This is a genomic window from Micromonospora sp. WMMA2032 (genome assembly GCF_002688545.1).
Lineage (GTDB): Bacteria > Actinomycetota > Actinomycetes > Mycobacteriales > Micromonosporaceae > Micromonospora > Micromonospora sediminicola.
In genome coordinates, this window is record NZ_CP024052.1 from 3,551,171 (window position 1) to 3,771,872 (window position 220,702).

Here is a 220,702-nt window from a genome sequence, read left to right on the forward strand (position 1 = left end):
CCAGCTGCACGATCAGGTCGTCGGGCACGATCCGGCCGCGCCGGCTGGCCCTCGGGTGGGCGAAGACGGGCACGCCGCCGGCCGACCGCACCAGCGCCACGGCGCGGAACACGTCGATGTCGTCCTTCGGCAGCCGGTACCGCTCCCCCAGCCAGTCCGGGCCGAACGCCTCGGTGGTGGTGGCGACCAGGCCGGCGCGGATCAGCGCCTGGGCGATGTGCGGGCGGCCGACCGTGCCGCCCGCCGCGCCGGCCAGGATCTCCGACCAGCTCACCGGGATGCCGTCGGCCTGGAGCAGCCGGACGATCCGCTCGCCCCGCTCCTCCCGGGCCCGCCGGACCCGGGCCAGTTCCGCGGCCAGCTCGGGCTCGTCGGGGTCGAAGAGGTACGCGAGCAGGTGCAGCGGGATCGCCGGCTCGACACCGAACCAGCGACAGGACAGCTCCGCGCCACGGATCAGGGTGAGGCCGCGCGGCAGGGCGGCGACCGCGTCCGCCCAGCCCGCCGTCGTGTCGTGGTCGGTGAGCGCCACCACGTCGAGGCCCGCGTCGGCGGCGGCGCGGACCAGGTCGGCCGGGCGGAGCGTGCCGTCGCTCGCGGTGGAGTGGGTGTGCAGGTCGATGCGGGCGGAGGCGCTCACCCGCCCGACGCTACGCCCCGTCGGGCGCGGTGGGGACGTCGGCCACCACGACGGGTCGCGTGCCCGTGGTCACCCCGGAGACCGCCGACGGGGTCGGTTGCTCGCCGGCCAGCACCCGCTTGGGTTCGACCCGGACCAGCTCGCCCGCGGCGTCCACGTGCAACGCGACGCCGGCCCGGGACCAGGCGACCGCGCCGGAGAGCGCGGGGCCCGCCGGGTGGGCCGCCGGGGTGCCCCCCAGGTCGGTCAGGTCGACCAGTTGGGCGGCGTGTCCGGCGCCGTTCACCAGGAGCCACCGCCCGTCGGGCGAGACCCCGCCGAGGCCGTCGACGGCCGGCTTCGCGCCGCAGCCCGTCCGCACCGGGGCGAGCCCGCGTGCCGGGTCGAGCAGCGCCAGGCAGGGTTGCCGCGCCGCGCCGGCGGTGACCAGGCCGACCAGCCGACCGTCCGGCCGGGACCCGTAGACGGCGTGGACGTCCGGGTTCGCCGAGCCCGGCAGGCCGCCCGCGGCTCGCCGCCAGACGCTCATCCCGCCCCGGTCGGGCTGCCGGAGGAGCACGTCGTCGCCGGTGAAGCCGACCGGCACCACGCCGGCCGGCGCGGTCACCCGGACGGGCGCGATGAGCTGCCCGGCGACCACCCCGGCGGCGATCAGCTCCGGGCCGTCCCGCCAGGCCACCTGCCGACCGTCGGCGGAGATCGCGACCGCGTCCGCGGCGGCGAGCATGACCTGCGGCGTGTTGCGGTCGGTCGGCGGCACCCACCAGAGGGTACGGCCGGCCGCGGTGGCCGCCGAGGTCACCAGCCAGCCGCCCTGGTCGTGGACGCGCTGTGCCCGCTCGACCCCGTCCACCCCGGTCAGCGCCCGCCGTTCGCCGCCGCTGGCCTCCAGCCAGCCGTCGACGAGCAGGTCGAGTTCGGCACGGACGGAGCCGGACCGGGTCGCCGGCGTGGATTCCGCGGGGAACGGGGACGGGGAGAACCCGGGCGGGTCGCCGAGCACCACGGTGGGCGTGCCGCCGGTCCCCGCCGGCCCGGTGATCTGTGCCATCCCGGCGGTGACCAGGACCGTCGCCACGCCGGCGAGGGCCAGGCCGGTGAGCGCGCGACGGCGGCCGGCGCGGCGCGCCCGGCGCATCGCCGCGCCGGCCGGGTCGGCGCCGAGAGGTCGGGGCGTGGCGACCTGACGGGACAGCGTGTCCCGCAGCGCCCGCTCCAGCTCGTCCTCGCTCACGGGGAATGGACGCTCCGGGCCGCCCGTCCGGTTGTCGGCGTGCTGCCGGATGCCGCTCATCAGGTCTCCGCCGCGACCGGGACGGCGGGACGGACCGGCGCGGCGGCCGGCGGCGACGCCGGGCGGGCGGCTCCGGCGGGCCGCCGGGCGGGCTCGGCCGGGGCGCCGACCGGCCCGGCCGGGGTGTGGGACGCCGGGGCGCCGACCGGTCGGGCCGGGGTGCGGGGGGCAGCTGACACGGCGGGGCGGCCGGCGGAACCGGCCGGGACGCGGGGGGCCGGCGCGGCGGGTTGGCGGGTCGCTGCGGGTCGGGTGCGCGGCCCGCTCGGGGCGGGCGCGCCGCGGACGACCGGTTCGGCGGACCGCTCGACCGGATCGGTCGGCAGGCCCAGGGCCGCCTCCGAGCCGAGCCGGCGGCGCAGCGTGTTCAACGCCCGGGAGGTCTGGCTCTTGACGGTGCCCGGCGAGATCTCCAGCAGGGCCGCCGTCTGCGCCTCCGACATGTCCTCGTAGAAGCGCAGCACCAGCACGGCCCGTTGCCGCGCCGGCAACGCCTGCAGGTGCCGCCAGAGCGCGTCCCGGTCGAGCTGCTGCTCGATCTCGTCGACACCGGCCCGCTCCGGCAGCACCTCGGTCGGTCGTTCACCGTGCCACCGGCGACGCCACCAGCTGGTGGACGTGTTGACCAGGACCCGGCGGGCGTACGGCTCGATGGCGTCGATCCCGCCGAGCCGCTTCCAGGCCAGGTAGGTCTTGGTCAGGGCGGTCTGGAGCAGGTCCTCGGCGGTCGCCCAGTCGCCGGCCAGCAGGTAGGCCGTGCGCAGCAGGGCGCCGGAGCGGGCCGCGACGAACTCGCGGAACTCCTCCTCCAGCGGATCCCTGCTCGCCACGCTCACCTCCGCGCCCCCGTCCTGCCTGGCAGGCTCCCATGGCTGGACGGGTGGTCACGTCGGCAAAAGGTGTGCACTTCATCCGATGTTCGGACGAAAAGTTTCAGGCGCCGTCGTCGGCCTTCGCCTCGTCCTGCTCCTTGCCGATCCGCGCCTCCACGGCCTGCGGCTCGTACATCTCCTCGACCACGCGCAGGTAGAGCTCGTTCGGGTTGGGCAGGTTCTTGATCTCGCGGAGCGCCTGCTCCTGACCCGCCGACTCCAGCACGAACGTGCCGTAGTTGAGGGCGCGGCCGGTCGGCGTCTGCTCGTACTTCATGTCGGTGACCCGGACCAGCGGCATCATCGCGACCCGCCGGGTGATGATCCCGTTGACCACCATCACCCGCTTGTTGGTCAGGATGAAGCGGTCGTACCACCAGTCGGCGACCCGCCAGGCGACCCAGCCCATCACCCCGAACCAGAGCAGCACCGCGACCGTGGTGAGCGCGCCGACGTCCCGCCCGGCGAGGAAGCCGGAGAGGTAGCCGAGCACGAAGGTGGCCGCGACGCCGACGATGATCGGCGTGGTCAGGTGCACCCAGTGGCGCTTCCACTCACCGCGGAAGCGCTCGGTCGGGAAGAGGTAGCGGGCCGCCAGCGCGCTCGGCTCGTCCTCCATCGGCAGCACCCGGCGGGGCGCCATGCCGGAGGCGTCGGCCCGGAGACCGGCCAGCTCCTCCTCGGAGATCGGCTGCTCCGGGTAGCCCTCCGGGTCGCGCGCCCAGCCACGACCGGAGCGACCCTCGCCCGCGTAGCCGGGGCCGTCGCCGAAGGCGGCGTCGTCCGACAGGGAGGGTCCGCCGCCGTAGGCGGGGCCGGCGCCGTAACCGGGACCGTCGTCCGGGTCGATCCGGGGGATCGGCTCGGTGTCGCGCTCCCGGCGTGCCCGGTCGGGATCGTCCGGGTCGTAGGGTGGACCGGAGGGGCTTCCCATGTGCGGTTAGGCGACCAGGTTGGTGAAGAAGTCGCCGAAGCCCTGTGCGATGTCCATGATGCCGCCGCCCAGGGACTTGAAGACGTCGGCGGCGGAGTTGGGCCGGTACGCAACGAAGAAGATCAAGAATGCGATGCCGGCCCAGGTGAGGACCTTCTTGACCATAGCGGGCCATCCTCTCGCGCGGAGCCGGGTCCGTTTACCGCAGCGGCACCCAGAGTATCAGCATGGTGTCTGTCCGTGAATATCTGCGTCCGCTCCCCGACTCGCCGGTGCCGGCCGGTCAGGCCTGCCCGTGCAGGTACGGGGACGGTGCGCCGTACACGAGTTCGGGCGGTGTCCACTCGGTGAGGTCGTGCAGCACGACTTCTTCCGCGAGGAGGTGACCCGCACTCGCCGGCCAGGCTATCGCATGGAGCCACATTCCCCGAGCCTCGCCGGCGTACGCACTTCGATCCGTTTCGGAACGAACGAGCCACAGTGGAGTGGGATGGCCGCCCACCCGGATCTTCGCGTGCGGCAGACGCTCGGGATGACCAGGGCCGGGATCGGTCAGCGCCTCCTCGACCTGCGGGCCGGGGTCGGGGCCGGGCAGTCCCGCGAAGCGGGAACCGAGACCGACGCCGGGTTCCTCGGCGACGAAGATCAGGTCTGCCGGTCCACCGTCGAGCGGGGCCGGGCCGGCGCAGGCGACCACGGTGGCGCGGACCCCGGCCCGGTCGTCGCCGGCCCAGGCCACCCCGGTCAGCGTCCAGCCCGGCGGCAGTGGCCACGGGCACCACAGCGGCATGCCGGGCCGGTCGGCCGGGTCCCCGTCGGCGGCCACCCGCTCCACCACGCTGGCCATGATCTCGGCGCCGATGTGCTCCGGCACGTGCAGGGGCGCGACCGGCCCGCAACGCAGGCACCGGTACTCGCCGTGCATCAGGTCGGGCTCGCGTACCGGGCCCGCACACTTCGGACAACTCACCGCGACAGTCACGCCTTCACCGTCACCCCAGGCCGGCAAGGCGTCAAGCGGGGCGGGCCGACCGGCGTGGGATTTCCGCCCGACGGCGGAACCGCGGCGCGTCAGTCCGGCGGCGGACCCGCGTGCGACCGGATCCACGCGTGCATGGCGATGCCGCTGGCCACGCCCGCGTTGACGGAACGGGTGGAGCCGTACTGGGCGATCGAGAACAGCGTGTCGCAGGCCGTCCGGGCCACCGGGGACAGCCCCGGGCCCTCCTGGCCGAAGAGCAGCACGCAGCGGCGCGGCAGGACGCTGGTCTCCAGCGGCCGGGAGCCGGGCAGGTTGTCGATCCCGACCACCGGCAGCCGCTCCCCGGCCGCCCAGGCGACGAACTCCTCGATCGTCGGGTGGTGCCGGACGTGCTGGTAGCGGTCGGTCACCATGGCGCCCCGGCGGTTCCACCGGCGCCGCCCGACGATGTGCACCTCGGCGGCGAGGAAGGCGTTGGCGTTGCGGACCACGGTGCCGATGTTGAAGTCGTGCTGCCAGTTCTCGATCGCCACGTGGAAGTCGTGCCGCCGCCGGTCCAGGTCGGCCACCACGGCCTCCCGCCGCCAGTAGCGGTAGCGGTCGACCACGTTGCGTCGGTCGCCGGCCGCGAGCAGCTCCGGGTCGTAGCGCGGGTCGTCCGGCGGGTCACCGGGCCAGGGCCCCACACCCACGTCGAGCTGGTCGTCGGTCACGGTCTGCAGAGGGTACGGCCCGCCGGCGCCGGCGGTCAGCGCAGGTCGAGCGCGCCGCCCAGCCGGTCCAGGAACCGGCGGTCGGCGGGACTCGGCGGGAGGTCGCCGGACCGGCACACCCGGGCCGCCACCGACTCCACCCACTGCCGGTAGGCGGCCGAGTCCGCCGGATCGGCGCGGCGGCGCAGCACCCGCACCGCGGCCCGGGCGGCGGCGAGCAGGTCGACCAGGTCGGTGAGGCGCTCGTCCCGGACGGCGGCCCCGTCGTGGCGGGCGTAGATGGCGGTGACCACGGCCCGGACCAGATCGCTGTCGAAGGCCCGGCCGGCGGCCACCGCGTCCAGGCCGGTCAGTCCGGCGGCGACGCCGCGGGGCGGACGCCCGGGACCGGGCGAGGCGGCGGCGACGAGGACTCGACCCGGCAGGTCGGTGAGCAGGTCCCACTCCGCGGCGGAGTAGGCGGCGGTGGTGAGCGGTGCGGCACGGCGACCGGCAGAGGGCGGCTCTCCGGCGACGGAGTGGCTCATGGGGACCTCCAGCCAGAGCATATGCCCCGGAAGAGGGTCAGGGCCCCGTCCCCGCGGAACGGGTACGGGGCCCTGCCGGCCGGGGTGCGCGGGTCAGCGCGGCTCGGGGAAGCTCGGACGCTCCGGGTCGACGCCGTCCGGGACGGCGGCGGCCGCGTACTCCTTCTTCGGGACCATGACCTTGCGGCGGAACACGCAGACCATCGCGCCGTCCTGGTTGTAGCCGCGGGTCTCCACCGCGACCACGCCGCGGTCGGGCTTCGAGGCCGACTCCCGCTTGTCCAGCACGGTGGTCTCGCCGTAGATCGTGTCGCCGTGGAAGGTCGGTGCGACGTGCCGCAACGACTCGATCTCCAGGTTGGCGATCGCCTTGCCGCTGACGTCGGGCACCGACATGCCGAGCAGCAGCGAGTAGATGTAGTTGCCGACCACCACGTTGCGCTTGAACTGGGAGGCGGACTCCGCGTAGTGGGCGTCCATGTGGAGCGGGTGGTGGTTCATGGTGAGCAGGCAGAAGAGGTGGTCGTCGTACTCGGTGACCGTCTTGCCCGGCCAGTGCCGGTAGACCGCGCCGACCTCGAACTCCTCGTAGTAGCGGCCGAACTGCATCCTTGTCCCCTTCGACGGGCGGCGATGGAGTTCGGCACAGCATGCCTTACCGCTTGTTAAGGCGAGGACGGGGGCGCTCCCCCGGCGGAAAAGTCACACCGGGCACCACCTGGGTGGAGACGCAATGAGCGGCGGGGCCCTCCCCGGCACCCGCCGCCCACGCTCTGATGTGAGAGATTCTGCCGTACGGCGGTACGGTGACGACAGAGACGGACGTCACATTTATCTTTTCGTAACACTACTCACCGTCACCATCGACCCCCCGGGAAGCGATCTCCGCAGGCCCGATCCCCGCTCGTCAGCGCGCAAGTTACCGATTCGTAGCCGAAACTGAGCGCGATCTCCTTGGAAACGCTCCCATCACGTCCCGTCACGCAAATGCGGCCTGCACTTGCGTTCCGCACGGCCGCAGGTACAGATGAACCTCGATGTGCCCTGGGTCACCGTCGGGCTGCGCAGCGTTTCGTCGCGCAGGTCACGGGAATTCCCATGGATCGACCCTGGTTCCACCGGACGTACAGCAATCCGCGGTGATCGGAGAGAGCAATGGCAACGGTTGAGCTGACCACGGCCAACTTCGACGAGGTGACCGGGCGCGACGGCATCGTCCTGCTCGACTTCTGGGCGGACTGGTGCGGCCCGTGCAAGCGCTTCGCCCCCGTCTACGAGCGCTCCTCGGAGAAGCACCCGGAGATCGTCTTCGGCAAGGTCGACACCGAGGCGCAGCAGGAGTTGGGCGCCAAGTTCAACATCAGCTCCATCCCGACCGTGATGGCGATCCGGGACGGCGTGATCGTCTTCGCCCAGCCGGGCGCCCTGCCCGAGTCGGCGTTGGAGAACCTGATCGAGCAGGTGCAGCAGCTGGACATGGACGACGTCCGCAAGAAGCTGGCCGAGCACAAGCACTGAGCACGTCCCGCCGCCGGCCGGGTCCCGTGACGGGGCCCGGCCGGCGGCGTTCCCCGTGCCCGGTGCCGGGCGGGACGGGCAGTGAGAATTGGCCGATTGAGGGACGGATTCGGGCGCTTCCCTCCCGTATCGTCACGACCCGATGGAGACCTTGACCACCCGCGGGCGCGCCGTCCGGTTGGGCGCCACCCTGCTCGGGGCGGTGCTGCTCCTTCTCGGCACGGTGCACGGCACCGACGACGACTTCCCGTTCGGACCGTTCCGGATGTACTCCACCTCGGACCCGCCGAACGCGCCCGCGCCGGACACCCGGGTGGAGGGTGTCGACCGCACCGGGGCGGTCGTGTCCCTCGGCCAGGAGGCCACCGGCATCCGCCGGGCCGAGATCGAGGGCCAGCAGGACCGGTACGCGACCGACCCGAGTCTGCTGCGCACCGTCGCCGAGGCGTACGCCGAACGCCACCCCGACGCCCCGGCGCTGGTCGAGGTGCGGATCGTGATCCGCTGGTACGACATTCAGGGCGGGCGCCCGACCGGCGAGTGGACCGACCGCACCGCCGTGCGGTGGGAGACCGGATGACCGGCTGGCTCACCGAGGCGGTGCCGCGCGGCCGGGTGGCCGCCTTCCGCACCCTCGTCTACCTCTTCGTCGCCGCCGACCTGGTCGTGTTCACCCCCTGGGTACGCACCCGCGTCGACGTCCCGGGCGACCTCTACCAGCCGCTGCTCGTGGGCCGGCTGCTCCCGCTGCCCACGCCCACCCCCGCCCTGGTCGGTGTGGTCTTCTGGGTGCTGCTGGTCGCCGCGCTGCTGGCCGCCACCGGCCACGCGCCACGGCTGCTCGGCTGGACGGTCTTCGCGCTCTACTTCGAGTGGATGATCGTGGCGATGAGCTACGGCAAGGTCGACCACGACCGGTTCGGGCTCCTCGTGGCGCTGGCCGTGCTGCCCACCGCCGGCCGGGCCCGCCACGGGGACCCGACCCGCACCGAGGCGGGCGGATGGGCGCTGCGCGTCACCCAGATCGCGGTCATCTGCACCTACTTCCTCGCCGCCTGGGCCAAGTTCCGCTTCGGCGGCCTGGACTGGGCCACCGGTTCCGTGCTGGCCCGGGCGATCATCCGCCGCGGCACCGATCTCGCCGACCTGATCGCGCAGGTCCCGCACCTGCTGATCGTGGCGCAGTTCGGCATCCTGGCGTTCGAGCTGCTCAGCCCGCTGGTGTTCGTGGTGCCCGCCCGGTGGCGGACGGCCGTCGTCGGCTTCTTCTACTCGTTCCACCTGGTGACGATCGCGACGATCACCATCTCGTTCGCGCCGCACCTGGTGGCGATGACCAGCTTCCTGCCGCTGGAGAAGGTCCGCCCGGTGCTCCTGGCCCGGCGCCTGCTCCGCCGCCGCGACGGCCCGGCCGCTCCCGCCGTCGCCGACAGCCCTCGCGCCGCGCCGTCGGCCGATCCGGCTCCGGCCGCGTCCGCCTCGGCGGCCCGGACGGCCGCACCGGACCCGACCGCCGGTTCCACTTCCCCCGGCTGACGGGCGGCCGACAGGTCAGGAGGTCGGGTCGGGGCGGCCGGACGGGCCGTACAACCGCTCCCGGGCCTCCTGGGGCAGCGCGCACGCGGCCGTCCCGCCGGGCATCCGGTGGCGGTTGCGGGCCACCCAGCGGTACGCCGGCCAGGCGGCGGCGCGTACCGGCGCGAAGCGCAGCCCGGCCCCGGCGACCCGCCAGATCGGCCCGCTGTCGCCGAGCAGCCGGGCGATGGCGTCCGGCCCGGCGGCGCGGGAGCCGTCGGCGCCCACCCACTGGACCGCCTCCTCGCACTCGGCCTCCGTCAGACCCAGCGCCGACAGGTCGGCGAACTGCCACGGCACCACGCGGGCCCCGGTGGGAATCCGGCGCTCGATGAACTGCGCGCAGCTGGTGCAGAACGCGCAGTCGCCGTCGTAGACGAAGGTCGACGTCTCCATGCCTCCATCCTGCACCCGCCCCGGGCGCGGCGGCGGCCGGTGTCCGGCGCGTCACTTGCGCATTGTTCGTACACGTGTTCGAATGAGGTCCATGCGCTGGGACAACCTCTCCGCTCCCCCGGACGAGGGGGCTCCTGACCGGGCAGCGCCGGCGGCTCCACCCCTGCCGCTGGCGCTGCCCCACGCGGTCGCCCGCACGTTCGACACCCCCGACTTCGCCGGCATGACCTTCTACGAGGTGCAGGCAAAGTCGATCATCAACCGGGTGCCCGGCCAGTCCCGCGTGCCGTTCGAGTGGACGATCAACCCCTACCGGGGCTGCTCCCACGCGTGCACCTACTGCCTGTCCGGTGACACGCCGATCCTGATGGCGGACGGTCGCACCCGGGCGATCAGCGAGCTGGAGCCCGGCGACCGGATCTACGGCACCGAGCGGCGGGGCGCCTACCGCCACTACGTCGTCACCACGGTGCTCGACAAGTGGTCGACGGTGAAGCGGGCCCACCGGGTCACGCTGGCCGACGGCACGACGCTGGTGGCCAGCGGCGACCACCGGTTCCTGACCGAACGCGGCTGGAAGCACGTCACCGGCAGCATGCGCGGCGGGGCGCGACGCCCCTACCTGACCACCCGCAACCGCCTGCTCGGCACCGGGCGGTTCGCCGTCGCGCCGAAGCGCTCGACCGACTACCGCCGGGGCTACCTGCACGCGCTGGTGCGCGGCGCCGACCGGCCCGGCACCCGGTTCCGGTTGGCCACCTCCGCGACCGAGGCGCTGGAGCGGGCGGAGCGGTTCCTCGCCGACGCCGGGGTCGACGTCGAGCAGACGAGCGGCCGGGCCGGTCGCCGGTCGGCGACGGCGATGCGGACGACCGGCTCGGCCCTGGTCGGGGCCGTCGCCGACCTGGTCCGGCCGCCGGACGAGCCGACCGACGACTGGCGGCTGGGTTTCCTGGCCGGCCTGTTCGACGCGGCGGGAAGCTGCCGCCGGGGCGTGTTCCGGATCGGCGTGGCCGACGACCGGAGCTGCCGCCACGCGGCCGAGGCCCTTGACCGGTTCGCCTTCCGGTGGGTGCGGGACGAGCCGGGCAACCGCACCGGGTCGTGCCAGCTCCGGCTGACCGGCGGCCTGCCCGAGCGGCTGCGCTTCTTCCACCTGACCGACCCGGCCGTCACCCGGAAACGCTCGATCGAGGGCACGGCGCTCAAGTGCGCGGCCCGGCTCCAGGTGACAGCGGTCGAGGATCTCGGCCTGGAGCTGCCGCTGTGGGACATCACCACCGGCACCGGCGACTTCATCGCCAACGGGGTGGTCAGCCACAACTGCTTCGCCCGCAACACGCACACCTACCTCGACCTCGACGCCGGGGCGGACTTCGACCGCAAGGTGGTCGTCAAGGTCAACGCGGGCGAGCTGGTCCGCCGGGAGCTGTCCGCCCCACGCTGGCGCGGCGCGCACGTCGCCATGGGCACCAACGTGGACTGCTACCAACGGGCCGAGGGGCGCTACCACCTGATGCCGCCGATCCTGGAGGCGCTGCGCGACTTCGCCAACCCGTTCTCCATCCTCACCAAGGGCACACTGCTGCTGCGCGATCTGCCGCTGTTGCGCCAGGCCGCCGAGGTGACCCGGATCGGGTTGTCCTACTCGGTGGGCTTCGTCGACGAGGCACTCTGGCGGGTAGCCGAGCCGGGCACGCCCAGCCCGCGCCGGCGGCTGGACGCCGTCCGCCGGCTGACCGACGCCGGCTTCGCGGTCGGGGTGCTGATGGCGCCGATCCTGCCCGGTCTCAGCGACGACGAGGAGTCGATCGACGCGACCGTGGCCGCGATCGCCGCCTCCGGCGCGTCCGGCGTGACTCCGCTGGCGCTGCACCTACGCCCGGGCGCGCGAGAGTGGTACGCGCGCTGGCTGGCCCGGGAGTTCCCGCACCTGGTGCCCCGCTACCGCCAGCTCTACCAGGCCGGGGCCTACGCGCCGCAGGCCTACCAGCGGGAGGTGACCGCGCGGGTGCGGATGGCGGCCCGCCGGCACGGGCTGCACCGGGGCGAGACCGGCGACAACCGCCGGCTGCCGGAGACGCCGCCGCCGGCCCCGGCCGCCGAGCAGCTCTCGCTGCTGTGACCGGTCCGGCGGGTTAGTCTCGGCGGATGCGTTCCGCCCAGCAGCTCCTCGCCGACTCCGCCGTGATCGCCGTCGTCGGGGCCTCCCGCGACCCGGGCAAGGCCGCGCACCGCGTACCGCTGGAGATGCGGCGGCACGGCTGGCGGATCATCCCGGTCAACCCGACGGTGGACGAGCTGTTCGGCGAGAAGGCCTACCCGACGCTGGCCGACATCCCGCATCCGGTCGACCTGGTGGACGTGTTCCGGCCGGCGCGGGACGCGGTCGAGGTGGTGCGGCAGGCGGTGGCGATCGGCGCGCCGGCGGTCTGGTTGCAGCTCGGGATCGTCTCCGCCGAGGCGCGGCGGATCGCCGAGGAGGCCGGCATCGACTACGTCGAGGACAGGTGCCTCATCATCGAGCGGGCCGCCGCGGGCCTCTCCCGCCGCTGATCGGCAGGGTCGCGCGCTGGCGGCTGCCGCGTACCCTCCGGGTGTGTCCCTTTCCCAACCGGCCACGGGGCCGGCGACGGCCGGCCGCGACGGACTCTGGACGCGCCGGTTGCTCGCGCTCCTGGCGGGAACGGCGGTGGCCGCGGCGGCCACCCGTGGCCTGCTGGCGCTTGGCCCCGCCGGCCTGGACCGGATCCGCGACGTGGCGTGGGTGGCGGGCGGGGTGCACCTGGCGCAGCGGCACTGGCGACCCCGGCGGACCGGGCGGTTGGTCTGGCGTACCCGGGTGGTGGGGCGACGTGCGACAGAGGCCGGGCTGGTGGCCCGCCGGTCCGTGGCAGGCCTGCTGGGGCTGGCGGCGGGTCTCGTCTTCTGGACGCTGTTCGGGGTCGGGACGGTCTCGCTCCTGCCCGACCGGTGGTACCGGTTCGGGGTGGCGGCGGTGGCTCTCGGCCTGGGCCTGGCCGTCCACCGCGAAGCCCGGTTCACCGGCCCGCTCGCGCTGACGGCGAGCGGGATCAGGGACGGCGGGGCGTGGTATCCCTGGGTGACGGTCCGGGCGGCCGAGCTCGCTGGGGACGAGCCGGACGGCGGCGTGGCGCTGCATCTGCTCCCCGAGCGGCTTCCCCGGCCGGTCGTCGGTGGACGCGAGGTCACCGTGTCGGACGAACGACTCCTGACCGCGATCGAGCAGTTCCGGGCGGCCCCGGGGACGCTGTCGGTAGGGCTGCCGGTCATACCGCCCGAGCCGGCCGCCCGACCCGGGGTCGGGTGAGGGTCGGGTCACCGGGCCGGGTCGGGGCCGAAGAGCAGGTCGAGCTGGGCGTCGAGCGCGGCCAGCGCGGTCTCCGGGGGATAGTGGCCGCCGAGCACGTAGATGCCGAGCCCTTCCATCACGGCGAGCAGCCCGACCGCGGCCCGTTCCGGGTCCAGCCGGCCGTCCGCCACGAGCGGTGACCCGGCGGCGATCTGCCCGGACACGAACGCCAGCAGCGCGGCCGTCTCGTCGTGCAGCGCGGCGGCCACGGCCGGCCGGACGGCGGTGTACGCGAGGAAGGCCAGGGCCACCCGGCCGTCCGCGCGCCGTTCCTCGTCGAGGGGCAGCAGCTCGGCCAGCATGGTCCGCAGCAGCGTGCGGGGTGCCGGCGTCGCGCCGAGCGGCTCGACCGCCCGGCGGATCCGGGCCTCGTTGCGCTCGCGCACCACGGCGAGCGCGAAGACCATCATCTCGTCCCGGGTACGGAAGTAGTGCTGCACCATCCCGGGGCTGACCTCGGCCGCGGCGGCGACGTGGCGCAGGCTGACCGCCTCCAGCCCCTGCTCGGCCGCGACCCGCATCAACGCGTCGGCGATCAGCGCGCGACGCTCCCGGTGGTCGACCCGCTTCGGCATGCCCCCATGGTTTCACAATACGAGTGCATTGACACGCCGCCGAGGACGTTTTACATTACGACTGCATTGAAAACGAGGGGGTGCGGTGATGGGGCGGGCGTTCCGGCTGGCGCGGCGCGTGGTGGCGTACGAGTGGGGCATGTGGCGCAGCCTCACCCGGTGGATCCTGCGTCGGCCGTACCCGGTGGCGCCGGGCGCGGAGACCTACGCCTACGTCGGCGGGGTGCAGGCGATCCTGCTGGCCTTCATCGTCCTGTCCACGATCGAGATCCCGGTCCTCGACGTGATCCTGCGGCACACCGTCGACCAGCCGACGGTGCGGCACGCGGCGATCGGGCTCGGCGTCTGGGGCGTGCTGTGGATGGTCGGGCTGCTGGCCAGCCTCCGGATCCACCCGCACGTCGTCGACGACGCCGGCCTGCGGGTGCGCAACGGCGTCTCGATCGACGTCACGATCCCGTGGACCGCCGTCGCCGAGGTGTCGTTCCGTCGCCGCTCGCTGCCGTCCAGCCGGGCCGTCCAGTACGACGCGGACGACCCGGCGGTGCTCAACCTCGGCGTCGGCAGCCAGACCGCGATCGACGTGGTGCTGCGCGAGCCGCTGTCGGTGCCGCTGCCGAAGGGACCGAGCGCGCCGGTGCGGGAGATCCGGCTGTACGCCGACGACCCGGGCGCGCTGGTCGAACACGCCCGCCGGCACCTGCCTGCCACCGACCACGTCACGCGCCGGCCGACGCGTTAAGAGGGGGCCCCTGCTCTACCGGAGACGTTAAGAAGGGGCCCTTCCTTACAGCTTGTACTCCTTGAGCAGGCCGCGGGAGATGATCGTCTTCTGGATCTCCGAGGTGCCCTCGCCGATCAGCAGGAACGGCGCCTCGCGCATCAGGCGCTCGATCTCGTACTCCTTGGAGTAGCCGTAGCCGCCGTGGATGCGGAACGCCTCCTGGACCACCTCGGCGCAGTATTCCGAGGCGAGCAGCTTGGCCATGCCCGCCTCGACGTCGTTGCGCTGACCGGCGTCCTTGAGTCGGGCCGCGTTGACCATGAGGGAGTGCGCGGCCTCGATCTTGGTGCCCATCTCGGCGAGCTTGAACGCGATCGCCTGGTGCCGGGCGAGCGGCTGGCCGAACGTCTTGCGCTGCTGGGCGTAGGCCACGGCCAGCTCGAACGCGCGGATCGAGATGCCGCAGGCGCGGGCGGCGACGTTGACCCGGCCCACCTCGATGCCGTCCATCATCTGGTAGAAGCCGCGGCCGACCTTCTCCTCACCGCCGAGCACGGCGGAGGCCGGGACGGTGACGCCGTCGAGCACCATCTCGGTGGTCTCGACGCCCTTGTAGCCCATCTTGTCGATCTTGCCGGGAATGGTCAGGCCGGGCGCGGTCTCGCCGAAGCCGGGCTCCTTCTCCAGCAGGAAGGTGCTCATGTTGCCGTAGACCGAGTCGGCCCCGGTGTCGGTCTTGACCAGGGTGGCCACCACCGAGGAGTACGCCCCGTTGGTCAGCCACATCTTCTGGCCGTTCAGGACGTAGGAGTCGCCGTCGCGGACCGCCTTCGACTTGATCGCCGACACGTCCGAGCCGCACTCGGGCTCCGACATGGAGAACGCGCCGCGCACCTCGCCGGTCGCCATCCGGGGCAGCAGCCGGGCCTTCTGGTCGGCCGAGCCGTGCTGCGAGATCAGGTACGCCACGATGAAGTGGGTGTTGACGATGCCGGAGATCGACATCCAGCCCCGGGACAGCTCCTCGACCACCAGGGCGTAGGTCAGCAGGGACTCGCCCAGGCCGCCGTACTCCTCGTCGATGGTGAGGCCGAACAGCCCCATCTCGCGCATCCCGTCGAGGATGTCGGCGGGGTACTCGTCGGCGTGCTCCAGCCGCTGGGCGTGCGGAATGATCTCCTTGTCGGCGAACTCCCGGACGGTTTCCAGGATCGACCGCTGCACGTCGGTCAGGCCGGGCGTCTGGGCGAGTCGGGCCATCTCAGCCTCCGGGGTCGGCGCATTACTCATGGGTAACTGAACGCTCGGTCAGTATCGGCCCCGGGACCGGCCGCGCCAAGGTGACCAGTCCACACAACCGCTGTGAAAAGGTTCACCGCTGCGGGTAGCGTCCGCAAGAGAGAGGGCCGTTGACCTGCGATCCGGGGGGCGTACGTGACCGACGAGCAACCACCGTCGCCGTACGAGCCGCCGGGCCACGGCCAGCCCTACGGGCAGCCGCAGTACGGGCAGCAGCACCCGCAGTGGGGACAGCAGCCGCCGTACGCCCCGCAGCCGCCCTACGGTCAGTACGGCCCGTCCGGCCCGGGACCACGCCCCCGCGGCGGCCCGAACGTGCTCGCCATCCTGTCCCTGGTCTTCGCGTTCGTCTTCGCGCCGGCCGGCATCGTCTGCGGCCACCTGGCCAAGCGACAGATCCGGCAGACCGGCGAGGAGGGCGAGCAGCTCGCCACCTGGGGCCTGATCCTCAGCTACGTCTTCACCGTGCTCGGTGTGATCGCCTGCTGCGGCTGGATCGGGCTGGCCATCTGGGCCAACTCCGACAACGGCACCGGCTACTGACCGCTCAGCGGAACTGCGCCTCCCGCACGCTGTTGCCGCCGTCGACCACCAGCATCTGCCCGGTGATGTACGACGCGGCCGGTGAGCAGAGGAAGGCGATGGCGGCGGCCACCTCGTCCGGTGTGCCGGGGCGCCCCACCGGCGTGCCGTGCCCCTGCTTGATCTCGGCCAGGGTGGACGCCGCGGTGTGGATGATGCCGGGCGCCACCGCGTTGACGGTCACCCCGTCGGCGATCATCTCCATCGCCAGCGCCCGGGTCAGCCCGACCACGCCGGCCTTCGCCGCCGCGTAGCCCGCCTCGGTGGGCAGCGCGTTGACCGGACCGGCCGTGGCGGCCAGGTTGACGATCCGCCCCCAGCCCCGCTCGGCCATGCCCACGATGAACGCGCGACTGCACAGGAACGCGGTGGTCAGGTTGCGGTCGATCTCGCCGCGCCACTCGTCGTAGGTCAGCTGGGCCACCGGCCGCAGCACCTCCGGGCTGGCCCGGCTCGCCAGGCCGGCGTTGTTGACCAGCACCTCGACGTCGCCGAGCTGCTCGGCCACGGCGTCGGCGAGCGCGCCGACCTCGGACTCGTCGGTGAGGTCGGCGACGAAGCCGGTGACGCCCAGCTCGCCGGCGCGGTCGTGGATCCGGCGGGTGGTCGACACGATCGCCACCCGGGCGCCCAGGTCGGCCAGCCGGCGCGCGGTCGCGTACCCGATGCCGTCGGCGCTGCCCGCGCCGGTGACCAGGGCGACCCGGCCGTCCAGGCGCATGGTGGCCGGCTCCGGGAGCGGCTCGGACCGTTCCTGGTCGGCGGCGCCCGTGGGCTCGCCGCCGCGCGGGCGGCGCACCGACCCCGGCCGGCTCATGTCCCGTCGCGACCGACCACCACGCGCGTCAAGTGCCATGCCGAGGATCCTGCCCGCTGTGGACCTTCCGGGCAACGCGGCACCCGGAAAGGGGGTCCTCCGTGTTGCGCCCGGGTGGCTACCCTGACCCGGACCACGTACCTGGAGATGATCAGATGAGCTATCCCCCACCCCCCGGTGGTTGGCAGGACCCGCAGTCGAGCCCGCCGGTCGATCCGTACGCGCCGGTCGACCCGTACGCGGTCGCGAAGTCGCCCTACCCGCAGCCCGCCGGAGACCCGTACGCGGTGCCCGGCGGCTACCCGCCGCCCGGGGCATACCCGCCGCCGGGCGCCTACCCGGGTTACGCGCCGCCGACCAGCAAGACGAACTCACTGGCCATCGTGGCGCTGGTGCTCTCGCTGGTCGGCTTCACCTCCTGCATCACCGCGCCGATCGGCGCGATCATGGGCCATGTCGCCCGCAAGCAGATCCGGGAGACCGGCGAGCAGGGCGAGGGCATGGCCAAGGCGGCCATCATCGTGGGCTGGATCCTCACCGCCCTGCTGGTCGCCCTGATCGTCTTCTACATCGTGATGATCGTGATCGCGGTCAACTCGGACAGCTCCAGCAGCTACTGACGCGCGCGGGCCGCCCCCGGCGAGGGGGCGGCCCGGCGACGTCAGCGGCGTGCGGTCACTCGGTGGGCGGGGTGAACGACGAGGTACGGGTCATGCCCGCGGCCCGGCCCTTGGCGGCGACCACCAGCGCCATCTTGCGGGACGCCTCGTCGATCATCTCGTCGCCGAGCATCACCGCGCCGAGCTTCCCGCCCGCCTCCGAGGTGTAGAAGTCGTAGGCGTCGAGGATCAGCTCGGCGTGGTCGTAGTCGGCCTGCGCCGGCGAGTAGACCTCGTTGGCCGCGTCGATCTGGCCGGGGTGCAGCACCCACTTGCCGTCGAAGCCCAGCGCGGCCGAGCGCTTCGCCACCTCGCGGAACGCGTCCACGTCCCGGATCTGCAGGAACGGGCCGTCGATGGCCTGCTTGTCGTGCATCCGCGCGGCCATCAGGATGCGCATCAGGATGTAGTGGTAGGGATCGCCCGGGTAGTCCGGGATCAGCGCGCCGACCACCAGCGACTTCATGTTGATCGAGGCCATGAAGTCGGCCGGACCGAAGATGATGGTCTCCACCCGGGGTGAGGCGGCCGCGATGGCGTCCACGTTGACCAGACCGGCGGCGTTCTCGATCTGCGCCTCGATGCCGATCCGGCCCACCTCCAGACCGAGCGTCTTCTCGATCTGGGTGAGCAGCAGGTCCAGCCAGTGCACCTGCTCCGCGTTCTGCACCTTCGGCAGCATGATGCAGTCCAGGTTCGCCCCGGCGCCCTCGACCACCTCGATGACGTCCCGGTAGGTCCACGGCGTGGTCAGGTCGTTCACGCGGACCACCCGGGTCTTGCCGGTCCAGTCGCCGTCGTTCAGCGCGGCCACGATGTTCTTGCGCGCGTCCGGCTTGGCCAGCGGGGCGACCGCGTCCTCCAGGTCGAGGAAGACCTGGTCGGCGGGGAGACCCTGGGCCTTGCCCAGCATCTTGACGCTGGAGCCGGGTACCGCGAGGCAGGACCGGCGGGGGCGACCGACAACGGCCATGGATGCGCTCCTTCCAGCGTCCGGCCGTACGGGGCCGACGCGGGCGGTGGATGTCGAGAACTTAACGATCCCAAAGGGCGTGGTGACGCCACGGTAACCTCGTGCCGTGACCGGGGTGAATGGACCTGTGGAAGATCTCACTGAGCGTCGGATCGTGGTGCTGACCGGGGCCAGTTCGGGCATCGGGTTGGCCGCCGCCGTCGAGCTGGCCCGCCGTGGCGACCAGGTGGTGCTGGTCGGCCGCGACCCGGCCCGGCTGCGCGCCGCCGGGGAGCGCGTCCGCGAGTCCTGCGGCGAGCAGCCGGAGCTGTTCCGGGCCGACTTCGCCGTGCTCGACGACGTACGCGGGCTCGCCGAGCGGCTGCGCGAGCACTACGACCGGATCGACGTGCTGGCCAACAACGCCGGCGCGATCGCCCTCGAACCGATCACCACGGTCGACGGCTTCGAGCTGAGCATGCAGGCCAACCACCTGGCCCCGTTCCTGCTCAGCAACCTGCTCGCCGACCGGGTCCGCCGGATGGTGGTGACCGCCTCCGACGCGCACCGCAGCGGCGTGCTCGACCCCGACGACCTGAACGCGTCGCTGCGCCACTACCGGCCGTTCCGCGCCTACGGCACCAGCAAGCAGGCGAACATCCTGTTCACCGCCGAGGCCGCGCGGCGCTGGCCGGAGCTGCCGGCGTACGCGTTCCACCCCGGCGTGGTGCGCACCCGCTTCGGCAACGAGAGCCGCCTGGTGGCGCTCGGCATGCGCCTGCTGCCGTTCCGCAGCCCGGAGAAGGGCGCGGAGACGCTGGTCTGGCTCGCCCGCCAGGACCCGTCCCGGCTGATGGACGGCGGCTACTACGCCGACCGCAAGCCGCACCGGCCCCGGCCGAAGGCGGCCGACCCGGCGCTGGCGGCGCGACTCTGGACGGCCAGCGCGAAGGCGGTCGGCATCGACGCCTGAGGGGATCCGCCCACCGGATCGCCGCCCGAGGCGTCGCCGCCCGGCACGTCGCCGGCGGGGGTCGCCGCGGGTCGCCCGCGCTGCCAGACTCGGCCCATGACGACGGGGAACGAGGTTCTGCTGGTCGCGCTGGTCGACCTGAGCGCCGACGCGCCGGCCGGGCGACGCTACGAGGACGCCGTGCTGGCGCTGCTCGACCGGCACGACGGCCGGCTGGAACGGCGGTTGCGCACCGGGGACGGGCAGACCGAGGTGCACGTCATCCGCTTCACCGCCCGCGCCGGGCTGGACGCGTTCCTCGCCGACCCGGAGCGCGCCGCGCTGCGGGCCGAACTGGGCGACGCCGCCCCCACCACCCGGGTGCTGGAGGTCCACGACGTCTGACCTGCCCCTCCCCCTCACTTCATCACGCTCCGACGCCGAGAACAAGACTTGATCTTGACAGTGGCGGGGCGCAGGGTCGGGGCATGGACTTCGATCCCCTGGCCACCGCCCGCCGTGCCCTCTGGATCGGCGGCGGGCAGTGGGCCGGCAAGACCACGCTCGCCGTCACGTTGGCGCTGCGGCACGGGCTGACCGCCTACCTCTACGACCGGCACGACGCGCGGGGACACGACGACCGGCGGATCGCCGACCGGGTCCGCCGAGGAGAACCGCCGGACGGGCCCGACCCGGAGGCGACGTGGGTGGCGACCGACCCACGGCGGATGGCGGACGAGACCCTCGCCGGGTTCCCGCGCCGCTTCGCGTGGGTGCTGGACGACCTGAGCGCCCTGGTCAGCGGAGGCCGGGTGATCGCCGAGGGCTGGGGGCTGCGTCCGGAACTGGTCGCGCCGGTGGTCGGGTCGACCCGGCAGATGGTGGTGCTGGTGCCGACTCCGGAGTTCCGCGCGTACCAGGTGGAACGGCTGCCCCGGGCGACCGCCCGGCACCCCGGGGTGAGCGACCCGGAACGGGCCCGGCGCAACCGGATCGCCCGCGACGAGCTGGTCGCCGCCGACGCGGTCGCCGCCGCGCACGCGCTCGGGATCCGCGTGGTCGAGGTGGACGGCAGCCGGGACGCCGCGGCGATCGCCGCGTTGGTCACCGACCACTTCGCCGGGTACCTGTGAAACGTCAGTGCGACACGTGTACCGGGACGCTGGTGACCACGACGCCGGGCAGGGCCCGCAGCGCCGCCCGCAACCGCTGCTCGGCCCGACTGTGCAGGAGCCGGTGCCGGCGTCGCCGCAGCACCACCTCCGGCACGATGACGGTCAGCGTCAGCTCCGGCCGGCTGCTGTGCAACGCCTCCAGATAGTGCGCGAGCGGCCCGATCACCGACCGGTACGGCGACACGATGGTCTCCAGCCGCAGGTGGTCGCCCCAGGCCCGCCACTGCTCGCGGAACCGGTCCGCCTCGGCCTCCTCCGGCGCGATGTGCACGGCCAGCGTCGGCCGACCGAGTGAGGTCGCGTAGGCCAGGGCCCGCAGCGAGGCCCGGTTCAGTCGGGCCACCGGCACGATCACCAGGTGGCGTACCTGCTGGGGCAGTTCCTCACCCTCGGCGGACCCGGCGGGGCCGGACGGACCCGGCGGGGGCGGGTGCAGCGCGAGGGCCCGGTGCAGCGTGGCGTAGTGCCGGTGGATCCGCCGGAAGAGCAGCACCAGCAGCGGCACCGCGACCACCACCACCCAGGCGCCCTCGGTGAACTTGGCGACCGCGGCGGTCACCAGCACCAGCCCGGACAGCGTCGCGCCGACCGCGTTGACCGCGAGCCGGCGACGCCGCCCCGGGCCCGGCCGGCGGCGCCAGTGCACCACCATCCCGGTCTGCGACAGCGTGAAGGCGAGGAAGACGCCGACCGCGTAGAGCGGGATCAGCCGCTCGGTGTGCCCGCCGAAGGCGACGAAGACGCCCGCGGCGGCGAGGGCGAGCGCCACCAGGCCGTTGCTGAACGCCAGCCGGTCACCCATGTGCAGGAACCGGCGCGGCGCGTGGCCGTCCCGGGCCATGAAGAAGAGCAGCCGGGGGAAGTCGTTGAACGCGGTGTTCGCCGCCAGCAGCAGGATCAGCGCGGTGGTGACCTGGAGGATCGCGTACCCGGGCCCGCTGGGGAAGGTGACCCGGCCGAGCTGGGACAGCAGCGTCTCGTCCGCGCGCGGCACCAGGCCGTCGAGGTGGATCAGCCCGACCAGACCGGCGAAGAGCGTGACCAGCATGGCGACCATCCAGCCCAGCGTCGTGCGGGCGTTGCGCCACTCGGTCGGGCGGAACGCGGGCACCGCGTTGGAGACCGCCTCGATGCCGGTCATCGACACCGCCCCGGAGGAGAACGCGCGCAGTACCAGCAGCAGGCCCAGCCCTTCCGTGGCGGGCACCGCCGGCGGCGGCACCGGCGCGAAGCCGCGCGCCGCGGCCTTCGCGTAGCCGACCGCCAGCACCGCGAGGACCACCACCACGAAGGCGTACGTGGGCAGCACGAAGATGTTGCCGGCGGTGCGCACGCCACGCAGGTTGCCGGCGAGCAGGACGCCGATCACCAGGACCCCGAGCGGCACGGTCCACGGGGTGAGGCCGGGCAGCGCCGAGGTGACCGCGTGCACCCCGGCGGCCACCGACACGGACACGGTCAGCACGTAGTCGAGCATCAGCCCGGCCGCGGCGGCCAGCCCCGGGGTACGCCCGAGGTTGTCCCCGGCCACGATGTACGACCCGGCGCCGTGCGGGTAGGCCGGGATGGTCTGCCGGTAGGAGAGCCCGACCGCGACCATCAGCACGACGAGCAGCGCGGCCAGCGGCAGGGCGAGGCCGAGCGCGGCGCTGCCGGCCAGGACCAGCACGACGAGCATGGCCTCCGGCCCGTACGCGACGGAGCTGAGCAGGTCCGAGGAGAGCACCGGCAGCGCGACCAGCTTGCGCATCCGCTCGTAGAGCACCGAGGAGCTGGCCAGCGGCGGGCCGACCAGGGTGCGGCGGATCCGGGTGACCGCCCGACCGAACCGGTTGCCGGGCAGGTGCGCCGCGCCGGTGGCGACCAGTTCGTCCGGCTGCGCCACGGTGAACATGTCGATCGGGGTGAGCCGGCCGAACCGGGTGGGCGCCGGGCGGCCCGCGCGCCGGCCCGGCGTCGGGTCCACGGGCAGGTCGTCGGCCCGGCGCGGGCCGTGCCAGCGGGCGCCGATCCGGCCCAGCGCGGCCCGTTCCGCGTCGTCCAACGGCGGGAACTCGGCCGAAGGCGTGACGACGGTGCCCTGCTCCGCCGCGTCGTGCCGGTCCGCCCCCACCCCCGCACTGTCGTGCACGGCGGCCCGGCCGGTGGCCGGAACGGCCACAGTTCGGCCGACCGGAATCAGCCGACGGCGACCGGTTCGAGCAGGTCGAGCACGTCGGTGAGGCAGGCCAGCTCCGGCCCGTCCCAGCCGTCGTCGGCGTTGAAGACCATGTGTCCGGCGAGGTCCGGCGCGGCCAGCCGGAACGCGCGCAGCCCCACCCGCTCCGCGCCGGTGAGTTCCTGGCTGCCGCCGTCGCCCACGTAGAGGCAGTCGGCCGGGGCGCGGCCGAGCCGGTGACAGGCGGCGAGGTAGAGCGCCGCGTCCGGCTTGCAGCGGCCCACCTGGACCGAGAACACCTGGGCGTCGAGCAGCGGGGCGACCGCGAGCTGGGGCAGGAACGCCGGCAGCTCGTGGGTGCAGTCGCTGACCAGCCCGGTGCGTACGCCCCGGCGGCGCAGCGTGGCCAGCACCGGCACCGCCTCCGGGCGCAGCCGGGTGTCGGCCCGTACGGCCCGGTGGCGGGAGGCGACGGCGGCGCGCACCGCCGCGTCGGAGGGACGTACGCCGACCTGCGCGCAGACCCACCGCATGGTCGACTCGGCGTCGCCGAAGAACCCGCTGGCCCGCTCGTAGAAGCTGCCGTCGAGCACCTCGACCAGCGCCTCGGTGGAGCAGCCGAGCAGCTCCGCGATGGTGCCGTGGGCGGCTCCGCGCTGGACGCTGTGGGTCAGGGTGCCGAAGAAGTCGAACAGCACCGCGCGGAACCTGAGCATGATGCGTGATCGTAACGGAGTGCTGACGTTCCGTGGTGTCGGGTGTCCGTGTGAGGATTGCTCTCCGTGCCCACCGCTCCGCACCGCCCGCCGTTGGGCGCGCCGACCCTCGGCGCGCTCGCCCTGGCCGTCGCCGCCGTCTCCTCCTCCGCGCCGCTGGTGGCGTTCGCCGCCGCCCCGGCCCTGGCCATCGCGTTCTGGCGCAACACGTTGTCGGTCGCGGTGCTCGGCCCGGTGGCGCTGGCCCGACGGCGGGCCGAACTCCGCTCCCTCACCGTCGGGCCGGGCCGGCGGGAGGGGTTCTACTGCGTCCTCTCCGGGGTGGCGCTGGCCGCGCACTTCGCCACCTGGATGCCGAGCGCGCAGCTCACCACGGTGGCGGCCGCGACCGCGCTCGGCGCGACCCAGCCGGTGTGGCAGGGGTTGATCGCCCGCTGGCAGGGGCGGCGGCTCCCGGTCGCGGTCTGGGCCGGCATCGGGGTGGCGGTGCTCGGCGCGGCGCTCGCCACCGGCGCCGACTTCGCCGTCTCCGGCCGGGCCTTCGGCGGTGACCTGCTGGCCGTGGTCGGGGGCATGTTCGCGGCCGTCTACACCGCCTTCGGCGAGCGCGCCCGGGCCAGCATCAGCACCACCACCTACACCACGATCTGCTACGGCGTCTGCGCGGTGATCCTGCTGGTGGTCTGCCTGCTCGGCGGGGTCCGCCTGCACGGCTGGAACGGCGGGACGTGGCTGGCGATCATCGGCCTGGTGGCCGGCGCCCAACTGCTCGGGCACTCGATGTTCAACTACGCCCTGCACCGGGTCTCCGCGACCACGGTCAGCGTGCTCATCCTGCTGGAGGCGCCCGGCGCGGCGCTGATCGGCTGGGTCTGGCTGGGCCAGCTGCCCCGACCGCTCGCGTTGCCCGGACTGGCGCTGCTGCTGGCCGGCGTGGCCGTGGTCGTGCTCGGCGGGGCGCGCGCCGGTCGCCGGGTCGAGCCGGTCCCGGTGCCGGCCGACGCCGCGCCCCTGAAGGACTGAGCGGACGATCAGCGGCGGCGGACCCGGTGCAGGCGGAACGGCTTGCGGACGGCCCGGACCGCCGGCGCCGGGCGGGGCTGCTCGGCCAACGAGTCGGCCGGCAGGTCGGCTCCGGTCACCGCCGTGCCGGCCGGCGTCAGCCGGTTGAGCGCACAACCCTCGGCCGCCCACCGGGCCACCAGCTCGGCGGCCGACCCGGACGCGTTGAGCCGCTTCGCCGCGACCAGCGGGGCGGTGGTGTCCCACTCCTCGGTGCCCGGCCGCAGCCGGGTCACCCGGGCCGGCCAGCTGACGATCCGCCCGCCGTGGTCGCCGCGCAGCGTGACGTCGGCCGTGTCGGCGTCGGCCAGCCCGGGCGCGGCCTGCTCGCCGGGACCGGTCACCACCAGCAGCGCGCCGTCCAGCGGCAGGCACCAGAGCGCGTACGCCGGGCCTCCGGCAACGCTCACCCAGCAGACGGCGGCCTTCTTCACCGCCTCGTCCACCAGTGGCGGGCTCACCCGCTCGTCCACCTCGTCGCTCACCCCGCCATCCTCCCGCATGCCGCTGTGTCCCGGGACCGGGGCGGCCTCCCGGCGGCGGGGATCTTCCGCACGGCGGCGACGGGCGCGGCCGACGATGTACGGCGGGGACCGGCGCCCCGACCCCCGGGCCCCGGCGGGTGCGGGGGATCGATTGGGCGACTAGCAACTTGATGCGGCGGATGACTCAGGAGCCGGCCCGCCGGTGCGGACTGTCGCCGTCATGGCCGACATGGCTCGTCCATCCGGACGTCGATCCGGGAGCGCGAGGAGTGAGCCGGTGCTGCGGGCCCCGCAGTCGCGAACAAGGACGGCATCGACGCGGAAGCTGCGTCACGCCGGCGGGTCCGGCCGACTCGTTCACGTCATCAAGTTCCTAGGCAGTGGCGAGGGTTTCCCCGGCACGGAGGGACGCCGTCACCTGCTGGCGCTACACCGCTGCGCCACCGACCACCGGACCTGGGCGGGACGGGCTCAGCCGACGAAGGGCGGGACGGCGATCTCGCCGCGGGCCACCGGCACCACCTGGCCGGACACCGTCGCGCCCACCGCCGTCCCGCCGGCCGCGGTCACCGTGCAGGCCAGCGACGACGGGCGGTTGATCTCGACGCCCTGGCGTACCGCGTAGGCCGAGCGCCCCTCCCCGGGCAGCAGGCCGCTGGCGACCAGCCAGACGCCCAGGCCCAGGGCGGCCGAACCGGTCGCCGGGTCCTCCGGGACGCCGAGGCCGGGCACGAAGACCCGGGCGTGCGCGGTTTGCGCGTCGGCGTCCCAGGAGAAGAGGCTGACGTGCTCCACGCCGTACCGCTCCGCCGCCGCCGCGTCCAGCCTGGCCCGGGCCACCGCGTCCGACCGCACCGGGAGGTACGGGAACTCCAGGCCGCACCCGGCGACCCGGGGTGGCGGCCCGGCGTGGTCGGCCGCGGTCAGCCCGACGATCTCCAGCAACGGCTCCGGATCGAGCTCCGGGCCGAGGGTGGGGGTACCGCCGGTCAGCGTCGCGCCGGTGGCGGTCACCTCGATCGGCAGCACCCCGGCGCCGCACTCCTGGGTGACCCTGCCCACACCGAACACGCCGCGCCGGCTCGCCGTCACCGCGGCGCCGACGCTCGGGTGCCCGGCGAACGGCAGCTCGTCGACCGGGGTGAAGATCCGGGCCCGGTAGGTCGCGCCGACCTGGGTGGGCGCCAGCACGAAGACCGTCTCCGACAGGTTGAACTCCTGCGCGAGCGCCTGCATCTGCTCGGTGGCGAGCGATTCCGCGCCGAACACCACGGCCAGCGGGTTGCCGGCGAACGGGCGGTCGGTGAAGACGTCCACGATCTCGTAGGACAGGGTCGACATGTTGGTAGACACTAGGCCCTTAGGCTGGTGCCCGTGAGCACGCCGAACCGGGTCTACATCGCTCGACTCGCCGGAGTCGCCGTCTTCGACCCGAACGGCGACCAGGTCGGCCGGATCCGTGACGCCGTGGCCCGGATGCGTCCGACCCAGCGACCGCCGGAGGTGGTGGGGCTGGTCGCCGAGATGCCGATGCGGCGACGCATCTTCCTCTCCATCAACCGGATCACCTCCATCGACCCGGACGCGGTCGTGCTCGGCAGCGGCACCCTCAACCTGCGCCGCTTCGAGAAGCGTCCGAACGAGCTGCTGGTCCTCCAGGAGCTGCTCGACCGGCGGGTCCAGCTCGACTCCGGTCCGGCCGGTTCGGTGGTGGACGTGGCCATGGAGTGCAGCCGGGGCGGCGAGTGGGCGCTGACCCGGGTCGCCGTCCGCGAGCACACCAGCCGGCTCACCCGCCGTGGCCACCTCCACCAGGTCGAGTGGGACCGGGTCCGCGGCCTGGGCGCGGTCGGCGACAACCGGGGTACGGCCAACCTGCTCGCCGTGCTGGAGGACATGCGCCCGGCCGACCTGGCCAACGCCCTCCAGGACCTGCCCGACGCCCGGCGCAACGAGGTGGCCGCCGCGCTCGACGACGAGCGCCTGGCCGACGTGCTGAGCGAGCTGCCCGAGCACGACCAGGTGGAGATCCTGGCCGCGCTGGACCGGGAACGGGCCGCCGACGTGCTGGAGGAGATGGACCCGGACGACGCCGCCGACCTGCTCAACGAGCTGCCCCCGCCGGAGCAGGACGTGCTGCTCGACCTGATGGAGCCGGACGAGGCCGACCCGGTACGCCAACTGCTGCGCTACGCCTCCGGCACCGCCGGCAGCGTGATGACCTCCGAGCCGGTGATCCTGCCGCCGGACGCCACCGTCGCCGAGGCGCTGGCCCGGATCCGCGAGGTGCAGCTCTCCCCCGCGGTGGCCGCGCAGGTCTTCGTGACCCGGGCGCCGTTGACCACGCCGACCGGCCGCTACCTGGGTATGGTGCACTTCCAGCGGTTGCTCCGCGAGCCCCCGGCCGACCTGCTCGGCGGGATCGTGGTCAACGACATCGACCCGCTCCGCACCTCGACCCCGCTGACCGAGATCACCCGCCGGATGGCCACCTACGACATGGTGGGGATGCCGGTGGTGGACCGGAACAACCGGCTGGTCGGCGCGGTGACCGTGGACGACGTGCTGGACCACTCCCTGCCGCGCGACTGGCGGGACCGGGACGCGGCGCCCACCCCGTCCGCCACCGACGACGGGACCGTGGACGATGACTGAGCAGCGACGCGGCGAACGGCTCGACCAGCCGCGCGCCCCCCGGGGCCTGCACCTGCCCCGCATCGACGCGGACTCCTTCGGCCGGTGGGCCGAGGGGATCGCCCGGGGCATGGGCACGGCGAACTTCCTGGTCTACATGACCCTGGTCCTCGCCGCCTGGTTCCTGTGGAACACGCTCGCCCCGGCCGACCTGCGCTTCGACCCGTACACCTTCACGTTCCTGACCCTGATCCTCTCGCTCCAGGCCTCGTACGCGGCCCCGCTGATCCTGCTCGCGCAGAACCGGCAGGCGGACCGGGACCGGATCGCGCTGGACGAGGACCGGCGCCGGGCGACCATGCAGAAGGCCGACACGGAATACCTGGCCCGGGAGATCGCGGCCCTGCGGATCGCGATGGGCGACGTGGCGACCCGCGACTTCCTCCGCTCCGAGCTGGCCCGGCTGGCCGAGGAGCTGGACGAGGCGGCCGAGCGGCGACGCAAGCTGGAACGGCGGCAGCAGGGGCAGGAGACCCGGCGCCGGGCCGGCGGCGACCCGCTCGACGAGCCCCGCGACGAGTTCGACGGTGACTACGCCCACGACGGCCGGCAGGAGAGCCCGACGTAACATTGCGGGCATGTCAGCACCCGTCAGCACCGTCTCCGACGCGATCCAGGCCGCCCTGGCCACCGTCAACGACCCGGAGATCCGTCGGCCGATCACCGAACTCGGCATGGTCCGCTCCGCCGAGCGCGACGACGACGGCGTGGTCCGGGTGGAACTGCTGCTCACCGTGGCCGGCTGCCCGCTGAAGGACAAGCTGCGCACCGACATCACCGCCGCCGTCGGCGCGGTGCCCGGCGTCAGCGGCGTCGAGATCATCTTCGGTGTGATGAGTCCGGAGCAGCGCCAGGAGCTGCAGTCCAAGCTGCGCGGCGGCGGCACCGCCGAGCCGGTGATCCCGTTCGCCCAGCCCGGTTCCCGGACCCGGGTCTACGCGGTCGCCAGCGGCAAGGGCGGCGTCGGCAAGTCCAGCGTCACGGTCAACCTGGCCGCCGCGCTGGCCGCCCGCGGCCTGTCGGTCGGTGTGGTGGACGCCGACATCTACGGCCACTCGGTGCCCCGGATGCTCGGCGCCGACGGCGCGCCGACCCGCGTCGAAGACATGATCATGCCGCCGCAGTCGCACGGCGTGAAGGTGATCTCGATCGGCATGTTCACCCCCGGCAACGCGGCCGTGGTCTGGCGCGGCCCGATGCTGCACCGGGCGCTGCAGCAGTTCCTCGCCGACGTCTACTGGGGCGACCTGGACGTGCTCCTGCTCGACCTGCCCCCGGGCACCGGCGACATCGCGATCTCGGTGGCCCAACTGCTCCCGAACGCGGAGATCCTGGTCGTCACCACCCCGCAGGCGGCCGCCGCCGAGGTGGCCGAGCGGGCCGGCGCCATCGCGCTGCAGACCCACCAGCGGGTGGTCGGCGTGATCGAGAACATGTCCTGGCTGGAGCTGCCGGACGGCTCCCGGATGGAGGTCTTCGGGGCCGGTGGCGGCGAGGCCGTGGCCGAGTCGCTGACCCGGACCATCGGCGCCCAGGTGCCGGTGCTGGGGCAGATCCCGATGGACACCCGGGTCCGCGAGGGCGGCGACGCCGGCCAGCCGATCGTGCTGGCCCAGCCGGACGCGCCCGCCGCGAAGGCCCTGTTCCAGGTGGCCGACCGGCTCGCGGTGCGCCGCGAGTCACTGCTCGGCAAGCCGCTCGGCCTGAAGCCGGCGGGCCGCTAGACGTCGATCCACCGCTCCCCCACCGCCCCCTTCCGGCCCGCCGGGAGGGGGCGGCTCACGTCCGCCCTGACCCCGCCCGTGCCGGTCGCCGGGACGGGATGGGTCAGGTGGCGTCGTCGTACGAGGGGCGCGGGGCCGGCGGGGTGGGGGCGGCCGGCGTCGCGACGGCGGGGCGGGGACCCGGGTTGCGCAGGTCGGCGGCGCTCGCGACGTCCTTCAGCTCGTCGTGCACGCCGGTGACGTCGGAGCGCAGGTTGTCGTACATGCTCTGCAGCGGCTTCCGGAGCGCCTGCTCGTCCTCCTCGCTGAGCAGGTGCTTGCGGATGAACGCCTTGGGGTGCAGATCCTCGAGCTGGATGTCGGTGCCCAGCTCGCGGCTCAGGTCGCCGGTGGCGTTCCGCGCCATGTTGCGGAGGTTGCGGACCATCCGGAGGCCGTCGTTGATCACGTTGGGCAGCTTGTCCCCGAAGATCAACAGCGCCAGGAGCAGCAGGACGCCGATCTCCCACCAGTTCAGGTTCTCGAACACCGCGGCCTCCTCGTCCGTGTCCAGGGCAAGACTACGCACGTGAGGTGGCCGACGGGGAGGGGGTGACCCCTCCTCACTTCGCGTCGGCGGCGAGCGTCACCGACGCGTTCTGCCGCGACGACCCACGCCGGTACTCCACCGTCACCACCGAACCCGGCGCGTACTTGCGCACCAGCGCCACCAGGTCCGTCGGATCGGTCATCGGATGCCCGTTCAGCCGGAGCACCACGTCCCCGGTGCGCATCCCGGCCGCCGCCGCCGGGCCGGCCGGCTCGACCGCGTTGAGGCGTACGCCGCCACCGGTGGCGCCGGTGCCGCCGACCTGGGCGCCGATCACCGTACGCCGGGCCTTGCCGGTGCCGATGATGTCCTCGGTGACCCGTTTCGCCTGGTTGATCGGGATGGCGAAGGCGAGGCCGATGTTGCCGGCCTCCTGCCCGTCCGCCACCAACGACTTGATCGTCGAGTTCACGCCGACCACCCGGCCGCCGCCGTCCACCAGCGGGCCGCCGGAGTTGCCGTGGTTGACCGCGGCATCGGTCTGGATGGCCGCGTAGTAGCGGGTCGGCCCGCCCGGCTCACCGGCCTGCATGGTGCGGTCCAGCGCGCTGACGATGCCGGCGGTGACCGTGTTGGCCAGCGACAGCGGCGAGCCCATGGCGAGCACCGGGTCGCCCACGGCGAGCGCGTCGGAGTCGCCGAACTGCACCGGGGTCAACCCGCTGCGGGTCACCTTGACCACCGCGATGTCCGACTCCGGGTCCTGTCCGACGACCGTCGCCGGGGTGGTGCTGCCGTCGTTGAAGATCACCGTGGCCTTGCCGGGCCCGTCGGCGACCACGTGGTCGTTGGTGACGATGTGCCCGTCGGTGCTCACCACGAAGCCGGAGCCCTCGCTGATGCCGCCGAGACTGGCCACCCGGATGGTGACCACGCTGGGCAGCACCCGCTCGGCGACCCCGGCGAGCGACTCGGGCTTGCGCTGGGCCAGCGCCGGGGCCTGCCCGGCCTGCGCGCCCAGGGTGGGCACGTCGCCGCCGCGCATCAGGGCGTAGGTCAGCGCACTGCCCAGCGAGCCGGCCAGCAGCGCGGTGATCAAGGAGATCAGCACCACCTGGCGCAGCCCCGGCCGGGTCGGCAGGTCCGGGTCGGTGACCGGCTCCGGCTCACCCGCCCCGTCCGGCGCGGCGGCCGGGACCACCACGGCCGCCGGCGCGTACGGATCCCGCCACGGGTCGGCCAGCGCGTCGGACCACCAGGGCGACGTCGTCCCACCCGCGGCGCCCTGCGGTGGCTGCCCGGGCCCCGGCCCTCCCGCCGGTGCCGGCGCTCCGCCGGGCTGGCGCCAGTCCCAGCCGTCGGTCACGTCCGTGCCTCCCACTCCGTCCCGCACGCCCCGTGCCGGGCGCCGGCGGAGCCGGACGACCGTGACGCGCGGGACACCTCCAGGATTGCACGGATGCCCCGCGTGGAGTCAGGGGTTGCCGCCCGTGATCGTCCCACCGCCGACTCGCGGCTGCGCCCGTACCGGGTCGCCTCTACGCTCACAGTGCCAACCGACCCCTCGCACCAGCCCGCCCCCGGAGGTGTCCCATCGCCACGGTCGCCGGTCACGGCAGTTCGACGGCCCAGGCGCAGCAGTTCGCCGAGTCGTACGTCACCGAGGACCTCGTGCTGCGCACCGCCCGGGCGCTCGCCCGCGAGGTGGGCGTCGAGGCGGTGACGCCCGGCGCCGGCGCCGCGCTGCGACTGCTCGCCGCCGCCGGCAACGCCCGGGCGGTGGTCGAGATCGGCACCGGCACCGGGGTCAGCGGTGTCTGGCTGCTGCGCGGCATGCGCCCCGACGGCGTGCTCACCACGATCGACGTGGAGGTCGAGTACCAGCGCCTCGCCCGCCGGCTGTTCCAGGAGGCGGGTTTCCCGTCGGGACGTACCCGGATCATCACCGGCCGGGCGCTCGACGTGCTGCCCCGCCTCGCCGACGGCGCCTACGACCTGGTCTTCGCCGACGCCGCGGGGACCGGCTTCGCGGCGTACGTGGACGCGGCGCTGCGGCTGCTGCGGCCCGGCGGCGTGCTCGCGCTCAACGGCGCCCTGGCCGGCGGCCGGATCGGCGACCCGGCCGCCCGGGACGTGGAGACGGTCACCGTGCGGGAGACCGTCAAGGCGATCCGCGAGTCCGAGCACTGGGTGCCGGCGCTGCTGCCGGTCGGCCACGGCCTGCTCGCCGCCGTGCGGAGCTGACCCGCCGCCGGTCAGCCCAGCGTCCCCAGCCAGCGCAGCAGCCCGCGTACGCCCCAGCCGGTCGCGCCCTTGACCAGTTCGCCGTGCACGTCGTCGGACCACGAGGGGGCGGACATGTCCAGGTGCGCCCAGCGGTCCCGCAGGTCGCCGGTGAACTCGCGGAGGAACAGCGCGGCCACCACCGAGCCCGCGCCCCGCGCCGGGGAGCTGTGCAGGTCGGCGATGTCGCTGGCCAGGTATTCCACGTAGTCGTCGGCGAGCGGCATCCGCCAGGCCCGCTCCCCGGCCGCCGAGATCGCGGCCAGCAGGCCCGCGGCCAGGTCGTCGTTCTCGCTGTAGAGCGCGGCGTGCCGCTTGCCCAGCGCCACCGCGTTCGCCCCGGTCAGGGTCGCGAGGTCGACCAGCAGGTCGGGCTTCAGCTCCCGCACCGCGTACGCCATGGCGTCGGCCAGCACCAGCCGGCCCTCGGCGTCGGAGTTGGTGCTCTCGCTGGTCAGGCCGCCGTAGTGTCGGATGATGTCGCCGGGGCGGAACGCCGAGCCGCTGACCATGTTCTCGGCGAGCGGCGCCAGCGTGGTGACCCGTACCGGCAGGCCCAGCGCGGCGGCGCCGAGCGTCGCGGCGACCACGGCGGCGGCGCCGGCCATGTCCTTGCGCATCAGCTTCATGGCGGGCACCGGCTTGATCGAGATGCCGCCGGTGTCGAACGTGATGCCCTTGCCGACCAGCACCACGTGGGTACGCGCGCCGGCCGGGCGCCAGTCCAGCTCGACCAGGCGCGGGCCGCGGGCGGAGCCGCCGCCGACGGCGAGGAGCCCGCCGAAGCCCTCGGCCGCCAGCTCCCGCGGTTCACGCACGCGCAGGTGCAGGTCGGACCGGTCGGCCGCGGCGGCGGCCACCTGGTCGGCGAACCACTCGGGGTGCTTCGTCGACGAGGGGGTGTTGGTCAGGTCCCGGGCCAGCACGGTCATCTCGGCGGTGGTCCGGGCCGCGGCCAGCGTGTCGGCGTGCGCCTGCGGGTCGGTCACCAGCAGGTCCACCCCGGCCAGGGACGGCCGCGCCCCGGCCTCGGTGAGGCGGTAGCGGTAGGAGCCGAGCAGCAGGCCCTCGGCGAGCCCGCGCAGCGCCGTCCCGGCGTCGTCGGGAAGCGCGATGGTGATCTGCGTCTCATCCTTGGCGGCGCGGGCCAGCGCGGCCCCGGCGACCCGCCAGTCCTGCTCGTCGCCGGCACCGACACCGAGCAGCCAGAGGCGGTTCGGGGCGGCGCCGGGGCGCAGGTGCTCGCGTACCTCGCCGGCGGCGCCGGTGAGTCGGGCGGCGGGCAGCAGCGCGCCCGCCTCGGCCCGGACGTCGTCGGCGGACGGGGCGGCGGTCGGCACCAGCACGGCCGGGGAGTCCGGCCCTCCGGGACGAACGGGCAGGACGAGGGAGTCGGGTCGCACGGACCCGCTCACCAGACGAATGGCCAGCACGCTGGACCGTACCTCCGAAAATGCTCTTAGCGGGACAGTTTGCCGCTCACTGGCCGATGAAGGCCCTGAGCCACCGGCCAAGCCGGTGGCTCAGGGTAGGACGAACCGGCCGCGCGGCGTACGCCGCGCGACCCGCTCCTCGCATCAGCCGGCAGCCGCCTTCAGCGCGTCACCCAGCGCGGTGGCCTCGTCGGGAGTCATCTCGACGACGAGCCGGCCACCACCCTCCAGCGGGACCCGCATGACGATGCCCCGGCCCTCCTTGGTGACTTCCAGCGGACCGTCGCCCGTCCGCGGCTTCATCGCCGCCATGTTGTCTCCCCTCAGACCTACACCAGGGTCGGTGGGTTGCCCCACAGCCACTTCGCCATCGCCACCCGCAAGCGTCGCGGAGGCGTCGACCAACGATTTTCCCTGATGAACACCGCCGGACCCAAACCGAAGCAGCATTGATGTAACAGCATCTAGCTTATCTTGGATAGGCCTGTCACAATGTGCGGTCATGCAGGCACGGTCGGCACTCTTCGACCTGTACGGCGACCACCTCCGCGCCAGGGGTGGCCGCGCACCGGTCGCCGCCCTGGTCAAGCTGCTCGCACCCCTCGGCATCGCCCCACCGGCGGTGCGGACCGCGGTCTCCCGGATGGTCCGTCAGGGCTGGCTGGAACCGCTCCGGCTGGCCTCCGGACCGGGATATTCGATCACCCCGAAGGCGGGTCGTCGACTCGACGAAGCGGCCTCCCGGATCTACCGGACCGGTCGGCACAGTTGGGACGGACGGTTCGACCTCCTGGTGCTGACGGCACCGGCGTCCCGCCGGGACCGGCAGCGGCTCGCGGCCAACCTCAGCTTCCTCGGCTACGGCACGCTCGACGACTGCACCTGGGTGGCCACCCGCCCTGGCGAGGACGTCGACCTGCTGCTCGCCGAGGCCGGCGTGCGCTACGAGCGGTTCACCGCCGCGCACGCCGCCGGCACGCCCGGCGCCATGGGCGTGGTCCGCCGGGCCTGGGACCTGTCCGAGATCGGCCGGGCGTACGAACGCTTCGTCGCCGAGCAGAAGCCGCTGCTCTCCGGCGTCACCGTGCGCAGCAGCGACGAGGACGCGTACGCGGCCCGGTTCCGGCTCGTGCACGCGTGGCGTACCTTCCTGTTCCAGGACCCGCAGCTGCCCCCGGCGCTGCTCCCCGAGCGCTGGCCGGGCACCAGCGCGGCCGGGTTCTTCGACCGGCACGCGGCCCGGCTCCGGCCGGCCGCCGACCGGTACGTCGAGCAGTGCCTCGACGCCAGCAACCGCCTCGCCCGACAGAAGGGTCGTTAGACACGTGACCGAGCCGCTGCTCGTCGACCGCACCGACGCCGTCGTCACCCTGACGCTGAACCGCCCGACGGCGATGAACTCGCTCGACGTGGCGCTCAAGGAGGCGCTCCGGGACGCCCTCGCCGAACTGGAGACCGACCGTTCCTGCCGGGCGGTCGTGCTCGCCGGCGCGGGCGGCTCGTTCAGCGCCGGGCAGGACCTGCGGGAGCACGTGCAGACGCTGGAGTCGGCCGACGCCGACCCGCTGGGCACGGTCCGGGCGCACTACAACCCGATCGCCGCCCGCCTGGCCAACCTGCCCAAGCCGGTGGTCGCCGCGGTGCGCGGGATGGCCGCCGGCGCCGGCGCCTCGCTGGCGTTCCTCGCCGACTTCCGGATCGGCGGCCCGAAGACCCGGTTCCTGATGGCGTTCGCCGGGGTCGGGCTGGCCGCCGACACCGGGGCCTCCTGGACCCTGCCCCGACTCGTCGGCCACGCCAAGGCGGTCGAGCTGCTGATGCTCGCCGAACCGGTCGGCGCCGAGGACGCGTGCCGGCTCGGCCTGCTCACCCGCCTGGTGGACGACGACGAGCAGGTGCTGCCGACCGCGCAGGAACTGGCCGCGCGGCTCGCGGCCGGGCCGACCGTCGCGTACGGGGCGATCAAGCGCCAGCTCTCCATCGCCGACGCCGGCACGCTGGCCGACGCGCTGGCCGCGGAGGCGCAGGCGCAGGCGATCTGCGGCGGCACCGCCGACCATCGCGCCGCCACCATGGCGTTCGTCAACAAGCAGAAGCCGGTGTTCGAGGGGCGCTGAGGCCGGTCAGTCGTCCTCCTCCGGATCCTGGTTGGCCTCCACGCCGAGCACGAACGCCTGCATGGCCAGCTCGTCGCCGGAGGGCGAGACGAACGCGGGCAGCTCACGTGGGCCCAGCTCCTGCACGTACGACCAGAAGATCCGGACCGCCTCGGCCCGGGTGGCCGCCTCGATCGGCAGGTCGAGGCTGACCAGCCAGGTGCGCCGCGCCGGCGGCGGGCCGAGCCGGTCGGCCAGCGCCCGCCACCGCGCGGGGTCGAGCGCGGTCACCGGGCCGTCGGGGGCCGGGCCGTCCACCGGCACCGGCTCGTCCAGCACCCGCCGGGTGTACGTCACCACGAGCCCCGCCGTCGCGTCGGACTGCGGGTCGTCCGGGTCCTCCCAGCTCCCCCCGGCGGTCGGGTCCGCCGGGGTCCCGGCGGCCCGGGTCCCGGGGGCGGCCGTCGCGGGGGCGATCCGGGGCCCGGAAGCCGGCCTCGCCGGGGCGTCGCGGGTCGTGGCGGTGGCCGGGGCCACCCGGCCGAGCGCCACCAGGCGCAGCGGCTCCTCGACCAGCACCGCCACCCGGTCGCCGGGCCGGGGCGCGGCTCCCGCCGGGAGGCCGGTCAGCTCCAGCACGTCGTGGTGCACCAGCCGCTCGGCCTCGTAGCGCTCGGCGGGCAGCAGCACCGCCCAGGCGCCCGGCCTGGTGTCACCGTCGGTCGTCGCGCTCGTACGCGGCTCGGTGTCGGTCATGCCCCAATCCCATCACGCCGTCGCGTCACACCCCGGCCCGGTCGCCACTCACGTGACAGTCGGCGAGATGGTCGTCCACCATGCCGGTCGCCTGCATCAGCGCGTAGGCGGTGGTGGGGCCGACGAAGCGGAAGCCACGCTTCTTGAGCGCCTTGGCCATCGCCGTCGACTCCGGGGTGATCGCGGGCACCTCGCCGAACGAGCCGGGTCGCGCGGCCCGGGGCGGCGGCGCGTAGGACCAGAGCAACGCGGAGAGCCCCTCGGGCAGCTCCAGCGCGGCCCGGGCGTTGGCGATCGCCGCCTCGACCTTGGCCCGGTTGCGGACGATCCCGGCGTCCGCCATCAGCCGGGCGACGTCGGCCTCGCCGTAGCCGGCCACCGTCTCGATCCGGAACCCGTCGAAGGCGAGCCGGAACGCCGGGCGCTTGCGCAGGATGGTCAGCCAGGAGAGGCCGGACTGGAACGCCTCCAGGGTGAGCCGCTCGTAGAGCGCGTCGTCGCCGCGCAGCGGCCGCCCCCACTCGTCGTCGTGGTAGACGGCGTAGTCGGGGGTGCTCGCTCCCCACGCGCAGCGGGCCAGCCCGTCGGCCCCGATCACCAGGTCAGTCACGCCCTACACGGTAGGTCAGCCCACCGACAGGCTCCCGGCGCGCGGGCGCCGATCCCGACAGGTTGATTCAGCCGGTCGGGGTGGGCCTCAGGGCAGGCGGCCCTGTTCGACCAGGCGGGCGAACTTCTTCAACGCCTGGGTCAGGCTGAACTTCGAGCCGGGCCAGAGCACCGGCCAGGCGACCCGGCCCGCCGCGCCGCCCGGCAGGTGGAACCACTCGTGCCAGACCACCTGCGTCCGGTCCCGGTCCATCGGGGTGCAGCGCAGGACCCCCGGGCCACGCAGCAGCTTGCCGCAGTGGACCACCCCGACCTCGTACGGGGCGTCGACCCGCACCACCCGCATCTCGTCCCGCAGCACGGCCGGACCCAGCGCGGTGACCGCCTCGACCAGGCTGCCCTCGCCGCCGTCGCCCTCGACCACGCGGACCGTGGTGAGCGGGATCCAGTCCGACTGCCGCTCCCACGCGGTCAGCGCCGCGAAGACCCGCTCGGCCGGCGCGTCGACGATCACCGTCGCGGTGACCTCGGCGGCGCCGCGCCGGGCCGCCTCGGCGAAGTCGGCGGAACCCTCCGCGCCGGTCACGCCGACTCCGACCGGACCACCGGACCGCGTTCCCGGTCGTCGGCATCGGCGGCCGGCATGCTCCCGGCGGACGGTCCGGTGATGATCCCGTCGCCGGGCGAGGTGGTGTCCTCGACGGCCGCGGCGGCCGGAGCCTCCGCCACGCCCGCCTCGGCCGGGGCGACCCCGGCATCCGTCTCCGGCTCGACGTCGGATCCCGGCGCGGGCGCCGAGAGGTCGATGGTCACCGGCCCGCCGGTCGTCGGATCGGCGATCGACGGGGCGGGCTCGGAGCTGCTCGCGGCGGCCTCCTCGCGGGCCCGGCGCAGCGCGTCGGCCTCCTCGGTGCGCCCCTCCCGCAACGCCGCGTTCTCGGCCTCCAGCACGCCGATCAGCTCGGACTTGTAGCCGATGTCGTACGCGGCCCGTCGCATCGCCGCGTCGACCTGGGCCATCCGGTAACCGCGCAGCGCGGTGTCGAAACGGACCTCGCTCACGTCGGACTCGTCGAGCGGTCGGGTGCCGGGCAGGGGCACGGCCCGCCCGTCCGGCTCGGTCGGGACCAGGCCCGGATCACGCCCGGAGACCAGCACCGTCACCCCGAGCACCACCGCCGCGACGGTCAGCGCGACCACCAGAAGGAGCAGAACCTGACCCATGCAGAGATCGTGGCATGCGGGCCGGGATCGGGCGAGCCCTCCGCCACCTCCGACTCGGAAACGCCGCACTCCCCCGACCGGGGCGACCACGGATCGGGCCGGCGGGACCAGCGGAGGGCGGGGGCTCCGGACGGGATAGCGTCGGGTCGGCCCGCGACGACGGCCACCCGGGCGGGGAGACGAGGAGGCGGGCATGACGGGAGCGCTACGGCTCGGTGGGCGGACCTTCGCTCCCGGCGAGCTGGTGGTGATGGCGATCGTCAACCGGACGCCGGACTCGTTCTTCGACCGGGGCGCCACCTTCGCCGAGGACAGCGCGCTGCGCGCGGTGGAGCGGGCGGTGACCGAGGGTGCGGAGATCATCGACATCGGCGGGGTGAAGGCCGGCCCCGGCGACGAGGTGGACGTAGCCGAGGAGATCCGCCGGACGGTGGACACCATCGCCGCGGTCCGGTCCGCCTTCCCGGACGTGGTCATCTCGATCGACACCTGGCGGGCCGAGGTGGCGGTGGAGGCGGTCGCGGCCGGCGCGGACCTGCTCAACGACACCTGGTCGGGGGCGGACCCGGCGCTGGCCCGGGTCGCCGCGGCGACCGGCGCGGGGCTGGTCTGCTCGCACGCCGGCGGGTTGGCCCCGCGTACCCGACCGCACCGGGCGGCCTTCGACGACGTGGTGGCGGACGTGGTCGGCACGGTCACCGGGCTGGCCGAGCGGGCGGTGGGGCTGGGGGTGCGGCGGGACGGCATCCTGATCGACCCGGCGCACGACTTCGGCAAGAACACCCGGCACTCGTTGGAGATCACCCGTCGGTTGGGCGAGCTGACCGACACCGGGTGGCCGCTGCTGGTGGCGCTGTCGAACAAGGACTTCATCGGCGAGACGTTGGACCTGCCGGTGCCCGAGCGGCTGGAGGGGACGTTGGCCGCCACCGCGGTCTCGGCGTGGCTGGGCGCCCGGGTGTTCCGGGCCCACCAGGTGCGTCAGACCCGCCGGGTGCTGGACATGGTGGCCTCGATCCGGGGCGACCGGCCCCCGGCGGCCACCCGGCGCGGGCTGGCCTAGGGTCAGGTCCAGCGCAGGACGCCGCGCCGCCAGGCGTAGAGGATCCCGAGCGCCACGATCGCCACGAAGACGCCCATCTCCACCACGGTGGTCGCCCCGAACCCGGGCCGGTCGAAGACCAGCGCCCAGGGGAAGAGGAAGACCGCCTCGACCGCGAAGAGCACGTAGAGGTAGGCGTAGACGTAGTAGCGGATCTGCATCTGGGCCCAGTCGCCGCCGACCGGGTCGAGACCGCACTCGTAGGTGGCCCGCTTGCCCCACGGCTCGGCCGGCCGGCGGGGACGTAACACCCGGTTGGCCGAGAACGCCGTGACGAAGAAGAGCACGGCGGCGAGCAGCAGCAGACCGAGCGTGGCGTACGAGCCGAGATATCCGGTCACGAGCGGAGCGTACCGGTCCCGTCCAGACGTCCCGGACACGTTACGAATTCGTTTCCTGACGGGACTAGTGCCGGATGGCAACTGTCGCCGAATAATGAGACTTCGCTGAAACGTCCGGAGGACAGATGACCCGCCCCCGCGTTCGACCCGCTCGGCGGGTCGCGCACCGCCGTACTCTCGCGCTGTTCGCCCCCGCGCTGCTCGCCGCGGCCGCGACGGTCGTGGCGGTGGCGCCGGGGTGGGCCGCGGCCTCCCCCTCCCCGCTGGCCGGCGTGGTCCACGCGGCGGCGCCCGGCGACCCGGGTGATCCGGACGGTCCGGGCGGCGAGCCCGGCGGCGACCCGACCGAGCCGACCACGCCGACCGACGATCCGACCACCACCGCGCCGGAGCCGACCACCGCACCCCCGACCGAGGAGGCCCCGGCGCCCACCACGCCGCCGGCACCGGTCACCACCGCCCCGACGCCGCCGACCACGGCCCCGGTCGTGCCGGCGCCGACCACCACGGCGCCCACCACCACCGCGCCGGCGCCGCCACCCGTGGTACCGCCGGTCCAGCCCCCGCCTCCGCCGCCGACCCAGCCGGCCGGCGGTCCGCTGGGCGTGCAGGTCTCCACCGACGACGTGGTGCTGACCCCGGACTACTGGAACGCCGACAGCACGGTGACCACGCTGCGGGTGACGGTGACCAACACCGGCGGGCGGGCGGAGCAGATCAGCCTCGGTTACAGCCTGCCGGCCGGCCTGACCGACGCCGGCACGCCGGGCTGCGCGCCCGCCGGCGGCGGCAACCACCGGTGCGGCGGGTGGACCGCCGCGCCGGGCGCGCGGTTCAGCGCGACCATCCGGGTACGCGTCGCCGCGGACGCCTGGCGGGCCATGCCGCTGAGCGGCGTGGTCCAGGTGACCGCCGTCGCGCCCGGCGCCACCGGGGCGGCGTACGACGACGAGGGCTTCGCGGTGCTGTTCCCGCCCGGGCCCCCCGTGCCGGGCATCTCGCTGCGGGCCGACGAGGTGCTCTTCGACATCAGTGGCGCGCCGAGCACGCTGACCGTCCGGCTCGGCAACACCGGCGAGGTGGACGCCACCGGCCGGGTGGAGGTGCTGCTGCCGGCCGGGGTGACCGTCGGGGCCGGCGACACCGGCTGCGCCGCGCTGGCGCCGGACCGGGCGCGGTGCGAGCTGGGCAGCCTGCCCTCGGGCCGGACCGCCACCCTGCGGCTGCCGGTGACCGCCTCGCCGGAGGCGCAGCGGATGGCGCCGCTCGCCGGCGCGGTGATCGGCCGGCTGGACCCGCGCAGCGGGCGGGACCGGCAGGTGCAGATGAGCTTCCGGATCAGCGCGGCGGCGGCGCAGGCCACGCCGGCGGCCGGCGCGCCCACCCCCACCGGGTCGCAGGGCGTGCTGGCCGCGGAGAGCCGGGCCGACGACGACGAGTCGTCGGTGCAGCGCACCGCGATCGCCCTGATCACCGTGTCCGGGTTGCTGGTCGTGCTGGCGCTGGCCCTGGCCACGCGCTCGCTGCGCCGTCGCAGCGAGATCGGCTCGCCGGACCCGGCCGGGCCGTCGACCGCGGAGCGGTGAGACGAATCCGGCGGTGATCTGAATTACGGCCGCCGGTACTAAACGCTGCAAAGCGGGGCATACACCGGCCCGTTCGGGTCCCACACGTCGGACCTCCACCAAGGTGGCCCTAACCGGGCGACGTAGGCTCTGACGTGAGAAACGGAGCGGGCCGCGCCGGTGAGGGCGACGGCGCTCAGCGAAGCGAGGTGCGGGCGTGACCAAGCAGATCCGTCAACTGGACCGGGTGGTCATCCGGTTCGCCGGCGACTCCGGCGACGGCATGCAGCTCACCGGCGACCGGTTCACCTCGGAGACGGCGCAGCTGGGCAACGACATCTCCACGTTGCCCAACTTCCCGGCCGAGATCCGCGCCCCCGCCGGCACGCTGCCGGGTGTGTCGAGCTTCCAGGTGCACTTCGCCGACTACGACATCCTGACGCCGGGCGACGCGCCGAACGTGCTGGTGGCGATGAACCCGGCCGCGTTGAAGGCGAACCTGGCCGACCTGCCGCGCGGGGCGGACATCATCGTCAACACCGACGAGTTCACCCGGCGCAACCTGGCCAAGGTCGGCTACGCGACCAGCCCGTTGGACGACGACTCGCTCGCCGGCTACGCGGTGCACCCGGTCGCGCTCACCTCGATGACGATCGGCGCGCTGGCCGCGCACGACGTGTCCAAGAAGGACGCCGAGCGGGCCAAGAACATGTTCGCGCTCGGGCTGCTGAGCTGGATGTACTCCCGCCCGTACGAGTCGACGCTGCGGTTCCTGGAGCGCAAGTTCGCGGCCCGCCCCGAGCTGGTGGCGGCGAACGTGGCCGCGTTCCGGGCCGGCTGGAACTTCGGCGAGACCACCGAGGACTTCTCGGTCCGGTACGAGGTCAAGCCGGCGAAGATGCTGCCGGGCACCTACCGCAACATCACCGGCAACGCGGCGCTGTCGCTGGGCCTGGTGGCCGCCGGGGTGCGTTCCGGGCTGCCGGTGTTCCTCGGCGCCTACCCGATCACCCCGGCCTCGGACATCCTGCACGAGCTGAGCAAGCACAAGAAGTTCGGCGTGGTCACCATGCAGGCCGAGGACGAGATCGCCGCGGTCGGCGCGGCGCTGGGCGCGTCGTACGGCGGCGCGCTCGGCATCACCACCACCAGCGGGCCGGGCGTGGCGCTCAAGAGCGAGACGATCTCCCTGGCGGTGGCGCTGGAGCTGCCGCTGGTCATCGTCGACGTGCAGCGGGCCGGGCCGTCCACCGGCATGCCCACCAAGACCGAGCAGGCCGACCTGAACATGGCCCTGTACGGCCGGCACGGTGAGGCACCGGTCGCGGTGGTCGCGCCGAAGTCGCCGTCGGACTGCTTCCACGCGGCGCTGGAGGCGGCCCGGATCGCGCTCACCTACCGCACCCCGGTGATCCTGCTCTCCGACAACTACGTGGCCAACGGCTCCGAGCCGTGGCTGCTGCCGGACGTGGAGTCCCTGCCCGACCTGCGGGTCGAGTTCGCCACCGAGCCCAACGGCGAGGACGGCACCAGCTTCCTGCCCTACCTGCGGGACCCGCAGACGCTGGCCCGCCCGTGGGCGGTGCCCGGCACCCCGGGCCTGGAGCACCGGATCGGCGGCCTGGAGAAGGCCGACAAGACCGGCGACATCTCGTACGACCCGGCGAACCACGACTTCATGGTGCGCACCCGGGCGGCCCGGATCGAGACCATCCCGGTGCCCGACGTCGAGGTGGAGGACCCGGACGGCGACGCCCGGGTGCTGGTGCTGGGTTGGGGCTCGACGTACGGGCCGATCGGCGCCGCCTGCCGGGGCCTGCGCCAGCGCGGGCTGTCGGTGGCCCAGGCGCACCTGCGCCACCTGGCCCCGATGCCGGCCAACCTCGGCGAGGTGCTGCGCTCCTACGACCGGGTGGTCGTCCCCGAGATGAACCTCGGCCAGCTCGCCCACGTGATCCGGGCGAAGTACCTGGTCGACGCGATCGGCTACAACCAGGTCCGCGGCCTGCCGTTCACCGCCGCGGAGCTGGAGACGATGCTGGAAGAGGTCCTGAAGAATGTCTGAGCCCGTCGCCCTGAAGCTCACCGCCAAGGACTTCAAGTCCGACCAGGAGGTGCGCTGGTGCCCCGGTTGTGGCGACTACGCCATCCTGGCCGCCGTGCAGGGCTTCATGCCGGAGCTGAACATCGCCCGGGAGAACATCGTCTTCGTCTCGGGCATCGGCTGCTCGTCGCGTTTCCCGTACTACATGAACACGTACGGGATGCACTCGATCCACGGCCGCGCCCCGGCGATCGCCACCGGCCTGTCGGTGTCCCGGCCGGACCTGTCGGTCTGGGTGGTCACCGGTGACGGCGACGCGCTCTCCATCGGCGGCAACCACCTGATCCACGCGCTGCGGCGCAACGTCAACCTGAAGATCCTGCTGTTCAACAACCGGATCTACGGCCTCACCAAGGGTCAGTACTCGCCCACCTCCGAGGTCGGCAAGATCACCAAGTCGACCCCGGCCGGCTCGGCGGACGCCCCGTTCAACCCGCTGTCGCTGGCGCTGGGGGCCGAGGCCACGTTCGTGGCCCGGACCATCGACTCGGACCGTAAGCACCTCCAGTCGGTGCTGCGGGCCGCGGCGGAGCACCAGGGCTCGGCGTTCGTGGAGATCTACCAGAACTGCAACATCTTCAACGACGGCGCGTTCGACCCGCTCAAGGAGCCGGCCACCCGGGACGACTTCCTGATCCGGCTGGAGCACGGGCAGCCGATCACGTTCGGCAAGGACGGCCAGTTCTGCGTCGTCCACCCGCCGGGTGGCTTCGGGCTGGAGGTCCGGGAGACCTCGGCCACCCCGGCCGAGGAGATCGTCGTGCACGACGCCACGGTCGCCGACCCGGCGTACGCGTTCGCGCTGTCCCGCCTGCCCGGGCTCGACCTGCGCAACACCCCGATCGGGGTGTTCCGGTCGGTCGGTCGCCCGTCCTACGACAGCGTGGTGCAGGAGCAGGTCGCGGCGGCGCGGGCCGCTGTCGACCAGACCCCGGAGCAGCAGCTCTCCGCGCTGCTCGGCAGCGGCGACACCTGGACCATCCTCTGACCGGTCCCTGACCCGCCGACGCGAAGGGCGGGCCGTTCCCCCGCGGAACGGCCCGCCCTTCGGCGTGGAGGCACCCGGTCAGGCCGCCGCCGCGGCGGGCACCCACAGCTCGTCGACCGCCCGCTCGGCGGCCGCCAGGCTCTGCTCGTGCAGCGGGATCAGCTCCGCCATCGCTGGGTTGACCGGGGCCAGGGTCAGCTCGGCGGAGATGAACCGCGGCTCCAGGCCGGTCATGGAGATGCCGTGCGGAAGCCACGGCTCGGCGTGGTCCCAGCCCTCCTTCGGGCTGCCCGCGCCGTAGCCGCCGCCCCGGCTGACCAGGACCACGAACTCGCGACCGCCGAGCAGCCCGGCCCGGGTCGCCGGGTCGTACGCGATGCCGGGGGCGATCAGGTGGTCGACCCAGGACTTCACCACGCTCGGTGCGCCGTAGTTGTAGAGCGGCAGCCCCAGCAGGATCGTGTCGGCCCGGGTCACCTCCCCCACCAGTTCCTCGGTCAGCTGCCAGGAGGCGCGCTGCTCGGGCGTGTGCTGGTCCGGCGGCACCATCCGGGCGAGGCCGCCGGCGGCGTCGAGGTGCGGCACCGGGCTCTGCCCGAGGTCGCGGTAGGTGACCGTGCCGCCGGGGTGGGCGGCGCGCCACGCGGCCGCCGCGCGGGCGGTGAGGCGCCGGCTGACCGACCGCTCGCCGGTGATGCTCGAGTCGATGTGCAACAGGTGTGCCATTGGTTGTTCCTCCTCCATCGATCGTTCGTGTAGGACCAACCATTTATAGCAGGGCGATGTTCCGTGGGCCGCGTAAACTGGGTCACATGTCCGCCGTGCCCGCCCAGGAGTCGGAGCGCCGTTCCGGGCCGCTGCTGCAGCACCTGGCCCGCCGGATGCGGCTGCGCTCCGAGTCGGTGCTGGCGCCGCTGGGCCTGCGCCCCCGGCACCTCGTCGCGCTCACCGTGCTGCGCGACTCGGGCGGCATCAGCCAGCAGGGGTTGGCCGCCACGCTCCAGATCGACGGCACGAACGTGGTCGGGCTGCTCAACGACCTGGAGGCGGACGACCTGGTCGAACGGCGCCGGTCCCCGGAGGACCGCCGCCGGCACGTGGTCAGCCTGACCGAGGTGGGCACGACACGACTCCGCGAGGCGGAGTGCGCGCTCGCCGGCGCGGAGGAGGAGGTGCTCGGCGCGCTGGAGCCGGGCGAGCGGGACCTGCTCTACGAGCTGCTGCGACGGGCCAGCCAGGGCCGGTCGTCGTCCTGCGCCGAGGTGGTCTCGGCGGACGGCCCGGACGCCTGCTGACCGCAGCCGGTGACCCGGCCCGGCAACCGGCTCATACCGTGGTGGTGGCCTGCGGCCGGTCGTCGCGGACGTGGACCAGCATGTCGCCGGTCTCGATCACCGCGCCCGCGCGGTCGTTCAGCGTGACCACCTTGCCCCGGCGGACCAGCGCGATGACCAGCGACTCCAGCTCACGCGGAGACCGGCCCACCTCGTCGCGCTCGGCCGACCGCATCGCCAGCGCCATGCCCTGGCCGGGGGTGAGCAGGTCCTCCACCACGTCGATCAGCGGCGGGGCCGAGGTGGAGAGGCCGAGCAGCCGGCCGGCGGTGGCCGACGAGACGATCACGTGGTGCGCGCCGCTCTGCTTGAGCAGGGGCGCGTTCTCCGCCTCCCGAACCGCCGCGATGATCCGTACCTGACCGGCGGTCAGTTGCCGGACGGTCAGCGCCACCAGCACCGAGGCGTCGTCGCTGTCGGTCGCGATGATGACCGACTTGGCGGTGCGGACGTGCGCCTCCTCCAGCACCGACGAGCGGGTCGCCGAACCCTCGATCGTCACCAGCCCGTTCGAGGTGGCCTGCCGCAGGGCCGGGCCGCTCCGCTCGACCACCACGATCTTGGACTTGTCCGCCCCGTTCTCCAGCAGCGCGGAGACCGCGCTGCGGCCCTTGGTGCCGTACCCGCAGATGATGACGTGGTCCTTCACGGTTCTCCTCCACCGCGACAGGCGACGGCCGGTCCGGTACTGCTCGGTCAGGACTTCCAGGGTGGTGCCGACCAGGATGATCAGGAAGAGCACCCGGGCGGGGGTGACGAACAGGACGTTGACCAGTCGCGCCGACGGGCTGGACGGGGCGATGTCGCCGTAACCGGTGGTGGAGAGCGACACCACCACGTAGTAGAAGCAGTCGAGGAGGGTCAGGCCGTCCCCGTTGACGTCGCGGTAGCCGTCGCGGTCGAGCCAGACCACGAAGACGGTGGCGAGGACCAGCCCCAGGGCGGCGAGCAGGCGCAGACTCAGCGCGCTCAGCGGCCCCCGCCGTTGCGCGGGAAAATGGATCACCGTCGGTCCCGCTCCGCCACCGTCGCCTGCACGCCCTCAAGATAGCGGGTACGCCCCGAACCGGCCGGCCGGGCCGGGGGACCGGCCCCCGCCGCACGAGCGGTAAGGATCTCGTCACATTCATCGACGTGCCGCTGGGCAAGACTCGTACCCACCGATAGTGACGAGGGGGAGTCGGATGCGTACACGTGCGGCACTGACCACGCTGGCCGTGGTCCTCGGGACGGCCCTGGCCGGCGCGTCACCCGCGACGGCGGGTCGACCCGGGGACCGCCCGCCGGAGACGTCCCGGCCCACGCGGCCGAAACCCACCCCCGTCCCGTCACCGACCGTCTCCCCCCGGCCGACCGCCTCGCCGACGCCCACCGTGCGGCCCACGCCGACGGTGTCCCCCTCGCCCACCGCGCGCCCGACGCCGACCGCCTCGCCGTCGCCGTCCGGCACGCCGGCCCCCAGCACACCGGCGCCGATGCCGACGGCGAAGCGGACCGCCGAGGTGCTGCCGGGGCTGGACGACAGCCGGAGCACCACGGCCTACGACGTCAACTCGGCCGGGGTGGTGGTCGGGTCGGCGGAGCTGGCCAACGGCGACTGGCACGCGGTGCGGTGGGTCGACGGGCGGATCGAGGACCTGGGCACGCTCGGCGGCCGCACCAGTCAGGCCCAGGCGATCGACGAGCGGGGTCGTATCGTCGGCACCGCCCAGGCCGCCGACGGCAGCAGCCACGCCGTCGCCTGGGTGGACGGGAAGATCCAGGACCTCGGCCTGACCGGCGGCATCTTCTCGATCGCGTTCGACACCGCCGGGGACCGGATCGTCGGCGTCTATCACGTGACCGACAGCTTCACCGGACGGCGGGCCTTCGTCCGGACCGGGAACACCGAGGTCACGATCGACGCGCCGCCGGGCGCGAGCGCCGCCGCGGTCAACGAGGCCGGCACGGTCACCGGCACCTACGGCTTCAAGGAGTGGACCGACCCTCCGTTCGTCAACCAGGCGTTCGTCTGGCACGACGGCGTCCTCCGGTCGCTCGGCACGCTCGGCGGGCCCACCAGCGTCGCGAACGGCATCAACGATCTCGGTCAGGTGGTCGGCACGAGCTGGACCGCGGACGGCCAGTTCGCCGCGTTCTTCTGGGACGGCACGACGATGCGCCGGCTGGCCACCAGCTCGGCCTCCCCGACGGCACAGTCGCTGAACGACTCGGGTCTGGTGATCGGCACCGACGGCACCGGCAGCCGGGCGATGATCTGGCCTTCCCCGACGGCGGGCTCGCAGCTGCTGCCGCTGCCGGACGGTGCGGTGAGCAGCGTCGCGATCAACGTCAACGACGCCGGTGTCATCGCCGGGCAGGCGAACTTCGTCTCGCCGAGCTGGCACGGCCGAGCGGTCGTCTGGCGGTGACCGGAACCGGCCCGGTCGGCCCCACGGGGGTCGACCGGGCCGGTCCGACCCGCCGGGACAGGGCATGATGGGTGACGTCGGCGAACGGCGACCGCGAGGAGGCCGGCATGTCGTTGCTGCGACGGGTGATCGGCGGGGTGCTCCGGCGGATCCGCCTGCGTCAGGGCCGCACGCTGCGCGAGGTGGCCCAGGCCGCCGGGGTCTCCCTGCCCTACCTCTCCGAGGTCGAGCGGGGCCGCAAGGAGGCGTCCTCCGAGGTGCTGGCCGCGATCTGCCGGGCGCTCGGGATCCACCTCGCCGACCTGCTCGAGGAGGCGCGCGACGAGCTGCGCCGGGAGCGGCCCACGCCGGTCGGCACCGCCATCCCGCTGGCCCGCCTCGACCGCGCGCCGGCCACCCGCACCGGCCCGCACCTGCGGGTCGGCCCGCCCCGGCTGTCCGTCACCCGCCGGCCCACCACGTCCCCCCGGACCTCGGCGGCCCACCGGCCGACGGTCTCGCTCCGCCCGCCGGTCGCCCGTCGGCCGGTCACCGCCACGCCCCTGCTCGGTGGCGCGCGGCGCCCCGTGCGGCCCGGGCCGACGCCGGTCGGCCCCGCCCTCGACGCCACCACGCCGATCGGGTTCGGCGGCGGCATCCGGATCTGGCCGGCCCCCTCCGCCCCGACCGTCCGCCCGCGCCCGCGTACCTCGCCGGCGGTGGCCCGGCGGCGGGCCCGCGCCGGCCGACGGCGCGCGGTCGCCGCGTAGCTTCTGCCCAGGGCGAATCTGCCCCGGGCAGAAAGCCTGGGCCGCGGAGGTGCGCCCGACGGACGCTGGAGACCGCCGGCTCGCCGGGCGGTTCCCCGCCCACCGGCGGCACGGAGGTGGGCGGTCATGGGTGGTGGCATCTGGATGCTGGACGAGGGGCAGCCGGCCTTCGGTGACCGGGTCTTCGAACGGCTGCTGAAGGAGCGGATCATCTTCCTCGGCACCGAGGTCACCGACGCCTCGGCCAACCAGATCTGCGCGCAGATCCTGCTCCTCGCGGCGGAGGACCCGGAGCGGGACATCTTCCTCTACATCAACTCGCCGGGCGGCTCGGTCAGCGCCGGCATGGCCGTCTACGACACCATGCGGTACGTCAACAACGACGTGGCCACGCTGGCGCTGGGGATGGCCGGGTCGATGGGGCAGTTCCTGCTCTGCGCCGGGGCCGCGGGCAAGCGGTTCGCGCTGCCGCACGCGCGGATCATGATGCACCAGCCCTCCGGCGGGATGGGCGGCACGGCGGCCGACATCACCATCCAGGCCGAGAACATGCTGCACGTGAAGCGCACGATGCAGGAGCTGATCGCGGAGCACAGCGGGCACACGCTGGAGGAGATCCAGCGGGACTGGGACCGGGACCGCTGGTTCACCGCCGAGGAGGCCCGCGACTACGGCCTCGTCGACCAGGTGCTCTCCCGCGTCGACCAGCTTGCCGCGTGAGCCGGACGGCCCGGCCGGTCGCGCCGGCCGGGCCGTCCGCCACGGTCAGGGGTAGCTGACCACCGGGCTCGTGCCGTAGGAGCCGACCACCGGGGTGCCGGCCTCGTTGATCGTCCGCTCGATCCCGCCGCTGCCGTTCAGGAACACGGTGATCGCGTCGTGGAACCGCACGCCGGCCCGGCGCGGCGCCTCGATCGCCCGGTCGCAGCGGATGTCCACGCCCTGGTTGAAGTACGCGTAGACGCCCAGCCCCCACGCCTCGTGCGTCCGGACGTGGTCGGCCACCTTGTAGGAGGCCCAGCCGTTGCCGGTGGGGCTGCGCCAGGCCGCCTGGCTCGGCGGGTCGTAGGGCAGCTCGCTCTGGTAGAACACGGTCCGCCCGCGCTCGCCGTTCCAGATCGTCTGCCAGCGCTGGTAGTGCTCCACGAAGAGCCCGTACGCGGTCACGTCGTCGCCGTTGACGACCACGCCGGTGGCGGCGGTGTTCACGGTCCAACCGATGGTGCCCGGCCGGCCGTGGTCGCCCCGCCAGGCCCAGATGTTGTCGATCAGCGTGTGCCGGCTGTTGACGACCAGGCTGGTCACCGCGCGCCCGGCGTACGGGCCGCCGATGCGGAAGAAGACGTCCTGGAGCGAGATCGGATTCGTGGCGTGCGGCCGGTGGCAGTGCCGTCCACCGACCTCGACCAGCACCTCGGACTCGACCGGCCCGGCGTCCACCAGCACCCCGGCGATCCGGACCCCGTCGACGTCCTCGATCCGCAGCGCCGCGTCGCCGCCGGTCGGCACCAGGCTCGGCATGCCGAGGCCGAGCACGACGGTGTTCGGCCGGCGGACCCGCAGCGCCCGGTCCAGGTGGTAGACGCCGGGGGTGAGCAGCAGGTGCCGGCCCCGGGCGAGTTCGGTGTTGATCCGCCGGGCGGAGTCGGTGGGCCGGGCGAGGTAGAAGTCGGACAGCGGCAGCGAGGGCACCGGCGCGCCGCCGGCACCCCAGGTGGTGCCCGCGGTGTCCTGGCGCAGGCGGGGCACCGCGACGCGCCAGCGGCCCGCGCCGTCGACGAAGAGGTACGGCTTCTCCCGGGTCACCGGGCTGGTCGGCAGCGTGGTGTACGGCGGATCGGGGAAACCCTGCGCCGGCGCGCCGACCACACCGGAGAAGACCTGGTTCCAGACCCCGTTGGTCCAGTCGCCGCCGAGTTCGCTGTCCCGGGTGAGCCACTGCTGCTGGGATCCGTTGATGGTGATGCCGTCCACCCTGGAGTCGGCGATGTAGCCGCCGCTGGAGTAGCCGCCGTTGCCGGGTTCCAGCCACAGCACGCCCTTGATGTGCACCCGGCGCATCGGGGACGCCTGCGAGACGGCCCACTGGTTCGACCAGTCGGTGGGGCTCACGGCGAGGTTCTCCGCCGAGCGCCAGAAGTTGGTCAGCGCGGAGATCCCGGCGGGTGAGTTCGGGTCGGGCTGCCCGATCACCCGGACCGCGCCGTGGATCTCCACGTCGTCCGGGTGCGCACCGAGCCCGGCGACGGTCGTGTAGTAGCCGAGTCGGGCGTCCACCTCGTAGCGGCCGGGCTTGAACAGCACGGCGTAGCGGTCGAAGCCCATCTCGTTGTGCTCCTGGGCGGTGAAGATCCGGTCCAGGGTGGACTGGATCTCCGCGGCCGGCGTGGTCGGGTCGAAGACGTGCACGTGGGGGCCGAAGTCGGGCTCCCGGTTCGGGCGTGCCGGCGGGGACGCGACGGCGGCGCCGGCCGGGAGGCCGAGGGCGGTGAGCGAGGCCGCCGAGGCGGTGAGCGTGAGGAAACGGCGGCGGGAGGGGTCGGGTGATCGCATCTGCCTGCCTGTTCGGTGATGGTGGGGAGAGCGCTCTCTGGCCGTTCCTACCTCATCGCCGTCGATCCCGCCAGAGCCCGCCGGTTCCGGAACCGGGAAGGATCTCGACGCCGCGAGGGTTGCGCCACAGGAAAGTTGAACTCGCAACAACAGGGAGCGCGCCCATGTCCATCGTCGTCACCGGGGCCACCGGCCAGCTCGGCCGCCTCATCGTCACCGCGCTGCTCGACCGCGGCGTACCGGCCGGGGAGATCATCGCGGTCGGCCGCGACACCGACCGGCTCGCCGACCTGGCCGGCCACGGGGTCGTCACCCGCCGGGCCGACTACGACGACCCCGACTCGCTGCGCGCCGCCTTCGCCGACGCCCAGAAGCTGATGTTCGTCTCCGGCAGCGAGGTCGGCCGTCGCCGACCGCAGCACGCCAACGTGGTGACCGCCGCCCGGGAGGCCGGCGTCGGGCTGGTGGTCTACACCAGCATCGCCCACGCCGACACCTCCGGCCTGCTGCTCGCCGCCGAACACCGGGACACCGAGCAGCTCCTGCACGACTCGGGCCTGCCGTCCGTGTTCCTGCGCAACAGCTGGTACCTGGAGAACTACACCGGCCAGCTCGACGCGTACCGGGAGCACGCAGTGACCGGCGCGGCGGGCGGCGGGCGGGTCAGCGCCGCCACCCGCGCGGACCTCGCCGAGGCCGCCGCCGTGGTGCTCACCCGCGACGACCACGACCCGGTGTACGAGCTGGGCGGCGCGCCGTTCACCCTCACCGAACTGGCCGCCGAGGTCAGCCGCCAGACCGGCGTTCCGGTCGGCTACACCGACCTGCCGGCGGACCGCTTCACCGAGGCGCTGGTCGCCGCCGGCCTGCCCGAGGGGTACGCGGCAGTGCTCGCCGACGCCGACCGGGGGATCGCCCGCGGCGAGCTGGAGGTCGGCGACGACCTCGCGAAGCTGCTCGGCCGCGAGCCGACCACCCTGGCCGAGGCGATCCGCGCCGCGCTCTGAGGACCGGTCGGCGCGCCTGGCCGCCCGTGGCGGCGGTCAGGCGCGCTCGGTGCGCTGCTTCACCAGGTCGTCGACCAGGCTCTCCACGTAGTCGGCCGTCTCCTCCCAACGGGTGACGGCGACACTGCGGATGCCCATGGCCTTGACCGGGTAGTCGTTGCCACCCACGTCGAGCCGGTCACCGACGAAGAGCACGTTGTCGATCTTCAGGTCCAGGCACTCCAGCAGCTTCCGCATGCCGTACGCCTTGTCCACGCCCTTTCGGGTGACGTCGATCGAGGTCGAGCCGCCACCACGGACCTCCAGGTCCGGCAGCTTCGCCGCGACCGCGTCCCGCAGCCGCTTCTTCTTGTCGCCGTCCGGGTCCCAGCCGTACTTCTCGGTCGGCGGCGCGGACTGCCCCAACGCCGAGAACGTGATCTGGCTGCCCCGGTCCTCGATGATGTCGCCCCAGGTCTTCGCCTCCCACAGGCCGAGCGCCTGCGCCGACTCGGTCAGCGCCGCGACGACCCGGGCCTTGTCGGCCTCGGTCAGATCCTCGGCGTAGACCTGCCGCCAGTCCCCGTCCGACCAGCGGTAGTAGCGGGTGCCGCAGGTCGGCATCAGGTGCAGGCGGGCGCGCTGCTCCTCGGTGAGGTCGAGGTGGGTCAGCACCTGCGACTGGAACTGCTCGAACCGCCCACCCGAGATGATCAGGACGTCCACCTCGGTGAGCAGGTGGCCGAGCAGATCCGCCATCCGACGATCGATCTGGGACTTGGAAATCGCCAGGGTGTCGTCGAGGTCGAACGCCACCACTCGAAGATCGTTCACGAATACCTCATGTCGTCGCGGGCAGGCCAGGACTAGCAGGGTACCGATGCCTCCTGGCGCCTTCCTGAACAACCCACCACGCGGAACAGCTTTCCTCACGGAGGGTAACAGGGTCACCACCCGTCCTGACTTGAAAACCGGTCGACGGCTGCCGGCGCCGACGTCGATCCTGGATCGATGTGCCAGGAGGAGATCTGGGACGCCGAGGCAGCCCGGCGGTACGACACCCCGGGCAGCGGGATGTTCGCGCCGGACGTGCTCGGGCCCACAGTGGACCGCCTCGCCGCGCTCGCCGGTGACGGACGCGCCCTGGAGTTCGCCGTCGGCACCGGCCGGGTGGCCGTACCGCTGGCCGAACGCGGCGTGCCGGTCAGCGGGATCGAGCTCTCCGTACCCATGGTGGAGCGACTGCGGACGAAGGTCGACGCGGCCACGATCCCGGTGGTGGTCGGCGACATGGCGACCGCGACCGTGCCCGGCGAGTTCAGCCTGGTCTACCTGGTCTACAACACCGTCGCCAACCTGCTCACCCAGGCCGAACAGGTGGCCTGCTTCCGCAACGCCGCCCGCCACCTCCGGCCGGGCGGGCGGTTCGTGATCGAGCTGTGGGTGCCCGAGTTGCGTCAGCTCCCCCCGGGCCGGCAGGCGACCGTGTGGCACACCGAGGACGGATACATCGGCCTGGACACCTACGACGTGCTGCGGCAACGGGTGGTGTCGCACCACGTCCGGTTCGGCTCCGGCCGGGAGGCGCAGATCTTCCGCACCCCGCACCGCTACGTCTGGCCGTCCGAGCTGGACCTCATGGGCGAGCTGGCCGGCTTCACCCTGGAGAGCCGGCACGCCGACTGGACCGGCGCCGAGTTCACCGGCGAGTCGCGCTCACACGTGTCGGTCTACCGACTGCCCGGCTGACCTACGCTCCCCGCGATGGCGAAGGTTCTCGTCACCGGCATGTCCGGCACCGGCAAGTCGACCGCGCTGCTGACGCTGGCCGCGCGAGGCCACCGCACCGTCGACACCGACTCCGACCGCTGGAGCCGGTGGGTGACCCTGGCCGACGGTTCGACCGACTGGGTCTGGCGGGAGGACGCGATCGCCGACCTGCTCACCGGACACCAGGCCGGGCACCTGTTCGTCGCCGGGTGCAAGAGCAACCAGGGCCGGTTCTACCCGAGCTTCGACCACGTCGTGCTGCTCAGCGCCCCGGCCGAGGTGCTGCTGGCGCGCATCGCCGACCGCACCGACAACCCGTACGGCAAGCGGGCCGAGGAACGGGCCGAGATCCTGCGCAACCTCGCCGAGGTCGAGCCCCTGCTGCGGGCCACCGCCACCGCCGAGGTCGACGCGTCGGCGCCGGTCGAGAGCGTCGTGGGGCACTTGGAGCGCCTCGCCGGAGGGTAGAGTCGGACGCATGTTCGAAAGCGCCCTCGTCAATCTCTACACCTCCGACATCGAGGCCGGCATCCGCTTCTACCGCGACCTGCTCGGCTTCGTCGAGACGTTCCGGACGCCCACCGAGGGCGTCCCGGAGCACGTCGAGTTCCGCCTCGACGGGTTCACGCTCGGGCTCGGCACCGTCGAGGCGGCCCGGCGTGCCCACGGCGTCGCCGCCGAGCCGGGACGGCCCGCCATGGCGCTGGTCGTGTGGACGCGCGACGTCGACGAGGCCTTCGCCCGGCTGGCCGCCGCCGGCGTACCGACGGTTCAGGACCCGCACGACTCGGGCAACGGCAACCGCAACGCCCTGCTGCGGGACCCGGACGGAAACCTCGTGGAGATCGTCTCCAAGGTCGGCTGAGCGGTTCCGGTTCGTCCACCCGGGGTCACGGCTACGAGGCGATCGGGCCGGCAGCGGGCACGCAAGCCCCGGCTAAGCGGAACAGTGATCGCCGATCAAGGCTTTGATCTGGTGCCCCCGGCAGGATTCGAACCTGCGACACACGGTTTAGGAAACCGATGCTCTATCCCCTGAGCTACGAGGGCGCGAGGGCACAGTCTAGCGACCTGGGGGTTCACCTGGGGTGGCAGGGAGTGGCCCACTTTCACCCACGTTCCCCGGACCGCCGTTCTCCCAGCCCAGGGAGTCTCTACGCGAGTTCGCATGGCACCAGCTCCGCTGATCTTGGTTGTTTGGGCTGGTAGGGCCTCTTGTCGCGGATGCAGGCCCAGAGGACGTTGAGGCGTTGTCTGGACAGGGCGGCGGTGGCTTGGCGGTGGGTCTTTCCTTCGGCTCTCTTCTTGTCGTAGTAGGCGCGAGATCGTGGGCAGTGGGTCAGGGCGGTGAAGCTGGACATGCTGAACACCCGGCGTAGGCCAGCATGTACAAGGTGGTACTCACCGAAGCCAGCATCGTCGAGGACCGGAACACCTGGCTCGACGCCGACCTCCTCCGACGGCTCTGGCCCACCCTCTGGCTGCCATCCCAGCTCCGCCAGCGCTGGGAGGACACCTCCCCGAACTCGCCATCACCCGCAACAACGTGACATAGCGGTAGACCCGCGCAAGAACGCCCCAGGCCATCCGCATATCGAACACCGAGCCGCCGCATCTCGAACGCAGCTTTGCCGCAAATCGAATGCGAAGGCCCTCGCGGATCGAAACCGTGCTGGCTATCATGCTGTCGTGCCGACACCGCACCTGATTCCACGTCGGGCCGCCGCGCAGGTCGACGCCGCGCTGACCGACACCCGCGTCGTGCTGATCAGCGGAGCACGCCAGACAGGCAAGAGCACGCTGGTCCGCATCGTCGCCGGCGATCGGCTTGCCGAGCGCCGCGACCTTGACCGGGCACAGGACCGGGCGGCGGCGATCGCCGACCCGGTCGGCTTCGTGGACTCCTCCGAGCTCCTGGTCGTCGATGAGATCCAGCGCGCCCCGGAGCTCCTACTGGCCATCAAGGCAGCCGTCGACGAGGACCCGCGCCCTGGCCGGTACCTGCTCACCGGCTCGTCCCGCCTCTTCGGCATGGTGGCCGCGCCGGACGCCCTGCCCGGCCGGATGGAAACCGTCGAACTCTGGCCGCTGTCTCAAGGCGAACTCGACAAAGCGCCGGACGGATTCGTCGATGCCATCTTCGCGCTCGGCCCTGACCTGCGACACGAGTCGGACGTGACCCGCGCCGACTACGCGGCCAGAATCGTGCGCGGCGGCCTACCCGAGGCCACCACCCGCACCGACCCGCGCCGCCGCCAACGGTTCCTCGACGCCTACGTCCAAGCGCTCATCGACCGCGATGTCCGGCAACTGTCCGACATCCAGCACAAGGGCGAACTCCGCAAGCTGGTACGCCTCCTCGCGGCCAGATCCGCGACCATCATCGCCGCCAACTCCCTCGAATCCGCACTCGGGCTGAGCCGGCCGACGATCGCCCGCTACCTCCAGGCCCTGGAGGAGATCTTCCTGATCAAGCGGATCCCCGGCTGGTCCCGCAACCTGGGCACCCGCGCCACCGCCGCACCGAAACTGATCTTCGTCGACTCGGGTATCGCCGCCAACGAGACCGCGACCGACGCCCGGGCGCTGCTGCGGCCGGGCGCACCATTCGGCCCATTACTCGAATCCTTCGTCCTGTCCGAACTCTCCCGCCAGCTCACCTGGTCCGAGCAGCCCGTCGACCTGTCCCACTACCGCGACCAGAGCAGGTACGAAGTCGACGCGGTGCTCGAGAACAGAACGGGCCAGGTGGTCGGAATCGAGGTCAAAGCAGCCACCACCGTCGGACCCGACGACTTCCGCGGGCTACGCCGACTCGCCGACCGCCTCGGCGACGACTTCATCGCCGGCATCGTCCTCTACACCGGCACCTCCACGCTGCCGTTCGGCGACAAACTCCGCGCCCTGCCGGTCAGCGCACTGTGGCAAACTTCCGCACCGCCACCAGCCTGACCTCGCCCCCTTTCCGTAGGTCGCTCCCGGCACCCGGAGTGGGCATGCCCGTCAGCCGGGCGGGGGCGGTGGCGTGGCGGCCACGAGCAGGGTGAGTTCCCGGACCAGGTCATCCAGCGACTCGCCGGTCTGCGCGCGGACCAACCCGAGGGCGAGGTCGGCGAGCAGATAGAAACCGAGCGTACGGGCCTGGTCGGACTCGAACGAGGCCAGCAGCGCCTCGGCGCCCGCGAGGTCACCGCGGCGGCGGGCGGCGATCACGCCGGCGGCGCGTTGCACGAGGTCGGCGGCGACCGGAACCGGGCCGGTCACGTCGGTCAGGGCCTCGGCGTCGCGGCGCGGGCGGCGTCGAAGCGCGCGGTGACGTCGGCCCAGTCCACCAGGTCCCACAGCCTGTCGACGTAGTCCGGGCGCACGTTGCGGTACTGCAGGTAGTAGGCGTGCTCCCAGGCGTCGAACACCAGCAGCGGGGTGGAGCCCTGCCCGACGTTGCCGTGGTGGTCGTAGACCTGCTCCACGATCAGCCGCTGCCCCAGGGGCTCCCACGCGAGGACGCCCCAGCCGGAGCCCTGCACGCTCTTGGTCGCCGCCGACAGCTGGCCGGCGAACCCGTCGAAGGAGCCGAAGTGCTCGTCGATCGCCGCGGCGAGCTCCCCGTCGGGGCGGTCGCCGCCGTCCGGGGACAGGTTGTTCCAGAAGATCGAGTGCAGCACGTGCCCGGACAGGTTGAACGCGAACGTCTTCTCCAACCCGACCAGCGCCGCGAAGTCACCCTTGTCGCGGGCCTCGGCGAGCTGCTCCAGGGCGCCGTTGCTGCCCTTGACGTACGCGGCGTGGTGTTTGCTGTGGTGCAGCTCCAGGATCTCGCCGGACATCGCCGGCTCCAGCGCACCGTAGTCGTACGGCATGTCGGGCAGAGAGTAGACGGCCATCCCAGCAGCTCCTCGCACCATCGTCGTCGCAGAGTTGGGCGGGCACCCCGGCGGTGGTTCAGATCATCGCGTTGCCGGAGCACCCGCCCACTGCTGCCAGCATTGCGTAGTTGCCAAGCTTTGGCAATAAGCACGGTTCAGAGTGGGGTGCGGCCCAACGTCGAGTCGGGCGCAGCATGTCACAGGAGACCACTACGGCGGTCGATGGAAAAGTGGAGCTGAGCAGCAATTACGCACTTCGCTGGGCTTCCGCAGGCGATCACAGCGGCGCGCGGGTGCGACCCGCGCAGGAAGCCTGGACAAAGAGAAGCCGCAGGTCATCGGCCTGCGGCTACACACGGAGCGTCGGGTTAGGAAACCGATGCTCTACCCCCTGAGCTACGGGGGCGCGAGGGCCTAGTCTAGCGACCCGGGGGTTCACCTGGGGTGGCGGGAGTGGCCCGCGTTCACCCACGTTCCCCCGACCCCCGTTCGCCCAGCCCAGGACCACCTCACGCCGTAGGAACGCACCGCCCTCACCAGCCGCGACGGCCTGCTCATACGTGGCCAGCAGCTCCAGCTCCTGCCCCGGCGTGAACGACCGGCGTACCCGCGGCCCGCCGGAACGCGGACCTTCTTGCGGCTCATGACCCCGTCCTGGGCCGTCGCGACGTCAACAGCAGTATTCAACGCTTCTCGATCCTGAACTCGCCCTGTCCGAGGGACTTGCTACGAGCCGCTGACCTCAACTCATCCTGACAGACAGGGACAGCGTGGCTTACTCGCTCATGCGGTCGGGGCGCCGAGGACGCAGTCAACGGCCGTATAGAGAGTTTCGGTTTCGGACTTCAGGATCGAGTCCTCGGTGGGCAGGGCTCGTGCGATGGAGAGCCCATTGAGGACGGTGAGCAGGAATCGCACTCGGCGTGCGTGGTCCTCCCTGGGAAGCGCGCCTTCGTCAGCGAGAACCGTCAGCCAGTACTCGATACGGCGCCACCCGCCTCGCTCCAGGGCGAGATACGCCGCGCGCACCTCCTCGCTTGGTTCGGGTGCGATGAACATCTGGTACGCCTTGCCCCACGCCTCACGTGCTTGCTCCCCGACGCCGGCGGGGGCGAGCACTTGCCGGAGACAGTTGACCAGTCGATCCCGGACGGGCAGCGATCGGTCGTGGATCGGGTCATCAGGGAACATGTGGTCGTAGATTCTGGCGAGCACGGCGTCCTGCAGCGCGCGCTGGGTCGGAAAGTGGAACCTGAGCGAGCCCGTGCTCACCCCGGCCCGTGCCGCGACCGCACGCACGCTCAACCGTGCGGTCACATCCTCTGCGAGCATCGCCGCCGCGGCCGCGAGGATCCGTTCCCGCGAGCCGGTGCTCCCGCCGTCCCGTGTCATCCGCCACCTCCTGTCACATCGTACTAGCACGCCGTGCTAGCGTTGCCACTAGTACAGCGTGTTAGTGAGAAGCGGCGGTCGACGGCGAGCGAGGGAACGTGATCGAGGACTGGCGACAACGGCGGGCAGCCAAGCGCATCAAGAGCGGAGACGGGCGGGCATTGAAACGCCTCCGCTGGTGGCAGCTACCCTTCCGCGCACTGTTCCACCTCCCACTGGCCGACGGGGATGGCCGGCAGACGGTGTACGCCGTCGACATCCCACGCCGGACCGACCCGGAAGGCGGCAAGGCGAGAGCGCACCTGTATCTCGACGGCAGACACCACGCCGAGTCCAAGCTCCCGGCAGTCTTCCCCGTCGAGGGCGGCATCATCGAAGTGGCGATCAGTGCATTCGGGCTCAAGCGCTGCCACTACGTCACCACCGCCGGCGCGGAGCACCCGCTCATTCCGGATCCGAAGTCCGCCGAAGGACGCCGCGCCCGCGTCGAACACGAACACCCGACGCTGAGCCGCTCGATCAGCTTCCTCTCCGTGCTGATGCTCCTCATCGGCGTGGGCCTGAACCTGCTGCAACTCGCCGAACCGATGTCGCGGATCCCCCCGATCGCCGAGAACATCGGAACTTTCGACTCGCCCATTCACCTGCCGATCTGGCTCAACCTCGCCCTCGCCGTCGGGGCCGCACTGGGGAGCACCGAGCGGGCACTCCGCCTGCGTCACAGCGTGCTCGACCACGCCGGGAAGTGACCCCATCCACTGGAGGAAGCCATGACCACCACGAACAAGCCGACCTCACCACCCATTCCGGCCGAGCCCCGCAACGGGCCGTCAGTCCCCACCGGAGTGGAATACCACCGGGTACTCGCCGGCGAAAAACGCCGCATCGGTCGCGGCGTTCTCGCCATCCTCCTCCTGCTGGCAGGGCTCGTCGTCTTCCCGACGGTCATCGGCAGAGCGGCTGCGCTCATCGACGTACGGATGGGGAACACCCCGCCGATCCTGGGTGGCACCGACTACACGCCGCTCTACCATGCCAGTTCGATGTTCGCCCTCGGCCTGCTCATTCCGTGGAGCATGCTCATCCAGCGGTGGCTCTACGGCGTGCCCGGTGCGTCCCTGCACTCCGTGACGTCGCGGTTCCGCTTCGACCTGCTCGGCAAAGCGCTGCTCATCTTCGGTCCCGCCTGGCTGGTGGTCAACGCCCTCGGAGCTCTCACGCCCGTCGAGGAGGTCCCCTGGTCGCAGACCGACCTCGTCGCCATCTTCCTCGCCACGATCCTCCTCACCCCGCTCCAGTCGGCGGGCGAGGAATACGGCGTGCGTGGGTTGATCTTCCGCGTGATCGGAAGCTGGACCCGTAGCCCACGGGCAGGTCTGATCGCCGGGGTGCTGCTCTCGAGCGCACTGTTCACGGCCGCACACGGCGCGACGGATCCGTACATCATCGTCTGGTATTTCACGCTCTGGACCGGTCTGGCCATCATCACCTGGCGCACCGGCGGGCTTGAGATCGCGGTCATGCTGCACGCCGTACTCAACACGTTCAGCCTCATCCTGGCCGTGTCCCTGCGGGTGGACCTCGGTAGCGCACTGCAGGACCGCTCAGCCGGAGTCGGCACGCCGTACCAGCTCGTCCCCGCCCTTGCGGTCGTCGTCATCACCGCAGCCATCTGGTGGCGTACCCGAAAGACAGGACCAGCACTTACCGCGGGCCGCAGTACGTCGCCACGCCACACACGGTCGTGACGGGGCAGCGGCGGCCCCGGACCTGGGGCCGCCGCTCGTCCGCCGTCGCCGGTCAGCAATCGAAGACTGCATTGACCAGGTTCTGCGGTCGCGTGCGTTCAACCGGATCGGTGACGCTCGTTTGCCTGTCGCCGATCGCCCGGGCCCACTCGATCCTCTGGAGCGGGAGCCGATCACCGACGCCGGCGAGGTCCGCAAGGAACGCATCGAGGCCGACCTGGCCGGCGAAGGCCGCTGCGACCTGAATTGACGGCCGACGAGGACAGGGCGCCGTTGGCGGATGACGCAGCGGCGCCTGTCCGGGTCACTGGTCGGGGTGAAGCTTCAGCAGGCGGTCGACGAGGGTGGCTGGATCCGCTGGTGTGGTGCCGAACAGCAGGGCTGTGTACAGCGGTGCCACGACGATGTCGACGACCTGTTGGAGTGTGGGTGGATTCTCGCCGCGTGCGTGAGCCCGATCGAGTAGTGCCTGCATTTCGTCGAACCGTCGGGTGAGGGCGGGTGGTAGTTCCGCCTTGGTTCCGAGACGGACGGCGACCAGTGTGCGCAGCAGTAGTTGTCCATCTGGGCCGGAAAGGTCTGCGGCGACGCGGTGGGCGTAGTCCTCCAGGTCGGCATGGAGGTTGCCGGTGTCGCGTATCGGCGAGCCGGTGGTGAGGCGTTCGGCGACCGCGTCGAGCAGTAGGCCGTCGAGGGTGCCCCAGCGCCGGTAGAGGGTGCCCAGGTGTACTCCCGAATGCTCCGCCACCTGGGCCAGGGTGAGTTGGGCCAGCGGTTGTTCGGTGGTCAGGTCGTCGACTGCGCGTAGGACGTCGGCGCGGACTCGCGCGGTGCGTCCTCCGGGGCGGGACTGGTGTTGGTCACTCACGGAGCAAGCTTAACGCGAGGCGTTTGGCGTTTACCCTCGCGCGGGCTATGGTTTGACGCGAAGATGTTCGCGTTAGTCGGCTGGGCCCGCCGCGACCGGGCCCCTTCAGCACGCATCGGAAGCACATCGGAGAGGACAAACGCCATGAGCGTTCGCGAAACCGCACAGCAAGCCTTCAAGAACCACCTGGAGTACCTGTCGTCCGGACGGATCGAGGAGTGGGTGGACCTGTTCACCGACGACGGAGTCCTGGAGTTCCCGTACGGCCCGGCCGACTTCCCGAAGAAGGTCGCAGGCAAGCAGGCCCTGTTCGACTACATGCGGAACTTCCCCGAGCACTTCAAGGTGGAGTTCGTCGACCTGCGCTTCCACGAGACCATCGACCCCACCCTGGTCATCGCCGAGTTCACGTCCGTGGGCCAGGCGTTGAGCACCGGTAAGCCGTACAACCAGACCTACATCTCCGTCGTGGAGACGGCGGAGGGAAAGATCAGTCGCTACGTCGACTTCTGGAACCCGCTGGTCGCGGCCGAAGCGCTCAACGCGACCGGCGACAGCAGCCTGTACGCGGCCTTCGACGCCAACTGACCCATCGGTGTGAAGGGGCGCCTCGAGTCACGGCGCCCCTTCACACCGGCCACCACACAAAAAGGAGTCACGGCATGCGTCAAGAGGATCTTGTTGACCAGTTCGCCATCCAGCGGGTGATCACCGAGTACGCCTGGTTCGTGGATCGCCGAGACTGGGACGCCCTGGTGGTGACGCTCGCCGACACCGTGGTCGTTGACTACACCGCGATGAGCGGCGGCGAAGCAGAGACTCTCCCCGGCCCCGAGCAGGTAGATCGGTGGCGACGGGAGCTCGGCGTGTTGGATGGCACACAGCACGTGGTCACCGGGGTGATCGCCGACGTGACGGGCGATACCGCCACCGCGACCGCGAACGTGCTGGCCTGGCTACGACGCGACAACGTGCCGGGCGGACGGCTGTGGCACAACGGCGGCACGTACGAGTTCGAGCTGCGCCGCGCATCCGAGCGATGGCGAATCAGCCGGCTGGTAGCCCGACCCATCTGGATCGAGGGAAACATCGGGGTCTTCGCACAGCGACCCGGGTGATCGAGCCCTCCCAGGCCGACCACGGACGGGCACCTGCCGGCGTGGTCTTCCTGCGGCGCCGCTCGGCCCTTCTCAGCACGTGAAGCGGGGCTGGCGGTGGCCGGCCGCGGACTCGCCCGGACCAGGTGTCGGCCGACAACGCGGAAGCTCCTTGAGCCGTTCGGGTGGGGCGGTAGGTGTCGGCCCGGTCAGGGCTACCCCGCTCTGAGGGTGAGCAGGGTGATCTCGCTCGGCGCGAAGATCCGGAACGGCGGACCCCAGAAACCGGTCCCCCGGCTCGTGTAGAGCTGGGTCCGGCCGTGCCGGCTGAGGCCCTGCACGACCGGCTGGTCGAGCCGGACCAAATAGTGGAACGGCCACATCTGTCCGCCGTGGGTGTGCCCGGACAGTTGCAGATCCACGCCGGCCGCGACCGCGTCGTCGATCTGCTTGGGCTGGTGCGCCAGCAGCAGCACCGGCAGCTGCGGGTCGGTGCCGGCGAGCGCCGCGGCGTGGTCGGCACGGTGACCGGCGATGCCGGACGAGGCGGCGGTCACGTCGTCCACCCCGGCGACGACGAGCCGGGCGCCGTCCCGCTCCACCACGAGGTGCCGGTTGTGCAGCGGCTCCCAGCCGAGGGTCCGCATGTGCTCGACCCAGCCCTGCGCCTCGCCGTAGTACTCGTGGTTGCCCGTCACGTACACCCGGGCCAGCCGGGCCCGGACGGCGCCCAGCGGCGCGGCCTGTGCCCGGCGCTGGTCGACCGTACCGTCGGCGATGTCGCCGGTGTGGCAGACGATGTCGGCAGCCAACCCGTTGACCACCTCGATGGTCCGGGCGGACCAGCGTGCCCGGTCGATCGGGCCGTAGTGGGTGTCGGTCAGCAGCACCACCCGGACCCCGTCGAGACCCGAACCCAGCCGATCCACGATGACCTCCACCCGCCGGACCCGGGGCACCCGCATCGCCTCGGCGTACCCCCAGACGGCCAGGACGACCGAGATTGCCGCCGCACCGACCGCCACAGCCCGGGACCGCACCGGATCGGCGACCCCCACCGCGGCCAGCGGAAGCCGGGCCACGTTTCCGAGCAGCGCCCAGACGAACAGGATCCAGACCAGGCCAAGCAGTGTGTCCCCCGCGCGGGCCGCCGCGTCCAGCCGCCGGCGGCCGTGCCCGAGATACATCAGGGCGGGGAACGCGACCAGCGCGACGACGAACACGCTCGTGCCGGCGGCCACCACCGGCGCAGGCCAGGCCGCCGCCACCGTCAACGTCCACCAGGGCAGCCCGAACAGCAACGCCAGGACCGCGACCAGCGTCGCCCCGGACACCAGCGGTCGCAACGACCCTCGTGCCGGCTGCACCTGTACGGAATCGCCAACCGCCATCGTCGTCCTCCCGTCCGGGTCCGTGCAGCATGACACGTTTGCGACCGGCGGTCGGTCGCGGTGGTCCGCGCTGGCACCGGTTCACCTGTCGTGGCAGGGGTTTGCTGCGCCGGTGATCAGGGCACGTGGCGCGTGAACAACCATCGATCGAGGGCCATGACGCAACGGGGGCATGATGGACAAAGGTGCAAGAGTCGGTATCGCCGCGACGCTGGCCATGACGGCCGGGGCCGTGGTGCCGATGCCCGCTGAGGCGGCGAGTGCAGGAACATTCGCGGCCGCTACGTACCTCGCCACGGGGTCGACCGCGACTAACGCCGTCGCTGTCGCCGACGTCACCGGTGACGGGCGACGCGACATCGTGGTCGGCGTTGATGCCGTTGACGGTACGCAGACGAGTTCTGTGCTGGTCTTCGACCAGCGAGCCGACCACAGTTTCGGCGCTCCCACCAGGATCAAGGCGCACGGCGGCTACAACAGCAACGTGCAGCTCGCGGTCGCGGACATCGACGGCGACGGCCGTACGGACGTGGCGATGTCGTCCTCCGCCGGCGTCGATGTGCTGTTTCAGCGTGGCGGGCGCCTCGCCGCGCCGCTGCTGGTCTCCGGGGGTGCCGGGGACGTGGCGATCGGGGACATGACCGGGGACGGACGACCGGATCTTGTCGTCGGCACACGCCAGGGCGAGGTCAGGATCTACCGGCAGACTGCGGCGCATGCGTTCCAGAAATACCGGACGGTCACCGGGCCGATCATCACCGGCGCACCCGTGAACCAGGTGTTCGCCGCCGACCTCAACGGAGATGCCCGCACCGACCTCGCACAGTTCTACGGTCACGGCACGTGGGTGCGGCTGCGTCGCGCGGATGGTTCCTTCGGGCCGGCGACGACCTACCGGACGCCGGCCGATGACTCCGGCTTTCGCCGCATCGGCTCCGGTGCGGCGGTCGGTGACGTCACTGGCGACGGCCGGGCCGACCTGGTGACCAGCGTTGACGGCAACAGGCCGGACGCCGCCGTCCAGGTATTCGCGCAGGGAGCCGATGGGCTCGCGACGACGCCGACCAGATACCCCGCATACGACAGTCCCTCTGGCCTGACAGTCGGCGATCTGACCGGCGACGGCCGCGAGGACCTCGTTGTCGCACACAACAGTTGGCGCGCGGTGAGCGTCTATCTGCAGCGGTCGACCGGGGAGCTCGCCGGGTACACGACGAACGGGGTCGACGGGGTCGGGCCCCAGGCGGACTCCCTGGCCATCGGTGACGTCACCGGGGACGGGAAGCCGGACGTCGTCGCCGTCGCGTACGACAAGGTGGCTGTCCTTCGGCAGCTCTGACACTCGCCGGCTGTGGACCACGTGCTCGGGTCGGCCTCGCCGCCCGCCGCGTGGCCCACAGCCGGCGTCACTGCAGTCCTGCTGATTCTCGGGGCGACGCCGGCCGCGATGTCGCCGTCGCCTGGTCCGGCCGCTCCGGGGAAGTCAGATCTCGCTCTCGACGCCGGCTCTCCTCGCTGAGCACTGACCGCATCGTCGGCGCTCTTCGTGACCCGCCTAGAGGGACTGCTATCGCCACGGCGTCCGCCGCTCGGGTAGCAGTCGCGCGAGGACGACGTACGACGAATTGCGGTGACGAGTCAGCCCGATTCGCCGCAGTCGGTGACGTCGGCCCGCTTCCGGATCAGGGACGAGTAGATGAGCGGGGATCCGGTGAGCGTGTTCCCGGACTTGACGCCCTCCCAGATGTAGTTCTCCACATGGCTTCCGTAGCCGTCCAAGGGAAACAGGCCGTCGTTGGTCATGTGCCAGAGCCGGGTGGGGTCTCGGAACGCCAGCGACAGCACGAACCTGTTGCCGGCATCCTTCAGACGCCCGGCTGTGCCGGCGTGGGCCAGAAGCTCCACGTCCACCGTCTCGCAAGGTCTGAGGTCCTGCTGCTGCCAGAAGACCGCTTCCCCGGATTGCGCGATGGCGAAGATCGCGGCATCTCGGAGCGGGACGGGTGACCTGTTCAGCATCGAGACCGTCGCGACGACGACGAGGCCGGACGACTGCGGCTTCGCGGACGCGGAGGTGTCGTCGTCGGCGATCCAGATAGCCACGCGGGAGGCGTAGCGCCGTTCGTACCGCTCCCGGGCGATCTGGTTCAACCTGATCTGGTCACGGTTGACCTGCTGTTGATCTTTGAACGCCTGAACGGCGAAGACCGCCGCCACGACACTGACGGGAATGGCGGTAAGCGCGGCAATTGCCTGAAGACCTGCGCCGTTGCGGTTGAACCACGAAAGCCGGCCGCCGGCCGCCGCCGGCACTTTCTCGGATTCCATCGGGTCGTCGTGATTCTTCACAAAACCACAGCCTATCGACGCCGACCAACGGGTGAAACCGCGACGGATACGCCACTGACTCAGGGTGAGGCGATCGGGAATCGGCAGGAACCCATCGGGGCGAGGCCGAGGTCGCCGAGTGTGGCCGCGCCGCGCGTGGCGTGGACGCCACCGGCGAACACCAGGGTTCGTGCGGACTGGTATCGGCAGCCGGCGACGTCGAACGCGTCGACCGCGGTGAGCAGCGCCCGTTGATCGCCGTCGAGTAGGGCTTCAGCCCGTTGCACCATGGCTTCGGCGACCGGGTTGCCGGCCACGACGGTCCAGGCCCCGGCCAGGTGGTCACGAGCGCTCGGGCTTCCGGCGAGCACCGCCGCCTCGGCGCGTAGTGCGACATACCAGTGGAGCCACACCCACGTGACCGACTTCCAGACCGAGCCGGGATCGGGCGCCATCCGTTCCAGCGCCTCTGCCGCCTGCCCCCGGTGCAGCAGGAGCATCGCATCGAAGACCGCGCCATAGCCGTGGATCTGTTCCGGCGAGGTGCCGAGCCGACTCTGGACATCGACCCAGACACTTCGGGCCTCCCGGTCGTCGCGGAGCCCGTGGATCATCGCGACACCGGCTGCCGCGGGACCGAGCACCGACCTGGCGGGGCGGCCGGCCCGCTGCCACGCGTCGAGGAACCGCACACTGCCGGCGAGCACCTCGTCGGTGTCGCCCGCGAGCGCGTCGGCAACCAGCAGCCAGCTCGTGGCACGGTGACCGACCTCCGCGAGCAGCGGGTGATCGGCGATCTGCCGAGCCCACCGGCGGGCGGCCGGCAGGTCTCCCGCCCCGAGGCCGGCCTCGGCGGCATTGCCGAGAGCGTCGAGTAGTTCGTGGGTGGTGGCCGGAGTTGCCGGCAGGGACGCGAGCAGCGCGACCCGGCGCCGCGCCGTGGCCGCGCTGGCGAACGTCTCGCCGGCCCAGCACTGGGCGCCGGTGAGCGCGTCGAGCGCGGCGGACTCGGCGAGCGGGTCGCGAGTGCGGTGCGCGAGTGCGACCGCCCGCTCGGCACGCGCGATCGTTTCGGGTACGTCGTTGTCGGGCGGGCCCTGCGCGGCGCCGAACGCGTCGGTGAGCACCCCGGCCTCGGCGAGCGCCACCGCGGCCTGGGCGGCCGGGTCGTCGCCGGCCAGCTCCCGCGCCTCGGTGGTGAGCGCGATCGCCTCCTGCGCCGGCGGGAGTTGTGCGAACTTGCTCCAGAACCGGTAGGAGCTGGTGGCGGCGGTCGCCAGGTCGGCGGCGGCGCCGGCGTCGTCTCCCGCTCGGCGGGCGGCCCCGGCGGCCGCCCGGTAGAGGCGGTACATGTCGTCGCCGCGCATGCGGCATCCGGCCACGGCTGCGGCCTGTCTGAGCATCGCCGCCTCGGCGGTGGGCTCGCCGGCGAGCGCGGCCGCCTGCTCGTAGCGCAGCTGAGACTCGCCGATCAGGGTTCGGACGAAGGTCAGCTCCGCCAGGTGACGGGCGAGGCGGTAGGCGTCCGGGCGCTGCTCCGGACGGTCGGCCGCCCACGACAGGGCGGCGCGGAGGTCGTCCGCCACCGGGTCGAACCGGGCTCGCCAGTCCGCCCGCACCTCGGCCAGGTCGGTGGCCCTGGTCAGGCACCAGCGAAGGTGCCGGGACCGGGTGTCGGTCAACTCGCCGGCCTCGGCGAGCCGTTCCGTGCCGTACTGGCGGATGGTTTCCGGCAGCCGGTACTCGGTTCCGCCGGGAAAGGCCCGCACCGTCAGCAGGCTCTGTTCGGCGAGCCGGGCCAGGCCGTCGGCGACGATGCCCTCCTCCGCGCCGGTGACCTCCGTCGCCGCCGATGTGGAGAAGGGCGCCACGAAGACCGACACCCGGCGCAGCAGCGTCCGGTCGGCCGGCTCCAACAGGGCGTGACTCCAGTCCAGCGTCGCGCGCACCGATCGGTGCCGGTCGTCGGCCCGGGCGCCCCCGGTGAGCATCCGCAGGGGATGGGACAGGGCGGCGGTGATGCCGTCCAGCCCCAGCGTCGGATACCGCGCGGCGGCCAACTCGATCGACAGCGCCATTCCGTCCAGCCGCTCGCAGATAGCGGCGACCTGGTCGCGCAACGGAGGATCCAGTGGCCAGCCCACCGCTGCCGCCCGCTGCACGAACAGCGCGACCGCGTCCGACTCGCCGTCGACGGCCAGCGACAGCGGCGGCACCGGATAGACCCGCTCGAAGGGCACCATCAGCCGTGCCCGGCTGGTCACCAGCACCGTCACTTCGGGGCACGCCGCCAACAGCCGCTCGAGGAACAGCGCCACCCCGTCCAGCACGTGTTCGCAGTTGTCGAGCACCAGCAACGCGTGATGGTCGGCCAGGGCGGTGACGACGGACTCGGTCATGTCCCGGCCGGGCTGCTCACCCAGGCCCAGCGCCACGCCCACCGCGGCGGCGATCATGCCGGAGTCGGCCACCGGGACCAGATCGACGAACCACACACCGTCGGAATACTCGCCACCGGCCCGCGAGGCGACCGCCAGCGCGAGCCGGGTCTTGCCCACTCCGCCCGGACCGACCGCGCTCACCTGACGGTGCGCCCGGATGAGTTCGGTCAGCTCGGCGCACTCGCGCGCCCGCCCCACGAACGGGGTCAGCGGGGCCGGTAGGACCGGCGCCTGTAGAGCGGCGCCTCTGCCGGTCAGCTCCGGCACCCGCTGCGCGAGCGCACGGCGGTCCGGGACCTCCAGCTTGCGCAGCAGCGAGGAGACGTGCGTCTCGACGGTACGCACCGAGATGAAGAGTCGCGCTCCGATCTCCGCATTGCTGAGGTGGTCTCCGACCAGCGCAAGCACCTCGGCTTCGCGAGGGGAGACGTCAACCATCACCCCATTCTGTCGCACGTCTCTCCGTGAGCCGGTTCCGTGGTCGACTCCGTGGCCGGCACGGATCCGGGCGGGACCTGCCCGAGGAGATGCTGTGCGCACACACCCGTCCGGGCCGGCCGAGGCCCGCGGACCGAAGGAGTGATCATGGGGAATTCTTCCGCGCAGGGGATCAGGACCGTACTGCATCCGGTGTCCGATCTGGGCAGGGCCAAGGCGACGTACGCGGCCCTGCTCGGCGTGCCGCCCACGGTCGACTCGTCCTACTACGTCGGCTTCGACGCCGCGGGTCAGCACATCGGCCTGGTGCCGGGCGGTGGACCGCAGCGCCTGACCTCGCCGGTGGCCTACTGGCACGTTCCGGACGTCGAAGCGAAGCTGACCGAGCTGAGCGCCGCCGGCGCCACCGTGACCGAGCCCGCCCACGATGTCGGCGGCGGTCGCCTCGTGGCCACCGTCGCCGACCCCGACGGCAACCTGCTGGGCCTGATCCAGGACAGCTGAGCGACCGGCTCGCCCGAGCCGCCGACCACGATCCGAACCACACGAAAGGGAAACAATCATGCACGCCATCGATTCCGTCACGCTCGAAGTGCCGGATCCGGCAACCGCCCAGGACTTCTACACCGGAGCCTTCGGACTGGGCCCCCGCCTGCGCGTCGACGCGTCACGCGAACCCACGACCGGTTTTCGCGGGTTCGCCGTGTCGCTCGTGGTGTCCCAGCCGGGAACCGTCAACCGCCTCTTCGGCGCCGCCCTCGACGGCGGAGCGACCACCCTGAAGCCGGCCGCGAAGAGCTTCTGGGGCTACGGCGGGGTGCTGCGCGACCCGTACGGCACGATCTGGAAGATCGCGACATCGTCGAAGAAGGACACCGGACCGGCCAGCCGGCACGTCGACGAGATCGTGCTCCTGCTGGGGGTGCGGGACGTCGCCGTGACCAAACGGTTCTACGTCGATCGTGGCCTGACCGTGGCCAAGAGCTTCGGCCGCAAGTACGTCGAGTTCGCCACCTCGAACATCAAGCTGGCGTTGTACGGCCGCCGTGCCGCGGCCAAGGACGCGGGCGTCTCGCCCGACGGCGACGGATCACACCGACTCGTCATCGGCAGCAGCGCGGGCACCTTCGTCGACCCCGACGGCTTCGCATGGGCGGACGACATCTCCTAGGGTCAGCCGAGCGATCTCGGCGGAGCACCGGGGCCATCCCCACTTCCGGCACGCGGGCACGGCGACGTCAGCGTCCCGCGTCGGCGGCAGGTGCGCCGGACACGGTTGCGACGCCGGGGCGGAGCGGGTTCACGTGGCATGGTGATGATCACCACGATCGGTCAACTCTCCCCTGACGGAAGAGTAGGGTCGGTGCCGGTCTTCCGGGCCTGTCCGGACGGCCGCCGCCGCGGCCCTGACCGGGTCGAGGTGATGAGGCCCTCGGCCGGCAGGACGCACTGTTGCCGGTCGCGGTAGCTGCGACCCCGGTGGTGGGGGTCGGACCTGCACGCGTCCGCGTGCGGCCCCGAGTGGAAATGGCTGTATGTCTTCTGTGCTGTCCGCGGTCTCCCGGCCGCGCCTGTCCCGTCCGTCCTGGCTGTCGCCGAAGGTGTTCCGCACCGAGGTCCTGGCCGGCCTGGTCGTCGCTCTGGCGTTGATTCCCGAGGCGATCTCGTTCTCGATCCTGGCCGGGGTCGACCCTCGGGTGGGCCTGTTCGCCTCGTTCACGATGGCGGTCACGATCGCGGTCTGCGGCGGCCGGCCGGCGATGATCTCCGCCGCGACCGGAGCCATCGCGCTGGTGGTGGCGCCGCTGGCGAAGGAGCATGGGCTGGACTACCTGGTCGCGGCGGTGATCCTCGGCGGCGCGATCCAGGTGCTGCTGGCGGCGCTCGGGGTGGCGAAGCTGATGCGGTTCATCCCCCGCAGTGTCATGGTCGGTTTCGTCAACGCCCTCGCGATCCTGATCTTCGCCGCCCAGGTCCCGCACCTGCTCGGCGTACCGTGGCTGGTCTATCCCCTCGTCGCCGTCGCTCTGGCGATCATGGTCGGGCTGCCCCGACTCACCCGTGCCGTCCCGGCGCCGCTGGTCGCGATCGTGGTGTTGACCGCGGTCACCGTCTTCGCGAGCGTGGCGGTGCCGACCGTGGGCGACGAGGGCGCCCTGCCGGACAGCCTGCCCACCCTCGGCCTGCCGCAGATCCCCTGGACCATGGGCACCCTCACCCTCATCGCCCCCTACGCCATCGGTATCGCGCTGGTCGGGCTGATGGAGTCGCTGATGACCGCCAAGCTGGTCGACGACATCACCGACACCCCCTCCAGCAAGACCCGCGAGTCCTGGGGCCAGGGCGTCGCCAACATCGTCACCGGGTTCTTCGGCGGCATGGGCGGCTGCGCGATGATCGGCCAGACAATGATCAACGTGAAGGCGTCCGGCGCCCGCACCCGCCTGTCGACGTTCCTGGCCGGCGTGTTCCTGCTGGTCCTGGTCGTCGTGCTCGGCGACGTGGTCGCCGTCATCCCGATGGCCGCCCTGGTCGCCGTGATGATCGTCGTGGCGGTGTCGACGTTCGACTGGCACTCCGTCGCACCGGCCACCCTCAAGCGGATGCCGTACGGCGAGACGATCGTCATGCTCGCCACCGTGGTAACCACCCTGGCCACCCACAACCTGGCCGTCGGCGTCGTCGTCGGCGTGCTCACCGCCATGGTGATCTTCGCCCGCCGGGTCGCCCACCTGGTCGAGGTCACCAGCGTGCTCGACCCCGACGGCGGCACCCGGATCTACTCCGTGCACGGTGAGCTGTTCTTCGCCTCCAGCAACGACCTCGTCGGCCAGTTCGACTACGCGAACGACCCGGAGAATGTGGTGATCGACATGACCCACGCCCACGTCTGGGACGCCTCCTCCGTCGCCGCGCTCGACGCGATCACCACCAGGTACGCCAGCCGGGGCAAGACCGTCGAGATCGTCGAGCTGAACACGCCGAGCGCCCGCATCCACGACACCCTCGCCGGCCAGCTCGGCGTCGGCCACTGATGGCTACCGCCACCAGCCGCGACACCGGCCCGGAGCAGCACGCCTCCGGGCCGCCCGCCGGCCGGCTGATGCAGATCGGCGAAGCCGCCGAACGCGTCGGGCTCAGCATCCGCACCATCCGCCACTACGAGGAAGCCGGCCTGATCGTCCCCTCCGCCCGCAGCGAGGGCGGCTTCCGCCTCTACACCGGACCCGACCTCGACCGCCTCGCCGTGGTCAAGCGGATGAAGCCCCTCGGGTTCACCCTCGACGAGATGCGGGACCTGCTCACCGTCCTCGACGCCCTCGACACCGCCACCGGCGCCGCCCGCGCCGAGTTGCTCGACCGGCTCGAGATGTTCCACACCGCCGCCACCACCCGCGTCACCGCTCTCCGCGACCAACTCGCCACGGCCGAGGGCTTCGCCGACACCCTCCGCGACAGACTCGACCACCACGGCAGCCCGGCGGGCTGATCACGCCGCAGCCGACCAGCCCAGGACGACGATCTCGGACACCCGGACACCCGGACGCCGGGATGGCCTGGCGCCGTTGGTGAGTCGACCCGCCGAGAGACGAAACGGGAGCAGCCGGCTCAGTCGCTCTCGTCGACGAACTTGTAGTAGCTCATCCGGAAGCGCTGCAGCAACGCACGCATGAACTCCGCGCCGGTCTCCGGTCGCACCCGTTCCGCCCCGGCCGGTACCCCGTTGTCGTAGAAGTCCTGCGCCAGCGCCCCCCACTCGGGGTCCAGCACGGACAGCGTCACCGTCCGGCCGGGCTCCCAGCGGAACTCGGCCACCCGCCGGCTGGTGTGCTGCGCGAACGTGTACAGCCCCACGCGGGTCGGTGCCTGCTCGGTCATGCCTGCCTCCTGGATCACCACGACTCCTCCGCTCACCGACGGTCCTGCGCTCACCACGGGCTCGGCGGGCGGAAGGCCCCCCACGCCTCGCCGGTGATCATGCCTCGGCTGCGTATCTCGTTGAAGCGGTCCATCGCCCCGGAGACCGCGCTCTCGTTCAGGCCGGTGGCGCGCAGCCGGTCGGCCAGCACGGCCGGGTCGGTGCTCTGGAGCCGGGCCATCGTGTCCGGGCTGAGCGGCTGGTTCCGCTGCTGCGCGACGAAGTCCGAGCGCAGCGGTTCGGCGTTCGACTCCGGGAAGGAGTAGCCGTGGTCGATGGCGACCAGGCGGCCGTCCGGACCGGTCAGGTAGTTACCCATGTGCCGGTCGGTGTTGCCGCTGATGTAGTCGAGCACCGCCATCCGCTCTCGTTCCGCGAGGGAGTAGTCGGTGACGGGACGGCCGGGGTGCGCGTTCTCCACGAACTCCTGCATCGAGCCGGCGCCGTGCGGGCCGTCCCACCGCGCGGTGGTCGGCACCAGGCCGAAGCCCAGGTCCTCGTCGAGGCGGGAGGCGGCGACCTCACGGGCGGCCAGCTGGTTCTCCGGGATGGTGGAGCGCACCTGCACGAACTCGTTCTCCGGCACGTTCGGCTTGTAGACGCCGTGCGTGCCGTCGGTGAACGTCACGTCATAAGCGTCGTTGACGTGCTCACCGGGTTTGAGTTCGACCATGCTGTGCACCTCCCTGCCGAGCAGCCGCAACTCGGCCTCGCTCGCATGATGCGGCACGGCCGGATCGGTGCCGGACCCGGACTCGGGTGGATCGGCGCCGTCGAGGTCGGGCTCGTCGACGTCGTGTCCCCCACCGCCGCCGTTTCCCGGGCCCCCGTCGGGCGCCGGGCCGCCCCCGTGCGCCGGGCCGCCGGCGGGCCCGGGCGATGCGGGCGGACCGCCGGGCGCCGGCCCTCCCCCGCCGCCGTGCGTGGGCGGGTCGGCCCAGGCCCACGGCGGCGGCTGGCCGCCGCCACCGGCGGGGGCGTCGTAGGACCGCGGCCGGGGGCCGGCAGCCGGCGTGTCGGGGGTGGCGGTCCCGGTGGGGGTACGCCGAAGGCCCCGCAACGCCGCACGGAGGGTGTCGAGCAGCTCGCCGAGCTTGGACAGGATCGGCCGGAGCCGGCTGACGCTGCGGGCCAACGCGGTGAGCAGCCCGGCGACCTTCGCCGCCCACTTGGCGACCAGCGCGGAGACCTGCGCCGCGACCAGCGGGGTGGCCACGCCCAGGGTGAGGGCCTCCTCGGCGAGCCACTGCCAGAGCCGGACGGCGAGGACGGAGACGAAGTCGGCGATCAGGTCCCGGACCAGCTCCCGGACCAGGGCGACCAGCAGTCCCGCGCCCTCGACGACGGTGCCGATCAGGCCCGAGGCGTCGGCCAGGCCGGCGAGGTGACGCACGTGCTGGTCGCTGTAGCGGCGGTAGGCCTCGGAGGCGGGGCCCGTCCAGGTGGCGATCTCGGTGCGTACCGCCTCGGACAGGGCGGTGACCTGGCCGGCGACGTGCCGCGAGACGTTGTGCCACGTCTGGGCGTACGCGGTGATCTGGTCCGGGTCGCCGGCCAGCCAGTCCAGCGCGTCGGAGAGGGGCTTGACGTGCTCGATCAGCCAGGCGACGCCCCAGGAGACGACCGACCCGATCGGGTCGACGCAGGTCGCCAGCACCTCCAGGGACGTCCCCACGCCGCCGATGGTCGAGTCGATCCAGGAGCCGTTCTCGATGCCGTTGCGCAGGTCGACGAGGCTCTCGACGATGCCGATGCCGCTGTAGCCGGTGGTGGTGTCCTGCCGGGCCGCGACCAGCGGGTTCGCCGCCGCGGTGCTCACCGGTGCAGCCGCTGGAGGAGGGCGGAGACCGTCCCGTCGGTGTCGTGGTAGGCGATGACCGTCGTGTCGAGCGCACCGGCCGCGCTGTGCAACGCCTCCCGCGCCGCCGCGAGGGCGTCCACCGCCGGACCCTGGAGGAAGTCGAGCAGGAAGGGGATCGCCTGGCAGACCGGGATCTGCCCGTAGGCCTCGGCGCCCATCCGGACGTGCGCGCCCGCGTCGTGTGCCGTGCCGATCTCCCCGGCGATCCGGTCGACCGAGCGGGCGTGCCCGGTCAGCGCCGCCGCGGTGACCTCGAAGCCGCGCGCCTCAGCGCCCATTTCCGCTCCAGCCCGCGTACCCCGGGTCGCCCTCCTCGGGCACCTCCGGGAAGCGCGCCGCGTAGCTGCCGACGACGGCGCGCGCGGTCTCGGAGTCCGCGCCGACGGTGCCGGCGGCGGCGTCGGCGACCTGGGCGGCCAGCCGGCCCTGCGCCCGCCGCATCACGGCCAGCACCGTGGCGGCGATCTCGTCCGGCCGCCAGCGCAGCACCCGGTCGTCGAGCCGCAGGTCGGTCATGGCTCCGGACGCGGCGACGGTCACCCGGACCGCGCCCTGCGCGCCCTCGGCGGTCGCCGACATCGCCGCCACCTCGTCGGACAACGCCTGCGCCCGGCCGGCGCGCTCGGAGATGCCCGCCACCCAGGACGCCACGAACCGGTCGGTCGAGGCGGCGAAGTCGCCCATGGGAAACTGCGCCATCAGACCTCCCCCGTGTGACGGCCCGTCGGCCGCCTCCGGGAAGCACCGGGTGCGGCGCGGTCGACATACGGTACGCCATCGCCCTCCACGGTGGAGTCCCATGTGGGCGCTGCCGGTGCCCACGGGCGGGCCGGGGTTGGTGCCGCCCGCTAGGGTGGTACGTGGCACACCGGGGAGGGAACGTGGTCAGGCGCTGGGGACCTGCCGGGCTGACGCTCGGGCTCGCTCTGCTGGCGGCGGGGTGCGGCGGTGAACCGTCGCTGACCGGCACATGGATCATGGCGGAGAACCAGTCCCGCACCATGACGGTCCGCGACGACGGCTCCGTGTCGGCCAACGTCGACGTCCCCTGCACCGGCGCCACGAAGGACCAGGGCGACCGGGAGTACCGGCTCGAGCTGGACTGCGGCATCACCAAGATCTCGGCCGACGGCGTTTTGAGCGCCGACGGCAGGACCCTCACGGTCAAGGACCCGAGCACCGGCCAGGAAGCGGTCTGGAACCGCAAGTGACCCGTCGGGTGGCCCACGTCGACCGGTGACCGTGCGGCGCGTCCCGAAGGAATCGGAGCCCATGTCGACCGAATCCGCTCTCGTCGCCGCGTACCCCCGGCTGTTCGCCCCGCAGCGATGGGAGTGGGGCGGGCTCGACGCCCAGTTCAGCACCGGAGCGCCACCGGACGAGCTGGTCACCAACGTGCACCTGGTGGGGTTCAGCGGCGACCGAGTCATCCTGTGCCGCGACGACCGCGACGTGTGGTTCCTGCCCGGAGGCACGCGCGAGCCCGGTGAGAGCGTCGAGGACTGCGCCCGGCGGGAGCTGCTGGAGGAGGCGGGTGCGGTGCTCACCGGCCCGCTGACCGTCATCGGCGCGCACCACTGCGTCACCGACCGCCCGCTGCCGTACCGGCCGCACCAGCCGCATCCGGAGAAGGCCTGGCTGTGGTGTGCCGCCGACGCCGCGATCGTCCAGGCGCCGACGATGCCGGCGGACGCGGAGCAGATCGTCGAGGTCCGGGCGGTGCCGGTCGCCGAGGCCGCCGTGCTTCTGCTCACCGATCAGCCCTGGCTCCCCGACCTGCTCATGCTGGCCGTGCGGACACGCGGGCGGGGATGATCGCGCCTGCCTCGCCGGTCAGACCGACTCCAGCTCGCGATCCTCGCTCGGCGAGGGAGCCGCGGCCCGTCCGGCCCGGTTGTCGACCCTGGTCATGACGGCCCGGGCATACAGCGCGATGCCGGCCAGCATGCTGGCCACGGCGATCGGCACTCCGAGCAGGGGCTGCACGTACATCGCCAGGAACCAGGACCTGACGTCGATGTCGGACAGGATGAACACCAGCGGGACGATCCCCTGGGGGATGAGCAGGATCGAGCCGAGGGCCCAGCTCAGTCCCTCGACCGTCCCGCCCGTCCTGGCCACGGCGCCGTCGGCGGCCCGGACCACGGTGGGCCGACCGGTGCGCATGGTGTGCAGCAGGTCGGGTCCGTCCTCGGTGAGCTTCCGGATCGCCAGGCCGCCCAGCACCCAGGCGACGGCGACGCCGGTCAGCACGCCGACCGGCAGCCCGGCCCAGCTCACCCACGGCTGGTCCAGGCGCGTGCCGAGGTAGACCACGGCGAGCGCGGGCGCCGGCGGCACCAGCCCGATCCAGAACAGCACGTTGGACCGGCCGGTGGTGTCTGCGCGCTCCAGCGGGTTGGTCGGCCGCTTGTGCGCGTCGGGGCCGGGGACCAGGCCGTACACCGACGAGTGGACGATCAGGCCGGCGCCGCCGCCGAGCAGGGCGGGCACCGCCGCGGCGACCCAGGGCCACGTCCACGTGGAGCCGCTCCACCAGGTGAGGGTGATGCTCAGGACGATCGCCGGCGGCGTGAAGACGATCAGGTACGCCCACTGCCGGCCGCGCACGTCGGCGCGCTGGGAGCCGATCGTCAGGGTCTGCCAGAGCGCGGTGCCGTCCTGGCTGTAGAGGTTGCAGGCCGAGGTGATCGCGAAGAGCGCGAGCGCCGGGCCGGCCCAGGGCAGCAGGAGACGGGCGTCGAAGGTCAGCGGCAGCAGCGCGGTGCCCAGCGCCCAGACGATCGGCACCACCGCCGTGGTGGTCCGCAACGGATCGCGCCACCAGGTGCGCAGCTCCTTGCGGACGACCGCGCCGGTCGTGCCGCCGAGCGGGCCGCCGCTCACCGGGGGGCGGTCGGCGCTGCCCCGGATGGTGGCCCGGGCCCGGCGCGGGGTGCCCAGCTCGACCGACCAGACGAGCAGCAGCAGGACGCAGAGCCCGGCCAGCCCGGCCGGCGCGGCGATCGCGAGCGGCCAGTCCCCCCGGCCGGCGGCGTCCACCGCCACCACGCCCCAGCTCGACGGGATCGACCGCAGCGCGACAGTGGTCGGGTGGGAGAACCCGGTCTCGAGGATGTCGGAGTACATGACGGCCACGACGATCATCCAGCCGGACTGGGTGAGCACGAGCATCGCCGCGAACAGCACGCCGGTGACCGCGGCGCCCGCCCGGGACGCCGCGACGACGCCGAACAGCGCGTAGGCCACCCGGGACAGCAGCACCACGAAGACCAGTTGCAGCGCCGCGACCGGCGCCGCCAGCAGCGCCGGGGCGAGCCCCTGCCGGGCCCCGTACGTGATCAGCCCGACGAAGCCCAGCGCGGTGACCGCCGTGGTGATCCCGACGAAGGCCGCGCCGAGCAGCCCCAGCGCGAGCCGGCGGCGCGGCACCGGCAGCAGCGTGAAGTGGTCGGCGCGCAGCACCGCCGAGCCGCCGAACAGCGGGCCGGCCAGCCAGCCGAGCGTCCACATGCCGAACACGCCCGCGAGCAGGTCGCCGAGCACCACGGGGTTGGGCAGCTCGACCAGGGAGAGCCAGATGGTGGCGGCCGCGAGCAGCAGGCCGAGAACCGCGCCGACCAGCATCCACGCGGCCCGGCCACCGGTCATCGAGTTCTTGACGACCGTCAGCTTCATCCGGATCAGGATGCCAGCCACGACAGCCCTCTCCGGCCATGCTCGTCGCCGCCGACCAGCCGGACGAACGTCTGCTCCAGCGTGCCCCCGCCGCGGACCTCGGCGAGCGGACCGGCCGCCACGACCCGCCCCCCGGCCATCACGGCCACGGTGTCGCACAGCTGCTCGACCAGCGGCATCACGTGGCTGGACAGCACCACCGAGCCGCCACTCGCCACGAACCCGGTCAGGATCGCCTTGAGGGCCGCCGCGGACACCGGGTCGACCGCCTCGAACGGCTCGTCCAGCACGAGCAGCCGGGGCCCGTGCAACAGCGCGGTCGCCAGCCCGATCTTCTTGCGCATGCCGGTCGAGTAGTCGACCACCAGGGTGCGCTCGGCCGCGCCGAGCTCCATCACGTCGAGCAGCTCCTGCACCCGGCCGGCCAGCACGCCGGCCTCGATGCCGCGCAACTGCCCGATGTACGTCAGCAGTTCGCGTCCGGTCAGCCGCTCCGGCATGGACAGCCCGTCGGGCAGCACGCCGATCAGCGCCTTGGCCTCGACCGGGTCGGACCACACGTCCACGCCGAACACCTGCGAGGCGCCCTCGTCCGGGCGTAGCAGCCCGACCGCCATGGACAACGAGGTCGTCTTGCCCGCGCCGTTGGGGCCGACCAGCCCGAAGAAGGAACCCTGCGGCACCACGAGATCGACGTGGTCGACGGCTGTGTTCGCGCCGAACGTCTTGTGCAGGCCGGACAGTCGCAGTGCCGCGGGCGGGCCGCCCGCGTCGGGATCGTCCGCTGCGGCGGGCCGGGTGGTCGCTGGCTCCATGGTTCCCCTCGACGTCGCTGGGTGGCGCCGGGCCTGGTCTGCCCCGACCTGCGCTGCCTGCGCATGCGCCGACGAAGAGGGTTGGTCCACCGCGCTCACCCGGCGGAGAGGGCGTGCGGGCTGAGTCTAGCGACCGGGGACGCCGGGAGTGGCCCGCCGACGCCTCAGGACGGCCCGGATCCGACGCCCCGCACCGCCTCGACGACGGACTGGGCGACCTCGTCGGGCCGGGACACCGCCATCGCGTGGGAGGCGCCGGCGACCTCCCGGACCCCACGGGCGCCGGCCCGCTCGGCCATGAAGCGGTGCGCGGCGACCGGGATGTTCCGGTCGGCGTCACCGAAGACGAACCACGTGGGCAGCGACCGCCACGGTGGGGTGGTCGCCGCGAGGCCGTCGCCGAGCGCCTGCTCGGTCACCGGCCGCTGCGTCCGCGCCATCAGGATCGCGAGGTCGTCGGACACGTCGGCGGCGAACTGCGCGTGGAAGGCGTCCTGCCGGATCGCCGTCTCCTTGCCGCCGGTCGCGACCGGGTAGGAGACCAGCGTGTCGGCCAGCGTGCTGCCGGGGAACTGCCCGGACAGGGTCAGCGCCGACTCGCCGGTGTCCGGGCAGAACGCGTTGACGTAGACCAGGGCACGCACCGCCGGCTCCCCCGCCGCCGCCTCCGTGATCACCATGCCGCCGTACGAGTGGCCGACGAGGATCACCGGGCCGCCGATCCCGCGCACCACGTCCCGCACGTACGCGGCGTCGCCGGCCACGCCGCGCAGCGGGTTGGCGGCGGCCACGACGGCCCGGTCGGGACCGAGCCGTTCGATCACGCCGTTCCAGCTGGCCGACTCGGCGAACGCGCCGTGCACGAGGACGAGGGTCGGTTCCTGATCTGGCACGACATCCGCTCCTTGGCTTCGGCGGAGCCGTGTGCGTCCGCTCGCCCTGTACCGGGCCGGTTGCTTACCCACCGTGCGGCGGTGAAACGTCCGTCTTCGGCCGGCGGTGCGGACCGACCACCCGGCGCCGGCCTGCGAGGCCTTCGTCGGGCGGGATGCCTATGCTCGTCGGGTGGAGCACAGCGAGCAGGCCGTGCTGGCCGGGATGCTGCAGTCGGCCGAGGACTTCGCCCCGGTCGAGGCCGTCGAGGCCGTCACCGGCGTGCTCGCCACCGCGCTGGACGCGCTCGCCGTCTCCCTGCTGATCGCCGACCTCAGCGGACGGGCGCTGGTCCGGCTGACCCACCACGCGGCGGCCGACGGGCCGGACCGGCGTCACGGTGAGGAGGCCGCCGAGATCCTGCCGTTCGACGGCGGGCCCTACGAGCAGGCCCTGCGCCATCAGACCAGCCAGGTGCTCCCGGCTGACGGACGGTGGACGGTGCTCGCTCCGGTCACCGAACGCGGTGAGGCGATGGGGCTCCTGGAGATCGACCTGCCCGCCGAGCCGGATGCCGACGTGGTCGCCCAGATCGCCCGGGCCGCGCACGCGCTGGCGTTCGTGGTGATCGCCAACCGTCGACACACGGACCTGTTCGAGTGGGGACAGCGCAGCACCCCGTTCACGCTCTCCGCCGAGATCCAACGCCGCCTGCTGCCCGCCGCCTTCACCTGCGAATCCGGCGCGTTCACCCTCTCCGGCTGGCTGGAGCCCGCCGCGAGCGTCGGCGGGGACACCTTCGACTACAGCCTGGCCCGGGACCTGCTGCACTTCAGCGTCACCGACGCCATGGGCCACGGCGTGGCCAGCGCGCTGACCGCCACCCTCGGCGTCGGCAGCCTGCGCAACACCCGTCGCCGGGGTCACAGCCTGGTCGTGCAGGCCGAGGAGGCGAACCGGGCCGTCGCCGAGCACGCCAACGTACGCGGGGCCTACGTGACCGCCGTGCTCGGCCGGGTCGACCTGGGCACCGGACGCTGCGAGCTGCTCAACGCCGGGCACATCCCGCCGCTACTGGTCCGGGACGGCCGGGTGACCGAGGTGGGTCTCCCGGCCAACTTCCCGCTGGGCATGTTCCCCGAGGAGCCCTGCCGCGCCGGCGAGGTCACCCTCCGACCCGGCGACCGGCTGGTCGTCGTCACCGACGGCATGCGCGAACGCAACGCGGCCGACCTCGACCTGTCCGCCGCCCTGCTCGGCATCACCGGCCTGCACCCCCGCGAGGCGGTGCGCGCCCTGTCCGACGCGTTGCTGGCCGCGACCGGACCGACGCTGGCCGACGACGCCACCCTGCTCGTCATCGACTGGTACGGCACGCACGGGCGGCGACGCAGCACCGGCGGCGCGGACACCGCACGCGCGAGCACCGGACAGCGGTGAGGGCGTCACGAGACCGCCGGCGACGCCTCCTCGGCGTCCCGCACGGTGTCGAAGACGCCGATGACCCGGTCGACCGAGGTGACCGACAGCACCCGCCGGACCGACCCGCCGACGCCGGCCAGCGCGAGCCAGCCGTCCCGCGCTCGCAGGTCCTTGTGCGCGACCACGAGCGCGCCCAGGCCGCTGGAGTCCATGAAACCCACGCCGGCCATGTCGATCACCACCACCCGGGCCCCGCCCCGTACGACCTCGTCCAACCGGTCGCGCAACCGGGACGTGGTGCTCATGTCCAGGTCACCGGCGACCTCGATAACGGTGCCGACACTTCCCTGCCGGGTCGACAGCACCAGGTCCATCCGACCTCCCTCCCGCGACATGCCGCGTGGTTCCGCCACTGCGCGTACCGGTCCACGGTGCCAGAGTCCGAGCCCTCCCGCTCAGTGACGGGCCGGCCGCGGATCCAACCCGATCGGGCCGCGGCCGTGCGCGACGGCGTGAGCGCGTCGGTGGCGGGCCGGTCCGGCTGAACATGCGCCGAAGCGGGGCACCGCTGCGGTGCGCCGGGTGGGAGGATCTGCCCATGCGACGGAGATCTCTGCTCATCGGCGCGGCGGCGGGCGTCGCCGCGCCCGTCGTGGCCTCCGGCGCGGCGACGGCGGCACCCGGCGTCGGCACCGACCCGCCGCGCCCCCGACCGCGCACCTGGACGCCGGCCAACAAGGCCGACGGCCTCACCACCCTGCCCGCGGCCACCCGTCAGGTCGTGATCGTGACGGCGGCGAGCTGGAGCACGAGCTACGCCACGCTGGAGACGTTCACGAAGACCGACGGTCGCTGGGTCCCGGTCTCCACGGCGCTGTCCGCGCGGATCGGTTCCCAGTTCTTCAGCGACCACCACGTCGAGGGGGTGCCGACCACGCCGACGGGCGTCTACTCGTTCGGTCCGACGATCTACGGCATCGCCGCGAACCCGGGTGTCAAGCACCCCTACCAGCGGATCGTCACCGACGACTGGTGGAACGAGAACCCGAACTCGGCCGGCTACAACACCTTCCAGCACACGGCCACCAGCCCCGGCGGCCTGAGCGAGGCGCTGTGGAAGGAGAAACCGGCCTACACGCACTTCGCGGTGATCACCTACAACATGCCGCCGAACGTGCCGAAGCCGGTGCCGAACGCGGGCAGCGGCATCTTCCTGCACGAGTTCAGCCGGACGCCGTCCGGTCCCACGGCCGGCTGCGTCAGCCTGTCCCACGCCGACCTGGTCGGCGTGCTCCGCTGGCTCGACCCGGCGGCCCAGCCGCGCATCGTGCTGTCCCCGTTGGACAGCCTCGGCCGCTACTGACGCGCCGGGCGGGCGCGCCCGGGCCCGGCGCGAAGTGTCGATCTCCACGCCGGGCCGGGGGCCGGGTCAGCTGGCCGTGCAGCTGGCCGTCGCACCGGGGCCGGTGCCGGTGCCCTGGAAGCCGAAGTTGGTCGTCTGCCCGGCCCCGACGCGCCCGTTGTAGCTCACGTTGGTGAACCGGACGGTCCCGCTGGTGCCGCTGGCCTGCGCGTTCCAGGCGCCGGTGATCGCGGCGCCCCCGGGCAGCGTGATGGTCACGGTCCAGCCGTTGATGGCCGCGGAGCCGGCGGTGACGTTCACGCTCGTGGTGAAGCCACCGGCCCACTGGTTGAGCGACACCGACGCCGAGCAGCCGTTGCCCGTCGGCGGCGGCGTGGTGGGCGGGGTGGTCGTCGGCGGAGTCGTGGTCGGCGGAGTCGTGGTCGGCGGGGTGGTCGTCGGCGGCGCGGTGGTGGGCGGGTTGGGCGCGCCGTTGGCCAGGCTGTACGCCAGGTCCGGCTGGAACGAACCGGCCGCGTAGCGGCAGCCGTCCGCCTCACCCGGCGGCTTCACCCAGAGGTACGCGTCGATGTTGGCGTCGCCGGTGTTCGTCGTCGGGTACTGCCCGATCCGCCGGTCGGTGTTGTCGTCGGCGCACCAGTCCCCGCTGGCGCCGCCGTTGCGGCTGGTGTCGATGACCTGGCGCTTGCCGGAGATGCCCATGCCGTTGAGGGCGGAGATGACCGCCCGGCCGAAGTTCGCCTCGCTGGAGGTGGGGTTGAAGTTCGACACGTTGGTGAAGAAGCCGTCGGCGTACTGCACGCCGGCGGCGCGGAGCCGGTTGGCCGTGTCGTTCGCGCTGTTCCAGGTGGAGTGGCCGCCGTCGAGGTAGACCTTGGCGTTGGGGTTGGCCGACTTGATGGTCTGGGTGGCCGTGGTGAGCGCCTGGTTGCGCGCGTTCAGCTCGGCGCCGCTCAGGCAGGTCTGGAGGGCGAGCGAGTCGGTCTCCAGGATGATCATGACGGTCTGGTTGCCGAGTCCTCGGGCGAAGTTGGACACCCAGGTCTGGTACTGGTTGAGGTCCGGGGCCCCGCCGGCGCTGGCCCCGCCGCAGTCCCGGTTGGTGATCTCGTAGACCGAGAGCACCGGGATCTGCTGCGCCGCGTTGGCGGCGCCGACGAACCCGGACACCTCGGACTGCACCGTCGACGGGTTGAAGTTGGCGAACCAGCGGGCCTGCGGCTGGCTCGCGATCTTGTCGCGGATGACGGCCGCACGCGAGTCGCCGGGGTTGGCCGCGACCCAGCGGACGACGGCCGAACTCGGGTCGCGGTAGAGCGTGCCGGAGACCGTGCCGGCGGACGCGCCGCCGACGGCGAAGGCGACGCCGGCCGCGGCGGTGACCGCGACGGCCGCCACGCTGACGGCCGCCGACCGGCGGCGCCGGGGGGAGAGGATAGCCACGACGTGTTTCCTCCTGATCACATAGATGTGTCTGTCTTCATGGGAGCGTTCCCAAGACGGTAGCGGAGGCGTGGGCCGCTGCCAATATGCAAAGTTGTCACTGCGTCAGCGACCGGGCCGCCGACGGCGGGCGCGTCAGAGCTGGACGACGTGACCCACCCGGGGCGGCGTACGGCCCGCGAGGACGTCGAGCCACGCGTGCCGCAGCGCCTCGGGGCCGTGGCCGACCCGCACGTCGAGCCACCCGCTCACCACCCGCGAGAACCGCTGCCAGGCGTCGGCGAACCGGTGGTCGAGGCCGTCACGGCCCCAGTCCCGGCCGCGCTTGCGCATCTGCACCGGCGCGAAGAAGACCTCCTCGGCGGCGTCGGCGTTCGGCGTCTGCCGGGTCAGACCGACCGCGATGTCCCGGACGAGCCGGTCGCCGAGGTGGGCGCGCAGGGCGGCCCGGTGCGCGGGTGCGCCGGACAGGTCGAGGTAGACGGTCGGAACGGCGTCGAGCGCCGCGACGTCGCCGTAGGGCAGGACCTCGTCGTAGCAGCCCAGCGACCGGGTGAACCCGAGGTTGTCCGGCGAGGTGAGCCCGACCAGGCGTGGACCGCGGCCGTGCAGCTCGAACGCGGCGGCGTACGCGGTCTTGCTCGACGCCGACGACAGCACCAGCGACCGTGCTCCGTACCAGTCGTTGTCGACGACCTGGTCGGCGAGCATGAACGAGGTGAAGAACAGCGGCCGGAACAGGATCAGCAGGTCCTCCTGCTCGGGCCGGTAGGCGGGGTCGCCGATGGTCGACCGGTAGGCGTTGTACGGCGAGGGCAGGTCGGCCCGGTGCGGGCTGGCGTCGCGGAAGCCCGAAGCGTCCACCCGCTCCGGGCGTACCACCAGGTGGCCGGCGGGCGGAAGGTAGCCGTAGACGCGCTGACCCGGCTCGACGCCGGCCACGGCGGACGCGGCCACCTCGGCGAAGCCCCACAGTGGCGAGAGCCCCCACCGCCGGTCGAGCCCGCGCCGCTCGGGCGGGAAGAACTCCCAGTACCGCATCGATTCGCCGAGCACCGCGTAGGTCACGTTGTTGGCGGTGAGCCCGACGCGATCCACACGCAGCAACGCCTCCCCGTCGACGAGGGCCGGCACCGGACCGTCGGCGAGCGTGGTACGGGCGCGGTCGTCACGGGCCACGGCGAACGTCCACGACTCAGCCATGGTCCGACCGTAGGCAGCCGCGAGACCGGAGACAAGTGCACTGCGAGTGCAAAATTCGGCGGGTCCAGACCCGAGCACGCCTGCACTACCCTCGCCGCCGTGGACACCACGGAGATCGATGCCCCCGTCGTCGGCGTCACCGTCTATCCGGACCGCGCCCGGGTCACCCGTCGCGGCAGCGTCCGGCTGACCGCCGGTGAACACCGGGTACGCGTCGCGCCCCTCCCCCTCGGCCTGCGCCGCGACTCGATCCGGGTCGGCGGGCGGGGCGCGGCCACCGTGCTCGGCGTCGAGGTCAGCGCCTGGCGGCAGCCCCGCAGCACCGACACCCAGGTGGTCGGCCTGGAGCGGCGGCGGCGCGAGCTGGCCGACGAACTGGTCGAGATCGAGGACGCGGACGGCATCGAGGACCAGCGCGGGGAGTTCCTCACCCGGCTGGCCGAGCGCGCCGGCGGCACGTACGCCCGCGCGCTGGCCGCCGGCGACCTGACGCCGGCCGACGTCGCGGCCTTCACCGACTCGGTGGCCGGTCAGCTCGCCGAGTCACGCGGCCGGCGGCGCGGCCTGGCCCGGCGGCGCGACGAGCTGGCGGAGGAGATGGCGGCGGTCGAGCGCGACCTCGACGCCGCGCACGGCAAGCGCGCCCCGGACCGGTTGGCCGCCGACGTGACCGTCGCGGTGGAGGCCGACGAGGCGGAGGTGGAGCTGGAGCTGACCTACCTGGTGGACGACGCCCGCTGGCAGTCCTCCTACGACCTGCGGCTCGTCGACGACACAGTGACCGTCACCTGGTTCGGGCTGGTCAGCCAGAGCACCGGGGAGGACTGGCCGGAGTGCGAGCTGGCGCTCTCGACCGCGCGGCCGGCGGCGACCGCCGCCGTACCCGAGCTGTCGCCCTGGTATCTCGACCGGTTCCGGCCCGCGACACCCCGGGCCGCGGCGGCGCCCATGCCGGTCGGGATGCCGCCGCCGCCGGGAGCGGCGCCGGCCGGTGGCGGCGGGCCGGCCCGGTCCGCGGCGCCCCGCCCGCGGATGCGGGAGAGCGTCGCCGAGGTCGAGCACGGCGTCGCCGCGGCCACCTACCGCCCGGCCCGGGCGGTGGCGGTGCCGGCGGACGGCAGCGAACACCGGGCCACCGTCGCCGTGCTGGAGCTGCCGGCCCGGCTGGACCACGTGACCGTTCCGGTGCGCGCCGCCGAGGCGCACCTGCGGGCGACGGTACGCAACACGTCGGACCACACGCTGCTCCCCGGCGCGGCGGCGGTGTTCCACGGGGCGGACTTCGTGGCGGCCACCCGACTTCCGACCTGGGCGCCGGGCGAGGAGACGGAGCTGGCGCTGGGGGTGGACGACCGGCTGCGGGTGGAGCGGAAGCTGCACCGGCGGTCGGAGACCAGGGCCGCGCTGGGCTCGACGCGGCGGCGGGAGGTGGACTACCGGATCACCGTCGCCAACCACACGCCCCGGCCGGCGACGGTGGAGGTACGGGACCAGGTGCCGGTGTCCCGCGACGAGGCGGTGGTGGTCCGGGAGACGACGCTGACGCCGTCGCCGGCCGAGCGGACCGAGTTGGGGGAACTGACCTGGCGGTTGTCGCTCGCGCCGGGTGAGAGCGGCGAGATCGCCCTGGGCTTCCGGGTGGAGCTGGCCAAGGGGGTCGAGCTGACCGGCTGGCGGGAGTAGGCGTTAGGAAGGGGCCCTTCTTATGCAGAATGCGTTAAGAAGGGCCCCTTCCTTGAACCTCAGACGCGGCGGCGGCCGTAGGCCCCCGCGGCGATGGCGACACCGATCGCGGCGAAGACGACCTGGAGCACCAGCTCGATCCAGTCGATGCCGGCCGTGTCGTCGACGCCGAAGGCGCCGGCGACCAGGGTGCCCAGGATCGCGGCGACCACACCGATGAGCAGCGTGAGCCAGATCGGGATGTTCTGCTTGCCCGGCACCACCAGGCGGCCGAGCGCGCCGATGACGAGGCCGATGACGATCGCGGTGAAGAAACCCGTGACTTCCACGAGAGCCGTCCTTTTCCCTCGGATGTGTTGGCACCCGGGTGGTTGCCCCGATCAACCACCGCGTGAAACGCGAGAGCCGTTTCTTCACGGAACTGTCATGGGCGGCGGATCGGCGCGGGCCTCAGCCCCAGAGCATCTGCGCGACGACCAGCGCGCCGACCACGTCCGGGCCGCGTACCACCTGCCGCACCAGATCGATTGGGATCATCCCGAAGGGGGTGTCGGCCGCGGCGCCGCCGTACGTCATGGGTGGCCGGGTGCCCGCCCGGTAGGCCGCCGCCACGGTGCCGAGCACGAGCACCCCGTCGATGACGCCGACGCCGGACCGCACCGCCGGCAGCGTCGCCGCGTACCAGACCACCACGGCGACGGCCGGCACCACGAGATGGGCCAGGGTCACCAGGGTGTCGCCGCCGCCCAGCGCACGCCGCAGCCCGGCGGACCGGTTGACGGCACGCAGCCCGCCGGTCAGCCGGCCGGCCGCCAGGAACCCGAGGACCACCTGAGCCGGGCCGGCCGACGCCGGCAGCGCCACCGCGACCGCGTACGTCGTCAGCAGCAGCGCCGCCCACACCACGAGCGCGCTGGGATGGCGTACCGGACGCCACAGCTCGGCCTGCACGAGCACGCCGAACCGGCCGAGGGGACGGAACCGGCGGCTCGCCACCCGGCCGATCGACCGCCAGCGGCGGCTCTCCACCAGGTCGGTGAGGATCGAGGGGTCGAGCATCACCGTGGCGCCCGCCGCCGCGCCCGCCGCCTGCGCACCCGTGGCGAGCGAGGCGCGGTCCACGAACGGCAGCGCCCGGTACGCCAGGACCACCGCCGTCACGGTCGGCGGCCACGCCACCAGCGCGACCACCCCGATGACGGAGCCGGCCGGCGGCGGTACGGACCGACCGGTCAGGTGGCCCGCGACCACCGTCGCCGCCACCGCCGCGCCGACGCCGAACAGCGCCCGGTCGAGGACCCGGACCCACCCCGAGGTACGCGGGCTGGCCTGGGCGACGACGGCCAGGGCCACGGCCGCGGTCGCGCAGGCGGCGCCGGCCGTCGCCGAACCGGCGAGCCGGTGCGCCCCGCCGCCACCGGTCGCCGCCGCCGAGGCCAGCCCGAGCAGGCCGCCACCGGCGAACGCCGCGACCAGAAGCCCGACGAATCGGGGCAGCAGCCACGCCCGGCGGTCGACCGGCGAGCTGACCACCCAGGACTGCGCGGCCGGCGCCACCACCAGCGGACCCACCGCCCGCAGGCCCCGCCAGGCCAGCCCGACGACGGTCAGCGCGGCGGCGACGCCGATCCAGTACCGGTCCCCCGGGTCACCCTGGCGTCCCGACGGCGAGCCGAGGTAGTCGCGGACCCCGTCGAACAGCGCCCAGCCGTACATGCCGCAGAAGAGCACGAGGACGTACGCGTCGGTGAACAGGTCACCGAGCGAGGCCTCCCGGTGGCGCCGCCGGGTGCGCCGCAACCACCTCCGGAGCCGGCGGGCGTCGGGCCGGGCGTCCGGGCGGATCCGCAGCTCGGTGGTCACGCACCGACGCCGATCTCGAGCCGGTCGTCCGCGACCGTCGCCGCCAGCTCGGCGTCGTGCGTCGCCATCAGCACGGCCATGCCCTCGGCCTTCTCGCGCAACAGCCGGTCGGCCAGCCACTCGCGGCCCCGGGCGTCGAGGCGCTGCTCCGGTTCGTCCAGCACGAGCAGGCGGCGGGGGCGCACGAAGCACGAGGCCAACGCCAGCCGGCGGCGCTGCCCGCTGGACAGCGTCGACGGGAGTTGGTCCCGGGCCCGGTCCAGCCCCAGCTCGGTGATCACCTCGGCCACCGCCCGACCGGAGCCGCCGTGGGCGTACGCGACGAGTTCCAGGTGCTCCGACACGGACAGGTCCGGAAAGAAGTCGATGTCGTCGAGCGCGGCGGCGAGCAGCGCGCGCATCTCGGGATCGGTCTCGTAGCGGCGGCGTCCGTTCACCAGCACCTCACCCGCGTCGGGGCGGTCCACGCCGACCACGCAGCGCAGCAGCGTGGTCTTCCCGCTGCCGTTCGGCCCGACCACCACGGCGAGCCGCCCGGCGGCGAGGTCGAAGGACACGTCCTCCAGCACGACCAACTGTCCGAACCGCCGGGTCAGGCCGCGCACGCTGAGAAGGTCCACAACTCGCCACTGTGGCACAGCGGCGCAGCCCTCAGCGCTCGGTGAGGTGCCGGCGACGGGTCGCGCCGGGGGTGTCCTCGCGGTCGATCCGCAGTTCCCGCTCCAACTCGGCGATGACCGTACGCAGGTCGTCCAGGCGCTGGCTGATCGCGATCCGGTCCACCTCGTCCGGCACCCCGTCGCCGTCGGAGTCGTAGTCCGGCGACAGCCCCTCGGTCATCTCCAGCCGACGCGCCTCCTCCATCGAGTTGACGATCACGGCGATGAGGATGTTCAGCAGCAGGTTGACCGCGATCATGACGAAGCTGACGTAGTAGAGCAGCGTCCACGACGACACCTCGAGACCCTGTTCCAGCAGGTCGGGCAGCGTCTCCAGGGACAGCAACACGAAGAGCGTGACCAGCGAGCGGCCGATGTCGCCGTACTGCTCGGGATAGCGGTCGCCGAAGATCAGCCAGCCGGCCATGCCGTAGACGTAGAGGGTGACGCCGGCGAGCGCGAGGAACGCCGCCACGCCGGGCAGGCTGCGCCACAGCGCGGTGACGATGGTGCGCAGGCCGGGTGAGAAGCGGACCAGGCGCAGCACCCGGGCCACCCGGACGAACCGCAGCACGGCCGGGTCGCCGTGCAGCCACGGTATGAAGATCGCGACGGTGACCAGCAGGTCGAACACGTTCCAGCCGTGCCGGAGGAAGTCCTGCGGCCGGCGGCCGTACGCGAGCACCCGGATGGTGATCTCCACGACGAAGACCAGCCGGAACATCCACTCGGTCCAGCGCAGCACCGACGCGGTGGTGCCCGCGTGCGGGTACGTCTCGATGCCCAGCACCACACCGTTGGCCATGATCAGCACGACGATCGCGACCTCGAACGGCCGGGACGCGACGATCCGGGCGCACCGGGCCGCCGGCCCCCGTTCCGCGCCGCCCGGGCGGCGTACACCCCGCTGGGTCGGCACGTCGGTTCGCCGGTCGACCATCACGACACCCTATTGGGTTAGCGTCGGCGGGTGATCCGGGCCGAGACGTACGCGCAGTGGATCACCCCTGCCCTCCCGCTGTACGGCGACGACCACGAACGGGCCGACTTCGCTCCCTGAGACGCGTGCCCCGATGCCACGCCTCTCTCACCCGACTTCTTCTCCGGGAGCGATGCCCCATGTCCGTCGACACCTCGATCCGGGCGGTGCTGCGCGCGCCGCAGGTCGCCCGGGTGCTCCTCGGCAGCCAGATCGGCCGGCTGCCCACCGCCAGCGGCCCGCTCGCGCTGCTGCTCTTCGCCCGCCAGTCGCTCAGCCTGGCCGCCGCCGGCCTGCTCGTCGCCGCGTACACGGCCGGGATGGCGGCCGGCACCCCGCTGCTCGCCCGGGCGGTGGACCGCTGGCGGCAGCCGCCCGTGCTGTGGACCGCCGCCGCCGTCTCCGGCCTCGGCTTCGGCGCGGTGGCGCTCACCGGCGGGCACCTGGCCGGCGCGATCACCGGCGCGGCGGTCGCCGGGTTCGGCACGCCGCCGCTGGAGGCGTGCCTGCGGACGCTCTGGCCGGCCCTGCTGCCGCCGGCGACGGTGCCCACCGCGTACACCCTGGACATCGCACTCCAGGAGGTGATCTTCGTGGTGGGGCCGCTGGTCACCCTGCTCGCGGTGACGGTCGGCGGGCCGACCGCCGGTCTGCTCGCCGCCGCCGTGGCGCAGCTCGCCGGCACCGCCCTGTACGCGCTCAGCCCGGCCGCCCGGGCCTGGCGCGGGGTGGCCGCGGTCCGGCACTGGGCCGGGCCGCTGCGCGTACCGGGGTTCGGGGTGATGCTGCTCGGCGTGGTCGGGGTCGGCGCGGCGGTCGGCAGCATCGCGGTGGCCGTGACCGGTTACGCCGAGGCGGCCGGCGACCGGCGGCTCAGCGGCTGGCTGCTCGCGGCGCAGGCGGGCGGCGCGCTCGTCGGTGGCCTGCTCTGGACCCGGGTCCGTCCGGGCGGACCGGGCCGCCTGCCGTTGCTGGCCGCCGCGCTCACCGCCGGGTTCCTGCCACTGCTGCTGGCGCCCGCGCCGGCCCCGATGGCCGCGCTGCTCGCGGTGAGCGGGCTGGCGCTGCCGCCGGTGCTGACCGCCGTCTTCCTCACCGCCGAGCGGCTGGCCCGACCGGGCACGGTGGCCGAGGCGTTCGCGTGGGTGAGCACGGCGTTCGTGGTGGGCAGCGCCGCCGGCTCGGCGCTCGCCGGCGCGTCCGCGGGCGTCCGCTACGGGCTGGTGGTCGCGCCTGCCGCCGCGCTGCTCGGCACGGTGGTGCTGGCTGCGGTCGCGCGGCGGGACCGGGCGCACCGGTCGCGTGTAGCGGCGGCGTGAAAACGGGCGGGTCGGTCGTAACGGGGGCGTGAAGACCGTTGCCCCCCAGCGGCCCGGTCGGATGTGCTGTGTGCCGTCGGGTACGGATCCCGACCAGGGTGGAAGGACGACGGTGAGCAGGACGGGTCGGCGCATCCCAGCGGGCGTGTACGAGCCCCGCTGTGGCGGATGGTCGGCCGGTGCGGTCCAGCCAGGGCATGGCCGCCCTCCGCATCCGGGTTGCGCGACCCTAGCCCCGTCCCTCACACCATGTCGCCGCGGCGGGCCGAGTCGGTTCGACCGGCCCGCCGCGTGCCCGTTCCCAGCGAAGAGAGCACAGCCGTGCACGACGACAGCGGCGCCGTCACCGTCACCGACTCCGGCAGGTATGTCGAGGTCAGCATGCGGCACGACGGTCGCCTGACGGCCCTTCGGATCAATCCCCACGCCAGGTACGACCTGACCGCCGCCGACCTGGCCGACGCGTGCCTGGAGGCGATCGAGCGGGCGGATTCACTGCGGGCATTGTCGCACCGGGTCTCGGCCGGAGACCGGCCGTGAACCGGATGCCGTTCAGCCCGCCGTACCCGGCGACGGGCCGGAGGGCGGAAGACGCCGCTCCGGAGGACCGGCGGACCCGGGTGGTGTCGGGTGGGGGCCGGCGGTGGCGCGGGAGCGCGGTCGGCGGGTGGCCGGCGGCGGCGACCGGAACAGGTTCGCTTGTGCTCCTGGTCGGGGCGGCGGGATGTTCCCGGCTGGCCGCCCGGGCGGACCTGCCGGCCGGACTGGCGTGGACCACGGCGGCAGCCGTGCTGACGGTCGCCGCCCTGGCAGCCGCGCTCTCCACGCTGGCGATGTGCCGGCTCACCGTCGAGATCACCGCCTATCAGGTGGCGGTCCGGCACCCGTTCCTTCCGGGCCCGAACGCGGCGGTGCCGTTACGCCTGGTCCGGGCGATGTGGGCGGTCGACCTGCCGGCCCGGCCGTGGACGGTCTGGTGGTTTCCGTGGCCGGGCGCCTGGCGGCGGACCGCGTTGATCCGCAGCGGCTCCGCCGTGCGGTTGGAGTTGGCCTCGGGGCGGAGCTTCCTGGCCAGCGTGGACGACCCGGAGGGCGCCGTGGCGGCGTTCGGCCGGCTGCGCTGACGGACGTCTAGACGACGTGAAGAAAAGTCCTCCGGCTGTGAAATCGTCGTCGACGACGGCGAGCCGGGCCCGACCGCGCGGGAGCATCGGAGCATGACATCAGGGCTGGCGGACCAGATCCGCGCCGCTACGCCGGACGGGCCGCGGGAGGTACGGATGCACGAGGCGTTGGTCTGCGTACGGCTGCGGGTCTCCACGCCCGGCAGCCGACTGCTGGACTTCCTGCGGGCCGAGCCGTGCGCGGTCCAGGCGTGGTGGATCGCGGCGGACCTGGACGCGATGGTGCGGTTCGCGGCACCGAGCCGGCTGCTGCTGCAGCGGGCGGTGGCCGACCTGGGTCGCCGGGCCGGCGCCGAGGTGGTGGAGGTGCACAGTGTGCTGCGTCCACTGGACCTGTCGGCCTCCCTCACAGCCAGCCGCGACGCTTGAACAGCAGATAGAGCGCGCCGCAGACGGCGAGCATCAGCACGACGGCGAAGAGATAGCCGTAGCGCCAGCCCAGCTCCGGCATGTGGGTGAAGTTCATCCCGTAGACGGTGCCGATCAGGGTGGGCGCGAACAGGATCGCCGCCCAGGCGGAGACCCGTTTGATCTCCTCGTTCTGCTCGAAGCTGGCCGCGGTCAGGCTGCGCATCTCCTCGTTCTGCGCCTGCGAGACCAGGGTGGCGTTGACGGTGAGGATGTTCTGCAGCAGGTGCCGGAAGCCGTCGATCCGCTCCACCACCTGGGTGAGGTGGTCGGCCACGTCGCGCAGTCGCCGGCGCAGTTCCTCGTCGGTGCCGTAGCGGTCGAAGCCGTGGGTGAGCGCGTCGACGACCTTCAGCAGCGGCCGGGTCGCCCGCTGGAACTGGATCACCTCGCGGCTCAGCTCGTAGATGCGGCGGCTGGCGTTCGGGTCGCCGCCGAACACCTCGGTCTCGATCTCGTCGATGTCGTTCTCCAGCCCGGCCACCACCGGCGCGTAGCCGTCGACCACCCGGTCGAGCACGGCGTAGAGGACCGCCTCGGGGCCGAGCGCCAGCACGCCCGGCTCCGCCTCCAACCGCCGGCGGACGGCCACGAGGTCGGGCGTGCCGCCGTGCCGGACGGTGATCACGAAGCCGGGCCCGAGGAAGAGGTGCAGCTCGGCGAACTCGACCGCCTCCCGGGCGTCCAGGTAGCGGGCGGCGCGCAGCACCACGAACAGGGTGTCGCCGTAGCGTTCCAGCTTCGGCCGCTGGTGGGCGTTGATGGCGTCCTCGACGGCCAGCTCGGGGAGCTGGAACTCGGCGGCCAGCGAGGCGACCTGCTCCCGGCTCGGCCGGCGCAGCCCGATCCAGGCCATCGCCGCGTCGAGCTGCTGGAGGCAGCGGAACGTGTCGGCGAGGCTGACCGGCGACGCCCGCCGGACCCCGTCGACGTAGACCCCGCTGTCGACCAGCCCGGCGGGCCGCTCCGGCTCGGCCGCGCCGGCGTCGATGGCGTGCTCGTCCAGCTGCCGGCCGAACCCCTCCGAGGACCGGTTGTCCGCCATGCCCCTCCCCCGCTGCTCGGCCGGCTCGCCGAGTCCCCCGCCGGGGCCGGCGCAAACGTCAGGGCCGGTAGCGGTAGCCCATCCCCGGCTCGGTGATCAGGTGTCGGGGCCGGGCCGGGTCGTCCTCCAGCTTGCGGCGCAACTGGGCCATGTACTGCCGGAGGTAGTTGGTCTCCTGCTGGTATTCCGGACCCCACACGTCGTGCAGCAGTTGCCGCTGGCTGACCAGCTTGCCGGGGTTGCGCAGCAGCTTCTCCAGCATCGCCCACTGGGTGGGGGTGAGCTTGACCTCGACTCCGTCGTCCCGGGTGACGGTCCGGTCGGCCAGGTCGACGGTGTTGCGGCCGATCCGCAGCGCCGGCACGGCCGGGGCGGCCGGGGTGAGCCGCCGGGTCACCGCGCGGATCCGGGCGAGCAGCTCGTCCACCCCGAACGGCTTGGTGACGTAGTCGTCGGCGCCCGCGTCGAGCGCCGCCACCTTGTCCTCGCTGCCGGCCCGGCCGGAGAGCACGATGATCGGCACCCCGGTCCAGCCGCGCAGGCCCCGGATCACCTCGGTGCCGTCCAGGTCGGGCAGGCCGAGGTCGAGCACCACCAGGTCCGGCGGGTGGGCGGCGGCGGCCTTCAGCGCGGCGGCGCCGGTGTCGGCCACCTGGACGTCGTAACCCCGGGCGCGCAGGTTGATCCGCAGGGCGCGCAGGATCTGCGGCTCGTCGTCGACGACCAGGATGCGGGTCATTCCTGCGGCCCCTCCGGCTCGGTGGCGGCCGGCAGCCGCAGCACCATGGTGAGACCGCCGCCCGGCGTGGTCTCCGGGGTGATGCTGCCACCCATCGCCTCGGCGAGACCACGGGACAGGGCCAGGCCCAGCCCCACCCCGGTCTGGTTGTCCCGGTCGCCGAGGCGCTGGAACGGCAGGAACACGTGCTCCCACTGGTCCTCGGGGATGCCCGGCCCGGTGTCGATCACCCGCAGCTCGACCTGGCCGGCGTGCGCGCTGCCGGTGATCGTCGGCGGTTGCCCCGGCGGGCTGTGCCGCAGCGCGTTGGCCACGATGTTGACCAGCACCCGTTCCAGCAGGCCGGGGTCGGCCAGCGCCGCCGGCAGGTCCGGCGCGATGTCCGTGGTCACCTCGGCCGCCGCCGCGCCCAGCTCGTCCAGGGCCCGGGGTACGACGTCCTCCAGCCCGATCGCGGTGGCGGTGACGCCCAGCGCGCCGGCCTGCAACCGGCTCATGTCGAGCAGGTTCGCCACCAGCCGGCCCAGCCGGTCCAGCGACTCGTCGGCGGTGGCCAGCAGCTCCTCCCGGTCGTCGGCGTCGAACTCCACGTCGTGGCTGCGCAGGCTGCTCACCGCGGCCTTGGCCGACGCCAGCGGCGTGCGCAGGTCGTGGCTGACCGCGGCGAGCAGCGCGGTCCGCATCCGGTCGGCGGCGGCCAGCGGGCGGGCGGTGGCCGCCTCCTCGGCGAGGCGTTCCTGGCGCAGCGCGAGCGCGGCCTGGGCGGCGAACGCCTCGACCACCCGGCGGTCGGCCGCCTCCAGCCGCCGGCCGGCGAGCACCACGCTGAGCCGGTCGTCCACCGGCACCACGGTCTCCCCGGCGCTCGGGCTGCCCGGCGGGGCGTCGCCGACGCCGGCCACCACCCGCCAGGCGCCCTCCGCCCGGGACCGGGCGGGTCGTCCCTCCGCCTCGGCGGTCAGCTCCAGCACGCTCACCGCGCGCAGCCCGAACGTCTCCCGGAGCCGGTCCAGCAGGGCGGGCAGCGGCCGCTCGCCGCGCAGCACGCTGCCGGCCACGGTGGCCAGCGTCTGCGCGTCGGCCGAGGCGCGGGCCGCCTCCCGGGTACGCCGCGCCGCCACGTCCACCACCCAGCTCACCGCGACGGCGACGCCGACGAACACGCCGAGCGCGAGCAGGTTGTCCGCCTCGGCGATGGTCAGCGTGCGGTACGGCGGGGTGAAGAACCAGTTCAGCAGCAGCGATCCGCCGAGCGCGGCGACCAGCGCCGGCCACAGCCCGCCGACCAGCGCCACCCCGACCACGCCGGCCAGGAAGAGCAGGATGTCGTTGGTCAGGGTGAGGTCGGGCAGCGCTTCCAGCAGCAGCGTGAGCAGCGGCATGCCGAGCACGGCCAGCGCGTACCCGAGCAGCCGGCGGCGGCGGGACAGCGCGGCGGGCACCCCGGCCCCGCGCCGCCCGCGCCCCGCCTCGGGGTGGGTGACCAGGTGCACGTCGATGGCGCCGGAGAGCGCGGTGGTGGTCACGCCGACGCCCCGGGAGACGATCTGCGCGAACCGCCCCCGCCGGCTCGCGCCGAGCACGAGCTGGGTGGCGTTGACCCCGCGGGCGAAGTCGAGCAGCGCGGCCGGGATGTCGGTGCCGAGCACCTGGTGGTAGGTGCCGCCGAGGCTCTCCACCAGCACCCGCTGCCGGGCCAGTTGGACCGGGTCCGCGTCGGCCAACCCGTCGCTGCGGGCCACGTGCACGGCGAGCAGGTCGGCACCCTTGCTGCGGGCGGCGATCCGGGCGGCCCGGCGGATCAACGTCTCGCCCTCGGGGCCGCCGGTGAGCGCGACGACCACCCGCTCCCGCGCCTCCCAGGTGTCGGAGATGCCCTGCTGGGCGCGGTACGCGTCGAGCTGTTCGTCGACCTTGTCGGCCAGCCAGAGCAGCGCCAGCTCGCGCAGCGCGGTGAGGTTGCCGACCCGGAAGTAGTTGCCGAGCGCGGCGTCGATCTTGTCCGGCCGGTAGATGTTGCCGTGCGCCATCCGGCGGCGCAGCGCCTCCGGCGTCATGTCCACCAGCTCGACCTGCTCCGCGGCGCGGACCACCTGGTCCGGCACGGTCTCCCGCTGGGTGGTGCCGGTGATCTGCGCGACGACGTCGGTGAGCGACTCCAGGTGCTGGACGTTGACCGTGGAGAGCACGCTGATCCCGGCGTCCAACAGCTCCTGGACGTCCTGCCAGCGCTTGTCGTGGCGGGAGCCGGGCACGTTGGTGTGCGCCAACTCGTCGACCACCACCACCTCGGGACGGCGGGCCAGCACCGCGTCGAGGTCCATCTCGGTGAAGTCCACGCCGCGATAGGTCATCGCCCGGCGCGGCACCACCTCCAGGTCGCCGACCATCGCCGCGGTGTGCGGCCGGCCGTGCGTCTCGACCAGGCCGACCACCACGTCGGTGCCGCGTTCGGCCCGGCGCTGGGCCTCCTCGAGCATGGCGTAGGTCTTGCCGACGCCGGGGGCCGCGCCCAGGTAGATCCGCAGCTCGCCTCTGCCCACGCCCCCATCCTCCCTGAGTGAAAGGAAGGGGCCCCGCTTAACGCCTTCGGTAGAGGCGGGGCCCCTTCTTAACAGCTGCCGGCGTCAGCGCGCCGGGTACTTCTCGTCCAGCGCGAGGTTGAGTTCCAGCACGTTCACGCCGGGCTCGCCCATGAAGCCGAGCGACCGGCCGGTGGTGTGCTCCTCGATCAGCCGGCGGATCGCCGCCGGGTCCGCGCCACGCTCGCGCGCCACCCGAGCCACCTGGATCTCCGCGTACGCCGGGGAGATGTGCGGGTCGAGGCCGCTGCCGCTGGCGGTGACCGCGTCGGCCGGCACGGCCGGCTCCGCCGGGGCGTCCCCCCGGACCGGGGTGACCACCCCGCCCTCGGCCACGTAGTCCTGACCGGGCCGGGCCAGCTCGACCGGTACGCCCTGCCAGGTCGACACGAACGGCGTCGCCGGCGCGACCTGGTTGACGCTGACCACGCGGATGATCCTGCCGGTCAGGCCGTCGGCGCGGAACACGGCCAGCACCGCGCCCACCCCGTCCGGCGTGCAGTACGGGCGACGACCGTCCACGCCGTCCCGCTCGCCGACCGCCTTGCTGCGCGCGCAGACCTGGGTGAGCAGGCTCGGAGTGGAGTCGGCGGGGTCGGACGCCAGCGTGTCCACCACGCTCTCCGGGCCGAGGTTGCTGGCCGAGGTGGAGGTCGGGTCGTAGCCGTCGCCGGCGGCGGACGGGCGGGACTGGAAGTAGCGCGGCACGGGGTTGCCGTCCGCGTCGGTGAACGACTGACCGATGAGCGAGCTGCCGACGGTCCTGCCGCCGACCTCGATCAGGGACCCGTCCGCCTTGCCGTCGAGGCCGGGGATCCGACCGACGGCGACCAGGGCGAGCGGGTAGACCAGACCGAGCAGCACGGTGAAGACGAGCACGGCGCGCAGGGCGGCCAGGTGCTGGGAGAGCCAACTGGGAAGGCGCATCACGAGATCCCCGGAATGAACTGGACGAGCAGGTCGATGAGCTTGATGCCGACGAACGGCACCACGATGCCGCCGAGGCCGTAGAGCAGCAGGTTGCGGCTGAGCAGCTTGGAGGCGCTGGCCGGGCGGTAGCGGACGCCCCGCAGGGCCAGCGGGATCAGCGCGACGATGACGATCGCGTTGAAGATGACCGCGGAGAGGATCGCCGACGCCGGGCTGGCCAGCCGCATCACGTTCAGCGTGTCCAGCGCGGGGTAGATGCCGGCGAACATGGCCGGGATGATCGCGAAGTACTTCGCGATGTCGTTGGCGATGCTGAACGTCGTCAACGCGCCCCGGGTGATCAGCAACTGCTTGCCGATCTCCACGATCTCGATCAGCTTGGTCGGGTCGGAGTCGAGGTCGACCATGTTGCCGGCCTCCTTCGCGGCCGACGTGCCGGTGTTCATCGCGACGCCGACGTCCGCCTGGGCCAGCGCCGGCGCGTCGTTGGTGCCGTCACCGGTCATGGCGACCAGCCGGCCACCCTCCTGCTCCTTCTTGATCAGGGCGAGCTTGTCCTCCGGCGTGGCCTCGGCGAGGAAGTCGTCCACGCCGGCCTCGTCGGCGATCGCCTTCGCGGTCCGCGGGTTGTCACCGGTGATCATCACGGTCCGGATGCCCATCCGGCGCATCTCGTCGAAGCGCTCCCGCATGCCGGCCTTGACGACGTCCTTCAGGTGGATGACGCCGAGCGCCCGGGCCGGTTCGCCGGCGGTGTGCTCGGCGACCACGAGCGGGGTGCCGCCGGTGCCGCTGATCGCGTCGACCAGTTCACCGACCTGCTCGGTCGGGTGGCCCCCGTTCTCGCGTACCCACTTCATCACCGCGGCGGCGGCGCCCTTGCGGATCTGCCGGTCGCCGACGCCGCCGTCACCGGCCAGGTCGACGCCGCTCATCCGGGTCTGCGCGGTGAACGGCACGAAGGTGGCGTGCGGAATCAGGCCGGGCTCGCGCTCACGCAGCCCGAACTCGTTCTTGGCCAGCACCACCACCGAGCGCCCCTCGGGGGTCTCGTCGGCCAGGCTGGACAGCTGCGCCGCATCGGCGACCGTGGCCGCGTCCACGCCGGCCACCGGCAGGAACTCGGCGGCCTGCCGGTTGCCCAGGGTGATCGTGCCGGTCTTGTCCAGCAGCAGCGTGTTGACGTCGCCGGCCGCCTCGACCGCCCGCCCGCTCATGGCGAGCACGTTGCGCTGGACGAGGCGGTCCATGCCGGCGATACCGATGGCGGACAGCAGCGCGCCGATGGTGGTCGGGATGAGGCAGACCAGCAGCGAGACCAGCACGATGCCGGTGACACCGGAGTCGGTGATCGCCTGGGTGTCCGGCGCGGCGGCCTGGTAACCCTTGGCGAAGATCGCCAGCGGCTGGAGCGTGACGACCGCGAGCAGGAAGATGATCGTCAGCGCGGCCAGCAGGATGTTGAGCGCGATCTCGTTCGGGGTCTTCTGCCGGTTGGCGCCCTCGACGAGGGCGATCATCCGGTCGATGAAGCTCTCCCCCGGCTTCTGGGTGATCTTCACGACGATCCGGTCGGAGAGCACCCGGGTGCCGCCGGTGACCGCGCTGCGGTCGCCGCCGGACTCCCGGATCACCGGAGCGGACTCGCCGGTGATCGCCGACTCGTCGACGCTGGCGATGCCCTCGACGACGTCGCCGTCGCCCGGGATGATCTGTCCGGCCTCGACCAGGACGATGTCGCCCTGCTTGAGCTGCGGTGCGGGCACCGCCTCGTCGCGGTAGCCGTTGGCCGCCGCGCCCGGGGACCACCCGAGCAGGCGGGTGGCGATGGTGTCCTGCTTGGCTCGCCGCAGCGTGTCGGCCTGGGCCTTGCCCCGGCCCTCGGCGACCGCCTCGGCCAGGTTGGCGAAGACCACGGTCAGCCAGAGCCAGATCGTGATGGCCCAGGCGAACACCGAGGGATCGGCGATCGCGAGGACGGTGGTGAACAGCGCGCCGATCTCGACGATCAGCATCACCGGGTTGCGCCACAGGGTCCGCGGGTCGAGCTTGCGCAGCGCGTCCGGCAGCGAGCGGAACAGCTGCCTCGGGTCGAGCAGGCCACCACCGACCCGGTCGCCCTGGGTGGCCGGCGTGCCGGGGGTCGGCGCGTCGGCGGTGTCGGAAGGTGCCGTCATGTCCTTGTCTCTCATGGTGGTCACAGCCCTTCGGCCAGCGGGCCGAGCGCGAGCGCGGGCAGGAAGGTGAGCGCGACGAGGATCACCGTGACGCCGACGACCATGCCGACGAAGAGCGGCTTGTGGGTCGGCAGGGTGCCCTCGGACGCGGGCGTGGGCTGCTGGCGGGCCAGCGAACCGGCGAGCGCCAGCGCGAAGATGATCGGCAGGAACCGGCCGAGCAGCATGCACAGGCCCAGCGCGGTGTTCCACCACGGCGTGCTCACGGTGATGCCGGCGAATGCCGAGCCGTTGTTGTTGCTCGCCGACGTGAACGCGTAGAGCACCTCGGAGAGCCCGTGCGGGCCGACGTTGAGCGCGGTCGAGTTGTTGCCGGTGGCGAACGCGGCGGCGGTCCCGGTGAGCACCAGCGCCGGGGTGATCAGGAAGTACATCGAGGCGAACTTGATCTCGCGGGAGCCGATCTTCTTGCCCAGGTACTCCGGCGTGCGGCCGACCATGAGGCCGGCGACGAACACCGTGATCACCGCGAGGATCAGCAGCCCGTACAGGCCGGCGCCGACACCGCCGGGGGCGACCTCGCCGAGCATCATGTTGCCCAGCGTCATCATCCCGCCCAGCGCGGTGTACGAGTCGTGGAACGAGTTGACCGCGCCGGTCGAGGTGAGTGTGGTGGCGGCGGCGAAGGTGGCCGAGTTCGACACGTCGAACCGCACCTCCTTGCCTTCGAGGGCCGCGCCGACCGCCTGCGGCACCGTGCCGTGGCCGGTCAGCTCGAACACGTTGGTCAGGGTGATGCTGGCCAGCGCGAGGATCGCCATCACCGCGGCGATCGCGTAACCCTGCCGGTTCTGCCCGACCATCCGGCCGAAGACCCGGGGCAGGCTGAACGGGATCAGCAGGATCAGGAAGATCTCGATCCAGTTCGTCCAGGTGGTCGGGTTCTCGAACGGGTGGGCGCTGTTGACGTTGTAGAAGCCACCGCCGTTGGTGCCCAGCTCCTTGATGACCTCCTGGCTGGCCACCGGCCCGCCGGTGACCGTCTGGGTGCCGCCGGTCAGCGTGGTCACGTCGGTGCCGCCGGAGAGGTTCTGCACCGCGCCGCCGATCATCAGGGCGAGCGCGCCGAGCACCGCGATCGGCAGCAGGATCCGCAGCGTGATCCGGGTCAGGTCGACCCAGAAGTTGCCCAGCTCGCCGGTGCGACTGCGGGCGAAGCCCCGGACCAGCGCCACCGCGACGGCGATGCCCACCGCGGCGGAGACGAAGTTCTGCACCGCCAGGCCGGCCATCTGCACCAGGTGACCCATGGTCGACTCACCCGAGTACCACTGCCAGTTGGTGTTGGTCACGAACGACACCGCGGTGTTCCAGGCGCCGTGGGTGATCACCGGGTCGAGGCCCAGCGAGAGCCAGAGGTGGTTCTGCAGCCGCTGGAACGCGTACAGGAACAGGATCGAGACGGCCGAGAAGGCGAGCACGCTGCGGGCGTACACGCCCCAGGTCTGCTCGGCGGCCGGGTTGACCCCGACCAGGCGGTAGATGCCCCGCTCGACCCGGGCGGACCGCGTGCCGGAGACCACCCGGTACATGTGGTCGCCGAACGGCCGGTAGACGGCGACCAGCGCCACCACCAGCGAGAGCACGAAGAGCACCCCGGCTGTTGTCATGCTCATCAGAAACGCTCCGGGAACAGCAGGGCGACGACCAGGAACACACCCAGTCCGATCGCCAGCACCAGGCCGACGGCGTTGACGGCGCTCACAGCTTCTCCACACCCCTCACCACGAGGGCGAGAGCCGCGAACAGCCCCACCGTCAGCAACACGAACAGCACGTCAGACACGGCTGACCTCTCCTACCGGAAAATGTCCTCGCGACCGCCTCCCGGTCGCGCCGGGCAATCAAAACGCCCGCCCCCTCGAATGCACAGGGGCTATAACGCGACCATCACGTCCGCCCGCGCTTTCTTGACGCCCTTTTCACACCGAGCCACCGGACGGGTGAACGGGGTCACAAGAGTCCAGGCGGGCGGCCTGACGCCAGGAAGGAAGCAGCGGTGGCAGGCCGGACGGGCGGGAGGCGGGATCGTCGTGCACCGCCTCCGGGGAGTACTGCGCGGGCGCGCTGCCCCAGCCGTTCCGCAGGGTCGGCAGCGCCGGCGGACAAACGGCGGGATCCCGGCGGACCGTGCAGAGGTGGGTCCAGTCGGCCCCGAGGTCGAATACGTAGGCGAAGGGGTTCCCCGGCGTCAGCAGGCCGAGGCGGGTGCGCCGGCCGTCCCGGGTGCCGGGGAACGCCGGGCCGTCCCGCCAGGCCGACCAGCTGACCTCGACACCGCCGGGCAGCACGACCATGCGCAGGTGGTCGAGGTCCCGACGCCCGAAGGCGCGGTCGACGGCCTCGGCCAACTGCGCGAACGTGTGCTCTTCACCGGCGCTGACGACGCAGCCGGGGCGCGGCCACCATCGGCGGCCCCGCCCCGTCACCAGCTCCACCTCGATCGACAACACGCCCTGCGGTTCAGGCCGCACGGCGATCCTCGGAGCGGTCCGGCGGTGCGACCACGGCGACCGGGCCCGCTACCCGACGCAGCGGCGGTCCGGGAACGTCGTCGTGGTCGAGGTTGATCGAGCGGACGTACCGGTAGCCGGTGCCCAGCACCGCAGCGAACCCGATGAGCACCGCGTGGGACCAGGCGTCACCGGCACCGGTCAGCTCGCCGTAGCGGTTCGCCAGGAAACCGACGAACGTCGCCGCGCCCAGTGCGGTCACCGCGGCGACCGCACGCAGGTCGGCCACCACCGCGGCGTACCCGCCGACGACGCCGGCGATCAGCAGGACCCGGCCGGGCAGCTCACCCGGCGCGAAGACCGCCGCCGCCACCAGCGCCGCGCCGACCACGAGCGCCGCGCCGCCCGCCACTCTGATCCCGGTGGGGGTGGGTTCCCCCGCCGGCCGAACTTCCTGATCTCGTACGACAGCCACAGCACGCCTCCGGCGACAGGACCGCGGGCCCGCAGCCCGCCCTCCCCGCCATACCAGCCGGGGCGGCCGCCCGGCGTCGATGGCTTTGACGCATCCGCTACGCGCGGTCGACGGATTTTGACGCCGCCTTGACGAGGCGGGGACGGCCGTGAACAACCCTCAATTGCCCGATGATTCGTGCACATCCCGTAGCGGGACGGCCGACCTGTGGGCTGCCCCTCACCCGCCGGGACGCTTTGCCTCGGATCTACGGGGAACGCCGGATCCGGGCGGGTCGAGCGGGCCGAACGCCGAACGGACCAGGCGGTTCGCCTCCTCCTGGTCGACGTCGGTGGCGACCAGGAGATCACTGGCCGCCGTCCGCACCTGGGCGACCACCACCGCCCCGGAGAAGTCGACGCCGGCGCGGTAGGCGCGACCGGCCTCGGCGACCGCCCGCAACGCGGACTCCCGGCACCGGGTCGGCTCCGGCGTGCCCCGGGCGAATTCCTTGCGCAGCGTGCGGGCCGCGTCGGCCAGCGCGGACACCGCGTCCGGCATGGGCTCCGGCACCCGCTCGCCGTCCGCGATCAACGTGACCGCCCGCCGGATCAGCGTGCCGCTGTTGCGCATCGCCCGGTCCACCGGCTCGACCGCCTTGGCGTACCGGCCGAGCGGCCCCTCCCGGGCGGTCCAGTAGACCGGCGAGAGCGTGGCGGCCTCCCGTGCGCCCTGCGCCGCCTCGCCGAAGGAGCCCATCTCCTTCTTGTTGTCCCGCAACCGGTCCCGGGCGGCGCGCGCCGCCTCCGCGTCCCGCTCGCGCAGCGCGTCGGCGGTGCGGTCCAGCTGCTCGGCGAGCAGGTCCAGGGCGGGGCCGGCGGCCCGGTTGATGATCCGCAACGGATTGAGCGGCAGCAGCACCGCGGTCACCAGGAGGGTGGCTCCGCCACCGATGAGCGCGTCGAGCACCCGGGGCGCCTCCAGGTCCGGCACCGTCGGCGTCAGCGTGCCGATCAGCACCGCCGTCGCCCCGGCCTGGACCACCAGCGCCGGGCTGCGTCCGACGAACGCCGCCACCACCACGGCCAGCGCGACGATCAGACCGAGCTGCCAGGCGCCGACCCCGACCACGCTGATCAGCAGGTTCCCGATCAGGATGCCGACCGCCACACCGATGATCAGTTCGACGGTACGGCGCACCCGCTGGCCGACCGAGGCGGCGAGCGCCACCACCGCCGAGATCGGGGCGAACACGGGTTGCGTGATGTCCAGCAACGAGTCCGCGACCCACCAGGAGAGGCCGGCCGCGAGCCCGGCCTGCGCGGCCAGCCCCGCGCCCGCCCGGACCCGGCGGAAGCGGTCGACCAGCAGCGCCGGCGCGGACCGCAGCCGGCGGATGAGCGGCCGGTCACCGGCGGCCCGTCCACTGCCCCCGCGTCCTCCCGCACCGGCCACGGCCGCGCGTACCCGCTCCCCGGCGGAGCAATCCTGCGGCACGCCGGGAGGGCGCAGCGGGCACTCAGCGGCCGGCGTTCGCGACCAGCGCCTCGGCGACCTCGCGCACCTTGCGGTTGGCGTCCTGGGACAGCTTCGACAGCAGCGCGAACGCCTCGTCCGCCGAGCAGCGCCGTTCGCCCATGATGATGCCCTTGGCCTGCTCGATCACCGCCCGGCTGCGCATCGCCTCCTGCATCTGCCGGGCCAGCGTGGCGGCGCTGTCGTAGAGGTGGGCGTTGGCCAGCGCGACGGCGGCGTACGCGGCGAAGTTCTCGGCGCTGCGGACGGCCACGCTGTCGAAGGCGTGCGGGGCCACACCGTACATGTTGAGCGCACCGGTGACCGCCTCCTGGATCGGCAGCCCGACCGACAGCGAGCTGCCGATGCCCGCCGCCCGGGCGTGTGCGGCCCACTCCGGCCAGCGCTCCTCCACGGCCAGGTCGGGCAGCGAGATGCTGGCCGCGCTGGCGGCGGCGTCCAGGCAGGGTCCCCGCTCGTTCCGGTACTGCCACTCGTCGAGTTGCCGGGCCAGGTCGCTGGTGCAGGCGGCGCTGGAGTTCCGGCCGCCCTGGGCCAGCGTCACGGTGACGTGGGCGCTGCCCGGGACGGTCTGGTTGGCCAGCTCGGCGACGCGCCGCAGGACGTCCTCCAGGCTCACCTCGTCCAGCCTGATCCGGCTCAGCTCGGCGAGCGCCTCGCCGGGGTCCGTGCTCGGGGCTGCCATGGCGATCCTTGTCGATGCGGTGACGGCTGTCACCGCCAAGCTACCCGCCGGGCCGGACGCCGGCACGGGAACCCGGGCGTGCGAAGCCGCGCGGACCGACGTAACGTCGGAGACCGGGTCAAGACATGTGCCCTCCACCCGCTCACGGCCGCATCACGGCCGGGAGCGTCGCGCGAGTTCGTCGTGTGGGAGGTGCCATGTTGGAGGATTTGCCGGTTTTCGGCCGTCATCACGTTCCCACCGCGTCCGGATCGTGGCGACCGGACGAGCCGATCATGTGGTTGAGCTGCGAGGTCCACGGGGACGTGACCACGGTCTCGGTCGCCGGCGAGGTCGACCTCAGCAACGCGCACCTGCTGGCCGAACTGCTGGAGAACGTCGCCGGGGTGCGGGCGCCGTTGGTGGTGGTCCACCTCGCGGAGGTCACGTTCTTCGGCGCGCACGGCACCGAGGCGCTGGTGCGGGCCCGACGGCTGCTGCGCGAGCGGGGCGGGCGGCTGGTGCTGTGCCGTCCCTCGCGGGCGGTGCGCCGCGTGCTCGACGTCACCGGCACGCTTCCCGGCTTCGAGATCGTCACCCGTCTCCCGCCGGACGGGGTCGACCACCGGCCGGCACGTCCGGTCGCCCCCGGCGGAGCGGGGGTCGTAGAGTTGTCCGGTAGCTGACGTCCCGAGCGGGGCGTCACGAACGAGCGTCAAGAAGCGGCGCCGGCCCCGATCCTTCCCGGATCGGGACAACGGTCCGTTGTCGCGGGCCGTCCCGCCACCAGCCGTCCCCCGGTTCAGGGGCGACGGCGTCGCTTCCCACAAGGACGTCACAGCTCATGCCGCAGGCCCACCCCGACCTCGCCGCAGCCTTGATCAGACTCGGACGGATCAAGTACGACGAGGTCGACGTCGACGTGGTGTTGTCGATCATCGCCCAGGTCGCCAAGGACGCGATCCCGGGCACGGCCGAGGTCTCGGTCACGCTGGTCCAGGGCGCGACGGCGTACACCGCCGCGCACACCGGCGAGCTGGCCCTGACGCTGGACGAGTGGCAGTACGAGCAGGGCCGGGGCCCATGCCTGGACGCCGCGACCACCGGCGCCGCGATGCTGGTGCCGGACATGGCGGCGGAGAGCCGGTGGCCGGAGTGGGCGGTCCGGGCCCACCGGGCGGGCGCCGCGAGTTCCCTCTCGATCGGCCTGCCCATCCAGGAGGCCATGGTCGGGGCGCTCAACATCTACGGCGCGGCCCCGCGGGTCTTCGACGAGCAGGTCGACCTCGCGCAGACGCTCGCCGGGTACGCCGCCATCGCGCTGGCCAACGTCCACCTCTACGAGAGCACCGCCACGCTGGCGCAGCAGATGCAGGAGGCGATGCAGAGCCGGGCCGTGATCGAGCAGGCCAAGGGCATCATGGGTCGGCGCCGGTGCTCGGCCGAGGAGGCGTTCGCCATCCTGGCCCGGGTGTCGCAGGACTCCAACCGGAAGCTGCGGGAGGTCGCCGAGTCACTCGTCGACCGGGCGGTGCACGGCGGTCGCGACTGAGCGGCGGTGGCCGGTCAGCGCGGCATCGCGCGCCAGCCGGAGCCGCTCGCCCGCCACGCCCCGGCGAGGATGCTCGCCGAGCCCCGGCTCGGGCACTGCTGGATCTTGGACCGGCCGGCGGCGCCGCCGATCTGCGCCTGCACCTGCCACTGGCTCCCGTCGGTGCGGATGTAGACGTCGCGCCGACCACGCGGGTTGCTGACGCCGTTCCACCAGTGTTCCTCCACCACCATGACGTGACCGTACCGCAGCCGGTATGGTCCGGCCCACACCAGATCCGCGGGCCGGACCTCGCCGGGGTCAGCCGTCCAGCCGTCGGACCATGTTCATGATGGTCTCGACCTGGGCACCGCCCTTGATCGGGTAGTTCGTGGCGCCGAGGTATCCCCACCAGTCCCAGCAGCCGTTCGGGTTGACCGGGGTGGCGGTCGCCTGGGGGTAGAGCACGATCAGCCGGTTGGTGTCGGCGTACTGGTTGAGGTTGGCCCGGTCGACGAACGCGGTGCCGACCTTGGCGTAGCCCTGGGCGCAGCCGTGCAGGGCCACCAGCAGTCGGCAGGTGGTGCCGGCGGCGCAGGAGCTGGGCACGTACGCGAAGCCGTTGCCGTCCATGCTCAGGCCGTTGGCCCAGCCGTTGACCGCGAAGCTGTCCTGGCCGAAGCGGATCAGGGTGCCGCCGAGCGGGCCGGTGTTCGGCGCGGCGACCGAGCCGAGCAGCTTGCCGAGGAAGGCGCCCTGCGGGTCGGTGCCGCAGTCGGCGAGGTACGGCGAGGCGGTGGCGGTGCAGCCGACCGTGCCGTAGGGCGTGACCCAGGAGTGCCCGGCGGCGCTGCCGGAGTCGTAGCGGACGCTGGCGCCGAAGTCCTGGTAGTACCGGACCAGGTCGTCGGTGACCGATTTCTTCACGGTGGCGTCGTTGTTGCCGTGGTAGACGTACACCGGCTGGCCGGAGAGGTTGCCGGTGCCGTCGATCCAGCCGTACCCGGCCCAGGCGCGGGTGTACGTCTCCAGGTTGCCCACGTACGTCGGGTAGAGGTTGTCGCCGCAGCCGTAGAGCGCCTGCGGGATGGTGTTCTGCGCGCAGTAGTAGGGCCCGGCCGCGAAGATCGCCGCGCCCCGGACGCGGGCCGAGTAGGCGACCTGGAGCTGGGTGGCCATGTAGCCGCCGGAGGAGACCCCGGCGACGTAGACGGCCGAGACCGGGTACGAGCGCAGCGAACCGGCGACCGGCGTCTTGGTCCAGGGGGTGGTCGCGGCCCGGGCGGCGACGCCGCCGGGCAGGACGAGCAGGAGTGCGGCGGCGAGGGTGGTGACGGCCTTCCACGGTGTCTTCATGGTGTTCTCCCGTCGGAGTGCCGGTGGGACGACCGGCGTGCCGGCACCGTAGCGTGACATTGACCACAGCAGATATCCGCACCGTCGACACCTCGCCCGAGGCGGCGGTGTGGGCCGACCACCCCGAAAACTCCTGGATCGTCGCCGCCGCGCGGGCTAGCGTCCCGGACGACGTCACTCCGAGACCGTGAAGAGGGTGTTTTGGTGCCCGTGCCGACCGCGCCGAACCGGATCGACCCGCCCGCAACCCTCTTCTGCCATCGGAGCGACCACCATGGATCTGCCACGTAGCTTCACCATCCGCGAGGGTGACCTCCGCGTCCTCAACCCGATCGACGAGGCCAAACTGGCCACGCTCGGCCGGGCGATCAGACTTACGCCCGGTGCCGAGCTGCTCGACCTGTGCAGCGGCAAGGGCGAACTGCTCTGCACCTGGGCCCGGGACCACGCGATCACCGGCACCGGGGTCGACATCAGCACCGTCTTCACCGCCGCCGCCCGGGACCGCGCCGCCGGGCTGGGCGTCGCCGACCGGGTCCGGTTCGTGCACGGCGACGCCGCCGCGTACGTCCCGGAGCGTCCGGTCGACGTGGCCTGCTGCGTCGGCGCCACCTGGATCGGCGGCGGCGTCCCCGGCACCCTGGAACTGCTCGACCGCGCACTCCGGCCGGGCGGCATGGCGCTGGTCGGCGAGCCGTACTGGCGGATCGACCCGCCCGACGAGGAGACGGTGGTCGGGTCGCACGCCCGGTCCCGGGACGAGTTCCGCGACCTGCCCGGCCTGGTCGCGCTCTTCGGCGAGTGCGGCTGGGACCTGGTCGAGATGGTCCTCGCCGACCAGGACAGCTGGGACCGGTACGCCGCCGCGCACTGGCTGAACCTGCGCCGCTGGCTGGACGCCAACCCGGACGACGAACTGGCCCCGGAGCTGCGGCGGGAGCTCACCGAGGACCCGCTGCGGTACGTCCGCTTCCAACGCGAACATCTGGGTTGGGGAGTTTTCGCGCTGCTGCGTCGCTGACGCCGCCCGACGCCCGGCCGACGCGTCGACACGCGCCGGCCGGGCTTAGCGGATCGCTACGGAGGGTAAAGCCAGATCATGGGACAGTTGCGCACCTCGCCGCCGCCGCCACAGGCCACCGAGCTGGAGCGGTGGGTGCTCGACACCCCCGAGCAACTGCGCGACGTCCGCGCCTCGCTGCGCGACGCGCTGAACCGGCACGGGCTGGTGCAGGGCGAGGACCTGGACGAGGTGCCGCACATGGTCCTGCTCGTCGTCACCGAGCTGGCCAGCAACGCCCTCCGGCACGGCCGACCGCCCACCATCGTCACGCTGCTCGCCACCGACGACTGCTTCCTGCTCGACGTGGCCGACCACGACGTCAGCTCGGTGCCGGAGCTGTCCGACATCCATCCGCTGGACTCGGGCGGACGAGGGCTGTTCCTGGCCCAGTCGATCTCGCTCGACGTCGGCTGGTACTCCACCGCCACCACCAAGAACATCTGGGCGTCGTTCTCCCGGTGAGGTGGCCACGACCGGTCGACGGGACGGCGCGGTGGGTGGGCCCGCCGGCGCCCGACGCCGAGCCGCCGACGGACCCGCCGGTCTAGAAGCCCGCCACCGGGTGCGGGACGTACGGCGCCTCCAGCGCCGCCACCTCCTCGTCGGTCAGCTCCAGGTCCAGCGCGGCCACCGCGTCGGTCAGGTGGTGCGGCTTGGTGGCGCCCACGATCGGCGCGGTCACCGCCGGGTTGCGGGCCACCCAGGCCAGCGCCACCTGGGCCCGCGGCACACCGCGCTGCTCGGCCACCCGGGCCACCGCGTCGATCACCGCCCGGTCGTGCTCCTCGGTACGCGCGTAGAGCGTGCGGCCGAACTCGTCGGTCTCCGCCCGCGCGGTCCGCTCCTGCGGGTCCCGGGTCAACAGCCCTCGGGCCAGCGGGCTCCACGGGATCACCGCGACGCCCTGGTCGAGGCAGAGCGGCAGCATCTCCCGCTCCTCCTCCCGGTAGAGCAGGTTGTAGTGGTTCTGCATCGAGACGAACCGGGTCCAGCCGTGCCGCTCGGCGAGCCAGAGCGCCTTGGCGAACTGCCACGCGTACATCGACGAGGCGCCGAGGTAGCGGACCTTGCCGGCCCGGACCAGGTCGTGCAGGGCCTCCAGCGTCTCCTCGATCGGCGTGCCCGGGTCGAGGCGGTGGATCTGGTAGAGGTCCACGTAGTCGGTGCCGAGCCGGCGCAGGCTCGCGTCGATCTCGCTCATGATGTGCTTGCGGGACAACCCGCCCCGGTTCGGACCCGGCCCCATCCGGCCGTGCACCTTGGTCGCGATCACCACGTCGTCGCGGCGGGCGAAGTCCTTCAGCGCCCGGCCGACGATCTCCTCGCTGGTGCCGTCGGAGTAGACGTTCGCGGTGTCGAAGAAGGTGACGCCCAGCTCCAGCGCCTGCTGGATGAAGGGGCGGGCGGCGTCCTCCGGCAGCGACCACGGGTGGCCGCCCCGGCTCGGCTCGCCGTAGCTCATGCAGCCCAGGCAGAGCCGGGACACCTCCAGGCCGGTGGACCCGAACTTGACGTAATCCATGGGGTCCATCCCATCACCGGTGAGCGGGGAGCGCAGGGCGTGGCGGTCAGTCGCCGTCCTCGCCGCCGGACCCGGCGGTGGCTGCCGGGGTGTCGCCCCAGACCGCCTTCGCACCCGAGTCGCCCACCCGGTAGACCTGAACCAGGTTCGCCGCCGCCACGACCACCGCGAGCACGGCCACGACCACGCCGAGCGCGCCCGGCCCGGCCGTCCGGGTGTCCCCGGCCGGACGGTCCGCCCGCCGGTGCAGCCAGACCAGTGCGACCGCGGCCACCAGCAGCGGCAACGCGAACCAGATCAACTGGTCGCCCAGCGCGGCGTGCCGACCCGGGTCGCCGACCCGCCGTTCCAGGCTCTCCCCGCTCTCGGTGGCGAGCGGGACGGCGGCGGTGGCCAGCGCGGCGACCAGCACGACGAGCCAGCCGAAGCGCCCGCGCCAGGCCGGTCGTACGGCCAGCGCGACCACGCCCAGCGCGGCCAGTGGCAGCAGGACCACCACGGCGTGCACCACCAGCGGGTGCAGCGGCAGTCCGTTCACGGAGTCGGGCACGGTGTCTCCTCGGCGGTCGGGGCGGAAGCCGGTTCGGCCCTCACAGTGCCCGCCGTTTCTTGCGAAGTTCTTGCGGCCGGCCCGCCCGGAACTCAGCCGGGCGGCAGCAGCAGCGTGAAGGTGGCGCCCCGACCCGGCGCGCCGGTCACCTCGACGGTGCCCCGGTGCGCCCGCGCCACGTGCTGGACCAGGGCGAGGCCGAGACCGAACCGCCGGCCGGCGCCGGCCGTGCCGTGCGCGAACCGGGCGAAGAGCCGGTCCGTCTCGGTCGGGTCCAGACCGACCCCGTCGTCGGCGACCTCGGCGGCGACCCGACCGTCGCGCCCGGCCACGGTCACCGTGACGTGCCCGCCCGGCGGCACGTGCCCGAGGGCGTTGTCCACCAGCGCGGTCACCGCCCGCCGCAGGGCCGGGCGGGCACCCCGCACCGGTGCCGGCCCGGCCGCCTCCAGCCGCAGCTCCACCTCCCGCTCCCGGGCGTACGCGGACATGCTCGCCACCACCTCGCGGGCGACCTCGGCCAGGTCGACCTGGGTGTCCGGCAGCGGCTGGTGTTCCGCGGCGGCCGACACCAGCAGGTCCTCGACCACCTCGCCGAGCGCCCGGGTGTCCGCCACCAACTGGTCCAGCTCCCCGGTCAGCCGCCCCGCCGGCCGGTCGCGGGCCCGCCGGGCGAGCAGTTGCGCCCGGGTGTGCAGCACGGTCAGCGGGGCGCGCAGCTCGTGCGAGGCGTCCGCCACGAACCGGCGCTGCATCCCCAGCGCGGTGGCCAGCGGGGCGACCGCCCGCCGCGCCAGCAGGGTGGCCGTGACCAGCGCGCCGGCGAGCCCGGCCAGCTCGGCGACCAGCAGGGCGAGACCGAGCTGGCCCTGCCGGCGGCGAAGCGGGGCCAGGTCGGCGGCGACCGCCCAGTCGCTGCCGTCGGGCCGCCGCTGCACCACCACCCGGACCGGCCGGTCGTCGCCGGCGGACGCGTCGTGGCGGCCGGGCGGACGCCGTACCGCCGAGTCGAGCACCCGGGTCAGCGCCGGCGACGCCCCGGGGGTCACCTCGACGGCCGTGCCGCCGGGACGCCGCAGCGCCAGGAACTGTCCGGGCGGGGGATCGTCCACGTCCTCGGCCGCGGCCAGCACCCGGGTCAGCTCGTCGTCCAGGGCCCGCGACTCCTGCCGACTGGTCAGCACGAACATCAGCGTGCCCACCAGCAGCAGGACCAGCCCGATCGCCCCGGCGGTCTGGACCACGCTGTGCCGGCGGGCGCGGGCGAGCCGGGCCTCGTCCACCTCAGCCGCCCCCGAGCCGGTAGCCCAGCCCGTGCACCGTGCGGACGGCGTCGCGGCCCAGCTTGCGGCGCAGGTGGTGGACGCAGGCGTCCACGCTGCCCGGCGCGTCGGCCCGGTCGAAGGCGGCGCTGAGCAGCTCGGCCCGGGTGAAGACCTTGCGGGGCCGCCCGGCGAGCGCGTGCAGGACGGCGAACTCGCGGGCGGAGAGCGGGATCTCCGCGGCGCCGTCGACCACCTGACGGTTGCCCACGTCGAGGCGGCCCCGGCCCAACGGCAGCCAGTCCGCTCCCGCCGGGTGCCGGCGGCGCAGCGCGCGCAGCCGGGCCAGCAGCTCCGCCACCTCGAACGGCTTGACGAGGTAGTCCTCGGCGCCGGCGTCCAGTCCGGCCACCCGGTCGTCCACCGCGCCCCGCGCGGTGAGCAGCAGCACCGGGCAGGTCACCCCGTGCGCCCGGAGCCGGGTGACCAGCTCCAGGCCGTCCAGCGCCGGCAGCCCCCGGTCGACCACCATCACCTGGTAGTCCCGGGTCAGCGCCCGGTGCAGGCCGAGATGCCCGTCGCCGGCCACGTCCACCGCGTACCCCTCGTCGGCGAGCAGGTCGGCCAGCAGCTCGGACAGCGCCGGGTCGTCCTCGACCAGCAGCAGGCGGGTGGGGCTCTCCACCCGGCCAGTATTCACCCGCGCGGACGGCCCGCCGGCCGGTCAGTGGTCCTCGGCCGGAATCGGGTCGTCGTACTGGCCGGACGGGCCGACCAGGGCCTCCCCGCCCACCAGCGGCCAGGCGTTGGGTGCGCAGCCGTGCAGCCCGAGCGTCTGCTGCACCATCACCGGCGCCGGACCGCCGGCGGCGGGGCAGCGCTCGTGACCCCGGCCCAGCCGATGGCCCACCTCGTGGTTGAGCAGGTACTGCCGGTAGAGGTCGAGGTCGGCCACGTGCGGCACCCCGTACACCCAGCGGGCCACGTTGATCACGACCCGGTCGCCGTTGCGGCAGGAGGTGTAGCGGTCGGTGGGGTCGCCGCAGAGCCCACCCCGGGTCAGCGGTGTGGTGAGCAGCACGGTGAAGTCGGCCGGCCCGTCCCGGCCCACCCGCTGCAACCGCCACCGGCCGTCCCCGGTCCAGCCGCGCGGGTCGGCCAGCGTCGCGGCGACCTCCCGGGCGAAGCGTTCCACGTCCACGTTGCGGATGCCGTCCTCGACCGCGACCCGGTAGCGCAGCAGCTCACCGGAGCGACCGGCCACCGCGCCGGTGGTGTCGGCGGTCCGGAAGCCGCCGCCACCCCGCAGCGGGTAGGTGATGCCGGGCGGCACCCGACCGGCCGCCGGGACCGGCGACGCCGGGGCGGCCGTCGCCGTCGGGCGCGGGGCGGGCACCTGCGCCGGCACGGTCCGCTCCACGCCGGCCGAGGCCAGCAGGTCCGGGTGCCGGCGCAGGGCGTATCCGCCGCCGGCCGCGAGACCGGCCGCGACGAGGGCCGCCACCAGGAGCGGGACGCCGGCCCGGGACCGCCGTCGCCGCCGGTGCAGACCCCGGTCGTACCCGCCCACGTCGATCTCCGTCCGTCGCCCGCCCGCGCTCCGGGCAGGAGTACGGATGCCAGGGCCGGACGGTTGAACCCGCGGGCCGGGTACCGTCGGTGGTGGGGTGAGCGACCTGCCGCCTGTCGGATTCAGGGGGAGCCACCCGTGTCATCAGCCGAGCAGCTGCTCGACGACGCCCTCGCGGCGGCGCGCGGCACCGACGTACGCGCCGCCGAGCGGGCCCTCGACCGGCTGGTGGTGGGCGCCGGCGCGGACGTCGACGCGGCCCTGCTGGCCCGGCTCACCCGGGCCGTCGGCCGCCTCTGGCCGCGCGGCTGGCAACCGGTCGACCTGGACCGCCTCGCCGTCCGCCGGTTGACCCCGCGCGGCGCCCGGCTGCTGCGCGACGGCGTGGCCGCCCAGCGGCGGACGCTCCCGGACCCGGTCCCGGCCTGGTTCGACGAGCAGGTCACCGACCTGGGCGCCCGCTGGGACACGGACGCGGGCTGGCTGGACCGCCGCGCCGACGGCGACCGGATCACCGCCCTGCGCGATGCCGTCGACGCGCTCGTCCTGGTCGAGGGGCTGCCGCCGATCGCGTCGCTGCGCCCGCCGCCCGGCTCGGCCGCCGTCTCCCGCGCCGCCGTCCCGGCCACCGGTTCCCGGATGCTCGACCGGGTACGCGCGCTGCTGGCCAAGGCCGAGTCGACCGGTTACCCGGCGGAGGCGGAGGCGTTCACCGCCAAGGCGCAGGAGCTGATGGCCCGGCACAGCATCGACGCGGCGTTGCTCGACGCCGCTGCCGACCGGCCGGACCGCCCGGGCGGGGTACGCCTCGGCACCGACGCCCCGTACGCGGCGGCGAAGGCGCTGCTGATCCAGGAGGTGGCGGCGGCGAACCGGTGCGAGTCGGTCTGGTCCGACGACCTGGGCTTCGCCACCGTGCTCGGCTTCCCGGCCGACCTGGCGGCGGTGGAGCTGCTGCACACCTCGCTGCTGGTGCAGGCCACCGCCGCGATGCTGCGCGGGCGCACGGAACGCGGCCGGGCCGGTGGACGACGCACCAAGGTCTACGACGAGTCGTTCCTCAACGCGTTCGCGCTGCGGATCGGCGAGCGGTTGCGGGCGGCCAGCACGGCGGCGGCCGAGGAGCGCGACGACGACCGTCTGCTGCCGGTGCTCGCGGCCCGCTCGGACGCCGTCCGGGAGCGCCTGGACCAGCTCTTCCCCGGCACCACCCGGCACCGGCTCCAGGTCCGCGACGCGGACGGCTGGACCTCCGGCACCAGCGCCGCCGACCGCGCCTCCCTCGACCCGACCGCCCCGGCGCGCCGGCCGCTTCGCGGGGCCCGCTGACTTTCTCGGCGATGATGTCGGATCGGGCGGCCCGGCTCCGACCCGTCTGCGAGGCGCCACCGACGGTGGCCCCGATCCGAGGAGTGAGACGTGAAGTACATGCTGCTGATCTGGAACCGGCCCGGCTTCGTGGAGGAGCTGTCCGAGGCGGAGCGCACCGCGATCTTCGGCGAGGTCGACGAGATCATGAAGGAGCTGACCGAGTCCGGTGAGCTGGTCGGCGGGGAGGCGCTGGCCCACCCGTCGCAGGCCCGGACGGTGCGGGCGGCGGCCGGCGGCACCGAGATCACCGACGGCCCGTTCGTGGAGAGCAAGGAGCAGTTCGCCGGCTACCTGACGGTGGACTGCGACACCCCGGAGCGGGCCGCCGAGATCGCCGCCCGCTGGCCGGACGTGCGGCACGGCTTCGGCGTGCTGGAGGTGCGCGCGGTCATGGAGCAGGCCGGGACGGAGATGTGACCGACCGGGCGGTCGAGGATCTGCTGCGCACGCTGGCGCCGCAGGTCCTCGGCGTGCTCGTGCGCCGGCACGGCCAGTTCTACGCCTGCGAGGACGCCGTCCAGGAGGCGCTGCTGGCCGCCGCCACCCAGTGGCCGGCGCAGGGCGTCCCGGACCACCCCCGGTCCTGGCTGGTCACGGTGGCGACCCGCCGGCTCACCGACGAGTGGCGCAGCGAGCACGCCCGCCGGGAGCGCGAGGTCGCGGTGGCGGTCCGGCAACCCGCGTACGCCACCGTCGCGCCGGCCGCCGACGAGGAGCCGCCGAGCGGCGACGACACGCTGCGGCTGCTGCTTCTCTGCTGCCACCCGGCACTGCCGGTGAATGCCCAGGTGGCGCTCACGCTGCGGGCGGTGGGCGGCCTGAGCACCGCCGAGATCGCACGGGCGTACCTGGTGCCGGAGGCCACCATGAGTCAGCGGATCCGCCGCGCCAAGCAGCGGATCGAGGCGAGCGGGGCGCGCTTCACGCTGCCCTCGCCGGCCGACCGGGACGAGCGGCTGGGCGCGGTGCTGCGCGTGCTCTACCTGATCTTCAACGAGGGCTACACCGCGTCCAGCGGCGACGCGCTGCACCGGGCCGAGCTGACCGGGGAGGCGATCCGGCTGGCCCGGGAGCTGCACCGGCTGCTCCCGACCGACGGCGAGGTGGCCGGGCTGCTGGCCCTGATGTTGCTCACCGACGCGCACCGGGCGGCGCGCACCGGCCCGGACGGGGAGCTGGTGCCGCTGTCCGAGCAGGATCGCACCCGCTGGGACCGGGCCGGGATCGACGAGGGCATCGCGCTGGTGACCGAGGCGTTGACCTGGTCGGCGCCGGGCCCGTACCAGGTGCAGGCGGCCATCGCGGCGGTGCACGCGGAGGCGCCCACCGCCGCCACCACGGACTGGCCGCAGATCGTGGCGCTCTACCGGGTGCTGGCCCGGATCGCCCCGAACCCGATGGTCACGCTGAACCAGGCGGTCGCGGTGGCGATGGTGGACGGGCCCCGCGCCGGCCTCGCACTGCTCGCGCCGCTGGATGCCGACGACCGCACGGCCGGCCACCACCGGCTCGCCGCCGTCCGGGCACACCTGCTCGAGCTGGCCGGCGACCGCGTCGCCGCCCGGGCCGCCTACCTGGCCGCCGCACGGGCCACCACCAGCCTGCCCGAGCGCCGCTACCTGGAGGTACGGGCCGCCCGCCTGGCCGCCGACCGATGAGTTCCGGCGTCCCGGGAGGTCCACCCGTCATGGGAGAGGTCTTCAGTCAACTGTCGATGTCGTTGGACGGCTATGTGGCGGCCGCGGGGCAGAGCCTGCAGGACCCGCTCGGGCGTGGCGGCCTGCGGCTGCACGAGTGGCTCTTCGCCACCGAGAGCTGGCGCGCGGAGCACGGCCTGAACGGCGGCGAGCGCGACGTCGACGCCGAGTTGGTCGAGGAGATGATCGAGGGCGTCGGCGCGTACGTGATGGGCCGGCGCATGTTCGGCGGCGGCGAGGGCCGGTGGGACCTCGGGTGGACCGGATGGTGGGGGGACGACCCGCCGTTCCGGGTCCCGGTCTTCGTGCTGACCCACCACCGGAGGGAACCGCTGCCGATGGCGGGCGGCACGGAGTTCCACTTCGTCACCGACGGGATCGAGGCGGCGCTGGAGCGGGCCCGGGCGGCGGCCGGTGACCGGTCCGTCTGTGTGGCGGGAGGCGGCGGCACAGTACGCGGCTACCTGGCGGCGGGCCTGCTCGACTCGCTCTGGTTGCACGTGGTGCCGATCGTGCTGGGCGGCGGCACGCCGCTGTTCGACGGGCCGCTGGACGTCACCCTGGAGCAGGAGCGGGTGGTCGCCGCACCCACCGTCACCCACATCCGCTACCGGGTACGCCGCTGACCCGCACGCACGCCGGGCCGGCGCGAAGGCCGGCCCGGTGGGGTGTGCGAGTCGTACGTCAGCTCTTGAAGGCGTCCTTGATCTTCTCGCCGGCCTGCTTGAGCTTGGCGCCGGCCTGGTCGTTGCGGCCCTCGGCCTCGAGGCGCTCGTTGTCGGTCGCCCGGCCGACGCCCTCCTTGACCTTGCCCGCGGTGTCCTGGGACGCGTTGTCGATCTTGTCGTCGAGACCCATGGTGAACCTCCACTCAGCAGTTGCGTGACGACAACTGGTTACCCCGCCGGCCGCCGGCCCAATCACCTGTCACCCGATCGGGCGGAACCGCCGCAGACGCAGGCTGTTCGCCACCACGAACACCGACGAGAAGGCCATCGCCGCGCCAGCGAGCATCGGGTTGAGCAGCCCGGCTGCGGCCAGCGGCAGCGCCGCCACGTTGTAGGCGAACGCCCAGAACAGGTTGCCCTTGATGATCGCCAGGGTGCGGCGGGACAGCCGGATGGCGTCCGCCGCGGCCCGCAGGTCGCCCCGGACCAGGGTCAGGTCGGCGGCCTCGATGGCCACGTCGGTGCCGGTGCCCATGGCCAGCCCGAGGTCGGCCCGGGCCAGCGCGGCGGCGTCGTTGACCCCGTCGCCGACCATGGCGACCACCCGACCCTCGCCCTGGAGCCGCTCGACCACTGCCACCTTGTCGGCGGGCAGCACCTCCGCGATCACCTCGTCGATGCCCACCTCGGCGGCCACCGCGTGCGCCACGGTGGCGTTGTCGCCGGTGAGCAGCACCGGGGTGAGCCCCAGGTCGCGCAGCCGGTCGACCGCCGCCCGGCTGGTCGGCTTCACCGCGTCGGCCACCGCGAGCACCCCCCGGGCCCGGCCGTCCCAGCCGGCCAGGACCGCCGTGCGGCCGGCGGCCTCCGCGCCGGTCGCCGCCCGCGCGACCTCCTCGGGTACGACGAGACCGCGCTCCCCCAGCAGCCGCGCCCGACCGACCACCACGCTGCGGCCGTCGACCGTGCCGGTCACGCCGAGCCCCTCGGCGTTGGCGAAGTCGGTGACGGCCGGCAGCGGCCCGGCCTCGACCGCCGCCTCGGCCACCGCCCGGGCGATCGGGTGCTCGGAGGCCGCCTCCAGCGCGCCGGCCAGCCGGAGCAGTTCCCCGGCGTCCTCGCCGTCGGCGGGCAGCACCTCGGCCAGCGCCATCCGCCCGGTGGTGACGGTGCCGGTCTTGTCCAGCACCACGGTGTCGACCTGTCGGGTCGACTCCAGCACCTCCGGCCCCTTGATCAGCACGCCGAGCTGCGCGCCGCGCCCGGTGCCGACCAGCAGCGCGGTCGGGGTGGCCAGGCCGAGCGCGCAGGGGCAGGCGATGATCAGGACGGCCACGGCGGCGGTGAACGCGGCGGTAGGACCGGCGCCGGTGCCGAGCCACCAGCCCAGCGTGCCGGCGGCCAGGGCGATCACGATCGGCACGAAGACCCCGGAGATCCGGTCGGCCAGCCGCTGCACGGCCGCCTTGCCGGTCTGCGCCTGCTCCACCAGCCGGGCCATCTGGGCGAGCTGGGTGTCCCCGCCGATCCGGGTGGCGCGGACCACCAGCCGGCCACCGGCGTTGACGGTCGCGCCCACCACGGCGTCGCCCGGCCCGACCTCGACCGGCACCGACTCGCCGGTGAGCATGCTGGCGTCGACCGCGGAGGTGCCCTCCTCGACCACCCCGTCGGTGGCGACCTTCTCCCCGGGCCGGACCACGAACCGGTCGGAGACCGCGAGCTGGTCGACCGGGATCCGGGTCTCCTGCCCGCCGCGCAGCACCGCCACGTCCTTCGCGCCCAGTTCGAGCAGGGCACGCAGGGCGGAGCCGGCGGTGCGCTTGGCACGGGCCTCGAAGTAACGCCCGGCCAGGATGAAGACGGTCACCCCGGCGGCGGCCTCCAGGTAGATGTTGCCGGCGCCGTCGCCCCGGGTGATGTCGAAGCGGAACGGGTGCGTCATCCCGGGCATACCCGCGTCGCCGAGGAAGAGCGCCCAGAGCGACCAGCCGAACGCGGCCAGCGTGCCGAGCGAGACCAGGGTGTCCATGGTCGCCGCGCCGTGGCGCAGGTTGACCAGCGCGGCCCGGTGGAACGGCAGCCCGCCCCACACCACCACCGGAGCGGCCAGCGTGAGCGAGGCCCACTGCCAGTGGTCGAACTGCCAGGCCGGCACCATGGCCAGCACGATCACCGGCAGGGTCAGCACCGCCGAGACCCACAACCGGGTACGCGCCCCGCGCAGTTCGTCCACCGGCTCGGCGCTCATGGTCGCGTCCGCCCGGGCGGGCGGCGGCGGCACCGCGGCCGTGTAGCCGGTCTTCTCCACGGTGGCGATCAGGTCGTCCGGCGTGACCTCGTCGGCGTACCGGACGGTGGCCTTCTCGGTGGCGTAGTTCACCGTGGCCTCGACGCCGTCCATCCGGTTGAGCTTCTTCTCGATCCGGGCGGCGCACGACGCGCAGGTCATGCCGCCGATCGCGAGTTCGATCAGGTTCGGCGCGGTCGGAAGCGTCTTTCCCGTGGTGGTCATCGCGGCACCTCCCCGGTCAACTGTGCCCGTGCCCCGGGGTGCCGTGTCCGGCGTCCGGGGTCGGTGCGGTGGTGGTCGCCGGCCCGGTGGGCGCCGGCGGGGCCTGGTCGCCGGCCACGACGGTGAACTCGGCGGTGTGCACCGCGTCGCCGTGCCGGAAGTCCAGGTAGAGACGGTACGCCCCGGCCGACGGCACCTCGGCCGCGAACGTGATCGCCGGTCCGGCCGGCGTGCGCCCGTCGCCGGGCGTGCCCTCCGGGTGCACGTGCAGGTAGGCCAGGTCACCCTGGCGCAGCGCCACCAGGTGGCCGTACGCCCCGAGGTAGGGCTGGAGGTCGGTGACCGGCCGGCCGTCCCGGCTGACCGAGAGCGTGAGCCGGCTGGTGCGGCCGGGCTCCGGCGCGCCGGTGAGCGTGACAGTGTAGCCGTCGACCGTGGTGCTGGTGGCCGGTGGCGGCAACGGTCGCGCGGCCAGCGTGCCGGGGACGGTGACGTCGACGCCGAGCGTCAACGGCTCCCCGCCGGTCGGGGTGAAGTCGGCGAACGCCCGCCACACGCCCGGCCCGGCGAGCGGTGAGGCGACCCGCCAGGTGCCGTCGTCGGCCAGCTCCGGGTGCACGTGCCGGAAGCCGGAGAGGTCGCGGCGGGCGACGATCAGGTGCATGCGCTTGTCGTGGGCCACGTCGTAGCGGGTGACCGGCCGGCCGTCCGGGCCGGTGATCCGGAACGCGAACTGCCCCTCGGGCGCAGCCGTCGGCTGGAACGTGTAGCCGCGCTCGGAGACGAGCAGCCCGCCGGGCAGGCGGGCGGCCGCCTCCCCGGCGTGACCCTGGTCGCCGTGGCCGGCGTCGGTGTCGTCGTGGCGGGTGTCGGCGGCCGGGGAGTCGGGACCGGCCACGTGACCGATCCCGTACGCCGCGCCGAACACCGCCACGAGGCCGAGGGCGAAGCCGCTCAGCTTCGTCGCCGTGTTCATGGTGTCTCCTCGTGTCGTCGGGTCCGCGGACCCGTCACGCCCCGACGAGGTCGTAACCGGCCTCGTCCACGGCGGCGCGTACGGCGTCCGCATCCAGCGGGCTCCGGCTGGTGACGGTGACCCGGCCGGTGGCCAGGTCGATCTGGACGTCGGTGACGTCCGGCAGTGCGCTCAGCTCGGTGCTCACCGCGGTGACGCAGTGCCCGCAGGTCATGCCCCGCACCTGGTAGGTGGTCTCCATCGCGTCCCTCCGATCCCATACCCCCCTGGGGTACTCATGGCACGTTAGCATACCCCCGAGGGGTACGCTATCCTCGATCTCATGACCACGCCGCCCACCCCGACCCGGGGCTACACCGCCAGCAAGGACCAGCTCCTCGCCCGGCTCCGCCGCATCGAGGGTCAGGTCCGGGGCATCGAGAAGATGGTCGAGGACGACCGCTACTGCATCGACGTGCTGACCCAGATCTCGGCCATCCAGGCCGCGCTGGACAAGGTCGGCCTGGGCCTGCTGGACGGGCACGCCCGGCACTGCATGCACGAGGGGGCCGCCGAGGGCCGGGCCGACGAGATGGCGTCCGAGATGATGGCCGCCGTCGGCCGCCTGATGAAGCGCGGCTGACCGGGACCTCCGACCCCCGGAACGGGCCGCCCGACCCGGTCCGCCGACCGGCCGGGAGACATACCGTCGAGGTGGCCGGGGCCGGCGGTCGCGCCGCCCCGGAGCCGACGGACGGAGGGCGGCCGGATGATGTGGTCGGGCCCGATGATGGGCTGGATGTGGATCTGGTCCCTGCTGGTGCTGGCGGTGCTGGCGGGGCTCGTCTGGTTCGTGGTGCGGATGCCCGGCCCGGACCGCGCGTCGCCCGGCACGGCCCGGCGCATTCTCGACGAGCGGTACGCCCGCGGCGAGATCGACGAGGACGACTACCGACGTCGACGCGCCGGCCTGGCCTGATCCGGCGTCCACCGGCGGCGCGGGCCGCCCTGGATACCATGGCCGGGCGACGACCCGGGCGTGATCCCCACGCGTCCGCGCCGGCCCCGGTGACCCGACCGGTCCGGTGACCCGGTTCCGCCGCGACCGTTGGGAGAGACGCCGTGGGCGCCGATCACACCCGTCCCGCAGCCGCCGCGCCGCCGGGCGTACGCCGGCTCCTGATCGCCACCGTGGTGCCGCTCTTCGTGCTCACCGTGATCGCGGCGCTGGTGCTCTGGCCCCGGGCGGACCGCGACCCGGTGGACGGCGGCGCGGACGTGCCGCGCTACCACGGCACGGTGACCCGGGTGGTGACCGAGCCCTGCCCGCCCACGCCCGAGTCGCCCGAGGGCGACACCGGCGGCCCCTGCGGCACCGTGACCGTCGCCGCCGAGCAGGGGCCGGACGCGGGCCGGCAGGTCGAGACGCCGGTCCCCACCGGACCCGGCGCGCCCCGGGTCGCGGTCGGTGACGAGGTGATCCTGGTCGAGCTGGTCGACCCGGGCGACCCGTCGGTGAAGACCTACAACATCGCCGAGCACCAGCGCGGTACGCCGCTGATCTGGCTGGTGGCCCTCTTCGCCGCCGCGATCGTGGCGTTCGGCCGCTGGCGCGGGCTGGCCGCGCTGGGCGGGCTGGTGGCCAGCTTCGCCATCCTGCTCGGCTTCGTGCTCCCCGGCATCGGCGCCGGGCAGTCGCCGCTGCTGGTGGCGATCGTCGGCGCCGCACTGATCATGTTCGTGGTGCTCTACCTGACCCACGGGATCACCGCGCAGACGTCGGTGGCGGTGCTGGGCACGCTCGGCAGCCTGGTGATCACCGGAGTGCTGGGCACGGTGGCCACCGCCGCCACCCACCTGACCGGCTTCGGCAGCGAGGACGCCACCACGCTGTCGATGTTCCAGGGTGACGTGGACCTGCACGGACTGCTGCTGGCCGGCATCATCATCGGTTCGCTCGGCGTGCTGGACGACGTCACCGTCACCCAGGCGGCCACCGTCACCGAGCTGGCGCACGCCAACCCGGGGCTGTCCCGACGGCAGCTCTACCGGGCGGCCACCCGGGTGGGCCGGGCGCACATCGCGTCCACCGTCAACACCATCGTGCTGGCGTACGCGGGCGCCTCGCTGCCGCTGCTGCTCCTGCTGGTCGCCGACTCCCGCCCGGTGGGTCAGCTGCTCACCAGCGAGTTCCTCGCCCAGGAGATCGTCCGTAGCGCGGTGGCCACGCTCGGCCTGATCGCCGCCGTACCGCTGACCACCGCGCTGGCCGCGGTCGTGACCACCGCCGGTCGCGCCGGGCGGGCCGCCGGACCCGCGACGCCCCGGCCGCCGTCGCCCCGGGAGGACGCGTGGGAGGCGCTCGGCGAGGGCCGGTCCGGCGGGGGCAGGAGCACGGAGGCCGCATGGTGACACTGCGCAGCGTGACGGCCGATTCCAAACGCGATGCTGGTCACGCTGGGCGGTGGCGAATTCTCGCGATTGGTCGGCTTCCGGACGTAGATCCCCGGGAGTGGTCTCGGGTAACCTCGCTGCCGGTCACCGCCGAAGGCGCGCACCGGCGCCTGCGGTGCCGCCGCCCAATCGCCTCCGGGCGAGCCGGGGAACCAGGTACATGGGGTGAATCCGCGCCAGCGGAAGGGGCCGCTTCCGTCCCGAACCCGTCAGCTAACCCGGTCGGCGGTCGACGGAAGGGAACACTGTGACGGCACCCCTGCGCCGCTGGCTGACACCCGTGGTGGCCGTGCTCGCCGCTCTTGCCGTGCTGGCCGGGCCGACGCCGGCCTCGGCGGCCCCCGGCACCGCCGCCCCGAACCCCTCGGGCCACTCGGAGGACGACGACCCACCGCTGATCAGCGAGGCCGTCACCGCCGCCAACCGCGCCTACCTCCAGGCCAAGTCGAAGTTGGACACGTCCCGCAAGCGGCAGCTCCAGCTCGCGCTGGAGGTGAAGGCGGCGCAGAACCAGCTCGACGCGCTCAGCCCGCAGGTGAGCGAGATCGCGGCACAGTCCTACCGGACCGGTCGCGTCGGCGCCATGGCGATGCTGCTGGAGAGCGACTCCCCCGACTCGTTCGTCCAGCGGGCCAGCGCCCTCGACGAGCTGAACCTGTTCAACGCGCAGCGACTCGCCGCCATCAACGAGGTGAAGGGCCGCGCCGAGCGGGCCAAGATCGCGCTCGACGCCGAGGTGCGGGAGCAGGAGAAGCAGGCGAACGCGATGGCCCGCGAGAAGGTCGAGGCGCAGAAGGCGCTGAAGCTGGTCGGCGGGCTGGACTTCACCGGTGGCCTGGTCTCGGCCACCTCGCCGGTTGCCAAGATCGGCCCCGGCCGCACCGCCGACGGCGGGTGGAAGTCCGAGTCGTGCAGTGAGAACGACCCGACCACCTCGGGCTGCGTCACGCCGCGCACCCTGCACGCGTACAAGGAGGTCAAGCGCGCCGGGTTCAACCGCTTCGTGGGCTGCTACCGCCCCGGCGGGCCGTGGGAGCACCCCAAGGGCAAGGCGTGCGACTGGTCGTTGCAGAACAGCGGCTTCGCACCGTGGCACAACAACGACACCCGCCGGTACGGCAACGAGGTGGCCGCCTTCCTCATCCGCAACGCCGACCGGCTGGGCATCTACTACGTGATCTGGAACCGGCAGATCTGGTTCCCGGCGACCGGCTGGAGTTCCTACAGCGGGCCCTCCAACCACACCGACCACGTGCACATGTCGCTGCTCTGACGCGCGCGTACGACAAAGGGGCCGCCCGTGGGCGGCCCCTTTCGCGTATCCGTTTCCCGGTCAGCCGGCGAGCGCCGCGTCCGCCGACGCGGCCGGTGACGGCAGCGGGGCCGGCGACTGCGCCACCGTCCGGACCTCGCCGCCACTGAGCCGGTACGACATGCCGACCACCGCGCAGGCCCCGCCGGCCACCTTCGCGGCGAGCACCGAGGAGCGGGCCAGCAGGGTCTCCACCGTCTGGGCGATGTGCACGTCGATGATGCCGTCGAGATCCTCGACGCCCTGGCGACCGGCCCGGAGCAGGCTGGGTGAGACGGCGTCCACCACCGCGCCCAGGTGTCCGGCCGGGGCGGAGCCGGTGCGGACCGCCTCGCGGGCCGCCTGGACCGCGCCGCACGAGTCGTGGCCGAGCACCACCACGAGCGGCGTGCCGAGCACGGTGACCGCGTACTCCACGCTGCCCAGCACCTCCGGGCCGGCGGTGTGGCCGGCGGTGCGCACCACGAAGAGGTCACCGAGGCCGCGGTCGAAGATGATCTCGGCGGCGAGTCGCGAGTCGGAGCACCCGACGATCACCGCGAACGGGTGCTGACCGTCGGCCACCGCCGCCCGGTGCCCGGCGTCCTGGTTCGGGTGCTGCGGCACACCGGTGACGAACCGGTGGTTACCGGCACGCAGTTCGGCGAGTGCCTCGTCGGGGGTGGTCGGGATCATGCTGCTCACCTCGTCCTCGCGGAGCCGTCAGGCCGGCCGGCGGCGGTGTCGGCCCCGCGACCCACCGTCACACGCGACCCATGGCACGTCAAGATTTCGTGATACGCATTTCATACGTCACCCTCGTCGACCGTGCCGGGTCGGGGCGACGACGGAAGGAGCCATACGATGACCACCATGGCGACCACACCGGCCGAGGACGGGAGCCGCAAGAACTGGACCTTCCTCACCAATCACGGGCACGTCCTGCTGGCCATCGCGCGCAACCCCACCGCGCGCCTGCGGGACGTGGCCGACGAGGTGGGTGTCACCGAGCGGGCGGCCCAGGCCATCGTCGCCGACCTGGAGGCCGGTGGTTACCTCCGCCGCACCCGGGTGGGCCGGCGCAACGAATACACGGTCAACCCGAACGGGCGCTTCCGGCACCCGGCGGAGGCCGACCAGCAGGTCGGTGCGCTGCTCGACCTGTTCGGCGCCGAGCCGACCGGCGACACCGCCGAACACTGACCGTCCTCGCGCGACCGCCCGTTCCCACGCGCACACGGCCGCGACGGTAATCTCACCGCGTGCGCGACAGCTTGCTGGCGAACGGGACGACGGGGCGCGTCCGTGCCGGACACCGGATCAGGTCCGTCCTGTCCGGAGCGGCGGTCGCCGCCCTGGTCGGCGGCGCGCTGGCGGTGCCGACGCCGGCGGTCGCGGCGCCCGCGTGCGGGCCCACCGGCGGCCCGGCCCCCACCGAGATGCCCTGGGCGCTGAGCCGGCTCGACCCGGCCGCCGCCTGGCGGGTCGGCAAGGGGCAGGGCGTCACGGTCGCGGTGGTCGACTCCGGCGTCTCGCCGAGCCACCCGTTGCTGCGCGGCCGGGTGCTGCCGGGCGAGGACTTCAACCAGTTGGTCCACCTGCGCGGGCAGTGCGACCTGGTCGGTCACGGCACCATGGTGGCGGGCATCATCGCCGGCCGGGAGGGCACCGGCTCGCCGTACACCGGCATCGCGCCCGAGGCCCGCATCCTGCCACTGCGCGTGCTGGCCGAGAACAAGGAGAACTTCGACCCGGACGTGCCGGGCGAGATCGGCCGGGCGATCCGCTGGGCGGTCGACCACGACGCCGACGTGATCAATCTGTCCCTGGTCACGCTCGACGACCCGGCCCTCCGGTCGGCCGTCACCTACGCCCTGGGCAAGGGCGTGATCGTGGTGGCCTCCGCCGGCAACCGGCAGGAGAACCGGGAGGACCGGCCGGCCTATCCCGCGGCGTACCCGGGGGTCATCGCCGTCGCCGGCATCGACGAGCAGGGCGGCCACGTGGGCAGCTCGGTCAGCGCGGACTACGTGGACATCGCCGGCCCGGGCCTGAACATCGTCGGCCCCGCCCCGCAGGGTGCCGGCTACCGCGCCGAGCCGCAGGGCGGGACGAGCTTCGCCACCGCGTACGTCTCGGGGGTGGCCGCGCTGGTGCGGGCCGCGCACCCCGAGATCAGCCCCGAGGAGGTGGCCTACCGGTTGACCCGCACGGCGGACAACCCGCCCGACGGGCACAACACCGAGGTGGGCTACGGGATGGTCAATCCCTACCGGGCGGTGACGAACCTGCTGGGCACCCGCGACGACCCCCCACTGGGCGCGATGCCGCCGCCGGCGCCGGCCGCCGACCCACTGGCCTGGCAGCGCACGGTCGCGATCTGGGTCGCCGTCGTCGGCGGGCTGCTGGCCGGCGTCCTGCTCACGCTGCGCCCGATCCTGGTACGCGGGCGGCGACGCGGCTGGCGCCCCGGCCGTCGCGACCTCCCCCGTGGCGCCTGACCCGGCCCCGTCACCCACCTCCCGGGAGGGCGCCGCCTCCCCACCGCACGGGAAAACGCAGCGGCTCCGCCCGGCGCGAGCCGGAGCGGAGCCGTCGTTGACCGGTCGGGTCAGTTGCCCCAGACCTTGGAGTTGCTCATCTCCGTGGTCATGTAGTTCTCGCGCGCGATGCCCACCGCGCCGCCGATCTCGTTGAGGACCTTGTTGATGTCCCGCACGGCCGCGTCCCACTGGGCCTGGTGCTGCTCGTAGGCGACCCGGTCCTGGCCCTCCCACTCGAGCTTGCTCAGCATCGACCGCAGCGTGTCCAGCTTCTCGTCGATGGTCCGCGAGATGGCCTGCATCTGCTGGTTGCTGCTCTCGAGGACAGCATAGTCAACCTTGATGCTCATCGATTCCTCCTCTGCCTGTCTTCGCGGATCACGGGTTGAGCGCAGCGTGGAACTTGTCCAGCATCTGCTGCTGCTCTTCGTCGTTGACCTGGTGCGTGGTGCCGGACTTGTCGAGCAGGTCCGCGATGTTGTCCATCGCCGTGAGCAGCTTCGCCGTGTCCTCGGTCCAGCGGTTCATCAGGCCCTGGAAGCCCGTGGAGGCCTGGCCCTTCCAGGCCATGGCCAGGTCGTCGACCACGTTCCACAGCTTCTTGAGCTCGCCGTCGACGTCGCTGCGCGTGGACCGCACGTCACTCGCGGCGGTGTGCAGAGTCGCTGCACTGACCTCGAACGCCATGCTTCACACCCTTCCGTCATCTAGTGGCGGCGGTTCCGCCGCGCCCCTCCCCCGCGGCAAGGCGAACACACCCCACCGACGGACACTTCATCCGAACCGTAGCGGACGACGTCCAACCCGCGCAGCCCTCCCTTCCCATCGTCGAATTCCGACAGGACACCGCGATCCGGCGTGGACCGTACGAGTTGGACGGTGCCCGGTCAGGCCGGCTCCGTCCAGGCGGTCTGGATCAGCTGCTGGCCGTCGCGGCGGCGGACCAGGGTGCCCCGGCCCGGCGGCTGCGGGGTCGGCCGCAGGTTGCCGAACACCGCACCCTCCTCCCGGCTGCCCGACATCAGCAGGCCCGGCGAGTCCAGTTCGCGCAGGCGTTGCAGCACCGGCTCGTAGAGGGCCCGGGCCACGCCGCCCACCCGCCGCGTGATGATCAGGTGCAGGCCGATGTCCCGCGCCTGCGGCAGCAGCTCGTGCAGCGCGCTGAGCGGGTTGTTGCCGCCGGAGGCGACCAGGTCGTAGTCGTCCACCAGGATGTAGAGCTCCGGCCCCTTCCACCAGCTGCGGTCGCGCAGCTGCGCGGTGGTCACGTCCGGGCCGGGCAGCCGGTTCTGCAACGCGCTGCGGATGGAGCCGAGGCCCTGGCTGAACACCTGGTTGGACGGCGCGTAGTCGAGCAGGTGGTCGCCCTCGACCGCCCCCAGCAGGCCGCGCCGGTAGTCGGCGATGACCAGCCGCGCCTGGGCCGGCGTGTAGCGCTCGGCGATCCCCCGGGCGATCAGCCGCAGCAGGTTGGTCTTGCCGCACTCGGCGTCACCGAAGACGGTCAGGTGCGGCTCGCTCGCCAGGTCCAGGTAGACCGGGGCGAGCGCCGACTCGTTGACCCCGATCGGGATGCCCGGGGCGGACCGGTCGACCACCTGGGCCAGGTCGGTCAGCGCCAGCTTGCGCGGCAACAGCCGCACCTTCGGCGCGGGCCGGCCCGGCCAGTTCGCCGCCACGTGGCCGGCCAGCGCGACCGACGCCTCGGTCAGGTCCTCGATGTCGCGCTTGCCGTCGATCCGCGAGACCGCGGTGAGGAAGTGCAGCTTGTCCCGGGTCAGGCCCCGACCCGGCGAACCGACCGGCACGTTCTGCGCGGCCCGCCGGTCGATCTCCGACTCGGACGGGTCACCGAGCCGCAGCTCCAGCTTGGTGCCGAGCAGGTCCCGCATGTTGATCCGGATCTCCGCCCAGCGCACGGCCGTGATCACCACGTGCACGCCGAAGCCCAGCCCCCGGTTGGCCAGGTTGGTGATGGTCTGCTCCAGCTCCTCGTACTCCTGGCGCAGCGTGTTCCAGCCGTCCACCACGAGGAAGACGTCCCCGAACGGGTCGTCGGCGAACTCCCCGGCGGCCCGCCGCCGGCGGTAGCTCGCCACCGAGTCGATGCCGTGCTGGGTGAACCGGTTCTCCCGCTCGTCGATCACGGCGACCACCTCGGCGACGGTCCGCCGGACCGCCTCGGTGTCGCGCCGACCGGCCACGCCGGAGGTGTGCGGCAGCCCGTCCAGGCTGCGCAGCGCGCCGCCGCCGAAGTCGAGGCAGAAGAACTGCACCTCACGCGGCGTGTGGGTGAGCGCGAGGGAGGCCAGCATCGAGCGCAGCATGGTGCTCTTGCCGCTCAGCGAGGCGCCGACGATCACCACGTTGCCACCGGCGCCGGAGAGGTCGACCATCATCGGGTCCCGACGCTGCTCGTACGGCCGGTCGACGATGCCGACCGGCACCGCGAGCCGGCCCCGGCCCGGCCAGTCCGCGGTGGTCAGGCCGAACGTCGGGTGCACGCTCAGCTTGGGCAGCAGCTCGGCCAGCCCGGACGGCTCCGCCAGCGGCGGCAGCCAGACCTGGTGCGCCGGCCGGCCCCGGCCCTTGAGCTGGTCGATCAGGACGTCCAGCATGGCCACCGCCTTGCCGTCACCGGTCTGCTCCGGCTCGGGCGCGGTCTCCGCCGGGGTCGGCAGCTTCGGCACCGGCACGTAGTCGATGCCGTACGGGACGATCCGGCGCTGCACCTGCGCCCGGCTGGAGCGCTGCGTCTGCCCCGGCGCCCGGTAGGGGCCGGAGACGTAGGCGGCACGGAACCGCAGCATGGTGGCCGTGTCGGTCTTCAGGTAGCCGTGGCCCGGCGCGCTCGGCAGCTCGTAGGCGTCCGGCACACCGAGCACGATCCGGCTCTCCACCGCCGAGAAGGTCCGCAGACCGATCCGGTACGACAGGTGCGTGTCCAGACCGCGCAGCTTGCCCTCCTCCAGTCGCTGCGAGGCGAGCAGCAGGTGCACGCCGAGCGACCGGCCCAGCCGGCCGATCATCACGAACAGGTCGATGAAGTCCGGCTTGGCGGCCAGCAGCTCGGAGAACTCGTCGCAGATGATGAGCAGGCTGGGCATCGGCTCCAGCGGCTCACCGGCCGCGCGCGCCTTCTCGTAGTCGTAGCGGGACACGTAGTTGCCCGACGCCCGCAGCACCTCCTGGCGGCGGTTCATCTCGCCGGCCAGCGCGTCCCGCATGCGGTCGACCAGCGGCAGCTCGTCGGAGAGGTTGGTGATCACGGCGCTGGTGTGCGGCAACGCGTCCAGCGACGCGAACGTGGCGCCACCCTTGAAGTCGACCAGGACGAAGTTGAGCTCCTCCGACGAGTGCGTCACGGCCAGCGCCGCGACCACCGTACGCAGCAGTTCGCTCTTGCCGGAACCGGTCGCGCCGATGACCAGGCCGTGCGGGCCCATGCCCTCGTGCGCGGACTCCTTGAAGTCCAGCTCGACCACGTTGCCGTCCGGCCCCAGGCCGAGCGGGATGCGCAGCCGGTCCCGGTGGCCGCGCGGGCGCCAGGTCTGCCGGGTGTCCACGGTGGCGGCGTCGCCGACGCCGAGCAGGTCCGGCAGCTCCATGCTGCGGGCCAGCGGCTCCTCGGTGCTGGCGCCCTGCTGCTGGGACAGCCGGAACGGGGCGATCTGCCGGGCCAGCCCCTCCGCCGCCGCCAGCGACAGCCGGTCCGGCCGGCCGAGCCGGGAGGAGGTGGGGCCGCGCACCAGGTCGAGCCCGCTGCCGTCGCCGGCGTCCAGGCAGAGCAGCCACCGGCCGGCGTCCCGGGGGACCGCGCCGGACAGGTCGAACACGGTCGTGCCGAGCAGCCCCGCGCCGGTCAGCGCGCAGGTCGCCGAGACCTCGCCGCCGTCGAGCACCACCACCACGTGCGGCGCGGTGGTGAGCGGCTTCGCCTCCGGGGCGAACCGGGGTCGGCCGCCCAGCTCGTTGGCGAGCGCCGACTCCGCCTCGGCCAGGCTGGCGAAGACCATCCGGCGCGCGCCCGCCGCGTCCGTACGCCCCGGGTGCTGGGCGTGCGGCAGCCACTTCGCCCAGTCCCAGACCGGCTGCCGGTCCGGTGCGGCCACCACGACGACCAGCAGGTCCTCCGGGGCGTGGAAGGTGACCAGCTGACCCAGCGCCGCCCGGGCCAGGTCGAGCACCGGCTCGCGGTCGCCGCGCAACGCGATCCGGCTGAACGCGCGCAGCGACAGGGCGGTGGGCAGGTCGGGCACGCTGGAGTGGGCCCGGACGAACCGGCGCAGCGCGATCGCGCTCATCGGCTCCAGGTCCTCCACCGGCTTGGTCTCCGGCGGCACGATCTCCACCGCCAGCCGTTGCGGGCCGAGCGCGATCCGCACCTCGCCGAAGTCGTCCTCGGTGATCCGCCGCTCCCACAGCCGGCGCGAAGCGGCGATCGACCAGAGCGCGTCGGGCTCCGGGTGCCGCCAGGTCATCGCGGCGCGCTGCTGCTCGGCCGCCCGCCGGGTGCGCTTGCGCATCTGCGCCAGGTAGCGCATGTAGTCGCGCCGCTGGGCGTTCAGCTCCGCCTTGTCGTTGCCGCCGTTGCCGAGCGTGCCGATCGCCATGCCCAACATGGACACCCCGAACAGGCCACCGGCGACGTACGTCATCATGCCGCCGCCACGGCCGGCGTAGAGGAAGGCCATCGCGCCGACGCCGCAGAGCATCGGCAGGATCATCAACACCTGCCCCATGCCCTTGGCCTGCGGCTCCGGCAGCTCGGGCGGGGACTCCAGCAGGACCTCGCCGCGCGGCAGCGCGGGTCCCGGTTGACGCGGAAGTCGGCGGAACACCACCGTACTCACGGCTCTCCCCTCCCCAGAAGTGGCAGTGATCGTGGTCTGCCACCGCCGGTGAGCGTCGGGTGGGCAACCTGTGCGACCGCCATCGTAGGTAATCTCCCGGAGGCGTCGTGGACCCGTGGGGGCGACGCCGACGGCCGGGTGGATCGTAGGGCGAGCACGAGGAGGCCACAGTGGCGACGAAGGCGGCGACCGGCGGGCTGAGCCGGATCACCATCGTGGCGCCGCGCACCAGGATGGATCTGGCGCTGCCGTCCGACGTGCCGCTGGCCGACCTGCTGCCCACGCTGCTGCGCTACGCCGGCGAGGACCTCGCCGACGAGGGTGTGCGGCACGGCGGTTGGAGCCTGTCCCGGCTGGGCGGGCAGCCGCTCGACGGTGGCCGCACCGCCGCGCAGCTCGGCGTCCGCGACGGTGAGGTGCTCTACTTCAACCCCCGGGCCGCCACCGCACCCGAGATCGTCTTCGACGACGTGGTGGACGCGGTCGCCACCTCCACCACCCAGCGGGCCGGCGCCTGGCAGGTGGGCACCACGCGCTCGTTCGCCGTCCTCCTCGCCGGGTCGACGCTGGCCGCGGGCGCGGTCGCGGCGCTGTTCACCGGGCCGCCGCAACTCCCCGGCGCGCTGGCCGCCCTGGTGGTCGCGGTCGCCCTGCTCGTCGGCGCCGCCGTGCTGTCCCGGGCGGCCGGCGACAGCCGTACCGGTGCGGTGCTGGCCCTGGTCGGCGTCGGCTACGCGGCGGTCGGCGGCCTGCTCGTGCTCGCCGGGGACCGGCCGCTCGACGACCTGGCCGGCCCGCACGTGCTGCTCGCCGCCACCGCGGTGGTGGTCTTCGGCGCGGTGGCCGCGCTCGCCGTCGGCGACCGGCTGCCGCTGTTCCTCGGCGCGGTGGGCGTGGGCGCGGCCGTCGGTCTCGGCGCGGTGCTCAGCCTGGCCTTCGGCATCGGCGCGGCGGCCTCGGCGGCGGTGGTGGCGACGGTGGCCTTCGGCGCGCTGCCCGCGCTGCCGATGCTCGCCTACCGACTGGCCCGACTGCCGGTGCCGTCGATCCCGACCGGCCCGGAGGACCTGAAGACCGACACCGAGTCGGTGGACGGGCCGTCGGTGCTGCGCGACAGCGAGCGCGCCGACGGATTCCTCACCGGCCTGCTCTGGACCGTCTCGCTGCTGGTGCTCGGCGGCGAGGTGGTGCTCGCGCTCGACGGCCGGCTCCCGGCCGTCCTGCTCTGCCTGGTGCTGGCCCTGCTGTCACTGCTGCGGGCGCGCCCGTTCCTCGGCCGGGGCCAGCGCACCCCGGTGCTGCTCGCCGGCACCGTCGGCCTCGGCCTCACCGCCCTGGCGGTCTTCGCGGCCGGCTCGACGCCGGTCCGGCTCGGGCTGGTCCTGGGCGGCCTGACCGTGGTTGCCGTGATCAGCCTGGTCTACGGCCTCACCGTGGCCGGCAAGCGGATCTCCCCGGTCTGGGGCCGCACCCTCGACATCGTCGAGATCCTGCTGATCGTCGCGCTGGTGCCGCTGGCCGTCTGGGTCTGCGGCATGTACGGCTGGATCGTCAACCTTCGACCGTGACGGTGCCCATCGCGGTGCCGACCGGCGCGGTGGCGTAGACGCCGGGGCCGTGCTGGCCGTCCAGCGGGCGGGCCGGCACACCGGCCCGCCGGGCCATGTCCCGCACGACCTTCACCAGCGCCTCGGCGTGCCCGTCCATGGCCGCCACGCGCAGCAGCGGCGGGACCCGCCGGCCGCCGGGGAGCACCACGGCCGCGACGGTGTGCGAGGGCGCGGAGGTCGAGGTGACCGCGTCCACCAACGCGCCCAGCGAGCCGGTGGGGCGGACCCGCAGGGCCAGGCAGCGCTGGGTCCAGCCGCCCCCGCGCAGGCTGGTCCAGGTCTCGACCGGGGACTCCGGCGCCAGGTCGAGGCCGGCCCCGGAGACCACCGCCGCGTGCAGCTCGTCCCGGCCGAGCACCCGGTGGCCGAGGCCGGCGGCGGTGAGCGCCTTGCCGAGCCGGCCCACCCCGGCCGCGACCGTGCGGTGCACGCCGCGCAGGCCGCCGCCACGGCTCACCGTCTCGGCGCGCGCGTCCCCCACCGACAGTCGCAGTGCCACCCACACGGTGCGGTGCGCCGCGGGCGGCGCGCCGGGAGCCGGGTACCAGACCAGGGTGTGCGAGACCACCTGGGTCTGGGTGACCGGGCCGGTGAAGTCGGCCAGCACGGCGAGCGCCCGGTCCACCGTCGACGCCTCGATCGACCCGGCGGGCGCGCCGGGTCGGCCGGTCAGCGCCAGGGCGGCGAACCAGCCCCGGTCGTCCTGCCCGATGCCGAGACGGGTGCCGCGTTCGGTCAGCTCCACCACGGTCAGCTCGGGGGCGAGCGCGGCCAGCCGCGGGTCACCGCCGGGCACCGCGCCCCGGGACCGGTCCCGACGTCGACGCAGCCGGCGGCGGAGCATCAGGTCCTCGTACCACCAGCGGCCGCCCCGGCGGGCGAACGCGGCCACCACGGCCAGCAGCGCCAGCCCGGCGACCACGGCGAGCAGCCAGGTCGGGCCGGCGGTGGCGAACCAGACCGCGAGCGCCGCGCACTCCACCACCACGAGCTGGCCGACGACGACCGGACCGAGTCGGCCGCGCCGGCGCCGGTCCGCCGGGGTGACCGGCCGGTCCGCCGGCACGGCGGGGGCGGTGGCCGTACGACCGGGTGGCGCCTGGAGCTGCGTCATCGGTGAGCGTCCCTTCTGGACATCCTGGGCATCCGCCGGCGGGGTGCGTCGTCGGGTGGCGGACGGGGTCCCGGCAGACCCCCGACGGCCCCTTATCGTAGGGAAGCCCGCGGCGCTGTTCGGACCTGATCGCCGCGGACCCACCCCCGCCGGAGGTTAGTCATGCGGACCCGCCGCGATCAGGTGCAGGCGTACCGCTTCGTCACCCGCCGCATCGTCTCCGCGCTGCTCTCCGGCGACCCGGAGACCAACGACCTGCCGATGCGCCGCCTCGGCATGGCGGTGTTCGGCAGCGTCGTCGCCGCGGCCGTGGTGCTCGGCGGCGTGGGCGCGTACGGGCAGCTCACCAGCAACTCCGCGCCGCTCGAGGCGAACACCGTGGTGATCGAGCGGGAGACCGGCGCCACCTACTACTTCGGCGAAGACCAGGTGCTGCACCCGACGCTCAACTACGCCTCGGCCCGGCTGATCGTGAACGACGCGTCGGCGACGGTCCGCACCATGTCGCAGGCCTCCATCAAGGACCGGCCGCGTGGCCGGATGGTGGGCATCGTGGGCGCGCCGGACGACCTGCCGGACCGCAAGTCCCTGGTCGGGCTGCCGTGGTCGGTCTGCGACGTGCCCGACCCGAACGACCCGCAGCGCTCCACCACCCGCCTGGTGGTCGACCGCCCACTGCCCGGCGGCACCCCGCTCACCGACCGGGCCGTCCTGGTCCGCACCAGCGACGCGCGCTACCTGCTCACCGGTGGCGCCCGCCTGCGCGTGGTCGGTGACGAGCAGGCGCTGGTGGCGTTGCAGATGGCGGGTGCCACCAACCTCACCGTCGGGCAGCAGTTGCTCAACGCGGTGCCGGTGGGCCCGGCGCTGCGCAAGCCCGCGATCGACGGGGACGGCGGGCCGAGCGGGCTGACCGTCGCCGACCGGCCGGCCCGGATCGGTCAGGTCTACCAGGCCGCCGGCCAGTACTACGTGCTGACCCGGCAGGGTCTGGCCACGATCCGGGAGGTCACCGCCCGCCTGCTGCTCGGCGGCGGGGGCACGGTGACCGAGATCACGGCGGACGAGGCGGGCCGGCTCCTCACCGACCAGCGGCTGGACGCCGACGGGCTGCCGGCCCGGACGCCGACGCTGCACGACGTCCGCCCCGGGCGCACGGTGCTCTGCGCCACCTACCGCTCGGGGCCGGCCGGTCAGCCTCCGACCACCACGCTGGAGGTCTTCGACTCGCCGCCGGCCGAGCTGGCCGGGACGACCGCGATGCCGGCACGGCAGGGCGCCCGGGACGCCGTCCGCACCGCCGAGAGCGTGCTGCTGCCCGGCGGAAAGGGCGTGCTCGTGCAGGCGACGGCCGGCGAGAGCGGCAAGCCGGCGGCCGGCTCGACGATCTACCTGATCACCGCGCAGGGGATCCGCTACCCGCTCGGCGCCGCTGGGGGCGACGCGAGGAGCGCGCTCGGCTACGGCGACGTGACCCCGCTGGCGGTGCCCGCCTCGCTGCTGGCGCTGGTGCCGACCGGCCCGACGCTGGCCCGGCAGGACGCGTTGGCGTACTTCGATGCGGCGGACACCCCGACGGCCGGCGCGACCCCCTCGACGGGCGGCGGGGCGGCCCAGGTCCAGGGCGGTTGAGCGAGGGGCGACAGGTCCGAAGTGGAGGAGAGCGACGACGGGTCGCCCGGGTTGGTCCGGTTCGACTAACCTGAGCATGGCCAACGGTTCCGGACGATGACTACGGGGATGCAGCCATGACGGGGCGCACGACAGTCGACGTACTGTCCTTGGAGGACTTTCACCAGCGGCTCGAGCGACGTCTGCACGAGGCGGAGTCGGTGTTGCGCAAGCTCAACACCGAGATGCAGTGCCGCCCGCCGGCACTCGGCACGTTCGCCGACGCGACCGACAACTCCCGTCGCTACTCCGAGACGCACCAGAGCTACGTCAACCACGTCGATCGACTGCGCCGGGCGATCCTGGCCGCCCGCGAGGCGACCCACACGATCATGACGAACTACAAGACCGCCGAGGCCCGCAACGCCGCCGTCGCGGCCGACGTCGCCGCCGCCCTCTCCGGGCTCAACGAGGCGATGAAGCAGCCGAAGGAGGATCCGCGTGTCTGAATACACCCAGCGTTACGAGCACGTCAGCCACGAGGAGCTCTACCAGGGCGTCAACGCCGGCGACCCGTTGCAGATCGAGGGCCTCAGCGCCCAGTGGACGTCGCTCAAGGGCACCCTCGACGATCTCGGTCGCGACCTCGCCGCCGACCTGGACGCGCTGGCGAAGACCTGGACCGGTGACGCCGCCCGCGAGTTCCACCGCCGGCTCGACATGGTGGTCGGCTACTCCGGCAACCTGGCCGAGGGCATGACGGGTGTCCGACAGGGCCTCGACATGATGGCCGTCGAGCTGCGCACCGCCCAGGCCAAGGCGGAGAGCCCGGAGAAGACCGACGACAACGACAAGCTGCTCTCCGGCGCCGGCAAGGGTTTCCTGATCGGCGGTGCCCCCGGCGCGCTGATCGGCGGCATCGTCGGCCACCAGCAGGACGAGGCCGAGCAGGAGAAGGCCCACCAGCGGATGGTGCAGGTCGTGGCGAAGCTGGCCGAGGGCTACGACTTCTCGGCGTACGGCCGGATCGTGGTGCCGGAGCCGCCACCCGACGACTTGTTCCGCCATCCGGGCGGCAGCGATCCGACGCTGCAGAACGGCCCGTCGGTGCGGACGCCGTCGGCCGGCCCGACCCTGGGCAGCTTCGGCCCGGGCGCGAACGGCACCGCGACCACCTCGGGCGTGCACCACACCGCCCCGACCAGCGGCACGCCCGGCGACGGCGGCCCGGGCGACGGCATCCCCGGCGGCCACCCCGGCGCGGGCGCGCCGGGTTCCGTGACGACCGGCGGCACGGTCGACCCGACCGGCACCTCGCTGGCCGGCGCCGGCCCGCTCACCGCCACCACCGGCGGTCCGCAGATCGGTGGCGGCCCGGGCTTCGGTCCCGGCAGCGCCAACCCGACGATGACGGCCGGCGGGGGCGGCGGCACGCTCTACGGCGGCCCCGGCGTGCTGAGCACCGGCTCGTTGGCCGGGACGGGCCCCACGAACGCGGCGTCCTCCGGGCGACTCGGCGGCGTGCCCGGCGCGGAGAACCGCTCGGCCGCCGGCACCGGGCGGCTCACCTCCGGTCGCGGCCTCACCGTCGACGGCGAGGGCAGGTCCACCGGCCGCAGCGCCGGCGCCACCGGACGGCCCGCCATGGCCGGCCGCAACGGCGTGCTGGGCGGGCGCGGCGCCGACGACGACGAGTCGGAGGGCCGGCTGACCTGGCTCACCGAGGACGAGATGGTCTGGGGCGACGGCGGGTCGGCCCCGCCGCCGGTGCTCGGCGGCATCTGACCCGGACACGGACGAACGGCGCGGCTCCCCCGGCGGGAGCCGCGCCGTTCGCTGTCGGACGGGCAGGTATACCTAGAGCGTATACATACTGTGTATAGTCCCGGTCATGTCGATCGGTCACACCTTCCTCGGGCTGCTGCAAGCCAGCCCACGACACGGCTACGACCTGAAGCGGGCCTACGACGAGCGCTTCGGCCAGGCCCGTCCGCTCGCCTACGGGCAGGTCTACTCCACGCTGTCCCGGCTGCTGCGCAACGGACTCGTCGAGGTCGACTCCGTCGAGCCCGGCGAAGGCCCGGAGCGCAAGCGGTACGCGATCACCGAGGCCGGTGTCACCGACGTGGGGCGGTGGCTCGCCCAGCCGGAGAAGCCGGAGCCCTACCTGCACAGCGTGCTCTACAGCAAGGTGGTGCTCGCGCTGCTGACCGGCCGCCCGGCCGCGGACCTGCTCGACGTCCAGCGCGCCGAACACCTGCGGCTGATGCGGGAACTGACCCGGCGCAAGACCCGAGGCGACCTGGCCGACCAGCTCGTCTGCGACCACGCACTGTTTCACCTGGAGGCGGACCTGCGCTGGCTGGAGCTGACCGCGTCCCGACTCGACCAGCTGGCCCGGGAGGTCGGCCGATGAGCGCGGACGCACTGCTGGTGGCGGAGGACCTGCACCGCTCCTTCGGCCCGACCCCGGCGCTCGCCGGCGCGTCGCTGGCCGTCGCGGCCGGTGAGGTGGTGGCCGTGATGGGGCCGTCCGGGTCCGGCAAGTCGACGTTGCTCCACTGTCTCGCCGGAATCGTGCCGCCGGACACCGGCCGGGTGCGCTACCGGGGCGCCGACCTGACCGCCATGTCGGACGCCGAGCGCAGCGCCCTGCGCCGCCGGGAGTTCGGTTTCGTCTTCCAGTTCGGGCAGCTCGTACCGGAGCTGACCTGCCTGGAGAACGTCGCGTTGCCGCTACGGCTGGAACGGGTCGCCCGGCGTGCGGCGGAGCGGCGGGCCCGGGAGTGGCTGGACCGTCTCGAGGTGGCGGACGTGGCCGGCAAGCGGCCGGGTGAGGTCTCCGGCGGTCAGGGGCAACGGGTCGCGGTGGCCCGGGCGCTGGTCACCGCACCCCGGGTGGTCTTCGCCGACGAGCCCACCGGCGCGCTGGACTCGCTCAACGGCGAGCGGGTGATGCGCCTGCTCGCCGGTGCCGCCCGGGAGACCGGAGCGGCGGTGCTGCTGGTGACGCACGAGACCCGGGTGGCGGCGTACTCCGACCGGGAGGTGGTGGTCCGCGACGGCCGGACCCGCAGCCTGGAGCAGGTGGCGTGACCGCGACCGTGCCGCGCCGACCGGTCGGCGCCGGCCTCGGCGACCTGTTGATGGGCGCGCGGATGGCGGCCACCGGCGGGCGTTCCGGATGGACGCGCACGCTGCTCACCGCGCTCGGCGTCGGGGTGGGCGTGGCCATGCTGCTGCTCGCCGCCGCGGTGCCGGGGGCGATCGACAGCCGCGGCGAACGCACCACCGCGAGGAGCGAGCCGTTCGTCGACGCCGCACCGCCCGCCGGTCCGGACACCCTGCTGGTCCTGCACGCCGACAGCCAGTTCCGGCAGCGCACCGTGCGGGGCTGGCTGGTCCGCCCCGAGGGCCCGGACGCTCCCGTGCCACCCGGCCTGACGGCCCTGCCCGGCCCGGGTGAGGCGGTCGTCTCACCGGCGCTGCGTGCCGTGCTCGACTCGCCGGACGGGCCGCTGCTCGCCGCCCGTCTCGGCGGCGCCCGGGTGGTCGGCGTCATCGGCGCCGACGGCCTCTCCGGCCCGGACGAGCTGGCCTGGTACGCGGGCCGGGCCGACCTGACCGAGGAGTGGGCGGGCCGCGTGGACCGGTTCGGTGGTGGCGGCCAGGGCGAGGAGCTGGGTCCCACGCTCAACCTGCTGGTGGTGGTCGTGTTCGTGGTGCTGCTGCTGCCGGTGGTGGTGTTCCTCGGCGCCGCCGTCCGCTTCGGCGGCGACCAACGGGACCGACGGCTCGCCGCCGTCCGGCTGCTCGGCGCCGACCACGGCATGGTGCGGCGGATCGCGGCCGGGGAGGCGACCGCCGCCGCGCTGCTTGGCCTGGTGGTGGGCGGCGGGCTGTTCCTCGCCGGCCGGCAGCTCGCCTGGTTCGTCTCGTTCGCCGACTACAGCTTCTACCCGGCGGACCTGCGACCGGCGGTCCCCCTGGTGGCGCTGGTGGTGCTGGCCGTGCCGGCGCTCGCGGTCGCGGTGGCGCTGCTCGCGCTGCGCCGGGTCGCCGTGGAACCGCTCGGCGTGACCCGTCGGGGTCGCCCGGCACGCCGCCGGCTCTGGTGGCGGCTGCTGCTGCCCGTCGTCGGGCTCGGGCTGCTCTATCCGTCGACCGGGTCCGGGCCGGCGCCGACCGCCGACTGGCGGATCGCGGCGGGCGCGGTACTGCTGCTGGCCGGCACCGTCACGGTGCTGCCGTGGCTGGTCGACCTGGTGGTGCGGCCGCTGCGCGGCGGCCCGCCGGCCTGGCAGCTCGCGGTACGTCGGCTCCAGCTGGACAGCGCCACCTCGGCCCGCCTGGTGAGCGGAGTGGCGGTGGCGGTGGCCGGCACGATCGGGTTGCAGATGCTGATCGCCGGCGTGCAGGACGAGTTCCGTCGGCCGTCCGGTCAGGACCTCACGCGCGCCCAGGCGATGGTGAACCTCCCGGCTGTCGCCGATCCGCGCGCCGCGCTGGACCGGCTCGCCGCCGTCGAGGGAGTGACCGGCAGCGCGGCCACGCTGTCCACCGCCGCCGCCCCGGCGGGGAACACGAACCCGAACGCGGTCGTGACGGTACGGATCGGCGACTGCGCGGCCCTGGCCGAGTACGCCGAGGTGGACGGGTGCGCGGACGGCGACGTGTTCCTCGCCCGCTCCGGCGACCCCGAGGCGGGCGTCGAGCCCGGCGGCCGGATCCGCCTGGACGAGGACTGGACCATCCCCGCGGCGACCCGGATCGTGCCCGCCCGCACCGACCCGACGGGTGGCCGGGCGCAGTCCGCGCTGCTGCTCACCCCGACGGCCGCCGCCGGCCTGCCGGCACGCCACCTGAACGCCACCGCGCTGCTCACCTTCGACCCGGCCGACCGGGACGCCGTGGAGCGGGTGCGCGCCACGGTGGCGGCGATCGATCCGCCGATCGGGCAGGTGCTGGAGTTCCGGGCGGTGCAGGAGGACCCGGGCTTCACCAAGGTGCGGACCGGGCTGACCGCCGGCGCCGTGATCACTCTGCTGCTGCTGGGGATCAGCCTGCTGGTCGGCGTCCTGGAACAGCTTCGGGACCGGCGACCGCTGCTGGCCGCCCTGGTCGCGGTGGGCACCCCCCGACGGGTGCTGGGCTGGTCCGTGCTCGCCCAGACGGGCGTACCGGTGCTCGTCGGTCTGGTGCTCGCGGCCGGTGTCGGTACGGTGACCGGCGCGGTCCTGCTCGTCATGGTCGGCGCGCCGGTGGTGCTGAGCTGGCCGGTGGTCGGGCTCGGCACGAGCCTTGGCGCGGCGGTCGTGGTGCTGGTGACGGCGGCGAGCCTGCCGGTGCTGTGGCGGCTCACCCGCCCGGACGGCCTGCGGGTCGAGTGAGTTGACGACCCGCCCGGCAACCCAGGAGCCGGGCGGGTCGTCGTCACCGGTCAGCAGAAGGCGCCGGCCCGGGCGCCGCCGTCCTGTCGGGTGGTGCGGAAGTCGCAGAGGTCGTAGCCGTTGTCGGCGAGCGTCGCCTTGACGTCGGCGAGCTGCCCCGCGTCCAGCGACGGTTCCCGGGACAGCACGAATCCGCTGCTGCGGTCGGGGTCGCCGACGACCGCCCAGCGGTAGTCGGGGTCGAGCCCGATCACCACGTAGTTCGGGCCGCCCAGGTAGATCCACCGACCGCCGAGGTTGATGAAGGAGACGGTCAGCGCCGAGTCGGCGGGCGGATTCTCGCTCCGCGCGCGTCCGGTGACCGTGCTGGTGGTGCCGACGATCGTCCGGCAGGTGTTGCGGACGCCGACCGTGCCGTCGGCCTGGACGTCGTACCGGGCCTTGACGTTCTTGAAGCACTGGATCTCGAACCACTGCGGGATCGCGGCCACCTGGTACCAGTCGCCCGCGTACCGGTTCACGTCGACGTCGGCCACCGGGCGCAGCGGCCCGGTGTCGACAGCGGTGGCCGCGGCCTGTGCCGGGGTGGCGCCCAGTGCGGTGACGGTGGCGGCCAGCGCGGCGACCAGCGCCGTCGTGGTGCGGCGTGCTCCCATGGCTTCTCCTCGCGATCGGGGGCTCGACGGCGGAAGTGTGCCCGACCGGGACGGCGGAAAACTATCGACAATGTCATCCTCGTCGATGCATCCGGCGGGGCGTCCCGGAGCGAAGAAGAAGGTCCGTCCACAGCGACCCGTGGGCCGGCTCACGTAACCCGCAAGATCCTCGAGCTGCGGGAGTCGGCATCACCCGATAGGTTGAGACGGTGCTGCCCGTAGCGTTCACCCCGTCCACCTGGACGGCGACGCTGCGCCGGATCGCCCGCACCGCCGTGGCCAGCCTGGTGCTCGTCGCCGGCCTCCAGGGGCTGACCGCCGCGCCCGCCCCGGCCGCGCCCGCGCGGTCCGCCGTCACGGCGGTCGAGGCGTCCCCGACCACCGCCGTCGGGCCGGCACTCGCCGCGCCCGCGGGTTTCGCCGCCGACGCCGCCACGGCCCTCGCCGCGCCGGTCGCCGCCGAGACCGCCCCGCGCTCCGTCACCTCCCCGACCACGGGTCCGGCCGTCGCCGACCCGTCCGCCGACGCGGCCGTGCCGGTCGTCGCGGCAGTCGGGGTCCTGGCCGCCACCGAGCCGGGTCGCGCCGCGATCGCCCGGCGCGGGCCGCCGCGCGCCTGACCGGACCACCCCTCCGGTACGCCCCGACACGCCCCGCCCTGCCGCGCGTCCCGTCGCGTCAACCGCGACGCACCCCGCCCGGCCTCCCGGGCCCCAACCGTCGATCGTCGAACGTTCCACCCGAGGTGCTGGTGATGCAGACCGTCTTCTCCACCGTCCTGCCGGACGTCCCCGCCGCCGCCGTGATCTGGCTGGCCCTGCTCGCGGTGGCGGCCGTCGTGGTCGCCGCGCTGGTCGTCCGCCCGACCCGGTTCCGTTCGGTGTTCGGCGAGCGGATCAGCGAGGCCGCCCGACCGAGCAGCATCGACCTGGCCGAGCAGGCCCGCGAGCGGGCCCGGGAACGCCGCCGGTACGCGGCCGAGGTGGCCGTGGCCGCGTCCCGCGCGGCGACCACCGCCGAGCGGAGCCGCACCGAGTGGCTGGCCGCCCAGGACGAGGCCGAGGAGGCGTGGCGGTCCTGGCAGGCGGCGGAGAAGGACGTGGACCGGCTGGCCGCCGCCGCGGCGCTGCCGCTGCCCCGGACCGCCCGCACCCCGGCCGAGTACGCGGACCGGGAGCGCTGGCTGCACCGGGCGGCGCTCGACGCCCAGTGGCGCAAGGAGATCACCGTGCGGCAGCTCAGCGACATCCTCGGCGGGAACGGCTGGGATCCGAGCCGGCACCCGGTGGAGCAGGAACTGCTGCTGCGTCGCCTGGTCCGGGACAACCTGACCGCCCGCCACCGCGCCGCCACCGAGCGGGAACAGGCCGCCTGGCGGGCCGCCGAGACGGCCGCGGCCGCCGCGCGGAGCCTGCGCGAGGAGGCGTTCGCGGCGTTGCACCCGGTCGCCGAGCCGCAGGCCGCACTCTCCATCGTGGGCTTCGCCGGGCCGGAGACGACCCGGGAGCTGCCGACCGGGGCGGTGGGTGCCGAGATCACCCGGGAGTTGAGCCCGGTGGCCCGGGGCCGGGCGGCCGTGGCGGCGTACTGACCGTCGGGCGGCGCCGGCCCGGCTCGGCTAGCGTGGTGGTGTGTCCCGTGAAGCCTGGGTGCTGGTCGCACTCGCCGCCGTCGTCGCGGCGGCAACGCTGGTCGGGGCGGTGCTGCTCGCCGTCCGGGTGGTCCGTACCCGCCGCATGCTCGGTGCGCTCGGCGCCGGTGGCAAGGTCGCGTTCTACGGCGCGTTGATCTACACGATCCTGCCGGTGGACCTGCTCCCCGACCCGATCTACCTGGACGACATGGGCGTGCTGGCCGGCGCGCTGTTCTACCTCGGCCGGCTGGCCGCGAAGCACCGGGCGGCGCAGCGCGCGGCGGGTCCCGCCCCGGCCGCCACACTGCCCGCCCCGCCGGGTGCCACGCCGCGTCGATGACCGATCATCAGCTCGACAGGAGCACGGCGAGCGAGGAGACGGCATGCCCGGCGACCACCGGTTGGATCCGCACGACCAGCGGGTCGCCCGCTTCTTCGCCGACCGGCACCTCGCCACGCTGACCACGCTGCGGGCCGACGGCACCCCGCACGTCGTACCGGTCGGGGTGACCTTCGACCCCGGTGCGGGCCTGGCCCGTGTGATCACCTCGGGTGGTTCGGCGAAGGCGCGGCACGTGGCGGCGGCCGGCGCGGCCGGCACGCCGGTGGCGGTGTGCCAGGTCGACGGCCGCTGGTGGCTCACCGTGGAGGGCCGGGCGGTGGTGCGCCGCGACCCGGGGTCGGTGGCCGAGGCCGAGCACCGGTACGCCGAGCGTTACCGCACGCCGCGCCCGAATCCCGAGCGGGTGGTCATCGAGATCGCGGTGACCCGACTGCTCGGCAGCCTGCCCGACTGAGGCCCGGGCGCGTCGTCTGTCCGGTTCCGCCGTGGCCCCGACCACGGCCGGAAATGGGCGACCGAGCAGGGCGGTTGCACTCTCCGTACGCCGAGCGCCACTCCCGGTGCCGCGTCTCCCCGACCGGAGCGTCGACCCCCGAATGGAGCCTCGCCATGAACCCGATCATCCGTAGGTGCCTGCTCTCCGTCGCCGGCCTGGCCGCCGCCGGCAGCGCCGTGGCGGGTCCGGCCGCCGCCCACGCCGCCCCGGCCCCGGTGAAGGGCAAGGGCGACCGCAGCGCCGACTTCGAGTACCAGGCGCAGCCGAACTTCTTCTACTGCGGTCCGGCCTCGACCCGGATCGCGCTGTCGGCCGAGGGCAAGGACGTCAGCCAGGACGAGTTGGCGGCCAAGCTGGGCACCACCGAGAACGGCACCGACTCGGCCATCGACATCACCCGGGTGCTGAACGAGTACACCGGCGGCAAGTACAAGACCACCGAGATCCGCGACGACGTGGCCACCCGGGAGCAGGTCGAGCGCCTGCGCGCGGACATCCGGGCCGCCGTGGACGCGGACCGGCCGGTGGTGGCGAACATCCTGGGCGGCGCGCGGGACGTCGACGGGGTGGAGCACAGCTACCCGGGCCACTACCTGACCGTCGTGCGGTACGAGGACGACGGCGACACGGTGCTGATCGCCGACCCGGCCCGACCGGACGAGCCGACGTACTGGATGGACGTGACCGAGCTGGCCAACTGGATCGCCGGCCGCGGTTACAGCTCCTGACCACCGGACCCGAACGGGCCGGCCTCCGCGTGGAGGCCGGCCCGTGATCCGTCGTGTGGTCAGCGGCCGGTGTCGCCCTCGCCGGTGCGCTGCTGCGCCATGTCGACGCCCTTGTCGATCTGCTGGTCGTACTTGCCGCCGGTGCGCTGGTCGGCCATGTCGCCGGCCTTGTCCAGCCCCTTGTCGACCTGCTCGTCGTGCTTGTCGGCGAAGTCCTTGGCCTTGTCCATGAAGTCGCTCATGTCGGTTCTCCCTTCGGTACGTTGAAAGCCTTCCCTGGGGCCGGGGGCACAAACACCGGACGGGTGGTCACCGCCCGGGTGTCGGATTCGCGCGCGTCGGGTACCAACGGCCACGATCGAGGAGGCGACGTGGACGACGACGCTGGTACCACCGGGCCGACGCGGCCGGCCCCGACGACCGGCCCCCGGCAGACCTGGGCCGGCCTGCCCTGGCCGGTACGCACGGCGGTCACCTGGAGCGCCTGCCTCCTGGTGATCGCGGCCGGGCTGTGGCTGCTCGGGAAGGTCGCGGTGCTGCTGGCGCCGCTGGCCGTGGCCCTGGCCGGCACGCTCTTCCTGACCGCGCTGCTCGACCCGGTCCTGGTCCGGCTGCGCCGGCTGCGGGTGCCGGCCGCGCTCGCCGCCCTGCTCTCCATCCTGCTGCTGCTCGGCGTCCTGGTCGGCGTCGGCGCCCTGGTCTGGAACCTCACCGCCAGCCAGTTCGGCGAGTTGAGCCAGCAGCTCGACGAGGGCCTGCAACGCAGCCGCGACTTCGTCACCTCCACCCTCCCGGTGAGCGACCAGCAGCTCGACCGGCTGGTCGAGCAGGTTCGGCAGGGTTTGAGTGGCAGTGCGCCCGACCCGGTCGCGGGTGCGCGCAAGGCGGCCGAGGCGGTCGGCTCGCTGCTGCTCGGGTTGGTGCTGCTCTTCTTCCTGCTCAAGGACGGCCGCTCGATGTGGCACTGGGTGTTGCGCCGGATGGCCGGTCCGCGCCGCGACCTGACCGCGAAGGCGGGCCGGGCCGGCTGGCGGACGCTCGGCGCGTACAGCCGGGGCACGATGATCATCGCGGCGATCGACGCCCTCGGCATCGGGCTGGCGCTGGTCGTGCTGCGCGTCCCGCTGGCGCTGCCACTGGCCCTGATCACGTTCCTCGGCGGGTTCGTGCCGATCATCGGCGCCACCGTCGCCGGCGCGGTGGCGGTGCTGGTCGCGCTGGCCGCCAACGGTCCCACCACGGCGCTGCTCACGCTGGCCGCGGTGATCGCCGTGCAGCAGATCGAGGGCAACCTGCTGGAGCCGCTGGTGATGCGGCGGCAGGTGCAGCTGCACCCGGCGGTCATCCTGGTCGTGGTCACCGCCGGCACGCTGGTCGCCGGGGTGGCCGGCGCATTCGTCTCGGTGCCGATCGCCGCCGTGCTCTGGCGGGTGCTGGACACCGTGCAACGGCACCGCTCCGGCGAGGTCACCCGCCGGGCCGAGGCCACCGGCTGACGTCAGGCCGGGTGCGGCTGGCGCAGGTGGGTGACGAACCAGGCGCCGGCCTGGTCGGCCACCTGCTCCAGCGTGCCGGGCTCCTCGAACAGGTGCGTGGCGCCGGGCACGATCCGCAGCTCCGCCACTTCGCCGAGCGCGTCCCGGGCCTGCTCGTTGAGCACGATCACCTGCTCGTCCAGCCCGCCGACGAGCAGCAGCGTCGGCGCGCGTACCGCCGACAGGGAGCTGCCCGCCAGATCCGGCCGGCCGCCCCGGGAGACCACCGCGCCCACCCGCTCGGGTCTGGTCGCGGCCGCGACCAGGGCGGCGGCCGCCCCGGTGCTGGCGCCGAATAGCCCGATCGGGAGCCGCCCGAGTTCCGGGTCGGCACTCATCCAGTCGACGATCCCGGCCAGCCGCTCGGCGAGCATCCCGATGTCGAAGCGCAGCTCCGCGGTGACCTCGTCGCGCGCCTCCTCGTCGACGGTCAGCAGGTCCACCAGCACGGTGGCGAGCCCGCGCGCGTTCAGCGCCTGCCCGACCGCGACGTTGCGCGGACTGTGCCGGGAGCTGCCGCTCCCGTGCGCGAACAGCACCACCCCGCCGGCCCCCGAGGGCACCGACACGTCCCCCACCAGCCCACCCTCGACAACCGGTACCGAAACCTCACGCACACCCCTCACCCCCGGTCCCCCATACCCCCCTCTCCCGCGATCATGAGGTCGACCCTCAGCTCCGCCGTGCGGCGGCGGCCCGACTCCGCATCGAACCTGACGTGGCCCGCGACCGGGCCGGGCTGCCCGGCTCGGACGAGGACAGGGTTCGCACCGCCTTTCGAGCTGATAGCACGAACGACTCGCGGCGGGACCCGACTCGCGGCCGGCCCTCGGCCCACTGGCCACATGCCGACGGCCCCGGCTCGCGCGGCGACACGTCACCTCCGACCGATATACCGCTGGGTCATGAAAATGACTCAGCGGTATATCGGTCATTCGGCGATCGCCCTACGAGCTCGCTACTGACGGTGACCGCGCATCCCCACCTTGCCGTGCGCAGGGCAGGTGACGCGTCCTGTCGACTGGTCGGCGGGGTTGCCTTGACGTCGGCGGCAAGGTTTAGCGTCGGCACCAGAGACGGACGGGGGAACGCCCATGCGGATCGGTGAGCTGGCGGAGCGGGCCGGTACGAGCGCCCGGACCCTGCGCTACTACGAGACGCAGGGGCTGGTCCGGCCGCGCCGGTCGGCCAACGGATACCGGGTCTACGACGAGGCGGAGCTGCGCGTCGTGCACGAGATCCGCTCCCTGCTGGCGATCGGGTTCGGTCTGGACGACATCCGGCCGTTCGTCGCCTGCCTGCGCGCCGGCCACGACTCCGGCGACGTCTGTCCCGACTCGGTGGCCGTGCTGCGCCGCAAGCTGGCCGAGGTGGACGACTACCTCGACCGGCTCGGCCTGGTCCGCCGCCGGCTGCACGACCAGCTCGCCCGCGCGATCGCCCATCGGGAGGAAACATGCCTCAGGACACGCAGACCGGCCGGTTGACGGCGGTCACGGACGCCACGTTCGCGACCGCCGTGCTGGCCGCCGACCGGCCGGTGGTGGTCGACTTCTGGGCCGAGTGGTGCCCGCCCTGCCGGGTGGTGTCGAGGCACCTGGCCGAGCTGGCCGAGGAGTTCGGTGACGCGTTGCGCTTCGTGACCGTCAACACCGACGAGAATCCGGCCACCACGCGGGCCTACCAGGTGATGTCCGCCCCGACGATGCTGGTCTTCCGCGGCGGCGAGGTGGTCGGCTCCATCGTCGGTTCGCGGCCGAAGAACCACCTCCGGCAGAGCTTCACCGGTCACCTGGACGGTTGAGCCGCCGCCGGGCGGGAACCCGCGGGGTGACCACGGACCCCGACCGATCGCGAGGATCTCCGATGGCGAAGAAGGACAGGTCCCGGGAGCGGGAACTCAGCGACCAGGAACGCCGTAAGCAGGAGTTGGAGCGCTCGCCGGAGTGGGCCGACCGCGCCGCCGTGGCGCGTACCTCCGACGACCCGCGCGCGACCGCGCCGCGGGACGCCGGCGGGCGTCCGTCCAACGGCCCTCAGTTCTGAGGTACGGGCACCGGGCGGCCCCGCCGACAAGAACGGTGGGGCCGCTCAGCTCAGGTGTTCCGGCAGGTGCATCAGCGGAGCCCGACCCTGCGGCTGTTCCGGCTGCGGGCCGGACGGGTGGGCCGGCGGCACCGGCACGGTGACCGGTCGGGCGCAGGTGACCCGCAGCGGCTGGCCGTGGTGCAGCAGGTCCAGCACCGTGTCGGGGCCGCCGTTGCGCAGCGAGTAGGTGGTCTGGTGCGGCCGGACGTCGACCCGCAACCGCATGGACCGCCACTGGAGCGAGAACTCCAGGCGGCTGAGCCGGCTGGAGAGCCGGGGCGTGAAGGAGAGCGTCCCGTCGTGGTCGCGCAGCCCGCCGAAGCCGGCGACGAGCGCGATCCAGGCGCCGGCCAGGGACGCCATGTGCACCCCGTCGCGGGTGTTCTCGTTGAGGTCGTGCAGGTCCATCAGCGCGGCCTCGCGCAGGTAGCGGTGGGCCAGCTCGGGGAAGCCGACCTCGGCCGCCAGCACCGCCTGCGTGCAGGCGCTCAGCGACGAGTCGCGGACGGTGCGCCGCTCGTAGTAGGTGAAGTTGCGCAGCTTCTCGGCGGGGCTGAACGCGTCGCCCCGCCAGTGCATGGCCAGCACCAGGTCGGCCTGCTTGACCACCTGCTTGCGGTACAGGTCGAAGTACGGGTAGTGCAGCAGCAGCGGATACTTCTCCGGCGGCGTGTGCTCGAAGTCCCACTCCTGCAACCGGGTGAAGCCCTCCACCTGCTCGTGCACGTCGATGTCCGCGTCGTACGGGACGTGCATGTCGTTCGCGGCGTCCCGCCAGGCGGCGGCCTCCTCCTCGGTGACGCCGAGGTCGAGCGCCTGGTCCCGGTAGCGCATCGCGCAGTCGGCGGCGGTGAGCAGGTTCCGCTGGGCCATCAGGTTGGTGTAGACGTTGTCGTTCTTCACCGCGGTGTACTCGTCCGGGCCGGTCACCCCGTCGATGTGGAACCGGCCGGCGCGGTCGTGGTGGCCGAGCGACCGCCACAGCCGGGCGGTCTCCACCAGCAGTTCCAGCCCGATCTCCCGTTCCAGCGCCTCGTCGCCGGTGACCAGCACGTAACGGCGCAGCGCGTCGGCGATGTCGGCGGCGATGTGGAACGCGGCGGTCCCCGCCGGCCAGTACGCGGACGACTCGGGCCCCTCGATGGTGCGCCACGGGAAGGCGGCGCCGTCGAGGTTGAGGGTGCGGGCCCGCTCCTGCGCCTGGGCGAGGGTGGCGTAGCGCCACTGCAACGCGTCCCGCACCGCGCCCGGCTGGGTGTACGTGAGCACCGGCAGCACGAACATCTCGGTGTCCCAGAACGCGTGCCCGTCGTACCCGGGGCCGGTGAGGCCCTTGGCGGAGATCGGCCGCCGTTCCGCGCGGGCGCCGGCCTGGAGCACGTGGAACAGCCCGAACCGGACGGCCTGCTGGACCTCCGGGTCGCCCTCCACCCGCACGTCGGCGGCGTCCCAGAACGTGTCCAGGTATTCCCGCTGCGCCCGGCGCATTCCGTCCCAGCCGTCGAGGCGGGCGGAGGACAGCGCGGCGCCGACCTGGTCGCGCAGCGCCGGCAGCGACCGGCGGCTGGACCAGCCGTACGTCAGGTACTTGACCACCCGCAGCTTCTCGCCGGGCTTGAGCACGCAGCCGATGGTGGTGCGGACCCAGTCCTGGTAGCCCTCGGACTCGATGGTGGTGCGTTCCGGGCCGTGCACGTCGTGCCCCATCGCGGCGGCGACCCGCAGGCCGCTGACCTTGGTGCGGTGGATGAGCAGGCCACCGTCGTCGGTGGTCAGCTCCTCCTCGGCCTGCAACGGCGATTCGAGGACGGCGGCGACCCGGGGGTCGCGGCTCTGCGGCGGCAGCGACTCGTTCGCCACCAGCTCGGACTGGAGGATCAGCCGCAGCGGCCCGTCGACCGCCTCCACCTCGTAGTTGATCATCGCGACCGAGCGGTGGGTGAAGGACACCAGCCGGGTGCTGCGGACCTTGACCTCGCGGCCGGCGGGTGAGCGCCAGTGCACCTCCCGCTGGAGCGTGCCGGCGCGCAGGTCGAGGACCCGCTCGTGGGCGAGCAGCTCGCCGTAGCGGACGTCGAGCGGCTCGTCGTCGACGAGCAGCCGGATCAGCTTGCCGTTGGTGACGTTGACGATGGTCTGCCCGGACTCGGGAAAGCCGAAGCCGGCCTCCGCGTACGGCAGCGGACGCAGCTCGTAGAACGAGTTCAGGTAGGTGCCGGGCAGGCCGTGCGGCTCCCCTTCGTCGAGGTTGCCGCGCAGGCCGATGTGCCCGTTGGAGAGCGCGAAGACCGACTCGGACTGGGCCAGCACGTCCATGTCGAGGCGCACCTCGCGGATGTGCCAGGGCTCGACCGGGTACGCCCGCTCCCGGATCACGCGGCCGGCTCCGGGGCGAGCAGGTCGGCGAGGTCGGTGACCACCACGTCGGCGCCGTGTGCGCGCAGCTCGTCGGCCTGGCCGACCCGGTCGACGCCGACCACGTACCCGAAGCCGCCGGCCTTCCCGGCGGCCACTCCGGCGAGCGCGTCCTCGAAGACGGCGGCGTTCGCCGGTTCGACGCCGAGCAGCCGCGCGCCCTGGAGGAACGTGTCCGGGTGCGGCTTGCCCCGCAGCCCGCGTTCGCGGGCGACCACCCCGTCCACCCGGGCCTCCAGCCAGCGGTCCAGCCCGGCGGCGTGCACCACGGCGGCGCAGTTGGCGCTGGCCGAGACGACCGCCCGGCGCAGCCCGGCCCGGGTCGCGGCCTCCAGGTAGCGCACCGAGCCGTCGTAGACCTCGACCCCGTCGTGCTCGATCCGTTGGAGCAGCACGACGTTCTTCCGGTTGCCGATGCCGTTGACGGTGTCCGCTTCCGGCGGGTCGTCCGGCGCGCCCTCGGGCAGCGTGATGCCGCGTGAGGCCAGGAACGATCGCACGCCGTCGGCGCGGGGCTTTCCGTCCACGTACCGGTTGTAGTCCGGTCCGCTGTCGAACGGGCGGAACGGCTCGCCGGTCTCGGCCGACCGGCGTCGCAGGAACGCGTCGAACGTCTCGGCCCAGGCGGCGTTGTGCACCTTGGCGGTCTGCGTCAGCACACCGTCCAGATCGAAGAGACACGCGGTCACGTGCGCGGGTAGGCCCAGCATTGCCTGAATCTATCCAGGCCGTCGGCCGGGCAAACCCGATTCACCGGCTCAGCGGTTGGGGCGCAGCGTCCAGGTGACGGTGAGTGCGGAGGTGACGGTGCCGTCCTCGGTGCCGATCTCCACCTCGACCGGGAACTCGGGCCGCGTGCCGCCGTCCAGCTCGGCCAGCACGTCGGCGGGCGGACGCCCGAGCCGCGCGGTGGCCCGCACCGGCCCCATCGCCACCTTGAGGTAGCGGATGGTCGCGGTCACGGCCAGGGGTACGGCCCGGTCGAGCACCTGCCCGAACGCGGCCAGGACCACCGCACCGGAGGCGGTCTCGCCCAGCGTGAACATGGCGCCGGCGTGCGGGCCGCCCACGTGGTTGTGGTGCGCCGGGTCGTCGGGGAGGCGGACCACGGCCCGGACCCCGCCCTCGGCCTCGGGCGCCACCTCGACGATTTCGATTCCGAGCGTGCGGGCGAACGGCACGGCTTCGAGGAGACCGGCCGCCACCTGGCGAGAGTCGATGGACATGCCCGAACGCTACTCGCCAGTAACAACACGGGCAAGCCCGGCCCTCCGCTCCTTCGGTTCGGCGGATCAGGCCGGGTGCTCCATGCCGGCGACGCCGTCCAGGACGGTGGTCAGGTTGCGGTGGAAGGTGTCCTCGGCGTCGAGGTGGGCGCCGTCGACGACGAGACGGGCCACGGTGGGATAGCGGCCGGTGTCGAGCATGCGGGTCAGGTAGGGGCCGTGCGCGGCCTGCCAGGCGGACAGGTCGGCGCCGGTCGCGCGGGCGGTGCGCCGCTCGGCGATCTCCCGGCGGAGCGCACCGACGAGGAACGCGTTGAGCGCGCCGAGGGCCCGCTGGAGGTCGTCCACGTCGCGTACCCCCGGGGCCTGGCTGAGCGCCGCGGCGGTCGTCTCGGCCACGGCGAGCGCGTGCGGCCCCAGGTGGGGCCGCGCGCCGAGCAGGTCGGGGAACCATTCGTGGTCGAGCGCGGCGGCGCGGGTCCGGCGCATCACCGCCAGCACCGTGTCGCGCCACCCGGCGTGCCGGTCGGCGTCGGCGATCTGGGCGTAGACGGCGTCGACCATCAGGTCGAGCAGTTCGGACCGGTTCGCCACGTAGTCGTAGAGCCGCATCGGCCCGACGCCCAGTTCCTTGGCCAGCTTGCGGACCGACAACCCCTCCAGGCCGGCCGCGTCGGCGAGTCGGACGGCGGCGTCGGCGATCTGCGCGCGGGTCAGTGGCACCGGCGTCGCCCGCGGCCGGGGCTCGGGCCGTTCCCAGACCGGCAACGGCACGCTACCGTACGGTGTATCCACGAAATACAGTGTACGGCAAGGGAGGCGCGGATGCGCATCGCGATCGTCGGCGGCGGCCTGGGCGGCCTGACGCTGGCCCGGATCCTGCACCGGCACGGCATCGGCGCCGTGGTCTACGAACGTGAGGTGACCCGGTCCGCACGGGCCCCGGGCGGTTCGCTCGACCTGCACCCGGAGTCGGGGCAGCGGGCCCTGGCCGACGCGGGGCTGACCGAGCGCTTCCGGTCCGAGGCGCGACCGCAGGGCGAGGAACACCGCATCCTCGACCCGGCCGGACGCACCCTCGTGCACCACAGGCCGGATCCGGGCTCCTTCGCCGGCCGCCCCGAGATCGACCGCGGGGCGCTCCGGGACCTCCTGCTCGACTCGCTCCCCGCCGACGCGGTGACCTGGCACCGGCGGCTCGAGGCCGTGTCGCCGCACCCCGCCGGCGGCTTCGGGCTGACGTTCGACGGCGGCCACCGCGCCGACTGCGACCTCCTGATCGGCGCGGACGGCGCTCGCTCGGTCGTCCGGTCGCTGCTGACCGACGCCACGCCGTCCGCCATCTCCACCCTGGTGGAGCTGACGATCCGGAACGCGGACCGGGACCACCCGGAGGTCGCCGAGATGGTCGGTCCCGGCAACCTCTGGGGCATGGGCGCGCGGCAGGTCCTGTCCGCGCAACGCCTCGGCGACGGTCGCATCCGCGTCGGCGTCTCGCTGCCGGCGGTGGGCCACCCGGCCGGGGCCTATCGCAGCAAGCGCGCCGTGCTCGACCTGTTCGACGGCTGGCACCCCCGCCTCACCGCGCTCATCGACGCCGCGGACGACCCGCCGACGCCCCGCACCATCGAGGCCATGTCCACCGACATCCGCTGGGCCCACCGCCCGGGCGTGACCCTCATCGGTGACGCCGCGCACCTCCTGCCACCGGTCGGCGAGGGCGCCAACCAGGCGATGCGCGACGCCGCCGACCTCGCCGCCCGCCTGGTTGCCGCACCCGCCGACCCCGACGCGGCGCTCCGGGCGTACGAGGAGGCGATGTTCGCCCGGATCCGCCCGATCGCCGAGATGTCGGCTCGGGTGCACGCGATGATGCTGTCCCCCACCGCCGCCGACGACATCGTCCGCTTCTTCACCCCGCGCCCCACCGGGACCTGAGGGTCAACCCGCGCTGAGGTCGGTGCGGCGGACGAGCCACCAGACGACCAGGAGCGCCAGCGCGGTCAGGCCCAGGTAGCCGCCGGCGACGATCAGGTGGAACTCGGGGATCCGGCTGCCCGGCTGGTATTGCAGGTGCTGCTGGAGGTGGTGCTCGGCGAAGCAGACGAACGTCCGGCCGGTGCCGTTGTCGGGCGGGCAGAGCTGTTGCAGCTCGACGCCGCTCAGCTCGCGCCCCGAGGCGTCGAACGCGCCGGACGGCCCGTCCAATCCGTAGCTGATCAGCCCACCCTTGACGACCAGGGCGTTGTCGCGCAGCACGTCGAGGTTCGGCCCGCCGATGGGCCGGTGCGCGGTCAGCGGCTCGCGCAGCGTGGGATAACGCCACCGGACCAGGTAGGACAGGCCGACGAAGCCCACGATCACGACGAACACGGCGGGGAGCGTGCGCCTGATCGCGGCGCCGAGCGCGACGCCCACCGCGAACCAGCAGAGGCTGGTCACGGCCGGCAGCATCGCGGTGTTGACGAACGGCCCGTAGTCGAACAGGGTCACCGGGGCGAGCCGGGCCTGGAGTCGCTCCAGATGGTCGCTGACTCCGGCGACGGCCGAGGTCACGGCGGCCACGAACAGGCCGAGCAGTGCCAGCCTGGTCCACAGCCAGCGCTGCGGGGAGACGTCCTGACTCCAGGCCAGCAGCAGGGTGCGCTGCTCGTGCTCCCTGGTCAGCACCGGAACGCCGACGAACACACCGATCAGCAGCGGCATCCACTGCACCACCAACGACAGGGCGGCCAGGGTCATGACCAGGGGGGACGATCCGCCGAGCCGCCGGCCCTGCGGCGAGTCCTCCGGGCAGAACGTCTCGTGGCACTGGTGCCACAGGCTGGTCAGCTCCACCGACAGGTAGGTCATCCAGCCCACCAGGACCGCCGCCAGGACCAGCGTGCCGATCAGGGTCCAGCGGTGCTGACGCCAGGTCAGCCAGAGCAGACCGCGTACGCCACCGGCGTACCCCAGGTCGTCCTGGCGGTTCGTGGCGGCGGACGCCCGGGTCACCTGGCTCATGCGGCTGCCTCCCGCTCGTGCGGCGCCCGGGACGACGCCCGGAGGTAGGTCAGGATCAGCTCGTCCAGGGCGACGGGCTGGACGGTCCAGCCGGGTGCCACGACGGCGTGCGCCGCCGGTGCCGCCGGCCGCCGGAGGACGAAGGTGGACTGGCGTTCGGTGTGCTGCGCCTGGACGACAGTGCCCGGGCCGGGTGGTTGGTCGGCGCGGGGTCCGGTCATCCGGACGTGGCCGTCGAGGAGGTCCTCGACGTCGCCGGTGAGCACGGGCCGACCCGCGTCGAGCAGCAGCAGGTGGTCACCGACGCCGCTCAGCTCGGCGATGATGTGGGTCGACAGCATGACGGTCATGTCGTCGTCGGCGGCCTCCGCCATCAACTCGCCGGTCACCTCGGTGCGGGCCACCGGGTCCAGGTTGGCGAGGGGTTCGTCCAGCAGCAGCACCGCCGGGCGGGAGCCGAGCGCGACCGCCAGCGCGACCTGCGCCCGCTGCCCACCGGAAAGCTTGCCGCAGCGCCGGTCCAGGGGGACGTCGAAGCGCCTCAGCCACGACAGCGCGCGCCGCTGGTCCCACACGCGGTTGGTCGACCGGCCGAAGCGGAGCATGTCCGACACGGTGAAGTCGCGGTAGAGCGGCTTGTCCTGGGCCAGGATCGCGACCCTGCTTCCCCCGTCGGTGGACCGGCCCCGCGCCACCGGCCGGCCGTGCACGAGCAGCGTGCCGCCGGTCGCCGACAGGGTGCCGGCGATGATGCTCAGCAGCGTCGACTTGCCCGCGCCGTTCGCGCCGACCAGCGCGACGATCCGGTTCGCCGGCAGCGCGAAGTCGCACTCCCGCAGCGCCCACACCGCGCCGTAGCGCCGGCTCAGGTCACGGGCCTCGACGGCGACCTGCTGGCCGCTCACGCTGCGCCCTCCCTGTTCCGGGGCGCCGCGTTCTCCCCGATCACCGAGGCGAGCAGCGCCTGGACGTCCTCGTCCTCCAGACCGGCCTCCCGGGCCTGGCCGAGCCAGCGGGCCAGGCTGCCACGCAGGCGGGCCATGACGTGCGGATCCGCGTGGCCGAGCGTCCCGCTGACGAACGTGCCCGCCCCCTGCCGCGCCTCCACCAGGCCGGACAGCTCCAGCTCCCGGTAGGCCTTGAGCACCGTGGTCGGGTTGACCGTGCACGACGTCACCACGCTGCGCACGGTGGGGAGTTGGTCCCCGGGTCGCAGCGTCCCGATCCGCAGCGCCTCGCGGACCTGACGCACCAGCTGGGCGTACGCGGGGACGCTGCTGGACCGGTCGACATGAAAGTTGATCACCCTGGTGACCCTCCGTCAGATTGTTATGGTTCAGTAGAACACCAGTTAACCAACATGGCAATGCCCGCACGGCGTTTCGGCGACCGCCGCCTCCGGGTAGCCAGACGCCCATGAACCGCGATCTCGCACGCGGGCTGACGGTGGCCTGGGCCCTGCCGGAGTTCCGCGACGGGCTGCGCCACCTCGTCGACCTCGACGAGGTGACCGTCCTGCTGGCCGCGCTGTCGCTCCCGGACCGCGACCGCGAGGTCGAGCGGAGCCTGCTGGGCCTGCTGCGCTCCGGCCTGGAGACCACCGAGGTCCGGGAGGCGGTGTTGCTGCTGCTGGAGCGGGACACCGTACGCCGGCCGCTCGTCGCCGCGGCGGTGGAGCCGATCGCCGACCGGCCGGCCCGGGTCACCGCCGTCACGTCGGCGGCGGAAGACCCCGCGGTACGGCGCGAGGTGCGGGCCGTGCTGGACAGCGCCGACGTGCGCGAGCTGATCTGGCGGGCGGTCGACGACCAGGTGAGCGACAACCGGTTCGGCCTGATCCGCCGGGCGGCCGTGCTGTTCGTCCGGCACCCGAGCGCGCGGCGGCTGGCGTGGGCGCTACGCCGGCACGGCGTGCTCCGCGAACTACGCCGCCGGGCCTGACCCGACCTGGCGGCGCCCGAGCATCCGCTCCACGGAATCCCACTGCCCCCAGGCGAACGACTCGTCACCGTCCTCGTCGCCCATCCGGCGCAGCTCCGCGAGGGCCCGCGCGTCACCCCGCAGGGCCAGGCCGGTCGCCCCGTACACCTGGGTCTCCCGGTCGTTGCCGCTTATCAGGTCGGCGAACAGCTCCCGCAGTGCCGACGTGTCGACAGCGGAGTGGACGAGATGGGCCGTCGCCACCCGGCGAACGGTCGGGTCCGGGTCCCGGGCGAGCCCCAGCATCGCGTCCAGGACGTGCGGCGGCGGGTCGTCGGCGGGCCCGCCGACGCCGTTGAGCAGGTCCGCGGCCACGCGGGTGCGCACCTCGGGGCGCGGGTCCCGGACGAAGGGGAGGAACTCGTCGAGGACCGCGCCGATCTCCCGGAAACCCGCGTAGGCGCCCAGCAAGTGGCACAGCGTCGCGGTGTCCGTCTCGGCCGCCGTCCGACGCCACAGCGCCTCCAGGGCATCCGCGGCGTACGGCGTCCCGGGCGACTCACCGTCGATCGTGCAGTGGTGCAGCAGTTCGGCGGTGAAGAGACGCACCGCCACCTCAGGGTCGTCCAGTCGTCCGGCCGCCCACCGGAACGTCTCCTCCGGCGGGAACCGGGTCGTCACCGCGTGGCGCGACGTCTGCCAGTCGCACGACTCCGGGTCCGCCGACCACAGAGCCCGCGCCAGCAGTTCGTCACGGGAGACGGGCAGGCCCAGCCGTTCCTCGACGACGGTGACGACGGCCCGGTGCCCGGCGAGGACCTCCACCCACCGGCCGTCGGCACGGGCCAGCCGGATCCGCAGGGCCCGGGGCGAGTGTTCACCGACCGAGACCTGGTCCCGGGTCACCATGACGGCCTCGTCGTCCGACGCGCCCCACCGGCGACGCAGCTCGGCCTCCGGGTCGACGCCGAGCCAGGCCCGGGCCGCGTCGAGCGCACCCCGCAGGGTCGCCTCCGGGGCCGGGTAGCGGTCGAGCAGGTGACGCAGCAGCTCACTCGCCCCGGTCTCGGCCGCCCACACCACCGGGTCGACCTCACCCCAGGGGCCGCAGGGTACGACCTCGCCGTGCTCGTACAGCAGCTGGGCGAACCCCGGACCGCCCCGGCGGACCACCTCGGCGGCGACCGCACGGCCGGCGTCCTCCCACTGCGCCGCCCGGGGCAGCGTCGACAGGTGCCGGCGGACGGCGACCAGGTCGCCGTTGCGCACCGCGTCGATCACCGCTCGCTCCACGCGGCCATTCTCTCCCCCCGACGCCTCCAGCGCGGCTGCGGCATGATGGGCAGCCATGGGAGCCGACGATCCGTACGTGACAGTCACCGAACCGACGTTCGTGGCGCGGTTCCTCGTCGGCCCCGACACGACCGAGGAGTCCGTGGCCAACGTGGACGTCTTCGTCGACCTTCCGGACGGCTCCCGGTGGGCACTGACCGTCTTCTCCCTCGCCGAGGTCCACCACCTGCTCGCGAGGTGGAGGGAGACCGGTGAGGTCGCCGGCGGCAGCTACTTCTGGGCCGTCGACCAGCTGATCGTTCCGGAGCCGGGGGTGTCGACCATGACCGCGGCCATCCGGGAACTCGTACGCAGCGGGGAACTCGCCAGCGCCGCAGTGCGGTGCGACGATCCGGACGCGTGAGCGCACGGCGGGAGGGCCATGGCCGGCGCGCACAGGCTCCACTCGACACGACGGCTCGCAGCGACCGGGACGGGGGCGGACATGGCCGAAGGCACCCGGACGGAACTGCTCGGCCGCCTGGCCGACGCGGTCGGAACCATCACCGTCGCGCACCCGGTCCGGGTCGCCGTCGACGGGCCGCCCGCCACCGGCAAGACCACGCTCGCCGACGAGCTGGCGGAGGTCCTGCGCGCACGGGGCCGGATCGTCATCCGGGCCACGGTCGACGACTTCCTCTTCCCCAGGGCGCTGCGCTACCGGCGCGGCGAGTACTCGGCCGAGGGCTGCTACGTCGACACCCACGACCACAGGTCGCTGCGCCGGGTCCTGCTCGATCCGCTCGGCCCGGGTGGGGATCGACGCTTCCAGCACGCGGTCTACGACCACCGCACCGACACGGTGCTCACCCCGCCGGTCATGACCGCCCCCGCCGACGCCGTGCTGATCGTCGACGGCGTCTTCCTCCTGCGGCCGGAACTGATCGACCGGTGGGAGCTGCGCGTCTTCGTGTCGACCGCGCCCGACCGGACCGTGGGCCGTGCGGTGGTCCGGGAGCGCCACGTGTCGACCCGGGCCGACGTCGAACGGCGGTGGCGCGAGCGCTACCTCCCCGCCCAGCGACTCTACGTCGCCCGGGCCCGCCCGACCGAGCACGCCGACGTCGTCGTGCACAACGACGACCCCGGGCAGCCGGCCTGGCAGACCCGAACCTCCCCCGCCCCGCGCTCCTCGGGTGGCAGGCTGACGACCATGGACAGGATGCGGGTGGCCGACTGGATCGCGGCGTACGAGCGGGCGTGGCGGACGCCGGGATCGGCGGCGCTCGCCTCGATCTTCACGGACGATGCGAGCTACCGGCAGGGGCCGTACCGGGAACCGGTCGTCGGCCTTCCCGCCATCGCCCGGATGTGGGAGAGCGAGCGCGAGGGACCCGACGAGGTCTTCGAGATGACCGCGGAGGTCGTCGCGGTCGACGGCGACACCGCGGTGGCACGGGTGCAGGTGCGCTACGGCGACCCCGCCGACCAGGAGTGGCGGGACCTGTGGATCATGCGGTTCGCCGAGGACGGTCGGTGCCGGTCCTTCGAGGAGTGGCCGTTCGCGCCGGAACGGACGACCACCGACGCCGGGTGAGGTCGGCACCGTTGCCCGGTCGTGTCACCCGCGAGACCTTCGCTGCCTACGCTCCGGGACATGCGATCCCGTGTGGCCACGACGGCGGCGACGGTGGTCACCGTGCTGTCGGGACTGCTCACCCTGCTCGGCTGTCTGAGTTGCCTGCCGTTCCTCGCACCCACCGCACCGTGTCCGAACGACACGGCGGACTCCTTCCAACAGGCGAGGATCGCCCTCTTCCTCCTCAGCGTGGTGATGCTGCTGGCGGCGGCCCTGTCGATCGCGCTCGCCTGGGGCGGCAGGTGGAGCCACTTCCCGAACCCCTGGCCGTGGCTCGCGGTCTCGGTGCTCGCCATGGTCCTGAGCGCGAGCATGACGATTCCGATCGAGCGGATCGGTTCGTGCTGAGGGTCGCCAGGTCACGCGAACACGCGCCGGTGGGACCGGCTGGCTGACACCGATCGCCCAGCGGCGGCGACTCAGGTCAGGCGCGCTTGGTGTGCGCGACGAACGCCGCCCAGCTCTCCGCCGTGAACGTCAGCGCCGGCCCCTGCCGGTCCTTGCTGTCGCGGACCCCGACCACGCCGGGCACGTTGTCGGCCACCTCGACGCAGTCACCGGAGTTGCCGCTGCTGCGGGTGCTCTTCCGCCAGGTCGCTCCGGTCAGCTCCATCGTTTCGCCGCCTCCGAGATCGCCGCCAGGGTCGCCCCGTGCGGCATCGCCTCCGCGCGGACGGACTCCCAGGTCTGCCGCAGCGAGTTTACGTCTGCTGTCCGCTCCACAATGGTGCCGTGCAACTGGTTGTCGAGGTAGCCCACATCGTCACCGTCCGCCGGGGTGGCGAGCACGAACGCGCCGTTCAACCCCGGGTAAGCCCCGACGGTCTCCGGCACCAGGTGCAGGTGGATCCGCGGTCGACGGCCCATCTCGACCAGATGCGTCAGCTGCTCCCGCATCACCTTCGGCCCGCCGACCGGGCGGACCAGGACCGAGTGGTCGAGCACCGCCACGAACTGCGGCGGCGCGGGCCGGTCCAGCACCGCCTGCCGAGCCAGTCGAGCGGCCACCTGCTGTTCCAGCGCCTCGCCGACAAGCGGGCTCGCACCTTCGTGCAGTGCCCGGGCATACTCCTCGGTCTGTAGCAGGCCCGGGACCACCAGCGGTTGGAAGCTGCGCAGCGCGGACGCCTCCTGCTCGATGCTCACCCACTCGCGGAACCACGGCATCAGCGCCTCCCGCACCAGCGCGTCCCGGATGCGGATCAGCAGGCCGCCGCCGTTCAACACCTCGTCGCAACGCTCGGTGAACTCGGCGCGCGGCGCGCGGCGGCACTGCTCGACGGCCGCGACCAGCGAGGCGGAATAGCTCACCCGCTCGCCCAGCGCCTCCTGGGTCAGCCCCGCATCCGTGCGTAGCCGCCGCAGCTCACCGGCGAAGAGGTCCCACAACGGCACACGGATCATCTGCACACCTCTGCACACGGCTGCACACGGAAGTCGGCCGGTCGGACGGCCGGGACGGTGGGGGCGGAACGCCTTCCGACCCTAGCCACGCGGTGACGACACTGTCACGCAGTGGAGCCGAACTCGTCCGGTTCCCGCTACCGAGAGGAGCGCCCGTGATCAGCCATCAGCTCGGGCAGCCACCGGACGGGCCGGCGGCGGACCGCCCCCGCCCGTACCCCCTGCACGCCACCCCGCACACACCGCTGCGTCCGATGTGGTGCTGCCGGGCCTGCGGCCGGCCGTGGCCGTGCCCGCTGGCCCGCCTGCTGCTCAGGAACGAGTACGAGGACAACCGGATCGGCCTGGCCATCTACCTGTGCGGGCTGCTCTACGAGGCGACGCGCGACCTCTACCGGCTCAATCCCGACGACGCGCCGTCGCCGACCGAGATGTTCACCCGGTTCGTCGCCTGGGGCCCGCACCGCCGCCCGATCGTCGCGCCACCCGGCGGGTGGTAGGCGTCATCGAGGAGGCAGCATGGCCTGCGCGATGGCGAGCGTGTGCTGGTACTCGCGCCAGTGGGCGAGCTTGCCGTCCCGCGTCCGCAGCACCCCGATGAACGGCGCCGAAGCGGTCACCCCGGTCGTCGTGTGCGTGCCGACCAGCTCGTATTCGACCACGATCACGTCGGGGTCGACGGTCTCGTGCACGACCACGTTGCGGCAGTCGTCGAACCGGACCGGGAACTCCGCCCGACCGGCTCGGGTCCAGTCGAGGACCTGCTGCTTCCCCTCGGTGCGCGTCGGGTGGCCGGGTGCGGCGAACGGCGTCTCGACCACCACGTCGTCGGCGAGGGAGTCCGCCTCGTAGGTGGGCAGGTTCGCGAGCCACCGGGCGCGCATGCGGTCGAAGATCTCGGTGGGCGTCATGTCCGCCTCCTGAATAATGAGCGATGACTCGACTTGCCTCCGACAATAATGAGTGGGGACTCACTTTGATAGAGGGATCGCCGCTACGCGCCGACGCGCAGCGCAACCGGGCACGCATCCTCGACGCCGCCGAGACGGTCTTCGCCGAGTTCGGCACGCGCGCCTCCACCGAGGAGGTCGCCCGGCGGGCCGGCCTCGCCATCGGCACGGTCTTCCGCCACTTCCCCACCAAGGACGACCTGCTTGCCGCGATCATGAAGCGGCTGCTCGCGCAGCTGGTCGAGGACGCCGGCGAACGCGACCTCTTCGCGTTCTTCGGGCATGTCGTGGCTCAGGCCGCGGCGAAGAGGACCGCCGTCGACCTGCTCGCCGGATCCGGGATCGACATCCGGGTTCCGGACGCGGTGGGCCACCTCTCGGACGCGGTGGGGCGGCTGCTGACCCAGGCCCAGGACGCCGGGGCGGTAGATGCGTCGGTCCGGCTGCCGGAGGTGATGGCGCTGCTGGCCAGCCTGTGTCAGGGCGCCCTGCACGGCGGGTGGGACGACCACCTGCAGGCCCGCACACTCACTGTTGTCTTCGCCGGCCTGAAGGGGTGTTAACAGGGGCCCCCTCCTATGCAGAATGCGTTAACAGGGGGCCCCTCCTTACATCTCAGCGCCAGCCGACGTCGATGCGGTCGCCGCGCTCGTCGAAGAAGTGCAGCGCGTCCATCCGCACCTGCACCGCGAGCGGGTGCCCGGAGGCCACCTGCGGGTACGGCGCCAGCCGCACCGCCAGCTCCGCCGGGCGGCGGTGGTGCCGGCCCGGGTCGGGCAGCACGCTGGTGCGGTTGCCACCGCCACCGCCGTTGGGCGCGGGGGCCGCGGCGGGCGCGGACTCCGCCGCGCGACCGGTCAGCCGCTGCATCACCTGACCGAACCGGCGCAGGCTGCGCTGCCCGGGAGCGGCCCGCTCGACCGGGGTGCCCATCTCGTCGACCACGATCGCGGTGGCGCCGATGTCGAGGAAGGCCAGCGACTCGTGGCCGTGGTGCTCCAGGTAGCGGATCCGGCCGTGCAGCACGTCGCCCGGGGTGTCCGGGGCGACCGGGGTGAGCGCCTCGGCCCGCATGCCGACCACGATCCGCTCGCCGTGGTAGTGCGCCACGGCCCGGCTGCGGATGTCGTCCCAGGGCAGGTAGAGCGCCTGCTCACCGAGGTTCAGCGCGACGTAGCGGTCGAGGTGGACGTAGACGGACGCCTCCAGCAGGTTCATCCGGGGGCTGCCCAGGAAGGCGGCGACGTAGAGCGTGGCCGGCCGGCCGTACACCTGGGTGGGGGTGCCCACGTCCTGGAGCACGCCCTTGCGCATGATGGCGACCCGGTCGGCCATGGTGAGCGCCTCGGCCTGGTCGTGGGTGACGTAGATGGTGGTGACGCCCAGCTCGCGGGTGAGGCCGGAGATCTCCGCCCGCAGTTCGGCGCGAAGTCCGCTGTCCAGGTTGGACAGCGGTTCGTCCATCAGGAAGAGGCCGGGGCGGCGCACTATCGCCCGGCCCATGGCGACCCGCTGCCGCTGGCCGCCGGAGAGCTGGCTGGGCTTGCGCGCGAGCACGTCGCCGATGCCCAGCGCGCCGGCCACGTCCTGGATCCGCTCGCCGCGCGGCCCGGGCTCGACGCCGGAGAGCCGCAACGGGAAGCCGATGTTGTCACCGACGGTCATGTGCGGATAGAGCGCGAAGTCCTGGAAGACCATGGCGATCTTCCGGTCCCGCGGCGGCAGGTCGTTGGCGAGTTCACCACCGAGCATGACCGCGCCGGAGGTGGGATCCTCCAGCCCGGCCACCATCCGCAGCACGGTGGACTTGCCGCAGCCCGACGGGCCCAGCAGCACCATGAACTCGCCGTCGTTGACGTCCAGATTGATGGTGTCGACCGCGATCGTTCCGTCCTGGAACACCTTGGTGACATCCTTGAGCGCGACGGTGGTCACCGTCACCTCCCCAGTCGCTCGCCCGAACCCGGCAATGACTGTGACCAGGATCATCGGATCCGCACATCGGGTAAACGTGCCATGTTCGTCTCGTGACAGTCCTATTAAGCGGTCTTCGCCGGACCTCACAGTTAAGTGACTGACCAGTAACCGCTTTTCACGCCGGTTCGTGGAGAAAGACGCGCCGCACCACCCGCTCGGCGGCATGCCCGTCGTCGAGCGCGCAGAACCGGTCCCGGAACGCCGCCCGCGCCCGCCGGGCCGTCTCGTCGTCGATCGCGCCGGAGCGGAACACGTCGAGCAGCCCGGGAAAGTCCACCGCCACCGCACCCGGTGGCTCGGCGAGCAGGTCGAAGTAGACGCCCCGGGCCACCCGGTAGGCGTCCCAGTCCGGGGCGTAGACCACGATCGGCCGGTCCAGCACGCCATAGTCGAACATCGCCGAGGAGTAGTCGGTGACCAGCACGTCGGCGGCCAGATAGAGGTCCTCCACCCGGTCGTGGGCGCTCACGTCCAGCACGCCGTCCGCCGCCGGTCCCCCCGGGTGACGCTCCCGGTCGTGGAAGTAGTGGCTGCGCATCAGCAGCCGTCCGGCGGGGCCGAGCACGTCGCGCATCCGGTCCGGGTCGAACGGTGGCCGCCAGCCGGGCAGGTGCTCGCGGTGCGTCGGCGCGTAGAGCACCACGTACTCGTCGGGTCCCAGGCCGAGCGCGGCGCGGGCCCGGCGGCACTCCTCGGGCGTCGCCCGGACCAGCCGGTCGTTGCGCGGGTAGCCGACCTCCAGCGTGGTGTAGTCCGCCGGGTACGCCCGCTCCCACATCTGCGTCGAGAAGCTGTTCGAGGTGATGCTGTAGTCCCAGCGGTCCACCCGGCGCAGCAGCCCGGCGAAGTTCATCCCCATCGCGCCGACCGGGTAGCGCTGCTGGTCCAGCCCCATCACCTTGACCGGCGTGCCGTGGTGGGTCTGCACGTGCACCGACCCCTGGCGCTTGCGGACGAAGTCCGGGAAGTTGACGTTGTTGACCAGCCAGTGCGCCCGGGCCAGCACCCGGTGGTACTCCCGCGTCCCGGCGACCACGTACTCCACCCCCGGCGGCAACGCGGCCACCCGGTCCCGCCGCACGATCCACACCCCGCGCACCTGCGGCGCGAGCCGTCGCGCGGCCTCGTAGACCGCGGCCGGGTTGCACGAGTAACCGCGGTACCAGTAGGCCGCGTAGACCGCCAGCATCGGGTCGATCGGCCGGCGCAGCTCGGCCCGGTAGTACTCGCGCAACGCGGTGTCCCGGGCCCGCCGGGCGGTACGCCGGACCACCGGCGCCACCCGCCGGCGGGCTCCCACGGCGGTCCGCCGGGCGACCTCCCCCGCCTGGTGCGCCTCGCGCAACGCGCTGAACGTCCGCCACCGACCGGCCGCCACCAGGCGGTGCTTGAGCCCCTCCACGCCCGGCGGAACCGGATAGCCCTCGGGCGGCCGGAAGCGGACGTAGTCGGCGTGCATCTGGGCGAAGAACGGGGCCCGCAGTTCGGGCGCGATCCGGTCGCCGTTGCCGAGCACGGTCAGGTGGTGCCAGACCATCCGCTCGAAGATCGCCGGCCGCAGCCCGGCCACCGCCGGCCCCCACCGGTCCATCAGCCGGAACACCCGGTGCCACTGGGCGAACACCTCGAAGTGCCGGTCGCCCCGGGTCCGGGTGATCGCCCCGGTGCGGCGCTGCCGGTAGTTCAGGCAGACCCGGTCCAGCACCCCGATCCGGTCGGCGGCCATCAACGCCGGATAGCTGAACGACACGTCCTCGTACCAGCCCGGCTCGAAGCGGAGCCCGCGTTCGACCAGGAACTCCCGGCGGACCAGGCGGTTCCAGGCGGTGTGCAGCAGCCGCAACGTCTCCGGCCGGTCCCGCAGCGCGAACGTGGTCGCGCCGGGCGGCTCCGGGAAGACGTCGCGCATGGCGCTGCGGGTGCCGACGTTGTTCCAGTGCGCCCGGACGTGGTCCACCAGCAGCACGTCCGGGCGAGTGTCGCGGAGCCGGTCGGCGACGTGCGGCAGGCAACCGGGCACCAGCCAGTCGTCCCCGTCGACGAACCACACGTACTCGCCGACGGCCCGGTCCAGCCCGATGTTGCGGGCCGGACCGAGCCCGACGTTCTCGGCCAATCGGACCGGGTGGACCCGGGGGTCGCGGGCCGCGTACTCGGCCAGGATCTCGCCGCTGTCGTCCGGGGAGGCGTCGTCCACCCCGATCACCTCGAGGTCGCCGAACGGCTGGTCGAGGATCGAGTCGAGACACTCCCGCAGGTAGCCCTGCACCCGGTAGGCCGGCACGACGAAGCTGATCAGCGTCATCCCGGCCCGCCCTCCGTCAGCCCGGCGAGCGCACACCCCCACGGGCACGGGCCGGCAGGACCACCCAGGCGAGGACCACACTCGCGACGAAAACCACAAGAAGGTACGTACCGAGTGTAGCCAGAGCGATACTCACAATTCCGGCGATCAGCGCGATCCCCAGGAGCAGTGAGCGTCCCTCCCAGCCCAGCGTGGCGGCATGCAGCGGCGGCGCCGACTGCCGCTTCTCCAACCGGGCGGTCAGGTCGTAGTGGTGCAGCGTGAGCACCAGGACGTACCCGAAGATCAGCCAGGCCGGCGCGCGCCCGGCCACCCCGACCGCGATGGCGAAGAGATACTCGGCGGCCCGCAGCGCGGCCGGCACCAGCCAGTCCAGCGCCCCGGCGTGCGGCGCCCGCGCGCCCTGCGCGGCGCCCAGCAGCAGCACGAGAACGAAGACCGCCGCCCAGCCGGGCAGGTCCCGCCCGCCGTGCACCGCCCACAGCGCCCAGACCAGCAGCGCCGCCGCACCGAGCGCGGCCACCACCGCTACCAGCAGCGGCCGGCGCGCGGCCGGCAGCGTCCGGGTCAGCAGGCCGTCGTCGCGGTGCAGGCCGGTGTCGACCGTGGTCAGCACCGGCACCCGCATCCAGCGCGCCCGCAGCGTCCGCAACGCCCCGGTGTACGCGAACGCCAGCGTCCCCCAGACCAGCACCGCGCAGAGCGCCACCAGCGGGCCGAACAGCGCGGCGGCCAACGCGATCAGCGCCCACCGCTCGCCGATCGGAAACACCACCGTCCGCTTCAGCCAGTACGAGACCGAGCCGGTGTCCGCCTGCACCCGGGTCGACGCCGCGTTCAGCTTCCCGCCGATGCCGCCCGCGTCCCCGGTCACCACCTTCGGCCGGCGCGCCGCCTCGTCGTGCAGCGCGCCGTACCAGGTGTCGGTCATGTGCCGCACGGTCTGTACCGTCATCGCGGCCAGCGCCAGCGCCCACCCGTACCGGAACCCGGCCTGCGTGGCCCCGTAGCCGAGGCCGGCGTAGACCACGTACTCCTTGAACCGGTCGGCCATGGTGTCCAGCCAGCCGCCCCAGGCGCTGAAGTGCCGGGTGTAGCGGGCCAACTGCCCGTCCACGCAGTCGAGCACGAAGCCCAGGTAGAGCAGGACCGCGCCGGCCACCAGCGCGGGCCGGCCGCCGACGCCGAACAGCACCGCCGCCGCCACCGCGAACGCCACCGACACCATGGTCACGCCGGTCGGGCCGATGCCGATCCGGGCGGCGGCCTTCGTCACGTACGGGGACCAGGTGCTGACGAAGAACGTGGTGAAGAAGTCGTCCCGCTCCTTCACCGACAGCTTCAGCTCGGCCCGGTCCTCGTCGACCGCCGCCACCTGCGCCTCGGCGGCCTGCCGCTGCGCCGCGTCGCCGGCCCGGTGCGCCACGAGCAGGCGTACCCGGTGGGCGAAGATCAGGGTGCCCCGGGCGGCGAGGTCGGCCACCAGCCGGTCCAGGTCGGCGAGCGGCCCGCCCCCGGCGACGCCGGCCCCGGGCGCGGACGCCGTTTCGGTCGGTCGCGGGTCCGGCGCGGACGCCGGAGCGGGGATGCCGCCCGCGGCCCGACGGGCGGCCTCGGCGAGGGCCGGCAGGTCGGCCGGGCCGACCCGCAGCGCGCCGCCGAACACGCCGGTCGCGTCCGCGACCGCGCCGGCCTCGACCACCTGCCCGCGCTCCTCGCGCACCGTCGCCTGCCCGGCCGCCGGCGGATCGGTGAGCACCAGCGCCACCGTCGGCCCGACCGGGCTGGTCGCGAGGTGCTTCAGTACGGCCGTGTGCGCCACCAGGTCGACGCCGCTGACCAGCACCGGGCCGGTCGCGCCGGCCACCAGGTCGGCCAGCTCGGCCAGGTCGGCGGCGATCCGCACGTCGTCCGCCCCGGCCCGGCGCCACTGCGCGGCCAGCCGGTCGGCCGGCGGTTCCCCGTCCTCGGTGGGGCGGCCCGCCGCCGGTCCGGCGGCGAGCACGATCGCGAGCGTCACCGCTGCGCCGCGTCGGCGTAGGCGGCCAGCGCCTCGTCGATCGTCCCGTCGACGATCAGTCGTCCGGCGTCGAGGTAGAGCCCCCGACGGCAGAACCGGGTGAGGTCCTTGTCGTTGTGTGACACCAGCACCAGCGTGCGCCCTTCCGCGAGAAGTCGCTCGATGGTCGCATAGCACTTCGCGCGGAACTCCGCGTCCCCGACCGCGGTCACCTCGTCCACCAACAGCACCGGGTGCGGCAGGTGCGCGATCACCGCGAAACCGAGCCGCACCTTCATCCCGGACGAGTAGTGCCGCACCGACGTGTCGATGGCGCGTTCCACCTGCTCACCGGCGAACGAGACGATCTCGTCGAAGTGCTGCCGCAGGTAGGCCGGGGAGAGCCCGTGCAGCCCGCCCACCAGGTAGAGGTTCTCCCGGCCGGTCAGGTCGCCGGAGAAGCCGGCGGAGAGTTCCAGCAGCGGCGCCACCCGGCCGCGCACCGCGATCGTGCCCTCGTCCGGGATGAGCACCCCGGCGATCAGTCGCAGCAGCGTGCTCTTGCCGGTGCCGTTGCGCCCCACCACGCCGACCGTCTCACCCGGCTCGACCCGGAACGACAGGTCGCGCAGCGGCCAGAACCGGCCGGCGTCCGGGTCGCGGGCGCCCCGGTGCACGATCAGCTCCCGCAGCCGCAGTTGGCGGCGCCGGTTGCGGACGAACCGGATGCCCAGGCAGTCCGCCTCGATGATCGCCGTCATTCAGAGTTCCTTCAGCACGGCCGGTTCGAGGCGGTGGAACGCCCACCAGCCGAGCACCAGGACGAGCCCGCTGCCCACCACCGTGACGGTGAGCAGCCGGGCGTCCGGGAACTCGTCCGGGTACCAGATCGCGTGGTGCAACTGGAAGATCCCGACCAGCGGGTTCAGCTCGTACGCGACCTTGAGCCAGCCCGGCATGCCGGAGTCCCGGACCAGGTTCAGCGGATAGATGATCGGGGTGGCGTAGAACAGCACCCGGATCACCAGCCGCATGGTCCGCTCGATGTCCCGCATCAGCACGTTGCCCGCCGACAGCAGCAGGGCCAGGCCCACCAGCAGCGTGAACTGCACCGCGACGGCCAGCGGCAGGGCGAGCAGGTTCCACCCCGGGCGGATCTTCCCGTGGGCCGCGTAGAGCGCCGCGACGGCGACCAGGATCGGCAGGCCGGCCAGATACTCGGCGAACCGGCCGGCGACCCGCCCGATCGGGAAGATCGGTCGGGGCAGGTTCATCGTGGTGATCAGCCGGGACTGCCCGGTGAGCGCGTTGGCCGCCTCGGTCAGCGCCGAACTGGCCCACATCCAGGCGAAGATCCCGGTGATCAGGAACAGCGGGTACGAACCGGCCGCCTCGCCCAGGTGCCGTCGGGTGGCGCCGGAATAGAGCACGCCGAAGACGAACCAGTAGATCAGGCCCATGCCCAGCGGCTCGATCAGCGACCAGAAGTAGCCCAGCAGCGACTGCTGGTACTTCACCGCGAGATCCCGCCGGACCAGGATGCGCAGCGAGGTGCGGGCGGACCAGAGCGCCGCGACGGCGGACGTCACCGGGCCATCGTCGCGCCGTTCGTCGTCGGCGTGGCGGCCGTCGACCGGCGGTCACCCCAACGGGGTCAGCACTCGATCACGTTGACCGCGAGGCCGCCCCGCGCCGTCTCCTTGTACTTGACCTTCATGTCGGCGCCGGTCTCCCGCATGGTCTTGATGACCTTGTCCAGCGACACGTGGTGCACCCCGTCGCCGCGCAGCGCCAGCCGGGCCGCCGTGATCGCCTTGATGCTGGCCACCGCGTTGCGCTCGATGCACGGGATCTGCACCAGGCCACCGACCGGGTCGCAGGTGAGCCCGAGGTTGTGCTCCATGCCGATCTCGGCCGCGTTCTCCACCTGCTCCGGCGTGCCACCCAGCGCCTCGGCCAGCCCGGCCGCCGCCATCGAGCACGCCGAGCCGACCTCACCCTGGCAGCCGACCTCCGCGCCGGAGATCGAGGCGTTCTCCTTGAACAGCACGCCGATCGCGCCGGCGGCCAGCAGGAACCGCACCACCCCCTCCTCGGAGGCGCCCGGGACGAACCGGGTGTAGTAGTGCAGCACGGCCGGGATGATCCCGGCGGCCCCGTTCGTCGGCGCGGTGACCACCCGCCCGCCGGCCGCGTTCTCCTCGTTGACCGCGAGCGCGAACAGCGTCACCCAGTCCATGGCCCGCAGCGGGTCGCTGCCCTCGCCCTCCGCCTCCAGGCCGCGCCGCAGCTCGGCCGCGCGGCGGCGGACCTTCAACCCACCCGGGAGTACGCCGTCGCGGGTGCACCCGTTCTCCACGCACTCGCGCATCACCCGCCAGATCTCCAGCAGCCCCGCGCGCACGTCCGCCTCACTGCGCCAGGACAGCTCGTTGGCGAGCATCACCTCGCTGATCGACAGGCCGGTGCGGGTGGTGACGTCGAGCAGCTCCGCGCCGGTGAGGAACGGGTGCCTCACCCGCGTGCTGTCCGGCTTGATCCGGTCCGCCCCGGCGGCCGCCTCGTCCACCACGAACCCGCCGCCCACCGAGTAGTAGGTGCGCGTACGCACCTCGTTCCCGGCCGCGTCGAACGCCGCGAACGTCATCCCGTTCGGGTGGTACGGCAACGAGCGCCGCCGGTGCAGCATGAGGTCCCGGTCCGGGTCGAAGTCGATCTCCTGGCTGCCGACCAGGCGGAGCCGCCGCTCGGCGCGGATCCGCTCCACCCGCGGCCCGACCGTGTCGGTGTCGACCGTCTCCGGGGCCTCGCCCTCCAGCCCGAGCAGCACCGCGCGGTCGCTGCCGTGGCCGTGGCCGGTGGCGCCGAGCGAGCCGAACAGCTCCGCCTGCACCCGGGTCACGTCGGCCAGCTGCCCGTCGGCCTTGAGGCCCGCCACGAACGTCCGGGCGGCCCGCATCGGCCCGACGGTGTGCGAGCTGGACGGCCCGATACCGACGCTGAAAAGATCGAAAACACTGATCATGGCTGCACTTTCCTCGCCGTCGTCCCCGTTGTGCGGATCCGAACCGGTGCGCGCCGTGTGCCCGCTCGGCGGGTTCGACGGCCCGGCGCCCGGGGTGTGGGCGCCCGACCGGCGAGCCTACCTCCCCAGCTCACTACCCGCCCCACCCCGCCACATGCGCCCCGCGGCCCGCGCTGAAGGACCCGAGCAGTCAGCCCCACGGTGCGCATCGACGAGCGTCGGTGGACGCGTCGGCGGGGGTGCGCCGGGGTAAGCACCTACGGGTGCCCGGGTCGCCGATCCTCCTCGGGGCCGAGGGCGCGGCGCGCACCCCTTTCTACCGTGGAATCAGCGCGGCGGATCGCCGCAGAAGTGGGAGACGACGATGAGTCGCAAACTGGTCCGGCCCCGCCAGGGGCGCATGATCGCCGGTGTCTGCGCCGGCCTGGGGCAGCGGTTCGGCATGTCGGCCGGCATGGTCCGGCTGCTGTTTCTGCTGTCGTTGCTGCTGCCCGGCACCCAGGTGATCGTCTACCTGGTCCTGTGGATCCTGATGCCGAACGAGGACCGCTACCTCGCCACCCGCTGACCCGACGCCGCCCGGCCCGAGCTGCGCGGCCTACGGAGCACGGGTGGCGGGAAGCTGGGTCACTGTCCGTAGTGAGTCACTGGTCGATTCCCCCGAAGACCGATATACCGCTGGGTCATATTTATGACTCAGCGGTATATCGCTCTGAACTCATGTGCCCCCCGTCGACGCCAGGGCCGAGTCGCCGGGATGCCGAGCGGCCAGGGCCCGGGATGCCAGGACCGCGCCGTCGGGGCCCAGGGCCCTGGGGTGGGGGCGCTGGGGCGGGGCTGCGGGCTCGGTGCGGCGCGGCCGACACGCTGAGCCCGGGGCGGCGCGGCTGAGCCGGGGGTGGCGGGGCCGACACGCTGAGCCTGGGGTGGCGGGGACGGGGCAGCGGGGACGGGACAGGCCGCCGCGCGGCGACCGGAGCGGGTGGCGGACACGACGGCGCCCCGCTCCGGAACGACCGGGGCGGGGCGCGTCGTGACAGGTCAGGGTGCCGTGTAGGTGACTGTCACCTTCTCGTAGCCGAGGGAGCGGAGCAGCCCCTCCAGCATCTTGCGGGTGTTCGCCTCGGCCCGCGCGCCGAGCCCGCTGTCCCGGGCGGCGGCGGTGATCCGGTCCTCGGCCAGCTTGTAGACCTGCTGCTGCCGGTTGGGGTCGCCGGACACCAGGTCGTTGAGCCGGTTGATCAGGCCCCGCTCCTCGGCGAAGACGTAGCTCTTGTCCATGTCCAGATCGGTCTCGCCGAGCTGCGGCGCGGGCAGCTTGATCTCGACGGACTTGCCGTCGTCGGAGACCACCACGGCGCCGTCGGCGATCTTCGTGAAGTCGACGTACGCCTCGACCCGGCCGGCCCCGACGAAGAGCGTGCGCTCGTTGAGCAGGAAGTCGGGCACGTTGCGCCGGTCGTTCTGCACGTCGACCACCACCTGGAAGTTGCCCTCCGCGGCGACGTAGCGGCTCAGGTCACGGATCGACTTGAGCAACGGCGGCTGGCTGCGGTCGGTCTGCTCCTTGGCGAACGGGTTGCGGAAGTCGGGCAGCAGGCCGGTCGCCTGCACGCCGAGCAGCACCACCACCGCCAGCGCGGCCGCGCCGAGCACCCAGAGCAGACCGCGTGCCGGGCCGCCGCCCGGTGCCCGACCACCCGGCTCGGGGTCGAGCGGGGAATCCGCCCGGTCGCGCAGGGACTCGCTGGTCGGGTATTCCGGGAACTCCCTGGTGGGCTGGTTGATGTCACCGTCGCGGGCCATCGCCCCTCACCGTCCTCGTCCGACACATCGACTGACTATGACGGTACGGGCACCGTGCGACAGTCGCTCGTCGAGCGACCCGATCGGGTGAACCCGCTCGTCAGGCGAAGGCGGAGAGTCCGGTCAGCCGCTGCCCGATGACCAGCTGGTGGATTTCCGAGGTGCCCTCGTAGGTGAGCACGCTCTCCAGGTTGTTGGCGTGCCGCATCACCGGATATTCCCCCGATACGCCGTTCGCGCCGAGGATCGTGCGGCACTGCCGGGCGATGGCCAGCGCCTCCCGCACGTTGTTCAGCTTGCCCACGCTGACCTGCTCGGGGCGCAGCTTCCCGGCCTCGGCCAGCCGGCCCAGGTGCAGCGCGAGCAGCATGCCCTTGTTCCACTCCACGGCCATGTCGGCGAGCTTGGCCTGGGTGAGCTGGAAGCCGGCCAGCGGCCGGCCGAACTGGGTGCGCGTGGTCGCGTACCCCAGGGCGGTCTCCAGGCAGTCGCGGGCCGCGCCGAGCACGCCCCAGACGATGCCGTGGCGGGCCTCGGTCAGGCAGCTCAGCGGCGCCTTCAGGCCGGTCGCGCCGGGCAGCTGGGCGTCCGCCGGCAGCCGCACGTCGTCGAGGGTGATCTCGCCGGTCAGCGACGCGCGCAGCGACATCTTGTGCCGGATCTCGCGCGCCGTCACCCCCGGCGTGTCCATCGGTACGGCGAAGCCGCGCACACCGTCGTCCGTGCGCGCCCAGATCACGGCGACGTGGGCAATCGGCGCGTTGGTGATCCACATCTTGCCGCCGGTGAGGATCCAGTCGTCGCCGTCACGGCGGGCGCGGGTGGCCATCGACGCCGGGTCGGAGCCGTGGTCCGGCTCGGTCAGCCCGAAGCAGCCGATCGCCTCGCCGGTCGCCATGGCCGGCAGCCACCGCTGCTTCTGCTCCTCGCTGCCGAAACGCCAGATCGCGTACATGGCCAGCGAACCCTGCACCGACACCAGCGAGCGGACGCCGGAGTCGCCGGCCTCCAGCTCCAGGCAGGCCAGCCCGTACGCGACGGCGGACGCGCCGGCGCAGCCGTACCCGGTCAGGTGCATGCCGAGCAGGCCCAGCTTGCCGAACTCGCGGGCCAGCTCGCGGGCCGGCACCTCGCCGTCCTCGTACCACCCGGCGACGTGCGGGCGTACCCGGTCGGTCACGAGCTGGCGCACGACGGCGCGGATCTGCCGCTCCTCCTCGCTCAGCGACGCGTCGATGTCGAGCAGGTCGAGAGGAGTCATGGCGTCACCTTAACCAAGCCTCAGGCGGGCGTCACTCGCCCTGGTCGCCGAGGACCAGCACCCGCGCGTGGATCTGGTTGCGTTGCTGGAGCGCGGCGCGCAGCGCCCGGTGCAGGCCGTCCTCCAGGTAGAGCCCGCCGTTCCACTGCACCACGTGCGGGAAGAGGTCGCCGTAGAAGGTGGAGTCCTCCGCGAGCAGCTTGTCCAGCGCCAGCTCCCGCTTGGTGGTGATGAGCTGGTCCAGCCGCAGCGGGCGCGGTGGGATCTCGGCCCACTGCTTCAGCGTGAAGTTGTGCTCCGGGTAGGGACGACCGTCCCGGACCGCCCTGAAGATCACGGCGCGCTCTCCTCCCCCAGGCCCGGCTGACGATGTGCCTGCCAGCCTAACCGCTCAACTCCACCGTCCCCGCCGGACCACATCCTGCACCGGACGCCGCCCCCGGCGCAGCGACGGTGACCGGTGGTCGACGGCTCGGTAACCAATGGTGATCGCGCCGATCGGGTGCAGCTCCGGCGGTACCCCGAACGCCTCCCGGTACGCCCCGGTCCGCTGCGGCGGGATGCCGAAGAAACAGGCGCCCAACCCCTCGTCCACGGCGGTGAGCAGCATCATCAGCGCGGCGAAGCCGGTGTCCACGTACCAGTAGGGCACCGGCCAGCGTTCCTCGGCGCGGTCCGCCCAACCCTTGTCCGGCTCGGCGTACCGGTCGAGGTAGGCGTCCCGGTTGGCGTGCGGCACCACGATCAGCGGGGCCCGGCGCATGCCGGTCAGCCAGCGTTCCCGGCCGCCGCCGTCCGGCGTCGCCGCCGACCAGAACCGCGCCCGGTCGGCCGGCTCCTCCAACACCAGGAAGCCCCAGCCCTGCGCGAACCCGGCCGACGGCGCCCGCAGCGCGTGTGCCAGCAGCCGGTCCACCACCTCGGGCGGCACCGGCCGGTCCGGGTCGTAGTTGCGCACCATCCGGCGTCGCCGGACGACCTCGGCGAACTCCACGGTCAGGCCGCCGGCCGGACGCCCCAGACGCCCCGCCACGTCTGGCCGGCGTCGAGCGTGATCAGGTCCCGCCCGGACCGGAACGCGTCCGGCGGGCAGGTCATCGGCTCCACCGCGACCGACCGACGGTGCCGCTCGCCGCCGAGCGTGTCGCCGGTGAAGACCTGCCACCAGCCGAACTCGCGGTCCGCCCAGATCCGCAGCGACGACGAGCCGTCCGGCGCGCCGAGCGTCACCGCCGAGCCGCCGTCGGCCTCCCGCTCCACGTCGCCGAAGGCCATGTCGAGCACCAGGTCACCGATCGGGCGGGGGGCGGTGAAGTCGAACTCGGTGCCGCTCACCGCGCTCGCCGCCACCGGCAGCAGCCGGCCGTCCACCTGCACCCGGCTCCGCCCCGGTACGCGCATCAGCAGCTCGTCCACGCCGACCTTGGGCAGCTGGAAGTAGGGGTGCACGGAGAAGCCGAACGGCGCCGGCTCGGCGGACAGGTTCGTCACCTCGTGCTCGGCGCGCAGACCCTCCGGGCCGACGCTCCACCGGCTGCGCAGCCGCAGCGCCCACGGGTAGCCGGGGGTGGGCGGCAGGTCGTAGCCGAGCGTGACGCTCTCCGCCGACCGTTCGACCAGCTCCCACCGGACCCAGTTGACCAGGCCGTGCAGGGCGTTGTGCCGCTCCGGCTCGGTCAGGTCGAGCTGGAACGAGCGGTCCCCGAACGTGTAGACGCCGTCGCGGATCCGGTTCGGCCAGGGGGCGAGCACGTGCCCGGCCGAGCCGGGGCAGAGCTCGTCCTCGGCGTACCCGTCGAGGTAGTCCCGGCCGTCGTGCCGGTAGGCCCGCAGCCCACCGCCCACCTCCACCACGACGGCCTCGTGGCCGTCGGCGGCGATGGTCCACTGTGTCCCGGACGGTGGCTGCACGTCGATCCCCATGTCCGGGACCCTACCGTCAGCGACCGTCGTCGGCGTGGGTGGTCGCGCGATAGCGCAGCAGCGCGGGGAACGCCACCACCAGCAGCGTCGCGAGCACGGCCGCCGCGAGACCGCCGCCGACCATGGCGAACCCGGTGCCGAAACCGGCGGCCATGGTGCCGGCCCGCAGGTCGCCCAGCCGTGGCCCACCGGCCACCACCACCGTGTTCACGCCCTGGAGCCGGCCGCGCATCCGGTCCGGCGCGTAGACCAGCAGCATCGACTGCCGCAGCGTCGCGCTGACCAGGTCGGCGGCGCCGGCCACACCGAGCAGCAGCACCGCCAGCCAGAGCTGGCCGGCCAGGCCGGCGCACGCGATCGCCACGCCCCAGCCGACCACGGCCACGGTGAGCGCCAGCCCCTGCCGGCGGACCCGGCCGATCCAGCCGGAGGTGAGGCCGCCCAGCATCGCGCCGATGGCGATCGCGCTGTAGAGCCAGCCGACCGCCGCGCCGCCGCCGAACCGCTCCTGCGCCAGCTCCGGGAAGAGCGCCCGCGGCATCGCCAGGATCATCGCGATCAGGTCGATGGCGAACGAGAGCAGCAGCACCGGCGTGGTGGCCAGGTAGCGGAAACCGTCGACGATGCTGGCCAGCCCGGCCTTGCGGACGCCGCCGTCCGGGTCCGGCTCCGGTGGCATCGCCGGCAGCCGCAGGGTGGCCCAGAGCGAGACGGTGAACAGCAGCGCGTCCACCCCGTACGCGATGGGCAGCGCCACGTCGACCCGCCAGGCGGCGAAGATCAGGCCGGCGGCGAGCGGGCCGAAGACGGCCGCGGCGGTGAACGTGGTGTAGTTCAGCGTGGTGGCGGCCGGGACCAGCTCGGCCGGCACCAGCCGGGGCAGGATCGCGCTGCGGGCCGGCGAGGTGATCGCGAACGCCACCGTCTGCACGGCCACCAGCAGCAGGAGCAGCATCGGACTGCCCGCCCCGGCCAGTGACTGCACCAGCAGCCCCAGCGTGGCGGCCCAGAGCAGGGCGCCGGCGGCGAGCAGCACCCGCCGCCGGTCCCGCGCGTCGGCGACCGCTCCGCCCCACAACCCGAAGACCAGCAGCGGCACGAACCCGGCGATGCCCAGCAGGCCGACCCAGAACGAGCCGCCGGTCAGGTCGAACATCTCCACCGGCACCGCGACGGCGGTGAACTGGAAGCCGAACATCGCCACCGCGTTGCCGAGCCACACCCGCCGGTACGCGGGCACGCCCAGCGGGCGCAGGTCGATCGCCCAGCGGCGCGCCCCGCGCGGCCGGGTCCTGGTGACCTCCGTCACGGTGCGAGCCGCTCGACGACCCAGACCCCGTCGCCGGTACGCCGGAAGCGCAGCCGGTCGTGCAGCCGGCCGGCCCGGCCCTGCCAGAACTCCACCGTCTCCGGGCGGACCCGGAAGCCGCCCCAGTGCGGCGGCGCGGGGATCGGCTCCACCCCGGCGAACCGCTCCGCCGCCGAACGGTACGCCGCGTCCAGCGCGGCCCGGTCCGGCACCACCTCGGACTGGGTGCTGGCCCACGCCCCGAGCTGGGAGCCGCGCGGCCGGCCGGCGAAGTACGCCTCGGTCTCGGCCCGGTCGACCCGCTCCACCCGGCCGGTGACGGTGACCTGCCGCTGCATCGGGAACCAGGGGAAGACCAGGCTGGCCCACGGGTTGGCGGTCGCCTCGACGCCCTTGCGCGAGCCGTAGTTGGTGAAGAAGACGAACCCCTCCGGGTCGTACCCCTTGAGCAGCACGGTGCGTCCGCTGGGCCGGCCCTGCGCGTCGGCGGTGCCCACCACCATCGCGTTCGGCTCGGGCAGCGGGTGGGCCACCGCGTCGGCGAACCAGCGGCCGAACTGGGTGTGCCAGTCCGGCGCCAGGTCCGGCTCGGAAAGGCCCAGGTCGGCGGCGTACTCGTTACGCATGCCGGCCGGGGCGGGTGTGTCGCCTGTCACTCTCGCCGTTCCTCTCCCGGGCGCGCCCGCGTCCCCCGACGCTGGCCAGGCCCCGCCACCCAGTCTTCTCCTCCCCGCCCGCGTGTCCACCGGCGGGGATGTCACGTGGCGCACACCGCCCGCGGGTCGCGCACCTGGTTACCCACCGGGCAAGATGTCACGAACCACTTCCCTGAGGGTCGCCTGAGCTGCGGGGCTGGATCAGCCCGCCCGGGCGCACCGAGCCCAAGCCAGGAGACGACATGTCCGATTTCAAGCCGGGCCTCGAAGGCGTCGTAGCCTTCGAGACCGAGATCGCCGAACCCGACCGCGCGGGCGGATCGCTGCGCTACCGGGGCGTGGACATCGAGGATCTGATCGGCCAGGTCTCCTTCGGCAACGTCTGGGCGCTGCTGGTGGACGGCCGGTTCGGCCCCGGCCTGCCGCCGGCCGAGCCGTTCCCGGTGCCGGTGCACTCCGGCGACATCCGCGTCGACGTGCAGTCCGCGGTCGCCATGCTGGCCCCGTACTGGGGGCTCAACCAGCTCCTCGACATCTCCGACGAGCAGGCCCGCGAGGACCTGGCCCGGGTGTCGGTCACCGCGCTCTCCTTCGTCGCCCAGTCGGCGCGCGGGCTGGGCCTGCCGGCCGTGCCGCAGAAGGAGATCGACAAGGCCGAGACGATCGTCGAGCGGTTCATGAAGCGCTGGCGGGGCGAGCCCGACCCGCGGCACGTCAAGGCCGTCGACGCCTACTTCATCTCGGCCGCCGAGCACGGCCTGAACGCCTCCACCTTCACCGCCCGGATCGTCGCCTCCACCGGCGCGGACGCCGCGGCCTGCATCTCCTCCGGCATCGGTGCGCTCTCCGGCCCGCTGCACGGCGGCGCGCCGTCGCGGGTGCTCACCATGCTGGAGGCGGTCGAGCGCAGCGGCGACGCCGAGGGCTACGTCAAGGGCGTGCTCGACCGGGGCGAGCGGCTGATGGGCTTCGGGCACCGGGTCTACCGGGCCGAGGACCCGCGCGCCCGCGTGCTCCGGCGCACCGCCAAGGAGCTGGGCGCGCCCCGCTTCGAGGTGGCCGAGGCGCTGGAGAAGGCCGCCCTGGCCGAGCTTCAGGCCCGCCGCCCGGACCGCGTCCTCGCCACCAACGTCGAGTTCTGGTCGGCCGTGGTGCTGGACTTCGCCGAGGTGCCGGCGCACATGTTCACCTCGATGTTCACCTGCGCCCGGATGGGCGGCTGGTCCGCGCACATCCTGGAGCAGAAGAAGCTCCAGCGGCTGGTCCGCCCGTCCGCCACCTACGTCGGCCCGGGCACCCGCAAGCCGCAGCAGGTCGAGGGCTGGGACGCCATCCCCCACGGCGTCTGAGGTGCAAGGAGGGGCCCCTGCTTAACGCATTCCGCATAGGCGGGGCCCCTTCTTGACGCCCGCGCTGTGGCGTACGCCTCAGGGCCGGGCGTGGGACCAGCGGCCGGTCGCGGCCGGTCGGGTGCGAGGATGAAGGCCGGCAGCGCTGCCGGCCGGGTTCGGATCCCGGCCGTCCCGTGCGCCCGACGCACGAGCCGGTCGCCGGTCCGCGCCCGCAGGAAAGGGCCCGCCCTCGCCCATGCGGAAGGATCGAGACAACCGTGGCTGACGCACCGACCATCCGGATTCCCGACGACCTCAGGCCCGCCGACGGACGCTTCGGCTGCGGGCCCTCCAAGGTCCGTCCGGCCGCGGTCTCCGCGCTCGCCGACGTCGCCACCAGCTACCTGGGCACGTCGCACCGGCAGAAGACGGTCCGGGACCAGGTCGCCCGGCTGCGCCGCGGCCTGGCCGAGTTCTTCTCCCTCCCCGAGGGGTACGAGGTGGTGATCGGCAACGGCGGCACCACCGCGTTCTGGGAGGTCGCCACGTTCGGCCTGATCCGTGACCGGGCCCAGTTCGCCAGCTTCGGCGAGTTCGGCGCCAAGTTCGCCAAGTCGGTCTCCGACGCTCCGTTCCTGGGCGAGCCGACCGTGCGCAAGTCCGCGGCGGGCAGCGCGCCGTCCCTGGTCGCCGAGGCGGGCGTGGACGTCTACGCCACCCCGCACAACGAGACCTCGACCGGCGTGGCGGTGCCGATCAGCCGGGTGCCGGGCGCCGACGAGGGCTCGCTGCTGCTGGTCGACGCCACCTCCGGCGCCGGCGGGCTGGACGTCAACGTCGGCGAGACCGACGTCTACTACTTCGCCCCGCAGAAGTGCTTCGGCTCCGACGGCGGCCTCTGGCTGGCGCTGATGTCGCCGGCCGCGCTCGCCCGGGCCACCGAGATCAAGTCCTCGGGCCGCTACATCCCGGCCTTCCTCGACCTGGTCACCGCGATCGACAACTCGCGGCTGGAGCAGACGTACAACACGCCCGCGCTGGCGACCATCTTCCTGGCCGCCGAGCAGACCGACTGGATGAACTCCCAGGGCGGGCTGGCCTGGGCGGCCAAGCGCACCGCCGAGAGCGCCGGCATCGTGTACGGCTGGGCCGAGCGCTCGTCGTTCGCCACCCCGTTCGTGTCGGACCCGGCGCTGCGCTCCAACGTGGTCGCCACCGTCGACTTCGCCGACGGGGTGGACGCCACCGCCATCGCCAAGGCGCTGCGCGCCAACGGCATCGTCGACACCGAGCCCTACCGCAAGCTCGGCCGCAACCAGCTGCGGGTGGCGCTCTTCCCGGCCGTCGAGCCGGCCGACGTCGAGGCGCTCACCGCGTCCATCGACTACGTGGTCGAGCGACTCTGATCGTTCCGTCACGGTGGGTGGTCGTCGGGGCTCCGGCGGCCACCCACCGTGATCATCGCCGCAGCTCAGTCGCGACATGCCGGGGTGTCGCAATCCCCATGTCCGGGTAGATGAGCGTACGGTGGTGCGAGACGCCCGGGTGGCCGGCTCCCGTGGCGTGACGGCCAGCGAAGCGGGACGGAGGCAAGCCCATGCGCCCAGTACGCTTCGTCGCCCTCTCCGAGGACGGCCAGGCCCTGGTGCTCGCCGACGAGGTGGGGCGCCTGCTCGCGTTGCCCATCGACGAGCGCATCGCCTCGGCGCTGCACGCCGAGCCGGGCGCGCCCCCGCTCGCCGTGGTGCCGTCCGCCACCGACCCGACGCCGTCCCTGTCCCCGCGCGACATCCAGGCCCGGATCCGCTCCGGCGAGTCCGCCGAGGACGTGGCCCGCATCGCCGGCGTGCCGGTCGACCGGGTGCTGCGCTACGCCGGCCCGGTGCTCCAGGAGCGGGCCATGCTCGCCCAGCACGCCCGCCGCACCCGGCTCAAGGGCGCGGAGAAGCCCACCCCGCTGGCCGAGGTGGTCAACGGTCGGCTGGCCCAGCACGGGATCGACACCGAGAAGATCTCCTGGGACGCCTACCGTCGCGACGACGGCACCTGGCGGATCATCGCCACCTGGCCGTCCGGCAAGGCCACCGCCCAGGCGGTCTGGGATCTCGACAAGACCCGGCAGAACGTCGCCCCGCACGACGACATGGCGCAATACCTGTGCGCCGAGCGTCCGACGCCGATCCTCGGCCAGGAGCCGGCGCCGGAGCGGGGCGGCCACGCGCTGCCCGGCCCGTCGCGGGGCGAGCCGAGCCGGGGCGGGCACGGCCTGCCGGCCGCGTCCGACCACGCCCGTCCGGGGCGGGACCCGATCCGCGCCGGCCGGGACGCGCTGCTCGCCTCGCTGGACCGGCCGCTCGGCGGCACGTCCGGCCGTGGCCTCGACACCCGGTCCCCGGCCGCGTTGGCCGGGTCGGACGCCCCCCGCCAGCGGGCGGTCGCCGGTGGTGCCGCCGCGCTGCTCGGCGGCGGGCAGGGTTCGGCGTTCGACGACGACTCGGACGCGCCGAAGGAGGTCCCGGCCGTGCCGTCGCTGGCCGTGCTGCGGCCCCGGCGCACCGGTCCGGCGGCGGCGTCCGGCGGCTCGGGCAACGAGTCCACCGACGCCGCCGGCAAGCCGCGCAAACGGCTCCCGAGCTGGGACGACGTGCTGTTCGGCAGCGGCCCGGCGGCCCGCGAGTCCTCCTGATCCTCCGGTCCACCCTGGCTCGTCGACAAGGCACTCGAAGTGCCCGCGTGCCAGGGTGGACCCATGGAGTACACGAACCTGGGACGCACCGGTCTGTCGGTGAGCCGGCTCTGCCTCGGCACGATGAACTTCGGGCCGCAGACCGACGAGCCGGACAGCTTCGCCATCATGGACCGGGCGCTCGAACACGGGATCAACTTCTTCGACACCGCGAACGTCTACGGCTGGAAGCTCGGCGAGGGCGTGACCGAGCAGATCGTCGGCCGCTGGTTCGCCCAGGGCGGCGGGCGGCGCGACAAGGTCGTCCTGGCCACGAAGGTCTACGGCAAGATGGGCGAGTGGCCCAACGACCAGGGCCTGAGCGCCCGGCACATCATCCGGGCCTGTGAGGACTCGCTGCGGCGGCTCCAGACCGACACCATCGACCTCTACCAGATGCATCACGTCTCCCGGACCACGCCGTGGGAGGAGATCTGGCAGGCGATGGAGACGCTGGTCGCCCAGGGCAAGGTGCTCTACGTCGGGTCGTCCAACTTCGCCGGCTGGCACATCGCCCAGGCTCAGGCCGCCGCCGGGAAGCGCAACTTCCTCGGCCTCGTCTCCGAGCAGTCCATCTACAACCTGCTCACCCGGCACGTCGAGCTGGAGGTGATCCCGGCCGCGCAGCACTACGGCCTGGGCATCATCCCCTGGTCGCCGCTGCACGGCGGGCTGCTCTCCGGAATCATCCGCAAGATGGCCGACGGCAGCGCGGCCCGGGGCGCCAGCGGCCGCTCGGCCGACGCGCTGGCCGAGCACCGGATGACCATCGAGGCGTACGAGAAGCTCTGCGCGGACCTGGGCCAGGACCCGGCCGACGTGGCGCTGGCGTGGCTGCTGTCCCGGCCGGGCGTGACCGCCCCGATCGTCGGCCCGCGCACCATGGACCAACTCGACCGCAATCTCGGCGCCCTCGACGTGCACCTGGACGACCCCACCCTCACCCGCCTCGACGAGCTGTTCCCGCCCGTCGGCAACGGCGGCCCCGGCCCCGAGGCCTGGGCCTGGTAGGTGCAAGGAAGGGCCCCCGCTTAACGCCTCCGGTATAGGCGGGGGCCCTTGTTAACACGGCGCCGCATGACGGGCAGCGGGCAGCGGGCAGCGGGCAGCTCAACGCTGCGGATGCCGGCGGCGAGCTGTCACAGCGGCCAGGCGGCGAGGCGGGTGTGGCGAGCGTTCCGCCCGAGGTGGCTGCCGACCAGGACCAGCTCGTCGGCCGGCCACTCCGGACCCTCGTACCTGTGCAGATCCTCGCGGTCGGCGCGGACGTCGGCGGCGGCGACCCGGTCACCGGGACGGGCGATGGTCAGGTGGGCCCGGAACGGCTTGTCGTCGTGGGGCAGCTCGGCCCGACGCAGCCCGTCGCGCACCAACCGGGCGAGCGTGTCCAGCGCGTCGGCCTCACCCCGCACGTCCACCCACAGCACCGTGGAGTGTCCCTGACCGAAGCTGCCGCCACCGCCGAGGCGCAGCCGAGGTGGGCCGGCCCGGCCGTCGCGGAACGCCTGCGCGGCCAGCCCGAGCGCGCTCTCGACGTCGACCAGCCGGTCGTCCGGCACCTCGCCGAGGAAGGCCAGCGTCAGGTGCAGGTGATCCGGGTCGGCGAGCCGCACCTTGACGCCGGCGGCTGAGGCGGCGCCGACGCGCAGCCCGGTGATCCGCCGGGCCAGGTCGGCGACCGCCGCCGGGGGCGGGTAGACCGCCGCGAAGAGGCGCACCCGGTCAGCGGTGCCGCTGGTGGTGCGCCGCACGAGCGGCGGGCAGGGTCAGCCCGGCGGCGTGCAGCAACCCCTCGACGAGTACCCGTTCGATCTCCCGGTCGACGCCGTCCAGCTCGGTTAGATGCTCGGCGATGCCCAGGGCCCGGCAGGCGGCCCGCAGCCGCTCGTCGTACGCCTCGATGACCGCGCCGTGCCACACCACCGAGCGGTCGGCGGCGGCGAGCCGGTGGCCGCCGAGCCGGCGCAGGTCGGTGGCGAGCTGCTCCAGCGGGCGGCGGCCCTCCCGGTCGAACTCGGTGAGGTCGATGTCGCGGGTCAGCGCCTCGGCCTCGATGGCCCGGTCGAGTCGGGCGATGGTGCGGCGTTCGCGGCGTCGGTCGCGCCAGTCGGCCCAGCCGCAGGCGACCCGGTCGAGGATCTCGTCGGCGCAGAAGACCAGCGCGATCAGGGCGGGCAGGCAGCAGACGGCGAGGATCGTCAGCGCGAGTAGCAGCTCCTGCCCCAATCCCACACATCGACGCTAAGCCCTGCCGCACCCGGCTGCCACCCGTTCCGGGAATCCGACTGGTACGGGTGTTAAAAGGGGGCCCCTCCTCTACCGAATGCGTTAAGAGGGGGCCCCTCCTTTCACTCGGCCCCGGGGGACACCACGTAGAAGCGGGGCATCGGCAGCACCCGCATCCGCAGCCGGGCACCGGAGCGGCGCAGCTGCCAGGTGAGCGCCAGCAGCGCGGCGGCCAGTGAGATCAGGCCACCCATCCAGATGCTCGCGCCGGCGCCGAACCGCTCGGCCACCCACCCGATGATCGGCGCGCCGACCGGGTTCGTCCCCAGGAACACCAGCACCCACAGCGCCATCACCCGTCCCCGGAAGGAGGCGTCGACGCCGAGCTGCACGCGCTGGTTGGCGGCCTGGGCGAAGAAGACCATGAAGAACCCGGTGGGCAGCAGGAGCGAGACCACCATCCAGTACGCCGGCGCGAGCCCGACCAGGGTGCCGAAGCTGGCACAGCCGATCGCCGCGCCGAGCACCAGCCAGACCGAGGGCCGGCTGCGCCGGCCGGTCCCGGCCAGCGCGCCCACCAGCGCGCCGACCGCCAGCGCGGTGCTGAACAGGCCGAACGAGGCGGCGCCGGTGTGGAACACGGTCTTGGCCAGCGCGGCGAGGGTGAGCTGGAAGTTGAACAGGCTCATCCCGATCACCGACATGACGACCATCGGCAGCAGGAGGTCGGGGCGGCGCGCCACGTAGCGCAGGCCGTCCACCACCCGCGCCTGGTCCCGCTCGCCTGCCGGCGGCAGGTCCTTGCGGTGCAGTTCCTGCGGGCGCATCCGGACCACGTTGACCAGCGGGGCGATCGAGCTGAGCGCGGTGACCAGGAAGACCGGGCCGACGTCGAACGCGGCGATGGCCAGGCCGGCGACGGCCGGGCCGACGATCCGGGCGGAGTTGAACACGGCCGCGTTGAGCGAGAGCGCGTTCGGCAGCAGCGGCATGCCGACCAGCTCGGAGACGAACGCCTGCCGGACCGGGGTCTCCACCGCGTTGGCGACGCCGAGCAGGGCGGCGAACGCGAAGACGTGCCAGAGCTGCACGACGCCGGTGACGACCAGCAGGCTCATGCCGAGCGCCAGCACGGTCCAGAACGCGTTGGCGACGAAGAGCAGCATCCGCTTGTCGTAGCGGTCGGCGAGCCGGCCGGAGAGCAGGGTGAGCAGGAGTACGGGGGTGAACTGCAACGCGGTGACCACGCCGAGCGCGGTCGCGGAGTTGTCGCTGAGCTCGAGGACGAGCCAGTCCTGGGCGATGAACATCATCCAGACGCCGATCAGTTTGATCAGCTGCCCGGTGGCGAAGAGTCGGTAGTTACGGACTCGTAGGGACTGGAACATCGTGCTCAGCTTGGCCTGCACTCTAGGTGCGCCTCCTCGCGTCGGGTACGCCTCATCCACAACGGACGAAGCGAACCGCGCGACGCGGCGTCAGGCGCGGGCGATTGCCTGAAGGATGTCCGCGGCCCGCCGTAGCGTGTCGCGTTCCTCCTCGCTGAGCGCGGCCAGCCGGCTGGCCAGCCACTCGTTGCGGGCCCGCTCGAACTGGTCGAGCACGGCCCGTCCCCCCTCGGTCGCCGCCAGGATGACCTGCCGTCCGTCGGTCGGGTGGGGGGTGCGCTGCACGAGGCCCCGCTCCTCCAACTTCGCGACGATCTTCGTCATCGTGGGCGGCTGCACCCGTTCGACGTCGGCCAGTTCCCGGGGCGTGAGGGCGCCCGCCAGCCTGAGGCTGGTGAGCGCCGACAGCTGGGTGACCGTGAGGTCGCCGACCGGCCGGGCCTGTCGGACCCGCCGGTTGAGTCGGGTGATCGCATCTCGCAGCTGGGGGGCCAGCTGCGCCGGTGGCACGCGTTTCGCCGTCACCGTCCGCTCCGTCACACTCGTTAGCTTAACTAATGAGCCTGGCTAACGACATGCGTTATGACCAGGCTCACCAGCGTCAGAGCAGCACGGACTCGATCGGCCCGCGCAGGAAATAGAGGACGAAGAGCGCGGCCACGCCGTACAGCAGGGGGTGGACCTCCCGCGCCTTGCCCTTCGCCAGCTTCACCAGCACGTAGCTGATCACGCCGGCCCCGATGCCGTTCGAGATCGAGTAGGTGAACGGCATCAGCACGATGGTGAGGAACGCCGGAATGGCGATCTCGTAGTCGGTCCAGTCGATCGTGCGGACCGCCGTCATCATCAGGAAGCCGACCACCACCAGCGCGGTCGACGCGGCCTCGAACGGCACGATCGCCGACAGCGGCGCCAGGAACATGGCCAGCAGGAACAGGGCGCCGGTGACCAGGTTGGCCACGCCGGTCCGGGCGCCCTCACCGACCCCGGCCGCGCTCTCGATGTACGAGGTGTTGCTCGACACCGAGGCCGCGCCACCCGCGGCGGCGGCGATCGAGTCGACCAGCAGGATCTCCTTGGCGCGCGGCGGGGTGCCCTGCTCGTCGAGCATGTCCCCCTCCTGGCCGATCGCGACCATCGTGCCCATGGTGTCGAAGAAGTCCGTGATCAGCAGCGTGAAGACGAACATCAGCGGGACCAGCCAGCCGACCCGGGTCCACGAGTCCAGCACGTTGAAGTTGCCCAGCAGCGACAGGTCCGGCAGGTCCACCACCTGCTTCGGCAGCTCGGGCACGTTCAGCGCCCAGCCCTTCGGGTTCGGCTTGCCGTCGACGAAGGACGGGCCGATGTTGCCGATCGCCTCGACCACGACGGCCAGCACGGTGGAGGCCAGGATGCCGATCAGGATCGCGCCGCGGACCCGGCGGACCACCAGCACCACCGTGATCAGCAGGCCCACCACGAAGACCAGCATCGGCCAGCTGACGATCTTGCCGTTGATGCCCAGCCCGACCGGCACGGTGCTGTTCGCCGCGTCCGGCACCCGCCGCACGAAGCCGGCGTCGACCAGCCCGATGATGGTCAGGAACAGGCCGATGCCGACGCCGATCGCGGTCTTGAGCTGCGTCGGCACCGAGCGGAACACGGCGGTACGCAGACCGGTGAGCACCAGGATGCCGATCAGCACACCCTCGATGACCACCAGGCCCATCGCGTCCGCCCAGGTCATCTGCGGCGCGATCTCGAAGGCGACCAGCGCGTTCACGCCCAGCCCGGCGGCCAGCGCGATCGGGAACCGGGCCACCACCCCCATCAGGATGGTCATCAGACCGGCGACCAGCGCGGTGGCCGCGGCCAGCGCCGGGATGGCCAGCGTGCGCCCGTCGGCATCCTCCGCGCCGCCGAGGATCAGCGGGTTCAACACCACGATGTACGCCATCGTGAAGAACGTCGCGAACCCGCCCCGGATCTCCCGGCCGGTGGTGGACCGGCGGGCGGAGATCTCGAAGTAGCGGTCGAACGCGTTGCGCGGATGCGCGGGGTCGGGCGGCGTGCCGTGATCCGGCGGCGGAGCAATGGACATCGGGTCCTCATCGTGTTCATCGACCGGTTTTGTCGCGCGCATCGTCCCAGATCACCCGGCGGGCAGGGAAGGACGATCACGTACGCTGGACCGGTGCCCCGAGAGCAGCAGCCGCGGCCCGAGCCGCTCGACCCGCCGATGGTGCCGTTCGCCGTCGCCGGGCTGATCGCCTGGGCGGTGGCCGGCCTGGTGCTGCTGCTCTTCTTCCGCGACTGGCTCACCGCGCACGGTCACCAGAACTGGCTCTGGACCTGCCTCGCCGGTTTCCTGTGGGGCTTTCCCGGGCTGGCCACGATGATGCGGCACGACGCCAACCGGCGTCGCCGCCGGGCGGCCGCCGAAGCTCAGCGCTGACCGGTCAGGGGTGGCCGTACGGCTCCGCCGGCTCGGCCGCCTCCACCGAGCCCGGGGCGCGGCTGACCGACATGGCCTCGACCGCACTGTCGTCGTAGACCGTGGGCAGCTCGTCGACCGGCGTCTCGGCCGCCGCCTCGACCAACGTCTCCGAGTGCGCGCCACAGCCGTGGTCGGCGCTGACCACCCGGCCGTCGTCCGGGGCGAAGAAGTTGCCGCAGGCGCCGAAGGCCAGCCGGAGCGCACCGGCCAGCGGCAGGTAGAAGCCGCAGGTGCCGCAGCGGGCGGCGGCCGGGGCGGCGGTCGAGATCGGGGCGTCCGGCCCGTGGTCGCCGTCGTACCAACGCTGGGCGGTGTCGGCGCGTCCCTCGCGGGACAGCACCCGGGCCCGGCCGAGGCCCAGCTCCCAGGAGGTCTCCTCCACGGCCGGGTCGTCGGAGAGCAGGTAGCCGGGGGCGAGCCGCTCGTCGTCGGCCGGGGTGGGCAGCAGGTCGCCCGGGCCGAGGTCGCCCGGCTTGAGCCGCTCCTGCCAGGGCAGCCAGCCCGGGGCGAGCAGCGCGTCGGGGCCGGGCAGCAGCACCGTCTCGCAGATGGTGACGTGCTTGCTGCGCGGCACCCGGGTCACCGTGACGGCCCAGCGCCAGCCGCGGTAGCCGGCCATCCGGCAGTCGAAGTAGTGGGTGACGACCCGGTCGCCCTCGGCGACGGCCTGGAGGTGGTCGCCGACGTCGGTCGGCTCCACCTCGGTGATGGCGTCGCGGGCCACTTCGACGGCGGCGGCGCAGACCTGGTCGAGCCGGGGAGCGCGGGCGGAGGCGGGCCTGGTCACCGGTCCATTGTTCCCCATGCCCGTGGAATGGTGACAGGCACTCCCCGGAGTCGTTCTCTCCGGGTGATGCGGCGCGCGCGGAGCAGATGGGCGAGGATGGGACACATGGCGCTGTCCTCCCGCTCCGGCCGCTCCTTTCTCGGGCGGACCGTCGGCACCGGCATCCGCGCCACCCGGCTGCTGCTGCGGGGCTCGGTGCACGGTGGGCGCTGGATGACCCGCCGGGCCGGCACCGCCCGGGCCCGCAGCGCCGGCAACGAGGTGGGCATGGTCCGCCTCTTCGACCTGCACGCGCTCTCCTGCGCCGGCGACACGCTGATCGCCATCGGCCTGGCCGGGACGATCTTCTTCGACGTACCGCTGGGTGAGGCGCGCAACAAGGTCGCGCTCTACCTGTTGGTGACCATGGTCCCGTTCGCCATGCTCGCCCCGGTGGTCGGGCCGCTGCTCGACCACTTCCGCCACGGCCGCCGCTACGCCCTGGCCGCGACCATGCTCGGCCGGGCCTTCCTGGCCTGGTTGATCTCCGACTACATCGGCGGCTTCGGGCTCTACCCGGCCGCGTTCGGGGTGCTCGCGCTCTCCCGCGCGTACGGCGTGGCCCGCTCCGCCGCGGTGCCCCGACTGCTTCCCGACGGGCTGGGGCTGTCCCAGGTCGGGGCGCGGGCCAGCGTCTACGGCACGGTGGCCGGCGCGCTGGTGGCCCCGATCGGCCTGGCCGCGTTCTGGTTCGGGCCGCAGTGGCCGCTGCGGGTCGCCTCGGTGATCTTCCTGATCGGCATGGTGATCTCGCTCCGGCTGCCGCCGAAGGCCGACTCGGAGCCGCCGGAGCGGCTGCCGCACCCGCTGCGGGCGATGCGCCGCCGCGACGGCGAACGCCCGCTGGGCCGGGGGCGCCCGGCCGGCCGGCTGGTGATCGCCACGCTGATCGGCGCGGCGGCGTTGCGCGGGCTCTACGGCTTCCTGCTGCTCTTCCTCGCGTTCGCCATCAAGGGCGGCGACCTGACCACCGACTTCTTCGGTCGGGAACTGGGTGCACAGGCCGCGCTGGGCCTGGTCGGCGGTGCGCTCGCGGTGGGCACCTTCCTGGCCACCGCGCTCGGCACCCGGCTGCGCATCCACCGCCCGACCGCGATCCAGTCCAGCGGCACGATCGTCGTCGCCGGCGTGGCGGTGCTCGCCACGCTCAAGTTCTCGCTGCCGATGGTGGCGCTGCTCTGCCTGGTGGCCGCGCTGATGAGCGGGATCGCCAAGCTGGCGGTGGACGCCTCGATCCAGGAACGCATCCCGGAGCGGCTGCGGGCCAGCTCCTTCGCGCACTCGGAGACCGCGCTGATGCTCGCCTTCGTGGCCGGCGGCGGGCTCGGGCTGGTGCCGTTCACCGGCCTGATCGGCGTGGCGGTCGCCGCCGCCGTGGCCTCGCTGGTGGCCCTGCGCGGGGTGCTGGTCGCCGGCCGGCTGCGCGGTGAGCACCTGGCCGGCCGGCCGCTGGGCGACGACGAACTGGGCGCCGACGAGCCGGACGCAGAGCCGGTCAGCCGCCCCGACGAGTCGGCCCCGACCTCGTTCGACGACCCGGCCCCGACCTCGCCGGCGCCGCAGCGCGTCGAACCGCGACCGGACGACGACGGGCTCGCGCCGCCCGGATTCCACATCTACCGCCCCTCCTCGTCGGTCGGCGGGCCGGGCACGGCGGAGGACGAGACCCGGCGCGACCCTCGGGGGCCGGTGGCGTGACCGGGTTGCTGGTGGTCACGGCGGTGCCCGCCGAGGCCGAGGCGGTCCGCGCCGGCCTCACCGGTGCGGGCGTGACGGTGCTGCCGGTCGGGGTCGGCCCGGCGGTCGCCGGCGCCGCCACCGCACGGATGCTGGCGCTGGCCGAGGCGGCCGGGCAGCCGTACCGGGCGGTGGTCAGCGCCGGCATCGCCGGCGGCTTCGTCGGCCGGGTCGCCGTCGGCGGCACCGTGCTGGCCGACCGCAGCGTCGCCGCCGACCTGGGCGCCGAGTCGCCGGCCGGGTTCATCCCGGTCGAGGACCTGGGCATGCCCCCGGAGCTGCTGGGCGGCGGCCGCGTCGTGCCCGCCGACCCGGGCCTGCTGGGCGCGCTGCGCGCCGCCCTGCCGGCGGCCACCGTCGGCACGGTGCTCACGGTCAGCACGGTGACCGGCACCGCCGAGAGCACCGCGGCCCTCACCGACCGGCACCCCGACGCCGTGGCCGAGGCCATGGAGGGGTACGGCGTCGCCGTCGCCGCCGCCCAGGCCGGCGTCCCCTTCGCCGAGCTGCGGACGATCTCGAACCCGGTCGGCCCCCGGGACCGCGGCTCGTGGCGCATGCGCGAGGCGTTCACCGCGCTCACCACCGCCGCGGCCGCGCTCCGCTGACCGGCCGCTCGAATCTCATCACCGCCGCCGACCACGACTCGACCTCGAACCCGCAGAGCCACAGAAAACGCGCGCCCTCCCCCTCCGCGACGACACGGGCCGACCGCACGTCGCGCCGGGCCATCTCGGCGGTCAGCGCGGCGACCAACGCCCGACCGATCCCGAGCAGCCGGTACGCGGGCGCGACCCGCAGCCCGTCCACCACGATCTGACACCCGTCCGGCGACGGATCCGCCTCGAACGACCCGTCGCCGGGCTCGTGCGCGTGCAACTCGCCGACAAGCGTGCCGTCGGGCAACTCGGCGACGAACCGCCAGGAGGTCGTCGGGAGCACCGGGTGCAGGTGCCGCCGGACCCGGTGCTCCCGACGCACCCACTCCCGGTGCCGGTCGCGGTCCCGCCGATCGCGGTCGATCCGGTAGGTGACGGCGGGCAGCGGCGTCCGGTAGCCGCTCCCCAGGCTCGACCAGTGCGCCCACCAGGCACCGGGCCAGTCCTTGGGCTCGCGCACCTCCCGGGCGTCCAGGTGCGCGGGGCAGTGCCGACCGGCAGCGTCGCGCAGCCCCTGCTGCGGCACCGCGGTCAGCACCCCGGCCGCCGTCGCGGCGCCCGTCGCGGCACCCGTCGCGTCGCCCGGACCGGCCGGTCGCCCCGCGATGGTGATCCGACCGGCGGCCGCGGCCACCAGCCGCTCGACCGTGCGAAAGTTCGGCCCGGTCGACCGCCCGGACTCGATGCGCGCAAGGGTCGCCTGCGGTACCCCGGACCTCGCCGCCAGCTCGCGCTGGCTGAGGTCGGCCGCCCGGCGCAACGCCCGCAGCGTCGCCCCCAGATCGATGGCCTGCCCAGGGTCACTCACGACGACATGGTCGACGGTGGGCACCGCAGCCATCCACCCCGCACGTCCACCTGTGGATAACCATGTGGAAAAGCGGTGCTCCTGGGGATGAGGGTGTCCTTCGGGCTGACTAGGAACTTGATGACGGGGATGGCTCGGGCCAAGCGGGGCGGGGCGCAGGGCAGCGGCTGACTCGCCCACGTCATCAAGTTTCTAGGCGCACGACCAGGATCCCGCCGGGCCGCCGGACGGGCGACCGCCGGCCCCGGAACCAACGGTCCGCAGCTCCGCCGGTCACACCCGGACAGCCGGGGTGGCAGCCGACGACGCGGCCGGGGTTACGGTGGGGGCGTGGCGCTCTCCCTGGCGATCTCCCCCTGCCCCAACGACACGTTCGTCTTCGACGCGCTGGTGCACGGCCGGGTGCCGGGCGCACCGCCGGTCGAGGTGACCTACGCGGACGTGGACGTCACCAACACGGCCGCCGAGCGGGGAGCGTTCGACCTGGTGAAGGTCAGCTACGCGGCGCTGCCGTGGCTGCTCGACGACTACCACCTGCTGCCCTGCGGAGGCGCGCTGGGCCGGGGCTGCGGGCCGCTGGTGCTGACCCGGGGCGACCGGGCCGACCTGTCCGGCGCGACCGTCGCGGTGCCCGGTGAGCGGACCACGGCGTACCTGCTGTTCCGGCTCTGGGCTGCGGACCAGGCGCCGGCGCGGATCGAGGTGGTGCCGTTCCACGAGATCATGCCGGGCGTGGCCGCCGGCCGGTACGACGCCGGGCTGGTGATCCACGAGGCGCGCTTCACCTACCCGCGCCACGGGCTGACCGCCCTGGTCGACCTGGGTGAGTGGTGGGAGGGCGACACCGGCCTGCCGATCCCGCTCGGCGCGATCCTGGCCCGCCGCGGCGCGGTGGACCCGGTCGAGGCCGCCGCCTGGATCCGCGAGTCGGTGCGGCAGGCCTGGGCCGACCCCGAGGCCAGCCGCGAGTACGTCCTCGCGCACGCGCAGGAGATGGAGCCCGACGTGGTGGACCGGCACATCGGCCTCTACGTCAACGAGTTCACCGCCGACCTGGGTGAGGCCGGCTTCGCCGCCGTGGAGGCACTGCTGGGCCGGGCCGCCGACGCCGGGCTCGTCCCTCAGACCTCCAGCTCGCGCGCCACCGCGTGGACCAGCTGAGCGATCTTCTGCGCGGTCCGGCGATCCGGGAAGCGGCCCCGGCGCAGGTCCGGCTGGACCTTCGCCTCCAGCACCTTGATCATGTCTTCGACCAGGCCGTGCAGCTCCTCGGCCGGTCGCCGGCGCAGCTCCGCCACGGACGGCGGCGCCTCCAGCAGCTTGACCCCCATCGCCTGGGCGCCCCGCCGGCTGTCCACCACGCTGAAATCGACCCGCTGACCGCCCTTCAGGTCGGCGACACCCGCCGGTAGCGCGCCCTTCGGCAGGAACACGTCGCCACCCTCGTCACTGGTGACGAACCCGTATCCCTTGGCCGCGTCGTACCACTTCACTCGACCCGTCGGCACCTGTCGAACCCCGCTCCACTCGAACCGTCTACCCCTCCAAGGCTAGCCCGATGATCCGGTCGACCGCCGCCGGGAATTCGGCGAGATCATCCAGCACCATCTCCGCGCCGGCGGCGCTCAGCTCGTCCGGCGTGCAGTGGCCGGTCGCCACCGCCACGCCGGGGATTCCGGCCGCCCGCGCCGCGGCCATGTCGGCCACGTGGTCACCCACGTAGAGCGTCGCCCCGTGCTCGCGCAACGCGGTCGCCTTCTGCTCGGCGAACAGGTCACCGGCCAGCTCGTCGACCGGCAGGCCGAGGTGGTCCAGGTGCAGCTGCGCCAGCCGCCCGATCTTGGCCGTCACCACCATCGTCCGACCGCCGCGCGCGTGCACCGCCCGCAGGGCCGCCGCCGCGCCCGGCATCGGCACGGTCGGGGTGATCGCGTACGCGGGGTAGAGCTCCCGGTAGAGCGTCACCGCCTCCTCGACCCGCTCCGGCGGGAACCAGTACGCCAGCTCGGTGCGCAGCGGCGGACCCAGCCGGGAGACGGCCAGCTCCTCGTCGACCGGCACGCCGGTGCGCGCGGTCAGCGCCCGGAAGGCCGCGGCGATGCCGGGGCGGGAGTCGACCAGGGTCATGTCGAGGTCGAAGCCGACCATCAGCGGAGACATGCCGAGAACCTACCCAGCGGGCTAGCGTGGTACGACGATGACCACCTCACTCGCCGACCACCTGCGGGCCCTTCCCGACGATTCCCTGGCCGCGCTGCTCCAGCTGCGGCCGGACCTCGTCGTGCCGGTGCCGGCCGACGTGTCCGCCCTCGCCCTGCGCGCCCAGTCCCGGGTCTCCGTGGCCCGGGCGCTCGACGGGCTGGACCAGTTCACCCTGCAGATCCTCGACGCCGCCCGGCTGACCCGGGGCCCCGAGGGCGCCACCTCCACCGACCAGATCCTGGCCATGGCCACCGCCGGGCCGCACCCGCCCGCCCCGACCGCGGTCCGCGCCGCGGTGGACCGGCTCCGGGCCCGGTTCCTGCTCTACGGCCCCGAGCACGACCTGTGCGTGGTGGGCGGCGTCGACGAGGTGTCCCCGTACCCGGCGGGGCTCGGCCGGCCGGCGGCGGAGCTGGACGCGCGCGCGGCGGCCCTCTGCGCGGACCCGGCGAAGCTGCGGCGGACGCTGCTCGCCGCGCCGCCCTCGGCCCGGGCGGTCCTGGACCGGCTCGCCGCCGGCCCACCGGTCGGCACGGTGGCGCCGGGCGCGCTGGAGACGCCCGCCACCGGGGGCGAGGACGTGCTCCCGCCCGACCTGGTCAACGGCGGCGCGCCCACCGGCTCACCGATCCGCTGGCTGGTCGAGCACCGGCTGCTGGTGCGGATGTCCGGCGGCAAGGGCAGCACCGTCGAGCTGCCCCGCGAGGTGGGGCTGGTGCTGCGCCGCGACGCCGGCCCGCTCGGCCCGCTGCGCACCAGCCCGCCGCTGGTCTCCGGCCCGCCCCGCGAGGTCAAGGCCGTCGACTCGGCCGGCGCCGGGCAGACCATGGAGGTGGTCCGGCACACCGAGACGCTGCTGGAGGCGCTGGTCGTCGAGCCGGCGCCGGTGCTGCGCTCCGGCGGGGTGGGCGTGCGCGACCTGCGCCGACTCGCCCGCGGTCTCGGCCAGGACGAGCCGACCACCGCGCTGCTGTTCGAGGTGGCGTACGCGGCGGGGCTCGTCGGCGAGCTGGAGCTGACCGGCGGGGCCGGCACCCGGTACGGCGGTGACCAGCAGATCCTGCCCACCGGCGGGTACGAGGTGTGGCGCGCCGCGTCGCTCGCCCAACGCTGGGAGCAACTCGCCCGCGCCTGGCTGGCGATGACCCGCCAGGTGGGCCTGGTCGGGCAGCGGGACGACCGGGACCGCCCGATCTCGGTGCTCTCGGCCGAGGCGGAACGGGCCGGGGCGCCGGCCGCCCGGCGCGCGGTGCTCGCCGTGCTCGCCGACCTGCCGCAGGGCACCGCGCCGACCCCCGACGAGGTGCTGGAGCTGCTCGACTGGCGGGCGCCCCGGCGGGCCCGGGGCCGCGAGGCGGCGCACCGGGAGGTGCTGGCCGAGGCCGCCCGGCTCGGCGTGACCGGGCTCGGTGCGCTCACCTCGTACGGGCGGCTGCTGCTGGCCGAGCTGAACGACGCCGACGAGCGGGGTGACGACCCGCTCGGGCTGCGCTCCGACGCGGAGTCGGGTGATCCGTCGACGGCGGTGCGTGCGCTGGACGGGCTGCTGCCCGCCCCGGTCGACCACGTCCTGGTGCAGGCCGACCTGACCGTGGTGGTGCCCGGTCCGCCCGACCCGGCGCTCGCCGCCGAGCTGGACGTGGTGGCCGAGCACGAGTCGGCGGGCGGGGCGAGCGTGCACCGGGTCACCACGGCCAGCGTCCGGCGGGCGCTGGACGCCGGCTACACCGCTGACGACCTGCACGCGCTGTTCCGCCGCCGGTCGCGTACCCCGGTGCCGCAGGGCCTCACCTACCTGGTGGACGACGTGGCGCGCAAGCACGGCGGGCTGCGCGTCGGCTCGGCCGGTGGCTACGTGCGCAGCGACGACGAGGCGCTGCTCACCGAGGTCCAGTCGGACCGTCGGCTGGAGTCGTTGGCGTTCCGCCGGCTGGCGCCCACGGTGCTGGTCACCCCGTACCAGGTCAACCGGATGCTGCTCGCGCTGCGCGACGCCGGCTACGCGCCGGTGCCCGAGGACGCCAGCGGAGCGACGGTGCTGGCCCGGCCGAAGACCCGGCGGGCGCCGGCCCGGACGCCGGTCACCGGACGCCCGGTGGACCCGCTGGCCACGCCGAAGCTGCCGATGCCCCGCCTGCTCGGCGTGGTCGAACAGATCCGCCGGGGCGACGCGGCGGCCCGGGCGGCGCGGCGGGCGCCGGCCGTGGTCCGCGGTGGCACGCCGCCCGGCGGTCCGACGCCGGTGCCCGGGCACGGCGACGCGTTGGCGGTGCTCCAGCAGGCGGTACGGGACCGGGCGCTGGTCTGGGTGGGCTACGTCGACGCGCACGGGGCGACCGCGTCCCGGCTGGTGCGGCCGGTCTCGATCGGCGCCGGTTACCTGCGCGCCGAGGACGACCGCACCGAGATGCTGCACACCTTCGCGCTGCACCGGATCACGGCCGCCGTGTTGGAGGAGTGAGGCGTCACTCCCCGTTGCGGCGCAACGTGCCGATCACCGAGACGGCCAGCAGCAGCGCGAAGGCCGCGCCGGCGGACTCCCCGACCGAGTCGACGAAGCCCTGCCGCTGCACCAGCAGCCCGAACAGGAACCAGCCGAACACGCCGGCGGCGGCGGCCGCGTAGCCGACCATCACCGCCGTGGAGACCTCGTGCTGCCGCGTCCGCTCATCCTCGGGAAGCACGTCCTGATCGACGGTCATGTCAGCCCCTCCCCGCCCCGTGGTGGACCCGGCTTCCAGCGTGACACCGAGCGGATCGCGCGGACAGGGGTTAAAACCCTGATCCGGGCGGTCCGGTCACGGGTGCGGGCGGGGCGGGGCTCAGGTGCCGGGGCGGCGGCCGACCACCACCACGCGGGTGCCGACCGAGCCCAACTCCCAGAGGCGTACCGCGTCGCGGTGCAGCAGGTTGACGCAGCCGTGCGAGCCGATCGCCCCGTTGTGCAGGTAGGTGGTGGTCTCGTGGAAGCCGATCCCGCCGTTGAACTGCTGCCAGTAGGGCAGCCACACCTCGTACGGGTTGGACCACTCGCGCGGGTTCTTCCGCCCCACCGAGTAGGTGCCGGCCGGCGTGGCGTAGCCGGACATGCCGGTGCGGGTGACCGTCGGGCCCATCACCACCGTGCCGCCGCGCATCGCCCACACGGTCTGCCGGGTCAGGTCGACGCAGAAGGTGAGCCGGGAACCGGCCCGGCAGCGCGACACGTCGGTGCTCGCCAGCCGCTTCGCCACGTCGTACGTGGTGGGGCCGGCGCGACCGGAGGCCGGGCTGATGCCGTACCGGCTCTGGAACTTCTTGATCGCGGCGCAGTCGGCGGCGGACTGCGCGCCGTCCACGGTCAGCGTCCCGAAACCGCCCAGCCGGCTCAGGTAGCTCTCCACGGCCCGCTGGTGCTCCCCCTGCGGGCATCCGCTGGACCGGCTCGGCTTCGGCGTGGGCTTCGGGGAGGCGGTCGCCCCGGGCGACCGGGAGGGTTTCGGCGTGGCCGTCCGGCTCGGCTGCGCCGACGGGGACGTCGCCGGCCGTTCGGACGTGGGCGGCGCGCTCGCCCCCGATGCTCCCTCCGTCAGCCCGACCGGTGCGGGGGTGGTGACCCCGGCGCCTTCCGGCTGCGGATCGAGCGCGCACGCGCCGACGCCGACCAGCACGACCACCGCCAGGCCGGCGACCCGGGCGAGAAACCGGACACGCTGCATGGGCCCTCCCTGGACAGTTGTCCCGCTTGCTAGACGTGTGGGACGAGTATGACGTTGCCTGTCCAGCAAGACTTTTTTCGGACCGTCCCCGGCGTGTAACACTGGATGGTCCGCCTTCGGCAGGTCAGCTGTGGTGCGGGCAGAGATTCCGGGCGATGCGAGAGGACCCTGGCGTGAGCGGTGGACCACTGATCGTGCAGTCGGACAAGACGCTGCTGCTGGAGATCGACCACCCGGACGCGCAGGCCTGCCGGATGGCCATCGCGCCCTTCGCCGAGTTGGAGCGTTCCCCCGAGCACGTGCACACCTACCGGCTCACCCCACTGGGCCTGTGGAACGCGCGGGCCGCCGGCCACGACGCCGAGGGCGTGGTCGACTCCCTGATCAAGTACTCCCGCTACCCGGTGCCGCACGGGCTGTTGGTGGACGTGGCGGAGACGATGGACCGGTACGGCCGGCTCCAGCTCGCCAACGATCCGGTGCACGGGCTGGTGCTGCGCGCGCTGGACCGGGTGGTCCTGATCGAGGTGGCGAAGAGCAAGAAGCTCGCCGGCATGCTCGGCGCGAAGCTCGACGACGACACCATCGCGGTGCACCCGTCCGAGCGGGGCCGGCTCAAGCAGGCGCTGCTCAAGCTGGGCTGGCCGGCGGAAGACCTGGCCGGGTACGTGGACGGCGAGGCGCACCCGATCGAGCTGGCCGAGTCCGGCAAGGACGGCGGCAGGCCGTGGACGCTGCGGTCGTACCAGCGGGAAGCCGTCGAGGCGTTCTGGGCCGGCGGGTCCGGGGTGGTCGTGCTGCCCTGCGGCGCCGGCAAGACGCTCGTCGGCGCGGCGGCGATGGCCGAGGCGAAGGCGACCACGCTGATCCTGGTGACGAACACGGTGGCGGGACGGCAGTGGAAGCGGGAACTGATCGCCCGCACCTCGTTGACCGAGGAGGAGATCGGCGAGTACTCGGGCGAGCGCAAGGAGATCCGCCCGGTCACCATCGCCACGTACCAGGTGCTCACCTCGCGGCGCGGCGGCGCGTTCACCCACCTGGACCTGTTCGGGGCCCGCGACTGGGGCCTGGTCGTCTACGACGAGGTGCACCTGCTGCCCGCGCCGATCTTCCGCTTCACGGCGGACCTCCAGGCCCGTCGCCGGCTCGGCCTCACCGCGACGCTGGTACGCGAGGACGGCCGGGAGGGTGACGTGTTCAGCCTGATCGGCCCGAAGCGGTACGACGCGCCGTGGAAGGACATCGAGCAGCAGGGCTGGATCGCCCCGGCGGAGTGCACCGAGGTACGGGTGACGCTGACCGACGCGGAGCGGATGGCGTACGCGACGGCGGAGGCGGAGGAGCGCTATCGGATGGCGGCGACCGCCCGCACGAAGCTGCCGGTGGTCCGGGCGCTGGTGGAGCGGCACCCGGACGAGCAGGTCCTCGTCATCGGTGGGTTCCTCGACCAGTTGCACCAGCTCGGGGAATACCTGGACGCGCCGATCGTGCAGGGCTCGACCACGAACAAGGAGCGCGAGCGGCTGTTCGACGCGTTCCGCTCGGGCGAGGTGCGCACCCTGGTGATCTCCAAGGTCGGCAACTTCTCGATCGACCTGCCGGAGGCGGCGGTGGCGATCCAGGTGTCCGGCACGTTCGGCTCGCGGCAGGAGGAGGCCCAGCGGTTGGGCCGGGTGCTGCGGCCGAAGGCCGACGGCCGGCAGGCGCACTTCTACACCGTGGTCTCCCGGGACACCATCGACACCGAGTACGCCGCGCACCGGCAGCGGTTCCTGGCCGAGCAGGGGTACGCGTACACCATCGTGGACGCCGACGACGTGCTCGGGCCGAAGCTGCCGACGGTCGACTGATCGGCGCGCGGGCCGGGCGGGCCGCTCTCGTGCGGCCCGCCCGGTTCCGCGGTCAGCCCTGGCCGCTGGCGCGGAACGCGACCCAGGCGTCGCTCATCCGGTCGGCCTGGCCGGGGGTGAACATGTTCATGCAGGAGTCCTGCGTGTAGTCCATGAAGTTGTGGATCGGGTCCAGCCCCGGCGCGGTGCAGGTGTCCGCGCCGACCGGGCAGTTGAACTGCGGCGCCGCCTCACGCGGCGTGTCGGCGACGAAGTCGCCGGAGGCGGAGCAGCCGTGCGCGAACGTGTGCTCCAGCATCAGCCAGTGCCCCACCTCGTGGGTCAGCGTGTCGCCGAGCGCGTACTTGCCGGCGGTGCCGCCCGGCATCGACTCGTCGAGCATCACCACGCCGTCGATGTAGTCGCGGCCGTTGTTGTAGCCCTTCGGGAAGTACGCCCAGCCGAGCAGCCCGTCGCCGATGTTCGCCGCGTAGACGTTGAGCGTGCGGGAGTCGCCGGTGTAGAGCGCCTTCTTCATGTCGCGCTCGTTCTTGCCGGGCACCACCGTGTACCAGGCGCTGTTGACGGTCCAGGTGGTGTCGACCAGCGAGAACCGGAACGGCGTGTCCGAGGCGTCGGCCGCGGTGCGCCCGGCGAACGAGTCGTTGAGCACGGTCATCTGCGCGGCGATGAGCGTGTTCCAGCGGGCCGTCTCGGCCGCGCTGAACGGGTGGTCCGAGACCATGTGGAACACGGTAGGGATGGTGACGCTGCCGTTGGCCAGGCGCGGGGCGTCCTTGATCACGCCGTACGCGTTCGCCTCGTTCTTCGAGTAGAGCTCCGGCTCCTGGGCGGTGGCGCCCTCGCGGACCCGGGCGACGCTGTGCGTGTCGGCGCCCGGCTCGCAGGCGGCGACCTCGGCGGAGGGGCCCACGGGTGCGGCCGTGGCGGACGCTCCCCCGGAGGTCAGGAATGTGGCGGCGGCAGCGGCGAGCACCGCCAGGTGGATCGTCGGTTTCCTGTGCATCGTTGCACCTTTCGAGAGGCATGAAAGGAGTAGCGACGCGGGGTTGTCAAAGCTGCGGGTCGATGACGTCGTCGTCCCGACATAAGACCACGTCACCGGCGTTCGCAACACCCCCCGCGGGGGTGCGGGGCGGGACCGCTGTCCGCTCCCTTTCGAGCTGATGCCGGAAACGACTCACTCAGCGCGCCCTCAGCGGCGCCAGGTGGCGGGCGCGGCGGCCGGCGTCGGCGAAGCCGAGTCGCCGGTACAGCCCGGCCGCCGGGTTGTCGTCGTTGACGCAGAGCCACGCGGCGTCCGCGCCCGCCCCGGCGAGCCCGCGCAGCACGCGCGCCACCAGGTATGCCCCGACCCGCCGGCCCCGCCATGCGGGCACCACGCCGACCTGGTCGATCCAGGTGTCGAGCACGGTGACGAAACCGGCCGCGTGGCCGTCCGGCCCGCGTGCGATGAGGGTCAGTTCCGGCCGGTGGTCCTCGTCGTCCCGCAGGTCGCCCAACCACTCCTCGGCGTCGGGCTCGACGAAGCCGGGCCGGTCGGCGAACGAGGCACGGTAGGTGGCGAACAGCTCCGACCCGAGCGTGGCCTGCTCCACCGTCACGCCGTCCGGCGCGGGGACGTCGGGCAACGCGTCGAGGTCGTGGCGCAGCACCCACTCCAGGAACGTCCGCGTCCAGCCGCGCGCGTCGAACAGTTCCTCCGCGCCGACGGTCCACGTCTCGGTGGTGTGCAGCAGTCCCGCGTCGCCCGCCTGCTCCTGCGCCCAGTCCAGCAGCGCGCCGCCGAGCCCACGCCCGCGCCACGCCGGGTGCACCAGCCCGGTGGCGGTGGCGGGTGTCCGCCCGGTGCCGACCCCGACGGCCGCGACCGGTCCGTCACCGGACCAGGCGCCGTGGGTACGCGTCTGCACCAGCCGCGCCCGCAGCAACGGGATACGCGCGAACAGCGGCAACCCGCCGTCGGTGGCGAGGCACGCCTGCACCAGGCCGGTCAGCGCGGGCAGGTCCTCGTCGCCGAACTCCCGCCAGACCAGCCCGTCCGTCCCGTCCACAGTCCACCCCTGTCACCCACCGCCGTCACGCCCGACCCCACGGCCCGGCCCTCCGGCAGTAGGCCCCACCCCCTCCCCCAGGTCAACCCCATTCCTCCGCCCTCACCCCACCCCACCGTCGATCTTGGAATTGTGGCGCCTCGAATGTCGGCTTCGCAGCCTTTGGCAGGTGCCACAAGTCCAAGATCGGCGAATACCGAGCGAGCCCGAGGGCGGGCGAGAGCGGGACGGGGCAGGGCGAGGCGGGGGCGGGTGTCAGGGGAGGTCGAGGATGGCCTGGGCGAAGTCCCGGGGTGCCTCTTGGGGGAGGTTGTGGCCGATACCGCCGGTCACGGTGCGGTGCTCGTACGGGCCGGTGAAGCGGACCGCGTAGACGGACGGGTCGAGGTGCGGGGCGCCGTTGGCGTCGCCCTCGAGCGTGACGGTGGGGACCGTGATGTCCGGGTTGGCCGCCAGCCGCCGTTCCCACTCGTCGTACCGCGCCTCGCCCTCGGCGAGCCCGAGCCGCCACCGGTAGTTGTGGATCACCACGTCGACGTGGTCGGGGTTGTCCAGCGCGGCCGCGCTCCGGTCGAACGTGGCGTCGTCGAAGTGCCACCGCGGCGACGCGGTCCGCCAGATGAGCCGGACGAAGTCCCGCCGGTTGCGGTCGTACCCGTCGCGTCCCCGGTCGGTGGCGAAGTAGAACTGGTACCACCAGGACAGTTCCGCCGGCGGGGGCAGGGGCGCCCGGCCCGCCTCCTGGCCGGCGATCAGGTAGCCGCTCACCGAGACCAGCCCGGCGCAGCGTTCCGGTCGGAGGGCGGCGATCACGTCGGCGGTACGTGCGCCCCAGTCGAACCCGGCGAGCGTCGCCCGTTGCACCCCGAGCGCGTCCATCAGGTCCAGGGTGTCCTGCGCCAGGGCCGCCGGCTGGCCGTTGCGCGGCGCGCCGGCGTCCCGGATCCGGGTCGGTCCGAATCCGCGCAGGTAGGGCACGATCACGCGCCGCCCGGCGTCGGTGAGGCGGGGCACGACCTCGGCGAAGCTGTGGATGTCGTAGGGCCACCCGTGCAGCAGCACGACCACGTCCCCGTCCGTCGGTCCCGCGTCGACGTACCCGACGCTCAGCTCCCCGGCCTCGATCCGCTGAACCTCTCCCCACGCCTCCGTCATCCGGCCCGCTTCCCCGTCGCGCCGTCGATCATGCGGTCGGGCAGCCGGCAGGGGCCGTCGATCCCCCGGCGGAGGGGCGGCACGTGCGGGATCAGCGCGACGGGGAGTGGATGACGATCGTGGCGCGAGCGGAGAGGGGGGCCAGGAGCCACGTGAGGGGGTGCTCGTGCTCGGTGGGGTCGACCAGGAACCGGTCCCCCGGGCGCAGGTGCAGCTGCTCGGCGATCTCGGCGGCGAGTCGCCGCCACGCGCCGAAGCTGGTGCCGTCCGCCGTCGCCGGGCCGGCCGGGTCGACGGCGGTGTGGTCCGGCGCGTCGGCGGGGTGCCGGAGCACCTCGGCCGACCAGTCCAGCCAGCCCAACGGCACCTCGTCGAGCGGGCCCGGCCCGGTGCCCACCAGGTAGCGGTGCGTGCCCTCGGGCACGTCCTCCAGCCAGTCGTCGAGCCGCTCCGGGGTCACGAACACCGCGTCGTAGGGCCGGTCCGCCCCCGGTTCCAGCACCGGTAACCCGGCCAGCGCGCGGGGCCGGAAGGAGACCGCCAGCCCGATCGACCAGGCGCCGATCAGGACCGCCGCGGTACGCCAGTGCGGCGGCAACAGCACCGCCACCCGGTCGCCGGGGCGCAGCCGGCAGCCGTCGCGGAGCAGCGCGGCGCTGCGGGCCGCCCACTCACCCAGCTGCGGCGCGGTCAGGTCGGTGCGTTCGCCGGTGGCGTCGTCGACGTAGCTGAGCAGCGGCTCGTCGGTCGCGACGGCGGCTGGTGCGTGGGTGGCCATCGGGCGTGCTCCTCCCTGGCGGTCCGCTCACCCTAGCCGGGCGAACCGGTCGACCAGGAGGGCCAGCCGCCGCTCGTGTTCCGCCCGCCGCAGCCGGCCGCCGCGCATCAGCGTGACCTGGCCGTGCAGCCCGCTCCAGAACGTCTCGGTGAATGTCTCCAGGTCGTCGTCACCGGCGAACGGCCGCAGCGTCTCGGCCAGTTCGGCGAAGGCGCGGGCCAGCTCGACCGGGGTGTCCTGGCTGGCGAAGGAGAGAGCGACGGGGAGGGTGAAGATCGCGTCGTAGAGCGCGGGCCGGCGTTCGGCGAAGGCGGCGTACGCGGTGGCGATGCCGGCCACCGCCTCCCGCGCGTCGGTCGCGGCGGCCCGGGCGGCGGCCAGCTCGGCGGCCAGGTCGCCGCAGCCCTCCACGGCGACCGCCGCCATGATCGCGTCCTTGCCCGTGAAGTGGCTGTAGAGCACGGGCTGGCTGTACTCGATCTCGGCGGCGAGACGGCGGGTGGTGACCGCGTCCCAGCCCTCCGACTCGGCCAGGTCCCGGGCGGCGGCGATGATCGCCCGTTCGCGCTCCGCCCGCTCCCGCTCCCGGCGGGCCTGAATCGACATGACCCCGACTCTAGCACCGCTAGCCAACCTGTCGATGCTCTGCTAGCTTCGCCATCATTCCTAGCGTCGCTAGATTCGGAGTCGACCATGCTCACCCCCGTCGCCTACGGGCTCGCCATCGTCCTCAGCCTCTTCTGCGTCTTCATCGGCGCCCGGTTCCTCCTGGCACCGCGCGCCTCCGCCGCCGGCTACGGCGTCCCGGCCACCCCGGGCGGCGGCACCGCCTACCTCACCGTCAAGGGCCTGCGCGACCTCAGCTACGGCCTGCTCGGCCTCGCGCTGATCGCGTTCACCAGCGCCGACGCCGTCGCCTGGTACATGCTGGTCGTCGCGCTCAACCCGTTGGGCGACACCATCGTGGTGCTGCGGAACGGCGGCACCCGGGCCGTCGCCTTCGGCATCCACTTCGCCACCGCGGTGGTCATCCTCGTCGACGCCGCCCTGCTCTTCGCGCTCTAGGCCGGGCCTGCTGCCGGCCGGGTCCACGGCCGTCGACTTTGGTCGCGGGCCCGGTCGGCCGATGGCCGTATCGGCGGGCCGGGTGGCTGCGGGACGGTGCGGGCATGACGACCGAACCCCTGCGCCGGCGACTCGCGCCGGCGGTCGCGCTGCTGCTGCTCGCGCCCTGGACCGCCGAATGCTCCTGGGGCGGATTCACCCTCACCGGCATGCCGTTCGTGGTGCTCGTGCTCGCCCCGATGTACGGCGGAGCCGCGCTGCTGATCCGCGAGACGGCCCGGCGGCTCGGGCTGGGCTGGCCCGGGATCGTCCTGCTCGCCGCCGCCTTCGGCGTGGTCCAGGCCGGCCTGGTCGACCAGTCGCTGTTCAATCCCGGGTTCCTCGACGACACCCAGTTCGCCGACACCCGATCCGTCGCCGAGGCGACGCTCGTGCCCGGCCTCGGGTTCAGCGCCCGACAGGCGGTCGACTACGTGGGCAACCACGTGGCGCTGACCATCTGCGCGTCGATCGCACTCGTCGAGTCGTACCTCGGGACGGGCCGCCGGTCGCGGGCCTGGCTGGGTCGCCCGGGGCTGGTCGTGGCCGCGCTGCTCTGGCTCGGCGGCAGCCTGCTGGTCTTCGCCGACGACGGCGGCCGCAAGGGCTTCCTGGCCGCGCCGGTCCAGCTGGCGTTCGCCACCGGCCTGGCGCTGGCCCTGGTCACCGCCGCCCTGCTCCACCGCCGGTACGCCGGGCGACCGCACGCCGACGCCGGGCGGCCGCACGCCGACGCCGGCCCGCCGGCCGCGCCGCACCCGGTGTGGCCCGCGCTGGTCGTGCTGGTCGCGTACGTGGGGGCCGGCATCGTGCCGGGCTGGCCGGGCGTCGGGCTCGCGGCCGCGCTCGCCGCGGTCACCGCCGTCCTGCTGACGCGCTGGTCCCGGCGGCCCGGCTGGGGACAGCGGCAGGTGCTCGCCGCCGGCTCGGCGAGCGTGCTCGTCGTGGCCGCGTTCGCGTACGAGGTGCCGACCTACTCCCCGGCGGGCCCGGCGGCGGCCCTGGTGGGTGACGTCGCGATCAGCGTGATCGTGCTGCTCCTGGTCGGCGGCGCGTGGTGGCGCCTCAGCGGGCGGGCAGCTCGGGACCGCCGTCGAGCAGCGGCGCCAGCAGGTCACCCTGCTTCTCCACCCGCCTGAGCACCTCGGTGGCCGTGTACGGCTTCGTCGACGGGCGCTTGCCGGCCGCGCCGGCCTCGACCTCGTCCCAGGTCAGCGGCGTGGAGACGGCGGGCACCGGTTGGGCGCGCAGCGAGTACGGCGCGACGGTGGTCTTCGCCGCGTTGTTCTGGCTCCAGTCGATGAAGACCTTGCCCGGCCGCAGGTTCTTCGCCATCTTCGACACCACCAGCTTCGGGTGCGCCTTCTCCAGCTCCTGCGCGATGCGCCGGGCGTAGTCGGAGACGACGTCGGCGTCCTGGCTGCCGGCGATCGGGCAGCAGAGCTGCATGCCCTTCTTCCCCGACGTCTTCGGGTACGCCTCGACACCGTCGGCCGCGAGCCGGTCGCGCATCAGCAGCGCCACCTGACAGCACTGCTTGAGCGCGGCCGGGGCGCCCGGGTCCAGGTCGACCACCATCATGTCCGGGTGGGCGCCGATCTTCCACTGCGGCGTGTGCAGCTCCAGCGCGGCCAGGTTGGCCAGCCAGACCAGCGTGGGCAGGTCGTCGCAGACCACGTAGTCGATGGTTTCCCGCCCCTTGCTCGACCCGGGGGCGGGCAGGTTCTCGGTGCGTACCCAACCGGGGGTCGCGGCGGGCGCGTTCTTCTCGAAGAACGAGCCGCCGTCCACGCCGTTGGGGAAGCGGATCCGGGTGAGCGCGCGGTCGCGCAGGTGCGGCAGCAGCACCGGGGCGATCCGGGTGTAGTAGTCGATCACCTCGCCCTTGGTGAAACCAGCCTGCGGGAAGAGCACCTTGTCCAGGTTGGACAGCTCCAGCGAGCGCCCCTCGACCTCGACCTTGAAGCGGTCAGCCGGCATCGTCGACCTCCTCGGGCGGCTTGTCCGGGCGCAGGCGCAGGATCCGCGGGAAGCGCAGCCGGCCGTCCGGGGTGCGCTGGCCGTACTTCACCTCCACCACGACCCGGGGTGATACCCAGATCGCGCCGCGGGCATCCTCGCGCGGCACGCCGGCGGCGAACGGCGACGCGTCGGCACGCAGCGGCTCCAACTCGCGCAGCAGCTCCCGCTCGATCGCCGCGCCGATCCCCCCGCCGACCCGCCCCCGGTAGATCAGCCGCCCGTCCGGCCCGGGCACCCCGACCAGCAGACCACCGACCCGGCGCGCGCCCGGTCGCCAGCCGCCGACCACGAAGTCGCCGGTGACCTCCAGCTTGACCTTCACCCAGTCCGGCGAGCGCACCCCGGGCCGGTAGGCCGACTCGACCCGCTTGGCCATCACCCCCTCCAGCCCGTGCTCGCCGGCCGCCGCGTAGGTGGCCGGGCCGTCGCCGAAGACCGGCGGCACCGCCCACCGGGCCGCGCCGAGCCCGAGCGACTCCAGCGCCGCCCGCCGCTCCCGCCAGGGCCGGGCGGTCAGGTCCACGCCGTCGAGCCGCAACAGGTCGAAGATCATGTACGTGACCGGCACGGTCGCCGCCAGCCGCGCCGCCTTGGCCGGGTTGCGCACGTGCATCCGTTCGGCCAGCGCGGTGAACGAGGGCTGCCCGTCGGTGAAGAGCACCACCTCGCCGTCGAGCAGGGCGTCGTCGACCTGCTCGGCCAGGTTGAGCAGTTCCGGGTACGCGGTGGTGATCTCGACGCCGGACCGGGCGTAGAAGTGCCGGTCGCCGTGGGAGATGTCGGCGAGCGCGCGGACCCCGTCCCACTTGAACTCGTACGCCCACGCGGCACCGGCCGGGAGCTGCCCGGTCATCGCGAGCATCGGCTTCAACGGCGCGCCGGGCACCTCCTGACTGTAGTTGCGCGCGGAAGCGCGTGCGTCCCGTTCGATCGTTTGCGATTCTGGTGGTCAACCGGGGAGAGGAGCGCGGGATGCGGGCGATCTGGAAAGGAGCGGTGTCGTTCGGCCTGGTGTCGATCGGGGTGAAGGTCTACTCGGCCACCGAGGAGAAGGACATCCGGTTCCACCAGGTGCACCGGGAGGACGGCGGCCGGATCCGCTACAAGCGCACCTGCTCGGTCTGCGGCGAGGAGGTCACCTACGACGACATCGCCAAGGGCTACGACATCGGCGGCGGCGAGATGGTCATCCTCACCGACGAGGACTTCGCCGACCTGCCGTTGAGCACCTCGCACGCGATCGACGTGCTGGAGTTCGTGCCGGCCGAGCAGGTCGACCCGATCCTCTACAACAAGGCCTACTTCCTGGAGCCGGAGGGCTCGGCGACAAAGCCATACGTGCTGCTGCGCGACGCGCTCTCCGACTCGGAGCGGGTGGCGATCGTCAAGGTGGCGCTGCGCCAGCGGGAGCAACTGGCCACCCTGCGGGTACGCGAGGGCGTGCTGCTGCTCAACACCATGCTCTGGCCGGACGAGATCCGCCGGCCGGACTTCGGCTTCCTGGACGAGGACCTGAAGGTCCGCCCGCCGGAGCTGGCGATGGCCAGCTCACTGATCGACTCGATGGCCGGCGAGTTCGAGCCGGACGCGTTCACCGACGACTACCGGGCCGCGTTGCAGGAGGTCATCGACGCCAAGGTCGAGGGCCGTGAGGTGGTGCAGCCGGAGGAGGAAGAGGCAGCGCCGGCCGCCGCGGTGGACCTGATGGCCGCGCTGAAGGCGTCGGTCGAGCGGGCCCGGGCGGCCCGGGGCGAGGCGCCGTCCGGCGGCGGGGCCGAGCCGACCCCGATCTCGTCGGCCCGCTCGGCGAAGAAGACCGCCGCGAAGAAGGCCCCCGCCAAGAAGACCGCGGCGAAGAAGGCCGAACCGGCCAAGAAGACCGCCGCCAAGAAGACCGCGGCGAAGAAGACCCCCGCCAAGAAGACCGCCGCGAAGAAGAAGACGGCCTGAGGTGTAAGGAGGGGCCCCCGCTTAACGCCTCCGGTATAGGCGGGGCCCCTTCTTATCACCCGCGGCCGAGCTTCTCCGTCGGCGTGACGCGCACGATGACGCGTTCCTCGCCGGGGCGGCGCCACGGGTACGCGTCCTGGTTCAGATACTTCTTCGCCATCCGGTCGATGTGCTCGTCGGCGCCCTCGGTGACGAACTCGGCGGTGCCCTTCACCCAGAGCGTGCGGAAGTCGTCCGCCTTGTCCACCACCGACACCGCGACCACCGGGTTGCGCGCCATGTTGAGGTACTTCTGCCGTCCCTTTGCCGTGTTGAACAGGATGTGCTCGCCGTCGGTGTCCACCCAGACCGGGGTGACGTGCGGGGTGCCGTCGGACTCGATCGTGGCCACGTGCGCGAGCTGCGGCTCGCCGAGCAGGGCCAGATCTTCTTCGGTGAGGATCGCCATGGTCGAGAACGTACCTCGGTGGATTGTCAGCCGCCGCCGGTACGCTCCGCCGGCCGTCGGCCGACGAAAGGACACCTCCCATGCCGTACACCCCAGACTTCGAGCGGCTGCTCACCCCCGGCGCCCGGTTCGAGGACGGTACGGCCGTGCACGTGATCGAGGCGCACCCTGCCGGTGAGGTCGTGCTGCCGACCGGCCGGCTGGTGGGGTGCGATCCGCTGGTCTGCCCGGAGAGCGACCCGTACACGGTCGCCGTCGCCCCCGGCCGTTACCCGGCACGTGCCTGGGTGTCGTCGGTCCGCCGCGACGGCGACGAAACCGACCGGCGGGTCGCGGCGCTGGAGGTCGTCGTCCGGGACGAGCCGGTCTCGCGGTGGGAGATGGCCGTCGTCGACGGCCAGGACATCGGCGAGCTGGGACCGGACGGCTTCTTCGGGTACGGCGTGGACGCCGGCACCGGCACGCTCGCCGACCGCGACGCTCTCGCCGTGATCGAGGACTGGGACTACGACCGGATCGAGGAGGTTTTCATCGCCGGGGACGGGGGCTCCGCCCCTGGTCCGGTGCCCGGCCTGGTCGACGCGGTCGTGGACGAGGCGACCGGCGCGAACGTGGTGGCGGTCTGGTCGGGCTGGGGGGACGGCTGCTACGGCACCTGGATCGGCCGGGACGCGGACGACCGGGTCGCGAGGTTCGTCACCGATTTCATGGTGGTGCCCGTCGAGGACTGAGGTGTGAAGAAGGGGCCCCGCCCATACCGAATGCGTTAAGAAGGGCCCCCGCCTTTTCTCACAGTGGGCGTGTGGGCGGGTACCGTTTGCGCGCATCCACCCACCTGCAGGGAGTCGACGTGAGCGAGCGTGTGGAGAACCGGACGGCGGGCCAGGCCCCGGCCACCAAGGCACAGCGGCGGTTGGCCGCCCAGCTGGCCGAGAAGAAGGCCGCCGAGGCGCGCCGCCGCCGGCAGTCGATGCTCGGCGCGGCCGCCGGCGTGCTCGCCGTGGTGGCCCTGGTCGGCGGTCTGGTCTGGCTGAACAGCGGGGACGACGACAAGCCCGCCACCGCCACCTCGGCCAGCCCCAGCGCCCCGGTCGAGCCCGCCGCGCCGCCCGCCCCGGAGCTGCCCGCGGGCACCGACCCGGCGCTGAAGACCAAGCCGACCGTCCAGGCCGGCTCGGGTGACCTGACGAAGCTGACCGTCACGACGCTGGTCAAGGGCACCGGCCCGGCGGTGAAGGCCGGCCAGACCATCACCACGAACTACGTGGGCGTGTTCTACAAGGACGGCAAGCAGTTCGACGCGTCCTGGGACAACGGCCAGCCGGCCACCTTCCAGATCGGTGTGGGCCAGGTCATCAAGGGCTGGGACCAGGGCCTGGTCGGCGTGCCGGTGGGCAGCCGGGTGCAGCTGGACCTCCCGGCCGACCTGGCCTACGGCAACGACGCCTCGGGCGGCCGTCCGGCCGGGCCGCTGCGCTTCGTCGTCGACGTGCTGGCTGCGCAGTAGATCACTCCAGGCTTCCGCCCGGTCACCCACCGGCAGTAGGTTCGTGGTCACCGTGGGCGGCACGTCCGCCCACGGCGACTGCCCACCGACGCGGAGGTGCAACGTGGCGGCGCTGGACGATGCCGGGATGGCCCGGCGGATGTGGACGCTCTTCGAGCCGGTCCACGCGGTGACCTACTTCCACCCGCGCGCCCGGGCCGCGTTCGAGGCGGTCGGGCTGCGCGGCTACTGGCGCGGCTACTTCGCCGGCCGGGCCGCGCCGCTCGGGCCGGTGGACGCGCCGACGGTCACGGCCGCCTTCTTCAGCTTCGCGCCGCCGATGGTGGCCCGCGCGCTGCCGTCGGTGTGGCGGCTGGCCACGCCGGAGGAGGCGCTGCGCGCCCGGCTCACCGGTGCGGTGCAGGCGCTCGCCGAGTTCACCTACGAGCTGCCCGAGTCCCACCTCGTCGAGGCCGCCGAGCTGCTGGAGGAGGCGGCCGGGCGGGTGGACACGGCGGGTCGGGTGCTCGGCGCGGTCAACGCCGCCCTGCCCCGCGGGGAGTACCCGCTGGCCCGCCTCTGGCAGGCGGCCGCGACGCTGCGCGAACACCGGGGCGACGGGCACGTGGCGGCGCTGGTGACCACCGGGCTGGAGCCGGTCGAGGTGGTGGCCTGGCGGTGCCGGGTCGACCAGTCGCGCGAGTTCCACCAGCCGGCCCGGGGCTGGACCGACGAGCAGTGGTCCGCCGCGGAGGAGCGGCTGGTCGAGAAGGGGTGGCTGACCCCCGAGCGGGAGCCCACCGCGCACGCCACCGAGACGTTCCGGAGCGTCGAGGACGCCACCGACCGGGCCGCGTCGGGCCCGTGGCGGGCACTGGGCGCGGAGCGCACCGCGCGGCTGCGGGAGCTGCTCGACCCGATCGCCACCCGGTGCCGCACGATCATCCCGCCGCAGGCCCCGATCGGTCTGCCCGCGCAGCGCTCCGCCGGGGTGACCCTGCCGGGCTGAACCGGGCCGCCGGCTGGGGCAGGATGGCGTCATGGTGGACGCGGTGCTCTTCGACCTCGACGGCGTGATCGTGGATTCCGAGCCGGTCTGGGAGGAGGTCCGCCGGGCGTACGTGGCCGAGCACGGCGGCGTCTGGCAGCCCGACACCCAGCGCCGGCTGATGGGCATGAGCACCGGCGAGTGGGCGGCGTACCTCAGCGACGAGCTGGGCGTCGACCGGTCGGCCGAGCAGGTGGCCGCCGAGGTGGTGGCCGAGATGACCGAGCGGTACGCGCGACGCGTACCGCTGATCGACAGCGCGGACGCGGTGGTGCGCCGGACGGCCGCGCGGTGGCCGCTGGGGCTGGCCAGCTCCTCGCCGAGCCGGTTGATCGCGGCGGCGCTGGACGCGACGGGCCTGGCCGGCGCGTTCGTCGCGACGCTGTCGACCGAGGAGACCGCCCGGGGCAAGCCGGCGCCGGACGTCTGGCTGGCGGTGGCCGAGCGGATGGACGTCGACCCGCGCCGGTGCGTGGCGGTGGAGGACTCCTCGAACGGTGTCCGCTCGGCCGCCGCGGCGGGCTGTCGGGTGGTGGCGGTGCCGCACGGGTCGTACCCGCTCGACCCGGACGCCGAGGCGCTCGCGGCCGTGCTGCTCCCCTCGATCAACGCGCTCACCCCCGAGTTGCTGGCGGACCTGCGCTGAGGCGGGCTCGGCATGTTCGCGCGACCTTCGGGTAGCGCACCCACGACGACGGCGGAGGGACGACGATGAAGGCGATCGTGTACGAGCGCAGCGGGGACGCCTCGGTGCTCCAGCTGGTGGACCGGCCGGTGCCGGAGCCCGGCCCCGGCGAGGTGCTGGTGCGGATGGCGGTGTCGGGGGTGAACCCGACCGACTGGAAGGCCCGCCAGGCGTGGCCCCTGCCGGCCGGCTGGCAGATCCCGCACCAGGACGGCGCCGGCGTGATCGAGGCGGTCGGCGAGGGCGTGGACCGGATCCTGATCGGCGAGCGGGTCTGGGTCTGGGAGGCGGCCTGGCAGCGGCCCTGGGGCACGGCCAGCGAATACACCGTGGTGCCGGTCCGGCACGCGGTGCCGCTCGGCTCGGCCTCGTTCGACCTGGGCGCGGCGCTGGGCATCCCGTTCATGACCGCGCACCGGTGCCTGACCGCCGGCGAGTTCATGCCGGACAAGCTGCACGCCGGCGCGTTGAGCGACCACGTGGTGTTGGTGCAGGGCGGGGCGGGCGCGGTGGGCAACGCGGCGATCCAGCTCGCCCGCTGGGCCGACGCCTGCGTGATCACCACGGTGAGCAGCCCGGAGAAGGCGCAGCTGGCGGCGGCGGCCGGGGCCAACTTCGTGATCAATTATCGCGAGCAGGACGTGGTCGAGGAGGTCCGCAAGGTCGCGCCCGACGGGGTGCACACGATCGTCGAGGTCTCGGCCGCCCGCAACGCCGCCGCCGACGTGCAGATCCTGCGCACCGGCGCGGCGGTCTGCGTGTACGCCGACGACGGCGGCGACGAGGTGACGCTGCCGATCCGGCCCCTGATGGGCCCGAACGCGCGCTGGCAGTTCGTGCTGGTCTACACGGCCCCGAAGGTGGCCAAGGCGCAGGCGGTCACCGACATCGCCGCGGCGGTGGCGCAGGGCGCGGTCCGGGTCGGCGAACAGGCGGGCCTGCCGTTGCACCGGTATCCGTTGGCGGAGGCCGCCGCCGCGCAGCAGGCGGTGCAGGACAGCGTGGTGGGCAAGGTGCTCGTGAGCACCGCCGACGAGTAGGCAACCGGATTTCCCCGACATCGGGACAGAGGCGAACAAGTTTCGCAACAATGACGGTGCGGGTCACCCCGTAACGGACGGGCGGCCCCGGCGCGGTGCGAACGCCGGGGCCGCCCTCTGGGAGGAATGTCCGTTGGGATCGTGTTCCTACCCGTGTTGGCGACGGTACGCCGGAAAGTGTTACGGCGCGGTCAGTTCGCGCACCTCCAGCCCGCCGTCCGCGTACCGCGAGCGCACCACCTTCTTGTCGAACTTGCCCACGCTGGTCTTCGGCACCGCGTCGATGAACGCCCAGCGCTCCGGCAACTGCCAGCGGGCCACCGACGTGGCCAGGAAGTCGCGCAGCTCCTCCGCGCTGACCGAGGCGCCCTCGCGGACCACCACGGTGGCCAGCGGACGCTCGTCCCACCGCTCGTCCGGCACGCCCACCACGCAGGCCTCCAGCACCGCCGGGTGCGCCATCAGGGCGTTCTCCAGCTCGACCGACGAGATCCACTCCCCGCCGGACTTGATCACGTCCTTCGCGCGGTCGGTCAGCGTGATGTAGCCGTCCGGCGAGAGCGTGCCGACGTCCCCGGTACGCAGCCAGCCGTCCCGGAACTTCTCCTCGTCCGGCACGTCGTCCCCGACGTACCGGGCGGTCACCCACGGCCCGCGGACCTCCAGCTCGCCCACGGACGTCCCGTCCGCGGGCAGCGGCTCGCCCAGCGGGCCGACGATCCGCGCGGCCACGCCGGCCGGCACCCGGCCCTGGGTGTAGCGGTAGCCCCACGCGTCGTCGCCGGTCGCGCCGGCCGGCGGGCGGGAGACCGAGCCGAGCGGGGACATCTCGGTCATGCCCCAGGCGTGGATGACCTCGATGCCGTGCCGGTCGTGGAACGCGTGCATCAGCGCCGGCGGGCAGGCCGAACCGCCGACGATCACCTCCGTCAGCGAGGACGTGTCCACGTCGTGGCTGTCCAGGTAGGCCAGCAGGTCGGTCCAGATGGTCGGCACCGCGCCGGCCAGGGTGGGCCGCTCGGCCGCGATCATGGCGGCGATCGGCTCGGCCTGGAGGAAGCGGTCCGGCATGATCAGCGAGGCGCCGGAGAGGAACGCCGCGTACGGCAGACCCCAGGACATGGCGTGGAACATCGGCACGATGGCCAGCTCCCGGTCCTTCGGGCCGAGGCCGAAGCCCTCCGGCATGCACACCTGGAGCGAGTGCAGGTAGATCGAGCGGTGCGAGTAGGCCACGCCCTTGGGGTTGCCGGTGGTCCCGGAGGTGTAGCAGAGCGCCGCCGCGTCGCGCTCGTCCACCTCGGGCCAGTCGTAGCGGTCCGGACGGTCGGCCAGCAGCGCGTCCCAGTGGTGCACGGTGATCCGGTCGCCGGCCGCGGCCAGCAGCGGGGCCGGGTCGCCACCGCCGACCACCACCACGTGCCGCACCGTGCTCATGTCGCCGATCACCCGGGCGAGCAGCGGGATGAGCGTGGTGTCGACCAGCACCACCCGGTCCTCGGCGTGGTTCGCGATGTAGACGACCTGGTCGGGGAAGAGCCGGATGTTGAGCGTGTGCAGCACCGCGCCCATGCTCGGCACCGCGAAGTAGGCCACCAGGTGCTCGTTGTTGTTCCACATGAACGTGGCGACCCGCTCGTCGCCGGTCACGCCGCACTCGTCGCGCAACGCGTGGGCCAGCCGGGCGGCGGCGCGACCCACCTCGGCGTACGTCATCCGGCGGGGCTCGGCACCGGTCCAGGTGACCACCTCCGCCGCGCCGTGCACGGTGGAGCCGTGTTCGAGGATCCGGGCGACCTGGAGGGGGGCTTCCATCATCGTGCTACGCATGGGTAACAACGTAGTGTCGCCGGTCACACGAACGGAACCCCCCGGATCGGCCGAGCCCGGCCGGGATCGGTGCGTAGATTGTCCGGGTGAGCATCTCGTGGGCCGACTCGTACGTCGGGCAGCTCCGCGCCCTGGCCGGTGACCGCACCCTGATGTTCGTCGGCGCCCGCGCCGTGGTGCGCGACAACGCCGCCCGGGTGCTGCTGATCCAGCGCTCCGACAACGGCCAGTGGGCGCTGCCGGCCGGCGCGATGGAGTTGGGCGAGTCGATCGCCGACTGCGCGGTCCGGGAGGTCCGCGAGGAGACCGGCCTGCGCGCGCTGCGGGTCAGCGCGTTCGCGCTCTACACCGGCCCGGACCGCACCCACACCAACATGTACGGGCACACCTACCAGGTCTTCACCACCGCGTTCCGGGTCGACGAGTGGGACGGGGAGCTGTCCCGCTTCACCGACGAGACCACCGACGCCGGCTTCTTCCACCCGGACGAGTTCCCGACCCCGCTCTCGTCGAGCGTGCACGAGACGCTCGCCGACCTGGACGTCTTCGAGCAGACCAACCGCCTGATCCTCAAGTAGGGCGGCTCACAGCATCGTCTGCGACTTCGCCTCCATGTCGGCGGCGGCCTCGTCCTTCGACTCCTTCGGCAGCGGCTTGCCGCCCGGCGCGGCGGCCTTCCCACCCAGCGGGTCCGCGCCGCCGGTCGAGCCCTGCGGGCCGGCGCCGCGCAGCTGGTGGTTCGGCATGGCGAGGGTGACCAGCACCGCCAGCACGGCGATCAGGCCGGTGGTCAGGAAGACCAGGTGCAGCGACTCGACGAACGACGCCTGGATCGCGGCGCGCACCGGACCGGGCAGGGCGAGGATGGTCGCCGGGTCGTTGATCGAGATGTTCTCCGTGCCGCCGGCCGCCACCGCCGCCCGTTGCTGCGGCGGGAGCTGGGCGATCGCGCCCGGCAGCCGGTCGGACAGCTCGGCGGTGAGCCGCGACGACAGCACCGCGCCCAGGATCGCCACCCCGAACGACCCGCCCAGCGACCGGAAGAACGTCGCGGACGAGGTGCCCGCGCCCAGGTCGCGGACGTCCACCGCGTTCTGCACCGCCAGGATCAACGACTGCATGCACAGGCCGAGCCCGACGCCGATCACCACCATGTAGCCGAACGCGGCCCAGAGCGAGGTGCCCACCTGGAGCTGCCGGAACAGCAGCATGCCGACCACCAGCACGGCCGCGCCGGCCACCGGGAACCACTTGTACCGGCCGATGCGGCTCATCGCCCGGCCGGTGACGATCGACGTGACGATGATGCCGGCCATCATCGGCAGCATCAGCAGACCGCTGCGGGTCGGCGAGGCGCCCTTGACGATCTGGAGGTAGAGCGGGATGAAGATGATCGACCCGAACATCACCAGACCGAGCACGAAGCCGGCCGAGTTGGCCAGCGCGAACGTCCGCTTGCGGAACAGCCGCAGCGGCAGGATCGGTTCCCGGGTCCGGGCCTCCTGGAGCAGGAACAGCACGCCCAGCACCGCGCCCGCCACGAACAGCCCGACGATCACGC

The 220,702-nt window shown here is 73.4% G+C and carries 235 protein-coding genes, 1 tRNA gene, 1 pseudogene and 1 riboswitch (2 of these 238 cut by a window edge); of the genes and pseudogenes, 109 read left to right on the forward strand and 128 right to left on the reverse strand.

What is annotated here, in order from left to right; genetic code table 11:
• The 9 genes from CO540_RS16065 to CO540_RS16100 all read right to left on the reverse strand — a co-directional run.
• Positions 1–640, reverse strand: the 5' portion of a protein-coding gene (locus CO540_RS16065; RefSeq protein WP_098743787.1) for a PHP domain-containing protein. The gene continues 227 nt to the left of window position 1, outside the view; only the first 640 of its 867 coding nucleotides appear in the window; the start codon lies at positions 638–640; its stop codon lies off the left edge, out of view.
• 10 nt (positions 641–650) lie between these two features.
• Positions 651–1,874: a hypothetical protein gene (locus CO540_RS16070; RefSeq protein WP_253865969.1), complete on the reverse strand. Its 1,224-nt coding sequence runs from the start codon at positions 1,872–1,874 to the stop codon at positions 651–653.
• Between the two features lie 59 nt (positions 1,875–1,933).
• Complete coding sequence (locus CO540_RS16075; protein WP_099164785.1) at positions 1,934–2,764, reverse strand: SigE family RNA polymerase sigma factor; 831 nt, start codon at positions 2,762–2,764, stop codon at positions 1,934–1,936.
• Positions 2,765–2,867: 103 nt separating this feature from the next.
• Entirely contained in the window at positions 2,868–3,740 is an 873-nt protein-coding gene (locus CO540_RS16080) for a PH domain-containing protein (protein WP_091582625.1), read from the reverse strand.
• Positions 3,741–3,746: 6 nt separating this feature from the next.
• Positions 3,747–3,905: a hypothetical protein gene (locus CO540_RS30375; protein WP_013283898.1), complete on the reverse strand. Its 159-nt coding sequence runs from the start codon at positions 3,903–3,905 to the stop codon at positions 3,747–3,749.
• Between the two features lie 118 nt (positions 3,906–4,023).
• Positions 4,024–4,722 carry a TFIIB-type zinc ribbon-containing protein gene (locus CO540_RS16085; protein WP_348651352.1) on the reverse strand — a complete coding sequence of 233 codons (699 nt, stop codon included), beginning with the start codon at positions 4,720–4,722 and terminating at the stop codon, positions 4,024–4,026.
• Between the two features lie 89 nt (positions 4,723–4,811).
• On the reverse strand, positions 4,812–5,435 hold the full coding sequence (locus tag CO540_RS16090; protein ID WP_091582631.1) for an RNA methyltransferase: 624 nt from the start codon (positions 5,433–5,435) through the stop codon (positions 4,812–4,814).
• Between the two features lie 35 nt (positions 5,436–5,470).
• A complete protein-coding gene (locus CO540_RS16095; protein ID WP_099164786.1) occupies positions 5,471–5,962 on the reverse strand; it encodes a hypothetical protein in 492 nt (163 codons plus the stop codon).
• Between the two features lie 93 nt (positions 5,963–6,055).
• Positions 6,056–6,571 carry a MaoC family dehydratase gene (locus CO540_RS16100; RefSeq protein ID WP_099162681.1) on the reverse strand — a complete coding sequence of 172 codons (516 nt, stop codon included), beginning with the start codon at positions 6,569–6,571 and terminating at the stop codon, positions 6,056–6,058.
• A 546-nt stretch (positions 6,572–7,117) separates the two neighbouring features.
• On the opposite strand from CO540_RS16100, the gene trxA (CO540_RS16105) reads away from it, so the two are divergent.
• From trxA (CO540_RS16105) to CO540_RS16115, 3 genes are all read left to right on the forward strand, one after another.
• Positions 7,118–7,480: a thioredoxin gene (trxA, locus tag CO540_RS16105; RefSeq protein ID WP_091582637.1), complete on the forward strand. Its 363-nt coding sequence runs from the start codon at positions 7,118–7,120 to the stop codon at positions 7,478–7,480.
• A 142-nt stretch (positions 7,481–7,622) separates the two neighbouring features.
• Positions 7,623–8,060 (forward strand): hypothetical protein, encoded by a 438-nt coding sequence (locus tag CO540_RS16110; protein ID WP_099162682.1) that lies wholly within the window; start codon positions 7,623–7,625, stop codon positions 8,058–8,060.
• On the forward strand, positions 8,057–9,016 hold the full coding sequence (locus tag CO540_RS16115; RefSeq protein WP_253865971.1) for an MFS transporter permease: 960 nt from the start codon (positions 8,057–8,059) through the stop codon (positions 9,014–9,016). Before CO540_RS16110 ends, CO540_RS16115 begins: the two co-directional genes overlap by 4 nt.
• Before the next feature lie 15 nt (positions 9,017–9,031).
• Here CO540_RS16115 and CO540_RS16120 read toward each other — a convergent pair whose 3' ends face one another.
• Positions 9,032–9,451 carry a thiol-disulfide oxidoreductase DCC family protein gene (locus CO540_RS16120; RefSeq protein WP_099162683.1) on the reverse strand — a complete coding sequence of 140 codons (420 nt, stop codon included), beginning with the start codon at positions 9,449–9,451 and terminating at the stop codon, positions 9,032–9,034.
• 91 nt (positions 9,452–9,542) lie between these two features.
• Between CO540_RS16120 and CO540_RS16125 the strand changes: the two genes are divergently transcribed.
• From CO540_RS16125 to CO540_RS16135, 3 genes are read left to right on the forward strand one after another with little or no spacing between them, the layout of a single operon-like run.
• Positions 9,543–11,576: an intein-containing Rv2578c family radical SAM protein gene (locus CO540_RS16125; RefSeq protein WP_099162684.1), complete on the forward strand. Its 2,034-nt coding sequence runs from the start codon at positions 9,543–9,545 to the stop codon at positions 11,574–11,576.
• Between the two features lie 26 nt (positions 11,577–11,602).
• Positions 11,603–12,007: a CoA-binding protein gene (locus CO540_RS16130; protein ID WP_099162685.1), complete on the forward strand. Its 405-nt coding sequence runs from the start codon at positions 11,603–11,605 to the stop codon at positions 12,005–12,007.
• Positions 12,008–12,050: 43 nt separating this feature from the next.
• Positions 12,051–12,782 (forward strand): hypothetical protein, encoded by a 732-nt coding sequence (locus CO540_RS16135; RefSeq protein WP_157779133.1) that lies wholly within the window; start codon positions 12,051–12,053, stop codon positions 12,780–12,782.
• A gap of 8 nt (positions 12,783–12,790) precedes the next feature.
• Here CO540_RS16135 and CO540_RS16140 read toward each other — a convergent pair whose 3' ends face one another.
• Positions 12,791–13,399, reverse strand: a complete 609-nt coding sequence (locus CO540_RS16140) for a TetR/AcrR family transcriptional regulator (RefSeq protein ID WP_099162687.1) — start codon at positions 13,397–13,399, stop codon at positions 12,791–12,793.
• A gap of 88 nt (positions 13,400–13,487) precedes the next feature.
• Between CO540_RS16140 and CO540_RS16145 the strand changes: the two genes are divergently transcribed.
• The gene (locus CO540_RS16145; RefSeq protein WP_099162688.1) at positions 13,488–14,141 is read left to right on the forward strand and encodes a PH domain-containing protein; all 654 of its coding nucleotides are present in this window, start codon (positions 13,488–13,490) and stop codon (positions 14,139–14,141) included.
• A 45-nt stretch (positions 14,142–14,186) separates the two neighbouring features.
• Here the strand turns inward: CO540_RS16145 and CO540_RS16150 are convergent, their stop codons facing one another.
• Positions 14,187–15,383 carry an acyl-CoA dehydrogenase family protein gene (locus tag CO540_RS16150; RefSeq protein ID WP_098743800.1) on the reverse strand — a complete coding sequence of 399 codons (1,197 nt, stop codon included), beginning with the start codon at positions 15,381–15,383 and terminating at the stop codon, positions 14,187–14,189.
• A 174-nt stretch (positions 15,384–15,557) separates the two neighbouring features.
• On the opposite strand from CO540_RS16150, the gene CO540_RS16155 reads away from it, so the two are divergent.
• Complete coding sequence (locus CO540_RS16155) at positions 15,558–15,965, forward strand: DUF4190 domain-containing protein (RefSeq protein WP_099162689.1); 408 nt, start codon at positions 15,558–15,560, stop codon at positions 15,963–15,965.
• Between the two features lie 4 nt (positions 15,966–15,969).
• Here CO540_RS16155 and CO540_RS16160 read toward each other — a convergent pair whose 3' ends face one another.
• Positions 15,970–16,860, reverse strand: coding sequence for an SDR family NAD(P)-dependent oxidoreductase (locus CO540_RS16160; protein WP_099162690.1), 891 nt, complete (start codon positions 16,858–16,860; stop codon positions 15,970–15,972).
• A gap of 116 nt (positions 16,861–16,976) precedes the next feature.
• Here CO540_RS16160 and CO540_RS16165 point away from each other — a divergent pair, with 116 nt between their 5' ends.
• On the forward strand, positions 16,977–17,441 hold the full coding sequence (locus CO540_RS16165) for a DUF4190 domain-containing protein (RefSeq protein ID WP_091582673.1): 465 nt from the start codon (positions 16,977–16,979) through the stop codon (positions 17,439–17,441).
• Between the two features lie 55 nt (positions 17,442–17,496).
• On the opposite strand, the gene CO540_RS16170 is transcribed toward CO540_RS16165, so the two are convergent.
• On the reverse strand, positions 17,497–18,453 hold the full coding sequence (locus tag CO540_RS16170; protein ID WP_091582678.1) for a CoA ester lyase: 957 nt from the start codon (positions 18,451–18,453) through the stop codon (positions 17,497–17,499).
• 127 nt (positions 18,454–18,580) lie between these two features.
• Between CO540_RS16170 and CO540_RS16175 the strand changes: the two genes are divergently transcribed.
• The 3 genes from CO540_RS16175 to CO540_RS30955 all read left to right on the forward strand — a co-directional run bounded on the left by CO540_RS16175 (position 18,581) and on the right by CO540_RS30955 (position 20,517).
• Positions 18,581–19,405, forward strand: coding sequence for an SDR family NAD(P)-dependent oxidoreductase (locus tag CO540_RS16175; RefSeq protein WP_172967860.1), 825 nt, complete (start codon positions 18,581–18,583; stop codon positions 19,403–19,405).
• A 96-nt stretch (positions 19,406–19,501) separates the two neighbouring features.
• Positions 19,502–19,789: a hypothetical protein gene (locus tag CO540_RS16180; RefSeq protein WP_099162692.1), complete on the forward strand. Its 288-nt coding sequence runs from the start codon at positions 19,502–19,504 to the stop codon at positions 19,787–19,789.
• Between the two features lie 83 nt (positions 19,790–19,872).
• Positions 19,873–20,517, forward strand: coding sequence for a hypothetical protein (locus tag CO540_RS30955; RefSeq protein ID WP_099162693.1), 645 nt, complete (start codon positions 19,873–19,875; stop codon positions 20,515–20,517).
• A gap of 4 nt (positions 20,518–20,521) precedes the next feature.
• On the opposite strand, the gene CO540_RS16190 is transcribed toward CO540_RS30955, so the two are convergent.
• The gene (locus CO540_RS16190) at positions 20,522–22,672 is read right to left on the reverse strand and encodes an APC family permease (RefSeq protein WP_099164787.1); all 2,151 of its coding nucleotides are present in this window, start codon (positions 22,670–22,672) and stop codon (positions 20,522–20,524) included.
• Positions 22,673–22,737: 65 nt separating this feature from the next.
• Complete coding sequence (locus CO540_RS16195) at positions 22,738–23,433, reverse strand: HAD family hydrolase (protein WP_091582694.1); 696 nt, start codon at positions 23,431–23,433, stop codon at positions 22,738–22,740.
• 66 nt (positions 23,434–23,499) lie between these two features.
• Here CO540_RS16195 and CO540_RS16200 point away from each other — a divergent pair, with 66 nt between their 5' ends.
• On the forward strand, positions 23,500–24,456 hold the full coding sequence (locus CO540_RS16200) for a DMT family transporter (protein WP_099164788.1): 957 nt from the start codon (positions 23,500–23,502) through the stop codon (positions 24,454–24,456).
• Positions 24,457–24,464: 8 nt separating this feature from the next.
• On the opposite strand, the gene CO540_RS16205 is transcribed toward CO540_RS16200, so the two are convergent.
• Together CO540_RS16205 and CO540_RS16210 are read right to left on the reverse strand one after the other, a co-directional pair.
• On the reverse strand, positions 24,465–24,998 hold the full coding sequence (locus tag CO540_RS16205; protein ID WP_172967861.1) for a hypothetical protein: 534 nt from the start codon (positions 24,996–24,998) through the stop codon (positions 24,465–24,467).
• 453 nt (positions 24,999–25,451) lie between these two features.
• The gene (locus CO540_RS16210) at positions 25,452–26,321 is read right to left on the reverse strand and encodes a PhzF family phenazine biosynthesis protein (RefSeq protein WP_099162694.1); all 870 of its coding nucleotides are present in this window, start codon (positions 26,319–26,321) and stop codon (positions 25,452–25,454) included.
• 33 nt (positions 26,322–26,354) lie between these two features.
• Between CO540_RS16210 and CO540_RS16215 the strand changes: the two genes are divergently transcribed.
• From CO540_RS16215 to CO540_RS16225, 3 genes are read left to right on the forward strand one after another with little or no spacing between them, the layout of a single operon-like run.
• Positions 26,355–27,635: a magnesium transporter MgtE N-terminal domain-containing protein gene (locus tag CO540_RS16215; protein WP_099162695.1), complete on the forward strand. Its 1,281-nt coding sequence runs from the start codon at positions 26,355–26,357 to the stop codon at positions 27,633–27,635.
• Complete coding sequence (locus tag CO540_RS16220) at positions 27,628–28,242, forward strand: DUF1003 domain-containing protein (protein WP_091582711.1); 615 nt, start codon at positions 27,628–27,630, stop codon at positions 28,240–28,242. The genes CO540_RS16215 and CO540_RS16220 overlap by 8 nt, the downstream gene beginning before the upstream one ends.
• 10 nt (positions 28,243–28,252) lie before the next feature.
• Positions 28,253–29,398, forward strand: a complete 1,146-nt coding sequence (locus tag CO540_RS16225; RefSeq protein WP_091582715.1) for an Mrp/NBP35 family ATP-binding protein — start codon at positions 28,253–28,255, stop codon at positions 29,396–29,398.
• 103 nt (positions 29,399–29,501) lie between these two features.
• Here the strand turns inward: CO540_RS16225 and CO540_RS16230 are convergent, their stop codons facing one another.
• Both CO540_RS16230 and CO540_RS16235 read right to left on the reverse strand, forming a co-directional pair.
• Entirely contained in the window at positions 29,502–29,927 is a 426-nt protein-coding gene (locus CO540_RS16230; RefSeq protein ID WP_099162696.1) for a preprotein translocase subunit TatB, read from the reverse strand.
• A 73-nt stretch (positions 29,928–30,000) separates the two neighbouring features.
• Positions 30,001–31,308 (reverse strand): S1C family serine protease, encoded by a 1,308-nt coding sequence (locus tag CO540_RS16235; RefSeq protein ID WP_172967862.1) that lies wholly within the window; start codon positions 31,306–31,308, stop codon positions 30,001–30,003.
• Positions 31,309–31,520: 212 nt separating this feature from the next.
• Between CO540_RS16235 and CO540_RS16240 the strand changes: the two genes are divergently transcribed.
• A complete protein-coding gene (locus CO540_RS16240) occupies positions 31,521–32,171 on the forward strand; it encodes an O-methyltransferase (RefSeq protein ID WP_256386054.1) in 651 nt (216 codons plus the stop codon).
• 11 nt (positions 32,172–32,182) lie between these two features.
• On the opposite strand, the gene CO540_RS16245 is transcribed toward CO540_RS16240, so the two are convergent.
• Together CO540_RS16245 and CO540_RS16250 are read right to left on the reverse strand one after the other, a co-directional pair.
• Entirely contained in the window at positions 32,183–33,643 is a 1,461-nt protein-coding gene (locus CO540_RS16245) for a M17 family metallopeptidase (RefSeq protein WP_099162699.1), read from the reverse strand.
• Positions 33,644–33,787: 144 nt separating this feature from the next.
• On the reverse strand, positions 33,788–33,955 hold the full coding sequence (locus tag CO540_RS16250; RefSeq protein WP_013283866.1) for a DUF3117 domain-containing protein: 168 nt from the start codon (positions 33,953–33,955) through the stop codon (positions 33,788–33,790).
• 190 nt (positions 33,956–34,145) lie between these two features.
• Here CO540_RS16250 and CO540_RS16255 point away from each other — a divergent pair, with 190 nt between their 5' ends.
• Both CO540_RS16255 and CO540_RS16260 read left to right on the forward strand, forming a co-directional pair.
• Positions 34,146–34,964, forward strand: a complete 819-nt coding sequence (locus tag CO540_RS16255; RefSeq protein WP_099162700.1) for a PaaX family transcriptional regulator C-terminal domain-containing protein — start codon at positions 34,146–34,148, stop codon at positions 34,962–34,964.
• 4 nt (positions 34,965–34,968) lie between these two features.
• Positions 34,969–35,760, forward strand: a complete 792-nt coding sequence (locus tag CO540_RS16260) for an enoyl-CoA hydratase/isomerase family protein (RefSeq protein WP_091582740.1) — start codon at positions 34,969–34,971, stop codon at positions 35,758–35,760.
• A gap of 6 nt (positions 35,761–35,766) precedes the next feature.
• On the opposite strand, the gene CO540_RS16265 is transcribed toward CO540_RS16260, so the two are convergent.
• From CO540_RS16265 to CO540_RS16280, 4 genes are all read right to left on the reverse strand, one after another.
• The gene (locus CO540_RS16265) at positions 35,767–36,495 is read right to left on the reverse strand and encodes a hypothetical protein (RefSeq protein ID WP_099162701.1); all 729 of its coding nucleotides are present in this window, start codon (positions 36,493–36,495) and stop codon (positions 35,767–35,769) included.
• A gap of 25 nt (positions 36,496–36,520) precedes the next feature.
• Complete coding sequence (locus tag CO540_RS16270; protein ID WP_091582747.1) at positions 36,521–37,105, reverse strand: DNA-3-methyladenine glycosylase I; 585 nt, start codon at positions 37,103–37,105, stop codon at positions 36,521–36,523.
• A gap of 87 nt (positions 37,106–37,192) precedes the next feature.
• Entirely contained in the window at positions 37,193–37,690 is a 498-nt protein-coding gene (locus CO540_RS16275) for an SRPBCC family protein (protein WP_099162702.1), read from the reverse strand.
• Positions 37,687–38,328: a DivIVA domain-containing protein gene (locus CO540_RS16280; RefSeq protein ID WP_099162703.1), complete on the reverse strand. Its 642-nt coding sequence runs from the start codon at positions 38,326–38,328 to the stop codon at positions 37,687–37,689. The genes CO540_RS16275 and CO540_RS16280 overlap by 4 nt, the downstream gene beginning before the upstream one ends.
• 193 nt (positions 38,329–38,521) lie before the next feature.
• Here CO540_RS16280 and folP point away from each other — a divergent pair, with 193 nt between their 5' ends.
• The gene (gene folP / locus CO540_RS16285; RefSeq protein WP_091582757.1) at positions 38,522–39,391 is read left to right on the forward strand and encodes a dihydropteroate synthase; all 870 of its coding nucleotides are present in this window, start codon (positions 38,522–38,524) and stop codon (positions 39,389–39,391) included.
• A gap of 2 nt (positions 39,392–39,393) precedes the next feature.
• Here folP and CO540_RS16290 read toward each other — a convergent pair whose 3' ends face one another.
• Positions 39,394–39,771, reverse strand: coding sequence for an NADH-quinone oxidoreductase subunit A (locus tag CO540_RS16290; protein WP_098743819.1), 378 nt, complete (start codon positions 39,769–39,771; stop codon positions 39,394–39,396).
• A gap of 125 nt (positions 39,772–39,896) precedes the next feature.
• Here CO540_RS16290 and CO540_RS16295 point away from each other — a divergent pair, with 125 nt between their 5' ends.
• From CO540_RS16295 to CO540_RS16305, 3 genes are all read left to right on the forward strand, one after another.
• Positions 39,897–41,357 (forward strand): hypothetical protein, encoded by a 1,461-nt coding sequence (locus tag CO540_RS16295; RefSeq protein WP_099162704.1) that lies wholly within the window; start codon positions 39,897–39,899, stop codon positions 41,355–41,357.
• Between the two features lie 196 nt (positions 41,358–41,553).
• Positions 41,554–43,401, forward strand: a complete 1,848-nt coding sequence (locus CO540_RS16300) for a 2-oxoacid:acceptor oxidoreductase subunit alpha (RefSeq protein WP_091582764.1) — start codon at positions 41,554–41,556, stop codon at positions 43,399–43,401.
• Positions 43,394–44,428 (forward strand): 2-oxoacid:ferredoxin oxidoreductase subunit beta, encoded by a 1,035-nt coding sequence (locus tag CO540_RS16305; protein ID WP_099162705.1) that lies wholly within the window; start codon positions 43,394–43,396, stop codon positions 44,426–44,428. The genes CO540_RS16300 and CO540_RS16305 overlap by 8 nt, the downstream gene beginning before the upstream one ends.
• Before the next feature lie 78 nt (positions 44,429–44,506).
• Here CO540_RS16305 and CO540_RS16310 read toward each other — a convergent pair whose 3' ends face one another.
• Positions 44,507–45,154, reverse strand: coding sequence for an FMN-dependent NADH-azoreductase (locus CO540_RS16310; RefSeq protein WP_099162706.1), 648 nt, complete (start codon positions 45,152–45,154; stop codon positions 44,507–44,509).
• Positions 45,155–45,240: 86 nt separating this feature from the next.
• On the opposite strand from CO540_RS16310, the gene CO540_RS16315 reads away from it, so the two are divergent.
• Positions 45,241–45,723, forward strand: a complete 483-nt coding sequence (locus tag CO540_RS16315; protein ID WP_245666909.1) for a MarR family winged helix-turn-helix transcriptional regulator — start codon at positions 45,241–45,243, stop codon at positions 45,721–45,723.
• 31 nt (positions 45,724–45,754) lie between these two features.
• Here CO540_RS16315 and CO540_RS16320 read toward each other — a convergent pair whose 3' ends face one another.
• On the reverse strand, positions 45,755–46,768 hold the full coding sequence (locus tag CO540_RS16320) for a TrkA family potassium uptake protein (protein WP_099162707.1): 1,014 nt from the start codon (positions 46,766–46,768) through the stop codon (positions 45,755–45,757).
• Between the two features lie 469 nt (positions 46,769–47,237).
• Between CO540_RS16320 and CO540_RS16330 the strand changes: the two genes are divergently transcribed.
• The 3 genes from CO540_RS16330 (at position 47,238) to CO540_RS16340 (ending at position 49,642) form a co-directional block, all read left to right on the forward strand.
• Complete coding sequence (locus CO540_RS16330; protein ID WP_099162709.1) at positions 47,238–48,173, forward strand: hypothetical protein; 936 nt, start codon at positions 47,238–47,240, stop codon at positions 48,171–48,173.
• Between the two features lie 107 nt (positions 48,174–48,280).
• On the forward strand, positions 48,281–48,922 hold the full coding sequence (locus CO540_RS16335) for a helix-turn-helix domain-containing protein (RefSeq protein ID WP_099164790.1): 642 nt from the start codon (positions 48,281–48,283) through the stop codon (positions 48,920–48,922).
• Positions 48,923–49,048: 126 nt separating this feature from the next.
• On the forward strand, positions 49,049–49,642 hold the full coding sequence (locus CO540_RS16340) for an ATP-dependent Clp protease proteolytic subunit (RefSeq protein ID WP_091582790.1): 594 nt from the start codon (positions 49,049–49,051) through the stop codon (positions 49,640–49,642).
• A gap of 45 nt (positions 49,643–49,687) precedes the next feature.
• Here the strand turns inward: CO540_RS16340 and CO540_RS16345 are convergent, their stop codons facing one another.
• Positions 49,688–51,475 (reverse strand): adenylyl cyclase, encoded by a 1,788-nt coding sequence (locus CO540_RS16345; RefSeq protein WP_099162710.1) that lies wholly within the window; start codon positions 51,473–51,475, stop codon positions 49,688–49,690.
• Positions 51,476–51,639: 164 nt separating this feature from the next.
• Here CO540_RS16345 and CO540_RS16350 point away from each other — a divergent pair, with 164 nt between their 5' ends.
• Positions 51,640–52,482 carry an SDR family oxidoreductase gene (locus CO540_RS16350; RefSeq protein ID WP_099162711.1) on the forward strand — a complete coding sequence of 281 codons (843 nt, stop codon included), beginning with the start codon at positions 51,640–51,642 and terminating at the stop codon, positions 52,480–52,482.
• A 36-nt stretch (positions 52,483–52,518) separates the two neighbouring features.
• On the opposite strand, the gene CO540_RS16355 is transcribed toward CO540_RS16350, so the two are convergent.
• A complete protein-coding gene (locus CO540_RS16355; RefSeq protein WP_099162712.1) occupies positions 52,519–53,295 on the reverse strand; it encodes an HAD-IIB family hydrolase in 777 nt (258 codons plus the stop codon).
• Between the two features lie 177 nt (positions 53,296–53,472).
• Here CO540_RS16355 and CO540_RS16360 point away from each other — a divergent pair, with 177 nt between their 5' ends.
• Genes CO540_RS16360 through CO540_RS16370 form a run of 3 tightly spaced genes read left to right on the forward strand, consistent with a single transcriptional unit; the run spans position 53,473 to position 55,096 of the window.
• Positions 53,473–54,210: a bifunctional 2-polyprenyl-6-hydroxyphenol methylase/3-demethylubiquinol 3-O-methyltransferase UbiG gene (locus tag CO540_RS16360; protein WP_099162713.1), complete on the forward strand. Its 738-nt coding sequence runs from the start codon at positions 53,473–53,475 to the stop codon at positions 54,208–54,210.
• Between the two features lie 15 nt (positions 54,211–54,225).
• Positions 54,226–54,699 carry an AAA family ATPase gene (locus tag CO540_RS16365; RefSeq protein ID WP_099162714.1) on the forward strand — a complete coding sequence of 158 codons (474 nt, stop codon included), beginning with the start codon at positions 54,226–54,228 and terminating at the stop codon, positions 54,697–54,699.
• 10 nt (positions 54,700–54,709) lie between these two features.
• Entirely contained in the window at positions 54,710–55,096 is a 387-nt protein-coding gene (locus tag CO540_RS16370) for a VOC family protein (RefSeq protein ID WP_099162715.1), read from the forward strand.
• A 109-nt stretch (positions 55,097–55,205) separates the two neighbouring features.
• On the opposite strand, the gene CO540_RS16375 is transcribed toward CO540_RS16370, so the two are convergent.
• Positions 55,206–55,281: transfer RNA gene (locus tag CO540_RS16375), tRNA-Arg, on the reverse strand.
• A 344-nt stretch (positions 55,282–55,625) separates the two neighbouring features.
• On the opposite strand from CO540_RS16375, the gene CO540_RS30180 reads away from it, so the two are divergent.
• A complete protein-coding gene (locus CO540_RS30180) occupies positions 55,626–55,781 on the forward strand; it encodes a hypothetical protein (protein ID WP_157779134.1) in 156 nt (51 codons plus the stop codon).
• Between the two features lie 139 nt (positions 55,782–55,920).
• Positions 55,921–57,183 (forward strand): ATP-binding protein, encoded by a 1,263-nt coding sequence (locus tag CO540_RS16385; protein ID WP_099162716.1) that lies wholly within the window; start codon positions 55,921–55,923, stop codon positions 57,181–57,183.
• Positions 57,184–57,234: 51 nt separating this feature from the next.
• Here CO540_RS16385 and CO540_RS16390 read toward each other — a convergent pair whose 3' ends face one another.
• The 3 genes from CO540_RS16390 to CO540_RS16400 form a co-directional block, all read right to left on the reverse strand.
• Positions 57,235–57,495 (reverse strand): superoxide dismutase, encoded by a 261-nt coding sequence (locus CO540_RS16390; protein ID WP_099162717.1) that lies wholly within the window; start codon positions 57,493–57,495, stop codon positions 57,235–57,237.
• Positions 57,496–57,500: 5 nt separating this feature from the next.
• A complete protein-coding gene (locus CO540_RS16395) occupies positions 57,501–58,115 on the reverse strand; it encodes a superoxide dismutase (RefSeq protein WP_099162718.1) in 615 nt (204 codons plus the stop codon).
• Between the two features lie 765 nt (positions 58,116–58,880).
• A complete protein-coding gene (locus tag CO540_RS16400) occupies positions 58,881–59,489 on the reverse strand; it encodes a TetR/AcrR family transcriptional regulator (protein WP_099162719.1) in 609 nt (202 codons plus the stop codon).
• A 98-nt stretch (positions 59,490–59,587) separates the two neighbouring features.
• Here CO540_RS16400 and CO540_RS16405 point away from each other — a divergent pair, with 98 nt between their 5' ends.
• A complete protein-coding gene (locus CO540_RS16405) occupies positions 59,588–60,238 on the forward strand; it encodes a hypothetical protein (RefSeq protein WP_091582845.1) in 651 nt (216 codons plus the stop codon).
• A gap of 21 nt (positions 60,239–60,259) precedes the next feature.
• A complete protein-coding gene (locus CO540_RS16410) occupies positions 60,260–61,237 on the forward strand; it encodes a CPBP family intramembrane glutamic endopeptidase (protein ID WP_099162720.1) in 978 nt (325 codons plus the stop codon).
• A 304-nt stretch (positions 61,238–61,541) separates the two neighbouring features.
• Here the strand turns inward: CO540_RS16410 and CO540_RS16415 are convergent, their stop codons facing one another.
• A complete protein-coding gene (locus CO540_RS16415; RefSeq protein WP_099162721.1) occupies positions 61,542–62,105 on the reverse strand; it encodes a TetR-like C-terminal domain-containing protein in 564 nt (187 codons plus the stop codon).
• Between the two features lie 144 nt (positions 62,106–62,249).
• Here CO540_RS16415 and CO540_RS16420 point away from each other — a divergent pair, with 144 nt between their 5' ends.
• Together CO540_RS16420 and CO540_RS16425 are read left to right on the forward strand one after the other, a co-directional pair.
• On the forward strand, positions 62,250–62,693 hold the full coding sequence (locus CO540_RS16420) for a nuclear transport factor 2 family protein (protein WP_099162722.1): 444 nt from the start codon (positions 62,250–62,252) through the stop codon (positions 62,691–62,693).
• Between the two features lie 74 nt (positions 62,694–62,767).
• The gene (locus CO540_RS16425) at positions 62,768–63,223 is read left to right on the forward strand and encodes a nuclear transport factor 2 family protein (RefSeq protein ID WP_099162723.1); all 456 of its coding nucleotides are present in this window, start codon (positions 62,768–62,770) and stop codon (positions 63,221–63,223) included.
• 194 nt (positions 63,224–63,417) lie between these two features.
• On the opposite strand, the gene CO540_RS16430 is transcribed toward CO540_RS16425, so the two are convergent.
• Positions 63,418–64,593 carry a metallophosphoesterase gene (locus CO540_RS16430; RefSeq protein WP_099162724.1) on the reverse strand — a complete coding sequence of 392 codons (1,176 nt, stop codon included), beginning with the start codon at positions 64,591–64,593 and terminating at the stop codon, positions 63,418–63,420.
• A gap of 172 nt (positions 64,594–64,765) precedes the next feature.
• Here CO540_RS16430 and CO540_RS16435 point away from each other — a divergent pair, with 172 nt between their 5' ends.
• Positions 64,766–65,932, forward strand: coding sequence for a VCBS repeat-containing protein (locus tag CO540_RS16435; protein WP_099162725.1), 1,167 nt, complete (start codon positions 64,766–64,768; stop codon positions 65,930–65,932).
• Positions 65,933–66,231: 299 nt separating this feature from the next.
• Here CO540_RS16435 and CO540_RS16440 read toward each other — a convergent pair whose 3' ends face one another.
• Positions 66,232–66,942 (reverse strand): hypothetical protein, encoded by a 711-nt coding sequence (locus tag CO540_RS16440; RefSeq protein ID WP_099162726.1) that lies wholly within the window; start codon positions 66,940–66,942, stop codon positions 66,232–66,234.
• A 59-nt stretch (positions 66,943–67,001) separates the two neighbouring features.
• On the reverse strand, positions 67,002–69,800 hold the full coding sequence (locus CO540_RS31200; RefSeq protein WP_099162727.1) for a LuxR C-terminal-related transcriptional regulator: 2,799 nt from the start codon (positions 69,798–69,800) through the stop codon (positions 67,002–67,004).
• Positions 69,801–69,947: 147 nt separating this feature from the next.
• Between CO540_RS31200 and CO540_RS16450 the strand changes: the two genes are divergently transcribed.
• From CO540_RS16450 to CO540_RS16465, 4 genes are all read left to right on the forward strand, one after another.
• A complete protein-coding gene (locus CO540_RS16450; protein WP_099164791.1) occupies positions 69,948–70,304 on the forward strand; it encodes a VOC family protein in 357 nt (118 codons plus the stop codon).
• 58 nt (positions 70,305–70,362) lie between these two features.
• Complete coding sequence (locus tag CO540_RS16455) at positions 70,363–70,971, forward strand: glyoxalase (protein ID WP_099162728.1); 609 nt, start codon at positions 70,363–70,365, stop codon at positions 70,969–70,971.
• Positions 70,972–71,335: 364 nt separating this feature from the next.
• Complete coding sequence (locus CO540_RS16460) at positions 71,336–72,835, forward strand: SulP family inorganic anion transporter (RefSeq protein ID WP_099162729.1); 1,500 nt, start codon at positions 71,336–71,338, stop codon at positions 72,833–72,835.
• Entirely contained in the window at positions 72,835–73,290 is a 456-nt protein-coding gene (locus CO540_RS16465; RefSeq protein WP_099162730.1) for a MerR family transcriptional regulator, read from the forward strand. The genes CO540_RS16460 and CO540_RS16465 overlap by 1 nt, the downstream gene beginning before the upstream one ends.
• Before the next feature lie 119 nt (positions 73,291–73,409).
• Here CO540_RS16465 and CO540_RS16470 read toward each other — a convergent pair whose 3' ends face one another.
• From CO540_RS16470 to CO540_RS16485, 4 genes are read right to left on the reverse strand one after another with little or no spacing between them, the layout of a single operon-like run.
• Positions 73,410–73,679, reverse strand: a complete 270-nt coding sequence (locus tag CO540_RS16470) for a hypothetical protein (protein ID WP_157779135.1) — start codon at positions 73,677–73,679, stop codon at positions 73,410–73,412.
• 50 nt (positions 73,680–73,729) lie between these two features.
• Complete coding sequence (locus CO540_RS16475; RefSeq protein WP_099162732.1) at positions 73,730–75,538, reverse strand: hypothetical protein; 1,809 nt, start codon at positions 75,536–75,538, stop codon at positions 73,730–73,732.
• Positions 75,535–75,858, reverse strand: coding sequence for an ESX-1 secretion-associated protein (locus tag CO540_RS16480; protein ID WP_099162733.1), 324 nt, complete (start codon positions 75,856–75,858; stop codon positions 75,535–75,537). The genes CO540_RS16475 and CO540_RS16480 overlap by 4 nt, the downstream gene beginning before the upstream one ends.
• Entirely contained in the window at positions 75,848–76,279 is a 432-nt protein-coding gene (locus CO540_RS16485; RefSeq protein ID WP_157779136.1) for a YbaB/EbfC family nucleoid-associated protein, read from the reverse strand. The genes CO540_RS16480 and CO540_RS16485 overlap by 11 nt, the downstream gene beginning before the upstream one ends.
• 182 nt (positions 76,280–76,461) lie before the next feature.
• Here CO540_RS16485 and CO540_RS16490 point away from each other — a divergent pair, with 182 nt between their 5' ends.
• Together CO540_RS16490 and CO540_RS16495 are read left to right on the forward strand one after the other, a co-directional pair.
• Positions 76,462–76,791, forward strand: coding sequence for a hypothetical protein (locus tag CO540_RS16490; RefSeq protein ID WP_157779137.1), 330 nt, complete (start codon positions 76,462–76,464; stop codon positions 76,789–76,791).
• A gap of 61 nt (positions 76,792–76,852) precedes the next feature.
• Entirely contained in the window at positions 76,853–77,395 is a 543-nt protein-coding gene (locus CO540_RS16495; protein ID WP_099162736.1) for an NUDIX domain-containing protein, read from the forward strand.
• A gap of 18 nt (positions 77,396–77,413) precedes the next feature.
• Here the strand turns inward: CO540_RS16495 and CO540_RS16500 are convergent, their stop codons facing one another.
• The 3 genes from CO540_RS16500 to CO540_RS16510 form a co-directional block, all read right to left on the reverse strand.
• On the reverse strand, positions 77,414–79,258 hold the full coding sequence (locus CO540_RS16500; protein WP_157779138.1) for a hypothetical protein: 1,845 nt from the start codon (positions 79,256–79,258) through the stop codon (positions 77,414–77,416).
• A 5-nt stretch (positions 79,259–79,263) separates the two neighbouring features.
• A complete protein-coding gene (locus CO540_RS16505) occupies positions 79,264–80,073 on the reverse strand; it encodes an ABC transporter ATP-binding protein (RefSeq protein WP_099162738.1) in 810 nt (269 codons plus the stop codon).
• 164 nt (positions 80,074–80,237) lie between these two features.
• The gene (locus CO540_RS16510; RefSeq protein WP_099162739.1) at positions 80,238–80,966 is read right to left on the reverse strand and encodes an alpha/beta fold hydrolase; all 729 of its coding nucleotides are present in this window, start codon (positions 80,964–80,966) and stop codon (positions 80,238–80,240) included.
• 172 nt (positions 80,967–81,138) lie between these two features.
• Here CO540_RS16510 and CO540_RS16515 point away from each other — a divergent pair, with 172 nt between their 5' ends.
• The gene (locus CO540_RS16515; protein ID WP_099162740.1) at positions 81,139–82,386 is read left to right on the forward strand and encodes a PP2C family protein-serine/threonine phosphatase; all 1,248 of its coding nucleotides are present in this window, start codon (positions 81,139–81,141) and stop codon (positions 82,384–82,386) included.
• 5 nt (positions 82,387–82,391) lie between these two features.
• On the opposite strand, the gene CO540_RS16520 is transcribed toward CO540_RS16515, so the two are convergent.
• Entirely contained in the window at positions 82,392–82,742 is a 351-nt protein-coding gene (locus CO540_RS16520; protein WP_099162741.1) for an STAS domain-containing protein, read from the reverse strand.
• 224 nt (positions 82,743–82,966) lie between these two features.
• Between CO540_RS16520 and CO540_RS16525 the strand changes: the two genes are divergently transcribed.
• Positions 82,967–83,731, forward strand: coding sequence for a L,D-transpeptidase family protein (locus CO540_RS16525; protein WP_099162742.1), 765 nt, complete (start codon positions 82,967–82,969; stop codon positions 83,729–83,731).
• Between the two features lie 66 nt (positions 83,732–83,797).
• Here the strand turns inward: CO540_RS16525 and CO540_RS16530 are convergent, their stop codons facing one another.
• Together CO540_RS16530 and CO540_RS16535 are read right to left on the reverse strand one after the other, a co-directional pair.
• Entirely contained in the window at positions 83,798–85,174 is a 1,377-nt protein-coding gene (locus CO540_RS16530) for a glycoside hydrolase family 6 protein (protein WP_099162743.1), read from the reverse strand.
• 135 nt (positions 85,175–85,309) lie between these two features.
• On the reverse strand, positions 85,310–86,377 hold the full coding sequence (locus tag CO540_RS16535; RefSeq protein WP_099162744.1) for a DUF2855 family protein: 1,068 nt from the start codon (positions 86,375–86,377) through the stop codon (positions 85,310–85,312).
• A 99-nt stretch (positions 86,378–86,476) separates the two neighbouring features.
• Here CO540_RS16535 and CO540_RS16540 point away from each other — a divergent pair, with 99 nt between their 5' ends.
• Positions 86,477–88,060 carry a mucoidy inhibitor MuiA family protein gene (locus tag CO540_RS16540; protein WP_099162745.1) on the forward strand — a complete coding sequence of 528 codons (1,584 nt, stop codon included), beginning with the start codon at positions 86,477–86,479 and terminating at the stop codon, positions 88,058–88,060.
• A 59-nt stretch (positions 88,061–88,119) separates the two neighbouring features.
• Here CO540_RS16540 and CO540_RS16545 read toward each other — a convergent pair whose 3' ends face one another.
• The 4 genes from CO540_RS16545 to CO540_RS16560 all read right to left on the reverse strand — a co-directional run bounded on the left by CO540_RS16545 (position 88,120) and on the right by CO540_RS16560 (position 91,522).
• Positions 88,120–88,389, reverse strand: coding sequence for a GlsB/YeaQ/YmgE family stress response membrane protein (locus CO540_RS16545; RefSeq protein WP_099162746.1), 270 nt, complete (start codon positions 88,387–88,389; stop codon positions 88,120–88,122).
• A gap of 121 nt (positions 88,390–88,510) precedes the next feature.
• Complete coding sequence (locus CO540_RS16550; protein ID WP_099162747.1) at positions 88,511–89,923, reverse strand: DUF6297 family protein; 1,413 nt, start codon at positions 89,921–89,923, stop codon at positions 88,511–88,513.
• Complete coding sequence (gene ccmA, locus CO540_RS16555) at positions 89,920–90,543, reverse strand: heme ABC exporter ATP-binding protein CcmA (RefSeq protein ID WP_099162748.1); 624 nt, start codon at positions 90,541–90,543, stop codon at positions 89,920–89,922. The genes CO540_RS16550 and ccmA overlap by 4 nt, the downstream gene beginning before the upstream one ends.
• 31 nt (positions 90,544–90,574) lie before the next feature.
• On the reverse strand, positions 90,575–91,522 hold the full coding sequence (locus CO540_RS16560; RefSeq protein WP_253865980.1) for an ion transporter: 948 nt from the start codon (positions 91,520–91,522) through the stop codon (positions 90,575–90,577).
• A gap of 179 nt (positions 91,523–91,701) precedes the next feature.
• Between CO540_RS16560 and CO540_RS16565 the strand changes: the two genes are divergently transcribed.
• The 4 genes from CO540_RS16565 (at position 91,702) to CO540_RS16580 (ending at position 94,433) form a co-directional block, all read left to right on the forward strand.
• A complete protein-coding gene (locus CO540_RS16565) occupies positions 91,702–92,880 on the forward strand; it encodes an MFS transporter (RefSeq protein ID WP_099162749.1) in 1,179 nt (392 codons plus the stop codon).
• A 321-nt stretch (positions 92,881–93,201) separates the two neighbouring features.
• Positions 93,202–93,420 carry a YbaB/EbfC family nucleoid-associated protein gene (locus CO540_RS16570; protein WP_099162750.1) on the forward strand — a complete coding sequence of 73 codons (219 nt, stop codon included), beginning with the start codon at positions 93,202–93,204 and terminating at the stop codon, positions 93,418–93,420.
• A 161-nt stretch (positions 93,421–93,581) separates the two neighbouring features.
• On the forward strand, positions 93,582–94,004 hold the full coding sequence (locus CO540_RS16575) for a hypothetical protein (RefSeq protein WP_099162751.1): 423 nt from the start codon (positions 93,582–93,584) through the stop codon (positions 94,002–94,004).
• A gap of 93 nt (positions 94,005–94,097) precedes the next feature.
• Positions 94,098–94,433, forward strand: a complete 336-nt coding sequence (locus tag CO540_RS16580; protein WP_157779139.1) for a hypothetical protein — start codon at positions 94,098–94,100, stop codon at positions 94,431–94,433.
• On the opposite strand, the gene CO540_RS16585 is transcribed toward CO540_RS16580, so the two are convergent.
• From CO540_RS16585 to CO540_RS16635, 11 genes are all read right to left on the reverse strand, one after another.
• On the reverse strand, positions 94,411–95,517 hold the full coding sequence (locus CO540_RS16585; protein ID WP_091583000.1) for a magnesium and cobalt transport protein CorA: 1,107 nt from the start codon (positions 95,515–95,517) through the stop codon (positions 94,411–94,413). The two genes, CO540_RS16580 and CO540_RS16585, sit on opposite strands and share 23 nt — an antisense overlap.
• 58 nt (positions 95,518–95,575) lie before the next feature.
• Positions 95,576–96,256, reverse strand: a complete 681-nt coding sequence (locus CO540_RS16590; protein ID WP_099162753.1) for a response regulator — start codon at positions 96,254–96,256, stop codon at positions 95,576–95,578.
• Entirely contained in the window at positions 96,253–98,799 is a 2,547-nt protein-coding gene (locus CO540_RS16595) for a DUF4118 domain-containing protein (RefSeq protein WP_099162754.1), read from the reverse strand. Before CO540_RS16595 ends, CO540_RS16590 begins: the two co-directional genes overlap by 4 nt.
• 84 nt (positions 98,800–98,883) lie before the next feature.
• A complete protein-coding gene (locus CO540_RS16600; protein ID WP_099162755.1) occupies positions 98,884–99,765 on the reverse strand; it encodes a potassium-transporting ATPase subunit C in 882 nt (293 codons plus the stop codon).
• Entirely contained in the window at positions 99,765–101,945 is a 2,181-nt protein-coding gene (gene kdpB, locus CO540_RS16605) for a potassium-transporting ATPase subunit KdpB (RefSeq protein WP_099162756.1), read from the reverse strand. Before kdpB ends, CO540_RS16600 begins: the two co-directional genes overlap by 1 nt.
• Before the next feature lie 20 nt (positions 101,946–101,965).
• Positions 101,966–103,621, reverse strand: coding sequence for a potassium-transporting ATPase subunit KdpA (kdpA, locus tag CO540_RS16610; RefSeq protein WP_099162757.1), 1,656 nt, complete (start codon positions 103,619–103,621; stop codon positions 101,966–101,968).
• The gene (gene kdpF, locus CO540_RS16615; RefSeq protein WP_036343797.1) at positions 103,621–103,710 is read right to left on the reverse strand and encodes a K(+)-transporting ATPase subunit F; all 90 of its coding nucleotides are present in this window, start codon (positions 103,708–103,710) and stop codon (positions 103,621–103,623) included. The genes kdpA and kdpF overlap by 1 nt, the downstream gene beginning before the upstream one ends.
• 216 nt (positions 103,711–103,926) lie before the next feature.
• Positions 103,927–104,478: a plasmid pRiA4b ORF-3 family protein gene (locus CO540_RS16620; protein WP_253865983.1), complete on the reverse strand. Its 552-nt coding sequence runs from the start codon at positions 104,476–104,478 to the stop codon at positions 103,927–103,929.
• Positions 104,468–104,869 (reverse strand): hypothetical protein, encoded by a 402-nt coding sequence (locus tag CO540_RS16625; protein WP_099162759.1) that lies wholly within the window; start codon positions 104,867–104,869, stop codon positions 104,468–104,470. Before CO540_RS16625 ends, CO540_RS16620 begins: the two co-directional genes overlap by 11 nt.
• A gap of 282 nt (positions 104,870–105,151) precedes the next feature.
• A complete protein-coding gene (locus CO540_RS16630) occupies positions 105,152–106,309 on the reverse strand; it encodes an aromatic acid exporter family protein (protein WP_371682303.1) in 1,158 nt (385 codons plus the stop codon).
• 121 nt (positions 106,310–106,430) lie between these two features.
• Positions 106,431–107,132, reverse strand: coding sequence for an ANTAR domain-containing protein (locus CO540_RS16635; RefSeq protein WP_091583022.1), 702 nt, complete (start codon positions 107,130–107,132; stop codon positions 106,431–106,433).
• Between the two features lie 275 nt (positions 107,133–107,407).
• On the opposite strand from CO540_RS16635, the gene CO540_RS16640 reads away from it, so the two are divergent.
• Together CO540_RS16640 and CO540_RS16645 are read left to right on the forward strand one after the other, a co-directional pair.
• The gene (locus tag CO540_RS16640) at positions 107,408–107,797 is read left to right on the forward strand and encodes an STAS domain-containing protein (RefSeq protein ID WP_253865985.1); all 390 of its coding nucleotides are present in this window, start codon (positions 107,408–107,410) and stop codon (positions 107,795–107,797) included.
• A 158-nt stretch (positions 107,798–107,955) separates the two neighbouring features.
• Entirely contained in the window at positions 107,956–108,663 is a 708-nt protein-coding gene (locus CO540_RS16645; protein WP_099162761.1) for a GAF and ANTAR domain-containing protein, read from the forward strand.
• Positions 108,664–108,677: 14 nt separating this feature from the next.
• On the opposite strand, the gene CO540_RS16650 is transcribed toward CO540_RS16645, so the two are convergent.
• Together CO540_RS16650 and CO540_RS16655 are read right to left on the reverse strand one after the other, a co-directional pair.
• On the reverse strand, positions 108,678–108,896 hold the full coding sequence (locus CO540_RS16650; RefSeq protein ID WP_091584256.1) for a hypothetical protein: 219 nt from the start codon (positions 108,894–108,896) through the stop codon (positions 108,678–108,680).
• A 67-nt stretch (positions 108,897–108,963) separates the two neighbouring features.
• On the reverse strand, positions 108,964–109,998 hold the full coding sequence (locus tag CO540_RS16655; RefSeq protein WP_099164794.1) for a PHB depolymerase family esterase: 1,035 nt from the start codon (positions 109,996–109,998) through the stop codon (positions 108,964–108,966).
• Between the two features lie 274 nt (positions 109,999–110,272).
• On the opposite strand from CO540_RS16655, the gene CO540_RS16660 reads away from it, so the two are divergent.
• On the forward strand, positions 110,273–111,019 hold the full coding sequence (locus CO540_RS16660; RefSeq protein ID WP_099162762.1) for a cyclopropane-fatty-acyl-phospholipid synthase family protein: 747 nt from the start codon (positions 110,273–110,275) through the stop codon (positions 111,017–111,019).
• A gap of 78 nt (positions 111,020–111,097) precedes the next feature.
• Positions 111,098–111,523, forward strand: a complete 426-nt coding sequence (locus CO540_RS16665) for an ATP-binding protein (protein WP_099162763.1) — start codon at positions 111,098–111,100, stop codon at positions 111,521–111,523.
• Between the two features lie 82 nt (positions 111,524–111,605).
• Here the strand turns inward: CO540_RS16665 and CO540_RS16670 are convergent, their stop codons facing one another.
• The 5 genes from CO540_RS16670 to CO540_RS16690 all read right to left on the reverse strand — a co-directional run bounded on the left by CO540_RS16670 (position 111,606) and on the right by CO540_RS16690 (position 115,965).
• A complete protein-coding gene (locus CO540_RS16670) occupies positions 111,606–112,583 on the reverse strand; it encodes an aldo/keto reductase (protein ID WP_091584263.1) in 978 nt (325 codons plus the stop codon).
• Positions 112,584–112,629: 46 nt separating this feature from the next.
• Complete coding sequence (locus tag CO540_RS16675) at positions 112,630–113,133, reverse strand: DUF2231 domain-containing protein (RefSeq protein ID WP_099162764.1); 504 nt, start codon at positions 113,131–113,133, stop codon at positions 112,630–112,632.
• A gap of 92 nt (positions 113,134–113,225) precedes the next feature.
• Positions 113,226–114,416, reverse strand: coding sequence for a cell wall metabolism sensor histidine kinase WalK (locus tag CO540_RS16680; RefSeq protein WP_099162765.1), 1,191 nt, complete (start codon positions 114,414–114,416; stop codon positions 113,226–113,228).
• A 1-nt stretch (position 114,417) separates the two neighbouring features.
• Positions 114,418–115,080, reverse strand: a complete 663-nt coding sequence (locus tag CO540_RS16685; protein WP_099162766.1) for a response regulator transcription factor — start codon at positions 115,078–115,080, stop codon at positions 114,418–114,420.
• A gap of 39 nt (positions 115,081–115,119) precedes the next feature.
• The gene (locus tag CO540_RS16690) at positions 115,120–115,965 is read right to left on the reverse strand and encodes a DUF3152 domain-containing protein (protein ID WP_099162767.1); all 846 of its coding nucleotides are present in this window, start codon (positions 115,963–115,965) and stop codon (positions 115,120–115,122) included.
• A 138-nt stretch (positions 115,966–116,103) separates the two neighbouring features.
• On the opposite strand from CO540_RS16690, the gene CO540_RS16695 reads away from it, so the two are divergent.
• The 4 genes from CO540_RS16695 (at position 116,104) to CO540_RS16710 (ending at position 119,659) form a co-directional block, all read left to right on the forward strand.
• Complete coding sequence (locus tag CO540_RS16695) at positions 116,104–117,294, forward strand: DUF2786 domain-containing protein (RefSeq protein WP_099162768.1); 1,191 nt, start codon at positions 116,104–116,106, stop codon at positions 117,292–117,294.
• A 99-nt stretch (positions 117,295–117,393) separates the two neighbouring features.
• Complete coding sequence (locus CO540_RS16700) at positions 117,394–117,753, forward strand: YciI family protein (RefSeq protein WP_253866747.1); 360 nt, start codon at positions 117,394–117,396, stop codon at positions 117,751–117,753.
• Entirely contained in the window at positions 117,750–118,994 is a 1,245-nt protein-coding gene (locus tag CO540_RS16705; protein ID WP_099162770.1) for an RNA polymerase sigma factor, read from the forward strand. The genes CO540_RS16700 and CO540_RS16705 overlap by 4 nt, the downstream gene beginning before the upstream one ends.
• A 29-nt stretch (positions 118,995–119,023) precedes the next feature.
• Entirely contained in the window at positions 119,024–119,659 is a 636-nt protein-coding gene (locus CO540_RS16710) for a dihydrofolate reductase family protein (RefSeq protein WP_099162771.1), read from the forward strand.
• Positions 119,660–119,717: 58 nt separating this feature from the next.
• Here the strand turns inward: CO540_RS16710 and CO540_RS16715 are convergent, their stop codons facing one another.
• The 4 genes from CO540_RS16715 to CO540_RS16730 all read right to left on the reverse strand — a co-directional run bounded on the left by CO540_RS16715 (position 119,718) and on the right by CO540_RS16730 (position 123,433).
• The gene (locus tag CO540_RS16715) at positions 119,718–119,891 is read right to left on the reverse strand and encodes a CsbD family protein (protein WP_013283784.1); all 174 of its coding nucleotides are present in this window, start codon (positions 119,889–119,891) and stop codon (positions 119,718–119,720) included.
• Positions 119,892–119,960: 69 nt separating this feature from the next.
• Entirely contained in the window at positions 119,961–122,216 is a 2,256-nt protein-coding gene (locus CO540_RS16720; RefSeq protein WP_099162772.1) for a cation-translocating P-type ATPase, read from the reverse strand.
• 16 nt (positions 122,217–122,232) lie between these two features.
• Positions 122,233–123,192 (reverse strand): hypothetical protein, encoded by a 960-nt coding sequence (locus tag CO540_RS16725; protein WP_099162773.1) that lies wholly within the window; start codon positions 123,190–123,192, stop codon positions 122,233–122,235.
• A gap of 34 nt (positions 123,193–123,226) precedes the next feature.
• On the reverse strand, positions 123,227–123,433 hold the full coding sequence (locus CO540_RS16730) for a heavy-metal-associated domain-containing protein (RefSeq protein WP_091583071.1): 207 nt from the start codon (positions 123,431–123,433) through the stop codon (positions 123,227–123,229).
• 81 nt (positions 123,434–123,514) lie between these two features.
• On the opposite strand from CO540_RS16730, the gene CO540_RS16735 reads away from it, so the two are divergent.
• The 4 genes from CO540_RS16735 (at position 123,515) to CO540_RS16750 (ending at position 126,898) form a co-directional block, all read left to right on the forward strand.
• The gene (locus tag CO540_RS16735) at positions 123,515–123,814 is read left to right on the forward strand and encodes a metal-sensitive transcriptional regulator (protein ID WP_091583077.1); all 300 of its coding nucleotides are present in this window, start codon (positions 123,515–123,517) and stop codon (positions 123,812–123,814) included.
• 156 nt (positions 123,815–123,970) lie between these two features.
• On the forward strand, positions 123,971–124,150 hold the full coding sequence (locus CO540_RS16740; protein ID WP_246247961.1) for an SHOCT domain-containing protein: 180 nt from the start codon (positions 123,971–123,973) through the stop codon (positions 124,148–124,150).
• A 143-nt stretch (positions 124,151–124,293) separates the two neighbouring features.
• Positions 124,294–125,583, forward strand: coding sequence for a YibE/F family protein (locus CO540_RS16745; RefSeq protein ID WP_099162774.1), 1,290 nt, complete (start codon positions 124,294–124,296; stop codon positions 125,581–125,583).
• A gap of 154 nt (positions 125,584–125,737) precedes the next feature.
• A riboswitch (cyclic di-AMP (ydaO/yuaA leader) is annotated at positions 125,738–125,868 on the forward strand.
• 4 nt (positions 125,869–125,872) lie between these two features.
• Positions 125,873–126,898: a hypothetical protein gene (locus tag CO540_RS16750; RefSeq protein ID WP_099162775.1), complete on the forward strand. Its 1,026-nt coding sequence runs from the start codon at positions 125,873–125,875 to the stop codon at positions 126,896–126,898.
• Between the two features lie 60 nt (positions 126,899–126,958).
• Here the strand turns inward: CO540_RS16750 and CO540_RS16755 are convergent, their stop codons facing one another.
• Positions 126,959–127,612: a carbonic anhydrase gene (locus CO540_RS16755; RefSeq protein ID WP_099162776.1), complete on the reverse strand. Its 654-nt coding sequence runs from the start codon at positions 127,610–127,612 to the stop codon at positions 126,959–126,961.
• Positions 127,613–127,780: 168 nt separating this feature from the next.
• Here CO540_RS16755 and CO540_RS16760 point away from each other — a divergent pair, with 168 nt between their 5' ends.
• Both CO540_RS16760 and mycP read left to right on the forward strand, forming a co-directional pair.
• Complete coding sequence (locus tag CO540_RS16760; protein ID WP_099162777.1) at positions 127,781–128,119, forward strand: helix-turn-helix domain-containing protein; 339 nt, start codon at positions 127,781–127,783, stop codon at positions 128,117–128,119.
• 59 nt (positions 128,120–128,178) lie between these two features.
• Positions 128,179–129,417, forward strand: coding sequence for a type VII secretion-associated serine protease mycosin (gene mycP, locus CO540_RS16765; protein WP_253865987.1), 1,239 nt, complete (start codon positions 128,179–128,181; stop codon positions 129,415–129,417).
• 110 nt (positions 129,418–129,527) lie between these two features.
• Here the strand turns inward: mycP and CO540_RS16770 are convergent, their stop codons facing one another.
• The 3 genes from CO540_RS16770 to eccCa form a co-directional block, all read right to left on the reverse strand.
• A complete protein-coding gene (locus tag CO540_RS16770; RefSeq protein WP_099162778.1) occupies positions 129,528–129,809 on the reverse strand; it encodes a WXG100 family type VII secretion target in 282 nt (93 codons plus the stop codon).
• A 28-nt stretch (positions 129,810–129,837) separates the two neighbouring features.
• A complete protein-coding gene (locus CO540_RS16775) occupies positions 129,838–130,146 on the reverse strand; it encodes a WXG100 family type VII secretion target (protein WP_091583107.1) in 309 nt (102 codons plus the stop codon).
• 200 nt (positions 130,147–130,346) lie between these two features.
• Entirely contained in the window at positions 130,347–134,312 is a 3,966-nt protein-coding gene (gene eccCa / locus CO540_RS16780; RefSeq protein ID WP_099162779.1) for a type VII secretion protein EccCa, read from the reverse strand.
• A 170-nt stretch (positions 134,313–134,482) separates the two neighbouring features.
• On the opposite strand from eccCa, the gene eccD reads away from it, so the two are divergent.
• Positions 134,483–135,880 carry a type VII secretion integral membrane protein EccD gene (gene eccD, locus CO540_RS16785; protein ID WP_098743903.1) on the forward strand — a complete coding sequence of 466 codons (1,398 nt, stop codon included), beginning with the start codon at positions 134,483–134,485 and terminating at the stop codon, positions 135,878–135,880.
• Here the strand turns inward: eccD and CO540_RS16790 are convergent.
• Positions 135,864–137,036, reverse strand: coding sequence for a type VII secretion protein EccE (locus CO540_RS16790; protein ID WP_099162780.1), 1,173 nt, complete (start codon positions 137,034–137,036; stop codon positions 135,864–135,866). The two genes, eccD and CO540_RS16790, sit on opposite strands and share 17 nt — an antisense overlap.
• Before the next feature lie 162 nt (positions 137,037–137,198).
• On the opposite strand from CO540_RS16790, the gene eccB reads away from it, so the two are divergent.
• From eccB to CO540_RS16820, 6 genes are all read left to right on the forward strand, one after another.
• Positions 137,199–138,668, forward strand: a complete 1,470-nt coding sequence (gene eccB, locus CO540_RS16795) for a type VII secretion protein EccB (protein WP_099162781.1) — start codon at positions 137,199–137,201, stop codon at positions 138,666–138,668.
• A 116-nt stretch (positions 138,669–138,784) separates the two neighbouring features.
• On the forward strand, positions 138,785–139,156 hold the full coding sequence (locus CO540_RS16800) for a hypothetical protein (protein ID WP_099162782.1): 372 nt from the start codon (positions 138,785–138,787) through the stop codon (positions 139,154–139,156).
• Positions 139,149–140,432, forward strand: coding sequence for a WXG100 family type VII secretion target (locus CO540_RS16805; protein ID WP_099162783.1), 1,284 nt, complete (start codon positions 139,149–139,151; stop codon positions 140,430–140,432). Before CO540_RS16800 ends, CO540_RS16805 begins: the two co-directional genes overlap by 8 nt.
• A 106-nt stretch (positions 140,433–140,538) precedes the next feature.
• A complete protein-coding gene (locus CO540_RS16810) occupies positions 140,539–141,063 on the forward strand; it encodes a PadR family transcriptional regulator (RefSeq protein ID WP_099162784.1) in 525 nt (174 codons plus the stop codon).
• Positions 141,060–141,743, forward strand: coding sequence for an ABC transporter ATP-binding protein (locus CO540_RS16815; protein WP_099162785.1), 684 nt, complete (start codon positions 141,060–141,062; stop codon positions 141,741–141,743). The genes CO540_RS16810 and CO540_RS16815 overlap by 4 nt, the downstream gene beginning before the upstream one ends.
• Complete coding sequence (locus CO540_RS16820) at positions 141,740–144,037, forward strand: FtsX-like permease family protein (RefSeq protein ID WP_216642281.1); 2,298 nt, start codon at positions 141,740–141,742, stop codon at positions 144,035–144,037. The genes CO540_RS16815 and CO540_RS16820 overlap by 4 nt, the downstream gene beginning before the upstream one ends.
• A 50-nt stretch (positions 144,038–144,087) precedes the next feature.
• Here CO540_RS16820 and CO540_RS16825 read toward each other — a convergent pair whose 3' ends face one another.
• On the reverse strand, positions 144,088–144,693 hold the full coding sequence (locus tag CO540_RS16825) for a lipocalin family protein (protein ID WP_099162786.1): 606 nt from the start codon (positions 144,691–144,693) through the stop codon (positions 144,088–144,090).
• A gap of 209 nt (positions 144,694–144,902) precedes the next feature.
• On the opposite strand from CO540_RS16825, the gene CO540_RS30185 reads away from it, so the two are divergent.
• The 5 genes from CO540_RS30185 to CO540_RS16850 all read left to right on the forward strand — a co-directional run bounded on the left by CO540_RS30185 (position 144,903) and on the right by CO540_RS16850 (position 147,893).
• A complete protein-coding gene (locus CO540_RS30185) occupies positions 144,903–145,313 on the forward strand; it encodes a hypothetical protein (RefSeq protein WP_157779140.1) in 411 nt (136 codons plus the stop codon).
• Between the two features lie 134 nt (positions 145,314–145,447).
• On the forward strand, positions 145,448–146,284 hold the full coding sequence (locus CO540_RS16835; protein WP_099164797.1) for a hypothetical protein: 837 nt from the start codon (positions 145,448–145,450) through the stop codon (positions 146,282–146,284).
• Positions 146,285–146,324: 40 nt separating this feature from the next.
• Positions 146,325–146,666 (forward strand): YkvA family protein, encoded by a 342-nt coding sequence (locus CO540_RS16840; protein ID WP_091583148.1) that lies wholly within the window; start codon positions 146,325–146,327, stop codon positions 146,664–146,666.
• A gap of 43 nt (positions 146,667–146,709) precedes the next feature.
• The gene (locus CO540_RS16845) at positions 146,710–147,123 is read left to right on the forward strand and encodes a pyridoxamine 5'-phosphate oxidase family protein (RefSeq protein ID WP_099162788.1); all 414 of its coding nucleotides are present in this window, start codon (positions 146,710–146,712) and stop codon (positions 147,121–147,123) included.
• A gap of 155 nt (positions 147,124–147,278) precedes the next feature.
• A complete protein-coding gene (locus CO540_RS16850) occupies positions 147,279–147,893 on the forward strand; it encodes a C39 family peptidase (RefSeq protein ID WP_099162789.1) in 615 nt (204 codons plus the stop codon).
• Between the two features lie 59 nt (positions 147,894–147,952).
• On the opposite strand, the gene CO540_RS16855 is transcribed toward CO540_RS16850, so the two are convergent.
• Positions 147,953–148,135 carry an antitoxin gene (locus CO540_RS16855; protein ID WP_091583159.1) on the reverse strand — a complete coding sequence of 61 codons (183 nt, stop codon included), beginning with the start codon at positions 148,133–148,135 and terminating at the stop codon, positions 147,953–147,955.
• A gap of 129 nt (positions 148,136–148,264) precedes the next feature.
• Between CO540_RS16855 and CO540_RS16860 the strand changes: the two genes are divergently transcribed.
• Positions 148,265–149,389: an AI-2E family transporter gene (locus tag CO540_RS16860; RefSeq protein WP_099162790.1), complete on the forward strand. Its 1,125-nt coding sequence runs from the start codon at positions 148,265–148,267 to the stop codon at positions 149,387–149,389.
• A gap of 2 nt (positions 149,390–149,391) precedes the next feature.
• On the opposite strand, the gene CO540_RS16865 is transcribed toward CO540_RS16860, so the two are convergent.
• Entirely contained in the window at positions 149,392–150,054 is a 663-nt protein-coding gene (locus CO540_RS16865; RefSeq protein ID WP_091583165.1) for a dienelactone hydrolase family protein, read from the reverse strand.
• A gap of 468 nt (positions 150,055–150,522) precedes the next feature.
• Between CO540_RS16865 and CO540_RS16870 the strand changes: the two genes are divergently transcribed.
• The 3 genes from CO540_RS16870 to CO540_RS16880 all read left to right on the forward strand — a co-directional run bounded on the left by CO540_RS16870 (position 150,523) and on the right by CO540_RS16880 (position 151,474).
• Positions 150,523–150,915 (forward strand): MerR family transcriptional regulator, encoded by a 393-nt coding sequence (locus CO540_RS16870; RefSeq protein WP_099162791.1) that lies wholly within the window; start codon positions 150,523–150,525, stop codon positions 150,913–150,915.
• Entirely contained in the window at positions 150,885–151,232 is a 348-nt protein-coding gene (gene trxA / locus CO540_RS16875) for a thioredoxin (RefSeq protein ID WP_099162792.1), read from the forward strand. Before CO540_RS16870 ends, trxA (CO540_RS16875) begins: the two co-directional genes overlap by 31 nt.
• Before the next feature lie 62 nt (positions 151,233–151,294).
• The gene (locus CO540_RS16880) at positions 151,295–151,474 is read left to right on the forward strand and encodes a hypothetical protein (protein ID WP_091583174.1); all 180 of its coding nucleotides are present in this window, start codon (positions 151,295–151,297) and stop codon (positions 151,472–151,474) included.
• Positions 151,475–151,519: 45 nt separating this feature from the next.
• Here CO540_RS16880 and CO540_RS16885 read toward each other — a convergent pair whose 3' ends face one another.
• The 4 genes from CO540_RS16885 to CO540_RS16900 form a co-directional block, all read right to left on the reverse strand.
• Positions 151,520–153,892, reverse strand: coding sequence for a glycoside hydrolase family 65 protein (locus CO540_RS16885; protein ID WP_098743918.1), 2,373 nt, complete (start codon positions 153,890–153,892; stop codon positions 151,520–151,522).
• Positions 153,889–154,641, reverse strand: coding sequence for a beta-phosphoglucomutase family hydrolase (locus tag CO540_RS16890; protein ID WP_099162793.1), 753 nt, complete (start codon positions 154,639–154,641; stop codon positions 153,889–153,891). The genes CO540_RS16885 and CO540_RS16890 overlap by 4 nt, the downstream gene beginning before the upstream one ends.
• Positions 154,642–154,689: 48 nt before the next feature.
• Positions 154,690–155,157 (reverse strand): DUF4442 domain-containing protein, encoded by a 468-nt coding sequence (locus CO540_RS16895; protein ID WP_099162794.1) that lies wholly within the window; start codon positions 155,155–155,157, stop codon positions 154,690–154,692.
• Between the two features lie 66 nt (positions 155,158–155,223).
• Positions 155,224–155,952: a TetR/AcrR family transcriptional regulator gene (locus tag CO540_RS16900; RefSeq protein ID WP_253865989.1), complete on the reverse strand. Its 729-nt coding sequence runs from the start codon at positions 155,950–155,952 to the stop codon at positions 155,224–155,226.
• Between the two features lie 30 nt (positions 155,953–155,982).
• Here CO540_RS16900 and CO540_RS16905 point away from each other — a divergent pair, with 30 nt between their 5' ends.
• The gene (locus tag CO540_RS16905) at positions 155,983–157,095 is read left to right on the forward strand and encodes an NAD(P)/FAD-dependent oxidoreductase (protein WP_099162795.1); all 1,113 of its coding nucleotides are present in this window, start codon (positions 155,983–155,985) and stop codon (positions 157,093–157,095) included.
• Between the two features lie 3 nt (positions 157,096–157,098).
• Here CO540_RS16905 and CO540_RS16910 read toward each other — a convergent pair whose 3' ends face one another.
• Genes CO540_RS16910 through CO540_RS16920 form a run of 3 tightly spaced genes read right to left on the reverse strand, consistent with a single transcriptional unit; the run spans position 157,099 to position 159,469 of the window.
• On the reverse strand, positions 157,099–158,163 hold the full coding sequence (locus tag CO540_RS16910; RefSeq protein WP_099162796.1) for an ABC transporter permease: 1,065 nt from the start codon (positions 158,161–158,163) through the stop codon (positions 157,099–157,101).
• Positions 158,160–159,068 carry an ABC transporter ATP-binding protein gene (locus CO540_RS16915; RefSeq protein WP_099162797.1) on the reverse strand — a complete coding sequence of 303 codons (909 nt, stop codon included), beginning with the start codon at positions 159,066–159,068 and terminating at the stop codon, positions 158,160–158,162. The genes CO540_RS16910 and CO540_RS16915 overlap by 4 nt, the downstream gene beginning before the upstream one ends.
• A complete protein-coding gene (locus CO540_RS16920; RefSeq protein ID WP_099162798.1) occupies positions 159,065–159,469 on the reverse strand; it encodes a GntR family transcriptional regulator in 405 nt (134 codons plus the stop codon). The genes CO540_RS16915 and CO540_RS16920 overlap by 4 nt, the downstream gene beginning before the upstream one ends.
• Before the next feature lie 110 nt (positions 159,470–159,579).
• Between CO540_RS16920 and CO540_RS16925 the strand changes: the two genes are divergently transcribed.
• Positions 159,580–160,104 (forward strand): hypothetical protein, encoded by a 525-nt coding sequence (locus tag CO540_RS16925; protein WP_099162799.1) that lies wholly within the window; start codon positions 159,580–159,582, stop codon positions 160,102–160,104.
• Here CO540_RS16925 and CO540_RS16930 read toward each other — a convergent pair.
• The gene (locus CO540_RS16930) at positions 160,087–161,376 is read right to left on the reverse strand and encodes a hypothetical protein (RefSeq protein WP_099162800.1); all 1,290 of its coding nucleotides are present in this window, start codon (positions 161,374–161,376) and stop codon (positions 160,087–160,089) included. The genes CO540_RS16925 and CO540_RS16930 overlap by 18 nt on opposite strands.
• A gap of 55 nt (positions 161,377–161,431) precedes the next feature.
• Here CO540_RS16930 and CO540_RS16935 point away from each other — a divergent pair, with 55 nt between their 5' ends.
• The 4 genes and pseudogenes from CO540_RS16935 (at position 161,432) to CO540_RS16945 (ending at position 163,342) form a co-directional block, all read left to right on the forward strand.
• The gene (locus CO540_RS16935) at positions 161,432–161,779 is read left to right on the forward strand and encodes a hypothetical protein (RefSeq protein WP_099162801.1); all 348 of its coding nucleotides are present in this window, start codon (positions 161,432–161,434) and stop codon (positions 161,777–161,779) included.
• A gap of 81 nt (positions 161,780–161,860) precedes the next feature.
• Positions 161,861–162,526 (forward strand): annotated as a pseudogene (locus CO540_RS30380) (hypothetical protein); the annotation flags it as partial.
• 51 nt (positions 162,527–162,577) lie between these two features.
• Positions 162,578–162,952, forward strand: a complete 375-nt coding sequence (locus CO540_RS30385; protein WP_253866750.1) for a nuclear transport factor 2 family protein — start codon at positions 162,578–162,580, stop codon at positions 162,950–162,952.
• Between the two features lie 60 nt (positions 162,953–163,012).
• On the forward strand, positions 163,013–163,342 hold the full coding sequence (locus CO540_RS16945; protein ID WP_157779141.1) for a hypothetical protein: 330 nt from the start codon (positions 163,013–163,015) through the stop codon (positions 163,340–163,342).
• Positions 163,343–163,418: 76 nt separating this feature from the next.
• Here the strand turns inward: CO540_RS16945 and CO540_RS16950 are convergent, their stop codons facing one another.
• The gene (locus tag CO540_RS16950) at positions 163,419–163,607 is read right to left on the reverse strand and encodes a DUF397 domain-containing protein (RefSeq protein ID WP_099162804.1); all 189 of its coding nucleotides are present in this window, start codon (positions 163,605–163,607) and stop codon (positions 163,419–163,421) included.
• The gene (locus CO540_RS16955; RefSeq protein ID WP_099164799.1) at positions 163,598–164,398 is read right to left on the reverse strand and encodes a helix-turn-helix transcriptional regulator; all 801 of its coding nucleotides are present in this window, start codon (positions 164,396–164,398) and stop codon (positions 163,598–163,600) included. Before CO540_RS16955 ends, CO540_RS16950 begins: the two co-directional genes overlap by 10 nt.
• Positions 164,399–164,553: 155 nt before the next feature.
• Here CO540_RS16955 and CO540_RS16960 point away from each other — a divergent pair, with 155 nt between their 5' ends.
• Positions 164,554–164,898, forward strand: coding sequence for a hypothetical protein (locus CO540_RS16960; protein ID WP_099162805.1), 345 nt, complete (start codon positions 164,554–164,556; stop codon positions 164,896–164,898).
• A 3-nt stretch (positions 164,899–164,901) separates the two neighbouring features.
• Here CO540_RS16960 and CO540_RS16965 read toward each other — a convergent pair whose 3' ends face one another.
• Positions 164,902–165,309 carry a nuclear transport factor 2 family protein gene (locus CO540_RS16965; protein WP_099162806.1) on the reverse strand — a complete coding sequence of 136 codons (408 nt, stop codon included), beginning with the start codon at positions 165,307–165,309 and terminating at the stop codon, positions 164,902–164,904.
• A gap of 65 nt (positions 165,310–165,374) precedes the next feature.
• Here CO540_RS16965 and CO540_RS16970 point away from each other — a divergent pair, with 65 nt between their 5' ends.
• Positions 165,375–165,911, forward strand: a complete 537-nt coding sequence (locus CO540_RS16970; protein WP_253865991.1) for a TetR/AcrR family transcriptional regulator — start codon at positions 165,375–165,377, stop codon at positions 165,909–165,911.
• 52 nt (positions 165,912–165,963) lie between these two features.
• On the opposite strand, the gene CO540_RS16975 is transcribed toward CO540_RS16970, so the two are convergent.
• The 6 genes from CO540_RS16975 to CO540_RS17000 form a co-directional block, all read right to left on the reverse strand.
• Positions 165,964–167,283 carry an ABC transporter ATP-binding protein gene (locus tag CO540_RS16975; RefSeq protein ID WP_091584281.1) on the reverse strand — a complete coding sequence of 440 codons (1,320 nt, stop codon included), beginning with the start codon at positions 167,281–167,283 and terminating at the stop codon, positions 165,964–165,966.
• Between the two features lie 157 nt (positions 167,284–167,440).
• Complete coding sequence (locus tag CO540_RS16980; RefSeq protein ID WP_099162808.1) at positions 167,441–169,630, reverse strand: bifunctional glycosyltransferase family 2 protein/CDP-glycerol:glycerophosphate glycerophosphotransferase; 2,190 nt, start codon at positions 169,628–169,630, stop codon at positions 167,441–167,443.
• A 16-nt stretch (positions 169,631–169,646) separates the two neighbouring features.
• Positions 169,647–171,650, reverse strand: coding sequence for a DUF5941 domain-containing protein (locus CO540_RS16985; RefSeq protein WP_099162809.1), 2,004 nt, complete (start codon positions 171,648–171,650; stop codon positions 169,647–169,649).
• On the reverse strand, positions 171,647–172,390 hold the full coding sequence (locus CO540_RS16990) for an ABC transporter ATP-binding protein (RefSeq protein ID WP_099162810.1): 744 nt from the start codon (positions 172,388–172,390) through the stop codon (positions 171,647–171,649). Before CO540_RS16990 ends, CO540_RS16985 begins: the two co-directional genes overlap by 4 nt.
• Complete coding sequence (locus CO540_RS16995) at positions 172,391–173,218, reverse strand: ABC transporter permease (protein ID WP_099162811.1); 828 nt, start codon at positions 173,216–173,218, stop codon at positions 172,391–172,393.
• A gap of 65 nt (positions 173,219–173,283) precedes the next feature.
• On the reverse strand, positions 173,284–174,654 hold the full coding sequence (locus tag CO540_RS17000) for an L-serine ammonia-lyase (RefSeq protein ID WP_099162812.1): 1,371 nt from the start codon (positions 174,652–174,654) through the stop codon (positions 173,284–173,286).
• 364 nt (positions 174,655–175,018) lie between these two features.
• Between CO540_RS17000 and CO540_RS17005 the strand changes: the two genes are divergently transcribed.
• Entirely contained in the window at positions 175,019–175,222 is a 204-nt protein-coding gene (locus CO540_RS17005) for a PspC domain-containing protein (protein WP_026267959.1), read from the forward strand.
• Positions 175,223–175,695: 473 nt separating this feature from the next.
• Here CO540_RS17005 and CO540_RS17010 read toward each other — a convergent pair whose 3' ends face one another.
• The 7 genes from CO540_RS17010 to pdxH all read right to left on the reverse strand — a co-directional run bounded on the left by CO540_RS17010 (position 175,696) and on the right by pdxH (position 181,579).
• Positions 175,696–176,460, reverse strand: coding sequence for a DUF4230 domain-containing protein (locus CO540_RS17010; RefSeq protein WP_099162813.1), 765 nt, complete (start codon positions 176,458–176,460; stop codon positions 175,696–175,698).
• Positions 176,461–176,560: 100 nt separating this feature from the next.
• Positions 176,561–177,721, reverse strand: a complete 1,161-nt coding sequence (locus CO540_RS17015) for an acyl-CoA dehydrogenase family protein (protein WP_099162814.1) — start codon at positions 177,719–177,721, stop codon at positions 176,561–176,563.
• 31 nt (positions 177,722–177,752) lie between these two features.
• Positions 177,753–178,058: a type II toxin-antitoxin system VapB family antitoxin gene (locus tag CO540_RS17020; RefSeq protein ID WP_089154454.1), complete on the reverse strand. Its 306-nt coding sequence runs from the start codon at positions 178,056–178,058 to the stop codon at positions 177,753–177,755.
• Positions 178,059–178,112: 54 nt separating this feature from the next.
• A complete protein-coding gene (locus CO540_RS17025; RefSeq protein WP_099164800.1) occupies positions 178,113–178,715 on the reverse strand; it encodes a nitroreductase family protein in 603 nt (200 codons plus the stop codon).
• 2 nt (positions 178,716–178,717) lie between these two features.
• On the reverse strand, positions 178,718–179,644 hold the full coding sequence (locus CO540_RS17030) for an aldose 1-epimerase family protein (protein WP_099162815.1): 927 nt from the start codon (positions 179,642–179,644) through the stop codon (positions 178,718–178,720).
• 16 nt (positions 179,645–179,660) lie between these two features.
• The gene (locus CO540_RS17035; protein ID WP_099162816.1) at positions 179,661–180,953 is read right to left on the reverse strand and encodes an MFS transporter; all 1,293 of its coding nucleotides are present in this window, start codon (positions 180,951–180,953) and stop codon (positions 179,661–179,663) included.
• Entirely contained in the window at positions 180,950–181,579 is a 630-nt protein-coding gene (gene pdxH / locus CO540_RS17040) for a pyridoxamine 5'-phosphate oxidase (RefSeq protein WP_099162817.1), read from the reverse strand. Before pdxH ends, CO540_RS17035 begins: the two co-directional genes overlap by 4 nt.
• A 272-nt stretch (positions 181,580–181,851) precedes the next feature.
• Here pdxH and CO540_RS17045 point away from each other — a divergent pair, with 272 nt between their 5' ends.
• From CO540_RS17045 to CO540_RS17060, 4 genes are all read left to right on the forward strand, one after another.
• Positions 181,852–182,958 carry a citrate synthase 2 gene (locus CO540_RS17045; RefSeq protein WP_091583263.1) on the forward strand — a complete coding sequence of 369 codons (1,107 nt, stop codon included), beginning with the start codon at positions 181,852–181,854 and terminating at the stop codon, positions 182,956–182,958.
• A 260-nt stretch (positions 182,959–183,218) separates the two neighbouring features.
• Positions 183,219–184,346: a phosphoserine transaminase gene (gene serC / locus CO540_RS17050; protein ID WP_099162818.1), complete on the forward strand. Its 1,128-nt coding sequence runs from the start codon at positions 183,219–183,221 to the stop codon at positions 184,344–184,346.
• A gap of 191 nt (positions 184,347–184,537) precedes the next feature.
• The gene (gene sepH / locus CO540_RS17055) at positions 184,538–185,626 is read left to right on the forward strand and encodes a septation protein SepH (RefSeq protein ID WP_091583270.1); all 1,089 of its coding nucleotides are present in this window, start codon (positions 184,538–184,540) and stop codon (positions 185,624–185,626) included.
• 63 nt (positions 185,627–185,689) lie between these two features.
• Complete coding sequence (locus CO540_RS17060; RefSeq protein ID WP_099162819.1) at positions 185,690–186,676, forward strand: aldo/keto reductase; 987 nt, start codon at positions 185,690–185,692, stop codon at positions 186,674–186,676.
• A 128-nt stretch (positions 186,677–186,804) separates the two neighbouring features.
• Here the strand turns inward: CO540_RS17060 and thpR are convergent, their stop codons facing one another.
• From thpR to CO540_RS17085, 5 genes are all read right to left on the reverse strand, one after another.
• Positions 186,805–187,383 (reverse strand): RNA 2',3'-cyclic phosphodiesterase, encoded by a 579-nt coding sequence (thpR, locus tag CO540_RS17065; protein WP_099164801.1) that lies wholly within the window; start codon positions 187,381–187,383, stop codon positions 186,805–186,807.
• A 4-nt stretch (positions 187,384–187,387) separates the two neighbouring features.
• A complete protein-coding gene (locus CO540_RS17070; protein ID WP_099162820.1) occupies positions 187,388–187,897 on the reverse strand; it encodes a hypothetical protein in 510 nt (169 codons plus the stop codon).
• Positions 187,898–188,013: 116 nt separating this feature from the next.
• Positions 188,014–189,300, reverse strand: coding sequence for an MFS transporter (locus tag CO540_RS17075; protein WP_091583287.1), 1,287 nt, complete (start codon positions 189,298–189,300; stop codon positions 188,014–188,016).
• A 69-nt stretch (positions 189,301–189,369) separates the two neighbouring features.
• Complete coding sequence (locus tag CO540_RS17080; RefSeq protein ID WP_172967863.1) at positions 189,370–189,819, reverse strand: MarR family winged helix-turn-helix transcriptional regulator; 450 nt, start codon at positions 189,817–189,819, stop codon at positions 189,370–189,372.
• A 61-nt stretch (positions 189,820–189,880) separates the two neighbouring features.
• Complete coding sequence (locus tag CO540_RS17085; protein ID WP_099162821.1) at positions 189,881–191,362, reverse strand: NCS2 family permease; 1,482 nt, start codon at positions 191,360–191,362, stop codon at positions 189,881–189,883.
• A 138-nt stretch (positions 191,363–191,500) separates the two neighbouring features.
• On the opposite strand from CO540_RS17085, the gene CO540_RS17090 reads away from it, so the two are divergent.
• Positions 191,501–191,716, forward strand: a complete 216-nt coding sequence (locus tag CO540_RS17090) for a DUF2530 domain-containing protein (protein ID WP_371682304.1) — start codon at positions 191,501–191,503, stop codon at positions 191,714–191,716.
• A 4-nt stretch (positions 191,717–191,720) separates the two neighbouring features.
• On the opposite strand, the gene CO540_RS17095 is transcribed toward CO540_RS17090, so the two are convergent.
• Positions 191,721–192,563 carry a DUF3027 domain-containing protein gene (locus tag CO540_RS17095; RefSeq protein ID WP_099162823.1) on the reverse strand — a complete coding sequence of 281 codons (843 nt, stop codon included), beginning with the start codon at positions 192,561–192,563 and terminating at the stop codon, positions 191,721–191,723.
• A gap of 87 nt (positions 192,564–192,650) precedes the next feature.
• Between CO540_RS17095 and CO540_RS17100 the strand changes: the two genes are divergently transcribed.
• Positions 192,651–194,282, forward strand: coding sequence for an MFS transporter (locus CO540_RS17100; protein ID WP_099162824.1), 1,632 nt, complete (start codon positions 192,651–192,653; stop codon positions 194,280–194,282).
• Positions 194,279–194,929, forward strand: coding sequence for a futalosine hydrolase (locus CO540_RS17105; protein ID WP_099162825.1), 651 nt, complete (start codon positions 194,279–194,281; stop codon positions 194,927–194,929). The genes CO540_RS17100 and CO540_RS17105 overlap by 4 nt, the downstream gene beginning before the upstream one ends.
• On the opposite strand, the gene CO540_RS17110 is transcribed toward CO540_RS17105, so the two are convergent.
• Positions 194,901–195,788 (reverse strand): GNAT family N-acetyltransferase, encoded by an 888-nt coding sequence (locus CO540_RS17110; RefSeq protein ID WP_253865993.1) that lies wholly within the window; start codon positions 195,786–195,788, stop codon positions 194,901–194,903. The two genes, CO540_RS17105 and CO540_RS17110, sit on opposite strands and share 29 nt — an antisense overlap.
• A gap of 330 nt (positions 195,789–196,118) precedes the next feature.
• Here CO540_RS17110 and CO540_RS17115 point away from each other — a divergent pair, with 330 nt between their 5' ends.
• Positions 196,119–196,949 (forward strand): 1,4-dihydroxy-6-naphthoate synthase, encoded by an 831-nt coding sequence (locus CO540_RS17115; protein ID WP_091584294.1) that lies wholly within the window; start codon positions 196,119–196,121, stop codon positions 196,947–196,949.
• Here CO540_RS17115 and CO540_RS17120 read toward each other — a convergent pair.
• Both CO540_RS17120 and CO540_RS17125 read right to left on the reverse strand, forming a co-directional pair.
• On the reverse strand, positions 196,910–197,296 hold the full coding sequence (locus CO540_RS17120) for a cold-shock protein (RefSeq protein WP_091583311.1): 387 nt from the start codon (positions 197,294–197,296) through the stop codon (positions 196,910–196,912). The two genes, CO540_RS17115 and CO540_RS17120, sit on opposite strands and share 40 nt — an antisense overlap.
• 28 nt (positions 197,297–197,324) lie before the next feature.
• Positions 197,325–197,948 (reverse strand): HAD family hydrolase, encoded by a 624-nt coding sequence (locus tag CO540_RS17125; RefSeq protein ID WP_099162827.1) that lies wholly within the window; start codon positions 197,946–197,948, stop codon positions 197,325–197,327.
• 37 nt (positions 197,949–197,985) lie between these two features.
• Here CO540_RS17125 and CO540_RS17130 point away from each other — a divergent pair, with 37 nt between their 5' ends.
• Positions 197,986–200,451 carry a helicase-associated domain-containing protein gene (locus CO540_RS17130; protein ID WP_099162828.1) on the forward strand — a complete coding sequence of 822 codons (2,466 nt, stop codon included), beginning with the start codon at positions 197,986–197,988 and terminating at the stop codon, positions 200,449–200,451.
• Positions 200,452–200,455: 4 nt separating this feature from the next.
• On the opposite strand, the gene CO540_RS17135 is transcribed toward CO540_RS17130, so the two are convergent.
• Both CO540_RS17135 and CO540_RS17140 read right to left on the reverse strand, forming a co-directional pair.
• Positions 200,456–200,692, reverse strand: coding sequence for a hypothetical protein (locus CO540_RS17135; protein ID WP_099162829.1), 237 nt, complete (start codon positions 200,690–200,692; stop codon positions 200,456–200,458).
• Positions 200,693–200,812: 120 nt separating this feature from the next.
• Complete coding sequence (locus CO540_RS17140) at positions 200,813–201,688, reverse strand: L,D-transpeptidase family protein (protein WP_099162830.1); 876 nt, start codon at positions 201,686–201,688, stop codon at positions 200,813–200,815.
• 173 nt (positions 201,689–201,861) lie between these two features.
• Between CO540_RS17140 and CO540_RS17145 the strand changes: the two genes are divergently transcribed.
• Positions 201,862–203,541, forward strand: coding sequence for a DNA repair helicase XPB (locus tag CO540_RS17145; protein ID WP_099162831.1), 1,680 nt, complete (start codon positions 201,862–201,864; stop codon positions 203,539–203,541).
• A gap of 52 nt (positions 203,542–203,593) precedes the next feature.
• Here CO540_RS17145 and CO540_RS17150 read toward each other — a convergent pair whose 3' ends face one another.
• From CO540_RS17150 to CO540_RS17170, 5 genes are all read right to left on the reverse strand, one after another.
• Positions 203,594–204,547, reverse strand: a complete 954-nt coding sequence (locus tag CO540_RS17150; protein ID WP_099162832.1) for a zinc metalloprotease — start codon at positions 204,545–204,547, stop codon at positions 203,594–203,596.
• Between the two features lie 178 nt (positions 204,548–204,725).
• Positions 204,726–205,595 carry a GNAT family N-acetyltransferase gene (locus CO540_RS17155; RefSeq protein WP_099162833.1) on the reverse strand — a complete coding sequence of 290 codons (870 nt, stop codon included), beginning with the start codon at positions 205,593–205,595 and terminating at the stop codon, positions 204,726–204,728.
• Between the two features lie 255 nt (positions 205,596–205,850).
• Entirely contained in the window at positions 205,851–206,750 is a 900-nt protein-coding gene (locus tag CO540_RS17160; protein ID WP_099162834.1) for an alpha/beta fold hydrolase, read from the reverse strand.
• A 91-nt stretch (positions 206,751–206,841) separates the two neighbouring features.
• Positions 206,842–207,528 (reverse strand): TIGR03089 family protein, encoded by a 687-nt coding sequence (locus CO540_RS17165; protein ID WP_099162835.1) that lies wholly within the window; start codon positions 207,526–207,528, stop codon positions 206,842–206,844.
• A 27-nt stretch (positions 207,529–207,555) separates the two neighbouring features.
• Positions 207,556–208,134 (reverse strand): TetR/AcrR family transcriptional regulator, encoded by a 579-nt coding sequence (locus CO540_RS17170; RefSeq protein WP_099162836.1) that lies wholly within the window; start codon positions 208,132–208,134, stop codon positions 207,556–207,558.
• Positions 208,135–208,221: 87 nt separating this feature from the next.
• Between CO540_RS17170 and CO540_RS17175 the strand changes: the two genes are divergently transcribed.
• On the forward strand, positions 208,222–208,593 hold the full coding sequence (locus tag CO540_RS17175) for a DUF4267 domain-containing protein (protein ID WP_099162837.1): 372 nt from the start codon (positions 208,222–208,224) through the stop codon (positions 208,591–208,593).
• Between the two features lie 104 nt (positions 208,594–208,697).
• Positions 208,698–209,771 (forward strand): hypothetical protein, encoded by a 1,074-nt coding sequence (locus tag CO540_RS17180; protein WP_099162838.1) that lies wholly within the window; start codon positions 208,698–208,700, stop codon positions 209,769–209,771.
• On the opposite strand, the gene ligD (CO540_RS17185) is transcribed toward CO540_RS17180, so the two are convergent.
• Both ligD (CO540_RS17185) and ligD (CO540_RS17190) read right to left on the reverse strand, forming a co-directional pair.
• Positions 209,698–210,612, reverse strand: coding sequence for a non-homologous end-joining DNA ligase (gene ligD, locus CO540_RS17185; protein ID WP_099162839.1), 915 nt, complete (start codon positions 210,610–210,612; stop codon positions 209,698–209,700). The two genes, CO540_RS17180 and ligD (CO540_RS17185), sit on opposite strands and share 74 nt — an antisense overlap.
• Entirely contained in the window at positions 210,602–211,540 is a 939-nt protein-coding gene (gene ligD / locus CO540_RS17190; RefSeq protein ID WP_099162840.1) for a non-homologous end-joining DNA ligase, read from the reverse strand. The genes ligD (CO540_RS17185) and ligD (CO540_RS17190) overlap by 11 nt, the downstream gene beginning before the upstream one ends.
• Before the next feature lie 86 nt (positions 211,541–211,626).
• Between ligD (CO540_RS17190) and CO540_RS17195 the strand changes: the two genes are divergently transcribed.
• A complete protein-coding gene (locus CO540_RS17195) occupies positions 211,627–212,604 on the forward strand; it encodes a Ku protein (protein WP_099164803.1) in 978 nt (325 codons plus the stop codon).
• Between the two features lie 55 nt (positions 212,605–212,659).
• On the opposite strand, the gene CO540_RS17200 is transcribed toward CO540_RS17195, so the two are convergent.
• A complete protein-coding gene (locus CO540_RS17200) occupies positions 212,660–213,052 on the reverse strand; it encodes a PPOX class F420-dependent oxidoreductase (RefSeq protein WP_091583372.1) in 393 nt (130 codons plus the stop codon).
• Between the two features lie 80 nt (positions 213,053–213,132).
• On the opposite strand from CO540_RS17200, the gene CO540_RS17205 reads away from it, so the two are divergent.
• The 5 genes from CO540_RS17205 to CO540_RS17225 all read left to right on the forward strand — a co-directional run bounded on the left by CO540_RS17205 (position 213,133) and on the right by CO540_RS17225 (position 217,311).
• Positions 213,133–213,783, forward strand: coding sequence for a DUF4241 domain-containing protein (locus tag CO540_RS17205; protein ID WP_099162841.1), 651 nt, complete (start codon positions 213,133–213,135; stop codon positions 213,781–213,783).
• An 86-nt stretch (positions 213,784–213,869) separates the two neighbouring features.
• Positions 213,870–214,559, forward strand: a complete 690-nt coding sequence (locus tag CO540_RS17210; RefSeq protein WP_371682305.1) for an FKBP-type peptidyl-prolyl cis-trans isomerase — start codon at positions 213,870–213,872, stop codon at positions 214,557–214,559.
• A gap of 139 nt (positions 214,560–214,698) precedes the next feature.
• Positions 214,699–215,547, forward strand: coding sequence for a hypothetical protein (locus CO540_RS17215; RefSeq protein ID WP_172968038.1), 849 nt, complete (start codon positions 214,699–214,701; stop codon positions 215,545–215,547).
• 31 nt (positions 215,548–215,578) lie between these two features.
• The gene (locus CO540_RS17220; RefSeq protein ID WP_099162844.1) at positions 215,579–216,232 is read left to right on the forward strand and encodes an HAD family phosphatase; all 654 of its coding nucleotides are present in this window, start codon (positions 215,579–215,581) and stop codon (positions 216,230–216,232) included.
• Positions 216,233–216,297: 65 nt separating this feature from the next.
• Positions 216,298–217,311: an NADPH:quinone reductase gene (locus CO540_RS17225; protein ID WP_099162845.1), complete on the forward strand. Its 1,014-nt coding sequence runs from the start codon at positions 216,298–216,300 to the stop codon at positions 217,309–217,311.
• Positions 217,312–217,491: 180 nt separating this feature from the next.
• On the opposite strand, the gene CO540_RS17230 is transcribed toward CO540_RS17225, so the two are convergent.
• On the reverse strand, positions 217,492–219,141 hold the full coding sequence (locus tag CO540_RS17230) for a fatty acid--CoA ligase (RefSeq protein WP_099162846.1): 1,650 nt from the start codon (positions 219,139–219,141) through the stop codon (positions 217,492–217,494).
• An 86-nt stretch (positions 219,142–219,227) separates the two neighbouring features.
• Here CO540_RS17230 and CO540_RS17235 point away from each other — a divergent pair, with 86 nt between their 5' ends.
• On the forward strand, positions 219,228–219,719 hold the full coding sequence (locus tag CO540_RS17235; RefSeq protein WP_091583400.1) for an NUDIX domain-containing protein: 492 nt from the start codon (positions 219,228–219,230) through the stop codon (positions 219,717–219,719).
• Between the two features lie 6 nt (positions 219,720–219,725).
• On the opposite strand, the gene CO540_RS17240 is transcribed toward CO540_RS17235, so the two are convergent.
• Positions 219,726–220,702, reverse strand: the 3' portion of a protein-coding gene (locus tag CO540_RS17240; protein ID WP_091583402.1) for an MDR family MFS transporter. It continues 697 nt past the right edge of the window; 977 of the gene's 1,674 nt are visible here — the last part of the coding sequence; its start codon lies beyond the right edge, outside the window — the gene reads right to left on this strand; its stop codon occupies positions 219,726–219,728.

What these genes read in the sequence shown, in the direction of transcription:
- CO540_RS17045 (WP_091583263.1), top strand. Translation starts at nt 181,852, where the DNA reads ATGTCCGATTTCAAGCCGGGCCTCGAAGGCGTCGTAGCCTTCGAGACC.
- CO540_RS16505 (WP_099162738.1), bottom strand. Translation starts at nt 80,073, where the DNA reads ATGGAGCCAGCGACCACCCGGCCCGCCGCAGCGGACGATCCCGACGCG.
- CO540_RS16100 (WP_099162681.1), bottom strand. Translation starts at nt 6,571, where the DNA reads ATGCAGTTCGGCCGCTACTACGAGGAGTTCGAGGTCGGCGCGGTCTAC.
- CO540_RS16480 (WP_099162733.1), bottom strand. Translation starts at nt 75,858, where the DNA reads ATGGGCGCTGAGGCGCGCGGCTTCGAGGTCACCGCGGCGGCGCTGACC.
- CO540_RS16855 (WP_091583159.1), bottom strand. Translation starts at nt 148,135, where the DNA reads ATGAGCGACTTCATGGACAAGGCCAAGGACTTCGCCGACAAGCACGAC.
- kdpA (WP_099162757.1), bottom strand. Translation starts at nt 103,621, where the DNA reads ATGAGCATGACAACAGCCGGGGTGCTCTTCGTGCTCTCGCTGGTGGTG.
- CO540_RS16110 (WP_099162682.1), top strand. Translation starts at nt 7,623, where the DNA reads ATGGAGACCTTGACCACCCGCGGGCGCGCCGTCCGGTTGGGCGCCACC.
- trxA (WP_099162792.1), top strand. Translation starts at nt 150,885, where the DNA reads ATGCCTCAGGACACGCAGACCGGCCGGTTGACGGCGGTCACGGACGCC.
- CO540_RS16635 (WP_091583022.1), bottom strand. Translation starts at nt 107,132, where the DNA reads ATGGCAGCCCCGAGCACGGACCCCGGCGAGGCGCTCGCCGAGCTGAGC.
- sepH (WP_091583270.1), top strand. Translation starts at nt 184,538, where the DNA reads ATGCGCCCAGTACGCTTCGTCGCCCTCTCCGAGGACGGCCAGGCCCTG.
- CO540_RS17200 (WP_091583372.1), bottom strand. Translation starts at nt 213,052, where the DNA reads ATGGCGATCCTCACCGAAGAAGATCTGGCCCTGCTCGGCGAGCCGCAG.
- CO540_RS16165 (WP_091582673.1), top strand. Translation starts at nt 16,977, where the DNA reads ATGAGCTATCCCCCACCCCCCGGTGGTTGGCAGGACCCGCAGTCGAGC.
- CO540_RS16775 (WP_091583107.1), bottom strand. Translation starts at nt 130,146, where the DNA reads ATGGCGTTCGAGGTCAGTGCAGCGACTCTGCACACCGCCGCGAGTGAC.
- CO540_RS16665 (WP_099162763.1), top strand. Translation starts at nt 111,098, where the DNA reads ATGGGACAGTTGCGCACCTCGCCGCCGCCGCCACAGGCCACCGAGCTG.
- CO540_RS16585 (WP_091583000.1), bottom strand. Translation starts at nt 95,517, where the DNA reads ATGGCGGACAACCGGTCCTCGGAGGGGTTCGGCCGGCAGCTGGACGAG.
- CO540_RS16500 (WP_157779138.1), bottom strand. Translation starts at nt 79,258, where the DNA reads ATGAAGCTGACGGTCGTCAAGAACTCGATGACCGGTGGCCGGGCCGCG.
- CO540_RS16925 (WP_099162799.1), top strand. Translation starts at nt 159,580, where the DNA reads ATGAACCGCGATCTCGCACGCGGGCTGACGGTGGCCTGGGCCCTGCCG.
- CO540_RS16255 (WP_099162700.1), top strand. Translation starts at nt 34,146, where the DNA reads ATGCAGGCACGGTCGGCACTCTTCGACCTGTACGGCGACCACCTCCGC.
- CO540_RS16295 (WP_099162704.1), top strand. Translation starts at nt 39,897, where the DNA reads ATGACCCGCCCCCGCGTTCGACCCGCTCGGCGGGTCGCGCACCGCCGT.
- CO540_RS16715 (WP_013283784.1), bottom strand. Translation starts at nt 119,891, where the DNA reads ATGGGTCTCGACGACAAGATCGACAACGCGTCCCAGGACACCGCGGGC.
- CO540_RS16645 (WP_099162761.1), top strand. Translation starts at nt 107,956, where the DNA reads ATGCCGCAGGCCCACCCCGACCTCGCCGCAGCCTTGATCAGACTCGGA.
- CO540_RS17165 (WP_099162835.1), bottom strand. Translation starts at nt 207,528, where the DNA reads ATGGCCACCCACGCACCAGCCGCCGTCGCGACCGACGAGCCGCTGCTC.
- CO540_RS16125 (WP_099162684.1), top strand. Translation starts at nt 9,543, where the DNA reads ATGCGCTGGGACAACCTCTCCGCTCCCCCGGACGAGGGGGCTCCTGAC.
- CO540_RS16335 (WP_099164790.1), top strand. Translation starts at nt 48,281, where the DNA reads ATGTCGTTGCTGCGACGGGTGATCGGCGGGGTGCTCCGGCGGATCCGC.
- CO540_RS16495 (WP_099162736.1), top strand. Translation starts at nt 76,853, where the DNA reads ATGTCGACCGAATCCGCTCTCGTCGCCGCGTACCCCCGGCTGTTCGCC.
- CO540_RS16150 (WP_098743800.1), bottom strand. Translation starts at nt 15,383, where the DNA reads ATGGCCCGACTCGCCCAGACGCCCGGCCTGACCGACGTGCAGCGGTCG.
- CO540_RS16525 (WP_099162742.1), top strand. Translation starts at nt 82,967, where the DNA reads ATGCGACGGAGATCTCTGCTCATCGGCGCGGCGGCGGGCGTCGCCGCG.
- CO540_RS16990 (WP_099162810.1), bottom strand. Translation starts at nt 172,390, where the DNA reads ATGACGGCGATCATCGAGGCGGACTGCCTGGGCATCCGGTTCGTCCGC.
- CO540_RS16095 (WP_099164786.1), bottom strand. Translation starts at nt 5,962, where the DNA reads ATGAGCCACTCCGTCGCCGGAGAGCCGCCCTCTGCCGGTCGCCGTGCC.
- CO540_RS16810 (WP_099162784.1), top strand. Translation starts at nt 140,539, where the DNA reads ATGTCGATCGGTCACACCTTCCTCGGGCTGCTGCAAGCCAGCCCACGA.
- CO540_RS16460 (WP_099162729.1), top strand. Translation starts at nt 71,336, where the DNA reads ATGTCTTCTGTGCTGTCCGCGGTCTCCCGGCCGCGCCTGTCCCGTCCG.
- CO540_RS16485 (WP_157779136.1), bottom strand. Translation starts at nt 76,279, where the DNA reads ATGGCGCAGTTTCCCATGGGCGACTTCGCCGCCTCGACCGACCGGTTC.
- CO540_RS16315 (WP_245666909.1), top strand. Translation starts at nt 45,241, where the DNA reads ATGTCCGCCGTGCCCGCCCAGGAGTCGGAGCGCCGTTCCGGGCCGCTG.
- CO540_RS16650 (WP_091584256.1), bottom strand. Translation starts at nt 108,896, where the DNA reads ATGGTGGTGGAGGAACACTGGTGGAACGGCGTCAGCAACCCGCGTGGT.
- CO540_RS16140 (WP_099162687.1), bottom strand. Translation starts at nt 13,399, where the DNA reads ATGCCGAAGCGGGTCGACCACCGGGAGCGTCGCGCGCTGATCGCCGAC.
- CO540_RS17030 (WP_099162815.1), bottom strand. Translation starts at nt 179,644, where the DNA reads ATGGGGATCGACGTGCAGCCACCGTCCGGGACACAGTGGACCATCGCC.
- eccB (WP_099162781.1), top strand. Translation starts at nt 137,199, where the DNA reads ATGCGGACCCGCCGCGATCAGGTGCAGGCGTACCGCTTCGTCACCCGC.
- CO540_RS16845 (WP_099162788.1), top strand. Translation starts at nt 146,710, where the DNA reads ATGCCCGGCGACCACCGGTTGGATCCGCACGACCAGCGGGTCGCCCGC.
- CO540_RS16945 (WP_157779141.1), top strand. Translation starts at nt 163,013, where the DNA reads ATGCGATCCCGTGTGGCCACGACGGCGGCGACGGTGGTCACCGTGCTG.
- CO540_RS16425 (WP_099162723.1), top strand. Translation starts at nt 62,768, where the DNA reads ATGCGTCAAGAGGATCTTGTTGACCAGTTCGCCATCCAGCGGGTGATC.
- CO540_RS17100 (WP_099162824.1), top strand. Translation starts at nt 192,651, where the DNA reads ATGGCGCTGTCCTCCCGCTCCGGCCGCTCCTTTCTCGGGCGGACCGTC.
- CO540_RS16835 (WP_099164797.1), top strand. Translation starts at nt 145,448, where the DNA reads ATGCAGACCGTCTTCTCCACCGTCCTGCCGGACGTCCCCGCCGCCGCC.
- CO540_RS16170 (WP_091582678.1), bottom strand. Translation starts at nt 18,453, where the DNA reads ATGGCCGTTGTCGGTCGCCCCCGCCGGTCCTGCCTCGCGGTACCCGGC.
- CO540_RS16560 (WP_253865980.1), bottom strand. Translation starts at nt 91,522, where the DNA reads ATGGTCGACCGGCGAACCGACGTGCCGACCCAGCGGGGTGTACGCCGC.
- CO540_RS16520 (WP_099162741.1), bottom strand. Translation starts at nt 82,742, where the DNA reads ATGGACCTGGTGCTGTCGACCCGGCAGGGAAGTGTCGGCACCGTTATC.
- CO540_RS16360 (WP_099162713.1), top strand. Translation starts at nt 53,473, where the DNA reads ATGTGCCAGGAGGAGATCTGGGACGCCGAGGCAGCCCGGCGGTACGAC.
- CO540_RS16340 (WP_091582790.1), top strand. Translation starts at nt 49,049, where the DNA reads ATGGGTGGTGGCATCTGGATGCTGGACGAGGGGCAGCCGGCCTTCGGT.
- CO540_RS16395 (WP_099162718.1), bottom strand. Translation starts at nt 58,115, where the DNA reads ATGGCCGTCTACTCTCTGCCCGACATGCCGTACGACTACGGTGCGCTG.
- CO540_RS16720 (WP_099162772.1), bottom strand. Translation starts at nt 122,216, where the DNA reads ATGACCACCACGGGAAAGACGCTTCCGACCGCGCCGAACCTGATCGAA.
- CO540_RS16180 (WP_099162692.1), top strand. Translation starts at nt 19,502, where the DNA reads ATGACGACGGGGAACGAGGTTCTGCTGGTCGCGCTGGTCGACCTGAGC.
- CO540_RS16465 (WP_099162730.1), top strand. Translation starts at nt 72,835, where the DNA reads ATGGCTACCGCCACCAGCCGCGACACCGGCCCGGAGCAGCACGCCTCC.
- CO540_RS17015 (WP_099162814.1), bottom strand. Translation starts at nt 177,721, where the DNA reads ATGACTCCTCTCGACCTGCTCGACATCGACGCGTCGCTGAGCGAGGAG.
- CO540_RS17010 (WP_099162813.1), bottom strand. Translation starts at nt 176,460, where the DNA reads ATGGCCCGCGACGGTGACATCAACCAGCCCACCAGGGAGTTCCCGGAA.
- CO540_RS17005 (WP_026267959.1), top strand. Translation starts at nt 175,019, where the DNA reads ATGAGTCGCAAACTGGTCCGGCCCCGCCAGGGGCGCATGATCGCCGGT.
- CO540_RS16160 (WP_099162690.1), bottom strand. Translation starts at nt 16,860, where the DNA reads ATGGCACTTGACGCGCGTGGTGGTCGGTCGCGACGGGACATGAGCCGG.
- CO540_RS16330 (WP_099162709.1), top strand. Translation starts at nt 47,238, where the DNA reads ATGCCGACGGCGAAGCGGACCGCCGAGGTGCTGCCGGGGCTGGACGAC.
- CO540_RS30385 (WP_253866750.1), top strand. Translation starts at nt 162,578, where the DNA reads ATGCGGGTGGCCGACTGGATCGCGGCGTACGAGCGGGCGTGGCGGACG.
- CO540_RS17225 (WP_099162845.1), top strand. Translation starts at nt 216,298, where the DNA reads ATGAAGGCGATCGTGTACGAGCGCAGCGGGGACGCCTCGGTGCTCCAG.
- CO540_RS16890 (WP_099162793.1), bottom strand. Translation starts at nt 154,641, where the DNA reads ATGCTGGGCCTACCCGCGCACGTGACCGCGTGTCTCTTCGATCTGGAC.
- CO540_RS16935 (WP_099162801.1), top strand. Translation starts at nt 161,432, where the DNA reads ATGGGAGCCGACGATCCGTACGTGACAGTCACCGAACCGACGTTCGTG.
- CO540_RS16195 (WP_091582694.1), bottom strand. Translation starts at nt 23,433, where the DNA reads ATGCTCAGGTTCCGCGCGGTGCTGTTCGACTTCTTCGGCACCCTGACC.
- CO540_RS17000 (WP_099162812.1), bottom strand. Translation starts at nt 174,654, where the DNA reads ATGATCAGTGTTTTCGATCTTTTCAGCGTCGGTATCGGGCCGTCCAGC.
- CO540_RS16770 (WP_099162778.1), bottom strand. Translation starts at nt 129,809, where the DNA reads ATGAGCATCAAGGTTGACTATGCTGTCCTCGAGAGCAGCAACCAGCAG.
- CO540_RS16870 (WP_099162791.1), top strand. Translation starts at nt 150,523, where the DNA reads ATGCGGATCGGTGAGCTGGCGGAGCGGGCCGGTACGAGCGCCCGGACC.
- pdxH (WP_099162817.1), bottom strand. Translation starts at nt 181,579, where the DNA reads ATGCGTAACGAGTACGCCGCCGACCTGGGCCTTTCCGAGCCGGACCTG.
- CO540_RS16115 (WP_253865971.1), top strand. Translation starts at nt 8,057, where the DNA reads ATGACCGGCTGGCTCACCGAGGCGGTGCCGCGCGGCCGGGTGGCCGCC.
- CO540_RS17175 (WP_099162837.1), top strand. Translation starts at nt 208,222, where the DNA reads ATGCTCACCCCCGTCGCCTACGGGCTCGCCATCGTCCTCAGCCTCTTC.
- CO540_RS16265 (WP_099162701.1), bottom strand. Translation starts at nt 36,495, where the DNA reads ATGACCGACACCGAGCCGCGTACGAGCGCGACGACCGACGGTGACACC.
- CO540_RS16790 (WP_099162780.1), bottom strand. Translation starts at nt 137,036, where the DNA reads ATGACGCAGCTCCAGGCGCCACCCGGTCGTACGGCCACCGCCCCCGCC.
- CO540_RS16735 (WP_091583077.1), top strand. Translation starts at nt 123,515, where the DNA reads ATGACCACGCCGCCCACCCCGACCCGGGGCTACACCGCCAGCAAGGAC.
- CO540_RS16895 (WP_099162794.1), bottom strand. Translation starts at nt 155,157, where the DNA reads ATGTCCATCGACTCTCGCCAGGTGGCGGCCGGTCTCCTCGAAGCCGTG.
- CO540_RS16220 (WP_091582711.1), top strand. Translation starts at nt 27,628, where the DNA reads ATGACTGAGCAGCGACGCGGCGAACGGCTCGACCAGCCGCGCGCCCCC.
- CO540_RS17215 (WP_172968038.1), top strand. Translation starts at nt 214,699, where the DNA reads ATGTGGACGCTCTTCGAGCCGGTCCACGCGGTGACCTACTTCCACCCG.
- CO540_RS16450 (WP_099164791.1), top strand. Translation starts at nt 69,948, where the DNA reads ATGGGGAATTCTTCCGCGCAGGGGATCAGGACCGTACTGCATCCGGTG.
- kdpB (WP_099162756.1), bottom strand. Translation starts at nt 101,945, where the DNA reads ATGACGGCACCTTCCGACACCGCCGACGCGCCGACCCCCGGCACGCCG.
- CO540_RS16145 (WP_099162688.1), top strand. Translation starts at nt 13,488, where the DNA reads ATGGGGCGGGCGTTCCGGCTGGCGCGGCGCGTGGTGGCGTACGAGTGG.
- CO540_RS17135 (WP_099162829.1), bottom strand. Translation starts at nt 200,692, where the DNA reads ATGACCGTCGATCAGGACGTGCTTCCCGAGGATGAGCGGACGCGGCAG.
- CO540_RS16600 (WP_099162755.1), bottom strand. Translation starts at nt 99,765, where the DNA reads ATGCGCCTTCCCAGTTGGCTCTCCCAGCACCTGGCCGCCCTGCGCGCC.
- CO540_RS16250 (WP_013283866.1), bottom strand. Translation starts at nt 33,955, where the DNA reads ATGGCGGCGATGAAGCCGCGGACGGGCGACGGTCCGCTGGAAGTCACC.
- CO540_RS16350 (WP_099162711.1), top strand. Translation starts at nt 51,640, where the DNA reads ATGTCCATCGTCGTCACCGGGGCCACCGGCCAGCTCGGCCGCCTCATC.
- CO540_RS16565 (WP_099162749.1), top strand. Translation starts at nt 91,702, where the DNA reads ATGTCCGTCGACACCTCGATCCGGGCGGTGCTGCGCGCGCCGCAGGTC.
- CO540_RS16080 (WP_091582625.1), bottom strand. Translation starts at nt 3,740, where the DNA reads ATGGGAAGCCCCTCCGGTCCACCCTACGACCCGGACGATCCCGACCGG.
- CO540_RS30375 (WP_013283898.1), bottom strand. Translation starts at nt 3,905, where the DNA reads ATGGTCAAGAAGGTCCTCACCTGGGCCGGCATCGCATTCTTGATCTTC.
- CO540_RS16365 (WP_099162714.1), top strand. Translation starts at nt 54,226, where the DNA reads ATGGCGAAGGTTCTCGTCACCGGCATGTCCGGCACCGGCAAGTCGACC.
- CO540_RS17150 (WP_099162832.1), bottom strand. Translation starts at nt 204,547, where the DNA reads ATGCACAGGAAACCGACGATCCACCTGGCGGTGCTCGCCGCTGCCGCC.
- CO540_RS16370 (WP_099162715.1), top strand. Translation starts at nt 54,710, where the DNA reads ATGTTCGAAAGCGCCCTCGTCAATCTCTACACCTCCGACATCGAGGCC.
- CO540_RS31200 (WP_099162727.1), bottom strand. Translation starts at nt 69,800, where the DNA reads ATGGTTGACGTCTCCCCTCGCGAAGCCGAGGTGCTTGCGCTGGTCGGA.
- CO540_RS16205 (WP_172967861.1), bottom strand. Translation starts at nt 24,998, where the DNA reads ATGCGGGAGGATGGCGGGGTGAGCGACGAGGTGGACGAGCGGGTGAGC.
- trxA (WP_091582637.1), top strand. Translation starts at nt 7,118, where the DNA reads ATGGCAACGGTTGAGCTGACCACGGCCAACTTCGACGAGGTGACCGGG.
- CO540_RS17095 (WP_099162823.1), bottom strand. Translation starts at nt 192,563, where the DNA reads ATGGGGAACAATGGACCGGTGACCAGGCCCGCCTCCGCCCGCGCTCCC.
- CO540_RS17140 (WP_099162830.1), bottom strand. Translation starts at nt 201,688, where the DNA reads ATGCAGCGTGTCCGGTTTCTCGCCCGGGTCGCCGGCCTGGCGGTGGTC.
- CO540_RS17085 (WP_099162821.1), bottom strand. Translation starts at nt 191,362, where the DNA reads ATGTCCATTGCTCCGCCGCCGGATCACGGCACGCCGCCCGACCCCGCG.
- CO540_RS17230 (WP_099162846.1), bottom strand. Translation starts at nt 219,141, where the DNA reads ATGCGTAGCACGATGATGGAAGCCCCCCTCCAGGTCGCCCGGATCCTC.
- CO540_RS17090 (WP_371682304.1), top strand. Translation starts at nt 191,501, where the DNA reads ATGGTGCCGTTCGCCGTCGCCGGGCTGATCGCCTGGGCGGTGGCCGGC.
- CO540_RS16400 (WP_099162719.1), bottom strand. Translation starts at nt 59,489, where the DNA reads ATGACACGGGACGGCGGGAGCACCGGCTCGCGGGAACGGATCCTCGCG.
- CO540_RS16760 (WP_099162777.1), top strand. Translation starts at nt 127,781, where the DNA reads ATGACCACCATGGCGACCACACCGGCCGAGGACGGGAGCCGCAAGAAC.
- CO540_RS16420 (WP_099162722.1), top strand. Translation starts at nt 62,250, where the DNA reads ATGAGCGTTCGCGAAACCGCACAGCAAGCCTTCAAGAACCACCTGGAG.
- CO540_RS16815 (WP_099162785.1), top strand. Translation starts at nt 141,060, where the DNA reads ATGAGCGCGGACGCACTGCTGGTGGCGGAGGACCTGCACCGCTCCTTC.
- CO540_RS16740 (WP_246247961.1), top strand. Translation starts at nt 123,971, where the DNA reads ATGTGGATCTGGTCCCTGCTGGTGCTGGCGGTGCTGGCGGGGCTCGTC.
- CO540_RS16660 (WP_099162762.1), top strand. Translation starts at nt 110,273, where the DNA reads ATGGATCTGCCACGTAGCTTCACCATCCGCGAGGGTGACCTCCGCGTC.
- CO540_RS16905 (WP_099162795.1), top strand. Translation starts at nt 155,983, where the DNA reads ATGCGCATCGCGATCGTCGGCGGCGGCCTGGGCGGCCTGACGCTGGCC.
- CO540_RS17125 (WP_099162827.1), bottom strand. Translation starts at nt 197,948, where the DNA reads ATGTCTCCGCTGATGGTCGGCTTCGACCTCGACATGACCCTGGTCGAC.
- CO540_RS16655 (WP_099164794.1), bottom strand. Translation starts at nt 109,998, where the DNA reads ATGAAGACACCGTGGAAGGCCGTCACCACCCTCGCCGCCGCACTCCTG.
- CO540_RS16955 (WP_099164799.1), bottom strand. Translation starts at nt 164,398, where the DNA reads ATGATCCGTGTGCCGTTGTGGGACCTCTTCGCCGGTGAGCTGCGGCGG.
- CO540_RS16640 (WP_253865985.1), top strand. Translation starts at nt 107,408, where the DNA reads ATGTGGTTGAGCTGCGAGGTCCACGGGGACGTGACCACGGTCTCGGTC.
- CO540_RS16280 (WP_099162703.1), bottom strand. Translation starts at nt 38,328, where the DNA reads ATGGGTCAGGTTCTGCTCCTTCTGGTGGTCGCGCTGACCGTCGCGGCG.
- CO540_RS16310 (WP_099162706.1), bottom strand. Translation starts at nt 45,154, where the DNA reads ATGGCACACCTGTTGCACATCGACTCGAGCATCACCGGCGAGCGGTCG.
- CO540_RS16535 (WP_099162744.1), bottom strand. Translation starts at nt 86,377, where the DNA reads ATGGCTGAGTCGTGGACGTTCGCCGTGGCCCGTGACGACCGCGCCCGT.
- ligD (WP_099162839.1), bottom strand. Translation starts at nt 210,612, where the DNA reads ATGCCGGCTGACCGCTTCAAGGTCGAGGTCGAGGGGCGCTCGCTGGAG.
- folP (WP_091582757.1), top strand. Translation starts at nt 38,522, where the DNA reads ATGACGGGAGCGCTACGGCTCGGTGGGCGGACCTTCGCTCCCGGCGAG.
- CO540_RS16120 (WP_099162683.1), bottom strand. Translation starts at nt 9,451, where the DNA reads ATGGAGACGTCGACCTTCGTCTACGACGGCGACTGCGCGTTCTGCACC.
- CO540_RS16225 (WP_091582715.1), top strand. Translation starts at nt 28,253, where the DNA reads ATGTCAGCACCCGTCAGCACCGTCTCCGACGCGATCCAGGCCGCCCTG.
- CO540_RS16700 (WP_253866747.1), top strand. Translation starts at nt 117,394, where the DNA reads ATGCTGCTGATCTGGAACCGGCCCGGCTTCGTGGAGGAGCTGTCCGAG.
- CO540_RS16580 (WP_157779139.1), top strand. Translation starts at nt 94,098, where the DNA reads ATGACATCAGGGCTGGCGGACCAGATCCGCGCCGCTACGCCGGACGGG.
- CO540_RS17130 (WP_099162828.1), top strand. Translation starts at nt 197,986, where the DNA reads ATGACCACCTCACTCGCCGACCACCTGCGGGCCCTTCCCGACGATTCC.
- CO540_RS16880 (WP_091583174.1), top strand. Translation starts at nt 151,295, where the DNA reads ATGGCGAAGAAGGACAGGTCCCGGGAGCGGGAACTCAGCGACCAGGAA.
- CO540_RS16430 (WP_099162724.1), bottom strand. Translation starts at nt 64,593, where the DNA reads ATGGCGGTTGGCGATTCCGTACAGGTGCAGCCGGCACGAGGGTCGTTG.
- CO540_RS16305 (WP_099162705.1), top strand. Translation starts at nt 43,394, where the DNA reads ATGTCTGAGCCCGTCGCCCTGAAGCTCACCGCCAAGGACTTCAAGTCC.
- CO540_RS16455 (WP_099162728.1), top strand. Translation starts at nt 70,363, where the DNA reads ATGCACGCCATCGATTCCGTCACGCTCGAAGTGCCGGATCCGGCAACC.
- CO540_RS16670 (WP_091584263.1), bottom strand. Translation starts at nt 112,583, where the DNA reads ATGGATTACGTCAAGTTCGGGTCCACCGGCCTGGAGGTGTCCCGGCTC.
- CO540_RS30955 (WP_099162693.1), top strand. Translation starts at nt 19,873, where the DNA reads ATGGACTTCGATCCCCTGGCCACCGCCCGCCGTGCCCTCTGGATCGGC.
- CO540_RS16800 (WP_099162782.1), top strand. Translation starts at nt 138,785, where the DNA reads ATGACGGGGCGCACGACAGTCGACGTACTGTCCTTGGAGGACTTTCAC.
- CO540_RS16730 (WP_091583071.1), bottom strand. Translation starts at nt 123,433, where the DNA reads ATGGAGACCACCTACCAGGTGCGGGGCATGACCTGCGGGCACTGCGTC.
- CO540_RS17205 (WP_099162841.1), top strand. Translation starts at nt 213,133, where the DNA reads ATGCCGTACACCCCAGACTTCGAGCGGCTGCTCACCCCCGGCGCCCGG.
- CO540_RS16965 (WP_099162806.1), bottom strand. Translation starts at nt 165,309, where the DNA reads ATGACGCCCACCGAGATCTTCGACCGCATGCGCGCCCGGTGGCTCGCG.
- CO540_RS17160 (WP_099162834.1), bottom strand. Translation starts at nt 206,750, where the DNA reads ATGACGGAGGCGTGGGGAGAGGTTCAGCGGATCGAGGCCGGGGAGCTG.
- CO540_RS16850 (WP_099162789.1), top strand. Translation starts at nt 147,279, where the DNA reads ATGAACCCGATCATCCGTAGGTGCCTGCTCTCCGTCGCCGGCCTGGCC.
- CO540_RS16345 (WP_099162710.1), bottom strand. Translation starts at nt 51,475, where the DNA reads ATGCGATCACCCGACCCCTCCCGCCGCCGTTTCCTCACGCTCACCGCC.
- CO540_RS16130 (WP_099162685.1), top strand. Translation starts at nt 11,603, where the DNA reads ATGCGTTCCGCCCAGCAGCTCCTCGCCGACTCCGCCGTGATCGCCGTC.
- CO540_RS16470 (WP_157779135.1), bottom strand. Translation starts at nt 73,679, where the DNA reads ATGACCGAGCAGGCACCGACCCGCGTGGGGCTGTACACGTTCGCGCAG.
- CO540_RS17180 (WP_099162838.1), top strand. Translation starts at nt 208,698, where the DNA reads ATGACGACCGAACCCCTGCGCCGGCGACTCGCGCCGGCGGTCGCGCTG.
- CO540_RS16590 (WP_099162753.1), bottom strand. Translation starts at nt 96,256, where the DNA reads ATGACCCGCATCCTGGTCGTCGACGACGAGCCGCAGATCCTGCGCGCC.
- CO540_RS16755 (WP_099162776.1), bottom strand. Translation starts at nt 127,612, where the DNA reads ATGATCCCGACCACCCCCGACGAGGCACTCGCCGAACTGCGTGCCGGT.
- CO540_RS16950 (WP_099162804.1), bottom strand. Translation starts at nt 163,607, where the DNA reads ATGGAGCTGACCGGAGCGACCTGGCGGAAGAGCACCCGCAGCAGCGGC.
- CO540_RS17195 (WP_099164803.1), top strand. Translation starts at nt 211,627, where the DNA reads ATGCGGGCGATCTGGAAAGGAGCGGTGTCGTTCGGCCTGGTGTCGATC.
- CO540_RS16435 (WP_099162725.1), top strand. Translation starts at nt 64,766, where the DNA reads ATGATGGACAAAGGTGCAAGAGTCGGTATCGCCGCGACGCTGGCCATG.
- CO540_RS17060 (WP_099162819.1), top strand. Translation starts at nt 185,690, where the DNA reads ATGGAGTACACGAACCTGGGACGCACCGGTCTGTCGGTGAGCCGGCTC.
- CO540_RS16980 (WP_099162808.1), bottom strand. Translation starts at nt 169,630, where the DNA reads ATGACGCTGATCAGCTTCGTCGTGCCGGCCTACCGGGTGCAGGGCTAC.
- CO540_RS17170 (WP_099162836.1), bottom strand. Translation starts at nt 208,134, where the DNA reads ATGTCGATTCAGGCCCGCCGGGAGCGGGAGCGGGCGGAGCGCGAACGG.
- CO540_RS16825 (WP_099162786.1), bottom strand. Translation starts at nt 144,693, where the DNA reads ATGGGAGCACGCCGCACCACGACGGCGCTGGTCGCCGCGCTGGCCGCC.
- CO540_RS16410 (WP_099162720.1), top strand. Translation starts at nt 60,260, where the DNA reads ATGACCACCACGAACAAGCCGACCTCACCACCCATTCCGGCCGAGCCC.
- CO540_RS16710 (WP_099162771.1), top strand. Translation starts at nt 119,024, where the DNA reads ATGGGAGAGGTCTTCAGTCAACTGTCGATGTCGTTGGACGGCTATGTG.
- CO540_RS17220 (WP_099162844.1), top strand. Translation starts at nt 215,579, where the DNA reads ATGGTGGACGCGGTGCTCTTCGACCTCGACGGCGTGATCGTGGATTCC.
- CO540_RS16210 (WP_099162694.1), bottom strand. Translation starts at nt 26,321, where the DNA reads ATGTCGACCCTGTCCTACGAGATCGTGGACGTCTTCACCGACCGCCCG.
- CO540_RS16910 (WP_099162796.1), bottom strand. Translation starts at nt 158,163, where the DNA reads ATGAGCCAGGTGACCCGGGCGTCCGCCGCCACGAACCGCCAGGACGAC.
- CO540_RS16725 (WP_099162773.1), bottom strand. Translation starts at nt 123,192, where the DNA reads ATGAACACGGCGACGAAGCTGAGCGGCTTCGCCCTCGGCCTCGTGGCG.